Genomic DNA, 227,884 nt, shown 5'->3' on the forward strand with positions numbered 1-227,884 from the left:
CATTCAGTGCGATGCTCATATTTATCTCCGCACCCTGTAGGAGCGAGCTTGCTCGCGAAAAACTCACAGGCGCCGCGTTCATTCAGGAAACATGCGTTATCGTTGACGTTTTTCGCGAGCAAGCTCGCTCCTACAGGGGGCTGTTTTCCAAGTGATCGAGCAGTTGGGGGTCGAGGGGATCCAGCGGGCGACCGAGCATGGTTTCGGCCGCCTGCCAGAGTTGATCCAGCCCGCTGGCCAGTGCCTGTTTACCGGTAGCGCCCAGCAGCAGGTAGGACGCCCCCTGAAAGTCTTCGACCTTGAGCCGGAACGCCGCCAGTACCTGGTTGATCGCGGCGATCCGGCGCAGGCGTTCTCGGCGCCGGGGCAGCTCGTCGCCCAGGGGGTCGCTCCAGTGCAGGTCTTCGCCGAGCAGTCCGCAGAGTCCGCACATGGTTATCGCCCGCTCATGGCATCACGTCGCCGGAGTTCGGGCCCAGGGTCTGGCCGACGAACAGGTTGCCACCCGGTTCACTGGCCAGCAGCACGGCGGTGGGCGCCACTTCATCCGCCAGGCCGAAGCGCCCCAAGGGCAGTTCCTTGGCCTTGGCGCGCTTCCAATCGTCGCTGATACCGCCCACTAACGGCGTCTCGATCGGGCCGGGAGCGATGGCGTTGACCAGCACGTTGTCCTTGGCCACTTCCAGGGCCAGGGATTTGGTAAAGCCGATCACCCCGGCCTTGGCGGCGGCGTAGTGAGTCAGTTCGGCGCCACCCTTGATGCCCAGTTGTGAGGCGACGTTGATGATCCGCCCCCAACGCTGCGCCAGCATATGCGGCAAGGCACGCTGGCTGGCGACGAACACGCTGGTGAGGTCGACGCGCAGCATGTCGTTCCACATCTCGATCGAGAGATCGACGCAACGCGCCTGGGTGAGCATACCGGCGTTGTTGACCAGGATATCGATGCCGCCGAAGTGTTCGACACAACGGTCGACACTGGCCTGGGCGCCTTCGACAGTGCCGACATCGGCCAGGCATTCGAAGACCTCGGCACCGAGGTTACGGCAGGCAATGGCGGTTTCGGCAAGGCTGGCGGCATTACGGTCAGCCAGCAGCAGGCGCGCACCTTCAACCGCGTAGGCGCGGGCGATGGCGGCACCGATGCCGCTGCCGGCGCCGGTGATCACGGCGCGGCGATGGGTGAGTTGGGGCATAGGTAATTCTCCTGAATCAAACACAGTTTCAATGTGGGAGCTCCCACTACCTCTGTGGCGAGCGGGCTTGTCCCGCGTTGGGCCGCGAAGCGGCCCCAAAACCAGCCTCTGAGGCGTACCTGACACAGCGCAGGTGTCTTTGTCAGGGGCCGCTTCGCGGCCCAACGCGGGACAAGCCCGCTCGCCACAACAGCCCGATTGCCACAACAGCCTGCTCGCCACAAAAATTCGGTCGATTAATGAAAAGATTTAATCCTTATTTATGCTCGATCAGAGGGAGGCTTGCCCCCTCCCACCTTTGGATCGAGTACATCAGTCAGGCCAGCGCACAGTCAGGCCACCGTCGATGACGATGCTCTGTCCGGTCAGATAGCTCGACGCATCACTGGTCAAAAACTGCACCAGCGAGGCCACTTCATCCGCCCTCCCCACCCGACCCAACGGAATCGCGCGCGCCGCCTTGGCCAGGCCCTCCGGCCCCAGGGAGTTCTTCGCATCCAGCGACTGCGGCGTCTCGATCAACCCCGGAATCACCGCATTGCAACGAATGCCCAACGGCGCCAGCTCCACCGCCAGCGACCGGCACAACCCCGGCACACCGGCCTTGGCCGCCGCGTAATGGCTGTGCTCCTGCCAGCCATAGACGCCGCCGGCTATCGACGAAATCGCCACCAGCGCGCCGCCTTCCTTCATATGCCGCGTCGCCGCGCGAAAAGTGCGCATCACCCCCGTCAAGTCGACATTGAGCATCTCGTCCCACAGCGCATCCGTCATCTCCAGCAGCGGTGCGCGACGCAGCAAGCCGGCGTTGGCGACCGCGTAGTCGAGGCGACCAAAATGCTGCACCACCTGGGCGGCCAACGCGTCTACCGAGGCGCTATCGCCCACGTCCAGCGGCAGCATCAAGCATTCGCCAGCGGCGTTTTCCACGAGGGACACCGTGGTGTGCGGGTCATGGGGGTCGGCCGGGTAATACCCACCCACCACCGCCACGCCGCAGCGCGCATAGGCCACCGCGAGGGCTTGGCCGATGCCGCTGGCGGCACCGGTAATCAAGGCAACTTTACGGCTCATCAATCACTCCTTACTGAACGGTTTCCGGGCGCACATGGCGCGCGGCAAACATCAGGACGCCAGACAAAAAGCACGGCACGGCACCGAACCACAGCGCGGCGGTCTGCCAATCGCTGCCGGCGGACAACACCTGGGTGGCGCCAAACCCGGCGACCACGGCACCAATCGGGCCCATCGCATGGATGATCGCGCCACCGGTGGCACGGATGCTGGTGGGGAAACTTTCACTGATAAAGAACAACGCCGCCGAGTACGGCCCGATCAGGAAGAACAGGCCCAGGCTGTACAGCCCGACCACCATCGCCATGTTGCTCGGGCCAAACAGCATCCCGGCAAACGACAGGCCGCCGAGCATCCAGCCCAGGCCGATCACGTTACGGCGGCCGATCTTGTCGCCCATCCAGCCGTGGCTGAGGTAGCCGCAGTAACCCACCAGGTTCGACAGCACCAGGATGATCAGCGAGTTCTCGAACGAGATGTGGTGCACGCTGACGATCACCGACGTGCCGAGCACGCTGAACACCTGGATCGCCGCCCAGTTGAGCAACAGCGCGGCACCGATCACCAGGGTGGCGCGACGGGCCGGGCCACGGAATGCGGCCTTGAGGCCGGCCTTGCTGTGTTCGTCGTAATCCACGCCGTAGGTCACGGCGACGTTCTGTGCCTCGCTCACCGCGCCACTTCTGCGCAACTCGCTGATGCGCTGGTGGATCTGGAACTGCGGGCTCTCCTTGAGCTTGCGCGCCATGATCGCAATCACCACCGCCGGGATCGCGGCGAAGATAAAGCAGCCCTGCCAACCGATGACCGGCAGCAACAGCGCGGTCAAACCTGCGGCGATCAGTGCACCGACCGGCCAGCCGCCCTGCACCAGGCTGTAGATGAAGCCGCGGCGCTTGGTCAGTCGCGGGTCTTCTGACGCGCCATACAGTTCGGTCAAATAGGTGGCGTTGACGGTTTCCTCGGCATACCCCAGGCCGCCCAGCGAACGGATCAGGATCAGCGGCGACTTGCCCCATGCCCCACCGATGGCGGTCAGCGCCGAGCAGAGCGCGGAGCCGGCCACGGTGAAGATGATGCCTTTGCGGCGCCCCAGCTTGTCGACGATTGGCCCGATGGCCAGGGCGACCACGGCGGTCCCCACCGCCACCCAGGTCGCGATTTCAGCTTGTTCCACCTCACCCCAGCCAAAATGCCGGCCGATTTCCGGCAGCAAGGTGCCGAACAGGATGAAGTCGTACACCGCAAACACCCAGGCGAAAAACGCGATCCAGGTGGCGAAGCGCACTTCCTGGGACGTCAGTTGCCGGGGTTTCCAGCCAGTCAGGTCAAGCTTGTTGTAGATGGACATAATCGCGCCTCGGGAGGTGGAGTGGGCTTTCTGTAGGAGCGTGCTCGCGAAAATCGTCAACGATGACGCGGGCATCCTGAATGCACGCAGTGCTCTCAGGCTTTTCGCGAGCAAGCTCGCTCCTACAGGGTTGGGGTCAGGTACGCGGTTGGCGGCGGATAAAGTCGTCGGCGATTTCGTCGAAGGTGACGAAGCGCACGCCGGCATGGCTCTGGATGTGTTCGATCAAGCGCTCCAGCATCAACAGCACTTGCGGGCGGCCAGACACATCGGGGTGGATGGTCATGGTGAACACCGCGTGTTCGTGTTCGCGGTAGACCCAGTCGAACTGGTCGCGCCACATTTCTTCGAGGTGACGCGGGTTGACGAAGCCGTGGCTGTTGGGGGCTTTCTTGATGAACATCATCGGCGGCAGGTCATCGAGGTACCAGTTGGCCGGGATCTCCACCAGGTCGGTTTCTTCGCCACGCACCAAGGGTTTCATCCAGGTGTCGGGGTGCTGGCTGTAGTCGATCTTGGTCCAGGTATCCCCCTTGCGCACGTAGTAGGGATGGAAGTCGTTGTGCATCAGGCTGTGGTCGTACTTGATGCCTTTTTTCAGCAGCAGCTCGTTGGTGACCTTGCTGAATTCCCACCACGGAGCGACGTAGCCGGTAGGGCGTTTGCCGGTGACCTGGGTGATCAGTTCGATGGACTTGTCCAGCACGATTTCTTCCTGCTCGGCGGTCATCGCGATTGGGTTTTCATGGCTGTAGCCGTGCACGCCGATTTCATGCCCGGCGTCGGCCACGGCTTTCATCTGCTCAGGGAAGGTTTCCATCGAATGGCCTGGGATAAACCAGGTGGTGCGCAGGCCGTAGCGTTCAAACAGCTTGAGCAGGCGTGGCGCGCCGATTTCGCCAGCGAACAGGCCACGGGAGATATCGTCGGGCGAATCTTCGCCGCCGTAGGAACCGAGCCAGCCGGCGACGGCGTCAACGTCGACGCCAAATGCACAGAGGATGTCTTTAGCCATGGGGTGTCTCCTTAGATAGTCAGTTGGGATTCGACGGACAACGCCGCGCGCAACAGGCGTGCGTCTTCCCCCGCCGGGGCGCTGAGCAGCAACCCGGTGGGCAGGCCCTGGGCATCATGGCCGCTGGGCAAGGTCACGCCGGGCATGTCCAGCAAACTGCCGGGCATGGTCAGGCGCAGGGTGGCGAGGTTGGTGCTGACGAACAGGTCGTCATCGGCTTCCAGCGCTGCCAATGCCGGGGCGACATGGGCAACGGTGGGGGTGATCAGCAGGGCGCCGTCGAGGTCATCGATCAGTTGTTGTTGCAGGCGCTGACGGGCCTCGATCAGGTGGATCAACCGGCTGGCCGGCAGGGAACGCGCGGCTTCGAGGCGGCGGCGTACGCGCGGGTCGAGCTGTTCGGCGTCGGCGCTGTCGAGCAGGGTTTCATGCAGGGCGAAGGCTTCGAAGGCGCCAAGCCAGCCTTGCTGCTGGATCAATGCCAAGGTGGCCTGGAAGGTGGCGCAGGGGCGCATCTCGACCAACGCGCCCTCGGCCTTCAAGCGTTCCACCCCGCGCAGCAGGTTATTGCGCACGGCAGGTTCAACGTCGGCCAGCAGGCCCTGTTCCAGCACAAAGCGCTGGCCCTTGAGGCTGCGGACGCGGTGGTTGGAAATGCGACCATGGAGCAGGTCGTCGATGGCCAACGCATCGCGCACGCTGCGGGTCAACGGGCCCAGGCTGTCGAGGGTGCGCGCCAGGGGGAACACCCCGTCGCGGCTGTAGCGTCGGCTGCTGCTGCGGTACCCCACCAGGCCGTTGAGGGCCGCGGGGATGCGGATGGAACCCGCCGTGTCGGTGCCCATGGCGATCGGCACGATGCCGGCGGCGACAGCCACCGCCGACCCCGAAGACGAGCCACCGGGAATACGCGGCTGATCCCGCCCATGGGGGTTATGCGGGGTGCCGAAATGCGGGTTCAGGCCAAGCCCGGAATAGGCCAGCTCACTGAGGTTGGTCTTGCCCACACTGACCATGCCGGCGCGGCACAGCAGGCCCACGCTCGGCGCATCGAGCAAAGCGGCCGGCGCATGACGCCGGTACGCAGCACCGGCGGTGGTGATGCTGCCGGCCACGTCGAACAGGTCTTTCCAGGCCAGCGGCACGCCGTCGAATACACTCAAGGGCTGGCCGGCACGCCAGCGCGCGGCGGCGGCTTCGGCTTCGCGGCGGGCACGCTCGGCGGTCAGGCAGATAAACACAGCTGCCGACTGGCTCGCTTGATCGAGTGCCTGTTCGAGGGCTTGCACCGGGTCGCTGCGACCGCTGGCGAAATCCTCGGCCAGTGAAGTGGCGTCTGACATCAGCATGAACCTCATAAAACGTACATATTAATAAAATGTACATTTTACAAAGGCAGCTTTCGTGCCAGTCTGTCAGTGCGTGAGCGAGAGCGATTCGGTTTTTTCGTCCAGAGCTGCGGTATAGATGCTTTCGACACGGCAAAAAAAAGGGTTCACCTTTTAAGCGCGAACCCTTAACCCAATAACGTATATTTTATTAATAAGTACATTTTGGTGCAAAAAGTAACATTCCTACAGGCAAGGCCCCAAAAAAGTGCCCTTGATGTGGCGCAGAGTGACAGACCCATCTATGAGAGAATCCCCGGCCATCGTCCTACACGCCCTTGAGAAATCAATGAAAGCAGTGTCCGCCTCGGCCTCCCGGTACGCCATGATTCACCAGGTGTTGCGTGATGCAATCGTCAATGGCACCGCCCGTCATGGCCTGGTGCTGCTGGAAGCGCCGCTGGCCGAATTGTTCGGCACCAGCCGCGTGCCCGTGCGCAAGGCGCTGGACCTGCTGCATGCCGAGGGGCTGATCTGCCGCTTCAATGGCCGAGGCTACCTGATCAACCCCGAGGGGCTGGACCTGGAGCCGCTGCGCCTGCCCCTGAGCCATGCGCACCTGGGCCTGAACGGCGACGATGAGTTGGTGGACACGCGGCCGCTGGGCGAGCGCATCGTCGAGGAAATCGGCGCGGCACTCTCCACCTGCATCGCCTTCGGCCATTACCGCCTGGACGAACAGGCCGCCGCCGACCACTACGGCGTCAGCCGCGCAGTGGTGCGTGAAGCGCTGATGCGCCTGCGCGACCGTGGCCTGGTGGAAAAAGAGCCCTACTCGCAATGGCTGGCCGGGCCGCTGACCGCCCGCGAAGTCACCGAAGACTACGAACTGCGCGCCTGCCTGGAACCCGAAGCCCTGCGCCAGAGCGCGCCCAACCTCGACCGCGAGGTGCTCGAAGCCATGTTGCAACGCGTGCTGGACGCTCAGGACAGCCCGCAATGCAGCCTGGAAGCTATCGAGCAGATCGAAGAGGACCTGCACCAGCGCTGCCTCGCCGGCCTGCAAAACCGCAAGATCGCCGCGCTGATTCGCCAGGGCCAGAGCCCGATGATCATCAGCCGGATTTTCTATCGGTTGCTGGGGATCGGCGCAGATCCGGCAATGCTCGCCGAACATCGCTTGATTTTGGAGCTGCTGCTGCATGGCGCATTCGATGCGGCGGCGTTGAACCTGCGTGAGCATTTGCAACGGGCGCGGCAGCGGATGTTGCAGCGCTTGAAGGTGCTGTCGGTACTTCCCGAACAGCCACTCCCCGTCTACCTGCACAAAATCAGCTGACTCAACACGAACCCAATGTGGGAGGGGGCTTTCCCCTTCCCATTGACCAAGCCGCCGCAGTAATTTCATGCAATATGTTGCTATCTCGCCCCCGCCATTGAAACCACCACTGACCCGCCCCATCTAACCTGCATACTTACTTATGCAGGTGCCCCATGAGCGACCAGCAAGAATTGCCGGATATCGACCTCCAAGATTACGCCGACCCCGAAAACGCTGAATCCCATTCGACCAACACCGGCCTGGCGCTGCCTGGGCAAAACCTGCCGGACAAGGTCTACATCATCCCGATCCACAACCGCCCGTTCTTCCCCGCGCAAGTGCTGCCGGTGATCGTCAATGAAGAGCCGTGGGCCGAAACCCTGGAACTGGTGAGCAAATCCGATCACCACTCCCTGGCCCTGTTCTTCATGGACACCCCGCCGGAAGACCCACGGCACTTCGACACCTCCGCCCTGCCGCTGTACGGCACCCTGGTGAAGGTGCACCACGCCAGCCGTGAGAACGGCAAGTTGCAATTCGTCGCCCAGGGCCTGACCCGCGTGAGGATTCGCACCTGGCTCAAGCACCACCGCCCGCCGTACCTGGTGGAAGTCGAATACCCGCACCAGCCCACCGAGCCGACCGATGAGGTCAAGGCCTATGGCATGGCGCTGATCAATGCGATCAAGGAACTGTTGCCACTCAACCCGCTGTACAGCGAAGAGTTGAAGAACTACCTCAACCGCTTCAGCCCCAACGACCCGTCGCCGCTGACCGACTTCGCCGCCGCGCTGACCTCGGCCACCGGTAACGAGTTGCAGGAAGTGCTGGACTGCGTGCCCATGCTCAAGCGCATGGAAAAAGTGCTGCCGATGCTGCGCAAGGAAGTCGAAGTCGCGCGCCTGCAAAAGGAAATCTCCGCCGAGGTGAACCGCAAGATCGGCGAGCACCAGCGCGAGTTCTTCCTCAAGGAACAACTCAAGGTCATCCAGCAGGAACTGGGGCTGACCAAGGACGACCGCAGCGCGGACGTCGAACAATTCGAGCAACGGCTGGAAGGCAAGGTGCTGCCGGCCCAGGCGCAAAAGCGCATTGATGAAGAACTGAACAAACTGTCGATCCTCGAAACCGGTTCACCGGAGTACGCGGTCACACGCAACTACCTGGATTGGGCCACCTCGGTGCCGTGGGGCGTGTACGGCGAGGACAAGCTGGACCTGAAACACGCGCGCAAGGTGCTCGACAAGCACCACGCGGGGCTGGATGACATCAAGAGCCGTATCCTCGAGTTCCTCGCCGTGGGCGCCTACAAAGGCGAGGTCTCCGGCTCCATCGTGCTGCTGGTGGGCCCGCCGGGCGTGGGCAAGACCAGCGTGGGTAAATCCATCGCCGAGTCCCTGGGCCGGCCGTTCTATCGCTTCAGTGTCGGCGGCATGCGCGACGAGGCCGAGATCAAGGGCCATCGCCGCACCTACATCGGCGCCCTGCCGGGCAAGCTGGTGCAGGCGTTGAAAGACGTGGAAGTGATGAACCCGGTGATCATGCTCGACGAGATCGACAAGATGGGCCAAAGCTTCCAGGGCGACCCGGCCTCGGCGCTGCTGGAAACCCTCGACCCGGAGCAGAACGTCGAATTCCTCGACCATTACCTCGACCTGCGCCTGGACCTGTCCAAAGTGCTGTTCGTGTGTACCGCCAACACCCTGGACTCGATCCCCGGGCCGTTGCTGGACCGCATGGAAGTGATTCGCCTGTCGGGCTATATCACCGAAGAAAAAGTCGCCATCGCCAAGCGCCACCTGTGGCCCAAACAGCTGGAAAAAGCCGGTGTGGCGAAAACCAGCCTGTCCATCAGCGACGGCGCCCTGCGCGCCTTGATCGACGGATATGCCCGCGAGGCCGGCGTGCGCCAGCTGGAGAAGCAACTGGGCAAACTGGTGCGCAAGGCCGTGGTCAAGCTGCTGGATGAGCCAAACTCGGTGATCAAGATCGGCAACAAGGACCTGGAGGCCTCCCTGGGCATGCCGGTGTTCCGCAACGAGCAAGTGCTGTCCGGCACCGGCGTGATCACCGGCCTGGCCTGGACCAGCATGGGCGGCGCGACCCTGCCCATCGAGGCAACGCGCATCCACACGCTGAACCGCGGCTTCAAGCTCACCGGGCAGTTGGGTGATGTGATGAAGGAGTCCGCCGAAATCGCCTACAGCTACATCAGCTCCAACCTGAAGTCGTTTGGTGGCGACCCGAAATTCTTCGACGAAGCCTTCGTGCACCTGCACGTGCCGGAAGGTGCCACACCGAAGGACGGCCCAAGCGCTGGGGTAACCATGGCCAGTGCGCTGCTGTCGCTGGCGCGCAACCAGCCGCCGAAAAAAGGCGTGGCGATGACCGGTGAACTGACGCTGACCGGGCATGTGCTGCCGATTGGCGGGGTGCGCGAGAAGGTGATCGCGGCGCGGCGCCAGAAGATCCACGAGCTGATCCTGCCGGAGCCGAACCGTGGCAGTTTCGAGGAATTGCCGGAGTATCTGAAGGAAGGGATGACCGTGCACTTTGCCAAGCGTTTTGCGGATGTGGCGAAGGTGCTCTTCTGATAAACCTCTAGCCCCTGAGCTGGCCTCTGTGGCGAGCAGGCTTGCCCTGCGTTGGGCTGCGAAGCAGCCCCAAAACCAACGACCCCATTCTTTCAGGAAGAATGGGGTCTTTTTAAGAGGGGCTGCTTCGCAGCCCAACGCAGGGCAAGCCTGCTCGCCACAACAAGTCTGTTCACCACAATAAGTCTGCTCACCACAATAAGTCTGTACACCACAACAAGCGTGCTCACCACAAAGGGCACTCTGCTGCCTCTTGTCACACCTTGTCTCATCTTCGGTTATGCTCGCCCTTCGTCGTGAATGAACGGAGCCCCCATGACTGCTGCCCGCCTGCTTCTCCCCTTGAGCCTTGCCCTGCTGGCCGCGTGCGCCAGTGCCCCCAAGCAAAACGTCACCGTGGAAGAACAGAGCGCCTGCCCGCTCCAGCTTAAACCTGGGCAAAACCTGATCCTCACCCTGCCGAGCAACCCCACTACTGGCTACCGCTGGGCAATCCAGGATTCGGCGGGTGGCGTGCTGCGTGCCCTGAGCCCCGAGGTCTACAACAGCAAAGAGTCCGGCGTGATCGGCGGTGGCGGCCAGTCCACCTGGCGCTTCCAGGCCTTTGCCACCGGCCAGGGACGTTTGCGCCTGACCTCCCAGCAACCCTGGGAACCGGAAGCCGAACCCGCCGAGACCTTCGACTGCGCCATCACGGTGAACTGATATGCCATGGCTGATTCTTGCGCTGATGGGGGCCGGTACCTTTATCTATGGCCTGAGCACCCACGCCACCCTGCTTTGCTTGCTGGTCAAGCCATTGCCGGTACTGGCGCTGCTGGGCTGGTTACATGATGCACCGCCGACCGACTACCGACGCTGGATCAGCCTTGGGCTGATTTTTTCCCTGGTCGGCGATGTGCTGCTGGCATGGCCGGGCGATCTCTTTATCTTCGGCCTCGGCGCGTTTCTGTTTGCCCACCTGGCATACCTCAAGGCGTATTTCAGCGACTGCCGCCGCCTGGCACTGCTGCCGCTGGTACTGGCACTCGCTGTGGGCGCGATCTTGTTGAGCATTCTGATTGCCCACGGCCTCGGTGATTTGCTGATACCCGTGGTGATTTACGCGCTGGTAATCAGTGCCATGCTCTGGCGTGCGCTGGCCCGATTGGGCGGTGAGGTGCCGAAGCGTTCAGCCGCATTGGCGGCGGCAGGGGCCGCGTCGTTTGTGTTTTCCGACACCCTGATCGGTATCAATCGATTTGTGGTGTCATTCGAGGCCGCGCCCTATTTATTGATCGTGACTTACTGGCTGGGACAGTGGGGCATCACCGCATCGGCATTCACCCAGAAGCAGCGGTGGCCTTGATAGTCCGGGGCTGCTGCGCAGGCCGATGGGGGCGGTGCGACGATTCGACAAGCCCGCTCATTACCACAAATCAGACAACCCGCGCATCCGATGAGCAACTTGGCTAAAATGCCGGCCTTTCCCCCTCGTCGCCGGAACAACCGTGAGCAAAGAACCCGATCGCCTATTCGCCCAGCCCCTGCCCCAGGTGCCGGACTTCGCCTTTAACGAGGACGTGGTGCGGGTATTCCCCGACATGATCAAGCGTTCGGTGCCCGGTTACCCGACCATCGTCGAAAACCTCGGTGTACTCGCGGCGCAGTTTGCCCAGCCCCACAGCGTGCTCTACGACCTGGGTTCTTCGCTGGGCGCGGTGACCCAGGCCCTGCGTCGCCATGTGCGCACTGACGGCTGCCGGGTGATCGCGGTGGATAATTCGGCGGCGATGGTCGAGCGTTGCCGCGAATACCTCAATGGCCAGGACTCGATGTTCCAGGAGCTGCTGCCGGTGGAGGTGATCGAGGGCGATATCCTCGGGTTGCAATTCCAACCCGCCTCGGTGGTGGCCCTGAACTTCACCCTGCAATTCATCGCCCCCGAGCAGCGCCTGGCGTTGCTTGGGCGCATCCGCCAGGCACTGCTGCCGGGCGGTGCGTTGATCCTCTCGGAAAAGCTGCGTTTCAATGATCCTGAAGAGCACGCACTGCTCACCGACCTGCATATCGCGTTCAAGCGCGCCAACGGCTACAGCGAACTGGAAATCGCCCAGAAGCGCAGCGCCATCGAAAACGTCATGAAGCCCGACAGCCTTGAAGAACACCGCGAACGCCTGCTGGCGGCCGGGTTTTCGAAAGTCGTGCCGTGGTTCCAGTGTCTTAACTTTGCCTCGTTGATTGCCCTGCCATGATTGATTTGTCCCCCCTCGCCCGCCATCTGGTCGGCACTCCCTTGGCTGTCTGGGCCCAGGGCCTGCAAGCGCAGCTCGATAGCAAGATGGAAAAGGGTCATGGCGACCTGGAGCGCTGGCAGAGCGCACTGGATGCACTGCCGAAGATCCAGCCCACCGAGATCGACCTGCTCAATGGCCTGGTGTTGGACACCGCCTGCGACGACGCCACCCGCGCGCAAATGCACACCGCGCTGATGGGCCTGAGCCCGTGGCGCAAAGGCCCGTTTCATCTGTTCGGCGTGCATGTGGACACCGAATGGCGCTCGGACTGGAAATGGTCGCGCGTGGCGCCCCATCTGGACCTGAAAGGCAAGCGCATCCTCGATGTGGGCTGCGGCAACGGTTACTACATGTGGCGCATGCTCGGCGCAGGGGCCGACAGCGTGATCGGCGTCGACCCGAACTGGCTGTTCTTCTGCCAGTTCCAGGCCGTACAGCGTTACCTGTCCGAACCCAGGGCCTGGCACCTGCCATTCCCGTTCGAGGACCTGCCGGCGAACCTGGAAGGCTTCGACACGGTGTTTTCCATGGGGGTTTTCTATCACCGTCGCTCGCCGATCGAACACCTGCTGGCGCTGAAGGACACCTTGATCAAGGGCGGTGAACTGGTCCTGGAAACCTTGGTGGTGGAAGGCGATCAACAACAGGTGCTGGTACCGGAAGACCGTTATGCACAGATGCGTAACGTGTGGTTCCTGCCGTCGGTGCCGGCGCTGATGCTGTGGTTGCGCCGGGCCGGGTTCAGTGATGTGCGCTGCGTGGATGTGAGCGTGACCACGGTGCAGGAACAGCGCGGGACGGCGTGGATGAAGTATCAGTCGTTGAGTGACTTCCTCGATCCCGAGGACCACAGCAAGACCATTGAAGGGCTGCCGGCACCGATGCGGGCGGTGATCATCGCCAAGAAGTAACCACTGATCTTCCTGGAACAACAGAAATCCAAATGTGGGAGGGGGCAAGCCCCCTTCCACATTGGATTTTCAGTGTTGGTTAGATTTGGGGCTTGGCTCGGCGGGCCTTGAAGAACTCGCTCAACACCGTGCCGCACTCCTCGGCCAGCACACCGCCTTCAAACAACACCCGATGATTGAGAAACCCTTGGGTAAAAAACTGCCCCTGGCTCTGCACAATTCCCGCCTTGGGCTCCAGCGCGCCGTACACCACCCGCCCAATCCGCGAATGCACGATCAGGCCGGCGCACATGCTGCACGGTTCGAGGGTCACATACAGCGTGCTGCCGGGCAGGCGATAGTTGCTCACGGCCTGAGCGGCGGCGCGGATGGCGACCATTTCCGCATGGGCGCTGGGATCGTTGCCGCTGATCGGGCAGTTGAAACCGCGGCCGATGATTTCACCGTCTTGCACCAGCACCGCGCCCACCGGCACTTCGCCCAGCGCCGCGCCTTGGGCGGCCAGCGCCAGGGCTTCGCGCATGAAGTCCTGGTCGCGGCTGCGGTCGATGATCGCCGTGGGGCGAAACTGGCGCATCACACCACCTCGATCGCGGCCATCAGGCCGGTTTCCATGTGGTCGATCACGTGGCAATGGAACATCCACACCCCCGGGTTATCCGCCACCAACGCCACGCGGGCGCGTTCGTTCTTGCCCAGCAGGTAGGTGTCGGTGAAATACGGGATCACCTTGTGGCGGTTCGAGGCGATGACCTTGAAACTCATGCCGTGCAAGTGGATCGGGTGCTGGTACTGGGTCATGTTCTTCAATTCGAAAATGTAGCTCTTGCCCTTTTCCAGCTTGGCAATCGGGCGGTCGGCGCAGGTCTTGTCGGTGATGTCCCAGGCCTGACCGTTGATTTGCCACAGGCTCGGCGGCTTGCCGTTGTCGACGTTGACCGACACCGAACCGACCCACTCGAAATTGAAGTTGAGTTTCTCCGCATTGGCCAGGTCGGGCTCGGCAATCGGGTTGGCCGGCAACGCCGGTGGCCACTCGGTGGGCGCGTCGGTGTTGGCGACTGAGCGGAAAGTGCCCAGGCGTACGGGTCCGTTACGGATCGACAGCTCCTCGCCCGCCGGCGGTGCCTTGATCGCCAGGCAGATGCGCATGCCCGGGCCCAGCCAGTATTCCTTGCCCAATGGGCGCGGCTCGATGGGGTTGCCATCCAGCGCGTAGATCTGCGCTTCGACGTCGGGGATGTTGATGCGGTAGGTCAGGGTGTTGTCGAGGTTGAGCAAACGCACGCGGGTGATCTGCCCGGCCGGCAAGTCGATCACCGCCTGGGACACGCCATTGATGGTCGACAGGCGCCCCGCCGTACCGCCCCGCGCCGCCTCGCGTGGAATGCTGAAGGCGACAAACGCGCCCTCTTCGTCCACGTGCCAGCTTTTCAGGCTGAGGGTGCGCTCGTGCTTGAAACCCGTGGGTTCGCGCTCTTCAATGATCAGCGGGCCGACCAGGCCACGGCCGAGCTCTTCGCTGCTGTTCACATGGGGGTGGTACCAGTAGCTGCCGGCGTCCGGCACACGGAACTTGTAGTCGAAGTACTCGCCGGGCAGCACCGGCAATTGCGAGACGTAGGGTACGCCGTCCATTTCCAGCGGCAGGCGAATGCCGTGCCAGTGGATGGTGGTGGCGACCGGCAGGTGGTTGATAAAGCGCACTCGCAGCCACTCGCCCTGACGCACACGCAGTTCAGTACCCGGTGCTGACGGGCCGAAGGCCCAGGCTTGGGTTTTGTGCCCCGGCACCAGTTCCACATCGAGCGGCGCGGCGATCAGTTCGTAATCGTGCCCTGCTTCGGCTTCGGCGACCTTCCCCAGCCAGTAGCGGTAGGCGCCACCGGCACCGACGCCCACTACGGCCAGGCCTGCAAGACCACCCAGGATTTGTCGACGGGAAAAGGATCGGGACACAACAACCTCACGTATCTGCCGCAGGCGCAGGGCCTGCAAAGGGCAGATACGATACACCTGCAAAGGCTAAACAGTAAGACTTCTCATGTGGGAGGGGGCTTGCCCCCGATAGCGGTGGGTCAGGTACAGACTTGCTGACTGATACACCGCCATCGGGGGCAAGCCCCCTCCCACATTGGATTTTCGCTGTTTTTAGTGCTTGGCGGCCGCCAGGATCAGGGCTTTCATCTCGGCGACGGCGCCTTTGAAACCGACGAACAATGCGTGGGCCACCAGCGCATGGCCGATGTTCAGCTCGTTGATGCCCTTGATCGCGGCCACGGCTTCGACGTTGTGGTAGTGCAGGCCATGACCGGCGTTGACGATCAGGCCTTCAGTGAGGCCGCAGTTCACACCGTCAATGACGCGCTGCAGTTCATCCGCCACGTCGGTCGGTGTGGTGGCGTCGGCGTAACGGCCGGTGTGCAGTTCAATAGCCGGCGCGCCGACCCGACGGGAGGCTTCGATCTGGCGCTCATCGGCGTCGATGAACAATGACACTTCGCTGCCGATCTTCGACAGGCGCTCCACGGCGGCCTTGATCCGCGCTTCCTGGCCGGCCACGTCGAGGCCGCCTTCGGTGGTCAGTTCCTGGCGGGTTTCCGGTACCAGGCAGATATGCGCCGGGCGGATGCGTTCGGCGAACGCCATCATTTCCTCGGTGACGCCCATTTCGAAGTTCATGCGGGTTTGCAGCACGTCCTTGAGCAGCAACACGTCGCGCTCCTGGATGTGACGGCGGTCTTCGCGCAGGTGCACGGTGATGCCGTCGGCGCCCGCTTCTTCGGCGTCCAGCGCGGCCTTGACCGGGTCAGGGTAACGGGTGCCCCGGGCCTGGCGCAGGGTAGCGACGTGGTCGATGTTGACGCCAAGAAGAATGCGATTGCTGGTGGTCACGGAAGCGCTCCTGAAAAGGGAAAGAAACGGTGCACAGCATACACGGGGATGTCAGGGCTTTCGAAACAACTCGCGACTGACCAACGGCCGTCCACCCAGGTGGACCGCGAGGGCCTGGCGCATCAGGCGCTTGGCGGCGGACAAGGCGCCGGGGGCGCTCCAGTCGGCTTCGCTCATGGCCAGCAGTTCGGTGCCCTGGAACAGGCCCGGTTGCAACAGATACACGCGCTCCAGGCCGGCATCGACTTGCAGGCGGTACATGCCGTCGGCGGCGATGGGCTCGCCATGCAGGTCGTTGTTCAGCTCGAAACCGTAGCCCAGGTCATCGAGCAGGCGCCATTCGAATGCCCGCAGCAATGGCTCCAGGGGGCGACCCTCGGCCAGGGCCAGCAAGGTGGCAGCATAGTGATCGAAGACCGCCGGGTGCGGGTCTTCGGCAGGCAGCAGGCGGATCAGCAGTTCATTGAGGTAGAGGCCGCTGAACAGTGCATCGCCATTGAGCCAGGCTGAAGTGCCGACGCTTTCCAGGCGGCCGACGTTTTTCAACTCGCCCTTGCCACGAAACTCCACGTCCAACGCCACGAAGGGCCGTGCCAATGTGCCCGCCTTGCCCCGTGCGCTACGCAATACCGCACGCAGGCGACCTTGAGGCGTGAGGAAGTCCACCAGGGCGCTGGTCTCACGGTAGGCGCGGCTGTGCAGGACGTAGGCGAGTTGGCTGGGAGGTGGGGTTGAGGACATGGGGTTCTCACGGCTGACGGCAATCTTGAAAACAACATAAACCCAATGTGGGAGGGGGCCTGCCCCCGATGGCGGTGGTTCAGTCACTTATCTATCAACTGACCCACCGCTATCGGGGGCAAGCCCCCTCCCACACTTTCAGTCCTGCGGTGTACTCAAGACCTTACAGGTCGCCGTAACCCAGGGAGCGCAATGCGCGCTCATCATCGGACCAACCACCCTTCACCTTCACCCACAGGTTGAGCATGATCTTGGAATCGAACAGCAATTCCATGTCCTTGCGCGCTTCGGTACCGATACGCTTGATGCGCTCGCCCTTGTCGCCAATGATGATTTTCTTCTGGCCGTCACGCTCGACGAGGATCAGCGCATGGATATGCAAGGTCTTGCCCTGCTGCTTGAACTCTTCGATTTCAACGGTGATCTGGTACGGCAGCTCTGCGCCCATTTGGCGCATGATTTTCTCGCGCACCAGTTCAGCGGCGAGGAAACGGCTGCTGCGGTCGGTGATCTGGTCTTCCGGGAAGAAGTGCTCGTTCTCCGGCAGGTAGCCGGCGATCACGCGTTCCAGGGCTTCGAGGTTATGCCCGTGCTGGGCCGAGATCGGCATGATCTGGGCATTGGGCAGTTGTTCCTGCAGCCAGGTCAGGTGCGGCATCAGTTCGGATTTGTCTTCGATACGGTCGGTCTTGTTCAGCGCGACGATCAATGGGCCGGTGACGTACTGCACGCGTTCGAGGACCATCTGGTCTTCGTCGGTCCACTTGGTGCGGTCGACCACGAAGATCACCACGTCGACGTCTTTCAACGCGGCCGAGGCGGTCTTGTTCATGTAGCGGTTCAGGGCCTTCTCGCCGCCTTTGTGCATACCTGGAGTGTCGACGTAGACCGCCTGCACGGCGCCTTCGGTCTTGATGCCCAGCATGTTGTGGCGAGTGGTCTGCGGCTTGCGCGAGGTGATCGCGAGCTTTTGGCCGAGGATGTGGTTCAGCAGCGTGGACTTGCCCACGTTGGGGCGGCCGACGATGGCAACATAGCCACAGCGTGTTGCGGTTGAATCAGTCATGGCCATTCTCCACGCCCAGGGCAATCAGTGCTGCGGCGGCCGCTACCTGTTCGGCAATACGACGGCTCACACCCTGACCTCGGCTTTTTTCATTCAGTAAGGTGATTTCACATTCCACGAAGAACACGCGGCAATGGGGCTCACCTTGGATATCCACCACTTCGTAACGTGGCAGTTCGCACCCGCGGGACTGCAGGAATTCCTGCAGGCGGGTCTTGGGATCTTTGTTGGTGTCGACCAGGGTCAGGCTTTCGATTTCCGACGTCAGCCAGGCCGTCACCCGCTCCTTGGCCGCTTCCATGCCAGCATCCAGGTAGATCGCACCGATCAACGCCTCAAGGGCGTCGGCCAGGATCGACTCACGACGGAAACCGCCGCTCTTCAACTCACCGGACCCCAGGCGCAGGTACTCGCCAAGGCCGAAACCACGGGCCAGCACGGCCAGGGTCTCGCCTTTAACCAGGCGCGCGCGCAGGCGCGACAGCTGGCCTTCACGGGCTTGGGGGAAGCGCTCGAACAGGGCTTCACCGGCGACGAAATTGAGGATGGCATCACCGAGGAATTCCAGGCGTTCGTTATTACGCCCTGCAAAGCTGCGGTGTGTGAGGGCAAGGACCATCAATTCCTGATCCTTGAAGGTGTAGCCGAGCAGACGCTCGAGACGACTTAAAGAAACGCTCACGGTTTACCCATATCTGTTTGGTGGCACCGGCGGCCATCGACGATTGACGCAGTGTTCAAATTCAAATCCTGGTTGATGCTGCATGAGGCCGGAAATGTCCAAGCCCCAGAAAAGCATTCGGCGCTGTGATCACAGCGCCGCCTGTCTTACTTGATCAGCCCGACCCGCGAGAAGTTCGGCAGGTGGCTGAGCTTAGGTTCCGGCCAACTCATCCAGACCGCGAAGGCCTTGCCGACGATATTCTGGTCGGGAACCATGCCCAGCAGATCCTTGGGAATAGTAGGGTCATCCCAGTAGCGGCTGTCATTGGAGTTGTCGCGGTTGTCGCCCATCATGAAGTAGTGCCCGGCAGGCACTTTCCACTCGCCATCAGGCATTGCGCGGTAGCGGCTCATTTCCTTGCGGATTTCGTGCTCTACCGTACCGAGCTTTTCCCGGTACAGCTCGGCGCTGCCCAAGGTGTTCGGCTCGGTGCCGATCAATTTCTCCGCCACCGACTCGCCATTGACGAACAGGCGCTTGTCGCTGGTGTAGCGAATCACGTCACCCGGCAGGCCCACGACACGCTTGATGTAGTTGACGTTCGGATCGCTTGGGTAGCGGAACACCATCACGTCGCCGCGCTGCGGGTCACCGATCTCGATGACCTTCTTGTCGATCACCGGCAAGCGAATCCCGTAGGAAAACTTGTTCACCAGGATGAAGTCACCCACGTCCAGGGTCGGTTTCATCGACCCCGAAGGGATCTGAAACGGCTCCACCAGGAACGAGCGCAATACCAGCACGATGAATAGCACCGGAAAGAACGATTTGCCGTATTCAACCAGCAACGGTTCTTTGTTCAGCTTCTCGAGCACCACGACATCGGGCTGGCTGACGCTGCCCTGATAGGACGCGATAGCCGCCCGCCGACGCGGGGCGAAGAACACCAGATCGAGCAACGCCAGGAGACCGCAAACGGCAACGGCGATGACCAGCAACAGCGGGAAATTTAGCGACATAGGACCTAACTATCCAACCTGAGCACCGCAAGGAAGGCTTCTTGTGGAATTTCCACGTTGCCCACTTGCTTCATGCGTTTTTTACCGGCCTTTTGCTTCTCAAGCAGCTTGCGCTTACGGCTGACGTCGCCACCGTAGCATTTGGCCAGTACGTTCTTTCTGAGTGCCTTGACGGAAGTCCGTGCAATGATCTGCCCGCCAATGGCGGCCTGGATCGCGACGTCGAACATCTGGCGCGGAATCAGTTCTTTCATCTTCTCGGTCAACTGCCGACCTTTGTAGTGCGCGTTGTCCTTGTGCACGATCAGTGCCAGGGCATCGACCTTGTCGCCGTTGATCAGCACATCCAGTTTCACCAGATTAGCCGATTGGTAACGATCGAAATGGTAATCCAGCGAAGCATAGCCGCGACTGGTGGATTTGAGACGGTCGAAGAAGTCCAGGACCACTTCGTTCATCGGCAAATCGTAGGTCACTTGTACCTGGGTACCGAGGAACAGCATGTCGTGCTGTACGCCACGCTTTTCAATACACAGGGTAATGACGTTGCCCAGGTGTTCCTGCGGCACAAGAATATTGGCGCGCACGATCGGTTCGCGCATGTCTTCGATCGAAGACAGGTCTGGAAGCTTGGACGGGTTGTCGACGTAAATCGTTTCACCGTTTTTCAGCAGCAACTCAAAAATAACGGTTGGCGCGGTGGTGATCAGGTCCAGGTCGTATTCGCGCTCGAGGCGCTCCTGGATGATCTCCATGTGCAGCATGCCGAGGAAGCCGCAACGGAAGCCGAAACCCAGGGCGTCGGAGCTTTCCGGGGTGTACTGCAACGACGAATCGTTGAGGGTCAGTTTCTGCAGGGCTTCGCGGAAGTCTTCGAAGTCGTCGGAGCTGACCGGGAACAGGCCCGCGTAGACCTGCGGCTGGATGCGCTTGAAGCCTGGCAGCACGTCGACGTCAGGGGTGGAGCTCAAGGTCAGGGTGTCACCCACTGGGGCACCATGAATGTCCTTGATACCGGCGATGATGAAGCCCACTTCGCCGGCTTTCAGATCAACGGTGGCGGTGTGCTTGGGGTTGAATACACCGACGCTGTCCACCAGGTGGATCTTGCCGGTGGACTTGACCAGGATCTTGTCGCCCTTCTTCACACGGCCGTGGCGCACGCGTACCAGGGAGACAACCCCCAGGTAGTTGTCGAACCAGGAGTCGATGATCAACGCTTGCAGCGGATCTTCGATATTGCCGGTCGGCGCGGGAATGGTCTTGACCAGGCGCTCGAGCACTTCGTCGACGCCCAGGCCGGTCTTGGCGCTGCACTCGACGGCGTCAGTGGCGTCAATGCCGATGATTTTTTCGATTTCTTCCTTCACGCGGTCCGGATCGGCCTGGGGCAGGTCGATCTTGTTCAGCACCGGCATGACCTCCAGGCCCTGCTCGATGGCGGTGTAGCAGTTGGCCACGGACTGGGCTTCCACGCCCTGCCCCGCGTCCACCACCAGCAACGCGCCTTCGCAGGCCGCCAGGGACCGGCTGACTTCGTAGGTGAAGTCAACGTGGCCTGGGGTGTCAATGAAGTTCAGCTGGTACTTGATGCCGTCTCGGGCGGTGTAGTACAGGGTAACGCTGTGGGCCTTGATGGTGATCCCGCGCTCGCGTTCGAGGTCCATGGAGTCCAGAACCTGGGCTTCCATTTCACGCTCGGCAAGGCCGCCGCACATCTGGATGAATCGATCGGCCAGCGTCGACTTACCATGGTCAATGTGGGCGATGATGGAGAAATTGCGGATATGACTCAAATCACTCACGGATCAACACTCAAAAAGGCTGCAGGCAGATTGCCCGCTGAAAAATAGCCGGGAATTGTACCTGAAGCTCAGACCAAACGTCATCTTTGCTGACCAGAACAAAAATGCCCCGGTCTTGCGAACGGGGCATTTTTTGTTCATAAGCGCAGCATCAACCGGCGCGCCGCAACAGCCAGAACCCGGCCAGGGCGCAAATGGCGGTCGGCACCAGCACCGCAAACAGCGGCGAGAAACCGAACACCAGGCTGGAAGGGCCGAGCAAATCCTGGGCGATGCGGAAGGTGAAGCCCACCAGCACACCCGTAAACACCCGCTGGCCCAGGGTTACGGAGCGCAATGGACCGAAGATGAACGAAATCGCCATCAGTACCAGCGCAGCGGTGACCACTGGCTGCAACACCTTGACCCAAAATGCCAGCCAGTAACGGCCATTGTTCAGGCCCTGGTCCTTGAGGTAGTGGATATAGCCCCACAGCCCGGAGATCGGCAGGCTTTCCGGGATCATCACCACGGTATTGAGCAGTTCCGGCTTCAGGGCGATGTCCCACTGTTCGGACGGCACATTGATCACTTCCGTGGTGGCCTTGGTGCCCTGGCCGACATTGCGGAAATAGGTAGTGGTGACGTCGGTCAGTTGCCATTGTTCATTGGCGAACTGGGCGCGCTTGGCAAAGCTGGACGACAGGATGTGGCGTTCCTTGTCGAAGGTGTAGCGCGTCACCCCGATCAGCAGCCCACCTGGCTGCACGGCGTTGATGTGGATGAACTCATCCCCCTGGCGGTGCCACAGGCCGTGCTTGGAGCTTTGCGCATCCCCCGACCCCTGGGCCAGGGCGCGATTGGCCTGGGCGGTGGTTTCGGCCGGTGGCGCCACGTATTCGCCGATCAGCACGCTGCAGAGCATCAGCAGCAGCATGGGCTTCATCACCGCCCAGACGATACGGCCGATGGAAACCCCGGCGGCGCGCATGATGGTCAGCTCGCTGTTGCTGGCCAGGCTGCCCAGGCCAATCAGGCAACCGATCAGCGCGGCCATGGGCATCATGTCGTAGAGGCGACGGGGCGCGGTAAGGGCCACGTAGCTCAGCACGTCCCACACGGTGTAGGTGTCGCTGACGTTGCCCACTTCATCGATGAAGGCGAACAACGACGCCAAGCCCAGAATAATGCCCAATACCGCCAGGATGGCGATCAGTACGCTGCTACCAATGTAGCGATCGAGCTTAGCCACGAGCCAACTCCTTCTGGCCACTACGGCTCTTCATTTTCAGGCGTATAGGTTCCCAATAGAGCAACCCCAGGCCGATCATCAGGAACATCCCATGTACCCACCACAGGCCCAGGATCGGCGACAGCTTGCCTTTCTCCAGGGAGCCACGGGCGGAAATCAGGATGGTCAGGTAAGCCATGTACAGCAGGATCGCCGGCAACAGCTTGAGGAAGCGGCCCTGGCGCGGGTTGACGCGAGACAGCGGCACGGCCATCAGGGTCACGATAAACACCAGCAGCGGCAGGGAAATGCGCCATTGCAGCTCGGCGATGGAGCGCAACTCCTTGCTGCCGAGCAATTCCTGCGTAGGAATGGCATCGCGATCGGTGACCTCGTCGCTGACATCCGGACGGGCGAGCATCACGCCATAGGTGTCGTACTTGATGGCACGGTAATCAGCCTGCCCCGGGCTGCCATCATAGCGATAGCCGTTTTCCAGGATCAGGTAGCGGCTGCCGTCGGGACGCACTTCCTGGCGGCCCGAATCGGCGACCAATACGGAAATGCCACGGTCTTTCTTGTCCTGCCCCAGGCGCTTCTCTGAAATGAACACGCCTCCGAGGTTGGCGCGGTTGTCGCTCAGGGTCTCGGTGTAGGTCACCCTGGAACCGTCATTGAGCGCCTGGAAACGGCCCGGTTCGAGGGTGTCGAACTCGGTCATGGCGTCCTGCTTGTTCAGCACCAGCTGGAATTGCATGGCGCCCTGGGGAGCCAGGCTCAGGCTCAACCAGGCCACGATCAGGGCGACACCGGCAGCGGGGATCATGGTCATGCCCAGCAGGCGTTGCTGGCTCATGCCGGTGGCCGAGAGCACGGTCATTTCGCTTTCGAGGTACAGACGGCCATAGGCCAGCAGGATGCCGAGAAACAGGCCCAGGGGCAGGATCAGCTGCAAAAAGCCCGGCAGGCGAAAGCCCATGATCAGGAACAGCGAGCCTGGGTCGAGGGCGCCGGAGGCAGCCTGGGCCAGGTATTTGACGAAACGACCACTCATGATGATGACCAGCAGCACCGCACTCACGGCACTCAGGGTCAACAGGACTTCGCGGGACAGATAACGGAAGACGATCAAACCAGACACTCCAGGGTTGTCAGGCTAAGGCGGCCAAACAAGCAAGCTTACTGAGTCGGCCCGTTTGATGCAGGCCGGCTAAAAAGATGGCGCATTATCCTGTGATTGACCACGCCTGTCACGGAGCTTGCTCATACGCATGCACAAAGCGCGCTGCAAGGGTTGTCAGGCTCCGCCGGCGAGGTTCAAACTGCGGCCTTTGTCGCTGGCGGTCTACTGGCCGCCAAGCTTTAAAGCCTGGGTATACACGCCAGGCTCACCGACCTTTATAAGGGACCCGAAAAATGGAATTGGTTGTAAAAAGCGTTAGCCCCGAAACGTTGAAAACCGCCACCCTCGTGGTCGCCATCGGCGAAGGCCGCAAGCTCGGCGTCGCCGCCAAACAACTCGACGAACTGAGCGGGGGCGCCATCAGCGCCGTGCTCAAGCGCGGCGACCTGGCCGGCAAAGTCGGCCAGAGCCTGCTGCTGCAAAGCCTGCCCAACCTCAAGGCCGACCGCGTATTACTGGTCGGCGTGGGCAAGGACGCTGAGCTCGGCGACCGCCCGTTCCGCAAGATCATCAGCGGCATCCTCAACACCCTCAAGGGCCTGGGCGGCAGCGATGCGACCCTGGCACTCGATGAAATCATCGTCAAGGGCCGCGACAGCTACGGCAAGACCCGCCTGCTGGCCGAAAGCCTGGTGGACGGCAGCTACAGCTTCGAGCAGTTCAAGAGCCAGAAAGCCGAACCCCGTGCCCTGAAGAAAATCACCCTGCTGACAATCAAGGCCGCCCAGGCTGAAGTCGAACGCGCCGTGAGCCATGCCCAGGCCATCGCCAACGGCATGTCGTTCACCCGCGACCTGGGCAACCTGCCGCCGAACATCTGCCACCCGACTTACCTGGGCGAACAGGCCAAGGCATTGGGCAAAGAGTTCAAGGGCCTGAAAGTCGAAGTCCTGGATGAGAAGAAGATCAAGGAACTGGGCATGGGCTCGTTCTATGCCGTGGGCCAGGGCAGCGACCAGCCACCCCGCCTGATCATGATGCAATACAACGGCGGCAAGAAGTCCGAGAAGCCTTACGCCCTGGTAGGTAAAGGCATCACCTTCGACACCGGCGGTATCAGCCTCAAGCCGGGCCTGGGCATGGACGAGATGAAGTACGACATGGGCGGCGCCGCCAGCGTGTTCGGCACCCTGCGCGCCGTACTGGAACTCAAGCTGCCGATCAACCTGGTGTGCATCCTGGCCTGCGCCGAGAACATGCCGAGCGGCGGTGCCAGCCGTCCGGGCGATATCGTCACCACCCTCAGCGGCCAGACCGTGGAAATCCTCAACACCGACGCCGAAGGCCGCCTGGTGCTGTGCGATGCCCTGACCTACGCCGAGCGCTTCAAGCCACAGGCCGTGATCGACATCGCCACCCTGACCGGCGCCTGCGTCGTTGCCCTGGGTTCCCACACTTCGGGCCTGCTGGGTAACAACGAAGAGTTGATCGAGCAACTGCTCAGTGCTGGCAAGGCTGCCGACGACCGCGCCTGGCAATTGCCGCTGTTCGATGAATACCAGGAACAACTGGACAGCCCGTTCGCCGACATCGCCAACATCGGCGGGCCGAAAGCCGGCACCATCACCGCGGCCTGCTTCCTGTCGCGCTTCGCCAAGAACTTCAACTGGGCGCACCTGGACATCGCCGGCACCGCCTGGACCAGCGGCGGCAAGGACAAGGGCGCCACCGGCCGTCCGGTGCCGCTGCTGACCCAATACCTGCTGGATCGCGCCAAGGCCTGAAAACCGTGACCTCGGGGCGGCGCAATAGCCGCCTCGGGCTCCAGGAACCGCAATGACCCAAGTTGACTTCTATATATTGCCCAGCGCCGATCCGCTCGCGCGCCTGGACTTTGCCTGCAAGCTCACCGAAAAAGCCTGGCGCATGGGCCACCGCATCTACCTGCATTGCAGCGATGCCGGCCAACGCGACGAACTGGACGCCCGCCTGTGGCGCTTCAAGGGCGAGAGCTTCGTGCCCCATGGCCCCGCCGAATCAGAACCCGAAGGCCAGGTCGTCCTGGGTTTGGGGGATAGCTGCGGCGACCACCATGACCTGCTGGTCAACCTCGACCTGAAAGTACCGGTTTTTGCCAAGGCATTCGCCCGCGTGGCGGAAGTGGTGGTGGAAGACCCGGCTATTCGTCAGGCCGCGCGTGAGAGTTTCCGTTTCTATCGCGAACAGGGCTATCCTCTGCAAGATCACCGGCTACAACGACTTTGAGCACATGATGGACACTCCCAACCCTCTAAAAAAAGATGACCACCTGCTGGACGACCTGGAGTCGATCCGTCAGTTGCTGGGTGATGACAACCTCCAACCGCCGCTGTTAACCGAGACCGTCAGCGGCGAGCCCCAGATTCCGCTGCTGTTCGACATGGTCGGGGGCAATCCTGCCGCTGCGGAGCCTGTCGCCGTGGCCCCCGTGGTCGAGACCGCGCCCGCTGCGCCAGCGACCGAAAAGGCGCCTGATGCCCTGCTGTTGCACCTGGACAACGAACTGCGCGCCGCCGCGCAACTGATCATGCAGGACGTGATCGACGACTTCGCCCCGCACATCGAAACCGAGATCAAGCGCCGGCTGGATGCGCGGATGGAGCGGTTGCTCAGCCAATACCAGTCCTGAGCCCTACGCATCCCCCCTGTGGGAGGGGGCTTGCTTCCCGATAGCGCTGGGTCAATCAATACATGCAGCGACTGACACGCCCCCATCGGGAGCAAGCCCCCTCCCACACTTGATCGCATGCGCCTTAAGCCTGTCTTCGCCTCGCCCTGCGCCTTATCCCTCGTTATACTTGCCGGCTTTCCTGAATTAATGCCAACTAGGGTCCCGCCGCGCATGGATAAGACCTACCAGCCGCACGCTATTGAAACTTCCTGGTACCAGACCTGGGAGTCCGAGAATTATTTCGCTCCGCAAGGCGCGGGCGAGTCCTACACCATCATGATTCCGCCACCGAACGTCACTGGCAGCCTGCACATGGGCCATGGCTTCAACAATGCGATCATGGATGCGTTGATCCGTTTCCGCCGCATGCAGGGCCGCAACACTCTGTGGCAGCCGGGTACCGACCACGCCGGTATCGCCACCCAGATGTTGGTGGAACGCCAACTCGAAGCCACCGGCCAGAGCCGTCACGACCTGGGCCGCGAGAAGTTCCTGGAAAAAATCTGGGAGTGGAAAGACCAGTCCGGTGGCAATATCAGCCGCCAGATCCGTCGCCTGGGTTCGTCCGTCGACTGGAGCCGCGAGCGCTTCACCATGGACGACGGGCTGTCGGAAGCCGTGAAAGAAGCCTTCGTGCGCCTGCATGAAGACGGCCTGATCTACCGTGGCAAGCGCCTGGTCAACTGGGACACCAAGTTGCACACGGCGATCTCCGACCTCGAAGTGGAAAACCACGACGAGAAAGGCTTCCTGTGGAACCTCAAGTACCCGCTGGCCGACGGTGCCAAGACCGCTGAAGGCAACGACTACCTGATCGTCGCCACCACCCGTCCGGAAACCATGCTCGGCGACGCCGCCGTCGCGGTGAACCCGAACGACGAGCGCTACCAGGCGCTGATCGGCAAATTCGTCGAACTGCCATTGGTCGGCCGCCGCATCCCGATTATCGCCGACGATTACTGCGACCCGGAGTTCGGCACCGGCTGCGTGAAAATCACCCCGGCCCACGATTTCAACGACTACGAAGTCGGCAAGCGCCACAACCTGCCGCTGCTGAACATCTTCGACAAGAACGCCGCCGTATTGCCAGCCTGCCAGGTGTTCAACCTGGACGGCACGCTGAACGACAGCATCGACGGCAAGATCCCGGCTGAATACGCCGGCCTCGACCGTTTTGAAGCGCGCAAGCAGATCGTCGCCGCGTTCGACGCCGCCGGCCTGCTGGTCAGCGTTGACGACCACGCCCTGAAAGTGCCGAAGGGCGACCGCTCCGGCACCGTGATCGAGCCGTGGCTGACCGACCAGTGGTACGTGTCCACCAAACCGCTGGCCGAGCCGGCGATTGCCGCCGTGGAAGACGGCCGTATCCAGTTCGTGCCCAAGCAATACGAAAACATGTACTTCTCTTGGATGCGTGACATCCAGGATTGGTGCATCAGCCGCCAACTGTGGTGGGGCCACCGCATTCCGGCCTGGTACGACGAGTCAGGCAAGGTCTATGTCGGCCGCGACGAAGCCGAAGTACGCGCCAAGCACAACCTGGGCGCGGACGTTGCGCTGCAACAGGACAACGACGTACTGGACACCTGGTTCAGCTCCGGCCTGTGGACGTTCTCCACCCTGGGCTGGCCGCAACAGACCGAATTCCTGAAGAAATTCCACTCCACCGACGTGCTGGTCACCGGTTTCGACATCATTTTCTTCTGGGTTGCCCGGATGATCATGCTGACCATGCACCTGGTCAAGAACGAAGACGGCACCCCGCAGGTACCGTTCAAGACCGTGTACGTCCACGGCCTGGTGCGCGATGGCCAGGGCCAGAAGATGTCCAAGTCCAAGGGCAACGTCCTCGACCCGCTGGACATCATCGACGGCATCGACCTGGAAACCCTGGTACAGAAACGCACCTCGGGCCTCATGCAGCCAAAACTGGCGAAGAAGATCGAGAAACAGACCCGCGACGAATTCGCCGACGGCATTGCCAGCTACGGCACCGACGCCCTGCGCTTCACTTTCTGCTCACTGGCGTCCACCGGCCGCGACATCAAGTTCGACATGGGCCGCGTCGAAGGCTATCGCAACTTCTGTAACAAGATCTGGAACGCCGCGCGCTACGTGCTGGATAAAGGCGAAGACTGCGGTCAGAACGGCGAAGCCGTCGAACTGAGCCTGGCCGACCGCTGGATCATCTCGCAGTTGCAACGCACCGAAGCCGAAGTGACCCGCCAGCTCGACCAGTTCCGTTTCGACCTGGCTGCCCAGGCCTTGTACGAGTTCATCTGGAACCAGTATTGCGACTGGTACCTGGAACTGTCCAAGCCGGTACTGTGGGACGAGAATGCACCGATCGAACGCCAGCGCGGTACCCGCCGCACCCTGGTACGCGTGCTGGAAGTGGCGCTGCGCCTGGCGCATCCGTTCATGCCGTTCATCACCGAAGAAATCTGGCAGCGACTCGCGCCGCTGGCCGGTATCCAAGGCAAGACCATCATGCTGCAACCTTGGCCAGTGGCCAATGAAGCGCGCATCGATGAGGCTGCCGAAAGCGATATCGAATGGCTCAAGACCTTGATGCTCGGCACGCGCAACATCCGCGCCGAGATGAACATCGGGCCGGGCAAGCCACTGGCGGTGTTCGTGAAGAACGCCAGTGCCGAAGACCAGCGTCGCCTCAGCGAAAACGATGCGCTGCTCAAGAAGCTGGCGAAGCTGGAGTCGATCACCGTATTGGCTGAAGGTGCAGAAGCGCCGTTGTCCGCCACCGCGCTGGTCGGCGACATGGAAGTGCTGGTGCCGATGGCCGGCCTGATCGACAAGGGCGCGGAACTGGCCCGTCTCGACAAGGAAATCGCACGCCTGCAAGGCGAAGTGCAGCGGGTGGGCGGCAAGCTGTCCAACGCGGCGTTCGTCGACAAGGCCCCGGCTGAAGTGATCGAGAAAGAGCGCGCCAAGCTGGCCGAGGCTGAACAGGCCCTGGGCAAATTGGCGGAGCAACATGCGCGGATTTCCAGCCTGTAAGGTGTGAGCCGTGTAAAAAAGAGACCTTCGGGTCTCTTTTTTTTTGCCTGGAACGACCCAACCCCTGGCTGACAATACAGGCAATGCTAGAGGGGGCTTACCCTAATGCCAGTCAGTTAAGAGATAGAGCGAGCAAACAGCAACCTGTGGCGAGCGGGCTTGCCCCGCATTGGGCTGCGAAGCGGCCCCAATAAGGCCGCCGCGTTTATCCAGGCATATTAAATCGCCAGGTTTTGGGGCTGCTGCGCAGCCCAACGCGGGGCAAGCCCGCTCACCACAGTGACAGTGTTCCTCCTTAGCTGACAGGTTTTGGGGCAAGCCCCCTCCCACATTTGACCGAGGGCACCGCAAGAATGTGTGACAATGCCCACCACTTTGAGCCAACACCAGAATCATCATGACCGCCCCCAGCACGCCCAAACCTCCGCGCAAGAAGCCTAAAACCGCCGCCACGGCCAAGCCCGTGGTGCCGCGTAAAGAGGCCACCCTGCACCCGCGCAACCGCCACCAGGGTCGTTACGACTTCCCGGCGCTGATCAAGACCACGCCGGAACTGGCGCAATTCGTGATCATCAACCCCTACGGCAAGGAAAGCATCGATTTCGCCAGCCCCGACGCCGTGCGGGTGTTCAACCGGGCGCTGCTCAAAGCCTTCTATGGTATCCAGCACTGGGATATCCCGGCGGATTACTTGTGCCCCCCCGTACCGGGGCGTGCGGACTATGTGCATTTCCTCGCCGACCTGTTGGCCAGCGTCAACGAAGGTGTGATCCCACGTGGTGCGCCGGTCAAGGTGCTGGACATTGGCATGGGCGCCAACTGCGTCTACCCACTGATTGGCTACAGCGACTACCGCTGGCACTTCCTCGGTTCGGAGATTGATCCGACAGCCGTCGCAGCCGCCAAGGCCATCGTGCAGTCCAACGGGCTGAACAAGGTGATCCAACTGCGTCAGCAGACCAACCCCAAGCACATCCTGCTGGGCCTGCTGGAGCCGGGCGAGCGCTTTGACCTGACCATGTGCAACCCGCCGTTCCACGCGTCCATGGACGAGGCCACCAAGGGCAGTGAACGCAAATGGCGCGCCTTGGGCAAGGCCGATCCAAAACGCAAATTGCCGGTGTTGAACTTCGGCGGCCAATCGGCCGAGCTGTGGTGCGAAGGCGGCGAAGCGCGCTTTGTGACGCAACTGATCGCCGAAAGCGCGAATTTTGCCCACAAGGTATTGTGGTTCAGCACCCTGGTATCAAAAGCATCGAACTTGCCCGCGATCGAAACGGCACTGAAAAAAGCCGGCGTGCTGGAAAGCCGCGTAGTGGAAATGTCCCAAGGCCAGAAGACCAGCCGGTTTGTCGCCTGGACCTTCCAGACCAAGAACGAACAGCAGATCTGGCGCCAGCGCTGGGTGCGCTGACGCCAACCTGTAGGAGCGAGCTTGCTCGCGAAAAACGCCAAGACACCGCATTCATCCGGGATGGCCGCGTTATCGTTAACGGCCTTCGCGAGCAAGCTCGCTCCTACAGGTAAAAAATCGCAGGCAACAAAAAACCGTGCCCGGATCGCTCCGGAGCACGGTTTTTTTTTGCTGCGTCTTACTTGTTAACAGCGTCGGTCAGGCTTTTGGCCACAACCAGCTTGATAACTTTCTTGGCAGCGATTTCGATGGCAGCGCCAGTCGAAGGGTTACGGCCAGTACGGGCAGGACGCTCGGTCACTTTCAGCTTGCCGATACCTGGCAGAGTGATTTCGCCGCCGTTTTCCAGCTGATCAGCAACGATCTGGCCCAGTTGGTCCAGAGCTGCGCGCGCGGTGGTTTTTGGCGCGTCGATAGCTTCAGCGATATCAGCGATCAGTTGGTCTTTAGTCAAAGCCATTGTGGTGTTCCTTCCCTATCAAATTCATATGGATATTGCAGAGTGCAGTGTCAGCCGTCGAGCCCGACCGTCATGGCCTGGCACCCCCGGCTATAACCACGGAGATCGGGGTTATAGATGCTTGAAACGGGGATTGGTTCGACCTGACAGATGCTGAATGCACGCTTAACGCCGAGTCATGGCGTAAGACGGGGCAAAACTAGCACAGAGACGGGGAAATATCCGCTTCTACCTAGCCATTTGGTCAGCTTTATCGCTCTAAACCGTGAAAAAAAGGCATATACCCCGTCGGAGAGCATCCAAAACCCCTTCGACGCGTGTCTTGGCCAATGGGTGCGGTACACTGGGCAACTTTTCGGGGAGGCCAACCGCTCCCCGCTCAACCAGCCGAGAAGCCTATGCCGATCCGTCATTGCATCGTCCACCTGATCGACAAAAAACCCGACGGCACACCCGCAGTTCTCCACGCCCGCGACTCCGAGCTTGCCGAGTCGGCCGCTATCGAGAACATGCTTGCCGACCTCAACGAGAGCTACAACGCCAAACAAGGCAAGGCCTGGGGTTACTTCCATGCCGAGTCCGGCGCGCACCCGTTCAGTGGCTGGTTGAAGGACTATTTCGAAGGTGGCCAGGATTTCACTGCGTTCAGCCGCACCGCCGTCGAGCATCTGCAGAAGCTGATGGAAGAATCCAACCTCTCCACCGGTGGTCATGTGCTGTTTGCCCACTACCAGCAAGGCATGACCGACTACCTGGCCATCGCCCTGCTGCACCACAGCGAAGGCGTGGCGGTGACCGATGAGCTGGACGTGACCCCATCGCGCCACCTGGACCTGGGCCAGCTGCACCTGGCGGCGCGCATCAACGTCTCCGAGTGGCAGAACAACAAGCAATCCAAGCAGTACATCTCGTTTATCAAAGGCAAGAACGGCAAGAAGGTCTCGGAGTACTTCCGCGACTTTATCGGCTGCCAGGAAGGCGTCGACGGGCCGGGCGAAACCCGCACCCTGCTCAAGGCCTTCAGCGACTTCGTCGAAAGCGAAGACCTGCCGGACGAATCTGCCCGCGAAAAAACCAAGACCCTGGTGGATTACGCCAGCAGCCAGGCCAAGCTCGGCGAACCCATGGGCCTGGAAGAACTGTCGAGCTTGATCGATGAGGATCGGCCCAAGGCGTTCTACGACCATATCCGCAACAAGGATTACGGCCTGTCGCCGGAAATTCCCGCCGACAAGCGCACGCTCAACCAGTTCCGCCGCTTCACCGGCCGCGCCGAGGGCCTGTCCATCAGTTTTGAAGCGCACTTGCTGGGCGACAAGATCGAGTATGACGAAGCCGCCGGCACCTTGATCATCAAGGGCTTGCCGACCCAACTGACCGACCAGCTCAAGCGCCGTAACTGATGCTCGGCGGGGTCTTTAAAAAAGTCCTGCTGGTGTTGCTGGTGGTGGTCGTGATCCAGAACTGGGGCAAGGTCGAACGGCTGTTCAACCCGTCCCAGGTGGTCTCGGAGCAGACGCGGGCTTCGGCCCACGTTGTGCTGTATGCCACCCAATGGTGTGGCTACTGCAAGCAGATCCGCCGCTTCCTCGACCAGAAAGGCATTCCGTACCAGGCGCTCGATATCGAAAAGGACGCCCAGGCACGCCAGGCCTATGAAGCGTTGGGCGGCGGCGGGATTCCGTTCGTGGCGGTGAACGGCACGCTGATCCGCGAGTACAGCCCCGAGAAGATCATGGCCGCGCTGAAGTAATCAGCGCACCACGATCATTCGCCCCAGCAGGCTGTGCTGTTCGAAGCCCAATACCGCCTGCAACGCGTTCAGTACTGCCTGCGGGTCTTTGCTCGGGAAGCTGCCGCTGACCCGCTTGGCCCCCATCTCGTCGTTGAGCAGCACGATGCGGCCAGGGTAGTAACGGCCCAGGTCCTTGAGCACATCCGCCAGGGGCGCCTTGTAGTAGTTGAGCCAGCCGTCGCGCCAGGCCAGGCGCGATTCGCTGTCGACCGCGTGCAGGGGCTCAGCGACGCCTTCGGCGTAGGCCACTTGCTGCCCAGCCGTAAGAATTTGCTGCTGAGCCTGCCTGGAAGGTGTCACACCCACCCGTCCCGACAACACCGTGACCTGAGCCCCTGCCGCTTGCAGGCGCACTTCGAATTGCGTGCCCAGCACCCGCGCCTCACCACTGCCCGCCGCCACCACGAATGGCTCACCCGTGTGCGTCACGCTGAAAAAGCCCGCGCCGCGCCGCAGCTGGATATGCCGCTCGCCCTGGCTGAAATCCACGGCGATGGCGCTGTCGGCATCCAGGGTGACTTGGGACTGGTCGGCCAGGGTGACGGTCTTCACTTCCCCCGGCGCGCTCACATAATCGGCGCCAAAGTCATCGATCCAGCGCGACGGCTGCCAACCCGCGGCCATCGACACCATCACCAGCAGGCACGCGGCCGTGGCCAGCGCACCGGACCAGCGCACCACTCGCGAACGCCTGCTGGCGCTCATGGCATTGAGATAGCCCTGCAAGGCCAGGGCCTCTTCGTCGGCCAACAGGCGCGCCGGCACTTCGCTCAATTCCCACACCACCTGGGCCTGGGCATAGGCCTCCACATGCGCCGGGTCAGCCCGCAGCCAGCGGCTGAAGGTAGCCTGGTCGCCGCTGCTGGGCTGGTCGTGCAGCAGGCTCAGCCAGGCCAGTGCGGCGTGTTCCTGGTCGGGCGTGGGGGTGACGTTCACGGTGCTTTCCCTGGCGTGCGTGGAGGCGATGGCTCACGAAGGCTGGCTTTGCAGGCTTCGAGGGCACGCATCATATGTTTTTCCACCGCGCTTTGGGACAGCCCCATGGCCTTGGCGATGTCCGCGTACTTGCGGCCATGGATGCGGTTAAGCAGGAAAATATGCCGGGTGCGTTCCGGCAAACTGCGCAAGGCGGCCTCGACATGGCGCAGGTCGTTGCCCGCCTCCAATGCCGCCTGGGGTTCTGAACCCTGGTTATCCTGCTGCTCCGGCAGCCAGCCTTCGTTGCTGCGCACGCGGGCGCCTTCGCTGCGCAAGTGGTCGATGGCGATATTGCCGGCGCAGCGCAGCAAGTAGGTACTGAGCTCTTCAACCTGTACCAGGGGCCGGCGCCAGAAGCGCAGGAACAGGTCCTGCACCAGGTCGGCCGCCGTCGCGCGACAGCCCACGCGACGGCTGACCAGGGCTTCCATCTGCGAACGCTGGGACAGGAACACCTGTAGAAAATGTGCGCGCCCACCCGCCGCATCGGTGTGCGGGCTGTCCTGGGGTTCGGGTGGCGGGCTGATCATCATGGCGGGCTCAGAGCGTGGCGACGGCTGCAACGGGGCAGGCCAGCAGGCCGATGCCCGCCAGGTTCATGGCCAGCCTTGGCCGATACGGCAACAGCAACACCAGCAGTAATGCGCTGAGCATCAATACCGCGCACCACTGCACCAGGCCCTGGCCCCACCCCGCGATCACCACCGCAGGCCAAATCGACACCGTCAGCAGCAACCAGCCGGCGGCGCGTAACCCCAAGCGCCGACGCGGGGAGGGTTTGCTGTGCAGCAACTCGCCATGGTGACGATCGGTGGACAGGCACAACGCGGTGAACCCGGCGTAACACATCAGCAGAGCAACGAGCATTCAGTGCGCCTCCGGCTTGAGTTTGAGCGAAGGCACACCCTCGGCCTTGGATGGAAGCGCGGCACGGCGTTGCATCTTCCAGGCCGCCCAAGCCAGGAACACACCGCTGCCCAGGCACGTCAGGTCGAAGCCAGCCATGGCCCAATCGCCCCTGGCCAGGGACACCCCCAGGTGTTCGGAGGTGGTGATTGCGTTGAGCAAGGGTACGGCGACAAACAACAGCGCACCGACACTCAATTGCTCGACCCAGCCCTGGCGACCTCGACGCAACATGGCGTGCAACAGGCTCAGGCCCCAGGCAATAAAGAAGACCTGCACTTCCCAGGTGGAACGCTCGGCGACGCTCACCGGCAGCAAACGGTTAGCCCAGAAGAACGCGGCGATGGCGATCATCAGCCCGGACATGCTGGCGATGTTCAGCACCTCCACCAGTTTCAGCTCGAACGGCATCACGCCGCTTTTGACGTGCTTGAGCTGGCGTTTGCCCAGCCAGATCACCAGGCCGGAGCCAATCATGGCCGTGCCCGCCAGGCCGCAGATAAAGTACAACCAGCGCAGCACCGGGCCGGCGAAATGGCCCATGTGCAAGCCGTAGAAACTGCCGCCGATAACAGCGGGCAACGACGGCTCGCCACTGACACGCACCTGCTCTCCCGTGGTGCCGTTGAACGACACGATGCTGCCGAAGTCATGCACCACGCTGTCGGAACCGGCGCGGAACACATTCACCGACGCATTCACGTCGCCGGGATTATTCACCGCCACACGTCCGACATGACCACCCGCCCATTGCTGCCGCGCCTGGGCGTACATCGGCCCCAGGGGCAGCAACTTACCTGGCTGGCCAAGGGCCGGCGCATTGTCGGTGGCCGGGAACACTTCGCTGAAGAACGCCCGGGTGTCGTCGCCATAAGAGGCCACGATCGGCGCCGGCATCACCATGCTCATGAAAATCACCAGGCTGCTGTAGGTGATCATCAGGTGAAAGGGCAACACCAGCACGCCCACCGCGTTATGCCCATCGAGCCAGGAACGCTGGCCTTTGCGGGGGCGGAAGGTGAAGAAGTCCTTGAAGATTTTCTTGTGGGTGATGATGCCGGTGATCAAGGCGACAAACATCACCATCGCGGCAAAGGTCGACAGCCAGCGGCCCCACGGGTGAGGCATTTGCAACTGGAAGTGGAAGCGATAGAAGAATTCGCCGCCCATGCTTTCACGGACCTGCACCGGTTGACCGCTGACCGGGTCGAGGACTTTCTGGATAAAGTTGCCACGCTTGCCGGGGTCGACCTTGTCCTGCCACATCACCGACAAGCCGGGATCGCGGCTGTCGGGCAGGGTAATAAACCAGCGCGCAGCGGTAGGCGCCTGTCGCTCCAGATAGGCTTGCGCCACCGCGAGGCTGCGGGCGTCATCCACCCCATGCACCTGCACTTCAGGCTGCATCCAATGGGTGATCTCGTCTTTGAAATAGGACAAGGTGCCGGTCAGGAAAATCGCGAACAGCAGCCAGCCAAAGATCAACCCGACCCAGGTGTGCAACCAGGCCATGGCCTGGCGAAATCCCTCTTTCATGGGCGTGCCACCCACCAACCCACGCCCGCCAGGATGGCAAACAGGACGCAGGGCGCCATCACGCCCAGCCAGGCACGCCCGGCCGTGCGGCAGGCAAAGCACCACAGCACCGCCAGCAGATAGAACACAAACGAACTCATCATCCCCACGATCACCGCATCGGCACGGGACGTCGGCAGCCACAGCGCCAGGCAGATACTGGCCAGGGAAGCCATCAGATAACCGCCAACCACGGCGGCCAGCACCCGCGAGGTCACGGCGAGGCGATAGGAGACGGGCAGTGAGGTTTTGCTTTTCATGCGGGAGGCGCCAGGTTCGTCAGCGCGCAATATTAATGATAAATATTCTCATAAGCAAAACACAACGGATGAAACACCGGTGCGAGCGGATTGCCGAACCCCTTCCGGGGCCCTACAATGCGAACAATTCTTGTTCTCTAAAGCATGTCGATGCTTGCGGAGTGTTCACGTTGAGCCCGTCCCACACCGTCGAAGTCCTGTATCACGAGCATCATCACTGGCTCACCGGCTGGTTGCGACGCAAGCTCGGCTGCCCGCAAAGCGCGGCCGACCTGGCACAGGACACCTTTGTGCGCGTGCTGAGCGCGCGGGAAACCCCGACGCTGGTCGAACCGCGCGCCTTCCTCACCACCATCGCCAAGCGCGTGCTGTTCAACTTCTACCGCCGCCAGGACCTGGAGCGCGCCTACCTCGAGACGCTGGCACAGATGCCGGAACTGGTCGCGCCGTCGGAAGAAGAACGCGCCATCATCCTGCAAACCCTGTTGGAACTGGACCAACTGCTCGACGGCCTGCCCAACCGCGTCAAACGCGCATTCCTGCTGGCCCAGCTCGATGGCCTGACCTACGCGCAAATCGGCGCCGAACTGGGCATCTCCATCGCCACCGTCAAACGCCACCTGAATAAAGCCGCCATGCGCTGCTATTTCGCCCTATGAATTTCTCGACCCACATCGCCGAGCAAGCCGTGCACTGGTTGATGGAGATGCAGCAAGGCGCGCTCAGCCCGCGCCAGCAGGCGGCCTGGCAGCAATGGTTGAATGCCCACAGCGAACACCAACGGGCATGGGACCACATCCAGCGCGTCAACCAGCGCCTGCGCGACATGCCCTCGCCCCTGGCCCATGCGGCGTTGAACGCACCGAAATCCAGCAGCCGACGCCAGGCGCTGAAGCTGCTGTTGATCCTGGGTGCCGGCTCGGCTGCGGCCTGGAGCCTGCGCCAGCAACATATCCTGCCACCCCTGAGCGCCGACTACCGTAGCCCCGTCGGCCAACGCCGCAAGGTGCAATTGGCCGACGGCAGCCAGTTGCAGCTCAATACCGGCAGCGCGGTGGATGTGCATTTCGATGGCCAGCAACGGCTGATCCGTCTGCTCGAAGGCGAGATCCTGCTGAACGGTGTCGCCGGCAACACACCGTTGCAGGTGCTCACCGGCCAGGGCCTGCTCAGCAGCCAGGCTGCTCGCCTGAATGTGCGCCAGTACAACGACCATACCCACGTGGCGGTGTTCGCGGGCCGGGTCGAGGTGATGCCCAACCGCTACAGTGGCCTGCCGCTGACGGTCGAGGCCGCGCGCCAGGTGAATTTCACCCGCAAGGGCTGGGATACGCCACGCCCCACCGACGCCAACAGTGGTGCCTGGGCCGACGGCATGCTGGTGGCCGCGCATATGCGCCTGGAAGATTTCCTCGCCGAAGTGGGCCGTTACCGCCGAGGCCAGGTCAATTGCGATCCGCAAGTCGCCAACATGCTGCTGTCCGGCAGCTATCCGTTGGACGACAGTGAACGCATTCTCGATCTGCTGGAGGTCAGCCTGCCGGTCAAGGTGCGGCGCTTTACCCGCTACTGGGTGACCGTTCAGGCACGCGCTTGAATTATTGCGCGCAACCATGAGCCGTTTTCCGCACCTCGCGTGACAGAGAAGGAAAGCCCCCTTGATCCTTCCTTCTCAGGACCGCTCTTCATGCCCCAGCAACCGCCCCTTCTCACCCGCACCTTGCGCCAACTGCTGCTAGGCGCCAGCCTCAGTTTTACCGCCCTGCCATCGGCAATGGCGGACGACACCAAGACCTATCAGATCGCGCCCGCCTCGCTGGAGGCAGCGCTCAATCAATTTGGTCGCGAAGCCGGCGTGTTGATTTCCTTCGGTTCAGACGTCACAGCCGGCCTGCAGAGCCGTGGGCTGTCCGGCAACTACAGTGCCGCCGACGGGCTGCAAACACTGCTGGAAGGCACCGGCCTGCAAGCCCGCGCCGAAGGCGACAATGCCTACAGCCTGCAACCGGCCAATGCACCGACCACGTTGGAGCTCGGCACGTCCACCGTCGTCGGCGACTGGCTCGGCGACGCGGCGCAAGCCAATGTGTTCGAACACCCTGGCGCACGTGACGTGATCCGCCGTGAGGCATTCGAACGCCAGGGCGCGACCCAGGCCAGGGACGTGCTCAACCGCATCCCCGGCGTCAATGCTCCGGACAATAACGGCACCGGTAGCCACGACATGGCGATGAACTTCGGCATCCGCGGCCTCAACCCACGCCTGGCGTCGCGCTCTACGGTATTGATGGACGGCATCCCCGTGCCGTTCGCGCCGTATGGCCAGCCGCAACTGTCGTTCGCGCCGATCAGCCTGGGCAACATGGACGCCGTGGACGTCGTACGCGGCGGCGGTGCGGTACGCTACGGCCCGCAGAACGTCGGCGGCGTGGTCAACTTCGTGACCCGTGCGATCCCGGATGCGCCCACCGTCAAAGGCGGCTTGCAGACCGAAACCAGCCCCTCCTCCAGCCACGATGGCTTCAAGAGCACCGCCAACCTGCTGGCCGGCGGCACCGCCGACAACGGCCTGGGCGGCGCGCTGCTGTACTCCGGTACCCGTGGCGGCGACTGGCGCGAAAACAGCAACACACGCATCGACGACCTGATCCTCAAGGGCAAATACCAGCTCGACGACGCCAACAGCTTCAATGCCATGGCGCAGTACTACGAAGGCCAGGCCGACATGCCTGGGGGCTTGAACGTGGCGGACTACAAGGCCGACCCGTATCAGTCGACCCGCCCCTACGACAAATTCTGGGGCCGCCGTACGATGTTCAACGTCGGCTATCGCTACGAGCAGGACCGCCGCGAGTTCACCGTCAACAGCTTCTTCACCAAGACCCTGCGCAGCGGCTACCTGGACCAGGGCACGTTCCTTTCGCTGTCGCCGCGCGAATATTGGGTACGCGGCCTGGAAACCCGCCTCGCCCAAGGCTTTGACCTGGGCCCCACCAGCCATGAAGTGGGCGTGGGCTATCGCTACATCAACGAAGCCGGGCATGAGTTGCGCTACCGCACGCCGATTTCCGCCAACAACCAGCAAATCCCCACCACTGACAGCCGCAACGACCGCGACACACGCGGCGGTACCGAAGCCAATGCATTCTTCGTCGATGATCGGATTGATATCGGCCGGTGGACCATCACCCCGGGCATTCGCTACGAGATGATCAAGTCCCAGCAAAGCAACAACCTGACCAACGTCAAATACAAAGGCGACTACAACACCGCCCTGCCGGCGCTCAATGTGCTGTATCACCTGACGGACGACTGGAACCTCTACGCCAACACCGAGGGCTCGTTCGGCAGTGTGCAGTACAGCCAGATGCCTAACCGCGTGACCAGCGGCGAAGTGAAACCGGAAAAAGCCCGCACCTGGGAACTCGGCACACGTTATGACAATGGCAGCCTGCGCGCGGAAATCGGCGCGTTCCTGATCAACTTCGACAACCAGTACGAAAGCAACCAGACCAACGATTCCGTGATCGCCCGTGGCCAAACCCGTCACCAGGGTATCGAGACCAGCATCAACTATGCCCTCGACGGCTTGAGCCCGGCGCTGGCCGGCTTCGATGTGTACGCCAGCTACGCCTACGTCGATGCAACCATCCGTGAAGACGGGCCGAACAAAGGCAACCGCGTGCCCTTCTCGTCCAAGCACAAAGGCACCCTGGGCGTGGGTTACACCGAAGGCCCGTGGAAACTCAACGTGGACAGCAGCTACCAGAGCAGCCAGTTCGCCGACAACGCCAACACCGAGGCCGAAACCGCCGACGGTGCCAATGGGCGCATCCCCGGCTACATGCTGTTCAGCAGCCGCGCGGCCTATGATTTCGGCCCGCAGCTGTCGGATTTGAATGTGGCGGTGGGCGTGAAGAACATCTTCAACAAGCAGTACTACACGCGCTCGTTCGACGATAACAACAAGGGCAAATACATCGGTGAGCCGCGCACGGTGTACCTACAGACGTCTATCGCGTTCTGACTGCTCGAGCGACAAACAGCCTGTGGCAAGCGGGCTTTGTTGTGGCGAGCGGGCTTGCCCCGCGTTGGGTTGCGCAGCAGCCCCAATAAGAACGCTGCAGTGTGCCAGGTAGCTTCGGGGCTGTGTTTTGGGGCTGCTTCGCAGCCCAACGCGGGGCAAGCCCGCTCGCCACAACAAGCCCGCTCGCCACAGTAAACCCGCTCGCCACCCTGGTAATGCGCGCGCCTGATGGGCCGGCTCTAACTGCCCGCCAGGCAACTGGGCGTGCCTGCGACCAGGGCGTCGATGGCGCAGCGTGTTTTCGCCGGCATATGCGTGGCGGTCGGCCAAATCACATGGATCGGCGCGGGCTGGTCGCGGTAGCTCGGCAGGACCGCCTCCAGTTGCCCGCGCAGGACATAGTGCGCAATCAACCAACTCGGCAACCAGGCCAGGCCAACACCGGCGATAGCGGCATCGGCCACGGCCTGGAGGTCATCCATCATCAAGGGTGAAGCGACGCGCACACGGTGCGAGCGACCCTCGGCGTCATTCAACTCCCACTCCCGGCGCGGGGCACTGCAGCGGTAGGCGATACCGCGATGCCCGGCCAGGTCCTCGATGCGCTCTATTGCCCCCACGCGCTGCAAATACGCCGGCGAGGCGGCAAGGCCGATGGCCTGCTCACCCAGGCGGCGGGCGCTGAGGCGATCGGTGTCGGGCAGCGCGCCGATGCGCACAGCCAGGTCGAAGCCTTCCTGGGCCACGTCGATCAGCCGGTCGGAGAAAGAAATCTCGATGTCCAACTCGGCAAATCGGTCCATCAGGCCCCAGAGTGCCGGCGCCGCGTAGTGGTGCCCGAACGCCAGTGGCAGGCTCGCCCTCAAGCGGCCGCGCGGCTGTTGCCGGCCGCTTTCCAGTACCGATTCGGCGGCCTCCAGTTCGGCCAGCGCGCGCAGGCAATGTTCGTAGTAAGCCTGGCCATCCTCGGTCAGGCGCTGGCGGCGGGTAGAGCGTTGCAACAGACAGGTTCCCAGGCGGGCCTCGAGGCGCGCCAGGCCTTTGCCGACGGCCGAGCGCGTGAGGTTGAGCCGTTCGGCGGCCTCGGTGAGATTGCCGCTTTCGACAATCTGGAGAAACAGTTCAACGCCATCAAAACGCGGGGTGGCCATGGTGCAATTGTCGCCCTTGAGTCCCTTATAGAAAGAAAACTTATCACGAATAAAGAATCACATTCCCCTGAAAATAACGTGACACGTCATTCACAGGAGAATCCCATGCCACCCACCGCCACGTTAGCGGCCGTCAGCCCACCGCGCACCGCCAGGAATGGCCTGGCACTCACCGCCGTATGCCTGGTCGCGCTGATGTTCGGCCTGGAAATTTCCAGCGTGCCGGTCATCCTGCCCACCCTGGAACAACAACTGGGCACCGGCTTCCAGGATGCCCAATGGATCATGAACGCCTACACCCTGGCCTGCACCAGTGTGCTGATGGCCGCCGGCACCCTGGCTGACCGCTTTGGGCGCCGACGCATGCTGGTGCTGTGCCTGTGGTTGTTTGGCCTGGCGTCGTTGGCCTGTGGGCTGGCCGAGGATGCGTCGCTGCTGATCACCGCGCGGTTTGTCCAGGGCATCGGCGCCGGTGCGATGATGATTTGCCAGTTCGCCATCCTCTCGCACCTGTTCCGCGAACCCGCAGCGCGGGCACGGGCCTTTGCGATATGGGGGGTGATTGCCGGCGTGGGCCTGGGCTTCGGGCCGATGATCGGCGCATTGATCCTGGCTGTGGCGGATTGGCGTTGGGTGTTCCTCGTGCATGTGCCGCTCACCCTGTTCACCTTGGTGCTGCTGCGCATCAGCGTGCAGGAGTCCCGCGACCCGGCCGCCCATCGCCTGGACATCGCCGGCATGCTCACCTTGACCTTGTCGGTGTTTGCCCTGGTGTACTTCATCACCCAAGGCAGCGAGCACGGCTTCGGCACACCCGCCATGCTCGGCTGGGCGGCTTTGTCGGGGCTCGGTTTGCTGCTGTTCATCACGGTCGAGCTTCGCAGTGCGCACCCGATGTTCGACTTCTCGGTGTTCCGCATCCAGCGTTTCAACGGCGCGTTAATGGGCTCGATCGGCATGAACTTCAGCTTCTGGCCGTTCATGATCTACTTGCCGTTGTACTTCCAGGCGGGCCTGGGTTACGACACCTTGACCACCGGCGCCGCGCTGCTCGCCTACACCCTGCCGACCTTGCTGGTACCGCCGTTGGCCGAGCGCCTGGCCCTGCGTTATGGCGCCGAACGCATTATTCCGCTGGGCCTGGGCCTGATGGCCGCAGGCTTCCTGGCCATGGCCGCGGTCAACGCGGCCGAGCACCCACGTATCGGGCTGGTGCTGCTCAGTTGCGTGATCGCCGGCGTGGGCCTGGCGCTGACCAACTCGCCCACCACCAACACCACCACCGGTTCGGTGTCGGCCGACCGGGCGGGCATGGCCTCGGGCATCGACCTCAGTGCACGGCTGATCACCCTGGCCCTCAACATCGCGCTGATGGGGCTGGTGCTGTTGCTGGGGATCAGCCATCGACTGGCCGAGGTGTTGCCTGCAACCACGGCAATGGATTGGCCGGCTATCAGCCAACACATCGCCGCAGGAAAGTTGCAGTCGACGGGGCTGGCATTCAACGATGCCCAGGCGGCCCTGCGCCACGGCGCCGGTTGGGCGATGTTGTTTGCCGGGTTGGGGGCTGGTGGGTTGGCGATGCTGAGCCGGTATTTTTTCCGACGCGGCGGCTAAACGAAAACGGGCCTGCAGATGCAGGCCCGTTTGTAGGAGGATGAAAAAACGGTCAGCCGTTGATGACAGCGTTTTCGTTTTCCAGGAATTCCTGTTCCAGCGCGTCTTCATTCACTTTGTTGATTGGCTGGTTTTTAGCGGCAGCGCGGGGCTTGCCTTGCAGTTTGCCGAACAAATGTTCCAACGCATGATCCAGTTTGGTCGCTGCACCGTCGATCGCCTGCTCCAGGGTATCGGCCTTATGCAGTACCGAAAGCGGTTGATGGCCCTTTGGCCGTGCTTCCAGGCGGCAACTTAAATCGTGGGGACCGGGCTTGTCGCCGTTCTCATCCCGCAGGTAGACCTCAACGCGGGTCAGGTCCTCTTCATAACGTTCGAGCGTGCTTTCAATGGTATTACGTACCCACTCCTCCAGTCGGATGCTGCTTTCAATATGGTTATCGCTATTGACTTGGATTTGCATAGTTCTTCCCTTATTTCAGCTAGCTCGCGAGAGATCACAAACTGCAACACCGGGGTGGTGAAACCATGACCTCTTGATTACACAATTGAGCACTCAGAAGAACATTTCAAGCCCTTTGCAAAGATAAATCCTACATTACAAATTAACCCTGACTACGAGCAAAAACGCTGGTAGGGTGGGGAGTTAGTTACATCTTCTTACTTCCCCGCGATCGTTATAATTGCCCCTCTCCCCATGGGTGCAATCCGCGAAAAATCCCCCCCAGTATCGAACGTGTTCGTCGTGGTGATCGGGCTGATTGCGCTGTCTGCGATCATTTTCTCGGTATTGCCCTGAAACGACGCACAGCACGCCAGCACACCACAGCACAACGGCGGGAGGGGCTTGTTTGCGCTGACGGTGGTTCAGCCGAGTATTCATTGGCTGATCCACCGTCATCCGGAGCAAGCTCCCTCCCACATTCTGATTTCAACGCCTGGGAAGCCGCTGTACGGCACGCCCCTTGCTGTATGGCTGATGAGGCAAACGGATGTTGTGAAACCTCAGCGACGGAGTGGCCGGTGGTCAGGCAACGCGAACTAATCCAGACGCCGGTCGTCAATGACTGCATGTTCTTATCAGGCGGTAACGCACCATGGACAACCCTTTTCAGATCATCACAGACACGTTCACCCCTCAGTACCGGGTCAACCTGAGCATCCAGCGGCTGGATGGCAGCATCATGCTCACCCTCTCCAACGAGAAGGGGGTGGTGGCCAAGCGCATGATCAGCGCCGAACAACGCAACGACCCGCAACGGCTCAAACGCCTGGTGCAAAGCATCCAGTTCGGCATTGCCATCGAGCAGGGCCATAGCGCCATGGAAATCCTGGCGGTGATGACGGACGGGGACAGTCACAAACTATTGCAGCGACCGCCCACCCGTGCCCTGCCTTTCAGCATCGGGCTTTAAAGCTCGCCCTTCTCGGTTTCCAGGTTCGCCTCGCCCTTGCGACGCGGGCCTTCGACCTTCACCGAAGGGAACGCCGACGAGGCATAGCGCACCACCAGGATCGAGAACGCCAGCAGCAGAATCCCGCCGCACAGGTAGATGATGCCGATGTCCGGCGGGTTGTGGTGGGACACGTTGGAGATCAACAGACGCGTCAGCGCGGTGATCGCCACGTAGATCAGGAAACGCACCGGCATGTGGTTGGTCTTGAAATAAATCCCGACCATGGCCCCCAATTCCAGGTAGATGAACAGCAGCAAGATGTCATCGATCTTGATGTGCCCGTTCTCCAGCATCCCCAGGAACTCCATCACCGCCGCCCAGGCGGTCACCGCACCAATGGCGAACAACGCCAGGTAGTGGAACGACTCGACAAACAGATTACCCAGGGACTCGGCCAGCCCATGGACGTTCTGGCGCAGCTTTTCGGCCCAGTTGAATTTCACGATGATACTTCCTTAGGTCGGTTCGACCGGATAATGCAGGTTGGACATGACGGTTGTTCTGCATGCAGAAAAAAGGCCAGGGTAGGCATGAGATGATGGCGGGATGACATGAGACACGTCATCCGAAAAACGGATTTATCAAGGACACAGAGGACGGTAAACCCTGGGATGTTTCCAGCAAAATCCCGGCAGATAGTCAGAAATTTCCGTTGTAGCAATCTCCCACTTAGCAGCTACATTAAAAATCCTGCTATCCAAACCCGCGCGTTTGGCATATGCTTTTAGCTGTATATAGATACAGTAGTAGCAAAAGACAACTATCGTGAAGGCATGTGAGGTGGTGAATGGCCGTCGAAGTGGTATACCGCAGCAGCCGAGATCTGGAGCGTTTGTTCATGGATAAAGCCGAAGCTGACCGTCATGACAAGATGCTTGAACTCGCCGAGTTGCTAGCAGAAGTGTTGCAAAAAGCCGTGCCGTCCCTGAGTGAGCAGCAGGTTGAAGAGGCCGGGATCTACATGGCGAAGAACCGCGATGTATTTGCCAAGGCGTTCAAGAGCCAGCCGGACGCGTTGTCCGAGTTGCTCAACGCCGCGGCGGAATAAAGCCCGAATTGAACAGGCCCTGAATCATCGATTCAGGGCCTTTTTAATGCCTGGTTATTGGTAGAGCAGGCGCTCGGCCAATTCGTCCGCCACCCGTGCCGGGGAGCGTTTTTCGGCCTGGGCGTGGGCGAATATTTCGGTCAAGCGCGTGCCGATGTTCGACAGGTGTGCGGTGATGGTCGGCAGCTCCGCGCCGCTGTGCTTGAGGGCAACGTAGATCAGGCCGCCGGAGTTGATCACGTAGTCCGGGGCATAGAGGATGCCGCGCCCTTCCAGCTGGTCGGCCACTTGCAGGTTGGTCAGTTGTGCGCTGGCGGAGCCGGCCACGGCGGCGCAGCGCAGTTGGCCAACGCTGGTGCGGTTGAACACAGCGCCGAGCCCGCAGGGCGCGAGGATGTCGCAGGGCGTGCTGAGCAAGGCGTCGTTGGCAATGGGGTGCGCGCCGAGCTGCTCCATGGCCAGTTGCACCTTGCCGTGGTCGATGTCGCTGACCAGCAGTTCGGCGCCAGCGGCGTGCAGTTGTTCAGCCAGGGCGAACCCGACATTGCCCAGGCCCTGGATCGCCACGCGCAAGCCCTCAAGGTTGTCGCTGCCCAGGCGCGCCATGGCAGTGGTGCGAATGCCGGCGAACACCCCCATGGCAGCATGGGGCGCAGGGTCGCCGGCCGCCGTGGTGCTGGTGACGAAGCGGGTGTGTTGGGCAATGCAGTCCATGTCGGCCACCGACGTGCCGCTGTCGATGGCGGTGATGTAGCGGCCATTGAGTTGCTCGATGCACCGGCCGAAGGCTTCGAACAGCGCCGCCCGGCTTTCCACATGGGCGGGGCGCTGGATCACGGCCGTGCCGCCGCCCACCGGCAACCCGGCCAGGGCGGCCTTGTAGCTCATGCCTTGGGCCAGGCGCGCGGCATCGGCGACGGCCGTTTCGTCATCGGGGTAGGCAAGGTAGCGACAGCCGCCCAAAGCGGGTCCCAGGCGGCTGTTGTGGATGGCGATGACCGCCTTCAACCCCGTCACCGGGTCAATGCTCAGGTGCAGCGATTCAAGGCGGTAGCTGTGCATGAGAGCAAACATCGTCGAGCTCCCGAATCACGTCTGGTGTCGCCAAGTATAGGCTTGCGGTAGAAAACTGCCGAAGTGCACTGGAATAAGCCGCCCGGTTTTGCAGGCCCTGCGACATAAGCAGATAGGATCCTTCTCAAGCCACTGGACGAAAATTCACAGCAAGGCTAAAACGGAGGCATCCGTCGGAGAACGCAATGAAGCCGCGCCAAGCTTTTTTCGCCTGCCTGGAACGTTCACCCCCCGCGCTGTTTGAAGCAGCGCTGTGGATTGCTGCCGAACATGACCCGGCGGTGCAGCCGTTGGTGATCCTGCAGGACCTGATCTCGCTGGAACAACAGGTGAATGTGGGCATGCCCATGCTACCGGCGGATGAGCTCGGTCAACCGCTGCTGCGGCGCATGAATGACCTGGGGTTCGCCCAGGACGAATTCACCCCGCTGCGCCCCGCCGCTGCCTTGCTGGACAAGGTGCTGCAACGCAAGCGCGGGCAACCGTTGGCCATGGGCCTGATCGCGATGGAGCTGGCGCGGCGCCTGAATATTCCCATGGTCGGCGTCAACTTCCCCGGCCACTTCCTGCTGCGAGTCCCCGGCGCCGATCACCTGCTCGATCCGTGCGGCGGTCGGCGCCTCTACCCCAATGATTGCCGCGAGCTGCTGCAACGCCAATACGGCCCCAACCTCAAGTTGCAATCAGACCACCTGCACACCGCCGAACCCCGTTCGATCCTGCAACGCCTGTCGCGCAACCTGCGCCAACTGCACCTCTCCAATGACGAGCCGCTGGCGGCCCTGGTCGACGCCGAACGCGTGCTGGAACTGGGCAATGCCAGCGCCGCCGACTACCTGGCGCGCGCCAGCCTGTACCAACGCCTGGACTGCCCCAGCGCCGAACGCTTCGACCTGGAACATGCGCTGCTGCTCAGCGAAGACCCGATCCAGCGCCTGCGCCTGACCGAGCGGCTGGGGCACCTGCCACCCAACTCCGTGGTGCATTGAACACCCTCTTTCCAGGAAAACACCGTCCTGTGGCGAGCGGGCTTGCCCTAATGCCGTTCAGTTAAGGCTTTTTTGTAGGAGCGAGCTTGCTCGCGAAGAACTCGAGCGGGCTTGCCCCGCGTTGGGCTGCGCAGCAGCCCCAAAACCAGGCACCGCGGTGTGTCAGTTAAAAACACATCGTCTGTAATGGGGCCGCTTCGCGCCCCAACGCGGGGCAAGCCCACTCGCCACAACAAGTCCGCTCGCCACAACAAATCCGTTTGCCACACCAAGCCGGCTCGCCAGCTCCCACAGGTAGGATTCGCGGGTTTTTTTAGAAGGTGGTGCGTATGCCGAATTGCACGCTACGCCCCGGTGCCGGCGCGATGTCACGCAGGATCGAGCTGGCATACCGCACGGTCTGGTTGGTCAGGTTCTCACCGTTGACGAACGCCAGCCACTGGCTGCCTCCCACATTGAAGCGATACCCCGCGCTGGCGCCCAGGGTGGTGTAGCCATCGGTGCCGCTTTCGTTAGCTGGCACACGGCCTTGGCCTGCGGCATGTTCCACGTCGATGCGCGCCTGCCAGCGGTCCAGTTCCCATAGCAGGCCGCTGTTCAAGCGCAGCGGTGCAATACGCGGCAAGGCTTCGCCGGTGTCGAGGTTGGTGGCGCGGGTGTAGTCGCCCGACAGTTCCAGCGCGAACTTACCGTAGGCGCTTTCGCCGAGCTTCCAGTGATCCTGGGCTTCGAAGCCGGCGAAACGGGCGCGCACGCCGGAGTATTCATACTCAGGGATGCCGCTTGCGTCTTCTTCGCCTTCGTCGTTTAGCGTACGACCCGTTCCCAGCAGCCCGATGTAGTTGGAAAAGCGGCTGTAGAACACACCGAAGCTGCCCTTGTGGGTGCCATTGTCAAAGCGCAGCGCCAGGTCGCTGGACACCGCCTTTTCTTTCTTCAGGTTGGCGTCGCCCAGTTCGTAGGTGCCGGTGGCGACGTGGGCGCCGTTGGCGTACAGCTCATAGAATGTCGGTGCGCGTTCGGTGTAGCCCAGGGTCGCGGCCACGGACCAGACGGGTGTGAGGGTGTAGACCGCCCCGGACGACAGGCTGCCGGCGGTGAAGTCATTGGCCTTGTCGGCATTGGCGAAGCGCGCGTTGCCTTTGGCGTCCGGGTCCACACGGGTGTGTTCCAGGCGCCCGCCGAGGCTGAGTTTCAGGCGTTCGGTGGCCTGCATGTCCTCAAGGATAAACAGCGCGCCAGCGTTGGTGTCGGTTTGCGGCACGAAGGCTTCTTCACCCAGGGCCGAGAACTCATTGCGAGTCACTTGCGCGCCGACCACGCCGTCGAACGGGCCGATTGGCTGGTGGCGCGCTTCAACCCGCGCTTCATAGCCCTTGTTCTTGAAAATCGTGCCGGTTTCACCGCCTTCGATTTCGCGGTGTTCGTAGTCGGTGTAGCCGGCGTCGAGTTTCACCGAGGTAAACGGGCCTTGCAGGTTGCGCATCTCGGAGGCGAACGCGTAGTGATCCTGCTTCATGCGGATGCGCACGTCCTGCTCGGCGGGGGAGCCGTAGTTACTGTCATAGCTGCTGTAGGACAGCCCGGCGTAACCATCGTCCCAGGTGTAGGAGCCGCCGACTGCACCGCCGTCCTGGCGCCCGTCACTGTTGCCCAGGCGGCCATTTTTACCGGGGCCATCTTCGGCCTCAGGCGCATGGCGGCTGCGGGCAAAGCCTGGGATTTTCAGGTCGTTGAATTCCCGCGCGTTGGCGTCCAGGTGCAGGGCGAAGGTGCCATTGCCGGCTTCCAGTTTGCCGGCGCTGCTGCGCGTGGTGTCGGCGCCACCGTAGCGCAGTTCACCGGCACCGTGGATGCCTTCGATGGCTTCGGTGGGGATGCGGTTGTCAAAGGTATTGACCACGCCGCCGATGGCGCTGCCGCCATACAAGAGGGCGGCCGGGCCACGCACGATTTCAATGCGCTCGACATTGACCGGGTCCAGCGGCACCGCGTGGTCGTAGGACAGTGACGACGCGTCCAGCGCGCCGACGCCATTGCGCAGGAGGCGAATGCGGTCGCCGTCCTGGCCGCGAATGATCGGCCGGCTGGCACCGGGGCCAAAGTAGGACGACGACACACCCGGCTGCTTGTTCAGGGTTTCGCCGAGGCTGCCTTTTTGTTGCAGGGTCAGGTTATCGCCTTCGAGCACGGTGGTCGGCGACGCGAGTTGTTCGTTGCCCAGCGGGTTGCCGGTGATGACCTGGGAGGGCAGTTCCAGGGCGTGGGCTTCGGCGCTGATCAACAGGGCGGCGGCCAGGGGGGACAGGCGCCAGAGAGGGGAGCGGGACATCATACATTCCTTGGCAAAACAGCAAAAAAGAGAAGGCTGAAACGGTAGTGAAAGGCTGGATTTTGGTAATTATTGTTACAATATAACATCTCTTTTTTGGCTGAAAAGGGGAACTTTTTCCCAGGGGCTATATTCAATGCGGTGCTTCCACCTGTACGCCCCGTCGGCTAAGGTGCGCGGCTGTGTTTCCTCTTTTTGCAAAAGGCCCGGCATGACCGCGACAAGCAACGACCCCCTCCACGGCGTGACCCTTCAGCACGTCCTCACCACCCTGGTGGAACATTACGAATGGGCGGGCCTCGCCGAGCGCATTGATATCCGCTGCTTCAAGAGCGACCCGAGCATCAAGTCCAGCCTCACCTTCCTGCGCAAGACCCCCTGGGCGCGCGAAAAAGTCGAAGGGTTGTACGTCAAGTTGATGCGCACCAAACGCCCGCTGGACTGATGACATGAAGCGGTATGTGGCGGCAGCGGCGCTGGCCGGTTGGACAGGGTTGGCGATTCAGCAGTACCTGATTTTCTATTCGCGCTGGCAAGCCGGTGCCAGCCTGTTGGGCGGGTTGATCAACTTTTTCAGTTTCTTCACTGTGCTCACCAACACCCTGGTAGTCGTGGTGCTGAGCTATGCGCTGGTCAACCGCGAGTCTGCCGCGAAGCGGTTTTTCCATTCACCCAGGATCAGCAGCGCGATTGCCGCGAGCATCATCGTGGTAAGCCTGGCGTACAACCTGCTGCTGCGGCATTTGTGGAGCCCCACGGGCTTCCAATTCATCGCCGACGAATTGCTGCATGACGTGATGCCGGTGTTGTTTTTTATTTACTGGTGGCGCTGTGTGCCCAAGGGTAGCTTGCGCGTCAGGCACATCGGCGCATGGGTGGTCTACCCGTTGGTGTACTTCGCCTATGCGCTGCTGCGCGGTGACCTGCTCGGGCAATATCAGTACCCGTTCATCGATGTGAGCACCCTCGGTTATCCACAGGTCTTTGTGAACGCGGGGGGGATCCTGGCGGGGTTCGTGGCAATCGCCCTGGGCCTGGTGGGGCTGGACAAAGTCATCAAGCCCCGGTCCTGACTCATTCTTCTTCAGTGCCTTCGGCACGCCAGTAACCGACGGCCTTGAAGAACGCTTGCATCGCCCTGGATCAAATCGCTTTCCTCCAGAAAAGTCAGCGTCGGGTAGATCACGCCTGAGCTGGGGGTGTACGCGCCATCGAACAGGCTTTCGATCTGACAAATCAGCTCATAGCCATGACACGGCTTTTCGACGATCAATGCCGGCAGCAGCAGCTTAAGGTCGCCGGGCAAGCACCTCTGTGTGTATCAATATATAACTTGAGATATATCTTGTTATCTGTCCAAGGGCTACCCGCAGGTGGTCTTGGGAGGGGTGTTAATTATTTAACGCTTAAAGGCAATTAATACCGTCAACGCCCGTGTTTTTTTATCTTGGTGAGAACTTTCTTACATATTCGTTCTGCAAGTCATTCAGATTAATCTTCGAGTAGGCTGTTTCTTACAGTTTATTTTGATGATTTGATCGTGTTCGTTAATTTTCCTACTTCTCTTGGTGTTGCGGGGCTACGCAATGATGAGAAACGTACGGCTTACATAAATCCAATTGTAATAGAAGCTTTCCTGGCCTTGAGCGTGTCCTGATTTGCAATACAAATAATTGGAAAAGTAGTTTTGCGTGCTATTGCATGAATCGCACTTTTACCAAGAGGGAATCAGATACAGACACCTGTTCGGCGCTTGTTTGATAAGTCCTGCGCACTACTTCGGCAGGGTTTCCTTATGACGTTCATTGATGTGTGAGTATTGGCAAATGAAAACCAAAATGAAAACTGCGCTGTTGTCTATTGGCTTGTTGGTAGGGGCGACCTCCGTTGCTCACGCCGCAGATGGAACAGTGACGTTCATCGGTTCGGTCCACTCGGGCGCCTGTTCGATCAAACCTGACTCGGTGGATCAGACCGTTCAACTGGGGGCGATCGCAAAGCATCAGTTGCAGTCGGGAGGGAAATCTACTGCCCGGCCTGTGCGTATTGAACTTGAAGGCTGCGACTTGACCGGCCTTACGGATAAGACGGTGACCACCACCTTCACCGGGGCACCGTCCAGTGCCGTGCCGGGCGCAATCGGCACTGTGGGTGGCGCGGGCGGTGTGGGCGTCATGATGACCCATGGCGGCAAACTCATCGAACTGGGCGTCCCTACAACCCCGCAGGCCATTGGCGTCGGTGACAACACCCTGGAGTTCGGGGCCTACGTACAAGGCGCCGCTACGGATCCGATCATCCCGGGTAGTTTCAGTGCGGTAACCAACTTCACCTTGGCTTATCAGTAAGTTGTTCCCCCGCCACTCAGGTGGCGGGGGACACTGGCGGGAGATAACGGTGAAAACATTCATAAACCTCGCTATCACCTCTTCATTGGCGATGTTCATCAGCCCTTTGGTTTTCGCGCAGGCACCTGCACAAGGTGCTGGAGTCGTCACACTCGGTGGAGAGGTCATCGACTCAGCGTGCGGGCTGGAACTGGCCAGTGTCGATCAATCCATCGAGATGACGCCCGAGCCCATTGGCCGGCTCTTGCGGAACACGATAGGAGCCCCCCACCCCTTCCAGCTACGGCTGGTCAACTGCTCATTGACTCGACCTGACCCGTCGCGTCCGGGGGCAACGCTGCCTGATTGGCAGCACCTGCAAGTCACGTTCGACGGTCCTCGCGATAGAAACGGGCGCTCGTTTGCCGCCCTCGGTGATTCACAGGGGATTGCCATTCATATCTGGGATGCGGCTGGCCAAGAGAGTGTTCCGGGCGAGCCGATGGCTCTGCTTCCGTTGGCGGAAGGTGACATGACACTTCACTACACGCTTCGCCTGGTCGGAAACGGACTGCCGCTGATGCCTGGTGCTCACAGTGCCGCGGTGCGATTCAAGTTGGACTACTTTTGAACAGTGATGGGTTGCTTTCATGTTGAATGCGTCGAAGATCAAAAATAACCTCCGCCCGAGTCTGTTTGGCGGGTTGATGTCCCTGGCAGGCACTGTAGTAGCGGCCGGTGATATCGAGTTCAATACCGATGTTCTTGATCTCAGTGATCGCACCAATATTGACTTGTCTCAGTTTGCGCGTAGCGGGTTTATTCTGCCGGGCACCTACTCGATGGTTGTACAGGTCAATAGCCAGCCTATCGCTGAGCAGTCGGTGGCGTTTTATCCCCCTGACGATGATCCCAAGGGCAGCCAGGCGTGCTTATCGCCCGATCTGGTGGGGCAACTGGGCCTCAAAGAGTCTGGCGCCGCCCCGCTGACGTGGTGGAAAGGCGGCGAATGCCTGGATATTCAGGGGCTGCCGGGTATGGAAGTCAGTGGCGATCTGGCGAGCTCCACGCTGAATATCAACCTGCCCCAAGCTTACCTTGAGTACAGCGCCATCAACTGGGATCCGCCCTCGCGTTGGGATGACGGGGTGCCGGGGTTGCTGGTTGACTACAACGTGACCGCACAATCCAACCACGAGAAGAATGACAGGGTTCGCCATAACGTCAGCGGTAACGGAACATTGGGGGCCAATGCCGGGGCTTGGCGTCTGAGGGCGGATTGGCAGGGACGTGTCGACAAAGACCGCGAGCGCGCGTCCAGCCAACCGAAGCTGGAGTGGAGTCGTTACTACGCGTATCGCGCCATTCCCGAGTTGAAGGCACGACTGGTGGTGGGGGAGGACTACCTGTATTCGGACCTGTTCGACAGCTTCCGCTTTACCGGTGCCGCGCTCAATTCGGATGAAAGCCAGCTACCGCCGAACTTGCGAGGTTATGCGCCTGAAGTGGTCGGCGTGGCCAAAACCAATGCAAAGGTCATCATCAGCCAGCAGGGGCGTGTGCTGTATGAAACGCTGGTGGCGGCAGGACCGTTCCGTATCCAGGACCTTCACGACGCAGTCAGCGGCAGGTTGGATGTGCGCGTGGAAGAGCAGGACGGTTCGGTACATACCTTTCAACTTGATACGGCAGGCGTTCCTTACCTGACGCGTCCGGGACACATTCGTTATAAGTTGGCGAGTGGACGCCCGTCCAATCTTCAGTACGGGGCCGATGGCAATTTCTTCGGCAGCGGCGAGTTTTCCTGGGGGATCAGCAACGGCTGGTCTCTGTATGGCGGCGGTATCACCGATAACAACTACCATGCGGTATCGGGCGGGGTCGGTCGTGACCTGTTGGCGTTCGGCGCCATATCGCTGGATGCGACTCAGTCCCACGCCCGTGTGTGGAACGAGACACTCTCCGGCAAATCGTACCGACTTCAATACTCGAAGAACTTTGAGCAATACGACAGCCAGATCACCTTTGCCGGGTACCGCTTTTCCGAGAAAAACTATTTGAGCATGAGTGAATACCTTGATGCCCGTCATTACGGCAGGAATGGCGAGCGCGCGGGGCTCAATGAGTATGGGGAGTACAACGGAAGTTGGAAACCTATTGGCGGTAGCAAGGCACTTTATACCGCGACGATCAATAAGCAGTTTCGCGACTTGGGCGCGACTGTGTATGCCAGTTACAACAAACAGACTTATTGGTCGCGCCCGGCCACCCATCGCTGGAACTTGTCGGCGTCACGTTATTTTAATGTGGGGAGCGTCAAGAACATGAACATGTCCCTGAATATGTTCCGCACCCAGGAATATAACTATAAAGATAATGGCATGGCGCTGACGGTCAGCCTGCCATTGGGTCCCTCCGGCACGCTGTCGCTGGACGCTAACAGGATTGCCGGCAAGAACAACTTTTCAACGCGCTACAGTGATCGCCTCGATGAGCGTAACAGCTACCAGCTCAGCGCAAGCGACAACGCCGCCAGTGGCTACCTGAGCCATATTGGCGACCAGGCCGACATCGATCTCAGCGTCAGTACACAAGAAGGCAATAAAAGCAGCATCGGTATGTCCGCGCGCGGCGGCGGCACGCTCACGCCTTACGGTGCGGCCCTCCATCGTACCAACAGTACGGGAGGAACACGCCTGATGGTCGATACCGCCGGGGTACCCGATGTGCCTGTGCGGGGTTACGGCACGCCGACCCGTAGCAATGCGTTTGGCAAGGCGGTCATCTCCGATATCGGCAGCTATCAGCGTACGGCGGCCAGTATCGACCTGGAGCGTTTGCCCAACACGGTCGAAGCCACTCAGTCGGTCACGCAACTGACGCTCACCGAAGGAGCTATCGGTTATCGATCCCTGGACGTGATTTCCGGTGCAAAAGCCATGGCAGTGCTTCGCCTGCCTGATGGCAGTTCACCGCCCTTCGGCGCGACCGTGAAAAACACAAAGCAGCAAGACACCGGGATTGTGAACGACGGCGGCAATGTCTACCTCAGCGGTATTCAGGCCGGCGAGCAGATGACTGTCAGTTGGGCAGGGGCCGAGCGATGCGTCCTCACGCTCCCGGTCGTTCTACCGGCTGATGGCTTGACCGATGCCCTGCAACTGGGCTGCCGCATGGTCGCCGCTGATCAATCCTTGCCCGAACCCGCGGACCTGACCGGGAAGCACATCCATACGGAGAACACATCCTCATGATGCTGAATACGCGCCTCACACGCCAGGCTTTCACGCTGCTGGCCCTGGGCTTGAGCCAGAGCGCCCATGCCGCTGTCGGCCTGGATCGTACCCGAGTGATTTTTGATGGTGGCAAAGATGCCACCAGCGTGAACATCACCAATAACAACACGCAGCTGCCGTATCTGGCCCAGGGCTGGATCGAGGATGAAGAGGGCAAGAAAATCACCACGCCCCTGATCGTCCTGCCGCCGGTTCAACGTTTGGAGCCCGGCAAACAAAGCCAGGTGAAAGTTCAGGCGTTACCCGCGGCCAAGTCGCTGCCCCAGGATCGGGAGACGGTGTTCTACTTCAACCTGAGGGAGATTCCACCGCGCAGCGATAAAGCCAATACCCTGCAAATTGCGCTGCAGACCCGGATCAAACTGTTCTATCGACCGCAATCCATTGCGCCCAGCCAGCAAGACTTGTCCAACCCCTGGTAGGAAAAGCTGATCCTGACCCGCGCAGGCGAGCGTTATCAGGTCAACAACCCTACGCCTTACTACGTGACCCTCGTGGATGCACGCAGCACCAAGGACGGCAAAACCGTGCCGGGCTTCGAACCCGTGATGGTCCCGCCCAAAGGTTCGTTGGACCTGGGGCCAACGGCCCAGGTACTCGGCACGAGCCCTTACCTGGCCTACGTGAATGATTACGGTGGCCGTCCGCTACTGGCCTTCACCTGCAGTGGCGACACTTGCAAAGTGAACGCGCACGCTTCAACGCCCAATGAGTAGGGCCTGCTGCCGGAGAACGTCATGAAGTCGCACACTGTGAAGGCCTTGGGTGGCCTGTTGCTGGCCTTTGTGGGGGGCGTGCACGCCGCGGATGATGTCGAAGGCATGAATGGAATGCTGAACATCTCCGGGGCCATGCATGAAACGCCCTGCAGCCTGGAGATGACATCACTGCATCAAACGATTGATCTGGGCGCTGTGTCGACCAGCCGGTTGCAACGCCCCGGCGATCAGGCCACTCCCGTGGCATTTCAACTGCGTTTTACCGACTGCCACCGCACCGCCGGCAGCATCCGCAGTGAACGGACGGGGAACCTGACATGGAGTGCCTTTCAACCCGTACTGTCGGTGGCGTTCCTCGCGCCGGCCGATGCCGATGACCCCCGGCTGGTCAAGGTGCAAGGTATCACCGGGATGGGGCTGCGGCTGACCGATGCACTGGGGCGTGACGTGCAGCTGGGGTCAAGGGGCGAACCTTTGTTCCTGCCTCTGGGCGGTAACACCCAGACCTGGCATGTACAGCCCACCCGCACTCCCGCGCCGCTGAGCAGCGGGGCATTCAGGGCCGTGGTGGATTTCAGGCTCAATTATGAGTAGGGGGAGAACGATGGCAACCGCAACCGGCCCGTGGGCCATTCTTATCGGTGCTGGGCTGCTATGGGCGCTTGGCCAGGGTGTGCAAGCTGACACCAGTTTGACCATCCGCGCGACCATCATCGCGCCGCCACCGTGTGTGATCAACAGCGGCAGTACGCTCAATGTGCCGTTTGGCAATGACCTGCTGACGTCGAGGATCGACGGCGTGAACTATCGCCGGAATGTGCCTTACACCGTCAGGTGCGACTCGCCCTTCAGCAACGCGTTGACGCTGGAGCTCAAGGGCACCGGGGCTGCGTTCGACAATCGTGTGCTCGTGACCCGCAAGGCGGACCTGGGGGTCAAGCTGTTCGTCAACGGCGCTGACTGGCCGCTGAATACCGCCGTGAACTTTACCTACCCCAACGTTCCGGTCGTGCAGGCGGTCCCCGTCAAACGCGCGGGTAGCAAACTGACGGGAGGGGCATTCGATGCGGCTGCCACTCTTGTGGTCGATTACCAATGAAGAGAAACGATCAATGACATGTTGGCAGCAGCGAGCGTTGCTCGCCTTGTGGTCGCTCGGCCTTTGCAGTGGTGCATCGGCCAACCTGACGTTCAGCGGAACGCTGAATGAGCCCCCGCCGTGCACGATTGATGCGGGCAACACGATTGAAGTCGATTTTGGCGATGTCGGAATAAAGCGGGTCGACGGGGTGAAATACCGCAGAGGGGTGGGTTACACCATCAGCTGTGGCGCCGACACGCTTCCCTGGCAACTGAAGCTGAGTGTCAACGGTACGGCAACGGCTTATGACCGCTCAGCGGTGCAGACCAGTGTGCCGGCGTTGGGCATTCGGATTTATCAGAACAACCTGCCATTTCAACTCAATACGCCATTGGATATCAGCCTGTCGTCACCGCCGGTATTGGAAGTGGTGCCTGTCAAACAGCCCGGCGCGACCCTGCTTCCCGCAAGGTTTGCCGCGGTGGCCACGCTATTGGCTGAATACGAGTAGGAGCTGAGTCCATGGGACATGAACGCGTTCATAGGGCTTGGCCATGTGCCGGGCTGGTATTACTGCTGACCTTGGGCCTGATGCCCCAGGGGCATGCGGCGGACAACCTGAGGTTCAAGGGCAATCTGGTTGAAGAGGCCTGCACGATCCGTCCGGGTGATGAGGCCATCACGCTGGAACTCTGGGACGTTACCAGCAAGCACCTTTATATCAACACACGTACACAGGGCCGGGGGTTCAAGCTGCACCTGGAGGACTGCGACACCACGATTGGCAACACGGTCACCATCACATTTGGCGGCAGAGAAAACGCCGAGCTCCCCGGATTGTTCGCGCTGGATGGTGGAAGTGGTGCCTCCGGTATCGGGATCGGTTTAGAGACGCCGAGCAACAAGCCTTTGCCCCTGAACACCGTCAGTGACGAACACCGGCTGAGTAATGGCAGCAACGTGATTGAACTCAAGGCCTATGTGCAGGGAGAGCCTAAGGCCATCAGGGATCAAACCATCGGGCATGGTGCGTACCGGGTGACCTCGACTTTTACCCTGGACTATCCGTAGGTGTGAATCGTCATCCGTAGGCTGGAAATGACCTTAGCCAAACTTCAAATCCCTTCTGGACGGCCAAGGCATGGACCGATGTCCTGCGGGCAGCGTTTGGGTAGAGAAACGACGAGAGATCAACATGAAACGACTATATGGAGTCATGGGGCTTCTTATACTGATGGGTGTTGCGACGACCGTGAGAGCAACTGATTGCCGAGTGAACGGCGGGGTGTGGACATTTGTAGGGGCCGGCGGGACGCTAAACCTGCGAGTTCCCGTCACCGTCCGACTGGGGGCGGACAGAACCCGCATCGTGCTTGAAGGGGTGAGGCTGGAGTGCCGGTTCTCTGGCTTTGGTGGTAGCCAACCCTGGTATACGGATTACTGGGCAACGTCGGCAAGAGTCGGCCCCGCGTGGGTGCCCGGCCCAAAATTCACTCGCGAAGGCACCGGCTTGCGCATCAATGGGACCCACTATAACTCTCCGGTGCCGAACGGTATCCGCATGACGACCATGCCTAATAACGGCGTGGGTTACCCGGTCGATGTCACGCCCTATATTCTGGTACGCAACAGCCCAACGAACCCTATTGATGTTCGAATAGGCGATGTCCTCGGAGGGTTAAATCTTGAGCAGACAAACAATTATAATACCGGCAGCGCAGCGCTTGCCCTGACCTACACTGCCGCCAACAACTTCTCCATCTCCCCATCCACCTGCACGATCAACAATAACAATCCAATCGACATAGACTTCGGCAACGTCCACCAGCGCGCAATCGGCACCGACCCACTGACAACCACCATTCGCAGGGACCGCCGGCTCACCTACTCATGCCCGGATGGCGGCATCAACACACCGATCACCATCAGCTACAAAGGCACCCCATCGGCGTTTGATACACGGCTCCTCAGGATGAGCAATCCGGACGTGGGCACTGCCCTGGTTCGTGGCGGTTCTGCGGTGCAGGTCGGCGGTTCGTTCCTGACCCGTATTACCAACAGCGGGGGCGGTGACGATGTGACGTTTACGCTCGTTCGGCGAGCCGGGTCGCTGCCTGCCGCTGGAGCCATCAGTGGCACCGGCGTACTCGTGATGGGGGTGCCGTGAGCCACGAAGAGGTCAGGTGTTTTTACGCTGGACTCGCGCACTTGTGAGCCTTCATTCATAGGCTGAAAACAGCCTTCGTCAAACTTCAAATCCCTTCCGGGCTGCTTAAAGCCCGGACAGATGTTCCATGGACGGCGTTTGAGTATAGAAACAACGAGAGGTCAAAATGAAACGACTCTGTGGAACCACAGCGCTCCTTATGTTTATGGCGGGGGCTACGAGCGTGAAGGCTGCTGAATGCCGTGTGAATGGAGGCTCGTGGCGGGTGATAGTCGGGGAACTCCCCCTGCAGGTCCCGGTTACAGTTACCCTGGCCGCAGATCGTACGAGGATCATGTTGGAAGGTGCACGGCTTGAATGCAGATTTTCCCGAGGCTCACAAAGCCCGTCTTCACGACAGGACTACTGGTCAACAGGCAGTTCAACGGGGACGCCCTGGATACCGGGCATCAAATTCAGCGGCGAAGGGGCCGGTTTACGAATCAATGGAGCGTACCGAAATATCCCTATCCCGAGTGGAATACGGGTCACTACGCTGCCTGACAACATTACGGGTTATCCGATCGATATCACGCCTTATATTCTGGTGCGCAACAGTCCGTCCAATCCGCTCGATATTCGAATAGGCGATAATCTCGGACGCCTGCATCTCACTGTCACCAATAACTACAACTCAAGCACAGGCAGGATCAACATTACCTACAACGCTGCCAACAACTTCACCGTCTCCCCATCCACGTGCACGATCAACAATAACAATCCAATCGACATAGACTTCGGCAACGTCCACCAGCGCGCAATCGGCACCGACCCACTGACAACCACCATTCGCAGAGACCGTCGGCTCACCTATTCATGCCCGGATGGCGGCATCAACACACCGATCACCATCAGCTACAAAGGCAACCCATCGGCGTTTGATACACGGCTTCTCAGGATGACCAATACGGACGTGGGCACTGCCCTGGTTCGTGGCGGTTCTGCGGTGCAGGTCGGTGGTTCGTTCCTGACCCGTATTACCAACAGCGTGGGCGGGGACGATGTGACGTTTACGCTCGTTCGGCGGGCCGGGTCGCTGCCTGCCGCTGGAGCCATCAGTGGCAGCGGCGTACTCGTGATGGGGGTGCCGTGATCCACGGCAAGGCCAAAGCCACCGGTGACCCACGCCGGTAGCTTTGGCATTCCGTTCCGTGAATGCCGCAGGGGCACATCGACGGTGATGGGGCATGAAACGTTATCGAGCCTCACCCTTGCTTCACACTTCGTCGCTGCCGTCGGCGCGCCAATAACCGACCGCCTTGAGGTACGCCTCATCGACGTGATGCGTGTCCAGCAGCACCCGGCGTACCTGGCGCGACAGCTTGGTTTCGGTCGCGACAAAACTGTACAGCGAGCCGCCCGGCAGGGTCAGGTTGCGCACCGTATCGAGCAGGTCATCCTGGCCGCGTATCACCCAAATCACGTCCACATCGGCAGCACTGTGCAACGCTTGTTGTTCTGCAGTGTTTTCGATTTCGATTACCGCCAGCACCTTGCGGCCCGCCGGCAATTCTTCCAGGCGCCTTGCGATAGCCGGGATCGCGGTTTCATCACCGATCAACAAGTAGCTGTCGAAGATATCCGGCACGATCAACGAACCCCGTGGCCCGCCGATGTACAGGTGCTGGCCGACCTGTACCTGCTCGGCCCAAGTGGACGCCGGGCCATCGCCGTGCAGTACGAAGTCGATATCCAGCTCGCCGATGCTCGAGTCAAAACGCCGGGGCGTGTAGTCGCGCATGGCCGGTTGCGGGCCATCGCCCTTGACGTTGAAAGTGGGACTTTCCAGCGCGGCTTGTTCGGCGGCGTTCTGCGGGAACAGCAGCTTGATATGGTCATCGGCGCCCAGGCTCACAAAACCTGCCAGCTCAGGCCCGCCCAGGGTGATACGCCGCATGCGCGGGGTGATATCCACCACCCGCAACACTTGCAGGCGACGGCGTTTGATTTCGTGGCTGACGCGATGGATGGTTTGCGTATTCATTGGTTTTTCCCGTCTGCGATGGCTTGAGCGGTGCCGTTGAGCAGTGCCGCGACACGTACGATTTCTTCCGGGGTCCAGCGCCCGTGGTGCAGTTGCAAGGCGTGGCGCAGGTTGTGCACCGCTTCGTGGATCTGTGCCGGTCGATCATGGCCGCGCAGCGAACGCTTGCTCACATCAATGCGCATGCGCACGCCCTCCAGCGCCACGGCCTGCTCACTTAAAGAAAGACGACCGGCGTCGGTGATGGTGTAGCGTTTTTTTCCACCTTCGGCGTCGCCGCTGACCAGCTCGCTTTCTTCAAGGAAGGTCAAGGTCGGGTAGATCACGCCTGGGCTGGGGCTGTAGGCGCCGTCGAACATGGTTTCGATCTGGCGGATCAGGTCATAGCCATGGCACGGCTGCTCGGCGATCAGGGCCAGCAGCAGCAGTTTCAAGTCGCCGGGGGCGAAGACGCGGGGGCCACGTCCGCCGCGTTCGCGGCCGGGGCGTTTCTCGAAGCCGTCACCGTGCTCGTGGGGTTCGCGGTGGTGGGGGTGATGCTCTCTCATGGGGATACCCTCTGTTGTATTAAGATACAACGTAAGATATATCTTTAGCCCGTGCAAGCCTTCGCGACCGACGGTGCACGCTTGCACGGCCAGCGTTGGCATTCTGGGCTAAAAGTTATTATTAGAGTCATTATTCAGGTCGTTGATCCGGTTGAATAAGTTAATGCTTTTTGGCTTAATATCGTAATTCTTGTATTGTAAGTTTCTCCAGTTTGCCCACATGTACTTAGCAAGTAGTCTTGTTCCTACAGTTGAGTTTTAAGTTTTGGCTAAGTGCCATGTTTTTCTCTCGAGTGGCGTCTGGCTTGGGCTACGCCTTCATGGGAAGTAGACTGCTTACTTGTGTTTCAACTCCGTGGATGATCTTCTCTCCCCAACTAATGCTCTTGGGGAAATATGCCGATTTCAAAAAAACATTTGATGTTGGTAGTCCTAATTTGAATAACAGGTAACTTGCTATGTTCAAGAAGTTTGCACTTTCCGTTCCTCTGGCTGTTATGGCGATGAGTGCTTCAGTCACCTTCGCGGCGGGCGAGGCGAGCCATACCGTCACCCTCAAGGCCAACATCCCGACGACCGTGTTCCACGTTCAGCCACGTGACCCCAACTGGGGCCGCGACGAAACCATGAACTACAACCTGGTGAGCGGTGAGCTGGCACCGCTGAGCGCGATTTACGACATGCGTAATACCAACGGTTCCATCCATGCCTACATCGAAGGTGGCCCGGCCGTGCTGTTCAACGGTGATACCACCCAGAACATCCCGCTGACCACGACCCTGAACGGCGTCACCCTCACCGGCACCCCCCAGGAAGTGGTCAATGATGCCGACTCCACACCGGGCATCGGCGCTGAGTTGCGTATTGCAGCAGCCAAGCCTGGCGCCAGCCAGCGTGGTGCCTACACCAGCGTCATGCCATTGGTGTTTGACGCGGTACTGCCTGTAGGCCCTTGAAGGTGACGGGGCCTGCTGAGTTCCGTGCTCGCAGGTGATGGTTTACAGGTCGGCCGATATTCCCCGGTCTGGCCGGCCTGTTTTTGCCTTGCAATCTGGTAATTAGAGTATCCGTCCATGTTCCCGATGACACCCATCGCGGTTGCCCTTGCGCTATTGATTTGCACGGGCGCCTTGGCGGCGCCGGCCACGCCCGCCATGGTGCCCGGCAGTCTGGTCGCCCAGGCCCAAGGCTTGCCAGCGGGTTTTACCGAGCATTTTTTTGAGGTTCCGCTGGCGGTACGCGTGGAGCTTGATCAGCAACTGTTGGGCGAGGCGTTGATCGTTCTGTCTAAAGACGATCGCGTGACACTGCTTGAGTTTACCGACACGCAGGGCAGCCCGGTGGCCGCGGCAACTCGTGACACCTGGCAAGCGATTCTGGAACAAGGCATTGCCTTGGGCGCATGCACTCAGTCATGCCCGCAGCAACTGGTGTCGGCGTTCTACAGCCTGGAAAGCTCCCAGCTGTCGATCATTACCCAAAACGTGGAGCGCGATGGGACAGCCCCGCGCTTTTACGAACTGCCCGTGGATGGCAGTCGGGGTTTGATACTCAACAACCAGCTCAACCTCAATGGCGGGCAGAGCCAGGATCTCGGTGGGCGCTACGGCCTGCAGGCCAGTTCCAGCCTGGGCAACTGGACCCAGATGTTCAACCTGCAAGTGGCACGTCAGAGCGGCGACGAAGAGCACCTGCGCCATGCCATCCATGAGCTATATACCCAGCGTGAGCTGGAAGGGCGCTTCCTGCGCCTGGGCCACTTCACACCCAATTCCGATGGGCTTACCCGCCAGTTGCGCACCTTCGGCGCCAGTCCGGACACCGCGCTGGGCGTGATGTATGGCAGTTCCGACAGCCTGGCCATCAACAGCGCCAGGCCCAGCGTTTACCCGATCTACGTCACCGCGAACCGCCAGGCGGCCGTCGAGATTTATCGTAATGGCCTGTTGATCAATACCCAGGCGGTGGCCGCCGGTTTGCAGACGCTGGATACGCGGCCTTTACCGGGCGGGATATATGAGGTGGAGGTCCGCATGATCGAAGACGGCTTGACCGTCGGCACCACCCAAGAGCTGGTCTATAAGCCGAGTAATTGGCGCAACGTCGAAGACCGTTGGCGCTATAACGTCTTTGCCGGGCGCGAAACCAAACTGTTCAGCAATTGGGACGACCAGGCCTCGGGTGCGCTGACCACGGGCGCGTCGGTCAACTACCTGCTGCATCCACGGGTCATTCTCGGGTTGTCGGCTCGCGAGGTGCGTGAGCAATTGCAATACGGTGGTTCGATAGACTGGACCCTCTCCAACTACTCCAGCGTCTATGCGAACCTCTACAAAACCCAGGACCATGGCACGGGGCTGGACCTGCAGGGCCTGTATACCTTCGGCGCCACCAACCTGGTGTTCAGCCACAATCGCAGCTGGCTGGATACCCGCGATACCTTCGAAACCCTGCCGGACGGCACGCGTTTACGGCGCAACACCTTCGTCGGTGAGGCCAGTAATACGGCGCTGTCGGTGAACCACCGTGTCGATGAAAAAAACACGCTGAATGTGCGCCTGGCCTACAGCGAAGGCAACGTCGAAGGCGCCGGCCTGGACCTGGGCTGGAGTCGCCGCGACACACTGCTGGGCAGTGATGCCAACTGGCGCTTTGCGGTATTTGATCGTCCTGGTTCCAGTGCCACGAACGAACAGCGCAACCGGGGGGTGGATATCACCCTGAGCCTGGCGCTGGGCAGCGATGGCCGGCAGATTTCCGGCAGCGTCGGTACCCGCACGGCCCGCGACGGTGGGCGGGATAACAACGCGTCGGTCACCGTCCGGCAGGACCTCACCGATCATGTGCTGCAGAGCGTGTCCGCCACCGCCATCACCGACACCTATGGTGTGGGCCTTTCAGGCATGGCCAGTTTCAGTACCGAGTCAATCGGCGGCGATGGTTTTATCCAGCGCAGCTCCTTCAATGATGAGCTCACCGGTGGCCTGAACCTGAACAGCACCCTTGTGGCCGGTGCCGGCAAAATGGTGTTGAGCAATCAATACCAGGGCAACGGTGCGGGCATGATCGTCGATGTCGAAACCGACCTGGACGATATTGCCATACGGGCCGATGACCTGAACGGTGGCGGCACGCTTCTGCGTCCAGGGCGTAACTACATGCCGGTATCCGCCTACCGAAGCAGCAGCCTGAGTTTCGATTTCGAGGGCAACCACCCACCGGCGGCCAATATCCAACCGGCGCGCTCCGCTTATCACTTGAACAAGGGCGGCGTGGATTACCGCAAAGTCACGGTGATGAAAACCGTCAGCGTGTTGGGTCGCCTGTTGGACGCCCACGGCACGCCGCTCAAGGGGCATCAGGTGATCAACCACGCCAGCCGAGGCGTCAGCGAAGTGGACGGGTTTTTCTCCATGGAAATGACCACCAGCGCGCCGACCCTGGAAGTGCGTTACCAGAGCCAGTTGTTATGCCGGTTCCGCCTGGACCCGAATAACACTCCTGCCGAAAACGATGTGTTGATGATCGGTGACCTGCGTTGCACGCCCGATTCACTTGCCGACGCCACTCTTCAGGGCGCAACCGCCGGTTGATGGCGACCCAGACACTGCCAGTGGAATTTCTATGAGCCTATTCACAACCCTGAAAAAAACCTCAGCGCCGAGTGCATTGGCGCTGGCCCTGGTGTTTTCAAGCCCATTGGCGCTCGCCTTCGTCGAAGAGGTGACGGCGGTGTTTCGTCCGGATCCCTCCAACCCGATGAGCAACAAGTTTAAAAACACCACCCCGGAAGGCGGCGTGTGCGCCTGGCATCCCCCGGCTATTCCCAAATGCAGGGCGTTAAACATTTTCGGCATCCGCAATACTGGCTTTAGCGCCAGTTCCAGTGGGCCGATTCTGGCCAATCCCACCGATCCACGTCAGGGCGCCTATTTCAAAGTGCCTTCCGAATGGCGTGATCTGCAAGTGACCCATGTGGGTACCGGCGAGGTGGAAACCGTACAGATGCGTATCGCCGGTGTCGGCGCGCGCTGGAATCTGCCACGTCCGCCGGGTGTGTCCGCGTTTATGACGGCCGAGACGCCCGGTTGGTCCACTTACTGGTATGGCGCCCCGGAGCCGTGCCAGCCGATCAACTATTTGGCAGCAGGCAACAACTTTGCGTTGTTTTTCTGGATCGTGCCGGAGGGCGCGGGGGCTTGCAGCGTAAAAAACGGCACCGAAATTCCGTGGTTCACCTATTCGCACCTGGAGTACGCCTACGAACTCAAGACCCCCAACCCGCTGACGATGAATACGGGGGAGTACCGTGGTTCACTCACCTATTCCATGGGGCCGGGTGGGGATTTTGACTTCGGCGACATCATGAAACCCGGCGACACAGTCGCCACCTTCAACTTCACCCTGAGCGTTGAGCACCAACTCAAAGTCGATATTCCGCCGGGAGGCAACCGTATCGAACTGTTGCCCCAGGGCGGCTGGCAAGCCTGGCTCAATGCTGGCCGCCGGCCGGACAGGCTGTACCGGGACCAGACGTTCCGCCTGTCGGCGTCCTCGCGTTTCAAAATGCAGATGGAGTGCTCGCTGGTAATCGGCAACACCTGCGGCCTGCGTAACGGCAATGGCGATGAAGTGCCCTTGCAGGTTGCCGTGAGCCTGCCCTATGGCCTGCAGGATGGTCACGACCAAGCGGTGAACAAACGGCCATTGCGCCTGGATGGCAGCGGCACCGAACTGTTCCAGCCGCTGCAGTACGTCAACGATCGGCCCGCCACTCTGCATTTTGAAGTGGACCGGGCGAATGTGAGCCAGATGCTTGAACATCCCGGCACCACCTATTCGGGTGTCGTCACCGTGATTTGGGATTCCCAGGTGTAGGGCCGTTATTCCTACAGTCCATTTATGAGGCGTCGTTGAAATGAAGCATGCAGTGTTGTGGATCGGTGTGTTGCTGTTGTCCGTCAAGGCCCATGCGGGGCCGATGATCAATGTCGGGGTGGTGTATGACTATCTGGAGGCGGATCGCAGTTCCTTTCTCAAGCGGGTATTCAATGGGGGAACCAGCACCGCGTTCGTGAAGGTGGATGTGCTGGAAATCCTCTACAACGCCGATGGCACTTCCCAGGAAGTCGCCCTCCCGTCCCTGGCCGATGCTCGGGGCAACACCACTGGGCGCGATGGCTTGATGGCCAGCCCTGCGCGGTTGATCGTGCCCGCCGGTGGCCGCCAGGGCACCCGGCTGTTGTATCGGGGGGAGCGGGATAAGGAGCGTTACTTTCGGGTGCGGTTCATTCCGGTGGTCCCCCAAAAGGAAGACGATTTTGCTGTGACCGAGCAGGAACGCGACGACTATAAAAACAACCTGGCGGCGGGCGTGAACGTGATGGCGGGTTATGGCACGGTGTTTTTCGTGCGCCCCAAACAGACGCGTTTCGACACGCAGGTCGACGAGACCGCCAGCGAGTACCGGTTGCACAACGCAGGCAACAGCGTGGTGGTGCTGGACGAATTTCGCGACTGCGCCATCGCTCGGGCCAGCGATTGCGCGCCCACCACCAAGCACCACATTCTGCCTGGCCGGCGCTTGACGTTCGAAAAGAAACCCGATCGCCAATACAGCTTTCAAATGATTGAAGGGCAGCAGAAACGGTCGATGACGGTCAAGGTTAATGGGTGAATACGATGCTCAAGCAACTGACAACCCTTGTCCTTCTGACCTTGCCGGCAGTCCCCGTGGCGTGGGCGTCTTTTATTCAGGAACGCCATAGCTTCGACGTGTCGGTAACCATTCCGGTGCGCGACGCTTATGTGCTGCCCTCGGAGTCCAACTGGATGGGCCAGGAGCAAGAGCTGGCCTGGAACCTGGTCACCTCGCAGCTCAGTCGCTTGCGCAAGCACTTCGACGTCAAGAACCTCAGTGGCGGTGTGGCCGCACGGTTGCTGGATACGCCCTATCTGCACAGCGGGCGACACCGTATCGACCTGCAGGTGATGTTCAATCAGGTTCCGCTGACGCTGGACAGTACTGAAGTGGTCGGCGCCGAGGTGGCCAGGACAGGCACGCGCGCCGAGCTGGAGATCGCGGCGATACAGCCCGACGACGGTTACCAGGGCGGCAGCTATTACGGCACCGTACACCTGATGTTCGACTTCCTGGCGCCTTAGGGCGTGTGCCCACCCGGTTGCAAATAGGGCATCAGGATCGGCGCCATGCCCTTGAGCACCTGCACGGGCAGTGCCGAGGTAAACGTGAAGTGCTGCGCCGAAGCGCCGGGCACAAAGGCGGTGAGGGTGCCGAAGTGATGCTCACCGATGTAAAACACAAAGGTCGCGGTGCGGTTGATGGATTTTGAGCTCAGGATCCGGCCGCCGCTGCCCATGGCTTCGATACGGTTATCGCCGGTACCGGTCTTGCCGCCCATGGCCAGCGGCGTGCCGTCGGCCAGGGTGAAACTGCCGGCCACGCGCTTGGCCGTGCCGGCGTCCACCACTTGTGACAACGCGCCGCGCAAGGCGGTGGCCACTTCACTGGGCATTACGCGCTTGCCACGGTTCGGGTCGTTGACCACGTAGGTTTCATACGGCGTGCCCTCGGCAAAGCGCAGGCTGTCGATACGCAGCACCGGCAGGCGTACGCCGTCGTTGAGGATGATGCCCATCAGTTCGGCGAGGGCGGCGGGGCGGTCGCCGGAGCTGCCGATGGCGGTGGCCAGCGATGGCACCAGGTGGTCGAACGGATAGCCCACGGCTCGCCAGCGCTCATGTATCTCCAGGAACGCTTCGATTTCCAGCATGGTGCGGATGCGGCTGTCCCGCGCGCTTTGGTGCCGGCTCTTGAACAGCCAGCTATAGACTTCCTGGCGCTCGAATTCGCTGGCCTTGACGATCTCGCTGAAGGTCGCGTCCGGGTGGTTGAGCAGGTAGCCCAGCAGCCACAGGTCCAGCGGGTGCACCTTGGCGATGTAGCCTTGGTCCGGCAGATCGTAGGCGCCGGGGCCGTAGCTTTGGTAGAGCGTGGCCAGGCGTTCGTCGGTGAGCTTGTCGGTGGTCTTGATGCTTTTCAGGTGTGCGCGCACGAAGCTGTTGAAGCTTTCCTGGCTGGCCTGGGGCATCAGGTAGCGGTGCACGGCGGCCAGGCGGATCGCGGTGGGGTGCAGGCTGTCCATGAAGGTGTCGAGGCGCGACTGGGTGTCTTTGTTGCGGTACTTTTTCCAGAACTTGAGCAGGAACGCCGTACCTTCGTGGTCGGCGAACCTGGCCAGGTATTCCTGGCGGCGCGGGTCGTTGTCGTCTTTGAGCAAGCGCGCGCTGTTGTCTTCGCCGGAGTAGGTGGTGTAGCGCACCAGGTCGCGCATCAGGCGAATGAAGGGCAGGTTGATCGACTCGCGCAGGGCATCGCGCAGGGTCGGGGTGCGGCCGTTGTCTTCGTTGCGAAAGTTATGGAAACGGTGCAGGCCGCCGCCGGTGAAGAACGCCTCGCCGGGGTTGGCCGAGTAGGTGCGGTCGAGGGCGGCGTCGAGCATTTTCGACAGGTCGCGGTCAGTGTTGCGGATCAGGTAGTCCAGGGCCCAGCGGGAGAGTGGGTCTTGCTCGGGGACCGTGACTTTTTTCAACTCGGCGGGTGTCTGTGCGCGGTAGCGATCATGCAGTTCGGTGATAATTTGCAGGTAAGTGGTCAGCACCCGCAGCTTGGCGGTGGAGCCCAACTCCAGCTTGCTGCCTTCGTTGATGTCGAACGGTTGATCGGTGTTGTCGGTTTGCACCCGCACGCGCGCGCCATCGGGTGTCAGTTCGAACAGGGTGAAGCTGTAGCGCACCTGGGGCGTACTTTGCGGGGTGAGCAAACGCGGGCCGAGCAGGCCCGTTTGCCCGGCGAATACCGGGTCGGCCAAGTGCTTGAGGTAGTCGGTGGCCTGGGTTTGCAGGGCGTAGTCAAGGGTGCTGGAGGCGGCCAGGTCAAGGCGGTCGAGGTCATACAGCGGGCGGTTGAGCAAGGTGGCGAGACGGCTGCGAGCGACGTTGATCGCTTTGTTGGTCTCGACCGGTTGGATCGTCGGTTGCTGCTGCCAGTCGCGATAGGTGACGTGGCTGGCGAGGGCGGCCTTGGCCAGCGCCGGATCGATCACGTTGTTCTGCGCCAGCAGGCGGATATGGCTGTCGGTCAGTTGCGCCAGCTCCTCGCGGCCCTTGGTCAAATAATGCGAGGGTCGACGCTGGGCGATCATCAGCGACAGTACCTGGCGCAGCGCCAAGCCTTTTTTGGCCAGGTCTTGCGGTGCGTTGCCGGCCAGCAGGGCATTGACCTGGTTGAAGTCGGCGCCGTACCACACCCGCAGGCCTTCGGCCATGCCATGTACTTCGCCATGGCCCGGCACGGCCGACAGCGGCACGCTGTTGAGGTAGTCGCGCACGATATTCTGCCGGCTGCCCAGGGTGTTTGGCCCTGGCTGATAGGCGCGGACACTGGCGGAAATCATCTGGCGGATTTTTTCGCCGCCCGACAACGTCAGGCCATCGGGTGAATGACGATACTTTTCCAGTTGCGTGGCCAAGGTGCTCCCCCCCGCGGTTTGCCCAGGCAAATGCAGGAGTTTGGCCACCTGCGACCAGGCGGCCTTGGCGAAACGCGGCCAGTCCACCGCCGGGTTGGCCAGGGGTTGCCGGGGATCGAGCAGGTCACGGTCCTCGATAAACAACAGCGCTTGCACCACCAGCGGCGGGACCGCGGCGAAGCTGGGGTAGAGCTGTTGCGGGTAGGTGAAGGCGTACAGCGGCGTGCCGCGACAGTCAGTGATGCTCAGGCCGGCCTGGACTTTTTCCGCGTAGGGTACGAACAGCCCGTGTCGGGCGTAGTCCATTAACGCCGGGGAAAAACGCGCCTGCGCCTGGACCAGGTAATTGTGCTTGAGCAGGCGCGGTAGGAATTCATCGAGGGCGCTGTAACCCAGGCGCCGGTCAAACGGCCCGTCCCCCGGATAAACAACCGCATCGCTGGGGCCGGGCTCCACGCGATAGGTCAGCGATGCCGCAAACGAACTCAGGTATTCGGCTTGCAGGCGCGAGGTGCGCATTTCCTGGTTGGCGGCCCAGGCCAGGGCCACCAGCGCGAGCAGCAGTACCAGCCATGCCACTCGCCACCACATGCTGTGCAAGCGGGGGCTTCGTGGCAATGGCGGTTGATCCGCGCTGTCGGCGTGTGCCACAGCGGGTTTCGAATCGGTTTGCCATAAAGCGCCCATAGTCGATTGATCCATTCACGCAGATTGATCGGACTTGGTTGAAGCTTAGTCGCTGCTGGCGCGGCGTGAAAATATTGTCCAGTCAGGTCTGTGGGCGTTTCAGGGCGGTGCGCAACAAGGTCAGCCAGCCGCGGTCGTGGGCCTGGACCCAGCGATAGGTGCCTCGGTCATTGAAAAATATGGACATGTCCTGAAGATACCAAGTGTGCATTTTGATCGTGAGCTGCGCCATGTAATCCCTGGCAGGGCTCACTATCCCCGCCCATGGATCGCAGATCCACAGGTCCGTCCAGGCGGCCTCACTGAAATCCACCGTGGGCGCCAGTGTTGGCGGCGGTGTACCCACGACCACGAACGCATGGGCGGGTGGCGTCATACCCCATACCCGCGCGGCGCCGCCGTTGAGCCGGATCAGCTCCGTCGCAACGTGGGCCATCTGGTCGCAATTGCCCGCGCCGGTCCTGAGGATCACCTCCGTAAAGTTGGGCTGGCCCACCCGGCTGTACTGCCACATCACCACGGATTCAGCGATATCCAGGCGCGCCATTTCTCCCGCGCCGACTCCGACGACATTGGACGGCCCGATACCGGTACTTTGAAGCAGGGCCACGGTGTGGGTATGGGCCTGTGTGGCGAGGTACTGGTTCAGCGTGTGCCCCGATTGAGGCGCGTAAGGTGCCCAGGTTTGCAGCCGTATCGGTTCGACCGCCACGCTCATCCCCAGGCGCCGGCCTTCGTCGCTGGCGTTCAGCAGCAGTTCGCGCTGCTTTATCACCCGTAACTGGCTGGCTTGTGCGCGAAGGAGTGCAATTTTTTCAGGCGTGAAATTGCGTTTGCTCAACTGCGAGTACAGCACTTCCAGGGTTGGCAGGTTGACCAGGGGGCGGCTTTGGATAAAACCACCGGCGCTCAGATAGTCGAGCTTACGTTTGCAGTACGCTCTGATCAGTTGCTCGTGTACGCCGCCCAGGCTGAAGTCCAGGCGATCGAGCCGCAGCGACGGGGCTGGATCGATGGCGATGACGTCGTAGAAGACGCCGGCATCGGCCTCCACTACCGTTCGCGACCTGGGCGCTGCCCCCGGAGGGTTGAGGTCGATCACCAGTGCGCGCAGGGTCCGGCGGTCATCGACAGCGTCAACCAGCCCCTCCAGTTCGACTACCCGGGTGTCGCGGGTGAGCAGATTGTCCACTTGATTGATGGGCAGGCCAAATTGCGGTTCATTTTCTATGAGTCGCCCGTTTACCTGGGCTTTATAAGCCAGCGGTGCGTTCATGGCCACCGGCGTCATTTCGAAATCGAGCACCTGGGGCGTTGCCTCATACAGCCTGCGGTTGTACACCAGTTTACGTTTGTCGGGGCCGACGGCGGGCGCGGGTATCAGGCGGATGTGCTCGATGGCCTGGGCCCTGCGCTGATGGATCGAGCTATTGAACGCCGCGAGCTTCTTGGTGAAGCAGATCAACGGGATCGGGCTGCGTTTGGTTCGAGTGGCGGCACAGGTGCTGTCGAAACCGTCCGCGGCCTTGAAGTAGGCCGGTGATGCCAGGTCGTCCAAGTGGGTGGGGGCGCGGTGATCGAGGCGCCGCACGGTGTTGCCGTGCAACAGGTCGGTGGCGTCGGAGCGTGGGATGAGCAGGGGCTGAGTCCCGAATAGACGGTCGGTCACCAGCGCCTCATACCCGTTGCTGGTGTGCATTGGGGTCACGCCGAGGGCGCTGTCCAGCCGGAAGTTATCCACCGCAGGGCCATAGGGCTTGGCGCTGAAGGGATGGCAGGCGTGCCAGCGGTTTTTGTGCAGGATGGCGTTGAGGCGTACCAGGTCGCTGGTGTGCAACAGCGAACCGCTGCCAATGTCGGCGCGGGCCAGCAGTTTCAGGTGATCGAGCAGCGGGATGTCGGCTACCAGGCGTTGAACTTGCCCAATGGCCGTATCGAGGATGCGGCGTGCGTCGACGCTGAGCTGGATCAGGCCGTTACGGGCCAGCCGGTAGAGGCCGGGAAGGCCATCCAGGGGGTTCAAGACGCTATGGAGAAAGGCCGTGCTCAAGCGACCTAGTTGGAGCAGCTTGATCGGCAGGGGCATCGTCCTTTTCAAGACCGCCAACGAGGCCTTGAGATAGCGCTGGGTGGGGAACAGCATCGTCAGCAGGTCGATAAAGCACGCATAACTTCCATCGATCATCCGGCGGGTGTCTCTGGAGGCGATGTCTTGGCTGCAGGACCAAAAGGGTACCAGGGATTTGAGACGGTCCAGCACGCGGTCCCAGCGTTGTTGAATGTGTTCGCGCTGTGTCGATCCCCGTGCTTGCCGACGCAAGGCATCGACTTCGAGGAAGAAATGCTGTTGCACGATGGCTTGGGCAATGGCGCGATTGACCGTTGAACCGTAGGTGAGCGGTGCCAACACGAGCGGGTCGGCAGGTGTCGAACGGCGCGACCACAATGTGTGGACGATGACCTTGGAGCGCACTCCCGGCCTGGGCTGGCGTCCGGTCGCGTACGCCTCCCAGTCCAGGGGCAGCTCATTGCCCTGCATCAGTGTGGTGATCGGACGGGTCGAGTGGGCGCCGCCGGTGGTCACCGGTATCGGCGTGCCTCCCTCATTGAATACCAGGGGCGGGCCACGGCGCTTGAGTGCGCGGTTCAACAGCGGGAAAAGCTCGTATTCGCACACCGTGGTGGGGGAGGTGCCGCGCAGGATCACGCCCATGCGGCCAATGCGGGCGATTTCCTGCTCCGGGCTGAGTAGCACGAGATCCTTGCCTGGTTCTTTTTTCAGTATCAGCAGCTGCAAGTCAGCCTGTTGCAGATGCAAGCGGTCGGCCAGGGGCAATTGCGCCAGCAGGTCTTCAATCGTGGCGCTGTAGGCCTCCTTCATGCGCTCGATATAGGCACCGAAGGCGTCGTCGAAGCGCTGATTGATGTCGCCCAGGCGCCCAAACGATTGACGCAGTTTCGCCAGGTCCACCTCAGGGTTGATGGACTGCCAACGGGTGTCGTCCAGCAGGCCATCCATGTGCAACTCCAGCAGAGAATGCAGGCTGTAGTTGCTGCGGTCGTGATGATGCATTGGGAAGCGTAGGCTGCTGCCGGCGATCGGCGCGACGGGGCGCCATAGGCAGGCCGTGTCCAGCATCGGTTGCCCTGGAAAGACCTTTTCCAGGTCGGCCAGGGCAATGCCGCGACGGGTGGGCAGCTCGCTGGCGAAGGTGATCAGCGCATCTTTCAAGGCCTGCAGGCGCTGAGTGAGGCGTCTTTTCAGGGCCGTGATTTCGTCCACCAGGTAGTGCCCATTCTCGCGCTCGGGCAGTTCGCCCTGGGCGATGGCCCAGTCCAGTAGCGTGCTGGTGGCGGTGTAGTCGCGCCACTGCTGTTGCTGGAGGGTCGCGGGCGGCTGGGACGCCAGGGCGATCATGTCATCGTAGGTCATGTGCTGCGTTGAACCGGGCGCCAGCGCCTGCGCCATCATCACGCCCTGCCTGAAGGTCATCCAGGTGATCGAGGTGCGATAGCGTAGGGTCATGGGCAGCGCCTGCACCAGAAACTCCGGCGCGACGCCGGCCAGCAACAGATGGGCCGCCAGTGGCGCGGCGGCGCTCGAGACTTTACAGGTGCGCACCAGGTGCAGCTCCAGGTCGCGGCGCAGATCGACAGGGGAGTGACCCCAGTGCGTGTCGGCGGCCAGGTTGAAACCGGCCAGTGTGTAACCGCCGTTGCCGGCCCCAGGGTCCAGGTCGAGGATCAGCGCGCTCAGCACCAGCAGGCCAAGGCTTGTCTGGCTGGCTGATTCGTCCGGGTGCTGGCCATACCAGTGCAGCGCCTCGATCAGTTGCTGGCCCAACCGACGCGCAGGCTCGAGGCTCAACAGGTGGGAGAGCAGGGCGTCGGCCTGCCGACGCACCTCGTCAGTGCTTTTGTCGTTCAGCAGCGTGCCGCACAGCCTGTCGAGCAGGCGTGGGGCGTTCTCCGGTTGCCCGTGGTTGACGCGTTGCACAATCGTTTCTCGTGCTTCGGTATTCAGCCGTACCGGGGACGGCGCCGTGGTGCTGAGCAGTGCATGGTAATCGCCGTAGAGGGAGCGTCGGGGCAGGTTCATTCGCAGGCTTTGCAGGGTGTCCTGAGCGTCGCCGGCCGTGTCCGGCGGGTCGAACTGGTGATGCTGCAACAGCTGTTCGAGGGTGAAGGGGCCACAGGCGGGACCGGCAGTGATGGCCGGGTGGCGCATGACACCTGGGTGAAGCACGCTGGAGTTGCGGGCGGGGGTCAGTTCCACGCTGGCGGTATCTATAAGGGCGTCGCTGGGTTGGCCATCGATCAGGCCCGCCAACCCCACGGCCATGATGTCGCGGTCCTGGTCCATGGCCAGCCATTGCAGGTGCTGCATCAGCGCGAGGTCGGAGTCGGCGAGGTCGTTGACCGGCAGTATCGCCAGCGGCGTCGACTGGCGTAGCGTGTTGACCAGTGTGCGGGCCTCTTCCGGGGTGTCGGGCACCGGCAAGTCGTGGCACCTCAGCAGTTGGGCGAGGCTGAACAGGCCGCTCTGGTGGACGAAGGTGCCGAGTTGTTCGGCGACACTGATCAACGAACTCAGCCCGGCTTCTTCGGGCAGCTTCACCAAGTGTTCCACACCGATATCCACCAGCGTGCCCCAGGCGTTCTTGCCGCTGAGGCGCCGCGTGGCGGGATCGAATGTATACGCGCCGGGTTGCAGGCCCTGCACCAGGCCCAGGGCCAGAAATGCCGGGGTAGTGGTCAGGGTGTCGAGCAGGGCTGCACCGGTTTGCTGATGGGTGGCCCAAAACGAACCGGAGTCGAGCTTGAAGTAGGTCTTGTAGGAGGAATACAGGCTGAAATCTTCATCGTCGATCAAACCCTCCAGGCGGTCGGCGATCTGGCGCAGGTCCTGGTCCAGTCGCTTGAGCTGATCGTTCAGGCCCGACCTGGGGTGGGCGAAGGTGTCCAGTTGGTCCAGGGCCTGGGCGATGACCATCCGTTGCCCGCGATGCCGGGGATGGGGGTAACCGTAGAAATTCAGCACCTGTTGCGCCGGCAATTTCAGCTGGGTGGCGTCGCGTTCCACGCCCAGGCTGGCCAGGTCCAGTGGCAGTCGCGTGCGCACGTTCGGGCGGTCGAGCGTTTGCTGGTAGAGCCGCAGCCAGCAACCCAGTGATGAGTGGGCGGGTACCTCCACGGGGGTCGTGCGGGCATTTTTCAGGTGGTGGATCAACTCGGCCATCAGGCTACGGTCGGCTGCCTGGCGTTGTGCCTGGCCCTGCCTGAATACCTCGAGGATGTCTTGCATGGTGTGCCTTCCTGGCAATTGTGAGTCGCCATCGTGAAGGGCCGGCGCCGGGCTGGATATCGCGAAGGTTCCGGTTTGCCTGTGGTCGGGTTCGGTGTTGTCAGTGTGAGGAGCCGGGTTTTATCGATGCCGGGTTTGACAGGGGCAGAGGCATGACTGTGCACCATTGCTGTGCAATACTCGCCGCCGTTTCCGGACGGCCAGGATTCGCTCCTCAAGCAAAAGCACTGGGTAAAAAGCGCTTTTGCCGCGACTTCCCGCTGAATCTTGTCGTTTATAGAGTGAAAAAAACTGGGTTGAGCTTTTTATACTGCCCCCCCACCGATCTGGCCCGACCAGACGCGTTCGCCCACGAGGCGCGCCCGGTGTGATGGCGTCATGGCAAACCCGTCGTGACGTCGTGCACTCGGTGACTCAATCCAATAACAAGACGAGGTTGTACCCCTATGCCAGTTGGCAACCACCTGCCCCATGGCGAGACCGCTCAGGGCGGTCCGCTCAAACGTGAATTGGGCGAACGGCATATCCGCCTGATGGCCCTCGGCGCCTGCATCGGTGTCGGGTTGTTTTTAGGCTCGGCCAAGGCCATTGAAATGGCCGGCCCGGCAATCATGCTTTCCTACATCATTGGTGGCCTGGCGATCCTAGTGATCATGCGCGCCCTCGGTGAAATGGCGGTGCACAACCCTGTCGCGGGTTCTTTCAGCCGTTATGCCCAGGATTATCTCGGCCCGTTGGCAGGCTTCCTTACCGGCTGGAACTACTGGTTCCTGTGGCTGGTGACCTGTGTCGCCGAGATCACCGCGGTGGCGGTGTACATGGGCGTGTGGTTTCCCGACACCCCACGCTGGATCTGGGCCCTGGCGGCCTTGATCAGCATGGGCGCCATCAACCTGATCGCGGTCAAGGCGTTCGGCGAGTTCGAGTTCTGGTTCGCCCTGATCAAGATCGTCACCATCATTGCGATGGTGATCGGCGGTGTCGGCATCATTGCGTTCGGCTTCGGCAATGACGGCGTGGCGCTGGGCATTTCCAACCTGTGGGCCCATGGCGGCTTCATGCCCAACGGTGTGCAGGGGGTGTTGATGTCCCTGCAAATGGTGATGTTCGCCTACCTGGGGGTGGAAATGATCGGCCTCACCGCCGGCGAAGCGAAGAACCCGCAGAAGACTATTCCGAATGCCATCGGTTCGGTGTTCTGGCGCATCCTGTTGTTCTACGTCGGCGCATTGTTCGTGATCCTGTCGATCTACCCCTGGAATGAAATCGGCACCCAGGGCAGCCCGTTCGTGATGACCTTCGAGCGCCTGGGCATCAAGACCGCCGCCGGCATCATCAACTTCGTGGTGATCACCGCGGCGCTGTCGTCCTGCAACGGTGGCATCTTCAGCACCGGGCGCATGCTCTACAGCCTGGCGCAGAATGGCCAGGCCCCGGCGACCTTCGCCAGCACCTCCAGCAACGGCGTACCGCGTCGCGCATTGCTGCTGTCGATCGGCGCACTGCTGCTGGGTGTGTTGCTCAATTACCTGGTGCCGGAAAAAGTCTTCGTCTGGGTGACCTCCATCGCCACGTTCGGCGCGATCTGGACGTGGGTGATGATCCTGTTGGCGCAGCTTACGTTCCGTAAACGCCTGAGCCCGTCGGAACAGGCCGGTCTGAAATACCGCATGTGGCTGTACCCGGTCAGTTCGTACCTGGCGTTGGCGTTCCTGGTGCTGGTGGTGGGCCTGATGGCGTACTTCCCGCAGACCCGTATCGCGCTGTACGTGGGGCCGGTGTTCCTGCTCGTGCTGACGGTGTTGTTCTACGTGTTCAAGTTGCAGCCGACGCAGACGGCCCAGAGTGAGGTCCGCCCGGTTTAACCGCGTGATCCGGGCGGGGTCATTGTCCAGGGGCAGCCACGGCGGCCCCTGGCGTGGTCACGGACGTCGCATGGCGTGAACCGCCGCTTCGGTCAACTGCCTGATCAGGCGCTGGCGTTCGGCGGTTTCCAGGTCGATCAGCGCTTGCAACCGGTCCAGGTATTCATCCGAATGCTTGTCGGGCACTTCCCGGTTCAACTGCTCTTTTTGGTACCGGGTCACGTTTTTGATCGTCATGAACGGTTCGGGGAACCGGCGTTCCAGGTACCTGAGCCAGAAGTCCCGAGTCTTGTACGACTCCAGCAGCAACGAGGGCGTGTCCAACGCGCGCAGCGTCTGTCGGGCGGCGGTGATATCGGCTTCGCGCACACCGTAGGTCTCCACGGTGTACAGCATCTGCTCGGTGGCAATGGGCAGGTTGAATTCCTCGCGTAGCCTGACCCGATAGAACAGTATGATTTCTGCCGGGTCCGGCGGGGTGTAGCGGGGTGTGTCGGCGTACGCTTGATTCAATCGACCGATGTGATTTTCGGCGAGTCGATCCAGGTGCTCGAGGAAATACACCTGCCTGGCCAGGCCCAGCAATTCCCGATCGATCCGATCCTTGTCGTGGCGAGCGAGGGTCTGGTGAGTACGGTACATCAGTTCCATGTTGCTGAAGGTCAGGATGGCGCCGTCGCCACAGGTACCCGCCGCATAGGTGTTGAGAAACACCGTTTCCCGCAGTTCGGTGGAGTCTCCCAGTGCATTGAGCAACCGCCAGACCCGCAGGCTCAGGTTCTTTTTGATCTGCCCGCCTTGCCTGTAATCCAGCGATTGGGTCAAGTCTGCCAGGACGCTGAATACATCATCGGATCGAGCACCTTCATGGCTGGCCAGTGCTTGCCAGAGTTCTGTCGCCGTTCCCCACTGAACCCGGTCCAGGGCATCGAGCCACGGCGTGACATCAGGCGCCACGGCCACGAGGTCCGCCGCAGCGCCCTGCATGCTGTTGCCCATCTGGGCGTTGTACCGCGCGATACGTTGCCGGGTTTGATCCGACAGCGGGTTGCCGCGCAGCTCGATATTGCGGTTTCGCAGGAACGCCCCTGGATGGGTAAAGACCGCTTCGGGGATATCGGTGATCAGATTGTCCCGCAGGTTCAGGCTGGACAACTCGTCATGTGTGGCGGCGCCCACCGGCCATTGGCTGATACCGGTTTCCCTTAGATCGAGGGTATGCAGTTGGGGCATCCGAGTGATATCGGGAGCAATGCCCAGGGGGTTGCCGCTGAGCTGGAGGGCCTTCAGGTTGACCATGCCTGCCAGGCGGGTGGCGGAGTCTGGGGTCAATACAATCGCGTTATCGCTCAGGTTCAGAATGGTGAGGCTGGTCATGTCGGTGACCGAGGTGGGCAGCTCGGTTAACAAGCAGTCGAGGTGCAGGTAGCGAAGCCCGGAAAACTTGGCGAGGAACGCATTGCCGTTGGCGGGGAAGCGGTTGCCTGAGAGCCTCAAGTGTTCGATATGACTGAAACCGGTGGTTCCCGTGAGAAAGGACGCTGGGGGCAGATCGTTCTCGTCGAGCTGCAGTTGCAGCGACGAGGTATACATCAGGTGTTCCACGTATTGCTGCGGTTCTTCGCATCGCCAGGCCCGGCGCAATTGGTTGGCGATGTAGCGACGTTGGCCGAGGTTCAAGCCCAAGGGGTCTACCTGCGGGTCATCGATGGCTTGCGGCGTGTCGCTCCAGCGGGACAGCTCGATGTCCATGGTGCGGAATTCGGCCTGCCGCCGGTCCAGCTCGATCAACAGATCGGGTTCACTCAGGCCCAGGCCGTGGATCAGGGCATTGGCGGTAGTGTTGTCGAACCGGGGATACAATTCCTGCACCCGGCTCACCAGGTCTGGCGCTCGTTGGCCACCGAATGGCCAGAGCCAGCTGAAAACGGGATACGCCAGGAATGAGCGGTCCAGGCCCATGGCCGGTTGCAGCCAGGGTTGCAGATGGGGCAGGCCCAGCAGGCTTTTCATTTCTACGCGCTGGGAGAATGCCAGGTTGGCGATCTGCGCCTGGAGCTCGGAAAGGTCGAGTTCGTCGGTGATCCCCAGTGATGTCCGTTCGCTAGCGCCCAGGGTCTGGACGATGGCCGGGAGCAGGTTGCTGCCGCTGCCGAGCGGAGCGGCAAGGGCCGTGCCTTGAGGGCTGTAGGGGTGGTAGACCGCGCCTTTCTTGACCAGCACTTTGCGGTTCGTGCCGGCCGCGTCTCCCGCACCTTCGATGCTGGGGCCGTTGAAATGCCTGTCGCGTACCTCAATGCGCAGGTCCGCGGGCCAACCGGTTACAGCCTTGAGCAAGTGCAGGGTGATCTTGTCGCTGTCCGGGTTGACCAGGCTGTCCATGTACAAGCCTTCGAAGGCGCGATTCAAGCGCACTTCGTGGGCGGTCAGCCGGGCTTGTTCGGTCAGGCGCAGGCTGGTCTTGCCGTGTTCATGCAGTTGCTTGAGTTCGCGAGGGGTTGCATGGCCCAGGATGCCCTCGATAGCGCTGTTGGGGAGTTCGGCATGTTGGGTCTTGAATTGCTCTCGCAGTGCATGGGGACGGTACTGTTCACTTTCCTTGTAGAGCGAATCGAAGAGTTGGTTCGTGTGATCCTGTGCGAACGTGACGACTTTTTGCACCAGTTTGAACAGCCGCTCGTCAGCCAGGCTGGGCAACTCCCCGAGCAAGGCGTTGATCAGCGCGTCGTGGCGGGTGAGTTCGTTCAGTAACCGGCCTTCTTTGTAGTGTTGCTCGGTCACGTTGATCGTTTCAACGTTGGTCGCCTGCGTCGCGGGGTATTGGTAGCGCACCTGGTTCCGAGGGCCGAGGATCTGCAACCTGTGGCTGTCTGGCCACCCCGGCAACCCGGAGATAATCAACAGTTGCAGCTCCGGGTTGGCGTCCTTGCTGTTGGGGTCCACCCGCAACGCGTCGATGAAGTGTTGGATCTGTTGTTCGATCTTGAAGCGTTTGCTGGTGTCGGCGAGCAAGGGCGGTGCCGGGTGACCGGCGTGGTGGACCTCGCGCAGGACATGCGCCGGGGTGTCGGTCAGGGCCAGGATGCGGTTGGCCTGTTGCTGGGTGACCGCGTAGTGCGGGTGGCCCAGGCGATGGAACAACTGATGAGTGTCCCACGCCATCGGCTGCTCGCTGGCCAGCCGCCAGGCGCCCTGGCCGTTGTGCTCCAGAAGCGGGGTGTCGACCCCGAGTTTGCTGGGGTGTTTAAGCCGCCACTTGAATAGGGTTTTATCGAACGTGACCTGGTAAAGGCGACCCGAAAGTGGCAGGTAGTCCTTGCCCTCAAGGGTGAAAAGCCCGTTGGCGCTGGGCGGGAGGTGCGATGGCAGCATCAGGTCGTGTTCGTACTGCATTAACGATCCATTGAGCAGGCTGACGAAACCTTCGGGGTTGCGTCGGGCGCTCATGGTATCGCCCAGGGTTTTGCGCAGGCCCTTGGCATCGGTGGCGCTGTTCATGCCCAGTAGTTCGCGCTCGTGAGGCTGGAGCACCGAGGCAATGGCCAGGTAAAAACTGTCGTGGGCGGGCGAGACCGGGATCTCTCCACCATTGGCAATGTCGTAGGCCTGGTAGAGACCGTTGGGGTAAAAGCGCAGGTTCACCGTGCGATCGTCCGGGCCGCTGGGCACGTAGGGTTTTCCCAGGGCGACCTCGGTGATCACGAAGGGACGCTTGAGTGTGCCGCGTATCAGGGAGCCGGCGATCTCCCTGGCCCATAGGTCAGTGTCTGCATTGAATTCGCGTGGGTGGTACAGGGCGTCGATGATCGCGTCGATGCGCAATGCGGTGCGGTGATGATCGATGACGTCAACAAACGCAGTGGGCAGTGTGCCGCCCGCGAGAAAAGCCTCCTGCTGGCGCGCCGTCAACGGGTGTTGGCCCAGTATCAGATCCAGGTTGGCGGCGGTCAGGGGCGGGTTGAGGTCGCGCAGTTTTTTCAGCAAGGGCGTGAGGGGGGCCAGGGACCGTGACACCTTGATCGGCAGAAACCGTCGGGCGCCGGGGGCGACGCTCAGTTCGGCTTTTTCGTAGCCCCAGTAATTGAACAGGGCCGAGAACAGGGTGAGCCTCTCGGTGCGTGCCAATGCCGCGACCTGTTGGCGCACGGTGCTGATGCGCTGGGCTTCGGAGGCGCCGGGCTGGCCTTCCTTGCCCAGGCTCGAACCCCCTGGCTGCTGGCGAATGATCAGTTCAAGCAGGTGTTCGTTGCCTTCGGGGCCAATGCTCTGTGGGCTCAGGCCCGTGTAACTGCCATCGTCACGGCGCTTGAGGTTGATGGTGTGCGGGCGCGATGGTGGTTGTCCGGTCTTGCCATAAGTCTCGATCAGCGTGCCTTGTGGGTCGTGGATGTTGAGCAGCGTGTCGGCCGGCCAGCCGCTCAATTGCGTCAGCAGGCAAAAGACCGCGCTGTCGGCATGCGCGGGCAATTGGCCGGGCAAGGGGAACTGCTCGATGACGTGCTGGATGACACGGTCGACTTGCAGGCGCCTGACCCCTTCGATCAGGTTCAGGGGTGCCGCCTCGGCGCGCCAGACGTTATCCAGGGTGGTGCGCGTGGTGGCGGTGCTGCGCAGCATATGTTCAAGGTCTTGCGGAGTGGGGGGCGACGCGCCGTTAGGCAGCATGCGTTGCACCAACTCAAGGTTGGAGAGGGTATGGGCGTTCTGCAAATCGAAGGTCCACGCCTGGGTCGCCGGGTCGAAGACAATCGCCGGGGTATATCCGTCGGTGGCTTTGATGAGTACGTAGCGTTTGCTCAACGGGTCGAACCGGACCTCGACCAGCACGTCCATTTCGCCCTGGCACAGTTTGGCGTAGTGGCGTGCATTGAACGTATAGATGCCCAAGGCGTTGGGGGTGGTCCCGTCGACCAGGCGTTGATTGTCATGGGCATAAGGCTGGGCGTCGGGTTTCCATAGCCCATGGGTGCCGTCGGGACGTGTGATTTTTTGTGGGTGACCGAGTTTTTCCAGGTATTGGAGCATGCGCTGGCGATGGACGCGGCCCGCCGTTGAGATCAATTTGCCGCTGATCGCCAGGTCGGCGACATCGGCCAGCGCCGAGGCAAATCCACTGGCTTCGCCTTTGGCCAACTCATTCACGCCCTGGGCGACGCTGTAGGTCAGGCTGCCCATCACCGCGAGTTGCATGACCCGGTTCATGCCCGTGACGCCGCCGGGCAGGGGTGTCAGCAGCAATTGCAGCACTTCTGCGGCGATGGCTGCCACCGCGTCCTTGAGCGCTTGCCAGTCCTTCTCGGCGCGTGTTTCGGCCAGGGTATCCAGGTCTGCCTGAAAGCGCTGGACCTGCCGGTAGGTATAGGCCTGCACCAGGGAGACTTCACGACTGGGCTTGATATCAGTGCTGAAGCGGATGTTGTCGAGGGTTTTTTTCGGGAACGCGCGGTGAAATGCGTTATAGAGGCTCCCCCCCAGCCAGTTGAACCGTGTGAGCGGCTCCTGTTTGTCGATCAATGATTTGAACACCGACATGCCGACCAGGGGCAATTGCCGGGCGAACCAGCTCAGGTCTTTGTGCTCGTGACTCTGGTGCAATTGCTCCCGAAACGCGCGTTCGGCAGCCTGGGCGTCTTCGTGGTAGCGCAGCGCGCCGCCGGGGCGGAAGGGGAAATAGGACAACACGCCCAGGCTGGCCACCCGGATCAAGAACAAGGGCGTGGGTATGCTGGTTTCCCAGGGCACGAAGGGCACCGCGATGATGGGTGTGACGCCGGAACTCAGGCTCAGGGTGTCGAACGGCAACGGTGGGCCGTCGCCGCTGATGGCGGCGTCCAGTCGGTTGAAGTGCTCCAGGGTGACGCCGGTGGTGGCGCGGTTGCGGTAGGCTTCGATGGCCTCGAAGCGCAGGCTGGCTTTGGCGCAAGCGGCGAATAAGGGGCGCAGCGGGCCATCGGCGGCCATGGCGATTTTGGTTTTGTCACGCAATTGGCCGCCCAGATCCAGTTCACGAGCGACCTTGATAAAGGTTGCCGCGTTCAGGCTTCTGTCATTGTCCGGCCCGACCACATAGCTGGCTTCGACCACGCTGAAACCCGAGTCGCCGGGGATGGCGTGGGTGAAGCCAAAGTTCAGACACGCGGCCTCCCACAGCGACAGCTGCTTGAGATGATCGATGTAATGAAAGTCGTATTGGGCCCGACGCCGTCGGGTGGTTCTTCGGGTTAACTCTTCCCTGAGGCTTATCGCCTCATCGGGTGGGTCCCAGGGGAAGGGTTGCTCGCGTTTCTCCTTGTAGCGGGTGAACAGGGTGTATTGCTCGGGGTCGCGCCCACCGAGCTTTTCCCGCAATTGCGCCAGGCCCTCGGCCTTGAAGTCCTGGGTATGGGCTTGCTGGGCGTCTTCCAGGGCCTTGTGGGCGTCCAATGCCTCGCGCTGCAAGGTGAGGTATCGCGTTCGTTCCTGCGCATTCAAGCTGCTCAGGGCTTGAATCACGTTGTGCTGGATCTGCTCGAGGGCCTGTTGTCGGGACCAGGACGCGCTGGATTGCAAGTTTCCTGATAGCCCATTGAGCAGTTGATAAGTGGACATGTGCCATAACCTTTCACGAAAGTGGAAAGGTTCATGGAAGCATCGCCCGCGGCCTCGCTGGCGTTAACTATTTGTTAGGTGGGCCGCGCGGGTGCGCAATGTTTCATCCAGGCACTTGTTGTAGTCCAGCCAGGCCGCCAGCAACGCCATGATCAACACGCCCGATAGCGCACTGAACAACTGCATGGCCAGCGCGTCGCCGGCCAGGGCATTGAGCATGTCAGCCAGCGGTGCCAACAGCACCCCCAGGCAGAACACCTCCAGGGAATAACGGCCCATGCGGCAGCACTGCTGCGCCAGCCAATGGTGGGCCCAGCGGTCATGGGGCAAGAGTTTGGCCGTGACATAAGCCAGGGCCAAAAAGTGCAAGAGACGCACGGGCGACAGGTCGGTTTTGCTGATGGGGTACAGCAGGTCGCCGAGTGCCGCTGGCATCAGGGCGTCATGGAACTCGGGCCAGCGCCAGGAGAGGGTCAGGAGCCCGGCCAGCAGCAAGTAGAGGGCGGCTGCGACAAACAAGGGCTGACGAAGCCGACCCTGTGTTTGCGCCGGGTGCGGCTGGCTGGCATGGATCGCCGCAGCGCCACCGAGCACAAACAGCAACTGCCAGGTGACGGGGTTGAAGTACCACACACCGTCGGCAATCGCCCGCAGATTCCAGCCCAAATGCGGGGCCAGCAGGTAGACCGCCAGCGACACGCTGACTACCGCCCACGTGTTGCGCAGCAACAGCGGGAGCACCAGCGGCAACCCCGCCAGCAGCACGATATACAACGGTAGCGGGTCCATCAGGTTGGGCTTGAAGCGCAGCAACAGTTCATCGGTGAGGGCTTGCTGCGGGTGGGTGACGAAGTGCGTCAGGCCCATTTCTTCGACCAGGTCGCGGGTCTCCACATGGCTGTTGGCGAAGAAGACGATGCCCATCAGCATCGCCAACAGGAAGATATGCACCACGTACAACACCCAGGCGCGGCGCAGGATTTTCAACGAAGCCAGCCAGTAGCCGTCGCGTCGCAGGATCTTGCCGTAGGCCAGCACGGCGGCGTAACCGGCGAGGAACACAAACACTTCTGCCGCGTCGCTGAATCCGAAATTGCGCAGGGTGATTTGGCCGAGAGGGTTGTGGGGGACGTGATCCCAGAAAATGAAGATCAACGCCAGGCCCCGAAAAAAATCGATGCGTGGGTCGCGTCCGTTCAGCATGGCAGCGGGCTCTTGAACAATAGGTTTAGTAATGACCGGTGCAGGTGGGAGTTGTCATACGCCGCACGTCGGGCGGGCGCAGGTTGGCGGTATTTGTAAGCAATTGCAAAGGCTGGGTATTTCTGAATGTCTCAAGTCTACGGGTGGGCTACCTGTTAAGTCTGACAGTAGACGTATCGCGTTTGCCGTGGCCTGCTGGAACGGGACGCGACAGGGCAACGGTATGACCAGACTGTGGAAGGGATTCTCCCGCTATACGGCAATTGGTATCGCCAATACGGTGATCCATTGGCAGCTGTTTTTTGTCTTCAGGGTGGCGTTTGAACTCAATCAGGCTGCGAGCAACTTTTTCGCGTTTTGCGCCGCTGCGTCCTTCTCCTTCTATTTGAATGCGATTTACACCTTTGCCATGCCGGTGTCGCTGCCGCGTTATGCACTGTTCATGCTGTGCATGGGAGGGGTGAGCCTGGCCGTGGGTTGGCTTGCCGATCGCTGGCGCCTGCCGGGGCTGGTCACGGTGGTGGCGTTCTCGCTGGTGAGCCTGGTGTGCGGTTTCCTGCTGTCGAAGTGGGTGGTGTTTCGTGAGCGTGGGCAATGAAACTCTCTCTGGTGGTGCCGCTGTTTAATGAAGAGCAGGCGGTGAAAGTGTTTTACCAGGCTGTTCGACAAGAGCCCGCATTGCGCGATTACACGGTCGAGATCGTATTTATCAACGACGGCAGCACCGATCGCACCGCCGAAAACACCCGGGCGATCGCCTTGGTCGACCACGACGTGGTGTTGATCAATTTATCGCGTAACTTCGGCAAGGAAGCAGCACTGTTCGCCGGGCTTGAACATGCCAGGGGGGACGCCATCATCCCCATGGATGTCGACCTGCAAGACCCGGTCGAAGTGATCCCGCAACTGCTGGCCGAATGGCAGAAAGGCGCGGATGTGGTGCTGGCCAAGCGCCGGGACCGCTCCACTGACGGCTACCTCAAGCGTCACAGTGCGTCGCTGTTCTATCACCTGCTCAACCATATCGCTTATCCCCACATCGAGGAAAACGTCGGCGACTTCCGGTTGATGGACCGCAAGGTCGTGGACGTGATCAAGGCCCTGCCCGAACAGCAGTTGTTCATGAAAGGCGTGTTGTCCTGGGCCGGTTTTGACGTGGCCATCGTCGAATACAACCGCGCCCCGCGTGTAATTGGCCAGAGCAAGTTCAACGCCTGGAAACTGTGGAACCTCGCGCTGGATGGCATCACCTCGTTCAGCACCTTGCCCCTGCGGTTATGGAGCTATATCGGTGGCTGTATTTCGCTGCTGGCATTGGTGTATGCCGGGTACCTGGTGCTCGACAAAGTGCTGTTCGGCAATGCGGTGCCGGGGTATCCGTCGTTGATGACGGCGATCTTGTTCTTGGGCGGCGTGCAGCTGATTGGGATTGGGATATTGGGCGAGTATGTGGGGCGGATTTATATGGAGGCCAAGCATCGGCCGAGGTATGTGGTGAAGGACGTGATACGGAGCAGAGCGACCGAGGAGGGCATGCGTCATGTGGAATGAACCGGTATTGACTAAAAAACAGGTGGTGGTGTTCTTCAGTGTGGTTTCACTGATTTATGTGTACCCCGTCATTCGCGCGGACTATGCCTATATCGATGACAGTTGGCGCTCTTTATTACTGGCGGGAGACGGTTGGAAAAATCAGGGACGAATCTTGCTTGAAGTGCTGCATAAGTTTTTAACCTTCACCGGCGGCACCACCAATATATTTCCTTTGCCATTATTGATTTCTGTATTTGCCATGGTTTTGGCTATGACACGCCTGACGTGCTGGTATTTTCCGACGCCAAGTTGGGTTGCCTGTCTGGTGGTATTGCCTGTTCTATGTAATCCGTTCTTTCTGGGTAATATCGCCTATCAATACGATGGTCCTGGAATGATACTGGCGGTGGCGGCGGTTATTTATGCGATCACCTGTACAGTCGAAAACGTGTTTCTGCGCGGGCTGGTGGCGGCAGTGTCGATGGCTGTAACGCTGGCGTTATATCAGTTGACGATTACCCTGTTCATCGGCCTTTGCTGTATTGAGTGCTTGTGGGGGGTGAGAAACAGGATCGAGGTCAATAGCATCCTGTATACATTGCTCCAGCGCGGGTTGCAGTTGCTCTGCGCAGGCTTGATCTACTATCTGACGGCTTATCAGTTCATCACCAGTCATCGCGGTGACAGTATCCTGTTCGACGCGAACTGGCTCAGTGTCGTACAAAGAAAGTTCCTATTTTCCATGGGTAGTATTTATTCACTGGCGAATGCCTGGAACGCTGCTTTGTTTGTGGGTTTGCTGGTTGTCGCTAGCGTGGGGTTATTATCCTGGCTTGCAAGTATCGCTACGCTGCAAGGCCGTCCGCTGGGGAAAATAGTGGTCTTGATTGCGTGCCTGGGCGTTCTACCGGTTTTGTTGTTATGTGTGCCAGGGGCTATCTTGTTTTTGGCCGAACCTAACTTGGATGCCAGAAACTATATTGGTTTTTCTGCCGTGTTGGTTTTGTTGCTGTTACTGAGTTACGACGTATTAGGCCGGGTCTGGAAACCATTGCGCGTGCTGTTAGTGATGCCGGTGCTGTTCATGTTTTCATTCTGCTACGCCTTTGGGCAGGTATTAATAGCCAAAAAAGAGCTGGAGACGGCCGTGGCCCAATACATTGCCTATGACATTGTTGCTCACGAGTCACTGAGCGCCGCACCGATTTTTTATTATGTCGGTCCCCTAACGGCGGGTAACTGGTTGCCACGAGGTCACGCGGCAATGACGTACATGCCATCCCTGAGGTATCTATTGAGTGATGCCAATACCTTGCTGCATCCGCAATTCATGACCCGGTTAGGCATCAATAATGTGGTGGAGGGTGACCGGGAGAATTTTGAGGCTGCCATCGCTGCTGGCAATCGCTATAGCCGAGTGGTGGACAGAAAGTTCTATTCGATTTACCTGACGGAGCAGGGCGGTTTTATTGTGTTCAAGGAAATTCTCGACCCTGAAGACTACACCCTGCAACTCAATGAAAAATGAGCGCAGGCATGGGCGCCGAAAGCCGGCGTCCATGCCTCGTTAAGCGGCCGCCACCTCATGGGCCTCAAAACTATCCGCCCGAGCCATCTGCCACATGCGCGAATAAAACTCGCCGTTCACTTCCCCAGTCAGCAACTCCCCCGGCTTGAGGAACACATGCAACTGCGAGAACAGCTTGATCTCGGTGGCCGACATGCGTCGCACCAAGTGCTTGGCTGACAGCTGCGACGGATGGTCCAAACCCGCGGCAGCGAGCATTTCGGCGAGGGCCTTGAGGGTGTTGCGGTGGAAGTTGAATACGCGCTGGGCCTTGTCCGGCACCACCAGGGCGCGTTGGCGCAGTGGGTCCTGGGTGGCGACGCCGGTCGGGCATTTGTTGGTGTGGCAGCTTTGCGACTGAATGCAGCCGATGGCGAACATGAAGCCCCGCGCCGAGTTGGCCCAGTCAGCCCCGATGGCCAGCACGCTGGCGATATCGAATGCGCTGACGATCTTGCCGCTGGCGCCCAGCTTGATCTTGTCGCGCAGGTTCAGGCCCACCAGGGTGTTGTGTACGAACAGCAAGCCATCACGCAGCGGTACGCCGATATGGTCGGTGAACTCCACGGGCGCGGCGCCGGTGCCACCTTCCTTGCCGTCGACCACGATAAAGTCCGGGAGGATGCCGGTCTCCAGCATGGCCTTGGCGATGCCCATGAATTCCCACGGGTGGCCCAGGCAGAACTTGAAGCCCACCGGTTTGCCGCCGGACAGTTCGCGTAACTGGGCGATGAACTGCATCAACTCGATCGGTGTGGAGAACGCGCTGTGGCGCGAGGGCGAGACGCAGTCTTCGCCCATCAGGATGCCGCGTGTCTCGGCGATCTCCTGGGTCACTTTGTGCTTGGGCAGGATGCCGCCATGGCCGGGCTTGGCACCCTGGCTCATCTTGACTTCGATCATGCGCACTTGCGGGTTCTGCGCCTGTGCGGCGAAGCGTTCTGGGTCGAAGCGGCCGTCACTGGTGCGGCAGCCGAAGTAGCCGCTGCCCAGCTCCCAGGTCAGGTCACCGCCGTTTTCACGGTGATAGGGGCTGATGCTGCCTTCGCCGGTGTCATGGGCGAAATTGCCCAGCTTGGCGCCCTGGTTGAGCGCGCGGATCGCGTTGGCGCTCAGGGAGCCGAAGCTCATCGCCGAGATGTTGAACACCGACGCGGAATAGGGCTGCGTGCATTGCGGGCCGCCGACCATCACGCGAAAGGTGCTGGGGTCGCTCAGTGGCGCCGGACGCATGGAGTGGCCGATAAACTCAAAGCCCGACTGGTACACATCGATCAGGGTGCCGAAGGGTTTGTCGGCGGTTTCATTCTTGGCCCGTGAGTAGACCAGCGAGCGCTGGGCGCGTGAGAAGGGCAGGGCGTCGCTGTCGGATTCCAGCAGGTACTGGCGGATTTCCGGGCGAATCGCCTCCACCAGGTATCGGATATTGCCCAGGATCGGGTAGTTGCGGCGTACCGCGTGGGGGCTTTGCAGCAGGTCGAACAGGCCGATCAGGCTGAGGATGCCGGTGACTATGGTGATGGGCCACAGCCATTCATATTCGATAAAAGGCAGGCTGGCGAGGGTGAAAATGACGCATACGGCAAAGAAGGCGTAACGGCTTAGCAAGGACAGGCTCATACGGTTACCTTGGGTTCGGACTCTTCAGGTCGGTGCCGCATTCTGCTCCCGGAGGGAAAGCCTGGACAACCGCCAAGCGCATTCAGCGTCTGAGCTGCCTCGGGATGGCGGGGCCAAGCGTGTGCAGGCGGCGGCTGTCGGTGACCTCAAAGGTGGCTTGATTGTCGGTCGTGGAACTGCCGCCGACGAATAGAGTAAAGGTGCCGGCTTCGACCACGGGCAACAAGTCATCGTCGAGCAGGGCAAAGTCTTCCGGGCCAAGGGTGAACTCGACGATCCGGGCTTCGCCAGGGGCCAGGTGTACTTTGCGAAAGCCTCGCAGTCGGCGGACCGGGCGCGCCACGCTGGCGACATCATCGCGTAGATAGAGTTGGACGATTTCGTCTCCCGCCCGCTGGCCCGTATTGGTCACCGTGACGCGGACGTTCAGGGACTGGGTCGAGGCGAGGCGTTCGGTGCTCAGTTGGGGGGCCGAGTAGGCGAAGGTGGTGTAGCTCAAACCAAAACCAAAGGCATACGCGGGCGTCGAGGGCAAATCCAGGTAGGTGGATTCGTACGGGTTTTGGCCTGTGGCCGGGCGCCCGCTGTTCCTGTAGCCATAGTAGATGGGGACTTGCCCCACACTGCGGGCAAAGGTGATGGGCAGCTTGCCGCTGGGGTTTACATCGCCAAACAGCACGTCGGCCACACCCTGCCCCATTTCACTGCCAAGGAACCAGGACTCCAGAATGGCCGTTGCCTGTTGGGCGCTGTTCGAGAGCGACAGCGGGCGACCGTTCATCAGGATGATCACCACGGGCTTGCCGGTTTCCAGCAGCGTTTGCACGAGCGCGTCCTGGGCGCCGGGCAGGCCAAGGTCGGCGCGACTGGCGGCTTCTCCACTCATGTCGGCGGTTTCGCCGAGTACGGCCACCACCACATCGGCCTTCTGGGCGGCCTGTTGTGCCGCTGCTATGCCTTGGGTGTCCAGGCTGGTAGGCGATGCTCCGGGGACGTAGGTCACTTGGGTGGCAGGGGAGACAGTGCGCTGTATGCCTTCCAGTATCGTCACGGTGTCGTTGGTATTTCCAGCCAAGGCCCAAGCGCCCAACGTGGCTTGGGCATCCGTGGCCAGGCTGCCCACCACCAGCAACGTGTGCAGGTCCTTGGGCAAGGGGAGCAGCGCGCCTGAATTTTTCAGCAGGACGATGGATTTCTGTGCCGCCTCGCGAGCCAGAGCACGGGTTTGCGGGGTCAGGGTCTGGGCACGTTCGCGGGCGGGGTCGCTGTAGCGATAGGGATTTTCGAACAGGCCCAGCCGCTGCTTGGCCCTGAGGATATGGCGTACGGCCTCATCCACGGTGGTCAGCGACACTTGACCGTTGCGCACCAGGTCGGGCAGGTTTCGGCTATAGGACTGGCTGACCATGTCAATCTCGACACCGGCGTTCAATGCCTTGCGCGTGGCATCCGCTGGACTGGCCGCCACGCCATGGGGGATGAGTTCATGCACGCCCATCCAGTCGCTGACGATGATTCCGGTAAACCCCCATTGGCCGCGTAACAGACCTTTGAGGAGGGGCGCGTTGCTGTGCATGGGAACCCCCGCGAGTTCCTCGAACCCTGGCATCACGGCATCCGCGCCGGCCTCTACGGCCGCCTGGAACGGCGGCAGGTAGACCTCTTGCAAGGTGCGTTGTGACAGGTCGGCGCTGTTGTAGTCACGTCCGCCTTCGGCGGCGCCGTAAGCGACAAAATGTTTGGCGGTGGACAGCATGAAGGATGTGTTGGGTGGCCCATCGCCGTGAGTCCCTCGGACTCTTGCCACCGCCAGTGCCGAACCCAGGAACGGGTCTTCCCCGGCCCCCTCGACCACCCGCCCCCAGCGTGGGTCGCGGGTGATATCGAGCATGGGGGCAAAGGTCCAATGCAGGCCGCTGGCCGAAGCCTCCATGGCGGCTGCACGGGCAGTGCGTTGCGACAAGTCGGGGTCCCAGGCCGCCGCCTCGGCCAAGGGCACCGGGAATAGGGTGCGAAAACCGTGGATCACATCAAATGCAAACAACAGCGGGATATGCAGGCGCGAGCCTTCTACGACGCTCTGCTGCAATTGTCGGGTCCGTTCGGCACCGTAGATGCCGAGCACCGAGCCCACAGTCTGCATCGGCGGGTGGGTCAGGCTGCCCTGGTCAATCGCCGGGCCGGTGACGGTGTCCACTGTCGCCAACTGGGTGAGCTGGCCAGCTTTTTCCTCTAGCGTCATTTGCGCCAGCAGCAGTTCAACCGGGTCAGTCTGTGCCGAGGCCGATAGCGCAAGGCAGACGAGTAGCAATGCCACGAGACGAATAGCCATGACAGCCTTCCCTGGCGGACAGTGTTTTTTGAGTGTCCAACGGGTGGGCGAAGCCGTCTACTGTCAGAAATGACAGTGCGGGACGGTTTTTTGAGTGGCGTCTGCCGGCGTGGTGTGAGTGGGCGGGGCCGGCTCCTGCTGTTGCCGGTCATTGGTCTTGTGGCGGCTTGTGGTTGAGGGGCCGCCTCGATCGCGTGGCGATTTACCTAGGCTTGGTTTGCGCTTTGGCGTTATTGCAATCGATCTAAAAAAGCCGAGCTGTACGGGGCGACTAGGCTGTTTGCCGAATGGGCAGCACCACCCGGAAGGTGGTGCCTTTGCCCACTTCGCTGCTGACCGTAATAGTCCCGTGATGTTTCTTCACAATCCCATACGACAGCGAGAGCCCCAGCCCCGTCCCTTCACCCACCGGCTTGGTGGTGAAGAACGGGTCGAAAATCTTTTGCAGGGCCTGCGGGGCAATCCCGCAGCCGTTGTCCGCGACTTCCAGCCAGATGGTGTCGCCTTCCACGCCGGTGCTCAGGGTGATGGTGCCGCGCTCCGGCCCCATGGATTGGGCCGCATTGATCACCAGGTTCATCACCACCTGGTTGAGCTGCGAGGCCAGGCACTCGATGTCCGGCAAGGGCTGGTAGTGCTTGACCACGTCGGCCTTGTACTTGAGTTCACTGGCGACGATGTTCAGCGTCGAGTCGATGCCTTGTTGCAGGTTGGCCCACTGCCAGGTCTGGTCGTTGTCCACCCGTGAAAAGTTTTTCAGGTCCCTGACGATCTGCACCACGCGGTTGATGCCTTCCTTGGATTCATGGATCAGGACCGGAATATCCTCCTTGAGAAAATCCAGCTCCAGGCTTTCGCGCAAAGCCTTGAGCTGATCACGCTGCTCGCCCGATTCGATCATCTCCTCAGCCTGCCGGTAAGCGCCCAGCATCTGTTGCAGTTGGCTGAAGTAGCTGTCGAGGGTATTGAGGTTGGACGAGATAAACCCCACCGGGTTATTGATCTCATGCGCGACCCCCGCCGCCAGTTGCCCAAGCGACGCCAGCTTTTCCGACTGCACCAGTTGGCTTTCCAGGTGTTTGCGTTCGTCGATTTCGATTTGCAGCGCCTCGCTGGCGTGGGTCAGCGCCTGGGTGCGCTGCACCACCAATTGTTCCAGGTGGCTGTTTTGCAGCGAGGCACGGCGGGCCATGTCCCATTTGTTGGTCAGGGTGTTGGCCATCTGCTGGACTTCGATGTTGTCGAAAGGTTTTTTCAGGATCAGCAGGCGGTCATGGGCTTGCAGCCGGGCGAGCAAATCTTCCCAGGAATAATCCGAATACGCCGTGCACACCACCACTTGCAGGCCGGGGGCGACTTTCCATAGCTCCTCGATCGTCTTGGCACCGTCCCAGCCCTGGGGCATGCGCATATCGACAAAGGCCAATGCATAGGGACGTTGCTTGGCCATGGCGGTGACGAGCAATGCCAGTCCCTCTTCGCCGCCATAGGCCGAGTCCAGCTCGAATGCCGGGGCGGCCGGTTGGGTACTGTCGCCGAACAGGGCTGACTCCATTTCATCGAGCACCTGGTTGGTCTCGATCGGCGGCGTCAGGATCTTGCGAAAATCGTCGTGGATCGACGGCGTGTCATCGATCAGCAAAATGCGCCGGTTAGGTGGTTGGTTCATGACTGACTTCCGGCCGGGTAAGAGGAATCTTCAAGGTGAATATAGCGCCTTGGCCCGGCCCATCGCTGTGGGCGCTGAGCTGGCCGTTCATTTCCAGGGCGGCCAGGGCACAGCTGTGCAAGCCGAAGCCGTGGCCTTCCTTGCGGGTGGTAAAGCCGTGGGTGAAGATCCGTGTCATGTTTTCTGCGGGTATACCTTCGCCGTCGTCCTTGACGCTGATCTGCAAGGTGTCGCCATCCACGGGCGTGACGGACAGGGTGATGCGGCGTGGCCGGTCGCTCAGGTTGGCCATGGCGTACTTGGCGTTGCTGATCAGGTTGACCATGATCAGCAACAGGCGATGTTTGTCCCCCAGGATCTGCGGCACGGCTGCGTATTCCTTGATCACCGTGACGTTATGACGGCTCAGGGCGCCTGCGTTCATGCGCAAGGCATCTTCCATCAAGGCACTGATATCCAGCGGTTCCAGCAGGCTGGATGCGCCCGCATAGGATTGCTGGGTGGAGACGATGTCCTTGATGTGGTCGACGCTCTTGCTCAGTTGTGCCAGCTCGTCCGTAAGCCCTTGCTGTTCAACGGCAATGGCGTTTACCAGTTGGTTCAGGTAGCCGGGCAACAGCTTGCCCTTTTCATCTTCGGTGAGGAAGGTGCCGAGGTCACCCTGGTGCTCGTTGATCAATTGCATGGCCTTGCCCAGGCCCTGTGCCTTGCTGCTGCGCAGTTTACGGGCAACCAGGTCGGCGGAGATGTTCACGCTGTTGAGCACGTTGCCGACGTTGTGCAGCACATTGGTCGCGATCTCGGCCATGCCGGCCTGGCGGGCATTGTCCATCAGCTCGCTCTGGGCATCCTTGAGCTGTTGAGTGCGCCGCTCGACGCGTTGTTCCAGGGTTTCGTTGGCGGCCTGCAAGGCGCGATTGACGCGGTTTATCTCGGCGACGCTGCGCAGCAGTCGAATCGCCAGGTACAGCAACAAGGCGACCAGCAGGGTCGAGAACACCAGCAGGTAGCGATGGTATTTCTGGTCGATGCGGTCGGCGGCCTGTTGATCCTGATTGAGGTGGGTGGTCAGTTCATCCAGGCGTTCGGCCACCGGGATGGCGGCGATCTGTTCGAGCAAGGTGTTGACCACCGGCTGCTCGCGCAAAATCAGTTCGATGTGATTGCTCAAAATGTCCACGGGGGCCTGGAACGCGCTGGGCAACAGTTCTTTGTTGACGTTCAGCTTGCCCAGGCCGACGAGGATGTCGGCGGCACGCTCGTCACTGGTGATCTGGGCGAACTCCATGCTGCTGAGCAGCAAGTCGTACGTGTCGGTGGCCACGCTTTGCAGTTGCAGTTTGGCGGGCCCGTTCACCTGGTTGAACTGCGCCTGGATATCGTCTTCGGCCGTCGGCAGGAAGGCCAGGGAGTTACGCAACACCGCATTGTGGGATTTGAACTGGTCGACCCGCCGGGCTTTTTCCTGGATCGCCTCCCGGTAGGCTTGTTGGCTGGCTTGCCAGGCGCGCAGGTCTTCAGGGTTGTGGTATGAGTCATGTGCTTCCAGCTCGGCCCACAGCTGGGTCATTTTTGTGAGGGGCGTCACCAGCGGGTCGTAATTGTGGGTGATGGCGATCCTGGCCTTGAGCACCTCGCTGTCCCACTGTGCGTTGAGTTGCTGCAACTGGCGGATCAGGTCGCGTGACTGGGTGTAGGAGGCGGCCTGGTCGTTGGAGGACTTGATGTACAGAAAGACCAGTATCGAGGCCAGCAACATCGTCATGCACCCCAGGAACAATTGGCTGGCGCGGCGGCGGGAGAGGGTCATGATGGTCGGCTCATAGCGGTTTACCTGCCCATTCGCCGGTCAGTGTCTTGAGAAACTGGATGATCAGGTCTTTATCCTCCGCGGACGGGATACGGCCCAACTGGTACTTGAACATCACGTCGACGGCTTCCTCCAGGGTCTTGGCCGAGGCGTCGTGGAAATAGGGGGCCGTGACCGCGACATTGCGCAGGCTCGGCACCTTGAACACGTGACGGTCCTCTTCATCCTGGGTCAACAGGTAGCGCCCCAGGTCCGACTCGACAGGGTTGCCGCGCGCCTTGAAGTAGTCGCCCATCACACCGAACTTCTGGAACATATTGCCGCCGATGTTGATCCCCTGGTGGCAGGCAATGCAGCCGTAGTCCTTGAAGCGCTGGTAGCCGTACTTTTCCTGGATCGTCAGGATCTCGGTGTTGCCCAGCAGGTATTGGTCAAAGCGCGAATTCGGGGTGAGCAAGGTTCGCTCATAGGTGGCCAGGGCGTTTTGCACGTTGGCCGCAGTCACGCCATCGGGGTACGCGCCTTTGAACGCCGCCTGGTAGGCGGGCAGGGCGGAGAGGTTCTGCACCACGGTTTTCCAGTCGTTGCCCATTTCCACCGGGCTGATGACCACTTGTTCGATCTGCGCCTCCAGCGTGTCCACCCGGCCATTCCAGAACTGCTTGAAGTTCAGGCTGGCGTTGAACACCGTTGGGGTGTTGATCGCCACGGGCTTACCGTCGAAGCCCAGGGAGAACGGCTTGTTGTCGGCACCACCGGATTCCAGGCGATGACAGCTGGCACATGACAGGGTGTTATTGACCGACAGGCGCGGCTCGTTGAACAACTGGCGGCCCAGTTCGACCTTGGCCGGGTCGAGTTCCGGAACCGGCGGTAACGGTTTGAGCGCTTCGTCCAGCGGCGCCGCCACCAGCGGGGCTCCCGCGCCCATCCATAACGTGAGCAGGAGGCCAAGACGGTAAATTGGAACTTCGCTCAAGCGAGCACTCCTTGCAGGCACGGGGCTATTGACGGGGCATCAGCGAGTCGCAACCCACCCGCAGCAACTGGGCAAAGTCCTTCGCGGGCAGGGCCTGGCTGAACAGATACCCCTGGCCCTCTTCACATTGGAGCGCCTTGAGGACATTCAACTGTTCGATGGTTTCCACCCCTTCGGCGATGATGTTCAACTCCAGGCTCTTGCCCAGGGCGATGATAGCGCTGATCAGCTGTTTGTCCCGGCTGTTTACAGTCAAGCCGTGCACGAATGATTGATCGATCTTCAGCACATCGATGGGGAAACGGCGCAGGTAGCTGAGGCTGCAGTAACCGGTGCCGAAATCATCCAGCGCCAGGCGCACCCCCATGGCCTTGATTTTCTGCAGGGTTTCGACGGTGTCGTCGACATTCTGCATCAGCACGCTTTCGGTGATCTCCAGCTCCAGCTGGGCGGGCGGCAGGCCGGTCTGTTCGAGGATGGCGGCCAGGTTAGCGACAAAATCCCGCTGGCGGAAGTCGAGGGCCGAGATGTTCACAGAGATGCACAGGGGAAACTGGCCCATCGAGCGCCAGGCCTGTGCTTGCGTGCAGGCTTGGCGCAACACCCATTGGGTGAGGGGGATGATCAGGCCACTGTCTTCGGCAACGGGTATGAAATCGGCTGGGCCGATCCAACCCGATTGCGGTTGAAACCAGCGTAAGAGTGCCTCGGCCCCGACGATGCGGCCGGATGTCAAATCCAGCTTGGGTTGGTAGTGCAGCACAAACTCGTCGCGTTCCAACGCCTGGTGCATCGCGCTTTCCAGGTCTTGCTGGTGCCGGGCGCGCAGGTTCATGTCCTCGGTATAAAACCTGAAGTCGTCCGGGCCATGTTCCTTGCTGGCGTGCATGGCGGTTTCCGCGTGCTTGATCAGCTCGACCGCCGTACCGCTGTCATTGGGATAAATGCTGATGCCCAGGCTCGCAGTGACGCTCAGGTCATGGCTCGCGATATGCCGGGTGATGTTGATCGCCTTGAGCAATTTTTGTGCGACGTGCTGGGTTTGCCGAGGGTGCTGAATATCGTTGAGCACGATGACGAACTCGTCGGAGCCATACCGGAACACCGAATCCGACTCACGCACCGCTGCCACCAGGCTTTGGCTGACATGCTTGAGCACCTCGTCACCCACGGGATAACCCAGGGCGTTGTTGATGCGCTTGAACCGGTCCAGGCCAATGAAGATGACGGCCAGTTGAGTGTCGTGACGCCTGCCGAGGGCAATGGCCTGGGTCAATCGGTCGCCCAGCAGTGTGCTGTTGGGCAACTCGGTCAGCGCGTCGTATTGCAGCAGGTGCGACACCTTCAGCAGTTCCTGCACCCGTTCTTCAATGGTGCGCTCCAGGCCAATGACCTTGAGTGCGACGTCCTGGGCGAGCTGCCATTTCCAGGTGAGAGCGCTGGCCATCTGGCGTATTTCCAGGTGGTCGAACGGCTTTTTCAGGATCAACAGTTGGTCGTTGTACTTCAACCGCGCTTCGATCGCTTCAAAGGAATAGTCGGAATAAGCCGTACACAGGGCAATTTGCAGGTGGGGGTCGACGTTCCACAGTTGTTCAATGGTTTGCAGGCCATCCCAGCCAGGCGGCATGCGCATGTCGATGAACACCATGGCATACGGGGCGTCGGCCGCCAGGGCTTGGTTGACCAGGGCAAGCGCCTCCTGGCCCTGGTAGGCGGAGTCCAGCTCGAAGGCCTGGCGCAGCACTGGCGCGGTGCCGAACAGGGTTTCCTCGAGGCTGTCCATGGACGGCTCGCCGTTTGGATCGGCACACAGGATCTTGCGGAAGTCCTCATGGATCGAGGCCGAGTCATCGACGATCAGAATGCGACGGTTGGCCCGTCCTGAATCCGGGCTCATGGCGCACTCCCCAACTGCAAACGACTCGACGACATAACGACCCCTTCCCTGAGACTACGTTTAAGCACAGTGTTGGCCTTCGGTGACAGCATAGTCGAGCGCGCTTGAATTTGATGGCCAGTTGGCGTCAAATCACCCCGGTTCCTGCTGCACGATAGGCAACGCCAGTCGACCTGGCTTCCGGTGACGGGTCAAGGTGTGACATAAGGGTTCAAGTTCGCTCAATTTTGTTTTATTCGAAGGCAGAGTCGCCATGGACGCACAACTCGCTACGACATCGCCCTATAAACCCACCATTCTGCTGGTTGACGACGAAGAATCGATCCTCAACAGCCTGCGTCGCCTCCTGCGCGGTCAACCCTACGAGGTCATGCTGGCAACCAGCGGCGCCCAGGCCCTGGACATCATGGCGGCCCATCCCATCGACCTGGTGATGAGCGATGCACGCATGCCGGGCATGAATGGGGCCGAGCTGCTGGCCAGGGTCCATCAGTTGTACCCGTCGACCGGTCGCATCCTGCTGACGGGCTACGCTGACCTGCCGACCATCGTCAAGGCGATTAACGATGGGCAGATCGATCGCTATATCAGCAAGCCCTGGAATGACGATGAGTTGCAGTTGACCCTGCGCCAGTGCGTTGAGCACCAGCGCCTGGAGCGCCTGACCCGCGACCAGAACGAGCAATTGAAAGTGCTCAATGCCACCCTGGAAAAACGCGTGGCGGCGCGCACCGCCGAGTTGCAACAGACCGCCGACATGCTCGACCTGGCCTACGACGAGCTCAAGCGCAGCTATGTGACCGGCACCGAGGTGTTTTCGCTGTTGGCCAACCTGCGCTTACCCAAGCAGAAGCAGACCAATCGCCAGTTGATCGAATTGATCCGGGTGTATTGCAGGGCCCAGGCGATCGACGAAGCCAGTGCCCGCGACCTGGCCATGGCCGCCGCGCTCTACAACATTGGCAAGTTGAGCTGGAGCGACAGCATGATGGTCGCGCCATCGGACATGCTGCACAGTACCGATCGCGAGCGTTATCGGGCCTATCCGACCCAGAGCGAGTCGTTGCTGATGACCCTGGAGCCGATGAAGGACGCGGCACGCTTGATCCGCCATCACCAGGAGCGTTGGGACGGCACGGGTTTCCCCGACCACCTCAAGGGCGAGCAGATCCCCTCGGGGTCGCGGTTGTTGAAACTGGCCGTCGACTTTATCGAGTTACAAAAGGGCTTGATCCTCGAGCGGCAGATGAACAGCGATGAAGCGCTGCTCTTTATTCGCAAATATGCCGGCAAACTCTACGACCCGGACATGCTGGAGGACTTTATCCACGCGTGCGCTGCCTTCCTCAGCGACGTGACGTTGGGCGACCCGAGCGTGAAGGCGCTGACCACCCGCGAACTGACCGAAGGCATGGTGCTGGCGCGCAATCTCAATGCCGATAACGGCATGTTGCTGCTCAACGCCGGCAAGGTGTTGAACCTGCCGCTGGTGGACAAGCTGATTGCGTTTGAAGCGATGGAAGGGGCCAAGTACACCGTGTTTATCAAAGACCCTGAAGAAGGTGCGCTGCTTTCCGATTGAGGCGCTTTCTGTGATCCTTGCGGCCCTTTCATTCGAGGCAGCCTGTACATGACCACTACGATTCGAATCGCCGCGGCCCTGCTGATCGGCGGCGACGGCCAAACCCTGCTGGTGCGCAAGCGTGGCACCCAGGCTTTCATGCAACCCGGCGGCAAGATCGACGCCGGTGAGCAACCTGTCCAAGCCCTGGCCCGTGAGCTGTACGAAGAACTGAACCTGCAGATTGACCCCGGCGCGGCCGTGTACCTCGGCCGCTTCTCGGCCCCGGCTGCCAACGAGCCGGGTTTCACCGTGCAAGCCGAGTTGTTCCAGGTACACATTGATGTACCGGTGAGCCCCGCCGCTGAAATCGAAGAGGTGCGCTGGATTGACCCGGCCGGTGATGGTGGCCTGGCGCTGGCGCCGTTGACCCGTGACCTGATCCTGCCGTTTTATCGCGAATCCCTGGCCAGTACTGTCTGACGGGGAGAGGGGTTCAGCGCACCGCGCTGACCCCGTCCAGCGTGGAAAACGAAGTGTCCTTGGCCGTCAGCAGGAAGTCGCGCATGTACGGCGCATCCAGCATGTCCGCACGAATCCCCGCATACAACGTGGCAAACAGCCCTTTCTCGCCCAGGCGCTTGGCCTTCACGTAACCGCGCGAGCTGTATTCATGCAGCGCCCAATGGGGCATGCCGCACACGCCACGACCGCTGGCCACCAGTTGCATCATCATCACCGTCAGTTCCGAGGTCCGCACCTGGGCCGGTTCCACGTCGGCCGGCTCCAGGAAGCGGGTGAAGATGTCCAGGCGGTCACGTTCCACCGGGTAGGTGATCAGGGTTTCAGTGAGCAGGTCTTGCGGCACGATGTAGGCTTTGTTCGCCAGCGCATGCTGGTTGGCCACGGCGAGCATCGCTTCGTAAGTGAACAGCGGCACATAGGTAATGCCCGGCAGTTCCAGTGGGTCAGAGGTCACCACCAGGTCCAGGTCGCCGCGAGCCAGGGCCGGCAGGGGGGCGAAGGCAAACCCCGAGGCCAGGTCCAGTTCGACTTCGGGCCAGGCGTCACGGAACTGGTCGATGGTCGGCATCAACCATTGGAAGCAGCTGTGGCACTCGATCGCCATGTGCAGGCGCCCGGCGGTGCCGCCGACCAACCGCGCGATATCGCGCTCGGCACCCCGCAGCAAGGGCAGGGTGGCATCGGCCAGTTGCAGCAGACGCAGGCCGGCGCTGGTGAAACGCACGGGTTTGGTCTTGCGCACGAACAACGGCATGCCCAGGCGCTCTTCAAGCTCCTTGAACTGGTGGGACAGCGCCGATTGCGTCAGGTGCAGGCGCTCGGCGGCTTCCACCAGGCTGTCGGCTTCGCGCAGGGCGTGCAGGGTCTTGAGGTGACGGATCTCGAGCACGGGCTCTCCATGAGGATAGTTTGTGACAAGTTGCGATAGCGTGAGTTTGTCTCATGTTCGCGGGCCTGTCGACCACGACCACCGGGCACTCTTCATCAAACTGTCATGGAAGTGTGGCAGCGCGCTTGAACAAACTTCATCAGACTCGCGCTCTACTGGGGTTCTGCGTTTCGGTGTTTTTCATGCGCGTGTTGTTTTTACTGGCCGCTCTACTATTCGGCCTGCCGTCTTTTGCGGCTTCTCGATGTGATGTCAATGTCCCGACCCAAACGGTCGACCTGGCTCAGGTGAGCATCGCTTACCAGAGCATCGGCCGTGCGTCCGATCCTGCATTGCTGCTGGTGATGGGCCTGGGCGGGCAGTTGATCCACTGGCCGGATGAAGTGGTCGTCGCCCTGTGCCAGCAAGGTTTCCGGGTGATTCGCTACGACAACCGTGACGTTGGCCTGTCCACCTGGCGCCAGGCACCGGCCAGCGCCAACCTGACCTTCGAAGTGCTGCGCTACAAGCTCGGCCTGCCGGTGGCCGCGCCCTACACCCTGACCGACATGGCCGACGATGCCCTGGGCTTGATGGACGCGTTGCAGATCCGCCAATTCCATGTGCTGGGCGCGAGCATGGGCGGCATGATCGCCCAGCACCTGGCCGCCATGGCGCCGCAGCGCGTGGAAAGCCTGACGCTGATCATGACCAGCTCTGGCGCTGAAGGCTTGCCGGCCCCGAATGCAGCGCTGGTGCAGTTGTTGTCGCGACGCAGCGCGCCGAATCGTGAAGTGGCGCTGGAGCAGCAGGCGGATTTGCTCGCGGCGTTGGGCAGCCCGAACGTGAAGGATGATCGCCAGGCGTTGTTGCACCAGGCGGCGCTGTCCTACGACCGCGCCTTCAACCCGGAAGGCGTGAAGCGCCAGATCATGGCGATCCTCGCCGAACCGAGCCGCGTGCCGCTGCTCAACCAATTACGCGTGCCGACCCTGGTGGTCCACGGCACCGCCGACCCGTTGCTGCCGGTGATGCACGGCGTGCACCTGGCGGCGCATATCCAGGGCAGCCAATTGAAGTTGATTCCCGGCATGGCCCACCGTTTCCAGGAAGCGTTCAAGGCGCCGCTGCTGACGGCGGTTCTACCGTACCTGCAAGCCCATCGCGAAGATGCTGCACATTGGGCGCAGATTGACCTGGGCGAGCCTTCGAAGGTGTTGTGACATTGGTGTATCGTGCAACTTTTGTGGCACATGAATGCCAGCGAGGTTGCCTACCATGAGTACTCCCCTGAAAATCGATTTCGTCAGCGACGTGTCCTGCCCCTGGTGCATCATCGGCCTGCGTGGCCTGACCGAAGCCCTCGACCAACTGGGCAGCGAGGTGCAGGCCGAGATCCATTTCCAGCCGTTCGAACTGAACCCGAACATGCCCGCCGAGGGGCAGAACATCGTCGAGCACATCACCGAGAAATACGGTTCCACCGCCGAACAGTCCCAGGCCAATCGTGAGCGCATCCGTGACATGGGGGCCGCGCTGGGCTTTGCCTTTCGTACCGACGGCCAGAGCCGTATCTACAACACCTTCGACGCCCATCGCCTGCTGCATTGGGCCGGGTTGGAAGGCTTGCAGTACAACCTCAAGGAAGCGTTGTTCAAGGCCTATTTCACCGATGGTCAAGACCCGTCCGACCACGCCACCCTGGCGATCATCGCCGAGAGCGTCGGCCTGGACCTCAAGCGCGCGGCCGAGATTCTCGCCAGCGACGAATACGCCGCAGAAGTCCGCGAGCAGGAGCAGTTGTGGATCTCCCGTGGCGTGACGTCGGTGCCGACCATCGTGTTCAACGATCAATACGCTGTCAGCGGTGGCCAGCCGGCCGAAGCCTTTGTGGGGGCGATTCGCCAGATCATCAACGAAGCCAAAAACTGAAGTCGAACACTGATCCAAATGTGGGAGGGGGCTTGGTCCCGATGGCTTAGTGTCAGCCGATAAAGATGTTGAATGTGCCACTGCTATCGGGGCATGGGTATCTACACAATTTCCAGTGGTCTGTGGCGAGGGAGCTTGGTCCCGTGGCGGCCTTCGGGCCGACCGCTTTTTTGGAGTTTTAGCGAGTACATATCGGTCGGCCCGAAGGCCGCCACGGGACCAAGCTCCCTCGCCACAGACCGCTGAAAAAAGTTGTGTAGATACTTATGCCCCGATGAGGCCGCCATCGGGGCAAGCCCCCTCCCACATCAGTTCTGCGCAGGCTTCAAGCCTTCGCTCGTTCACCCGCTGGCCCGCCCCTTGCATTGACCCCCTAAAGCCCAGCCGGTATCCGGTTGGGCGCTGCCATTAGGGGTGAAACACTACCTTGAATATTCTTGACCTCGACCACAGCCTCACCGGTCAGGCGCCGATTGCCCAACGTTTGGCCAGTGGCCGCGCCAACCGTATCGACTTGCTGGACCTGGGCCCTAAATTACGCCTGTGGTCCACCGAAAAAACCTGGAAGCGCTTCGCCGAACGCCTGGCCCACCGGCCGCGGCCCACCAATGCGCGGCCGGAAATTCTATTTGTCGGCTCCGGCGATTATCACCACCTCACGCCGGCATTCCTCGCGGATTTGAAAGAACCTGTCAGCCTGATCCACTTCGACAACCACCCCGACTGGGTGCGCCTGGCACCCAAGCGGCACTGTGGTTCGTGGGTCAACCGTGCGCTGAAAATGCCGGCGATCCAACGTATCGTGACCCTCGGCCCGTGCAGCGACGACCTGCATAACCCGCAACTGCGCGGTGGCAACCTTGGCGCCCTCAAGCGCGGGAAATTGCAGCTGTTTCCGTGGCAGCACCCGCCATCGAAGGTCTGGGGCCGGGTGGGCGATGGTGCTGGCCACCAGCAGCAGGAAAACTACCTGCACTGGCGCAACCTGGCGGAGCTCGACTGGGCGGCCTTTCTGGACCAGATGATCACCAGTCTGCCCACCGAGGCGATCTGGATCACCATCGACAAAGATGTGCTGGCCAGTGAAGACGCAGCCACCAACTGGGACCAGGGCGGCATGCGCCTGACCCACCTGCTCCAGGCGCTGCGGGCCCTGGCGGCGCGCAAGCGGATCATCGGCATCGACGTGTGCGGCGAGTTCGCCACGCCGGTGTTCAGTAACGCGTTCAAGCGTTGGGAGGCCAAGTCCGACCAGCCGCCGCCGGAGCGTTGGAGCACGGAGGATTTGCAGCGCAACGCTGCCACCAACGAAGCCCTGATCAACCTGTTTGAGGAGCTGTTCCCGTGACCCTGACCGTGGTGTTGCTGGTGGCCTTTTCCATCGTGCTCGATGTGATCGGCCAACTGTGTTTCAAGATTGGCCTGGACCGCCTGCCAGCGCTGGAGGGTGAGTTTCGCCTGAATGCCTTCTGGGGCCAGGTGTTCAATGCGCCGTTGCTGTGGGCCGGGATCGGCGCCTATGCCATCGAGTTCTTCGTCTGGCTGGAAGCCTTGTCCCGTGCGCCGTTGAGCCTGTTGTTCCCGGCGGCGGCGCTGGCTTATTGCGGGGTGGTGCTGGCAGGCAAGCTGGTGCTCAAGGAAACCGTCAGCCGGCGCCGTTGGCTGGGAACCCTGGTGATTACCCTGGGGGTGATGTTGGTGGCGATTGGGAGTCAGGCATGAATACGCAGGATGTTGTGGTAGCGCGCCCAAGTGGCTGGTTGCACGGGCGCCTCGGCACCGTGGTGCTGTGGGCCTTGCTGATTTGTACCGAAAGCGCCGGGCAGTTGTTTACCAAGGTGGCTGGCAACCAACTGGGCCAGATGGATTTCAACTGGCAGTGGTTGTCCGAGGTGGCGCGCAACCCAGGGATTCTGGCGGCGATCGCCAGTTACATCGGGGCGTTTTTCGTGTGGATGCTGATTCTGCGGCGCAGCAGCCTGTCCCTGGCGTTCCCCCTGAGTTCGTTGGTGTTTGTGGTGGTGCTGCTCGGTTCGTGGCTGGGGCTGGGGGAACACATCAGCCTGCTGCATTGGGTGGGGGTTGCGGTGATTATCGGCGGGATCGCCCTGCTGGCCGAGGGCGAAGAAAACTGAAATCGCCCTTCCCGTAGCAGCTGGGTCACACAGCTGCTACGGGAGGGAGGTCAGGGTTTGCGGTGTGCAACCAAAAAGCCCAGGCCGTGTGACACTGGAATCGACTTGACCCCCGCCGCACGCTGTTGCTCGGCAATTTCCCGATGAAACGCCTTCATCTTGGTCCAGTGCATTTTGGGCCGGTAGTGGTGTTCGGCGTGGTAGCCGTTGTTCATCCAGATCAGGTTGTACAACCGGCTATAGGAACTCACGCCCCAAGCGATCGGCAGGTCCGGGTTGCCGCCGAAGTGCTCATAGTAGCCATTGAGCGATGACAGGCACTGGCCCAGGTACCAGAACGGCAATAACCACAACACCGCCTGCCAGTTGTAGAACGCCAGGGCGATGTAGAACGCCACTGTCACGCCGATCTCGACCTTGACCCAGCGCGCATCCGCCGGGCGCTTGCGCTTCATTTCGTCATAGAACGGCTTGGGGTCGTCACGGAAGAAACTGAGGAAGGTATAGGCCCAGGGATTCTCCGGCTGCCCATCCTTGCCGCGCTGGTAGATCGACAGGGGGTCGATGGTGTGCCCATCCGGCCCCGGCAGATCGGCGTTACCGCGATGATGGCGGTTGTGGATATCGCGGTAGAGCGTCTGGGAAAAGCCGATGGTCACCGACAGCAACAGGTCGAAGGCGCGGTTCATCGCGCGATGGCTGAAGTAGGCGTTGTGGATCTGGTTGTGCGAGATGCTGTTGATGCTCCACGACAGGCTCACCGCGTAGAGCAGCGCCAGGGGCAACAGGGCCCACCCGCTCAGGCTATGAAAGGCGGTTACCAGCCAGATGACAAAAACGAAATGGGCCAGGCCCATCGTGATGGGGACCAGGTCCCAGAGCGAGTGGTGCAGCAGGCGGTAAGCGGGGCGAGCCATGAATAGCGTCCTGAAGAAATGAATTCCGGGGCGTCATTGCAAGGCTCAGACCAGTTTGTAAGAAGGTGTGTGCTTATTAGTCGAACTTGTAGCTGATGGCTGTCTGTACCTGGCCCTGGTTCACGTCCCCGGTCGCCTTGACGATAGTGCTATTGGCCGCCGAGCCCACCAGGTGCACCCAGCTGGCGCTGGTCAGCAGCGACCAGTGGGACGCCAGGGGGAATTCAAAACTCTGGGTCAGCGTCATGTTCTGGAAGCCCGCGCTGGCGTTGTAGGCGCGAATGCCGGAGGCCGCGGATTCGTTGGAGTCCACGCCGAAATAGGTCTGGGTCTGGCGGGCGTCGGCAAAGTGCGCCATCAGGCCGGTGCTGCCAATAATCCCGCTGCCCAGTGGGTAGCCCAACTCACCGCCGAGCTTACCCAGTACGCCACTTTGATCATGCCCGCCACCAACGGCCTGGCCCACCTGGGCGTACACACGCCAGAAATCGACCGGGGCGTATTGAATGAAACCACCGATTTCGGCCATGTCCGAGACATTGCGCAGGCCGCGCAGTGAGCCGTTGGCCGTACGCCCCTGCAGGTAATTGATATAGGGGCCGGCGGTAAAACCGTTGGTATTGAGGGCGCTCCAGGTCAGGCCGTCATCGGTGCCCAGGCTGACGCTGCCCCAGTCGAGGTCCACGTAGGGGATGGGCCGCGTTTCGTAGCGACTGGCGGTCGGGTCATGGGGTTGATAAGCGATACCTGCGCCGACTTCGCCGGTGATGCCTTCTGCCAGGGCTGCGCTGGAAAAGCCCCAGAGTCCCAATAAACCGGCGAATACAGCAGAAGTAACCTTGAACATGGAGCGTTTCCTTATCTGGCCATGCGCGCATGAACGCGCGAAGGGGGGGCCTGGCGCAAGCACTCATCTTGTTTGTAGAAAGCTACAAAAATTGTAGCTCCTGCGACACATATCGCCCGAATTACCCGCCAAACCCCCAGCCCTGCTGGGCCCAGGCCAGTTGGCACAGTCCCTGCTCTACCCCTTCTGCAAGCGCACACAGCGCGCTCTTCTTCAAGCCCTCCAACTCAAGGACAGGCAGATGATCCACTGGCATATCGTGTGTGACTTCGACGGGACCATTACCCCCACCGATGTCATCGACAACGTCCTCCAACGCTTCGCGGGTCCCGAATGGGAAACCATCGAGCAGGAATGGTTGGATGGGCATATCGGTTCACGCGAATGCCTGAGCCGCCAACTGGCGCTGATCAAGGCCACCCCCAGCGAACTGCTGGCGTATTTCGACAGCGTCGAGATCGACCCGGACTTCCCGGATTTCGTTGATCACGTCATCGGCCTCGGGGCCTCCGTCGAAGTGGTCAGCGACGGCATCGAGCAGGGTATCGCGCGGATTCTGTCGCGCAACTACGTGACCCTGCTGCCGATCCTCGCCAACCGCCTGCGCCAGGTCGACCAGGACAGCTGGCGCATCGACTTCCCGTATTCCAGCGATGCGTGCCGCGCCGCGTCGGGCAACTGCAAGTGCAAGTCCACGCCGCGCAACAAGCGCGTGCTGGTGATCGGCGATGGCAAGTCCGACATGTGCGTCGCGTCCACCGCCGATTTCGTCTTCGCCAAAGGCAGCCTCGCCCAGTACTGCGAAGCCAACAACATTCCCCACGCGCGCTTCGACACCTTCGCCGAAGTGACCGCATTGCTGGCCAGGCTGCCCCAGGGCATTGCCGCCAACGCCACCACCTTTGCTGCGACTGACCTCTCTATTGAAAATCAGGAACTCTTCCACCATGTCTGATATCCGTATCGCTACCGCCGAAGACCAGGTGCTTCTGGATAAAGAAGCCAAGTACTGCTCGTACGGCGACACTGTCCACTACATCGAGCCGCCGCGCATTTTCAGCCGCTGCGAAGGCTCCTACGTGTGGGACACCGAAGACCAGGCCTACCTCGACCTGCAAATGTGGTACTCGGCCGTCAACTTCGGCTATGCCAACCCGCGCCTGAACAATGCGCTGAAACAGCAGATCGACACCCTGCCGCAAATCGCCAGCCAGTACCTGCACAAAGGCAAGATCGAGCTGTCGGAAATGATCGCGGTCGATGCCAAGAAGAAATTCGGCCTCGACGGTCGCGTCCACTTCAACGTCGGCGGTTCGCAGTCGATCGAAGACTCCCTGAAGGTCGTACGTAACGCCACCAACGGCAAGAGCCTGATGTTCGCCTTCGAAGGCGGCTACCACGGGCGCACCCTCGGCGCTTCGTCGATCACTTCCAGCTACCGCTACCGTCGTCGCTACGGCCACTTCGGCGAGCGTGCGCAGTTCATCCCGTTCCCGTACCACTTCCGCGGCCCTAAAGGCATGACCAAGGAAGAATACGGCAGCCACTGCGTGCAGCAATTCGCCCGCCTGTTCGAGACCGAATACAACGGCGTGTGGGACCCGAAAGTCGGCCAGAGTGAATACGCCGCGTTCTACGTCGAGCCGATCCAGGGCACCGGCGGTTATGTGATCCCGCCGATGAACTTCTACAGCGAGCTGAAGAAGGTTCTCGACCAGCACGGCATCCTGATGGTGTCCGATGAAATCCAGATGGGCTTCTATCGCACCGGCAAGCTGTGGTCGATCGAGCACTTCGACGTCAAGCCAGACATCATCGTGTTCGGCAAGGCGCTGACCAACGGCCTCAACCCGCTGGGCGGTATCTGGGCCCGTGAAGAGTTGATCAACCCGAAGGTCTTCCCGCCAGGTTCGACCCACTCCACCTTCGCCTCCAACCCATTGGGCACGGCGGTGGGCCTGGAAATGTTCAAGATGACCAACGAAGTCGACTACGGCGCGATGGTCATGGCCAAGGGCAAATACTTCCTGGAAGGCCTGCAGGACTTGCAGAAACGTTTCCCGATCATCGGCGACGTCGACGGCCTGGGCCTGGCGCTGCGCTGCGAAATCTGCGGCCCGGATGGCTTCACGCCAGACAAGGCGACCCTGGACTACATGGTCGAGGAAGGTATGAAAGGCGACATGGTGGTAGACGGCCGCAAGCTGGGCCTGATCCTCGATGTGGGCGGCTACTACAAGAACGTGATCACCCTGGCACCGTCCCTGGAAATCAGCTACCCGGAAATCGAGCTGGGCCTGAAGCTGCTCGAGCAACTGCTGGTGCGGGCGACCAAACGGTGAAACCGGCAGAGATCGACCTCGGTGAAGGTGATGCCGGCTTCGTTCTCGGTGAAGGTCCGGTCGGGATCCTGTTGATCCACGGCCTGACCGGCACTCCGACGGAACTGCGCCAGGTCGCCAAGGGCCTGGCCAAGGTGGGCAATTGCACGGTGTACGTGCCCACCCTGGCCGGGCACTGCGGTGACAACAGCGACCTGCAGGCTACCGGCTGGCTGGACTGGTACGAAGGTGTGCGCAAGACCTTCGCCCAGGTCAAGCAGCGCCATGCACAGGTGTTTGTCGGTGGCTTGTCCATGGGGGCGGTGATGTCGATGTACGTCGCCGCCGAACACCCTGGGCAAGTCGCCGGGCTGCTGATGTATTCCACGACGTTGAAGTACGACGGCTGGAGCATCAACAAGCTGGCGTTCCTCACGCCGTTGCTGATGAAGATTCCGTTCGGCGTGCACATCTGCCGCTTCGAAGAGAAGCCGCCGTATGGCATCAAGAACGAACGCCTGCGGGCGATTGTCGAGCGGCAGATGAAGGAAGGGGAGAGCAGCGAAGCCGGTTTGTTGACCATGGAAGGCATCACGGTGCGCGAGTTGCACCGTATGAACGCCGTGGTCAAGAAGCGCATGCCCGAGGTCAAGGTGCCGGCGCTGGTGTTGCATTCCATCGAGGACGACATCACCAGCCGTTGGAACGCTGACTACGTGGAACGCCACCTTGGCGGGCCGGTGACCAAGATCCTGCTGGACAACTGCTACCACATGATCACCGTCGACCTGCAATACCGCCGCGTGATCGAGTTGAGTACGGAGTTTGTCGAGCGACACTCCGCACTCTCCAGCGAGCTGGCGGGTTGTGGTGAGCTGGCTGCTTGTGGCTAACGGGGCTGTTTGCCCTCATGCCGTTCAGTTAAGCGGACATCGCCTTCTGTAGGAGCGAGGGGGACGCCTAGTTCTTGCTCGCGAAAAACGTCAACGATAACGCGTGTTTCCTGAATCTTGCTCGCGAAAAACGTCAACGATAACGCGTGTTTCCTGAATGAACGCGGCGTCTGTGAGTTCTTCGCGAGCAAGCTCGCTCCTACAAAAAACCTTAACTGAACGGCATTAGGGCAAGCCCGCTCGCCACAACAAGCCTGATCACCATAGCCACAACGCGTCCGCTTGGCACAGGCCATAACAAGGGAAATGATGTGATCACCACCCAAGCTTTCCCGACCGTCCGGGCCATCCCGCGCAGTGCCTGGAACGACTGCTTTCCCGGTGCGCTGGAGGACTGGGACTATTACGTCGCGGTGGAACACGCGGCCATCGCCGATTTTCAATGGCGTTACCTGGCGGTTTTTGAAAACGGCACGCTGGTGGCTGTGGCCGCCGCGTTCATCACCCATTATCGGCTCGACACCACGGTGTCGGGCGCCGGCAAGCGCTTGACCGAGCGTCTGGAGCGACTGTGGCCGGGTGTTTTGCAATTGGGCCTGTATGCCATTGGCTCGCCGGTGGCCGAGCGTTGCGACGCCGGGTTTGCCAGTGACGTGCCGCAGGGGCGACGCCCGCTGTTGCTCCAGCATTTGCTCCAGGCCGCCCGCCAGGATGCCGATGCGTTCGGTATCGGCCTGGTGGCGGTCAAGGATGCGCCGGCCAATGATCCGCACTGGGCCGACAGCTGCCGGGCGGCGGGTTTCCAGAGCATGCCGAGCCTGCCCACCGGGGTATTGCCGCTGCCCTATGGCTCGGTGGACGCCTACCTGGGGTCGCTGGGCAAGTCCACGCGCAAGGACCTGCGCCGCAAACTGCGCGCACCGGGCCCACGTGTCGAGTGGCGACGCAATATCGACGACGTGCTGCCCGAGGTCATGCGCCTGTACGAGGCCACGCTCACCCGCGCCGACCTGCAGTTCGAGCGCCTGCCCGCCGGCTACTTCACCGGCGTGCTCGAACGCCTTGGAGAGCGTGCGGTCTGTGTACTTTACTGGGTGGACGCGCAGTTGGTGGCGTTCAACCTGATCCTGGTAGACCAGCATCGGTTGGTCGATAAGTTCTTCGGGCACGACGTCGAGTACACCCGTGACTACAACTTGTACTTCCGCAGTTGGCTGACCAATGTCGATTACTGTATCCAGCACAATATTGCAGTGTATGAGTGCGGCCAGGCCGGGTATGCCAGTAAGCTGCGCCTGGGGTGCGAGTTCGAAGGCAACAGCCTGTTCTTCCGCCACCGCAATCGGCTGGTGAACACCCTGCTCAAAGTAGTGAAGATTTTTATCCGACCGGATCGTTCCGACCCTGCCATGGCTGCTGCGATAAGCGAAACCTGATGATCACCAAGACCCGCCAGAAAGCCCGTCCCTTTGCCATTTCGCGCTGGAGCGTCCAGCGCAAGCTGGTGCTGGCGTTCTGGTTGGTCAGCGTCATCCCGACCATGATCGCGGCTGAGCTGGCCGCCACCACGTTGTCGCAGATTTTCGACAGCAACGTGCGCATCTGGCTGCAGGAGTCGACCAAGATCGTCAAGGACGAGATCGGTGACATCCTGCATGACAACGCGCGCATGGCTAAATTGTTCCTGCGCTACACCAGCCCGCCCTCCAGCCGGCAGGCAGCCAAGCACGACCGGCTGACCGCCGATATCGCCCAGGCGACGGATATCGACGTGGTGGCGCTGATTCGCACCAGCGACCACAAGCTGGTGTTCAGCACCGCCTCCGACGACATCGTCAAGCAGATCAGCCTGACCAGCAACGCGGTGTTGCAGACCGTGCAAGTGGCGGGGGTGAGTACCGGTATCGTGGTCTCGACCTTCGAGACCACCCGGGACGATGTCGACTATGTGTTGCTGGTGGCGACCTACCTGGACAGCAGCTTCCTGACCAGCGTGGCCGATGTGCACTCCCTCGACCTGCGTTTGTACCTGGCCAATCCGGGCGGCTTTACGGAAATCTTCTCGACCCAGCGCTTTCAGGATCACCCCTCGCGCATTCCGAAGAGTGTCGAGGCCGCATTGCGCAGCACCCGCCAGCCCAGCGAGCAGTTCACCAATAACTACAGCGGGTTGTACTGGCCGATATTCAATGACAATGGCGAGCTGCAAGGGGTGATCTTCAGTGGCCTGCTGCGGCATACCAGCCTGGTGGGGCTGGTGAACCAGAGCAATCTGTTTGTGCTGATTTTCCTGCTCAGTTCGGCGTTGTCCCTGGCGGCGGGGGTGCTGGTGTCGCGGCGCCTGACCCAGCCGTTGCGTGACCTGTCCCAGGGCGTAAGCGCAGTGATTTCGGGCAACTACACACACCGGGTGGTGGTCAGCGGTGGCGATGAGCTGGCGCAATTGAGCAGCACCTTCAACCATATGACCGAGCGCCTGGGCGAGCTGCATCACCTCGAGGCCCAGCTGCGTCGGCGTGACCGCCTGCATGCCCTGGGCGAGGTCGCCATGGGCCTGGCCCATGAAATCCGCAACCCGCTGGGCATCATCAAGACCGCCACCCAGTTGCTGCATCGTCGCTCCGACCTGCCGGAAAGCGACAGGCGCCATTTGGAATACGTGATCAGCGAGGTCAGCCGGATCAACGACCTGATCACCGAATTCCTCGACTTCGCCAAACCCAATCCGCCCTTGCGCGTGTTGCAGGCGGCGCGCCCATTGGTCGAAGAAATCCTCGGCTTCTGCGGCCCGGAGCTGGCGACCCACAACATCCAGGCGCAGATCGACGACCAGGCCCCCGGCGCGACGATCTATGCCGACGCCAAGCAGCTCAAGCAGGCGTGCCTGAACCTGATCCTCAACGCCATCGATGCAATGCCCGAAGGCGGGCGCCTGACCCTGGGCATTCGCACGGTCAACGACAACACCGTCATCAGCATCGCCGACACCGGGCAGGGCATTGCGGCGGATATGATCGAGCGCATCTTCACGCCATTCGTCACCACCAAGGCATCCGGCACCGGCCTGGGCCTGGCTAAAGTCTATTCGATCATGGAAAGTCATGACGGCAGCATCGAATGTGTCAGTGAGAACGATGCGGGCGCCACCTTCAGCCTGTACATTCCGGCTCATGGTGAAGACGACGCTGATGATGAGGAAAGTCATGACGCATAACGTATTGGTGGTCGACGACGAGCCCAAGCTCTGTGACTTGCTGTCCTCCGCCCTGGGCCAGAACGGCATCCAGGTGTTCACCGCGGGCAACGGCCTGCATGCGCTCAAAGTGCTGGAGCAGGAAGACATCGACCTGGTGATCAGTGACTGGCGCATGCCCGGCATGGACGGGCCGGCGCTGCTGGCCGAAATCAAGGTGCGATTTCCCCAGGTACCGGTGATCGTGATGACCGCCTACAGCACGGTAAAAAATGCCGTGCAGTCGATGCGCAACGGCGCCTACGACTACATCGCCAAGCCGTTCGATATCGACGAGCTGGACATCACCGTGGCCAAAGCCCTGCAATTTCGCGACATCATGCGCGACAACGCGCGCATGCGTGCCGAACTGGATGAACACGCGCAGTTCGACAGCCTGGTGGGCGATAGCCCGGCGTTTCGCAAGGTACTGCACGCCGTGGACTCGGTGCGTGACAGTACCGCAACCATCTTGCTGACCGGCGAAAGCGGCACCGGCAAGGAGATGGTCGCCCGCGCCATCCACAAGCACGGCAGCCGTGCCGACAAGCCTTTCGTGGCGGTCAATTGCGCGGCGATCCCCGAAGGGCTGCTGGAAAGCGAAATGTTCGGTCATCGCAAGGGCGCCTTTACCGGCGCCGTGTCTGATCGGGTAGGGCGCTTTATGCAGGCCGACAAGGGCACGCTGTTTCTCGACGAAGTGGGCGATATGCCCCTGGCGTTGCAAGCCAAGATCCTGCGCGCCTTGCAGGAGCGGGTGATCGAACCGGTGGGTGACCCCCGCGAGCGCAAGGTGGACGTGCGTGTGATCGCGGCCACCAACAAGAACTTGCTGGAGGCGGTGGCCAACAAAGAGTTTCGCGAAGACCTGTATTACCGTCTCAATGTGTTTCCGATCCCGCTGCCGGCCCTGCGTGAACGTGTGGAAGATATCGCACCCCTGGCCCGGCATTTCGCCCAGACCCTCAGCGCCACCGCCGGCAAACGCATCACCGGCTTCAGCGCCGAAGCGTTGCAGGCCATGGCGGCGTATCACTGGCCGGGCAATATCCGTGAGCTGCAGAACTGCGTTGAGCGGGCGACTATCGTGGCCGCAAAGCCGGTGATCGAGGATATCGACCTGCCGGGTTATCTGTTTGCGTCCAAGCCAAGCGAGGGCGGTGTGACGGCGATCCTCAGCGACGGGCCGGGCATTCCCCAGGACCTGGATGCGGCGCTGGCCGAGGTCGAGAAAGCCTACATTCTTGCGGCGTTGCACGAGTGCCATGGCGTGCAGGCTGCGGCGGCGGCGAAGATCGGGATTTCCGAGCGCAGCTTCTGGTATCGGTTGAAGAAACTCGGGATCCAGATCGACAAGATAGTCCGCTGACGCAACCGGGATAAAACGGTGGAAGGGGGCTTGCTCCCACAATTGGATTGAGTGGTGTCAGGCGTGGACGCGTACCCACACGCTGACTAACACCGTCGCGGCCATCAGCCACGCTACCGCTGCTACGGCTAAAGAGGCCTCCAGCCGCATCCTATCCACCATCACGTACAACGTCGCCAGGTACACAAAATACGGAATGATCGACCACATCCCAAACAGGATCGTGGTCTTCAAATCGTCCACCGAGCGGCCCTTGCCGACGATGTAATGAGCGATCAGCGCAAAGGTCGGAAACAGCGGCACCAGCCCGGCGATGTAGTAGTTTCTGGTCTTGGCCAGCGCCGCCAGGATCAGCACCACTGCCGCGCCCAGTGCGGCCTTCAATACAAGATCCATCAGTGGCTCAACCCGTATTTCTTGACTTTGTCGAACAGCGTGGTCTTGGCCATCCCCAGTTCCTGGCTGGCCTGGGTCAGGTTGCCGCCGCTGCGTTGCAGGGCGTCGTTGAGCAGGTTGCGCTCGAAGGCTTCCACGGCCTCGGTAAAGGCCAGGCCCTGGCCGCCGCTGCTGGCGCCGCTTTTCTTGAAGGCGGGCAGGCCCAGGGCGAAGCGTTCGGCGACGTTGCGCAGTTCGCGCACGTTACCGGGCCAGTCGTGGCTCATCAGGCTGGACAGGGTCTGGTTGTCGAGGTCCGGAACGCTGCGGTCAAAGCGCAGTGATGACTGCTGCAGGAAGTGCTCGAACAGTTGCAGGATGTCTTCGCGGCGTTCGCGCAGGGGCGGCAGTTCCAGGGTGACCACGTTGAGGCGGTAGTACAGGTCGCTGCGGAACTGGTTGGCGCGGCTCAGTTCATCGAGGTTGGACTTGGTGGCGGCGATCACCCGGCAATCCACGGCCACGCTCTGGTTCGAACCCAGGCGTTCCAGGGTGCGCTCCTGCAACACGCGCAGCAACTTGATCTGCAAGTTGATCGGCATACTTTCCACTTCATCGAGAAACAGCGTGCCTTGGTGGGCGTGTTCGATCTTGCCGATGCGACGTTTGCCGGCGCCGGTAAAGGCGTTGGCTTCGTGGCCGAAGATTTCGCTTTCGAACAGGTTTTCCGGCAGGCCGCCACAGTTCAGCGCAACGAACGGGTGATCGTGGCGCCGGCTGAAATCATGCAGGCAGCGCGCGACCAGTTCCTTGCCGGTGCCGGTCTCGCCTTCGATCAGCACGTTGGCCGAGGTGTCGGCGACGTTGGCGATCAATTCGCGCAGGTTCTGCATGGCCGGCGAACGGCCGATGATGCGGCCTTCGAGGGAGTCGCGCTCGGCCAACTGGCGGCGCAGCGACCAGACTTCCCGCGCCAGCCCGCGTTGTTCCAGGGCGCGGCGGGCCACATCGACCAGGCGCTCGGGGGAGAAGGGCTTTTCCATGAAGTCGTAGGCGCCGTTGCGCATGGCGCCGACGGCCATGGAGATATCGCCATGCCCGGTGATCAGCACCACCGGCAGGCTTTTATCCAGGGCCTTGAGGCGGGTCAGCAGTTCCAGGCCGTCGATGCCCGGCAGGCGAATATCGCTGATGACGATGCCGGCAAAGTTTTCGTCGACGTGCTTCAACGCCTCTTCGGCACTGGCCACACCGACGCTGGGGATGTCCTCCAGCGCGAAGGCTTGCTGGCAGCCGAGCAGCACATGGGGGTCGTCTTCGACGATCAGGACGGTCAGGTCAGTGTTTTTTTCTACGTTCATGTCGACTCAGTTTTTTGAGCGCCCGCCAAAGGCAGGCAGAGGACAAAGGCCGTACCACCACTGGCTGGGTGTTCCACGGCGAGGTTGCCACCCGTGGCCGCCGCGAGGCTGGCGGACAGGGTCAGGCCCAGGCCGAGGCCTTGCTCGCCGGGTTTGGTGGTGAAGAACGGTTCGAACAGATGCTTGCGTGCCTCGGGGTCGATGCCGTGGCCGTTGTCGCGCACAAGCAGGCGATATTTACCGTCGGCGCTGCTGCCTTCGAGCCACAGTTCGGGGGCCGGTTGTGCCTGCATCGCATCGAGGGCATTGCCGATCAGGTTGACCAGGATCTGTTCCAGGCGTGTCTGGTCGATCTGCAAAAGGGCAGGGGAGAAGTCGCGGTGCAGGGTCAGCGGCAGGCTGTCCAGGCGTGCGCCGAGCACCTGGAACGCGGCGTCCACGGCCTTGCCCAGGTTGGCTTCGCCCTGGTCATCGCCCCGCCGGGCAAAGGAGCGCAGGCTGGCGGTGATGCGGCCCATGCGGTCGATCAGTTCGTTGATGGTCTTGAGGTTGGCGCTGGCGGTATCCAGCGCCCCGCGTTCGAGGAAGCGCACCGTGTTGCCGGACAACGTGCGCAGCGCGGCCAGGGGTTGGTTCAGTTCGTGGGCGATGCTGGTGGACATCTGGCCGATGGCGGCGAGCTTGCCGGCCTGCACCAGTTCATCCTGGGCGCGGCGCAGGGTCTCTTCGGCCTGGCGCCGTTCGCGAATCTGGCCCTTGAGCCGCTCGTTGCTGGCGCGCAGGTCGGCGGTACGTTCGGCAATCCGACGTTCCAGCTGGCTGTTGGCTTCCTGCAATGCCTCCCGAGCGGCGAGGCGGGTGGCGATGACTTTGCGCCGCTCGTTCCAGGCAATCAACAGGAATGCCACCAGACCAAAGGCGACGGCCACCAGGATGCCCTGGTTGATTGCGGCGCGGCGCAGGTCGTTGAGCGGGGTGAGCAGGGTGAAATTCCAGGGTGTGTCGCTCAGCGGTCGAGTCTGGGCGAGGTAGCTGACCTCCCGCTCGTCCGCCACCACTTCGCTGTTGGCCGGGAAGGTCAGTTTTTCGGTGCCTTCGTTGAGGCGCTCGCGGGCCAGGGGTTCCAGTTCGTTGAGCGTGGCCCAGTAATATTGCAGGCTGTGGGCCAGGCGTTCCTTGGTCTCGTCACTCAGCGGTCGCACGGCCTTGAGGCGGCGGGCCGGGTCGCTGGAGAGGATGATGATGCCGTTCTCATCGCTGACAAATGCTTCGAGGCGTGCGCGCTGCCAGCGTTCTTCCAAGGCTTCGAGGCGCACCTTGACCACGGCGACGCCGATGATCTTGCCGTGCTCTTCCAGGCCGTGGGCCAGGTAGTAGCCGGGTTCGCCGTTGGTGCTGCCGATGCCGTAGAAACGCCCTGGCTGGCCGCGTACCGCGTTCTGGAAATAGGCCCGGAAGGACAGGTCTTCACCCTGGTAGCTGTCGGCGTCGCGCCAGTTGCTGGTGGCCAGCACCCTGCCGGTGGTGTCCATCACGTAGATGGCTCGGCTGCGGCTGCGTCGGTTCAGGCCTTCGAGGTAGTCGTTGACGGTTTTGCGGGTTTCTTGGTTTGGGTCGGCCAGCAGCTTGGAGACACTGGATTCCAGTTCCAGGAGGCTGGGCAGGTAGGTGTATTTGCTCAGTTCACTTTCGACCGTGCGGGCGTGCAACTCCAGTTGGCGCTCGCCGGTATCGCTGAGGGTGCGGATACCGTAGTACTCACTGATCCAGAAGCCGATGTAACCCAGGCCGACCATCAGGGCGATGATCAACGGCGGCAGGAACAGTTGGCGAATCAGGCGGGGCTTCACGGCAAGTGATGGCGGCGCGGCGCGATAGAGGTTGGGGTCGCATTTCATCACAGATGCCTTGGGTCAACCAGTTATGGTGACGATGTTTGTCCTGCTGCGAGCGGACTGATTGTGGCGAGCGGGCTTGTGGTGGGTGGGCGTGTGGTGGCGAGCGGGCTTGCCCCGCGTTGGGCCGCGGAGCGGCCCCAAACCAGCTACTGAGGATTGCCTGACACACCGCATTCCTCAGTACTGGGGCCGCTCCGCGGCCCAACGCGGGGCAAGCCCGCTCGCCACAACAAGCCCGCCCGCCCTCGCAGAAGGTAGCGCTGCTGTTTTTAGTGCTGCAGGATTTTCTCAAGGAAGTGCTGCGCACGCTCGGAGCGGGCGCTGATGTCGCCGAAGAATTCTTCTTTCGGGCAGTCTTCGATGATCTTGCCGGCGTCCATGAAGATCACGCGGTCGGCCACTTTGCGGGCGAAGCCCATTTCGTGGGTCACACACATCATGGTCATGCCTTCCTGGGCCAGTTGCACCATCACGTCCAGCACTTCGTTGACCATTTCCGGGTCGAGGGCGGAGGTCGGTTCGTCGAACAGCATGACGATCGGGTCCATGGCCAGGGCGCGGGCAATCGCCACACGTTGCTGCTGGCCACCGGAAAGCTGGCCAGGGTGCTTGTGGGCGTGGGCCGACAGGCCAACACGATCAAGCAGTTGCAGGCCTTTCTTGGTGGCTTCTTCCTTGCTGCGGCCGAGCACCTTGATCTGCGCAATGGTCAGGTTTTCGGTGATGGTCAGGTGCGGGAACAGCTCGAAGTGCTGGAACACCATGCCCACGCGCGAACGCAACTTCGGCAGGTCGGTCTTCGGATCGGCGATGGACGTGCCGTCGACGATCACATCGCCCTTCTGGAACGGTTCCAGCGCGTTGACGCATTTGATCAGGGTGGATTTGCCCGAACCGGACGGCCCGCACACCACGATCACTTCGCCTTTCTTGACCTCGGTGCTGCAATCGGTCAGCACCTGGAAGTCGCCATACCACTTGTTGACATTCTTGATAGAGATCATACGGCAAACCTTTTTTGCAGACGCTTGACCAGCAGCGAGGCGGAAAAGCTGATGATGAAGTAGACGACACCGGCGAAGATCAGGAACTCATTGGAGCGGCCAATGATGTCGCCGTTGGAGCGGGCGGAGTTGAGGAAGTCCACCAGGCCCACGGTGTAGACCAGCGAGGTGTCCTGGAACAGGATGATGCTCTGTTGCAGCAGCAACGGGGTCATCTTGCGGAACGCCTGGGGCAGGATGATCAGGCGCATGGTCTGGCCGTAGGTCATGCCCATCGCTTGTGCGGCGGCCATCTGGCCCTTGGGGATCGACTGCACGCCGGCCCGTACGATCTCGCAGAAGTACGCGGCCTCGAACATCATGAACGCCACGACGCAGGAGGTGAATGCCCCGATTGGCGTGTCCTGGCCGGTGATCCAGCGCAGTACGAACGGTACCGCCAGGTAGAACCAGGTGATCACCAGCAGCAGCGGGATCGAACGGAAGTAGTTCACATAGGCGCCGGCCACGCGGGACAACAGCTTGTTGGACGACAGGCGCATCAGGGCCAGGACGGTGCCGATGATGATGCCGCCGACCACGCCCATGACCATCAGCTTCAAGGTCATGACCATGCCGTTCCACAGGCCCGGGATGGCGGGGATGATGCCGCTGAAATCGAATTCCATTATTTACCCCCCACGGAGATCAGGCCGGGCACTGCGACTTTCTTCTCGACCACGCGCATCAGCAGCATCAGGCTCATGTTCAGGGTGAAGTAGATCAGCGTGGCCAGGGTGAAGGCCTCGAACAGGTTGGCCGAGAACTCGGCGGTCTGCTTGGTTTGCGCCAGCAGTTCCATCAGGCCGATCAAGGACGCCACGGAGGAGTTCTTGAACACGTTGAGGAATTCCGAGGTAAGCGGCGGAATGATGATCCGGTAGGCCTGGGGCAGCAGCACGTTCCAGTAGATCTGCGGCAGCTTGAAGCCCATGGCGCGTGCGGCCGCTTCTTGGCCACGTGGCAGCGCCTGGATGCCGGTGCGCACCTGTTCACACACACGGGCGGCGGTGAACAGGCCCAGGCACACGACAACGCTCAGGTAGGCCGAGGTGGTCGGGTTGAGGTCCTGCTTGTACCAGTCCTGCAGGTTCTGCGGCAGCAGGTCGGGTATCAGGAAGTACCAGATGAACAGCTGCACCAGCAGCGGTACGTTACGAAACAGTTCCACGTAGCAGGTCGCGATGCCCGATACGAGACGGTTTGGCACGGTGCGCATGACGCCCAGAATGGACCCCAGCAGCAAGGCGATAATCCATGCCACGACAGCGATGGCGATGGTCCAGCCCAGGCCGGCGATGTACCAGTCGAGATAAGTCTCGCTGCCCACGCCGGTGGACTTGAAGAACACGCCCCAGTCCCAGTTGTAATTCATTAGGGTCTCCCCTCGAGATCGATCGATGTACAAGCACCCGCTTGGGGAAGATCCTTTCCCGCCTGACGACGAACGTCAGGCACACGCGATCGGCTCGAAAACCGCCAGGTCGAGTGTTCCAAAATACAGCCAGCAGGTAGTAACAGACGCCTGAGGGAGCGTTGGCTCCCTCAGGAGATAAGGTTAGTCAGTATTTAGATCTTTACTTCCGGCGCCGGCTTGTCGGTCGGGTTCTTGATCAGTTCCTTGACCTTTTCGCTCATCGGGAAGTTAAGGTTCAGACCTTTTGGTGGGATCGGGCTTTCGAACCACTTGGCGTAGATCTTGTTGATTTCGCCGGACTTGTACAGGCCGACGATGGCGTCATCCACGGCTTTCTTGAAGGCTGGGTCGTCTTTGCGAACCATGCAGGCATAGGCTTCAAAGGACTGCGGTGTACCGGTAATGACCCAGTCATCCGGCTTCTTGGCCTTGGCCTCTTCACCGGCCAGCAGGGCGTCGTCCATCATGAACGCTACGGCACGGCCGCTTTCCAGCATCTGGAAGGACTCGCCGTGGTCTTTGGCGGAGATGACGTTCATGCCCATCTGCTTGTCGGCGTTCATCGCCTTGATGATGCGCTCGGACGTGGTGCCGGCGGTGGTCACGACGTTCTTGCCTTTCAGGTCGGCAAAGTCGGCGTAGCTAGGCTTGCCTTCCTTGTCTTTCTTGACCAGCAGGCGAGTGCCGATTTCGAAGATGTTGGTGGTGAAGGCGACTTGCTGGGCGCGTTCGGCGTTGTTGGTGGTGGAACCGCACTCGATGTCCACGGTGCCGTTCTGCACCAGCGGGATACGGGTCTGCGAGGTGACCAGGTTGTACTTGGTCTGCAGGTCGGGTTTGTTCAGGTCTTTTTTCAGGGCTTCGACGATGGCCAGCTGGATGTCGTGGGAGTAGCCCACTGGCTTGCCTGAAGCATCCGCAATGTAGGAAAACGGAATGGAGCTGTCGCGGTGCCCGAGGGTGATGGTGCCGGAGTCGTTGATTTTCTTCAGTGTGCCGGTGAGTTCGGCGGCGAAAACTGGAGTGCTGATCAGAGCAGCAGCGATAGCTGCGCCCAAAATATGGGGAACGATGCGCATCAATACTTCCTCGACATTTGTTTTTTTTATGAAGCCGGCTAGACGGCTCTCTTGTACGGCGAATGCCCGTGACGGCTCCTGAGGCGTCCAAGGCAATCGTGAGAGAGTGTAGAGCATGAGTCGTGCCAGACCGGGAGGAAAAGGTTAACTGCTTGATTTATATCGATATTAACTTTGCGTGACGGCAAATTTGCAACGGTTCGATCCGGCAAACCGAATCAGATGATGGATTGCGTTCGGAAAACCGAATGTGGAGGCCGGCATGAAAAAGCCCCTGTGCCACAGGGCGCAGGGGCTTTTGTACGACGGGTCCGTCAGGCTGCCTGGATGCGGCTACGGTTCTGTTCAACCTTGGACAGGTAACGTTGCACGTTGTCCTGTTCTTCCGGGGTGGTGAACAGGCCGAGCTTGGTGCGGCGCCACAGGATGTCCTGGGGTTGGGTCGCCCACTCTTCGGCACACAGGTAGTCGACTTCGCGGGTGTACAGGCCGCCACCCAGGTGGTCACCCAGGTCGGCCAGGGTGTGTACGCCTTCCAGCAGGCGCCAGGTACGGCTGCCGTAGGTGGTGGACCAACGGCGTGCGATCTCGCTGGGTATCCAGTCGAATTTGGCGCGAATGGCCTCGGCCAGCGCTTCTGGCGTGGTCATGTCCTCGCCACCGGGCAGGCTGGCCGTGGCAGTCCAGCTTGGGCGCATCTGGGTGAAGTACGGTGCCAATTGCGCCATCGCCGATTCGGCGAGCTTGCGATAGGTGGTCAGCTTGCCGCCGAATACCGACAGGATCGGTGCTTCGCCCGTGCCGCCGGAGAGGGACAGGGTGTAGTCGCGGGTGATGGCCGAGGGGTTGTCCGACTCGTCATTGCACAGCGGACGCACCCCGGAATAGGTGTGGACGATGTCGTCGCGGCTCAGCTGTTTCTTGAAGTGGGCGTTGACGACTTTGAGCATGTAGTCGGTTTCGCCTTCGGTAATCGCCACTTTTGCCGGGTCGCCGGTGTATTCGCGGTCGGTGGTGCCGATGATGGTCAGGTGGTTCAGGTAGGGAATGGTGAAGACGATACGCTGGTCTTCGTTCTGCAGGATGTGCGCGTGGGCGCCTTCATACAATTTCGGCACGATCAGGTGGCTGCCCTGGATCAGGCGGATACCGTAGGGCGAGTCGAGCTTCAGGTCTTCCTTGATGAACTTGGCGACCCATGGGCCGGCTGCATTCACCAGCGCCTTGGCGCGGATCGAGAACAGGCTGCCATCGGCGCGTTCCATGTTCATTTCCCACAGGCCCTTGCTGCGGTGGGCGCTGACGCAACGGGTCTGGGTGTGGATATGCGCGCCTTTTTCACGGGCGGCGATGGCATTGAGTACGACCAGGCGGGCGTCATCGACCCAGCAGTCGGAGTATTCGAAGCCTTTGGTGATTTCGCTTTTCAGCGGGCTGTCAGGGCCGAACTTGAGGCTTTTCGAGCCGGCGAGCTTTTCCCGCTTGCCCAAGTGGTCATACAGGAACAGGCCGGCACGGATCATCCACGCCGGACGCAGGTGCGGGCGGTGTGGCAGCACAAAGCGCATTTGTTTGACGATGTGCGGTGCCTTGCCCAGCAGCACTTCACGTTCGGCCAGGGCTTCGCGCACCAGGCGGAATTCGTAATGTTCGAGGTAGCGCAGGCCGCCATGGATCAGCTTGCTGCTGGCGGAAGAGGTGTGGCTGGCCAGGTCGTCCTTTTCGCAAAGGAACACCGACAGACCGCGCCCGGCTGCGTCTGCTGCAATGCCGACGCCATTGATCCCGCCACCGATAACGGCAACGTCATAGACTTCGGCAAGCGGTGGAGCAGGCAAGGTAGAAGGGTTCATCGGCTGGCCTCGCGATCTTTTTCGTATTGGAATTCGAACATTAATGTTCATTTGCGAAAATGGTAGCTGATAAACGCGCCCACAGCCACCCGACTTCGATTGAAAAAACTCATCGAAGGGGCGAGAAAAGAAAATTTGTGAACATGAAACCGAGGCAGGCTTAGGTAATGGCCTGTCAGATAGATCGCCATCGGGGCAAGTCGAATCGTCGCACCGCCCCTCCCACATTTGAGCGGGTTCACACATCAAAGGTGGGAGGAGCTCGCCCCGATGGCGTCAATGCAGGCGCTAGACCACTTCCAGGCGAACCTTATGCTGGTTCAACAACTGCACCAGCGCCGGCACGGGCTGCTGGTCGGTCACCAGGCAGTCCACCAGGCTGATCGGCCCAAGGCGAATCATGGCATTGCGCCCGAACTTGCTCGAGTCCGCCGCCAGGATCACCTGGCGTGCATTGGCGATGATCGCCTGTGACACCCGCACTTCCTGGTAATCGAAGTCGAGCAGGCTGCCGTCCTCGTCAATGCCGCTGATACCCACCAGGGCGAAGTCGACTTTGAACTGGTTGATAAAGTCCACGCTGGCCTGGCCCACCACGCCGCCATCACGGCGCACATTACCGCCGGTCAGCAACACATCGAAGTCGTCCTTGGCACTGAGCATGGTGGCGACGTTGAGGTTGTTGGTGATGATTTTCAGGTGATTGTGGTTTAACAGCGCACGTGCGATGGATTCGGTGGTGGTGCCGATGTTGATGAACAGCGACGCGTGATCGGGGATTTGCGCGGCGATGGCTTCGCCGATGCGCTGTTTCTCGTCGCGCATCTGGTCGGCACGCATGGCGTAGGCGGTGTTTTCGACACTGGAGTCATAGGCCGCGCCGCCGTGGTAGCGGCGCAGCAGATTGGCGTCCGCCAGCTGGTTGATATCGCGGCGGATGGTTTGCGGGGTGACAACGAATAGCTGCGCCATTTCCTCGATACTGACGTAGCCGCGTTCGCGGACCAGTTCGAGGATTTGTTGCTGGCGGGGAGGCAGATTCATGGGGCGTCCTTTGGGCTGCCATACAAAAGTGGCCCATGATGACGCAGGAATCTGCTCCCTGCCAGTTACAACCCTATATGGGTCCTGCGCTTGGCTTATTCAGCGCCTTCGTGGGGTTCCCAGTCGCGGGTGCGGCTCACTGCTTTTTGCCAGCCGGCATAGAGTTTCTCTTTGGCGGCTTCTTCAAGCTGAGGTTCGAATTCGCGCTCGATCACCGCCTTGCCACGCAGTTCGTCCAGGCTACCCCAGAACCCGCAAGCCAGGCCCGCCAGGTAGGCCGCGCCCAGTGCAGTGGTTTCGCGCATTTGCGGGCGCTCGACCTGGGTGCCGAGGATGTCGGCTTGGAATTGCATCAGGAAGTTGTTGGCCACTGCGCCGCCATCCACCCGCAGGGATTTGAGGCGTTCGCCGGAATCCTGCTGCATCGCGTCCAGTACGTCGCGTGTCTGGTAGGCAATCGACTCAAGGGCTGCACGAATAATGTGATCCACGCGTACGCCACGGGTCAGGCCGAACAGCGCGCCACGGGCGTAGGGGTCCCAGTAGGGGGCGCCCAGGCCGGTAAACGCGGGTACCAGGTAGACGCCATTGCTGTCCTTGACCTTGCCGGCGAAGTATTCGGTGTCGTGGGCGTCGTTGATGATTTTCAGCTCGTCACGCAGCCACTGCACGGTGGAACCACCGTTGAATACCGCGCCTTCAAGGGCGTAGGCCACTTCGCCACGCGGGCCGCAGGCGATGGTGGTGAGCATGCCGTGCTTGGATTTCACGGCCTTGTCGCCGGTATTCATCAGCAGGAAGCAGCCGGTGCCGTAGGTGTTCTTGGCCTGGCCCGGTTCAACGCACATCTGGCCGAACAGCGCGGCCTGCTGGTCACCGGCGATGCCGCCGATGGCAATGCCGCTCTTGGTGCGACCATAGATTTCCGACGACGACTTGACTTCCGGCAGCATCTCGCGCGGCACATCAAGGATTTCCAGCATCTTCGCGTCCCACTCCAGGGTGTGGATGTTGAAGAGCATGGTGCGCGAGGCGTTGGTGTAGTCGGTGACGTGGGTCTTGCCGCCGGTAAATTTCCAGATCAACCAGCTGTCGACGGTGCCGAACAGCAGTTCGCCGTTGCGCGCACGTTCGCGGCTGCCTTCGACATTGTCGAGGATCCACTTGAGTTTGGTGCCGGAAAAGTACGGGTCGGTGACCAGGCCGGTGGTGTCGCTGATGTATTGCTCGTGGCCGTCACGCTTGAGCTGCTGGCAGATTTCGGTGCTGCGGCGGCACTGCCAGACGATGGCGTTGTAGATCGGGCGACCGGTGACCTTGTCCCAGACCACGGTGGTTTCACGCTGGTTGGTGATGCCGATAGCGGCAACCTGGTCATGGTGCAGGCCAGCCTGGGCCAGGGCCTCGACCATTACCGCGCTCTGGGTGGCGAAGATTTCCATCGGGTCATGTTCGACCCAGCCCGCCTGCGGGTAGTGCTGGACGAATTCACGCTGGGCGGTGCAGACCACGTTGGCGTCACGATCAAAGATGATCGCCCGCGAACTGGTGGTGCCCTGATCAAGGGCAATGATGTAGTTCTTATTCTGAATGTCGGTCATGTCGATTGCCTTGGACGAGAAATAAGGGAGTGGGAAACGGCCTGGATCACTAAAAGGGCAGTAGGGCCCAGGCGGTTGCTATCAGGAAATACGCGTTTCGCCGTTGACGGCGGCTTCTTTGGCCTCCGCTGCGGCAGGTGCGGCGCTTGGCAGATGGCGGGCAATCAGCCCGCGATAAGCTGCGGCACCGAGGCAAGCACCGACAATCGGCGCGAAAATCGGAACCAGGAAGTAGGGAATGTCGCGTCCGCCAGTAAAGGCCATTTCACCCCAGCCGGCGAAAAAGGTCATCAGCTTGGGCCCGAAATCCCGCGCAGGGTTCATCGCAAAACCGGTCAATGGGCCCATGGCGCTGCCGATGACTGCGATCAGCAAGCCAATCAGCAACGGAGCAAGGGGGCCGCGTGGCAAGCCGTTGTTATCGTCGGTCAGGGCCATGATCACGCCCATCAGGATGGCGGTGATGACCATTTCCACCAGGAACGCCTGAGCGGTGCTCAGCAGCGCATGGGGGTAGGTCGAAAACACCGAGGCTAGTTCCAGGCTGGCCTGGGTCCCACGCACCAAATGGTGGGTTTGTTCGTAATCGAAAAACAGATTGCTATAGAGCATGTACACCAGCGCCGCGGAGCAGAAGGCACCGGCGACCTGGGCGAGGATATAGAAGGGCAGCTTACGCTTGTCGAAATCGGCGAAAAGACACAGGGCAATACTCACCGCCGGATTGAGGTGAGCCCCGGAGATACCGGCGCTCAGGTAGATCGCCATGCTGACGCCGATCCCCCAGATGATACTGATTTCCCACAAACCAAAGCTGGCACCCGCGACTTTGAGGGCAGCGACACATCCTGTACCGAAGAAGATCAGAAGCGCAGTCCCCAGGAATTCGGCCATGCATTGGCTCGAAAGTGAAGGCTGTTGAAGTGCAGTTGTCATGGAAAACCTCAATTTGTTGTTCTTGTCAGGCGTCGGGCCTCAACGGGCCTTGCGCGATTTTCACCGTGTCGAGGATCCCCATCCTCGGCGCGGCTTACTGCTCGAATACTGCGGCTGTATTCCTACAGTATTCGGAAACGAAAAAATATAGACAAGAATGACGCCTGTCAAAGGTCGAAAGTGAACTATTAGTCATTTTCCAACTATAGGTTTGATGAATGATCACGCTCGTCACCGCAAGTGTTGACGGGAGTCAGGGGCGTACTAGAGCGTTTTGTGTGGGCTTGGCCTAGAATCTGTCCTCTGTTTGCCACGCCTGGAGCATGCATGACCCCTGCACTGGATTTGTTGAAAAAAGTTCGCGCCGAACATCGCATTCACAGTTATGAACACGATCCCAAAGCGTCGTCGTATGGTCTGGAGGCCGCGGAAAAGTTGGGTCTTGACCCGGCTCAGGTGTTCAAGACCCTGTTGGCGAGCAGCGAAAAAGGCGAGTTATTGGTGGCGGTGGTGCCGGTCGTCGGAAGTCTGGATTTAAAAGCCTTGGCCCATGCGGCCGGGGTGAAAAAAGTCGAGATGGCTGACCCGGCGGCGGCGCAACGGTCGACGGGCTACCTGTTGGGCGGTATCAGCCCGCTGGGGCAGAAAAAGCGCTTGCGCACGTTTATCGATACGACGGCGCAGCCGTTCGCGACGATTTTTGTCAGTGCGGGGAGACGGGGGCTGGAAGTGGAATTGTCCGCCGCAGTGCTGGCGGAACATACCCAGGCCAAATTCGCGCCGATTGGCAGGGCTTGATCAGTTACTTCCTGATCCTGCGTATTGCCTGTAAACCATGCCCCTGGGTTGTACCGGGGCAAGCCCTAATGCCGTTCAGTTAAGCGTACGTTGCCTTCTGTAGGAGCGAGCTTGCTCGCGAAAAACGTCAACGATGACGCGTGTTTCCTGAATCAACGCGGCGCCTGTGAGTTTTTCGCGAGCAAGCTCGCTCCTACAAAAAAGCCTTGACTGAACGGCATCAGGGCAAGGGGGGCAGTTTGCTGTGCGACGGTGCTAAGTCGGGGGCCTCCCACATTTCGACCCGGTTTCTTCAAATACTGCTGGCCGGGCTGTAGCGCCGTACGCCTGACTCGGACCGTGGTACCTGCGCCGCGACGCTGCCGCAGGCCTGGAACAGCACCAGGTGTTCAGCCGCGACGCGAATCCCGACATCCGCACCGACCTGATGGTCGGCATGGCTGGGAAAGATCGATTCCAGTTGTGCGCCGGTCGGCAGTTGCAAGCGGTACAAGGTCGATGCGCCGAGGAAGGTCTTGCCGACAATTCGCGCTTTCAAAGCGCTGTCCGGCGCGTAGACGATGTCGTCCGGGCGCAGCAACACGTCCACGGCGCCGCCGGTCGGCCAGGAGTAGGCACGGTTGCCGCGCAGTTCGCCCAGCTCGGTATTGACGGATTCCGGGGTGCTTAGCTGGCCACGAATGAAATAACCCTGGCCAATGAAGCTGGCGACATAGGGCGTCAGAGGTTCGTGATAGAGGTTGTAGGGCGTATCCCACTGCTCCAGGCGGCCTTCCTTGAATACGCCGACATGGTCGCTCACGGCGAAAGCTTCTTCCTGGTCATGGGTTACCAGGATCGCACTGGTGCCGCGGGCTTTGAGGATGTCGCGCACCTCGTGGCTGAGCTTGCGCCGCAGTTCGCCATCAAGGTTGGAGAACGGCTCATCCAGCAGCAGCAGTTGGGGCTCCGGCGCCAAGGCACGGGCGAGGGCCACACGTTGCTGCTGCCCCCCGGAAAGCTCGTGGGGGAAGCGCTTGCCCAGGTTCTTCAGATTGACCAGCTCCAGCAGCTCGGCGACCACGCGGTCTTTCTGCGGGTGCTTGCGAATGCCGAAGGCGATGTTGTCGGCCACGCAGAGGTGAGGGAACAGCGCGTAGTCCTGGAAGACCATGCCAATGCGACGTTTCTCTGGGGCAAGGGTGAAGCCGGCGCTGGAGATGACTTCGCCTGCCAGGCTGATTTCACCGTCGTGCACCGGTTCGAACCCGGCAATCGCGCGCAGGGTGGTGGTCTTGCCGCACCCCGAGGAACCCAGCAGGCAGCCGATGTCGCCGGCATTCAGGTGCAGGTTGAGATTCTGCACCACCCGTTGGTCTTGATAGCCGCATGCCAGATTGCGCAGGTTCAGCAGTAAGGACTGGCTCATGCGTGGTGGTACGCCGGCTCGACCAGGAACTCAAGCAGGGCCTTTTGCGCGTGCAGGCGGTTTTCAGCCTGGTCCCAGGCGACCGAACGTTGATCGTCAAGCAGGTCGAGGCTGATTTCTTCGCCACGGTGGGCGGGCAGGCAGTGCATGAACAGCACATCCGGCGCGGCCAGGTCGAGCAGGGCGCGGGTTACCTGGAATGGCGCAAACAGCGCCAGGCGCTTGGCGGTTTCGTCTTCCTGGCCCATGGAGGTCCAGACGTCGGTGCTGACCAGATGCGCACCGATCACTGCCTCGCGCGGGTCGCGCACAACGGTGACGCGGTCACCCGCCTGTGCCAGGAAGCGGGCGTCAGGCTCGTAGCCTTCCGGGCAGGCGATACGCAGTTGGAAATCGAATTGGATCGCCGCTTCTATATAGCTGTTGCACATATTGTTGCCGTCGCCGATCCAGGCCACGGTCTTGCCCTGGATCGAGCCACGGTGTTCGAGAAAGGTCTGCATGTCCGCCAGTAACTGGCAAGGGTGCAGGTCATCGGACAGGCCGTTGATCACCGGGACGCGTGAGTTGGCGGCAAATTCAGTCAGGGTGCTGTGGGCAAAGGTACGGATCATCACCGCATCGAGCATGCGCGACATGACGATCGCGCAATCGCTGATCGGCTCGCCACGGCCCAGTTGGGTGTCGCGCGGCGACAGGAAGATGGCCTGGCCACCCAGCTGGATCATGCCGGCTTCGAAGGACAAGCGGGTGCGAGTCGACGACTTCTCGAAAATCATCCCGAGCACGCGGTTTTTCAAAGGCTCGAACAGTACGCCGCGGTTACGCAGGTCTTTAAGCTCAATGCCTCGACGGATCACGCTGACCAGCTCTTCGGGCGTGCAATCCATCAGGGAGAGAAAGTGCCTTGCGCTCATCATTAACTACCTTTTTGCAACAGACCGCAGATACTCAAAGCCTTGTTTATTGTGACAACGGGCGAGACCTGCGGCGAAAGCCGCACGGGGCGACGAAATAGGGGAAGGCGCGATCTTATAATTAAATGTCGCGTCTTACCAATAGGGCTACGGTTTTTAGGGGTGTTCAAGAAGGGCGCGAGAGCGCTTTTGAAGACGATTTCCTGACAGCAGCGGGTCATTTGTACACTGGCGTTACGACCTTTTGCAATCTGCGAGGCCGGGCCCAGGCCAGGCTGCGTCGCTTTCAGGGGCTGCGCAGGCGTTTTCTGAAACATTTGCTCACGCTTAGCCATGGCTTAGCCTGATGCTCGTCGATTCACAGGACGAACGTTGCTGGCGCCTCTGGCGGTCGCGGCCCATAGTTGGGCCAAAGCCCAATAAAGAGACTGGCCATGACCAAGACTCTCCATCACCGTGCCTGCCATCTGTGCGAAGCCATTTGTGGCTTGACCCTGGAAACCACCCGCGCCGACGACGGTAGCCTGGCCATTACCTCGATCAAGGGGGACCCGCAGGACACGTTCAGTCGCGGCCATATCTGCCCCAAGGCTGTGGCGTTGCAGGATATCCAGAATGACCCGGACCGCCTGCACCAGCCTATGTTGCGGGTGGGCAGCGAATGGCAGCCGATCCCCTGGGAAGACGCCTTTGCCCTGGTCGCCGAGCGACTGGCGGGGATCCAGGCGCGGCATGGGCAGAATGCCGTGGCGGTGTATCAGGGCAACCCCAGCGTGCACAACTATGGGCTGATGACCCACAGTAACTACTTTCTCGGCCTGTTGAAGACGCGCAATCGGTTTTCCGCAACCTCGGTGGACCAATTACCCCATCACCTCACCAGTCACCTGATGTACGGCCATGGCCTGTTGCTGCCGATCCCGGACATCGACCACACCGACTTCATGCTGATCCTCGGCGGCAACCCCCTGGCGTCCAACGGCAGCATCATGACCGTGCCTGATGTGGAGAAGCGTCTCAAGGCCATCCAGGCCCGGGGGGGCAAAGTGGTGGTGGTCGATCCGCGGCGCAGCGAGACGGCGGCGATGGCCGACCAGCACATTTTCGTGCGGCCTGGCGGGGATGCGGCGCTATTGTTTGGCTTGCTCAACACGCTGTTTGCCGAGGACCTGACCCGCGACAGCCATCTGCCGGTTGAGGGCCTGGAAGAAGTACGCCGCGCTATCGCCGGATTTACCCCAGAGGCCATGAGCCGTCAGTGTGCGGTGCCTGCCGGGCAGATTCGCCAGTTGGCGCGGGACTTCGCCGCGGCGGACAAGGCCGTGTGTTACGGACGGATGGGGGTTTCGACCCAGGCGTTCGGCACGCTGTGCCATTGGCTGGTGCAATTGATCAACCTGGTGACTGGCAACCTCGACCGCGAGGGTGGTGCGCTCTGCACCAGCCCTGCAGTGGATCTGGTGGCCTCCACCGGCGGTGGGCATTTCAACCGCTGGCAGAGCCGGGTTTCCGGGCGCCCGGAGTACGGCGGCGAGTTGCCCGTGTCGGCACTGGCTGAGGAAATGCTCACCGAAGGCGAAGGACAGATCCGCGCCCTGGTGACAGTGGCCGGTAACCCGGTGCTCTCGACACCCAATGGGCGTCAGTTGGAACAGGCTCTGGACGGGCTCGAGTTCATGGTCAGTGTCGACCTCTATATCAACGAAACCACGCGATACGCCGACCTGATCCTGCCGTCCACCTCGGCGCTGGAAAACGACCATTACGACACCACGTTCAATATGTTCGCCGTACGCAATGTCACCCGTTTCAATCGCGCGATCCTGCCCAAGCCTGAGGGCGCGCTGCATGACTGGGAAATCTTTGTCGGGTTGGCCAAGGCTTTTGCGGCGCGGACCGGTGTGGCACTCAAGCCGATCCTACCGCCGGCGCAGATGATCGATTTCGGGCTGCGCGCGGGTGCCTACGGTGATGCGTCCGCTCACAAATTGTCGGTGGCAATGCTGGCGGACCATCCCCATGGCGTGGACCTGGGGCCGCTCAAGCCCAATCTTGCCGAGCGACTGAAAACGGCCAACGGCCGGGTGCAGGCGGCCCCTGCGGTGATCCTGGCAGACCTGGCGCGTTTTGCGGCGCAGCCGGTACCCGTGGACGACGAACTGCTGCTGATCGGCCGCCGCCATGTGCGCAGCAACAATTCCTGGATGCATAACTATCATCGGCTGGTGAAGGGCAAGCCGCGCCATCAGTTGCTGATGCACCCTGATGACCTGGCCAGCCGTCGGTTGAGTGATGGGCAGCGGGTGAGGGTCAGTTCGCGTATCGGCATGATTGAGGTGGAGGTCGTGGCCAGTTTGGACATGATGCCTGGCGTCGTCAGCTTGCCCCATGGTTGGGGGCATGGGCGTCCGGGGGTGCAGATGGCTATCGCCAGCACTCAGCCTGGGGCCAGTGCCAACGACCTGACCGACGAGCGGCAGTTGGATGAGCTGTCGGGGAACGCGGCGCTCAATGGCGTGCCTGTACAGGTCGCGGCCGCATAAGGTGCCCGAGCACCGCGCTGGAATTTTGCGTTACAATGCGCCACCGTGCCGACCTGTGAGTCGCAAAGTTCCAGCCGAGGTGTTCCATGGATATCATCGAAACGATCAAAGAGCAGATTGCCAACAACACCATTCTGCTTTACATGAAGGGCGCCCCAAACGCTCCGCAGTGCGGTTTCTCCGCGAAGGCGTCCCAGGCCGTCATGCAGTGTGGCGAGAAATTCGCCTACGTGGATATCCTGCAAAACCCGGAAATTCGCGCCAACCTGCCTAAGTACGCCAACTGGCCGACATTCCCACAGCTGTGGGTTGACGGTGAACTGGTCGGCGGCAGCGATATCATCACTGAAATGGCCGCTGACGGTTCGTTGCAGACGCTGATCAAAGACGCAGCGGCAAAAGCGGCAGCCAAGACTGAAGCTTGATGCTGGTGTAAAAGCGCGTAATAAAAAGCCCCGCTTCTCCTGAGAGAGCGGGGCTTTTTTGTACCTGTCGCTAAGGGTTATTCACCCATCTGCGATTGCAGGTAGTTCTCCAGGCTGACCTTGTCGATCAGGCCCAGTTGGGTTTCCAGCCAGTCGATATGTTCTTCCTGGTCTTCCAGGATATCTTCCAGCAGTTCACGGCTGCCGAAGTCGCCTTTGGTTTCACAGTGGGCAATGGCGGCCTTGAGGTCGCTGTGGCTCTTGCGCTCGAAGCCCAGGTCGCTGTTGATCATTTCCTGGGTGTGTTCGCCGATGTTCAGCTTGCCCAGGTCCTGCACGTTGGGCAGGCCTTCCAGGAACAGGATGCGCTTGATCAGCGCGTCGGCGTCCTTCATGGCCTTGATCGATTCTTTGTATTCGCGTTTGCCCAGCTTTTCGAGGCCCCAATCGTCATACATGCGTGCATGCAGGAAGTACTGATTGATCGCGACCAGTTCATTGCCAAGGATTTTATTGAGTTGCTGGATGACTGAGATGTCGCCTTTCATGACTGGGGTCCTGCCCTGTAATAGCTGTATATAGGGCGGAGTTTGAGTGTCGAAACCCCTACTGTCAAACCTAAGTTATTGAATAATAAATGAAAATTAATAGGAATAAGAATGTTTGTGTTCCGCGTCTTGACGCTAACTAATTGAAATACGGGCATAAAAAAACCGGACACTCTGTCCGGTTCTTTAAAACACGCTTATTTAAGCGTGTGTAAATTCTGCTGAGTAGGGGAGCGCGGCCTGGGCTGTTTGCAGCTGCGTCAGGGTTTCCCGTACCACTTGCTTGGCGAGGCAGGCGCATTTGCCGCATTGGCTGGCAACGCCGGTGGTTTCACGCACTTCTTTGTAGCTGCAGCAACCTTCATAGATTGCTTCGCGGATTTGTCCGTCGGTGACGCCAGTGCAGAGGCAGACATACATAAGGGAGAACCGTCGCGGGTTGAGGCTTAAGTGCGATGGATCTTAATGTTAACGAGAATGATTGTCAAAGTAGAATCGTAGGTCTTTAGGCTAAACGCCCGCGCGCTGACGAACGGTTTTTTCAGTGTATGATGTTCGGTCTTCACGAAGCGTGACTGCGTCACAGGTCTGTCGCTTAGGTGCGACAGACTCGAGGCCGGTCCTTTTACTTCAATCGTCACCCCTACATCAGGAGATAACCCATGAGCGTACTCGTCGGTAAACAAGCCCCGGATTTCGACGTCCCAGCCGTCCTCGGCAATGGCGAAATCGTTGACAGCTTCAAATTGTCTGAAGCCATCAAAGGCAAATACGGCCTGGTGTTTTTCTACCCGCTGGACTTCACCTTTGTCTGCCCTTCGGAACTGATCGCCCTGGATCACCGCATGGCCGATTTCAAGGCGCGCAATGTTGAAGTGGTCGCCGTTTCCATCGACTCCCATTTCACCCACAACGCCTGGCGTAACACTGCCATCAATGATGGCGGCATCGGCAAAGTCCAATACACCATGGCTGCCGACATGAAGCACGACATCGCCAAGGCCTACGACGTTGAGTCCGAAGGCGGCGTGGCTTTCCGTGGCGCGTTCCTGATCGATGACAAGGGCGTTGTGCGCTCGCAGATCATCAACGACCTGCCGCTGGGCCGTAACATGGAAGAGCTGATCCGTCTGGTCGACGCCCTGCAATTCCACGAAGAACACGGCGAAGTCTGCCCTGCCAACTGGAAAAAAGGCGATAAAGGCATGAACGCTTCGCCTGAAGGTGTTGCGGCTTACCTGACCGAGAACGCTGGCAAGCTGTAAGCCAGATTCCGGGTAAAAAAAACCGGCCTGAGAGGGCCGGTTTTTTTATGCGCGGGCGATGAACTCAGTCGCTGAAGTCTTCCCAGCCACCCATCTGTTTCCAACGGTTGACGATACCGCAGAACAGTTCGGCGGTCTTTTCAGTGTCGTAGCGGGCCGAATGGGCTTCGCGTCCGTCAAAGTCGATACCGGCCGCCTGGCAGGCTTTGGCCAAGACGGTCTGGCCATAGGCCAGGCCGGCCAGGGTCGCCGTGTCAAAGCTGGAGAACGGGTGGAACGGGTTGCGCTTCATGTCCAGGCGTGCCACTGCGGCGTTGAGGAAGCCCAGGTCGAAGCTGCTGTTGTGACCCACCAGGATCGCGCGTTTGCAGCCATTGGCCTTCAATGCCTTGCGCACGCCACGAAAGATATCGGTCAGCGCCGCTTCTTCACTGACTGCCATGCGCAACGGGTGATCAAGCTTGATCCCGGTGAACTCCAGGGCCGCGGCTTCGATATTGGCGCCTTCGAACGGTTCAACCCGGAAGAAGTGCGTGTGTTCCGGGAACACGAAGCCCTGTTCATCCATGCCAATGGTGGTGGCCGCGATTTCCAGCAGGGCATCGGTGGCGCAGTTGAAGCCCCCGGTTTCTACGTCGATGACAACCGGCAGATAGCCGCGAAACCGCTCGGCCATCGGGTGACGGGAGCCGCCACCGCTATGCTCGTGTTCGTCGTCGTAATGGTCTTCACTCACTTGCTTTCCTCCAGCAGGCGCCAGCGCAGTGTTTCACCGGCGCGCAGCGGGATAACAGTCAGCTCGCCAAACGGCAGGCTGGCAGGGGCGGTCCAGTCTTCACGGACCAGGGTAATGCGATCGGTATTCGCCGGCAGGCCATAGAAACGTGGACCGTTGAGGCTGGCGAAGCCTTCGAGCTTGTCCAGGGCATTGCGCTGTTCGAATGCTTCGGCATACAGCTCGATGGCGGCATACGCGGTGTAGCACCCGGCACAACCGCATGCGGCTTCCTTGGCGTGCTGGGCATGGGGAGCCGAGTCGGTACCGAGGAAGAACTTCGGGTTGCCGCTGGTGGCGGCGTCCAGCAAGGCCACCTGGTGGGTATTGCGCTTGAGAATCGGCAGGCAATAGAAGTGCGGCCGAATCCCGCCCACCAGCATGTGGTTGCGGTTGTAGAGCAGGTGATGCGCAGTGATGGTCGCGCCCACGTTGGCCGAGGCCTCGGTGACGAACTGCACGGCATCCGCCGTGGTGATGTGTTCGAACACCACCTTGAGCGTGGGGAACAGCTCGACCACGCGGCGCATGTGCTCGTCGATGAAGATCTTCTCGCGATCGAACACGTCGACGTCGCCACGGGTGACTTCACCGTGGATCAACAGCGGCATGCCAACTTCAGCCATGGCTTCGATGGCGGGCAGGATCTTATCGATGCTGGTCACGCCTGAGTCGGAGTTGGTGGTTGCGCCCGCCGGGTACAGCTTGGCGGCGTGCACGAAACCGCAGGCCTTGGCCTCACGAATTTCTTCGGGCTGGGTGCGGTCGGTCAGGTAGAGCACCATCAGCGGTTCGAAGCGGCTGCCGGCCGGCCGCGCAGCGAGGATACGCTGGCGATAGGCGTCGGCTTGCTCGGCATTGCGCACCGGAGGTACCAGGTTAGGCATGATGATGGCGCGGCCAAACGTACGCGCTACATCGGCCACGGTTTGGGGCAACGCAGCACCATCGCGAAGATGAATATGCCAGTCGTCGGGACGCAGCAGGGTCAGGCGGTCGGACATTGGGGATTCCAGGCGGGTCAATCTGGTGGGAATGCTACCGGAAAAGACTCTTGCAGGCACTCGCTATCAAGTTTTGCAGGATGCGACCGATATCCCTGGGTATGCCTTAACGATGTATGACGCTTTGAAGTGTTGTAGAAACCAGTGGAGCCTCCCGTGCGCCAGCATTATCTAGCCCTGCTCAGTGTGTTCGCCAGCCTGCCTGCGATGGCCCTCACGTTCCAGACACGTCTGGAAAATATTGAGTGGAAGGTGGAAGGCGACCAATTCGAGTGCCGCCTGACCCAGCCGATCACCGATTTCGGCTCGGGTGAGTTCGTGCGCCGGGCCGGCGAGCAGGCCACGTTCCGTTTGAAAGCCTACAGCGGCGCGTTGGGCGCGGGCTCGGCCACGTTGCTGGCGGCCGCTGCGCCCTGGCAACCGGGCCGGGGCGATATCAACCTCGGCGCCGTGCACGCGGGCAGTGGCGACGTTCTGTTCAACAGTTCCCAGGCCCAGGCCGGGCGCCTGTTCACCGGTTTGCTTGAGGGGCGCAGCCCGACCGTGCGGCATTACGCCCGCGAGGGCGGCTATTCGGAAATTCGCCTGTTACCGGTGAAATTCAACAAGGCCTATAACGACTATCAACTGTGCACCGCCAAGCTGTTACCGATGAATTACGATCAGGTCAAACAGACCGAAATCGGCTTCCCCGGTGGAGGCATCGAACTGGATGCTGCGGCCAAGCGCAAGCTGGCGGTGATTCTCGCGTTCATGAAAGCCGACCCGACGGTGAACCATATCGAGTTGAACGGCCACTCCGACAACAGCGGCAATCGCCTGACCAACCGCGATGTGTCGCGCCGGCGTGCCCTGGCGGTGATGGACTACTTCAAGGCCAATGGTATCCAGGAGTCGCAGATCACGATGCGCTTCCATGGCGAAAGCTACCCCCTGGCGCCTAATACCAACGCCGCCAACCGCGCCCGTAACCGCCGCGTGAACATTCAGCTCGAGCGCGTTGCCGTTCCGGACAAAACGGCGCCCCAGGCCAAGGCCCCCAGCAACCCTGCTGCCACGTCATAAAGTGCGACCATCGGTCGCTCGGTCGACATAATCTGTCGCTTTATCTTCATTTGCTGTCGCGCCCCTGTAAATTCACGGTTTTGGTCGGTAGAATCGACGCCTTTCCGTAAAACCCCGTGGAGTGATGGCATGGCCGACGTAAACAAGGTCGTTCTCGCGTATTCCGGCGGCCTGGACACTTCGGTGATCCTCAAGTGGCTGCAGGATACTTATAACTGTGAAGTGGTGACCTTCACCGCTGACCTGGGTCAGGGCGAAGAGGTCGAACCTGCACGTGCCAAGGCGCAAGCCATGGGCGTGAAAGAGATCTACATTGACGACCTGCGCGAAGAGTTCGTCCGCGATTTCGTTTTCCCGATGTTTCGCGCCAACACCGTCTACGAAGGTGAGTACCTGCTGGGTACTTCCATCGCACGCCCGCTGATCGCCAAGCGCTTGATCGAAATCGCCAACGAAACCGGCGCTGACGCCATTTCCCATGGTGCCACCGGCAAGGGCAACGACCAGGTACGCTTCGAATTGGGCGCCTACGCGCTGAAGCCTGGTGTGAAAGTGATTGCTCCTTGGCGTGAGTGGGACCTGCTGTCCCGTGAAAAGCTGATGGATTACGCTGAAAAGCACGCGATCCCGATCGAGCGTCATGGCAAGAAGAAATCCCCGTACTCGATGGATGCCAACCTGCTGCACATCTCCTATGAAGGCGGTGTGCTGGAAGACACCTGGACCGAGCACGAAGAAGACATGTGGAAATGGACCGTCTCCCCGGAGAACGCTCCCGACAAGCCGCAATACCTGGAACTGACCTACCGCAACGGCGATATCGTCGCGCTGGACGGTGTCGAAATGACCCCGGCCACCGTGCTGGCGACCTTGAACCGTATCGGTGGCGCGCACGGTATCGGCCGTCTCGACATCGTCGAGAACCGCTACGTGGGCATGAAGTCCCGTGGCTGCTATGAAACCCCGGGTGGCACCATCATGCTGCGCGCTCACCGCGCCATCGAATCCATCACCCTGGATCGCGAAGTGGCTCACCTCAAAGACGAGCTGATGCCCAAGTACGCCAGCCTGATCTACACCGGCTACTGGTGGAGCCCTGAGCGCCTGATGCTGCAACAGATGATCGATGCTTCCCAGGTCCACGTGAACGGCGTTGTACGTCTGAAGCTGTACAAGGGCAATGTGATCGTTACTGGTCGTAAGTCGGATGAATCGCTGTTCGACGCCAATATCGCCACCTTCGAAGAAGATGGCGGCGCCTACAACCAGGCGGACGCGGCAGGCTTCATCAAGTTGAACGCACTGCGCATGCGCATTGCGGCCAACAAGGGTCGCAAGTTGTTCTGAGTCTTTAAGATGGTGTGAAAGATGGCCCCTTTTTCAAGGGGCCATTTTTTTGCCTTGAAAAAGGTGGGAACCCCATATGTTTAAGCAGTGTTTAATGCGGAATTTTAAGCGCTTAAAAAGTTGAGTTTGCGGGCGTAGCTGTTTTTAAAGGTATGAATGAATTATTTACACCTGATCAGGAACTATGTCTTACAGAAAATTCACTCACAAAAGTACGGGGCAGTTGTAAGACGCAGAAAGTTCTGTAGGAAAATTAGGGTGTAAGTAGATATGTTAAATGGAACTGAAAGAGTCAGGCTTTTTTTGCCAGCTCGTACGCGTGAAGGCGACAAACAAGGGGCGTTTCCTGAAACTCCTGTGCGCCACGTTTACCTTCACCCCCTTATGTATTGGATATTTCACTCAAAATATGTGTGCCCCCGGAAAGGTCTGAAAGGCTCCATAAAACTCGATACATCCGCGTTGGTGATTTTTTGTAGGTTAATTCCTATCTGGTTGTGGGTTGGGTCTCTGCTTGCTGTTGCTCAGGGGGGAATGCTATGCCAACTAGGAAACGACTAGGCTATTGTGCTTGCTCTGAATAATTCGAACAGCGAAATTGGACTTTCTCATGAATAAAGTGCTGATCGTGGATGATCATCCCGTCATTCGTCTTGCTGTGCGTATGCTAATGGAACGCCATGGTTATGAGGTCGTTGCCGAGACCGATAACGGTGTCGATGCGTTGCAACTTGCGCGGGAGCATATGCCGGACATTGTCATACTGGATATTGGAATTCCCAAACTGGATGGTCTGGAAGTTATCTGTCGACTGTCCTCCACCAAACAGGCCACGCCGTTCAAGGTGCTGGTGCTGACATCGCAGGCACCCGGGCATTTCTCCATGCGTTGCATGCAGGCAGGGGCGGCCGGCTACGTGTGCAAGCAGCAGGACCTGACCGAGTTGCTGAGTGCTATCAAGGCGGTGCTCTCCGGCTACAGTTACTTCCCGAATCAGGCGCTGAACTCGGTACGTTCCACCATGGGCAACGCCAGTGAGGCGGACATGGTCGAGCGTCTCTCCGGCCGGGAGATGATGGTATTGCAGCAATTGGCGCGTGGTAAAACCAACAAGGAGATTGCCGATGGCATGTTCCTCAGCAACAAGACCGTGAGTACTTACAAAACGCGCTTGCTGCTCAAGCTCAATGCACGCTCCCTGGTCGACTTGATCGAGTTGGCCCAGCGCAACGGGCTGGTATAGGGGAGGGCGTCATCAAGGTAGATCGGCAGAAAAAAGCCTCCGCAAGGGAGGCTTCCGGCCGTCATCGGCTCTATCAGAGGTCGAAATCGTAGTCGGCCAGCTGTTTTTGCAAGCGTCGCTCTTCCAGGAGATTGTCGATAGTGCGGCGTTTGCTTAGATTGGTCTTGGCCACCTCTACTACAGGTGTTTCTGCCCCGTCGTCATCCGACTCAACGAGGTCGTCATCCACTTCCAGTTGTTCTTTGCCAGTGCTCATAAGGTTAACTCCGGGCTAAGACTGCCGTTGGCGCTCCTTATAACGATAATCCATGGATGGGTAAAAAAGATTTTTTCAATCGACTGATCGTAAAAATCAATGATTCCTCAATCGTCGGAGGTTTTTTCCTTGTACTCGCACAGGTCCTCGATGCGACAGCTGCCGCAGCGTGGCTTGCGCGCCTGGCAGACATAACGCCCGTGCAGGATCAGCCAATGATGCGAATCGAGCAGATAGGGCTTGGGAACAAACTTCATCAGCTGCTTTTCCACTTCCACCACGTTCTTCCCGCGTGCAATGCCGGTGCGGTTGCTGACACGAAAAATATGTGTGTCCACGGCCATTGTCAGCTGGCGAAACGCCGTATTGAGCACCACATTGGCCGTCTTGCGGCCCACGCCGGGCAGCGCTTCCAAGGCTTCGCGTGTTTGCGGTACTTCACCGCCATGCCGCTCCACCAGCAGGCGGCAGGTCTCGATGACATTCTTGGCCTTGCTGTTATACAGGCCGATGGTCTTGATGTACTCGGACAAACCCTCAACGCCCAGGGCATAAATCGCCGCGGGTGTGTTCGCCACAGGAAATAGCTTGGCCGTGGCCTTGTTGACGCCCACATCGGTCGATTGGGCCGAGAGAATCACGGCAATCAGCAACTCGAATGGCGATGAGTAGGCCAGTTCGGTCTTGGGTTCCGGATTGTCTTCGTGAAGCCTGCGAAAAATTTCCAATCGTTTTGCGGCGTTCATGGGGCGAGCGGCTCCTTGCTGGCGGTCAGCGTGATTTCGAGTAGTGGGCCCAGGCTTGGCACCCTGCGAGCAGTAACCCGAGCAGGATAAACCCGGCAGGCATGAATGTGGTGGCGGTACCGGCGCGTAGCAACCCCAGCAGTATCAGCAGGGCGGCGAAAAGGCCAAACAGCCGCAGGCGTGCCTTGTGCTGGCCGGCCGCGAAGAAGCCGCCGTGTTCCAGTACTACGCATTGCACGCTGATCATGGCGAGATAGAGGCCCAGTTGCTGATAGGTCGTGAGTGCAAATGCCTGCAACAGTAACTGCACGACACTGACCAGGGTCGCGGCCAGCATCAGGCTGGCAATCAACCGTAAGGGGGCGCTGAGGCGGGATCGCACACCTGCCATGACCAGGCCATACAGCGTCACGACTAGCACGGACAGCCCCAGGAAACTCAGGGCCTTGGGCAGCGTGTCACTCACTCCGATCAACGGTGTCAGCATCAGCGTATTGGCCAGGCCAAAGGCTTTAGTCATGGGCCGCGTGCTCCAGCAATGCAGATCGATGTTCGTCGAAAAAACGCAGCGCATCGTGGGCGGCATTGGACACCGCGCGGGAAGTCAGGGTCGCGCCTGCCATCTGATCGAATGTCGGGTCTTTCAGGTCGCTGCGGGTGCGGCCTTTGAAGGCGGCCAGCCAAGGGTTGCCGGGCTCACTGATATGGCCACCAAGGCTTGGGGTTTCCGAGTGCGCCAGCGGTTTGATTGCCAGCAGCTTACCGTCGCGGTCGATGGCCACCAGCAGTTCAATCGGCCCGCCGTAGCCGTTGGCTTGTAACCGCAGGATCACGGCGCTTGCCTGGCCGGCCAGGGTTGCCAAGTAGCCACCTTGAAGCTGGCTGTTTGACAGGGGTTGGGGAGCGATCGCCAGCGCCTGGTCCAAGGGCTGGTTGTCGTAGCGGTCCGCGGGTAGCAGGTCGAGTAGGGCCTGACGCTGTTGCGCCTGGGCTTGGAGCGCCACATGGCCGGCGGTCAGGTGCTGCAGCCCCAAGGTCAAGGCGATGCCGCCCATGCTAATCAGCAGCGCCAACAGCAGGCCTCGGGTGACTCTCATGCATTCACCTGCGGCTGTTTCGGTGCCACCAGGCGCTCCAGCGCGGGCACGGCCAGGTTCATCAGCAATACTGCGAAGGCTACCCCGTCCGGGTAACCGCCCCACGTGCGAATCAGATAGGTCAGCGCGCCTACGCCCGCGCCAAAGAGCAGGCGTGCCCGCGGGCTCCTGGGGCCCGACACCGGCTCGGTGATGATGAAAAAGGCGCCGAGAAGGGTGGCGCCGGTCAGCAGATGAAACAGCGGCGAGCCATGGGAATCCGAACCCGACCCGTTCCAGCACAGCAGGCTGATCACAAATAGGCTGCCCAGCATGCCAACGGGTGCATGCCAGCTGAACACGCGCTGCCATAACAGCCAGAGGCCACCCATGAGATAGGCCAGGCCGACCCACTCGCTGGCCCTGCCGCCGAAATGCCCAAATGCCGGGCTGCGCGCGAACAGCTCGTCGATGGTCAGGCTCTTGTTGATTCGCAGGGCATCCAAGGCGGTGGCCTGGGCCCAGGCATCCGGCGCCGCGCCGTGCAGGCCCAGAACCTGATTGACGCCGGCCAGCAGGTCCAGGCCATGGGGCGCCGGCCAGTGGCTCATGGGTTGGGGAAAGGCCACCAGCATCAGGGCGTACCCGACCATGGCCGGATTGAATGGGTTTCGATTGCCACCATACAAGTGCTTGCCCAGCAGCAACCCTCCGGTGACAGCGGCTACACACAGCCACCATGGACAATAGGGTGGCAGGGCCAGGGCCAACAGTGTGGCGCTGACCAGGCTGCTCAGGTCACGAACGCGCCGTCCTCGCAGGCGGTCGACACCCGCGTCCACCAGTAGCGCGCATCCCCCAGCCAAGATCAAATTGATCAACACCCCCCATCCGTACCACCAGCACAGCGCCACGACGCCCGGCAGCGTTGCGAGCAACACGCGCTGCAAGGCCTGCTGCGGATCAGGCGTTGTCATGGGCGTCCACCAGGCGCTGTGCCTCATCCAGCTTGCCTTGCGCCTCGGCCAATTGCTGCGGGTCGGCCTTCTGATCCTGGGCTCTCTTCAGCTCTGCGCGGCGCATGGCCAGTTGGATCTTGGCGCGCTTGAGTTCGGCGGTATTACTGGGGGCTGCAGCCTTGGGGGCGCTGTTCAACTCCAGCGCGGCAAGTGCCTGCTCTGCGGCCTCGAACTGCTGTTGCAGGACGATCAATTGCGACTGCTGCTCAAACGTCGGTGGATGCCCGAACGCCTTCAAGGATTTGTGCAGTTGGGCGCGACTCATGGCCACGCTGATTTTCGCTTGCTTGACCGCTGCCTCCCTCGCCGCCTGGGCTTTATCGACCTGCACTGGCTCCGGCGCAGCGGTGTGTCTGGTCCGGGCCAGGCGTTCGGCGATCTTGAGCGCTTCTTCCCGTCGCAGACGTGCATTGCGTTGCTCAAAGCGCCGTCGTGCACGATCACGCTTGAGGCCGCGCTGACGGCGTTGGTCTTCGTTGGTGGCGAGGCCTCCGACGATGGGTAGCGCCGTGAGCAACGGGTGCATTTCGATGCAATCGACCGGGCAGGGCGCGACGCACAGGTCACAACCCGTGCATTCGTCGATGATCACCGTGTGCATCAGCTTGGCGGCGCCGACGATGGCGTCCACCGGGCATGCCTGGATGCACTTGGTGCAACCGATGCACTCGGCTTCGCGGATATACGCAACCTGCGCGGGTGCCTCGCCCCGCGTGGCGTCCAGTTCCAGCACCGGCACTTTCAGCAACTGTGCCAGCCCGGCGATGGTTTCCTGCCCACCCGGCGGGCACTTGTTAATCGCCTCACCCTGGGCAATACCTTCGGCGTAAGGCTTGCAGCCTGGGTGGCCGCACTTGCCGCATTGAGTCTGCGGCAGCAGCGCGTCGATACGTTGAATCAGGTTCATGCTTTGAACATTGCGTTGAAGCCGAAGAAGGCCACTGCCATCAGCCCGACGCTGATCAGTTCGACCGGCAGGCCGCGAAAAGGCAGGGGGATGTCGTTGTCGGCGATGCGTTGGCGCAAGTCGCTGAACAGGCTCAGCACCAGCCAGAAACCGAGCCCGGCGCCCAGGCTCAATGCGGCCATGTGCACCACGCCTTTATCATTTTGTGTCCCCATCACGACCACGGCCAGTACGCCGACGTTACCCAGCAGCAGTGGCCACAGACCGTTGGTTACCAGGGCGGGGCGCACGCGCGTCAGCAGGCTGAGCACCGGGTGGATCAACAGCGCGGTCAGCGGCAAAAACACAAATAGCCGCAGTGTCGTCAATGCGAACGGCTGCAACAGATAGTGGTCCAGCAGATAACCCAGCACGCCGCTGAGCACCATCAATAGGGTGGTGGCGATCCCGAGCGCATGCAGCCGTTGGCGTGAGGCCAGGGCCAGCACCGGGTCGACCGCCAGCGGCATCTGCAACACGAAGTTGCTGATCAGGGCGGCGCTGACAAGGGTGAGGAACATATCGGTCATGGTCATGCCGGTTAAGCAAACAGGGCCTGATTATCCGGCAAGCGAGAAGGGGGTACTAGCTGAAAAGCCCCGTCGCCGTAACGACAGGGCTGTTTCGCCGGGCTTACTTGATGCGTTGACCCGGCTTGGCGCCGCTGTCAGGGCTCAGCAGGTAGATTTCTTCGCCGCCAGGGCCAGCCGCCATCACCATGCCTTCGGAAATACCGAACTTCATTTTCCGCGGCTTGAGGTTGGCGATCATCATGGTCAGGCGACCATTGAGCTTGGAGGGGTCCGGATAGGCGCTCTTGATCCCGGAGAACACGTTGCGTTGCTCGTCACCGATATCCAAGGTCAGGCGCAGCAGCTTGTCGGCACCTTCAACGGCTTCGGCCTTGACGATCAGCGCAACGCGCAGGTCCACGGCGGCAAAGGCGTCGAACTCGATCTCCGGGGAGAGGGGGTCCTTGGCCAGTTCACCGTTGCCCGCTGGCGTCGATTCGCCGGTATCGGTCTGGCTGGCGACCAGGTCTTCTTTCGAAGCGTCGGTCATGGCCTGGACTTTTACCGGGTCGATGCGGGTCATCAGTGGCTTGAACTCGTTCAGCGGGTGGTTGCCGAGCAGGGTGGCGTGGTCATTCCAGGTCAGCGGCGCGACGTTGAGGAACGCCTCGGCGTCGGCGGCCAGCAATGGCAGCACGGGCTTGAGGAAGATCACCAACTGGCGGAACAGGTTGACGCCGGTGGCGCAGATCGCCTGGACTTCAGCCTGCTTGCCTTCCTGCTTGTTCAGCGACCACGGTGCCTTGTCGGCGATCCAGGCGTTGGCACGGTCGGCCAGGCCCATGATCTCGCGCATCGCGCGGGCAAAGTCGCGGGCCTCATAGGCATCGGCAATGCTTGGCGCGGCGGCCAGGAAGGCCTCGGTCAGTTCCGGCGCGGCATTTTCCGCCACCATCACACCGGCGTTGCCCTTGTGGATGAACCCGGCGCAACGGCTGGCGATGTTGACGACTTTGCCCACCAGGTCGGAGTTGACCTTCTGTACGAAGTCTTCCAGGTTCAGGTCGAGGTCGTCGACGCCACGGCCCAGCTTGGAGGCGTAGTAGTAGCGCAGGTATTCCGGCGACAGGTGGTCCAGGTAGGTGCGCGCCTTGATAAAGGTGCCACGGGACTTGGACATCTTCTGGCCATTGACCGTCAGGTAACCGTGTACGGCGATGCCGGTTGGCTTGCGGTAGCCCGAACCTTCGAGCATGGCTGGCCAGAACAGGGCGTGGAAGTTGACGATGTCCTTGCCGATGAAGTGGTACAGCTCGGCGGTGGAGTCCTTGCCCCAGAAAGCGTCGAAGTCCAGCTCCGGCGTGCGGGCGCAGAGGTTCTTGAAGCTGGCCATGTAGCCGATCGGCGCGTCCAGCCACACGTAGAAGTACTTGCCTGGCTCGTCGGGGATTTCGAAGCCGAAGTACGGCGCATCGCGGGAGATGTCCCACTGTTGCAGGCCGGCGTCCAGCCATTCGGCGATCTTGTTCGCCACGGCGTCCTGCAGGGTGCCGCTGCGGGTCCAGGTTTGCAGCATCTGCTGGAAATCCGGGAGCTTGAAGAAGAAGTGCTGGGAATCCTTGAGCACCGGGATGGCGCCGGAGATAGCCGAACGCGGGTTCTTCAGGTCAGTCGGTGCGTAGGTGGCACCGCATTTTTCGCAGTTGTCGCCGTACTGGTCTTCGGTGCCGCATTTTGGGCAGGTGCCCTTGATGAAGCGGTCGGCCAGGAACATTTTCTTTTCCGGGTCGAAATACTGCGTGATCGAACGCGTGGCAATGTGCCCGGCGTCGCGCAAGCGCTTATAGATCTGGCTCGACAGCTCGCGGTTTTCGTCGGAGTGGGTCGAGTGGAAGTTGTCGAAGTCCACCAGGAAGTCGGCAAAGTCGGCGCTGTGTTCAGCCTGCACATTGGCGATCAGTTGTTCCGGGGTGATCCCTTCCTTTTCGGCGCGCAACATGATGGCCGAGCCGTGGGCGTCGTCCGCGCAGACATAGATGCATTGATTGCCGCGATGCTTCTGGAAGCGCACCCACATATCGGTCTGGATGTACTCAAGCATATGGCCAAGATGGATGGAACCATTGGCATAGGGCAGGGCGCTGGTGACGAGGATCTTGCGTGGCTCGGACATGGGGCTCGGCTACTTGATGAAACGGAGGTCGGCCACTATAAAGCGCCGGGAAATTTATTTCACCCCGTGGCGTTGTTTCAGCATCTTCCCTGTCTTCGAAAGCATGCCGTTAAGCCGCTGGAACGGTTAGGATAGCCGCCTGTTTCAGTCAGTCTTTTTTCGGGAGTAGCCCATGAGCGCCGTCAATCGCGCAGCGGTGGAAGCCGTTCTTCGCCAATACACCGACCCCTATTTGAACCAGGACCCGGTAAGTGCCGGCTGTGTACGCGCCATCGAGGTCCAGGGCGATCAGGTGTCGGTCCAGATGGAACTGGGTTATGCCGCCGGCCTGTTCAAGAGCGGCTGGGCGCAGATGCTGCAAATGGCTATCGAAGGCCTGGACGGCGTGGGGTCGGCCAAGGTCGACATTCGGTGCGTGATCGCGCCGCACAAGGCCCAGGCGCAGATCCCAGGCCTGGCCAACGTCAAGAACGTGGTCGCAGTGGCGTCCGGCAAGGGCGGTGTGGGTAAGTCCACCACGGCGGCCAACCTGGCCCTGGCCCTGGCGCGTGAAGGTGCGCGGGTGGGCATTCTTGACGCCGATATCTACGGCCCGAGCCAAGGCGTGATGTTCGGCATTGCCGAGGGCACGCGGCCGAAGGTCAAGGACCAGAAATGGTTCGTGCCGATTGAGTCCATGGGTGTGGAAGTGATGTCCATGGCCTTCCTCACCGATGACAACACGCCGATGGTATGGCGCGGGCCGATGGTGTCCGGCGCACTGCTGCAACTGGTCACGCAGACTGCCTGGGGCGACCTGGACTACCTGGTGATCGATATGCCGCCGGGCACGGGCGATATCCAACTGACCCTGGCGCAAAAAGTCCCGGTGGCTGGCTCGGTGATCGTGACCACGCCCCAGGACCTGGCGCTGCTCGACGCGAAGAAAGGCGTCGAGATGTTCCGCAAGGTCAATATCCCGGTGCTGGGCGTGGTGGAGAACATGGCGGTGCACATCTGCTCCAACTGCGGCCATGCCGAGCACTTGTTCGGTGAAGGGGGAGGCGAGAAGCTGGCGACCCAGTATGGCGTCGAACTGCTGGCCTCATTGCCGTTGTCGATGGGTATTCGCGAGCAGGCCGACGGCGGCAAGCCTACCGTGGCGGCCGAGCCCGATGGCCAGATCGCGATGATCTATCAGGAGCTGGCCCGCCATGTCGGCGCACGAATCGTGCTGCAAGAGGCTGCGACGCAGGCCATGCCGACTATCACTGTCAGTGAAGATTGAGGGGGCAGGATCGAGTCGGGACTGCCAAAGCGGCGAATTGCGCTTTTACGCAATGGCGCGTGTAAGCATTCGCTTACTTTTACGTAAGTGTTTGGTTTTTTTGCCCGCCCGTAGCGCCTCTAAATACCGGAGTGTTTTTCTATCTGATTGAAATATAACAACTATTTATTGTGTCTCGAGCAATGATAGCTGTCAGTCCAGCGGTTGGATCGCGTTGAACTTCGCCGGGAACTCTCTAAGATCAGCCCTGTGTCCACGGATTGGCACGGCCATCAAGGAACGATGGCTTGAAGGAACGTCGCAGGATGCGATTCATCAGGATGATGAAAAGGAATAAAGGGACTAGGGAAAAAATGTGGGCGGGTCATACCGCCCCTTTTTTTTGCCTGGAGAAAAGTGAGCGTCTGCCCCTGAACGCAAAAAAGGCCCGGAAGGGCCTTTTTTTTGGACTGCGACGCTGTCAGCGCTCGAGTTCTTTGATCTTGCCTTTTTTGCCATCCCACTCTTCCGCGTCCGGCAGAGGTTCTTTCTTCTCGGTGATGTTCGGCCAGATTTCAGCCAGCTCGACGTTCAACTGGATAAATTCCTGCATGTCTTCCGGGACTTCGTCCTCGGAGAAAATAGCGACGGCCGGGCATTCAGGCTCACACAGGGCGCAGTCAATGCACTCGTCCGGGTGGATGACCAGGAAATTCGGGCCTTCGTAGAAGCAGTCCACCGGACACACTTCTACGCAGTCGGTGTACTTGCACTTGATGCAGTTGTCGGTGACGACGAAGGTCATTTCTAATTTTCTCCTCAGGCGGCGGCAGCGAAACCCCTTATGGTGGGGCTCGCGAGGTTCGAGAGCGATAGTCTGCGGACCAGGCTAAAAGCCCGCAGCATCCCAAACCGCGCGAGATAATATCAGCTTGCAAGCGTCTGCGTTAGACCCGTGTCTTCAGTGTATAGAGCATTTCCAGCGCTTTTCGCGGCGTCAAGTCGTCCAGGTCAAGCTTTGCCAACTCCTCCAGTACCGGATGGGGCAGGGTGGCGAACATATCACTCTGGTGTGGCGCGCTGGTTTTGCTGTTGGTTTTTTTCGGGCTCGCGACCACGGTTTCGTGGGGCAGGGCCGTGGCCTCCAGGCGGCTGAGGTGCTCGCGGGCGCGGGCGATTACGTCGTTGGGCACGCCCGCCAGTTGCGCCACGGCCAGGCCGTAACTCTGGCTGGCCGGCCCTGGCAGCACATGGTGCAGGAACACGATGCGCTCGTTGTGCTCGGTGGCATTGAGATGCACATTGGCCACCAACGGCTCGCTTTCCGGCAGCACGGTCAGTTCGAAATAGTGGGTGGCGAACAGCGTATAGGCGCGCAGGTGCGCCAGGCGTTCGGCCGCCGCCCAAGCCAGGGACAGGCCGTCGAAGGTACTGGTGCCGCGACCGACTTCGTCCATCAGCACCAGGCTGCGGTCGGTGGCGTTGTGCAGGATATTCGCGGTTTCGCTCATTTCCACCATAAAGGTCGAACGGCCACCGGCCAGGTCATCGCTGGAGCCGATCCGCGTGAAGATGCGGTCCACCAGGGACAGTTCGCAACTGGCCGCCGGTACGAAACTGCCAATATGCGCGAGCAGCACGATCAGGGCGGTTTGGCGCATGTAGGTGGATTTACCGCCCATGTTCGGACCGGTGATGACCAGCATGCGCGTATCGTCATCCAGCGACAGGTCGTTGGCGACGAACGGCGTGGTGAGCACCTGCTCCACCACCGGGTGGCGACCTTGCACGATGCGCATGCAGGGCTCGCTGACAAACCGCGGGCAGTTCAAGTCGAGGTTCAGAGCGCGTTCGGCAAGGTTGCTCAGTACATCCAGCTCTGCCAGGGCAGCGGCGGTGTCCTGAAGCGGCGCCAGTTGGCTGATCAGGTCTTCAAGCAGGTTTTCATAGAGCATCTTTTCCCGAGCCAGGGCGCGACTCTTGGCCGACAGCGCCTTGTCTTCGAATTCTTTCAGCTCTGGCGTGATAAAGCGCTCAGCGCCTTTGAGGGTCTGGCGACGCTGGTAATCGATGGGCGCCGACTCGGCCTGCTTGCTCGGCAACTCGATAAAGTAGCCATGCACGCGGTTGTAGCCGACCTTGAGGTTGGCCAGGCCGGTGCGCGCTTTTTCGCGGGCTTCCAGGTCGATCAGGAACTGCCCGGCGTTTTCGCTCAGGGACTGCAATTCATCCAGTTCGCTGTCGTAACCGGTCTTGAGTACGCCGCCATCGCGGATAATTGCCGGAGGATTGTCGATAATGGCCTTTTCCAGCAGCGCCGCGAGTGCCGGGTAGGTGCCGGCTGTGACGGCGAGTTGTTGCAGGTGGGGCGTGTCCAGCTCGGTCATTGCCACTTGCAACTGCGGCAGCGCGCTGAGCGCGTCGCGCAGGCGTGCCAGGTCACGGGGCCGCGCATTACGCAGGCCGATCCGCGCCAGGATGCGCTCGATATCGCCGATTTCCTTGAGCTGCGGTTGCAGCTTTTCAAAGCGATAGCCGTCCAGCAGGCAAGTAATCGACGTCTGGCGCGCTTGCAAGACGGTCAGGTCGCGTAGCGGGCGGTTCAGCCAGCGGGTCAGCAGGCGGCTGCCCATGGCGGTCTGGCAGCGGTCCACTACCGATTGCAACGTGTTGTCGCGGCCACCGGCCAGGTTGGTGTCCAGCTCCAGGTTGCGACGGCTCGCGCCATCGAGCACCACGGTGTCGTCCAGTCGCTCATGACGCAGGCTGCGCAAGTGCGGCAGGGCGGTGCGCTGGGTTTCCTTGGCGTAGCTGAGCAGGCAACCGGCGGCGCCGATGGCCAGGGTCAGGGTTTCACAGCCGAAGCCCTTGAGGTCTTGCACCGAGAATTGCTGGCACAGGCTTTTCAACGCCGAATCACGCTCGAAATCCCACGGCGCGCGACGCTTGGTCCCACGACGCTTTTCTGCCGGCAAGTCTTTTGGCCAGTCATCCGGGATCAACAACTCCACCGGGTTGATGCGCTCCAGCTCCGCCAGCAGGTTCTCCCAACCCTTGATCTCCTGCACGCTGAAGTTGCCGCTGGTGATATCCAGTACGGAAAGGCCGAACAAACGCTCATCGCCCAGGACGGCGGCGATCAGGTTGTCACGTCGCTCATCCAGCAGCGCCTCATCACTCACCGTCCCCGGCGTAATAATGCGCACCACCTGACGTTCAACCGGCCCCTTGCTGGTGGCCGGGTCACCGATCTGCTCGCAGATCACCACCGACTCGCCCAGCTTCACCAGTTTGACGAGGTAGCCTTCCAGCGAGTGGTAAGGAATCCCACACATCGGAATCGACTGCCCTGCCGACTGCCCGCGCGCGGTCAGGGTGATGTCCAGCAATTTGGCCGCCTTCTTCGCGTCTTCATAGAAGATCTCGTAGAAGTCGCCCATGCGATAGAACATCAACTGATCAGGGTGCTGGTTTTTCAGGCGCCAGTACTGCTGCATCATCGGGGTGTGGGAGGACAGATCGGACGTGTTTTTACTCATTGGATAGTAGGCAAATTCGTTGAAAGTGGTGGGGCAAAGGGGGCGCTCGGCCCAGCATTTTTTGCGATGGGCGCAAGGTTAACACGCGAGGTCGGGGGTTCGCAGGTCGCAAGCGGGTAGGCGCGGCGGCATGGCATGTGCATAAAATATGCAAATTAGCATTTGCAAACCCAAAAAACTCCCGTCACTATCCGCGTTATGCAAAAACGCAACGTTTCTATCGTCTTAAGAGAGCTGCTGGACCGCGACCGGATCTCCCCCACGGAGCTTCACCGGCGTACCGGCGTGCCTCAATCCACACTGTCCCGGATCCTCAGCGGCAAGATCGTTGATCCGTCGGACAAGCATATTTCCCGCATCGCCGAGTATTTTCGCGTCAGCACCGACCAACTGCGAGGGCGCGCAGCGGTGGGCGCTTTGCGTGATGATGGACGCGACCCGATGCATTCGGAACTCAAGGACATAAGCCTGTGGGATGACGACACCCCTGTGAATGACGACGAGGTGTCGATCCCCTTTCTGCGCGAGGTTGAATTGGCTGCTGGATCAGGAAGATTCGTCATCGAAGAAAGTGAGAAGGCCAGCCTGCGTTTTGGAAAGCGCAGCCTGCGGCATAACGGTGTGCAGTTCGACCAGGCCAAATGCGTGACGGTACGCGGCAACAGTATGTTGCCGGTGTTGCGCGATGGCGCGACGGTGGGGGTGAATGCGGGCAAGAGCGCCATTGGAGACATCGTTGATGGCGACTTGTACGCCATCAATCACAACGGCCAACTGCGGGTGAAACAGCTCTACCGCCTGCCTTCCGGGATTCGCCTGCGCAGTTTCAACCGCGATGAGCACCCGGACGAGGACTACAGCTTCCAGGACATCCAGGATGAGCAAATCAGCATCCTGGGTCATGTGTTCTGGTGGGGCATGTACGCCCGTTAACCACCTTGTGTAAGACAAAGCCCGCTATCGAGCGGGCTTTTTTTCGCCTGCACAAAATCGTCAACCCTTTGCCCATAAGGCTGAAAATGCATTTATGCATTTCCTTGCTAAAAATAAATGCATTTGTGCATTGACTGTATATGCATACATGCATATTCTTTGTTCCAAGCCAGCCAACAAGGCCTGGTGGAGGCGGCAAGGATGCTGCCAAGGAAGACAAGGAAGGCACGCAACATCGGCAAGGACGCCATCAGAGCGATGGCAAGGATGCCAGGTAACACCGGCAAGGATGCCGACGCTCTTTAGTGACACCGCTTCAACGAACAGGCAGCGATGAATCGGCCTCAACGGTTCAGAGGGTTGGCAACTGACCCGGGTGTGCAGCGTAAAGCACCAGAAGCAGTTATCCGGCAGACAGGGATCGTGGTCGGAAAAACATCGAGGAAAGGTCCGTACCGCGCCAGTAGCGCCGAAAGACCGAGGACCGCATTACTGAAAAGCCCGGGTAACCGGGCTTTTTGGAATGCCTACCTACACATGGAATTACCCAAGCGCCGGCACTCTGCCGGCATTGTTCAGCCAGGAGGCGTGACATGACAAACGAGCAGCAAGCGTTAGCGGAAATGCCTATCTGGCTGGTGATCGTACTGGCCCTGGTCGGCGGGGTCTCCGGCGAAATGTGGCGCGCCGACAAGGAGGGCGCGCGGGGCTGGTCGCTGGTGCGGCGCCTGGCCCTGCGGTCGGGAGCATGCATGGTCTGCGGGGTGTCGGCATTGATGCTGTGCTACGCCGCGGGGATGTCGATCTGGACTGCCGGCGCCATTGGTTGCCTGACCGCCATGGCGGGGGCCGACGTTGCCATCGGCCTCTATGAACGCTGGGCGGCCAAGCGCATCGGGGTCAACGAGACCCCGCCTTCCCGCCCGGATCAGCCGTAACCGTTGCAAGGACGCGACTACATGACACTTATCGAAAAACCTTCCCAGCTCCCCGTGGCGATTGGGGAAGCGCTCAAGCGCGCCTTTCCACTATTGCGCGTCGGCAATCATCAAGACTTCCAGGGCGCCAGCGACAGAACCGGTGTGCTGATTACCGTGGAGCGCAACGGCCCCGACGTTCGCTCCTTTGAAGGGCGCAAGGCCCACGCCTTGGCGGTTTCACTCCGCGTCACGGTTGCCAGCGGGGCTACTGCTTTTGACGCCTGTGACCTGGCTAGCCAATTGATGGACCTGGCGTTGGATAACCGCTGGGGCCTGCCGCCTGATCAGTGCGACCTGCCCACGGCCATCGTCGCGGCACCGACGGTACTCACCGGTAACGAAACGGACTACGACAGCTGGACCGTGTCCTTCACCCAAAACCTCTATTTCGGCCCGTCGCTGCTCGAAGATCCCACAGGTACGCCGTTGTTTGCCTGCACCTGGGAAGTCTCGGACATCGACGATCCGGATCAATATCGCCCGTTGCAGGAGTAGGCCATGTTCGACGCATTGTTACGCATGCAACTGGGGCCGATTATCGAGCGCCTGGCGGAAATGGAAGCCCAGCTCGAAGACCTGTATCGACGCGCGGATAGTTTCTGCCGCATTGGCGTGTGCCAGGAGGTCGACGCCGCCGGCAATACCTGCAAGGTCAGCCACGGTGAGTTGCTCAGCCCGGCGATCCGTTTCTTCAACCCCAGTGCCGGGGCGCAGAGCGAAACCCGCATTCCTTCCGTGGGGGAGCAATGTCTGTTGCTCAACTACGGCGGTGGAGAGGGCGGTGCGCAGTCTGTAGCTCTCTTCGGCCTCAACAGTAGCTTGTTTCCGCCGGTCTCCAGCGTTGCGTCGTTGACCCGACGCCGTTATCAGGACGGTACCCAGAGCGATTACGACGACGCCAGCCACACCTTCAACTGGGCCAACGGCCCCACGACCCTCAGCGGTTCCCGCGAACAGGTCGAGGTGAAAGTCGGCCCCGCCACCCTGCAAATGACGGCCGATCACATCGCTGTGCAACTCGGTGCCGTCGGCCTGCTGCTGGACGCTGGCGGTGTGCACTTGAGCGGCCCACTGGTGGATCACCAGGGCCGTGTGATCAGCAGCGCATAAGGATTTGCCATGATCGGAATCGATAGGAACACCGGGGCAGCGGTCGATGACTGGCTGCAATTTGTACAGCGTGCCACCCGAGCGCTGACCACCCCCGTGGGCACTCGCCAGAAGCGCCCGTTGTACGGCTCGCTGATCCCGCAATTGCTCGGCCAGAACCTCGGTGACGATCTGCTGATCCTCGCCCAAAGCCACGCCGCGCAAGCGTTCTACACCACCCAGAACGGCATCGCCGATTTCCAACCCCAGGTCATTGTCGCCACGCGCCAGGGCGCAGGTTTATTGCTGCGTTTTGCCGGTACCTGGAAAAACCGCCAACAATCCTTCGAGGTCGTGACATGAGCATGCTGATCCCTGGCCAGAACCAACTGGCGGAGCCGGCGATTATCGCGGTCGATGAATTCGAACCGCTGCTGGCGGAGTTCAAGGCGTTCGTCGTCGACTACGTCGCCACCCGCGCGCCGCAAACCGCAGCCAAGCTCAAGGTCAGCCTCGATAACGAAAGCGAGCTGCTGACCCTGGCCCTGGAAGCGTTTTGCGTTCGGCTGCAAACTCATGAGCGCAAATACAACGCCCGTATCAAGCAGATGCTGGCGTGGTGGGCCACCGGCAGCAACCTGGATGCGCGCCTGGCCGACATGGGCCTGGAGCGCCAGGTGCTCGACCCCGGCGACCCGGCCGCCTTCCCGCCGGTGCCACCCACCCTGGAAAGCGACGACGATGCGCGCCTGCGCTATTACCTGGCACCCCATGCGCCGGCAGCGGGTTCGCGCATGCAGTACCGCCGCGAAGTGTTCACCCTCGGCGAGCGGCCGTCGGTCAAGGTGCAGAGCGCCACGCCGGGCGTGGTGACCGTCACCTACACCTTCGATCCGGACGGCTACGCAGCCCAGGTCAAGGATGGCAACGGGCGACGTACGGCACCTGGCGAAGTAACGGTCACCGTATTGTCCAGGGACGGGGATGGCACACCTTCCGCCGATTTACTCGACGGTGTGCGGCGACATTTCGCACGGCCGGATGTACGACCGGAAACCGATCTGGTCACCGTGCAGGCTGCGCAGATTCAACGGTACAAAATTCGTGTGGTGGCCAAGATCAATGCCGGACCGGATTCGGGCCTGACTCAAGTGGCTGCGCAGCAACTGCTGCAAACCTACGCCGACTCCTGTCATCGCCTGGAAGGCCGGGTCGACCCAAGCTGGATCGACTACGCCATCCACAGCGCCGGCGCCGCGCAACTGCACATCCTCGAACCGCTGGAGCCGATCATCAGCACGGCGTTCCAGGCCCCGTATTGCACGGGTGTCGAGGTGGAGGTGCGCACGCTATGAGTGAAGCCAAATCGAGTCTGCTGCCCGCCAATAGCTCACCGATGGAAAAGGCGCTGGACCTGGGATTCGGCACGTTGCTCGAGCGGGTCATGCCGCCGTTTCCGGCGCTGATGAACACGCTGCAAACGCCCTCCGAATTCCTCCCATACCTGGCCGCCGACCGAGGCGTCAGCGAATGGGACGCGGATGCCAGCGAGACGGAAAAGCGTCTCACCGTGGGTTTGTCCTGGCAGATCCAGCGCCAGGCGGGCCTACCCAAGGCCTTGAGCCATGCGGTGGAATCGCTGGGTTTCAGCCCCAACATCCGCGCCTGGTATCAACAGCGGCCATTGGGGGCGCCTTACACCTTCGATGTGCAGGCGATTATCGGGCGCAGTTGGTCCAGCGGCGACCATAACCGACTGATTCGGCGTATCAACGCCGCGAAGAGCGAGCGTGACCAAGCGACGATTACCGTGGTTCACCAGACGCAAGGACGCCTTGGCCTGACCGCGATTGTTCACGCGCCTTTTAACGACAGCGAGTTAAGCCTGCAAGGCGCGTTACCCGAACTGGCCTTAGGCGCTCGACTTAACAGTGCCGGCGTCGCCCGGCACTACACCCTTAACGACTACGACCTCAGGGCGCAGCCATGACAGATGACATTACGCGCCTGGTGCGCTTCACCTCCAAGGGATTGGATGAAGTGCTCCAGGCAAAGAACCAGGGCTTGAAAGGCGAAATCACCCACATCGGCGCCGGCACCGGCCGCTACAACCCAGACGGCACGGAAGTGGCCTTGCGTGACGAGCGCCAGCGGGTCGCCATTGTGGATTACGAGAACCTGGGCGACCGGCAACTCAGGATGGCCGCACTGTTTGACGGCGAGGCCGAATATGAAATCGGCGAGTTCGGGTTTTATCTCGCCAGCGGGACTTTGCTAGCGGTGTATTCCGTGGCAGGGAAGTTGTTGACGTATAAAGCGGCGGCAGCGCGAGTACTGCAAAAGTTCACGCTGGATATTTCGCCGTTGCCAGCGAACAGTGTGACGATTGTGGTGGGGAGTGAAAACCTCAATGTGCTACTGGTCGATGAGTTGGCGACACTCTCTGCTGCCAGTGTTGACACTATGGCCAGAGGGGTCGGACTGTTGTTTCGCGTGATGAAACTTGAACATAGGAATGGTGATTTTTGAATGTGAGTTTCTTGGTGTTGACCAGTGAGATTCTACTGAATGATCAAACAGATAAGGAGATCTGATTTTGAGTACAGAACAGCAACTGGCGGCCGTCGTCAGCGCGGCGAATAGTCTTACCAGTGTCGTGACTGGCAAGGTAGGTGAGATAGATAAGGCGATTGCGGATGCCCGGCGCGCTTACGATGCACAGCTTTTGGATCTGAAGAGCCGTTTGCCCAGGCTTGCAGTTACCAAGAACTTCAACTTGTATCCTAGTGCGGATGGGAAGTTGATCGAAAATTGGGGGATTCACGGCGAGGTTACCAGCAGCAAACTTCGGTCGATTACCACCACGTCTCAAGCTACAGGTCGTCCGCAGGCAGATGTGGATTTCATGCTTCAGGTTCAGGCAGATGTCCGCGAACAATTTCCTGGCTTCGATATCAGGGCGAGTGAGTATTGGCGGACGATCGTTAATGTGTGGCAATTAAAATGGGCCACCGCCGATGCGAGTCCTTGGCTTGCTTTCCCTTATACGGTTGATACTGCGCTTGCTAATGGAACAGGTGCGGTTCCGCTCAACTCGTATATCACGTTGGGTGCTTTTGTGCGTGTCGTGGAGGGTTCAATCACGGGGGCCTGGAGTAGCGGGGCGGTTAAAGGGAAATGGCGCTGGTGTTCGGCGGTTGTTGCACCCAGTGAACTATTCGGCGCCTATTATCACCTTCATCCTATGCGTACTTCCGCTTCCGGTATTGTCGAAGTGATGTTGGCAGGTGCTTGCACGGGGGTGGTTACCAGTCCCGGCGACTGGGGAACTATGTTGGCTTTGAATTAAGGAGAGACCATGAAACCAATTTTTGTACCTGCAGAACTTCATCCACTCATTAAATGGCAAGTCATTCGTAGTGCTCGCGATAAAGACTTGTCAGCCAGTGATTACGCCGCAATGCCCGACTATCCAATGTTGGATAAAAACAAGTCGGCGTTCGTCGTTTATCGTCAAGGGCTTCGAGACATCCCGGATCAAGGCGCGGACCCCGATGCAGTGATTTGGCCGGAAAAACCCGCTTTCCTTAAATAACCTACCGCGAAAGCGGTTTTTTTTTGCCTCCCAAAGCCCCTCCCGCAGGGGCTTTGGCGTTTTCCACCCGGAGATTTGTCCCTATGCAAAACCGCCAAACCTACACCGTCCTCATCCCTTTCCCCACCGGAGGCGGCCATTGGTCCACCGTCGGCGAGGAATTGGACCTGCTGGACATCGAAGCATCCGCCCTGCGCACCGCTGGCCGCCTGGAACTGACCAGCGTGCTCGCCGCGAAGGACACCACCCCGGCCAAAAAGGCCACCACCAAGAAGGCTGACTAATCATGGCTGAGGTTTTGAACTTCGAGCACAACGGCATCACCGTGAATGCCACTGAATCCCCCGAGGCCATGGGTGGCCTGGGTGACAACGTAATCGGCCTGGTCGGCACCGCGCCGAATGCCCATGCATCGATCCCGAAAAACGCGCCGTTTCGCATCAACAGCTTCACCACCCAGGCGCTGCTGGACCCGACCGGTGCCGAGACCGGCACGCTGTTCCATGCCGTGTACCAGATCCTCAAAGTGGTGAAGGTGCCGGTCTATGTGGTGATCGTGGAGGAGGGCGCGACCCCGGCCGATACCGTCAACAATGTGATCGGCGGCAACGAGCCGGTCACCGGTCGCAAGTTGGGCCTGGCGGCACTGGCCAGCGTGCCGGAAGACTTGACCATCATCGGCGCCCCAGGCTTCACCGGCACCAAGGCGGTGGCCGGTGAGTTCGCCGCGTTCGGCAAGCGCATCAAGGCCCGCGTGGTGCTGGATGGCAAGGACGCCTCGGTGGCCGACCAGGTGACCTACAGCGGCGAACTGGGCGGTGCCGACCTCGGTTTCGACCGTTGCCTGCTGGTGCACAACATGCCGTCGGTGTACTCCAAGGCGGCGAAGAAGAATGTGTTCCTATCGCCGTCGTCCCTGGCCATTGCGGCGTTGGCCAAGGTCAAGCAATGGGAAAGCCCAGGCAACCAGGTGACGTTCGCTGAGGACGTTTCCCGCGTGGTCGAGTACAACATCCTCGACACCTCCACCGAAGGCGACCTGCTCAACCGCTACGGCGTGAGCTACTACGCCCGCACCATCCTGGGCGGTTTTTCGCTGCTGGGTAACCGCTCCATCACCGGCAAGTTCATCAGCTACGTCGGCCTGGAAGATGCGATCAGCCGCAAGCTGGTCAAGGCCGGTCAGAAAGCCATGGCCAAGAACCTCACCAAGTCCTTCATGGACCAGGAGGTCAAGGGCATCAACGACTGGCTGCAAACCCTGGTCGCCGACGAAACCATCCCCGGCGGCAGTGTGTACCTGCACCCGGAACTGAACAGTGTCGAGAAGTACAAGAACGGCACCTGGTTCATCGTCATCGACTACGGCCGTTATGCGCCAAACGAGCACATGGTTTATCAACTCAACGCTCGCGATGAAATCATCGAGCAGTTCCTGGAGGACGTTCTCTAATGTTTACCAACCGAGTCAGACAGGCCATCGCGGCCACCCTTCAAGGCCTGCCGTTGTCCGCGACGGTGGAGGAGTTCACTCCGCCGAAGATCGAGTTCGACATGGAGCCCATGTCCGGCGGGCGCTTTATCGCCGAGGAAATGGCCAAGAGCGGCAAGGTGCTCGGCGCCACGCTGGTGCTGCAAGGCGCCGGCCCGGAAGTCATGCTGGCCCTGGGCGTGCGCCTGGGTGACGACATCCTGCTGAACGTGCGCGAAGCCGGCCAGGACCAGGACGGCAAGACCTACTTCACCTATCACACCGTCGGCGGCAAGCTCAAATCCCTGGCCGAGGCGAAGCTGAAGATGGGCGACAAGCCCACCACCACCCTGGAGCTGTCCTGCCGCACCTACAACCGCTTGGAAAACGGCATTCCGGTGATCGACATCGATGTGCGCACCCAGAAGTTCGTGCTCAACGGCGTCGACATTCTCGGTGATGCGCGCCGTGCTGTGCTGATGCCTTAACCCTTGGGGGCGGGAGTGCTCGCCCCCTATTTCACCAAGGAAGAGCCCCATGGCCTGGATGCCACCGCTGCACCTGCTGCTGTCCCCGATCACCGCCGATACCGGCGCGGTGATCGACAAGATTCAACTCAAGCCGCTGTTCTACGCTGCGCAAAAAGAAGCGCTGGCCCGGGCCGGTGACGACGAGGACGACCAGTTTTTCGAACTGGCGAAACTCGCCACCGGCCTGTCGGAAAAAGAGCTCGACCAACTCAAGCGCCCGGACTACGTCAGCATCGCTCAGTACGTACACGAAATGTCGACGCGCCCTGCGTCCTTCTTTCTGGATGAGCGCCAGGAAGTGAGCCACGACGAGCCTGTCCATTTGCTGCTGCCTCTCGAGGCCGCCGGTCGCACCCTGACCGAGTTGCCTCTGGAAATGCCTGCGCTGCGCGCCACCAAGGTGATGAAAAAACTCGCCACCAACAAAGAGCGCGCCGAGTTCATTACCGCTCACTGCACCGGCCTGATGATCCCTGACCTTGCCGGCCTGACCGTGCCCGATTGGACCGAATTGCAGGAGCGCATCGACGATTTTTTAAATCAACCGGCGGCCTTCTTTCGCAACGCGACATCGACGTGATCCTCGATGTGGTGCCGCTGGTGTACTCGGTCAATGAAGCGGAGATCCTGGAGTGGGACGCCGCCAAAGCATTGCGCCGCTACGACATTGCGATCACTCGCCTTGGCGTTAAACAGGAGTAGAGCGGAATGCAAGAGACTAAATATGGGATCAAGCTCGCCCAGGAAGACTACCGCTGGATGATCGGCGACGCGGATCTAGGCAATGTGCTTGCACCGTTTTCCACAAGCGCTGTGGCACCCGTGAGCCTGGATGCCGCAGCGCAGCCGCCGTTGGAGCTGCGCTCTGCGTTGGTCACACTCAGTGTGGATATCAACGCATTGACCCAGGAGCAGGTGCGGCTGCGTGAGGCGTTGGAGGCGCTCAACAGCACATTGTTCATCAATGGAAATTCCCTGGCGCCCAAGCAGGCCGACGTCACCGCGAGCGCGCCGGAAGAGAAGGCGAAGGAGCCCGCCGATGGTCCTGTGATGAGCGCGATCAAGGAGTCTGGAGACGAATTGTGGGACGCGTTCAAAAGCAAGCTCGCCGAAAAAGCCATTGATTTTGTCGCAGGTTCCCTTGGCAAGGTGTTCAAAGGGCGCAAAAACATCAGCGGGCGTAATACAAGATTACGTCGCCTGTTCGAGCAACCCGGCCAGGCTTTGGGCGGCTCGCCAATGGGTTTTCATTCGGGAGCGCCCTCACAAAACTATCCAGCTTTTGCCATGGCTAACCCGCCAGCGTCCGCGGCCAACCTGCCCTCGGGGGCCTTGACCGATGCCCTTGGCAAATTCGAATCCCTCGGCATCCGGCGGCTTGGGCCATTTAGGGTCGCCGAAGCCTCCCTGGACGTGATCCAAGGTGTACGCAACGGCGATGCACATGCCATCGGCTCAGGCCTGAGCACCGCCGGTGGCGCCTGGGCCGGCGCCTCCGCAGGTGCGGCCATTGGCACGATGGTTTTCCCCGGCGTTGGCACCGCTGTCGGCGGCGCAATCGGCGGCCTGCTGGGCAGCGAGGCAGGCGCTTGGATCGGAGGCAAATTGTTCGGGTCAAGTGATCGCCTGCCAACACCCGGTGCGGTGAGTAAGGAACTCAGCAGTGCGCGCACGGACAACGTGCAAGTGACCCTCGCCCCGAGTATCCAGATCACCGGCGTCAACCCCGCCGATGCCCAGCAGGTCGTCAACCAGGTGATCCAGGCGCTGCAGTTTCAGTGTCTGCCGATGTTCAGCGACGCCCTCGGCATCCGACGCAATGCAGCACTGGCCGATTCTCCTGGAGGTGATTGATGCGACAACAAATGGTGCTCGGCGACTTTATTTTCGGTTTGTCTCGAGGATTTGCCTATTCCTCGTTGGTCCGTAACAGCGACGGCGGCTGGAGTGACCTGGCTATTATTGCCAGCAAGTCGCAGTCGCGACAGAGCGGTCAGAAACTGGAAAAACTCACATTCAGCGGCACGGCCATGTACGGCGTAGGCATGCAGCGCCTGGACGAATTGCGCGCGCTGCAAAATGCGCGGGCGCCGTTGCCCCTGGTTGATGGCATCGGCCGTAACTGGGGCTTGTGGCGGATCAATTCGATCGTGGAAACGCAGAGCAATGTGATCGATGACGGCACCGCCATGGTCATGGCCTGGACGCTGGAATTGGAGGAATTCGTCAATGCGTAGAGTGCGAAGTATCGCCGGTGATTCGGTCAACCTGTTGCTTTATCGGGAATTGGGTCGTTGCGATGACGCGGCGGAAGAAACCCTTTGGCGCCTGAACCCCGAGCTTGCCGAATATGGCCCGGTGTTACCGGCCGGCGTGTGGGTGATCGTGCCTGAAATGCGCGCGCGGCCGGTGGCGGTGCGCCCCGTTTTGGCCTGGGATTAAGGAGGCTGCATGGCACAGGGATTTACGCCTATCGTGGAGTTTTATGGCGCCAATGCGGCGCTGCTCAATCAGCGCTTGATGCGCTGGAGCCACACCGACGCGGCGGGCATTGAGACTGACCGGCTGGAGCTGACCCTCAATATCGAGGGCTTGGACGGCCTGCCCACTCTGAACGGCAAGATCGGCTTGCGTGTCGGTTACCTGGAATCGGGGTTGGTGGAGAAGGGCGAGTTTGTTGTCACCCAACGCACCCCGGTGCTGTTTCCAATGCGCTTGATGATCGTGGCCACGGCAGCGCCCTTCAGCGTGGTCGATGCAACGGGTTACCGTCAGCGTCGATCCGCCAGTTATGGCCCGACAACCCTTGGCGCGCTGTTTCGCCAACTGGTCAGTCGTCACGGCTATTCACCGCGAGTTGCGCCCGCGCTGGAGGGGATTGCGATCGCGCACATCGACCAGTCCAACGAAAGTGACATGGCGTTCATTTCGCGCCTTGCCCGCCTCTATAGTGCGGTCACCAAACCGTTTAACGAACTCTATGTGTTGGCCGAAGCCGGCCGAGCCAAGTCGCTCTCCGGCCAGTTACTACCGGAAGTGAAGCTGTCGGTGACTGAGGATAACCGCCCCGGTGAACAGAGCTTTATCACCGCCAAACTCGACGAAAAATCACGCTCGAAATACGAAGGTTGCCGCGCCAGTTGGTGGGATGCCGCCGCCGGCAGGCAGCGTGTGGTTCAGGTGGGGAATGCTCCGTTCAAAACCTTGCGCCAACGCTACCAGAACGAAGCCGAAGCCCGCGCCGTTGCTGAAGGCGAACTACGCCGTGTGGGGCGTGAAAATTTGAAGTTGGTGATCGATTGCCCGGGCAATCCATTGTTGGCCGCGGAAGGGCTGTTGGTGCTGGATGAGAGCTGGCCGTCTTATATGCAGGGACGATGGTCGATAAAGCAGGTGGTGCATGTCGGCGATCCGGCGACGGGATACCGCAGTTCGATCACGGCGGGTGGGTTGTCGATATAGAGACTTTTCGAGAGTAAAACCAATGGTGATAACACTCCCCCAGCTGCTTGGCGTTATGCCGGATGCCCGCCTGAGAGCGGGCGTTTTTTTAACGCCCTTGAATGCGGCTTTCGTTCGCTTCGAGATTGACCGTGCGAAGCGCATCGCCGCCTTCCTCGCTCAGATCGGCCACGAATCCGGCGAGCTGCGTTACGTCCGTGAACTGGGCAGCGATCAATACCTGAGCAAATACGATACCGGCGGCCTGGCCGTACGCCTGGGCAATAGCCCCGAAGCGGATGGCGATGGTCAGCTGTACCGGGGCAGGGGGCTGATCCAAATTACCGGCCGGCGCAATTACCTGGCCTGTAGCCAGGCCTTGTTTGGCGATGATCGTTTGTTGCGTCAACCGCAACTGCTGGAGCAACCGCAATGGGCTGTCGAGTCGGCCGCCTGGTTCTGGCAGAGCAACGGCCTGAATGAGCTGTCCGACAAGGACCAGTTCACCGCTATCACCCGGCGCATAAACGGTGGGCTCAATGGGCTGGAAAACCGCTTGCAGTTATGGGCGCGGGCGAAGGCGGTCTTATGCGTTACCTGACGGTTTGCCGGCTGATCGGCGCTTGCCTGTTGATCGCGCTGACTTGGCAGGTGCAGGCCTGGCGCTATGGTGCGCAGCTTGAGCGCGAGGCGTCTGCCCAGGCGCGGGCGTTGAGCCAGCAGCATCTAGTGGCTTTGCGTCAACAACAGGCGGAGAACGATAAACGGCAGGCGTTGGAACAACAGCTCAGCGCCAGCGATCAACAACACGCTCGGGAGTTAAGCGATGCCCAACGTACTCAAGCAGCTCTGCGCGACCGCCTGGCCACTGCTGATGTGCGGTTGTCAGTCCTTCTCGACGCCAGCGACCCCGCCAGAGGCAGTACAATGCCCGCCACCCCCGCCTCCGGCGGCGTGGTTCATGCAGCCCCGCGAGCCCGACTTGACCCGGCGCATGCTCAGCGAATTATCGCCATCACCGACGACGGTGATAACGCCGTGATCGCCTTGCGTGCCTGCCAGGCCTATGTGCGTGCCGTTGCGCGTTAGTCTCTGGATACATGCTGCAACTTGCATGGTCGATAGGCTCCTGTAGGGTAGGCAAACGCCCGCCCACTCCAGGAGACGACCGTGAAAGAAATCACCCAACTTGCCGCTGAACTGGGTCGCCGTTTACAGGTGCTCAATGCCCACGTCACCACGGCTGAATCCTGTACCGGTGGCGGTATTGCCGAGGCTATTACGCGGATTCCAGGGAGTTCGGCGTGGTTCGAGGCCGGCTATGTCACCTATTCCAACCGGCAAAAGACCCGCCAGTTGAACGTGCCTGAGGCGCTGTTCGCCAAAGTCGGCGCGGTCAGCCAAGAAGTGGTGGAGGCGATGGTCCGCGGCGCCCAGGAAAAAAGCCTGGCGCGTTTTGCCGTGGCGGTCAGTGGCGTGGCGGGGCCCGATGGCGGTTCGCCGGAAAAACCGGTGGGCACGGTGTGGCTGGCCTTCGGCGTCGGGGACGAGGTCACCGCTGAGCTTGCGCACTTCCCGGGTAACCGCGACGAGGTCCGCCGACAAACGGTAAAGGCCGCGCTGGAGGGCTTGTTGCGACGAGCTGCAGCAGAAATAGAAAATCAGGGGTAGGCGATCTCTGATCTTTGTGGAACAATACTGTCTACTTATACAGGTGTTGGCCGCCAGGCCTTATTGATTACGTGAGGACTTTAATGGACGACAACAAGAAGAAAGCCTTGGCTGCGGCCCTGGGTCAGATCGAACGTCAATTCGGCAAGGGTGCCGTAATGCGTATGGGCGATCATGACCGTCAGGCGATCCCGGCTATCTCTACTGGCTCTCTGGGTCTGGACATCGCGCTCGGCATTGGCGGCCTGCCAAAAGGCCGTATCGTTGAAATCTACGGTCCTGAATCTTCCGGTAAAACCACCCTGACCTTGTCGGTGATTGCCCAGGCGCAAAAAATGGGCGCCACTTGCGCGTTCGTCGACGCCGAGCACGCCCTTGACCCTGAATATGCCGGCAAGCTGGGCGTCAACGTTGACGACCTGCTGGTTTCCCAACCGGACACCGGTGAGCAAGCCCTCGAAATCACCGACATGCTGGTGCGCTCCAACGCCATCGACGTGATCGTGGTCGACTCCGTGGCTGCCCTGGTACCGAAGGCTGAAATTGAAGGCGAAATGGGTGATATGCACGTGGGCCTGCAAGCCCGCCTCATGTCCCAGGCGCTGCGTAAAATCACCGGTAACATCAAGAATGCCAACTGCCTGGTGATCTTCATCAACCAGATCCGGATGAAGATCGGCGTCATGTTCGGCAGCCCGGAAACCACCACCGGTGGTAACGCGCTGAAGTTCTACGCTTCGGTTCGTCTGGATATCCGTCGTACGGGCGCGGTGAAGGAAGGTGACGAGGTTGTCGGTAGCGAAACCCGCGTCAAGGTCGTGAAGAATAAAGTGGCCCCGCCATTCCGTCAGGCCGAGTTCCAGATTCTCTACGGCAAGGGTATCTACCTGAACGGCGAGATGATCGACCTGGGCGTGCTGCACGGCTTTGTCGAGAAGTCCGGTGCCTGGTATGCCTACAACGGCAGCAAAATCGGCCAGGGCAAGGCCAACTCGGCCAAGTTCCTGCAAGACAACCCGGATATCGCGGCGACCCTTGAGAAGCAGATTCGCGACAAGCTGCTGACCCCTACGCCAGACGTGAAAGCGGCCGCCAATCGCGAGCCGGTTGAAGAAGTAGAAGAAGTCGACACTGACATCTGAAGCAAACGATGACTGTTGTACTGGATACACTTGTCGCCGTTCGGCGCACCGCAATGGACCTGCTTGCTCGCCGCGAGCATGGTCGAGTCGAGCTGACGCGTAAACTGCGTCAGCGCGGCGCGGAGCCTGAGATGATCGAGACCGCCCTTGACCGTTTGACGGAAGAAGGGCTGCTGTCGGAGTCCCGCTACCTCGAAAGCTTTGTCTCCTACCGAGCCCGTTCCGGCTACGGCCCCGCGCGGATTCGCGAAGAGCTGAGCCAACGCGGTTTGCAGCGCGCCGATATAGACATTGCCCTACGTGAGTGCGGTATCAGTTGGCAGTCGCAACTGGAGGACACCTGGCGCCGCAAGTTTGCCGGTCACCTTCCAATTGATGCCAGGGAACGCGCGAAGCAGGGGCGCTTCTTGAGTTATCGCGGTTTTTCGATGGAAATGATCAGCCGCTTACTCAGTGGCCGAGACATGGACGACTGAGCACCTTGCTGTGTGTTGAACAGGCGCGTTGTGTGGCGAGCGGGCTTGCCCCGCGTTGGGCTGCGAAGCAGCCCCAATAGCCTCACCCTCAATCTAAACCTGAACCACCAAAAACTGCCCCAAAAAAAGGCCCGCTATGAAAATAGCCGGGCCTTTTTGCGTTTCTGGATTCTGCGTCGCGTTTCTGGATTTCACGCCGGCTGCGGCGCTACTCGCTGTTGCGTCTTCCCCTGGGACTGCGCCCAGTTCTCTGGCAAGTTGATGTAGTCCACCAACTCCCGCAACCGGCCCTGATCGCGTCCGTTGAAGTTGAACACCAGTCGCGTCAAATGGCTGAACCTCGGTTCATCATGCTCCTCGCCGGTATAGGCAAGCTGCTGGAACTCTCCACTCAACCGTAGGCTGGCGAACTCGTTCTGCAAATGAGCCAGCGCACGCTCGCTGAGCGGGTGATTCATGCGCACCACGAATTCACGCTTCAACCAACGCGTGGAATGGAAGTTGGCATAGAACTGATTGATCTCTTCGACGGCCTCTTCAGCGCTGTACACCAGGCGTATCAGCTTGAGGTCAGTGGGGAGGATATAGCGATTGGCTTCCAGTTGATTGCGGATAAAGTCCAGGGCGCCCTGCCAGAAACCGCCTCCAGGTGCGTCCAGCAGTACCACGGGTACCAGTGGGCTTTTACCGGTCTGGATCAACGTCAGCACTTCCAGCGCTTCATCCAGCGTGCCGAAACCGCCTGGGCACAGCACCAACGCGTCGGCTTCCTTGACGAAGAACAGTTTACGGGTGAAGAAAAAGTGGAAGGACAGCAGGTTCTCGGTACCATCGATGGTCGGGTTGGCGTGCTGTTCAAATGGCAGGGTGATGTTGAACCCAAGGCTATGTTCCAGGCCTGCGCCTTCGTGAGCCGCCGCCATGATGCCGCCGCCGCCACCGGTGATCACCATCAAGTCTGATCGGGCCAGCGCGGCACCGACTTCACGGGCCAGGGCATACAACGGGCTCTCGACAGGCGTGCGTGCCGAGCCGAACACCGTGACCTTGCGCCGGCCCTTGAACTGCTCCAGTACACGGAAAGCGTGGTCCAGCTCGCGGATCGCCTGCAAGGTGATCTTGGCGTTCCACCGGCTACTGTCGTCCTGGGCCATGCGCAGAACGGTCAGGATCATGTCGCGATAAAGGGGGATGTTAGGGCTGTCAGGCGCAATCAGCTGGAGTTGAGCGTCGACCTGCTGTGTAAGGTCAGCTCCGTTTGCTTCAAAATGCTGAAGCAGGCGGTCATTCGGTTCGTAAGGCATTCAACGTCTCCTTCTTCACAGAGGCCAGGTCAACGACGAGATATTCGTCCGTCGCCACGACACTGCATGTGTCGCTGCATGCCCAAGGCAATGAACAATGTTCGCCAAGCGGCAAAGCGGGCTCTGTATGTTCCTTGTGATGTAAAAACCTTTGCACTGCAAGTTGCAGGAGGGCAACCCTCTTTTGCCCTGAAAATGTTACAGGACGGCGTGAAGACCGCTGTAGAAGGGCTGCTGGGATGACTTGATCATGGGCCGAAAAACCCTTGGCTGGCAACCGCTTATTGGTCGCTCATCACGGTAGTTTGACTGCAGCTGGAAACGGAATCGGGGAAATCGGCGCGCCGCTGGACAGCCGCGCGCGAGGGCCAAGCCACATTACTTTTTCTTTTTCGCCGCAGCCGGTGCCGGGCAATCTGCTTCCACGAACTTCACTGATGCCACAGGACGGTTGGTCTTGTTCTCGGTGATTTCGTAGCGCATCACCGCGCCCTTGGCCATCAGCTCGCGGTAGCCCTTGTTCAGGCATACGCTCTGACCCAGCTGGAAATACACTGCCTTGGGGTTGGCGCGCATCTGTTCGGCGCGATCAGGCAGCACGCTGAGGTGGTCGATCAGTTGCATTCCCTCGACGGTGTAGGCCACTTCCAGGGTTTTTTCGTCAATTTCCCGGGGCAGCTCCTTGTTGCTTTCGGCCGCGACGCTTTGCAGCTTCTTGTTCATTTGCGCCTCCAGCAACGAGGCTGCCTGGGCGCCCACAGGCAGGACCAACGCGAGCGCGACGGATGGGGCAACAAGACGCAGCATGGAACGCAGCATGAAACTCTCCTGATTCGGTTACTGGTGCATAGACCAGCCACTGCGCTATGCGTTCAGTGGCGCGCAATTATAGTGGACCCCTTGCCATGACAGCCAGGCGTATCGATGGGAAGTACGACGGGCTCTGGTAAACTGCGGCCACTTAAGCCCTTCTCGAGTTCCCCCAGTGTCGATTTCCTCTTCCGTGCGGCGCATCCAATGAGCCATGCCGTCTCCCGCCTGCGCACCCAACGCCTGGCGCGGGCCGTCAGGCCTTTTGTCAACCGTGGCTCCCGCGCCGAGCGCTGCCCCGGCTGCCGGGTGATCCCGCAATACTGCCTGTGTGCCTGGCGGCCTCGGGTCGAGGCCCGGTCTGCGATGTGCCTGTTGATGCACGACGTCGAACCGATGAAACCGAGCAACACCGGCTGGCTGATCGCTGATGTCATCGACGACACCCGTGCATTTGCCTGGTCGCGCACCGAGGTCGATCCTGAACTGCTCATCTTGCTCGCAGATCCGCAATGGCAGCCGTATATCGTATTCCCTGGCGAATTTGTCGCACCTGAGCGAGTGGTCAGCGAAGTCGTCGTAGGGGAGGGCAAGCGCCCGCTGTTTATCCTGCTGGACGGCACTTGGAGCGAAGCGCGCAAGATGTTTCGCAAAAGCCCCTATCTGGAGCATCTGCCTGTCCTGAGCCTGGCCCCGGAGCAACTGTCGCGCTATAAACTGCGGCGTTCCAAGCGGGATGATCACTTCTGCACCGCCGAAGTGGCCGCGCTGTGCCTGGAGCTGGCCGCCGACCAGGCCGCGAGCGAAGTGCTGGATGCTTATCTCGACGTGTTCAGCACCCATTACCTGGCCGCCAAGTTCCAGTTACCGCTGGACTTGGCAGACATCGTCCATACTCGTCTTGCACCCTATATCCCGGCGGTATAACCAGACGACGTTTGCATGATGGCACTGCAGCCCCACAACTCGCTAAAATGCCACGGGCGTAGTGCTTGACCCCCCAGGCTGCGCTGGGCATGCTGGGCGCCGATCAGGGCGCAACCGTGAGTTTTCAACGTCGTTCCAGGTGTTTTTGACGTTGAGCCTGCCCTGTGGCGATGGCTGCCTGGCCGTCGCCTTGTGTACTGGCGAACCCTGAACCCATCAGGGCTGCCATAAAAAACAGGATCATTTAATCAATGGCCACATACGAAATCCTGATAGCCGATGACCACCCGCTGTTTCGCAGTGCATTGCATCAGGCGGTAACCCTGGGCCTGGGCCCCGATGTCCGCCTGGTCGAAGTGGCCAGCATTGCCGAGCTGGAAACCCGCCTCACCGAAAAATCCGACTGGGACCTGGTGCTGCTCGACCTGAACATGCCCGGCGCCTATGGTTTCTCTGGGTTGGTGCTGCTGCGCGGGCAATACCCGCAGATTCCGGTGGTGATGGTCTCGGCCCAGGAAGAGGCCGACGTGGTGGTGCGCTCCAAGGAGTTTGGCGCCAGTGGTTTCATTCCCAAGTCCAGTTCCATGGAAGCGATCCAGCGTGCCGTGCGCGCGGTGTTGGAGGGCGATGTGTCCTGGCCGCCGCAAGCGTTTGAAGAAATCAACGTGTCCGACGAGGCCAAGGCCGCCCGTGATGGCTTGGCCAGCCTGACACCCCAGCAGTTCCGGGTGTTGACCATGGTCTGCGAAGGCCTCTTGAACAAGCAGATCGCCTACGAGTTGAGCGTGTCGGAAGCGACCATCAAGGCCCACGTGACAGCCATCTTTCGCAAGCTGGGCGTGCGTACGCGTACCCAGGCAGCACTGCTCTTGCAACAACTTGAGTCAATTTCGCAGCATTAAGCGGTCATTGCTTCACGCTTTTTTGACTTTGCTTGATCTAGTTTCCCCACTCCTTTGGTTCAGTTGCCTACATCTATGTCGCCTTTCAAGGGTCAAACCGGTATCAAACGTATCTTCAATGCAGGGGGCTACTCCCTGGATGGCCTGCGCGCAGCTTTCACCGGCGAGGCGGCTTTCCGTCAGTTGGTGTTGTTGAACGTCATCCTGATCCCACTGAGCTTCTTCCTGCACGTCAGCCGCGTCGAGCGTGCGTTGCTGATTGCGGTATGCCTGCTGGCCTTGATCGTTGAATTGCTCAATTCGGCGGTAGAGGCGGCGATCGACCGCATTTCCCTGGACCGTCATCCCCTGTCGAAAAACGCCAAGGACATGGGCAGCGCCGCGCAATTCGTGGCCCTGACCATGATCACTCTGGTGTGGGCCGTGATCCTGATCTAAGGCTCAGGCAATGCTCGGCAGCACGATCTCGTCGCTGCGCTGTACCCCGGCGGTAAAGGCGCGGCACAGTTCGAGAAACTCGCGCATGGCCGAGGTCTGGTACTTCTGTTTATGCCAGATGAAGTAGAACTGCCGGGCCAGGTCCAGGTCCGGGGTTTCCACGGGCACCAGGCTGCCCCGGCGGAAGGCATCACGCAGCGCCAATCGGGAAATACAGCCAATCCCCAGCCCGGACTCCACTGCACGCTTGATCGCCTCGGTGTGTTCCAGCTCCAGGCGGATATTCAGCGCGCTGCGGTGATGGCGCATGGCCTGGTCGAAGGTCAGTCGTGTACCTGAGCCTTGCTCCCGCAGGATCCAGGCTTCATGGGTCAACGCTTCCATGGTCGCTATGCCGCGCTTGGCCAGGTGGTGCTGCGGCGCGCAAAACACCACCAGTTCATCCTCTACCCAGGTTTGCACCTCGATATCCGGGTGGCTGCAATCGCCTTCGATTAGACCCAGGTCAATTTCATAGTGGGCCACCTGGTGCACGATATTGGCTGTGTTCTGTACATGCAGCTTCACCTGGCTTTCGGGGTGCTGCTGCATAAAGCTGCCGATCAGCAGGGTGGCCAGGTAATTGCCGATGGTCAGGGTTGCGCCGACCGCCAGGGAGCCGAAACCGGACTTGCCGTTGAGCAGGTCCTCGATTTCCTTGGCCTGGTCCAACAGGGCCACCGCCTGGGGTAACAGCTGGTGCCCGAGGGCGTTGAGGCTCAGGCGTTTACCGGCGCGGTCGAACAATTGGCAGCTGGATTGACGCTCCAGCTCGGTAATCGAAGTGCTGGCGGCGGATTGAGATAAGGCCAGGAGACCAGCAGCGCGGGACACGCTTTCCTGCTGGGCGACGGCGACGAAGACTTGCAGTTGACGGAGAGTAAATCGCATATCGATATAACCGATAACCCTTATCTTAATAATCCAGTTAACAGATATTGTCGCCGCCATTAGAATGCTGTGCAATTGCGCACCTATCATTTGGCGCAGACCCATTTCCAGGAGTCCCCCGTACATGAGCAACATGAACCACGAGCGTGTCCTCAGTGTTCATCACTGGAACGACACTCTGTTCAGCTTCAAGTGCACCCGCGATCCGGGCCTGCGCTTCGAGAACGGTCAGTTCGTGATGATCGGCCTGCAACAGCCCAACGGCCGCCCGCTCATGCGCGCATATTCCATTGCCAGCCCGAACTGGGAAGAGCATCTGGAATTCTTCAGCATCAAGGTGCCGGATGGCCCGCTGACTTCCCAATTGCAGCATTTGAAGGAAGGCGACGAGATCATCATCAGCAAGAAACCGACAGGCACCCTGGTGCTTGACGATCTGAAGCCGGGCAAACACCTGTACCTGCTCAGCACCGGTACTGGCCTGGCGCCGTTTATGAGCGTGATCCAGGATCCGGAAACCTACGAGCGTTTCGAAAAAGTGATCCTGTGCCACGGCGTGCGTTACGTCAACGAAGTTGCCTACCGCGAATTCATCACCGAGCACCTGCCGCAGAACGAATTCTTCGGCGAAGCCCTGCGTGAAAAGTTGATCTACTACCCGACCGTGACCCGTGAGCCGTTCGAGAACGAAGGCCGCCTGACCGACCTGATGCGCAGTGGCAAGCTGTTCCGTGACATCGGCCTGCCACCGATCAACCCCGAGGACGACCGCGCCATGCTGTGCGGCAGCCCAAGCATGTTGGACGAGACCAGCGAAGTGCTGAACAGCTTCGGCCTGAAAGTTTCGCCGCGCATGCGTGAGCCGGGTGATTACCTGATCGAGCGCGCGTTCGTCGAGAAGTAAAGCAGTCAGGCCATGTGCTGACTGGGCAACACAGAAGATCTGAATGTGGGAGGGGGCTTGCCCCCGATGACGGTGATTCAGTCAACTTACATGTCGACAGACCCACTGCCATCGGGGGCAAGCCCCCTCCCACATTGGGTTTCCGGTTTATCCAGCCGGCACCACTTCCAGCACACAAATCATCCCAGCCTCGGGATAGTGCCAGCGCACATCCACATCCCAGAACTGCGCTCCATATTCGCGCTCAGGCCCAGGTGTCTGGTACGCCGGCCGTGGATCCTGCGCCAGGCACTGATCGATCAACTCCACCAACGGCTCCCCAAGGCGCTGGGCGTGGCCTTGTGCCTGTTGCAGCGCCGTCTTCAGCCATTGCACCGGAATCAGTTGCGGCGCACCACTGGCGATGCTGTTGGTGGCCGTGTCGATGATGTCGGCGTAGGGCACATACGGCTTGATATCCAGCACCGGTGTGCCATCGAGCAAATCAATCCCGGAAATCCATAGTCGCCCCGGCTCGACCTTGTCCAGCTTCACCACCGACTGGCCAATCCCATTGGGCCGATGGGTGGCGCGGGTGGCAAATACGCCCATGGACGTGTTGCCGCCCAGGCGCGGCGGGCGCACTTTCAAGCGTGGCTTGTCTTCCAGGGCCTGGTGGAACAGAAACAACAGCCAAACATGGCTGACCTGCTCCAGGCCCTGCACCGCCTCGCCCTGGTCGAACGGCGCGACCAGTTCCAGCACGCCCCGTGCGGCAGGCGCCAGTTGCGGCTGGCGCGGAATGGCGAACTTCTCCTTGAAACAGGAGCGCACGAAGCCGACGGGCGAGACGTGGTAACTCATGGTTTACGCGCGAACCCGCAGCGTCAGGCCCTTGAGGAAGTTACGCAGCAACTGGTCGCCGCACGGACGGTAGTTGGTGTGGCCGGCCTTGCGGAACAGCGCGCTCAGCTCCGGCTTGGACACCGGGAACTCGGCGGCCTTGAGGATGGCATGCATGTCGTCTTCCTTCAGTTCGAAGGCCACGCGCAGTTTCTTGAGGATGATGTTGTTGGTCACCGGGGTTTCGATCGGCTGTGGCGGACGGCTTTCGTCCTTGCCACGCTTGAAAATCACCAGGCCATCGAGGAAATGCGCCATGACCTCATCCGGGCAGAACACGAAGCCCTCTTCCTCGTCTTTCTTGAGGTAAGTCAGCAGGTCTTCCTTGGTCACGTCCATGCCGCCGAGCTTGATGATCTCGACCATCTTGTTGTCGCTGATGTCGAGCATGTAGCGCACGCTGCGCAGTACGTCATTGTGAATCATGGTGGGCAATCCTGGTTTTCAACAGTGGGCGCCGCCGGGTGGGGCGGCGCCTGGAAAGGGGGAATGGCTTAGAACTTCTCTTTGCCGGACAGATAACGCCATTGACCTACCGGCACCTTGCCGATGGACACGCCGCCGATGCGGATACGGCGGATGGCGATGACCTTCAAGCCAACCGCTTCGCAGAACAGGGCGATCACGCCCGGTTGCGGGTTTTTCATCGCAAAGCGCAGGCGGTTTTCGTTCTGCCAGCTGGCTTTCACCGCCGGCAGCTCTTTGCCTTTGTAGGTCAGGCCATGGTTGAGGCGGTTCAGGCCATGGGCAACCATGTCGCCCTCGACCTCGACCACGTATTCCTGCTCGATCTTGGCGGCATCGGCGGTCAACTTGCGCAGTATCTTCCAGTCCTGGGTGAACACCAGCAGGCCGCTGGCCTTGGCTTGCAAGTCGGCGCTGGCGGTCAGGCGCAGGAAATGCCCCTTGAGCGGGCGCTTGCTGAAGCGGTGCTCTTCGGACAGCGTTTCGGCGCTGATCGAGGCCATGGCCGTCTCGGCATCCACGCCAACCGGCGCGTGCAGCAGGATAGTCACCGGCTCCGGCGCGGTGGCCTTGGCGTCGGGGTCCAATTCGACCTTTTGAGTCGTGACCTTGAACTGCGGCTCGTCGATCACTTCACCGTCCACCGAGACCCAGCCGCCTTCGATAAACAGCTCAGCCTCCCGACGGGAGCAACCGACCAGTTCGATAAGGCGTTTGGAGAGGCGTATGGGGTCAGTCATGACAAGGGCCTTAGCAAAAGGGGGCGGCTATTGTACCTGCCTGGAGCCGGTTAATCCCGGCTCCATTTCATTTAACCCTGGCGCGCCTGCTGCGGCGCCTGGCGCAAACGCAAATGCAGCAACGGATAAGGCTGCCCCAGGCCATCATGCTCTGTGCGTCCGATCACCTCGAAGCCTTGTTTGAAGTAAAAGCCCAGGGCCTGGGGGTTCTGTTCGTTGACGTCCAGCTCATCGGCATTCATGCATTCGATCGCGTACCGCAGCAATTGCCGGCCCAGCCCCTGGCCACGGTATTGCGGGTCGATAAACAACATCTCGACCTTGCCTGCGGCCACCCCGGCAAACCCGGTAATGCGCTGGCGCGAGTCCTTGGTGCAGATCAGCATCACCGAGTCCAGGTAGCGGGTCAGCACCAGGTTTTTCAGCAGCTCGATATAACTGTCCGGCAGGAAATCATGGGTGGCCCGCACCGAGGCCTCCCAGATCCTTGCCAACTGCGCGTAGTCGCTGGTTCTGGGTGTATGGATAACCGAATGCTGACGCATGCCCGCTGCCCCTTGCCGAAATTGGCGTCGATGGGCAAAACGATAGACCTAAAAAAGCCCCGCATCTTGTCCAGAGGCAGGGCTTTTGCACTTTATTTACAGGCGGAAGCGATCAGTCGCGTTTTTCAGCCCACAGGTCGTATTCGTCGGCGTCGGTCACGGTGCACCAGACCTTGTCACCTGGCTTCAAGCCCGTGGCATCGTCGATAAACACGTTGCCGTCGATTTCCGGTGCATCGAAGAAGCAACGGCCAACCGCGCCTTGTTCATCGACTTCGTCGATCAGCACTTCGATTTCCTTGCCGATGCGCAGTTGCAGGCGCGCCGAGCTGATCGCTTGCTGATGCGCCATGAAGCGCTCCCAACGGTCCTGCTTGACGTCATCCGGCACCACGGCCAGGTCCAGCAGGTTGGCCGGGGCACCTTCCACCGGCGAGTACTGGAAGCAGCCGACGCGGTCCAGCTGGGCTTCGGTCAGCCAGTCGAGCAGGTATTGGAAGTCTTCTTCGGTTTCGCCAGGGAAGCCCACGATAAAGGTCGAACGGATGATCAGGTCCGGGCAGATTTCGCGCCAGTTCTTGATGCGCGCCAGGGTCTTGTCCTCGAAGGCCGGGCGTTTCATGGCCTTGAGCACTTTCGGGCTGGCGTGCTGGAACGGGATGTCCAGGTACGGCAGGATCTTGCCGGCGGCCATCAGCGGGATCAACTCGTCCACGTGCGGGTACGGGTAAACGTAGTGCAGGCGCACCCACACACCCAGGCTGCTCAAGGCTTCGCACAGTTCGGTCATGCGGGTTTTCACCGGCGCGCCGTTCCAGAAGCCGGTGCGGTACTTCACGTCGACGCCATAGGCGCTGGTGTCCTGGGAGATCACCAGCAGCTCTTTTACGCCGGATTTGACCAGGCGCTGGGCTTCGTCCAATACATCACCCACGGGACGGCTGACCAGCTTGCCGCGCATCGACGGGATGATGCAGAAGCTGCAGCTGTGGTTGCAGCCTTCGGAAATCTTCAGGTACGCGTAGTGACGCGGGGTCAGCTTGATGCCTTGCGGCGGCACCAGGTCGATCAGCGGGTTGTGGTCCTGGCGCGGTGGCACGACGTCGTGCACGGCGTTGACCACCTGTTCGTACTGCTGCGGGCCGGTCACCGCCAACACGCTCGGGTGCACATTGCGGATATTGCCTTCTTCCACACCCATGCAGCCGGTCACGATGACCTTGCCGTTTTCCTTGATGGCTTCGCCGATCACTTCCAGCGACTCTGCCTTGGCCGAGTCGATGAAGCCGCAGGTATTGACCACCACCACGTCCGCGTCCTGGTAAGTGGACACCACGTCATAACCTTCCATGCGCAGTTGGGTCAGGATGCGTTCGGAGTCAACCAGGGCCTTCGGGCAACCCAGGGAAACAAAGCCAACCTTGGGGTTGGCCTTTGCGATGGTGGTGGACATGTCTAACCTCGGTATTGAATGACGCCGCCAGTCGGGCATGACAGGGCTGCGGACGGGCGCTTGCTGCGCCTCTGATCAAAAAGTGCGCAATTCTAGCGACGGGCAACGCACTTGACCAGCTTTATGCAGGGAAATGCGACGAGTGCTGCGCTATGCTTCGCGCCGTTGCTCGCGGGGAAAGCCCTGGGTCAATAAAACGTCTGTTACGAGAAGTAAAACAGCGCATGCTAGGGTCAGCTTAGGCGCGTTGTTTATAAAAGACCTCAGGTCAAAGGGCAGGAGTGGTTGATGGGTCAGGCAAGTAGTCAGGCAGCGGGTGCCGAGCATTCAAACGCCAAGCCGATAGGCATGCTGGTGGCGGCGGTCGGGGTGGTGTACGGCGATATTGGTACCAGCCCGCTCTATACCCTTAAAGAGGTGTTTGCCGGGGGGTATGGGGTTTCAGTCAATCATGACGGGGTCTTCGGCATTCTGGCGTTGATTTTCTGGTCGCTGGTCTGGGTGGTGTCGATCAAGTACGTGCTGTTTATCCTGCGCGCCGACAACCAGGGCGAGGGCGGCATCATGGCCCTGACGGCGCTGGCGCGGCGGGCGGCGTCGCCGTATCCCAAGTTGCGGTCGGTGCTGGTGATTCTCGGCCTGATCGGTGCCGCGCTGTTCTACGGCGATAGCATGATCACCCCGGCAATCTCGGTACTCTCGGCGGTAGAGGGCCTTGAACTGGCCTTTGATGGGCTTGAGCGCTGGGTCGTGCCGTTGTCGCTGGTGGTGCTGGTGGGCCTGTTCCTGATCCAGAAACACGGCACCGACCGTATCGGCAAGCTGTTCGGCCCGGTCATGGTGTTGTGGTTCCTGGTGCTGGCCGGCCTGGGGGTGCATGGCATCAGCCAGCATCCGGAAGTGCTCAACGCGCTGAACCCGGTCTGGGGTGTGCGCTTCTTTGTCGTCCACCCCGGCATGGGCGTGGCGATTCTCGGCGCTGTGGTGCTGGCCTTGACCGGTGCCGAGGCGCTGTACGCTGACATGGGCCACTTCGGGCGCAAGCCCATCGCCCGTGCCTGGTTCGCCCTCGTGCTGCCGGCGCTGGTGCTCAACTATTTCGGCCAGGGCGCGTTGTTGCTGGAAAACCCCGAAGCGGCGCGCAACCCGTTCTACCTGCTGGCGCCGAGCTGGGCGTTGATTCCGCTGGTGGTGCTGTCGACCCTGGCGACGGTGATTGCGTCCCAGGCCGTGATTTCCGGTGCGTTCTCCCTGACTCGCCAGGCGATCCAGTTGGGCTACATCCCTCGTATGCACATCCAGCACACCTCCAGCGCCGAGCAAGGCCAGATCTACATTGGTGCTGTGAACTGGTCGTTGATGGTGGGCGTGATCCTGCTGGTACTGGGCTTCGAGTCCTCCAATGCCCTGGCTTCCGCCTACGGTGTCGCGGTGACTGGCACCATGCTGATCACCAGTATCCTGGTGTCGGCGGTGATGCTGTTGCTGTGGAAGTGGCCACCGCTGCTGGCGATTCCGGTATTGATCGGTTTCCTGCTGGTGGACGGTCTGTTCTTCGCCGCCAACGTGCCGAAAATCGTCCAGGGCGGTGCGTTCCCGGTGTTGGCGGGGATCGTGTTGTTTATCCTGATGACCACGTGGAAACGCGGCAAGGAACTGCTGATGGATCGCCTCGACGAAGGCGGCCTGCCACTGCCGATCTTTATCGGCAGCATCCGTGTGCAACCGCCCCATCGTGTGCAGGGCACCGCGGTGTTCCTCACCGCACGGCCCGACGCCGTGCCCCACGCGCTGTTGCACAACCTGCTGCATAACCAGGTGCTGCACGAGCAGGTGGTGTTGCTGACGGTGGTCTATGAGGATATTCCGCGAGTGCCGGCCGCACGGCGCTTCGAGGTGGATGCCTATGGCGAAGGTTTCTTCCGCGTGATCCTGCACTTCGGCTTTACCGATGAGCCGGACGTGCCCGAAGCGTTGAAACTGTGCCATCTGGACGAGCTGGATTTCAGCCCGATGCGCACCACGTACTTCCTCAGCCGCGAAACGGTCATCGCCTCGCGGATCAAAGGCATGGCGCGCTGGCGCGAGGGCTTGTTCGCGTTCATGTTGAAGAACGCCAACGGCAACCTGCGTTTCTTCAAGCTCCCGGTCAACCGGGTGATCGAGCTGGGCACCCAGGTCGAAATGTAAGAGGCCTCACCACGGGAGCCGGCAATCGGCTCCCGTTTTCGTTTCTGAACCCTGTGCAATCCAGCGTTGTCGACTAGGCTCTAAGCACTGTTGTGTAGGAGCGGGCTTGCCCGCGAAAAACGTTAACGGTAACGCCTCGATCCTCGATAAACGCGGTGTCTATGAGGCTTTCGCGAGCCAGCTCGCTCCTACAGAAGTGCCCAAAAGCCAAGAAGAGGTGCGCCATGAGTCAGCTGCTCGAACCCTATACCCTGCGCCAATTGACCCTGCTCAATCGCATTGCCGTGTCGCCGATGTGCCAATACTCCTGTGTCGATGGCCTGGCTAATGACTGGCACCTCGTCCACCTTGGCAGTCGTGCCGTCGGCGGCGCCGGGCTGATTTTTACCGAAGCCACCGCGGTCACCGCCGATGGCCGTATCACCGCCCAAGACCTGGGCTTGTGGAACGATGAACAGATCGCACCCTTGCAACGCATCACCCGCTTTATCGCCGCCCAGGGCGCGGTGGCCGGCATTCAACTGGCCCACGCCGGGCGCAAGGCCAGCACCCATAGGCCGTGGATCGGCAAGCATGGCAGCGTCAAGCCGGAAGACGGCGGCTGGGTGCCGGTGGGGCCGTCGCCGATTGCCTTTGACCCGAACCACACGCAACCCCGGCAACTGGATGACGCTCAGATCCAGCAAGTGATCAGCGACTTTGTCGCCGCCGCCAAACGTGCGTTGACCGCGGGTTTCGAGGTGGTGGAAATCCACGCAGCGCATGGTTACCTGTTACATCAATTCCTGTCGCCCATCAGCAACCAGCGTCAGGACCAATACGGCGGGTCCTTTGAAAACCGTATCCGCCTGGTGCTGCAAGTGACCGAAGCGGTGCGCGAAGCCTGGCCCCAGGAGCTGCCGTTGTTTGTGCGGGTTTCGGCCACCGACTGGGTGGAAGACGGCTGGAACCCGGATGAAACCGTGGAACTGGCGCGTCGCCTCAAAGACCTGGGCGTGGACCTGATCGACGTGTCCTCCGGTGGCACCGCCGCCAATGCCGAGATCCCCACGGGGCCGGGCTACCAGACACGCTTCGCCGAGCGTGTGCGCAAAGAGTCGGGCATCGCCACCGGCACCGTCGGCATGATCACCGAACCGGCCCAGGCCGAGCACATCCTGCGCACCTGCCAGGCCGATATCATCTTCCTCGCCCGTGAACTGCTGCGTGACCCGTACTGGCCGCTGCATGCCGACGATGATCTCGGTGGGCGCAAGGCAATCTGGCCGGCCCAGTACCAACGGGCGACTCATCGCGACCAGCCGATTCATGAGTCTGATCTCAGGGATTGAACCTCCATCCGCGCTCACAAAACCCACCCTGGCCCGGTGGGTTTTTTTTTGCCCGCAACTGTGGGATAGGGCTGTAGGTATTTATTCCTGACCCAATTATTTAAGTGAATACTCTAAAAAAATCCCACACGTCACGAGATTGTTTCTACGCTTAGGGTAAGTCTGATTCCTGGCCCAGGGAGTCAGCCGGTTTGTCTGCCGAAGCATTGCGCTTCACGGGAGGCGGGTAATGGGCACACGGAGTTTTGATCGATATCAGGAGAAACAGTCCATGGCCAAGTCCTATGGTGTAGCCGGTGTGGTGGTGTCTTTTCTGACCCGCAGGGTGTACTTGCGCGCCCAAAGGTTGAGTTCCGATGAAGCTGAATTACTGGCGCAGTATCGCGCCCTGACCGAAAGCGATCAGGTGGCGATGCGGTATCTGATTGGCGCGATGAAGAGCGTGTCGCGGTTCTGATTCGCCGCTGAACATGGGTGCGGGCTTGCTGCGGTGAGCAAGCCCACGCCCATGTTCAAGTCAACGCATCATGTGTACTTACGCTGGTCCGGTGCCGGCGGGAAGTACTGGTACAGCCAGGTTTCGCTCAAGGTGCGGTCCTGGGTGCGGATAAACAAGCGCAGTTCCACCGGCTCCACGCTGTCGCTGGTCGGGTACCAGTCGAACAGAATGCGGTAGCCCTTGATGTTGTCGAGCACCAGCACGCTGAAGTCTTTCACTTCTCCATGGGAACAGGTGACCACGGGCTCGATACCGGTGCCGGGTGGCAGGCGATCCAGGCCGCCGCCCTTGAAGTCCACGGCGAAACGGCGTGCCCAAACTGGCGGGTAATGCTCGCCCGGTGCCCACCCTTCGGTGAAACCGCCCATGCCGGAACGAGTCGCATCGACTTGCGCCAGCGGCGTGCTCACCGGCGGCAGGGCGCTCCAGTAGAGTTTGTAGCCATAATTGAGCGAATCGCCGGCCGCCACGGGTTTTTTCGGCGTCCAGAAGGCCACGATATTGTCGAGGGTTTCGCCGGTGGTCGGGATTTCCAGCAGGTCGATCGAGCCTTCGCCCCAGGCGGTGGTGGGTTCGACCCACAGGCTTGGGCGCTTGCTGTACCAGTCCACGGTGTCCTGGTAGCTGGCGAACTCATGGTCGGTCTGCACCAGGCCGAAACCTTTCGGGTCGGTGTCGGCGAAGGCGTTGAATTGCAGCTTGGCCGGGTTGTTCAATGGGCGGCAAATCCACTCGCCATTGCCACGCCACATCGCCAGGCGGTCCGAGTCGTGGATTTGCGGGTGGATGGTGTCGCACATGCGCCGTTCGTGGGTGCCGCAACTGAACATACTGGTCATCGGCGCGATACCCAGTTGTTCGATGGCGGTGCGCGCATTGATATTGGCGTCGATGGCCATCACCACCTGGTTGGCCTGGCAGTCGATATCAAAGCGATAGGCGCCGGTGGCACTCGGCGAGTCGAGCAGGGCGTAGACCACGAAACGCGTGGCGTCCTTGTCCGGGGTTTCGAACCAGAACTGCGTAAAGTCGGGGAACTCCTCGTGCTTTTTCGCGTAGGTATCAATCGCCAGGCCTCGTGCGGAAAGGCCGTACTGGCCGGTGGAATCCACCGCGCGGAAGTAGCTGGCGCCGAGAAACGACAGCACGTCGTGGCGATCCAGTTCCGGTGCCTTGAACAGCTTGAAGCCAGAGAAGCCCAGGTCGCCGGTCAGTTGCTGAGTGTCGACCGTGGTTTTTTCATAGTTGAACAGCGAAGGGCGGAAATGCACTTCGCGGGCTTCCCGGGTCTTCGGGTCGACACTGTGCATGCGCACCGGCGTCTTGAAGCCCATGCCAACGTGGAAGAACTGCACGTCCAATTGGCCGTTCAACTCCTTCCACAGCGAATGCTTGCCGTCGTAGCCGATGGCATTGAAATTCTGCGGGGTCATGGTCGCCAGTGTCGGCGGCAGCACCTGTTTGGTGTCTTTATATGCGGTCCCGGCGAGCTGTTTGGCCTGGGCCTTCAGCGTTTCGAAATCGAACGCCACGGCCTTGCCGTCGGCGGCACGGTTCCCGGCCCAGGCCTGCGCGGCCAGCAGGCCACTGGCTGACAATCCGGTGTAAGCCGCAATGGCCATGGATGCTTTAAGCAAATTCCTGCGGTGCATAGACACAACCTGTCGTGAGCAAATCCAGCGCCGTTCCTGGCACGTAACGGATCAAAAATAACGGTTCGGACATGCCTTCGACCAAACGCAACGGACATTAAACAGACGCCGGATAGCTTAAGCGGTTCTATGACGTAGGAAAAATGATTGATATCGGGGTGATGGCGCCGCATATGAAACAAGACATTTCCGGGCTGTGAGTGAACACATTACCCAACCATTATGAAGATCCAAAGGTGGGAGGGAGCAACCGGTATAAACCGGGGACATCGTTTACATCTCTAACCGGGGGAGGGAGATGGCGACGTCGTTGAGGACGTCGCGGTGGGTGATGTCCATAGGGGAAACCTGGGTTTTATCGCTGTAGGTGTTTCAACTGTAGGAGCGAGCTTGCTCGCGAAGAACGTCAGCGATAACGCGGACATTCTGATTGACCGCGGTGCTCTTGCGTTCTTCGCGAGCAAGCTCGCTCCTACAATTAAAGCGTTAAAGCGTTAAAGCGTTAAAGCGTTAAAGCGTTTGGGCGTGGATCAGTGCTTGAACATCACATGGCGAACCGTGGTGTAGTCCTCCAACCCATACATGGACATGTCTTTGCCATACCCCGACAGCTTCTGGCCGCCGTGGGGCATTTCGCTGACGAGCATGAAGTGGGTGTTCACCCAGGTGCAGCCGTATTGCAAACGAGCGGCCAGGCGATGGGCGCGCCCCACATCGGCCGTCCATACGGATGACGCCAGACCGTAGTCCGAATCATTGGCCCAGCCCAGCACCTGCGCCTCATCGGTGAACTTGGTCACCGACACCACCGGCCCGAACACTTCGCGGCGCACGATCTCGTCATCCTGCTGCGCATCAGCCAACACCGTCGGCTCAAAGAAGAAACCGTTGCCTTCGACCGCCTTGCCGCCGGTGACCAGGCGAATATGCGGCTGCGCCATGGCGCGTTCGACAAACCCGGCGACACGGTCGCGGTGCTGTGCGGTGATCAGCGGGCCCAGCTCGGTGCTGGGGTCATCCTGCAAGCCATACTTGATGCTGGCGACGGCGGCGCCGAGCTTTTCGACAAAGGCGTCGTAGATATCGGCCTGCGCATAAATGCGGCAGGCGGCCGTGCAATCCTGGCCAGCGTTATAGAAACCGAAGGTGCGAATGCCCTCGACGGCGGCATCGATATCGGCGTCATTGAAGATGATCACCGGGGCCTTGCCCCCCAGTTCCATGTGCATGCGCTTCACGTTGTCAGCAGTGCTGGCGATGATATTCGCGCCGGTGGCGATGGAGCCGGTCAACGACACCATGCGCACTTTCGGGTGAGTCACCAGGGGGTTGCCCACGGTAGGCCCTCGACCGAAAACCAGGTTGAGTACGCCGGCCGGGAATATCTCCGAGGCGAGCTCGACCAGGCGCAGCGCGGTCAGCGGAGTTTGTTCCGATGGCTTGAGCACTACGGTATTACCCGCAGCGAGGGCCGGGGCGATCTTCCAGGCGACCATCATCAGCGGGTAGTTCCACGGCGCGATGGAGGCGATCACGCCCACCGGGTCGCGGCGGATCATCGAGGTGTGGCCGGGCAGGTATTCGCCGCCGGCCGAACCGCTCATGCAGCGGCTGGCGCCGGCGAAGAAACGAAACACGTCGGCAATCGCCGGGATCTCGTCGTTCAGCGCCGCGCTGTAAGGCTTGCCGCAGTTGTCCGATTCCAGCTTGGCCAGCTCTTCGCCATGGGCTTCGATCACGTCCGCCAGTTTGAGCAGCAACAGCGAACGATCCTTGGGCGCGGTCTGCGACCAGCTTTCAAAGGCCGCATCGGCGGCGCGCACGGCGGCGTCGACCTGGGCTTCGCTGGCTTCCTTGATTTCCACCAGCACGCGGCCGAGTGCCGGGTTGAAGATGGCTTGGATCGGGCCTTCGCCTTCGACCAAGTGGCCGTTGATCAAGAGTTTGGTTTGCATGGTTCAGTCCTCCTCAACACTATTGTTATGTCACTGAAAGAACCGGGTTCACATGTGGGAGGGGGCTTGCCCCCGATAACAGTGTGTCAGTCAACACATGGGGGGCTGATGTACCGCCATCGGGAGCAAGCCCCCTCCCACATTTGAGCGCGGTGCCTTCAATAAAAAAGTTATTTACCGCCACTACCGGCCACGCTTTCACCGCCGCGCGTCAGGTAATAGGCCCCCAGAATCGGGAACATCGTCACGATCATCACCAGCATCGCCACCACGTTGGTCACCGGTACATCCCGTGGGCGACTGAGCTGGTTGAGCAGCCACAGCGGCAAGGTGCGCTCGTGCCCGGCGGTGAAGGTGGTGACGATGATTTCGTCGAACGACAGCGCAAACGCCAGCATGCCGCCGGCCAGCAGCGCCGAGCCGAGGTTGGGCATGATGATGTAGCGGAAGGTCTGCCAGCCGTCGGCGCCCAGGTCCATCGACGCTTCGATCAGGCTGTGGGAGGTGCGGCGCAGGCGAGCGATGACGTTGTTGTAGACGATCACCACGCAGAAGGTCGCATGGCCGACGATGATGGTGAACATCCCAGGCTCGATGCCCAGGGTCTTGAACGTTGCCAGCAGGGCGATACCGGTGATGATCCCCGGCAGTGCAATCGGCAGGATCAGCATCAACGACACGCCTTGCTTGCCAAAGAACTCACGGCGATACAGGGCGGCCGACGCGAGCGTGCCGAGCACCATGGCGATCAGGGTGGCGATGCCTGCAATTTGCAGCGACAGCTTGATCGCTTCCAGCACGTCGGGCCGGGCGAAGGCCACGCTGAACCACTTCAGGGTAAAGCCCTGGGGCGGGAAGCTGAACGCGGCTTCTTCGGTGTTGAAGGCGTAAAGGAAGATGATCAGGATCGGAAAGTGCAGGAACACCAGGCCGCCCCAGGCTGCAATCTTCAAGCCGAGTGATGATTTCTCAGAGTGCATCGAAGGCCCCCAGGCGTTTGACGATGGACAGGTACACCGCGATCAGTACGATCGGCACCAGGGTGAACGCCGCGGCCATGGGCATATTGCCGATGGCGCCTTGCTGGGCATACACCATGCCACCGACGAAGTAACCCGGTGGGCCGACCAGTTGCGGCACGATGAAATCGCCCAGGGTCAGCGAAAACGTGAAGATCGAACCGGCGGCAATCCCCGGCACCGACAGCGGCAAGATCACCTGCATGAACGTCTGGCGCGGCTTGGCGCCCAGATCGGCCGAGGCTTGCAGCAGCGACGGTGGCAAACGCTCCAGCGAGGCCTGGATCGGCAGGATCATGAACGGCAACCAGATATAGACAAACACCATGAACCGCCCCAGGTGTGAGGTGCTCAAGGTGCTGCCGCCCACGCCGGGAATGCCCAGCACGAACTGCAACACCGGCTCCAGGCCCAGGTGCTGCACGAACCACTGCGCCACACCGCCCTTGGCCAGCAGCAAGGTCCAGGCATAGGCCTTGACGATATAGCTGGCCCACATCGGCATCATCACCGCGATGTAGAAGAACGCCTTGGTCTTGCCCGTGGTGTAGCGCGCCATGTAGTAGGCAATCGGGAAGGCCACTATCGCGCTGGCGATCGACACCACGATCGCCATGCTCAGGGTGCGCAGGATGATGTCGAAGTTCGACGGCTGGAACAGCGCGGCGAAGTTGGCCAGGGTCAGGTCCGGGGTGACCGCCATGGTGAAGTCGTCAAAGGTATAGAAGCCTTGCCACAGCAGGGTCAGCAACGAACCCAGGTAGATCGCGCCGAACCAGATCAGCGGCGGCACCAGCAGCATCGCCAGGTAGAGGTTGGGCTTGCGGTACAGCAGGTTGGAAAACCTGCGCATCGGTGGTTGGGAAAGGGCCAGGCTCATGTCAGACCTCGCCTGCGATATCGGTCAGCGGAGTCATGGCTCCCCGCGCCCAACGGGCGGTGATGGGCTGGCCGACCTGATGGCCGCTGCTGATGTCCAGCCACTGGTTGTTGGCCTGGCTGATGTTCAGCGCCTGGCCGTTTTCCAGTTTCAATTCATAGCGGGTGGCGCTGCCCTGGTACTGAATGTCATGCAACAGGCCGCTGATCTCCACGTCGCCAGCCCCCAACGGGCCTTCGGCGAACCGCACGTGTTCCGGGCGGATCGAGAACGGCTGCGCACTGCCGCTGAGGCGCTGGGCCAGTTCACCGCGAATCACGTTGGAGGTGCCGACGAACTCGGCGACGAACACGGTGGCCGGCTTCATATAGAGATTGCGCGGCGTATCCACCTGCTCGATGCGACCCTTATTGAACACGGCCACGCGGTCAGACATCGACAGGGCTTCGGTCTGGTCGTGGGTGACGAAGATAAAGGTGATGCCCAGTTGGCGTTGCAGCTTTTTCAGCTCGCTTTGCATCTGCTCGCGCAGCTTGAGGTCGAGCGCACCCAGGGGTTCGTCCAGCAGCAATACGCGCGGGCGATTGACCAGGGCGCGGGCAAGGGCCACGCGCTGGCGCTGCCCGCCGGAGAGTTGCACCGGCTTGCGCTCGCCATAGCCACCGAGGGCGACCATGGCCAGGGCTTCTTCGGCGCGCTCGAGGCGTTCGGGCTTGCCCACGCCTTTGACTTTCAGGCCATAGGCCACGTTGTCGAGCACGTTCATATGGGGGAACAGCGCGTAATCCTGGAACACGGTATTGACGTCGCGCTGATACGGCGGCAAGCCCGCGGCTTCCTCGCCGTGAATACGGATCGAGCCTGCGCTCGGCTGCTCGAACCCGGCAATCAGGCGCAGGCAAGTGGTCTTGCCGGAGCCGGAAGGGCCGAGCATGGAAAAGAACTCGCCGTCCTGGATATCGATGGAAACCCGGTCAACGGCTTTCACTTCGCCGAACTGACGGGAGACGTGGGTGAATTGGACTGCAAGCGTCATGGTGCGGTGCTCCCAAAAGGCGCGGGTCGTCGCAGCGGCCCGGCCTGGACTTCTGAAAAATCAAAACATCTATGAATGCGGTCAATGTGGGAGGGGGCTTGCCCCCGATAGCGGTGGTTCAGTGACAGATAGGTTGGCTGACACATCGCAATCGGGGGCAAGCCCCCTCCCACAGGAGACCTATGTTGTCTGGGAAGCCTCAGCGGCCGCCCATGATCGCGATGTAGTCCTGGGTCCAGCGGCTGTACGGCACGAACTTGCCGCCTTCAGCCTGCGGGGTTTTCCAGAAGGCGATCTTGTCGAACTGATCGAAGCCGTTGGTCTTGCAACCCTCGGCACCCAGCAGTTCGCTGCCGGTGCAGGCCGCCGGTACCGCTGGCAGCGAGCCGAACCAGGCCGCGACATCGCCCTGGACCTTCGGCTGCAGCGACCAGTCCATCCACTTGTAGGCGCAGTTCGGGTGCTTGGCCTCGCTGTGCAACATGGTGGTGTCGGCCCAGCCGGTGGCGCCCTCCTTGGGAATAGTCGAGGCGATCGGCTGCTTCTCGTTGACCAGGCCGTTGACCTGATAAGGCCACGCGCTGGAGGCCACCACGCCTTCGTTCTTGAAGTCACTCATCTGCACGGTGGTGTCGTGCCAGTAGCGGTGGATCAGCGGTTGCTGGGCGCGTAACAGCTCAAGCACGGCCTTGTACTGGGTTTCGGTCAGCTCATACGGGCTCTGGATGCCCAGTTCCGGCTTGGTCGACTTGAGGTACAGCGCCGCATCGGCGATGTAGATCGGGCCGTCATACGCCTGCACGCGACCTTTGTTCGGCTTGCCGTCCGGCAGGTTCTGCGCCTCGAAGAGCACGCTCCAACTGGTGGGTGCGGTCTTGAACACGTTGGTGTTGTACATCAACACGTTCGGGCCCCATTGGTACGGCGTGCCGTAGGTTTGCTGGCCGACCACGTACCACGGCGCATCTTTCAGGCGCGGGTCGATGCTCTTCCAGTTGGGGATCAATGCGGTGTTGATTGGCTGCACACGCTTGCCGACGATCAACCGCAGCGACGCATCGCCCGACGCGGTGACCAGGTCGTAACCGCCCTTGGCCATCAAACTGACCATTTCGTCAGAGGTGGCGGCGGTTTTCACATTGACCTTGCAGCCGGTTTCTTTCTCGAAACCTGTGACCCAATCGTAGGCTTTGTCGCTCTCGCCACGTTCGATATAGCCGGGCCAGGCGACGATATCCAACTGGCCTTCACCAGCACCCACCGCCTTGAGCGGCTCGGCGGCGTGGAGACTGACGCTCGTCAGCAGCGCGGTGGTCAGGGCACTGAGCAGTGCGGTCTTGTGCGCGGACATGGGGGTTCCCTCTTCTTTAATTATGGTCGGGGCAGTTTTGTGCAACCGGTGACGCATGAGCTTAGTTGTTGTTTTAAAGGTGCTGGCCGTGGCGCGCCATGATGTGGCGCACCACGCTGTAGTCCTGTAGCGAATCACTGGACAGATCTTTCCCATACCCCGAGCGCTTCAAGCCGCCGTGGGGCATTTCGCTGACCAGCATGAAATGGCTGTTGATCCAGGTGCAGCCGTATTGCAGGCGCGCCGCCACTTGCATGGCCTTGTCCAGGTTCTGGGTCCACACGGAGGAGGCCAGGCCGTATTCCGAATCATTGGCCCAATCCACCGCCTGTTCCAGCTCCTCGAAGCGCGTCACCGTGACCACGGGGCCGAACACTTCGCGCTGGACGATTTCATCGTGCTGCTTACAGCCGGCGAGCAAGGTCGGCTGGTAATAAAAGCCTGCGCCGGAATGCACGGCGGCGCCGGTGATCCGCTCGATATGCGGTTGGCCGAGGGCGCGTTCGACAAAACTGGCGACGCGGTCGCGCTGGCGCGTACTGATCAGCGGGCCGAGTTCGTTGTCGGCATCGCGCTTGCCCGCAAAGCGCAGGCTGCTGACGGCGGCGCCGAGGTCGGCGACCAGTTTGTCGTGAATGCCCGCCTGGGCGTAGATGCGGCATGCCGCAGTGCAATCCTGGCCAGCGTTGTAGTAACCATAGGCGCGCACGCCCTCGACCACGGCTTGCAAGTCGGCGTCGTTGCACACGATCACCGGCGCCTTGCCGCCCAATTCCAGGTGCGTGCGTTTCAGGGTTTTGGACGCGGCTTGGAGGATTTTCTGCCCGGTGACGATGTCGCCGGTCAGTGACACCATGCGCACCTTCGGGTGGCTGACCAGATGGCTGCCCACCCCTTCGCCGCCGCCACACAGAATATTGATCACCCCGCGTGGCAGCAGCGCTTTAAGGACCGGGGCAAGGGCGAGGATCGACAGTGGCGTGTGTTCCGAGGGCTTGAATACCAATGTATTACCCGCGGCGAGCGCAGGGGCGATCTTCCACGCGGCCATCATCAGCGGGTAATTCCATGGCGCGATGGAGGCAACGACGCCAATCGGATCACGCCGCACCATGCTGGTGTAGCCCGGCAGGTATTCGCCGCTGAGCTGGCCGGTCTGGCACCGCACGGCCCCGGCGAAGAAGCGGAACACATCGACGGTGGCGCTCAAGTCATCCTGGCGCGCCAGGTGCAACGGCTTGCCGCAGTTCAGGGATTCGAGGCGGGCCAGGTAGTCGGCCTGTTTCTCGATGGCTTCGGCAATGCCCAGCAGGACGTTCGACCGCTGCTGCGGCGTGGTCCGCGACCAGCCGGCAAACGCCCGGTGGGCGGCGAGGATGGCGCTTTCGACCTGCTCGGCGCTGGCTTCGGCGATCTGGGTAAGGACTTCGCCGGTGGCCGGGTTGAGGATCGGCTCGGCAAAACCCTGGCCCTGGACCAGTTCGCCGTCGATCAGCAACGCAGTGAGCAGCGGGGTGGGCGCGCCGGACATTTTTCGCGATCTCTTTTCTTGTGTGGCCATGGGCGTTCTCTTACGAGGGCCTGACCTTTCTCTTAGGGGATGAACAGAGACTAGAGGTCAGACGCGAGGTCAACAAATACTAAATACTGAATGCCGCATTCGATTAAATAGATGGCTTGCGCGGGTGTGGCTGCTCACGCGCGACGGTCAGGAACGGATCGACCAGCGCCGGTCGCGCCGTGCCGCGGCGCCAGGCCAGGCCGACGTCAAGGGTCTGGCTGAGGTCGGCGATGGGTCGCGCTTCAATAATGTCGCCTTCCAGGGACCAGGGGCGGTACGTCATATCCGGCTGGATCGACACACCCAGGCCCGCCGCCACCAGGCTGCGCACCGCTTCGGTGGATGCCGTGCGCAGGGTCACGCGCGGATGCAGGCCGGCACCGGCCCATAGGCGTTGGGCGTTGTGGCCCATTTCATCGACGTTCAACTGAATCAACGGCTCGCGCGCGACATCGGCGAGGTTGATGCTGTCGTGCTCCAGCAGTGGATGTTGCGCCGGCAGCCACAGGCGGTGGGGCGAGTGGGTGAGCACTTCGGTCTGCAGGGCGTGGCGGTCTTCGAGGTTGGAGAGGATCAGCACCCCCACATCGATCTCGCCGCTGACCAGCAAATGCTCGATGTACGGGCGCTCGTCTTCCATTACGCGGATTTCCACATTGGGGTAGGCGCGTTGGAAACGGGTGAGCAGGTCGGCCAGGTAGTAGCCGGCCACCAGGCTGGTCACGCCGATGATCAATTGTCCGGCGACCTGGTCGGTGCTCTGTTGCAGGCTGCGCTTGGCGTTGTCGACGGTAGCCAGGATCAAGTGCGCCTGGCGCAGGAACTGATGACCCTGGTGGGTCAGGGTCATGCCCTTGGCGTGGCGGTTGAACAGGTTGACGCCGATTTCCTGCTCCAGTTGCTGGATCGCCAGGGTCAGTGTGGATTGGGAAATGAACGCGGTCTGCGCGGCGGCGGAGATTGAGCCGGTCTCGGCCACAGCGATGAAATGGCGGATTTGACGCAAGGTCATCATGCTGGAATTACCAGTGGGGTGTTTTTATCGATTTTCTCGAGTGTATATCGATTTAACCGAAGGATAGCCGCGTTACATCTGGAAGCACTCTAGATCGGGGGTTTTTGGCACTTAGTTTTACGCTGGGAGCCTATTGGTCCTATGAACCCTAGTGTCTGGAGGCTACGAATGAATACCCGTGGATTGCTCGATCAGTTGCTCAAGTCTGGCCAGGACATGTTGCAGAACAAGGCCAGCGGCCAGCGCAAGTCGGACGACAAAGGTGCCCTTGGCGGGTTGCTCGGCGGTGGCGGGCTCGGCAGCCTGCTCGGCGGCGCGGGCGGCGGCGCCCTGGCGGCCGGGGCCATGGGGTTGTTACTGGGTAACAAGAAAGCGCGCAAATTCGGCGGCAAGGCCCTGACCTATGGCGGGCTGGCGGCGCTGGGTGTGATTGCCTACAAAGCCTACGGCAACTGGCAAGCGCAGCAGGCCAGCGCGCCCCAAGGCGAGCCGCAGACCATCGACCGCCTGCCACCGGCCCAGGTCGAACAACACAGCCAGGGTATCCTCAAGGCATTGGTGGCGGCCGCCAAGGCCGACGGTCATGTAGATGAACGCGAGCGCGCGCTGATCGAAGGGGAATTCACCAAGCTGGACAACGACCGCGAATTGCAAAGCTGGCTGCATGCCGAGCTGAACAAACCCCTGGACCCGGCCGATGTGGCCCGTGCCGCCAGCACCCCGGAAATGGCCGCCGAGATGTACATCGCCAGTGTGATGCTGGTGGATGAGGAAAACTTTATGGAGAAGGCATATCTGGATGAGTTGGCGCGCCAATTGAAGCTTGAGCCTGGCTTGAAGGTTGAGTTGGAAAAACAGGTGAGACTCAACTCGTAGATACAAGGCGTACGTCGTTAAACCTGTAGAAGGGCCCACTCCCTCTTCTACTGGACTCCCTGTAGAGAGCAGGCTTGTCGTGGCGAGCGGGCTTGTTATGGCGAGCGGGCCTGTTGTGGCGAGCGGGCTTGCCCCGCGTTGGGGCGCGAAGCGGCCCCATTACAGGCGATGTATTTTTAACTGACACACCGCGGTGCCTGGTTTTGGGGCTGCTTCGCGCCCCAACGCGGGGCAAGCCCGCTCGCCACAACAGGCCTGCTCGCCACAACCGCTCGCTCGCCACAAAAATACGGTCGTTTAAGCAAGATTTTAATTATTTAAAATCAATAACTTATTTTATTTTTGAACAGGGGTGGCTGGCTCCCGATGGCGCTGCCCCCGTTTGTAGAGACTTCAACTGAACCACCGCTATCGGGAGCAAGCCCCCTCCCACAGGTTTTTTTTTACGTTCTGCGCGCGCCACATCAAAACCCATTGATAAATGAGGGCTTCTGCTCAGCTATACTCCCCTCCATTTGAATGGCCCTTCGAGGAAATACTGTGAAGAATTGGACCTTGCGCCAGCGAATTTTGGCGAGCTTTGCGGTCATTATCGCGATAATGCTGCTGATGGTCGTGGTGTCCTACTCACGGTTGCTGAAGATCGAAGCCAGCCAGGAATCGGTCCGCGACGATGCGGTCCCCGGGGTTTACCTCAGTTCGATGATTCGCAGCGCGTGGGTCGACAGCTATTTGCTGACTGTCGACATCATTGGCTTGCGCGACGAAAAGACCCTCACCAGTTCCGACAAGACCGACTACAAGTCCTTCGAAACGCGCATTGAATTGCTGATGGCCAGCTATGAAAAAACCGTTCATGGCCAGGCTGACCGCATGGAGTTCGATAACTTCAAGGCGTCGCACATCAACTACAACAAAGCGCTGGCCGAGGTGCTGGCTCGGATTGAGGCCAACGACCTGCCGGGGGCGAACGTGTTGCTTGAAGAGCAATTGACGCCGATCTGGACCGAAGGGCGCATGAAGCTCAACGACATCATCACTGAAAACAAGGACGTATCCGACCGGGCCACGGCGGCCATCGACGACGCGGTGCTGTCCGCCAAGATCAGCATGGCGGTGTCGCTGATCGTTGCCATCCTCGCCGCCGGCCTGTGTGGCCTGTTGTTGATGCGCGCGATCATGGCGCCGATGCACCGCATCGTCGAAATCCTCGGCGTCATGCGTACCGGTGACCTCAGCAAACGTCTGAACCTGGCGCGCAAGGACGAGTTCGGCGAGGTGGAGACCGGCTTCAACGACATGATGACCGAACTGACTGCCCTGGTTGCCCAGGCACAGCGTTCGTCGGTGCAGGTCACCACCTCGGTCACCGAGATTGCCGCTACCTCCAAGCAGCAGCAGGCCACAGCCACTGAAACCGCGGCAACCACCACCGAAATCGGCGCCACTTCGCGGGAGATCGCGGCCACCTCCAAGGACCTGGTCCGTACCATGACCGAAGTGTCCACGGCTGCCGACCAGGCTTCGGTCGCCGCCGGTTCCGGCCAGCAGGGCCTGGCGCGCATGGAAGAGACCATGCACTCGGTGATGGGCGCCGCCGACCTGGTCAACGCCAAGCTGGCGATCCTCAATGAGAAGGCCGGCAACATCAACCAGGTGGTCGTGACGATCGTCAAGGTCGCCGACCAGACCAACCTGTTGTCCCTCAACGCGGCCATCGAGGCCGAGAAAGCCGGTGAATACGGTCGGGGCTTTGCCGTGGTGGCCACCGAGGTACGGCGCCTGGCCGACCAGACCGCCGTGGCCACCTACGATATCGAACAGATGGTGCGCGAGATTCAGTCGGCGGTGTCCGCCGGGGTGATGGGCATGGACAAGTTCTCCGAAGAAGTGCGCCGGGGCATGTTCGAAGTGCAGCAAGTGGGCGAACAACTCTCGCAGATCATCCATCAGGTGCAGGCCCTGGCGCCGCGGGTGTTGATGGTCAACGAAGGCATGCAGGCCCAGGCCACGGGTGCCGAGCAGATCAACCACGCCTTGGTGCAACTGGGCGATGCCAGCAGCCAGACCGTCGAGTCCTTGCGCCAGGCCAGCTTTGCCATCGATGAGCTGAGCCAGGTGGCGGTCGGTCTGCGCAGCGGCGTGTCGCGTTTCAAAGTCTGATGAGCGACCTCGCGGCTAAACGCGGCGCCGTCCCGGCAGCGAAAAAGGCCTTGTTCCTGGTGTTCCACATCGGTGACGAGCGTTATGCCCTCAGGGCCACTGAGGTGGCCGAGGTGCTGCCGCGCCTGTTGCTCAAACCCATCGCCCATGCACCGCAGTGGGTCGCAGGCATCTTTGCCCATCGGGGCGCGATGGTGCCGGTTATCGACCTGAGCGCCCTGGCCTTCGGCAAACCGGCCCAGGTCCGCACCAGCACACGCTTGGTGCTGGTCAATTACCAGCCCGAACCCTGGCTCCAGGCGCGCTGGCTGGGGCTGATCCTGGAACAAGCCACGGACACCCTGCGTTGCGACCTGGGGGAGTTCAAGCCGTACGGCCTGGACAACCGCGCGGCGCCGTACCTGGGGCCGGTGCGTGAAGATGCCTTGGGCTTGATGCAGTGGATCGGCGTCAACGAATTGCTCACCGATGAAGTGCGCGCCTTGCTGTTTTCCGCCGAGCAGAGCCTATGAGCAACGACCCACGGTTTTTTGCGTTCCTGAAGCAACGCATCGGCCTGGACGTCGCTTCGGTCGGCGAGGCGATCATCGAGCGCGCTGTGCGCCAGCGTAGCCAGGTGAGCCAGGCGCAGACGGCGGATGAATATTGGCAGCACCTGCAACGTTCCCATGATGAACAGCAAGCGCTGATCGAAGCAGTGATCGTCCCCGAAACCTGGTTTTTCCGTTACCCCGAATCCTTCGCGACCCTGGCGCGGCTGGCGGTCGCCCGCCTGGCCGAGATCAAGCAAATGCGCGCATTGCGCATCCTCAGCCTGCCGTGTTCCACCGGCGAAGAGCCCTATTCGATCGCCATGGCCTTGCTCGACGCCGGGCTGGCACCGCACCAATTCAAGGTGCAAGGCATCGACGTCAGCCCGCTGTCGGTGGAGCGTGCCCGGCGCGGCGTATATGGCAAGAACTCCTTTCGGGGAGGGGACCTGGCCTTTCGTGAGCGCCACTTCGTGGAGCACGCCGACGGGTTCCATATCGCCGACCGCGTACGCGAACAGGTACGCCTGCAAGTCGGCAACCTGCTCGACCCCGGATTGCTGGCGAATGAGCCCAGCTACGACTTTGTGTTCTGTCGCAACCTGCTGATCTATTTCGACCAGCCGACGCAAAAACAAGTGTTCGACGTGCTCAAGGCCCTGACCCACGTGGACGGCGTGCTGTTTATCGGCCCGGCCGAGGGCAGCCTGCTGGGCCGCCATGGCATGCGCTCGATTGGGGTGCCGCAGTCGTTCGCCTTCAGTCGGCAGGGCGCGCCGGACCAACCGGAGCCGGCCTTTGTGCCAAGGCCCATGCCGGCGCCGCCGCGCAGTGCTGCACCGATTCCGCTCAAGCCACGCCCCTTCAGCACGGTTCGCCCCCATGGCGTGCCGATCAAGGCGCCGCCATCCGAGGCCGGTGACTTGCTCAGCCAGATCGCCACCCTGGCCAACGAGGGCAAAAGCGCCGAGGCCCGTGCGGCCTGTGAACGTTATTTGAATGCCCACCCACCGGTCGCCCAGGTGTTCTACTGGTTGGGGCTGCTCAGTGATGTGGCCGGCAGCGCCCTGGAAGCCCAGGGGTATTATCGAAAAGCCTTGTATCTGGAACCGCAGCACGCGCAGGCCTTGATGCACCTGGCTGCGTTACTCGAATCCCAGGGCGACAGCGCGGGGGCACGCCGCTTGCAGGCGCGTGCTGCCCGTAGTGAGCGAGCTGACAGTGAGTCCAAACGATGAGTAGCCCTGACGCGCTCGACACCGCCGGCCTGGACCTGACCCTGGCCGACACCCAGGCCATCGATGATTGCTGGAACCGTATCGGCATCCATGGTGACAAGTCCTGCCCACTGCTGGCCGATCATATTCACTGCCGCAACTGCGCGGTGTACTCCGCCGCCGCCACGCGCTTGCTGGACCGCTACGCCCTGCAACAGGACGACCACCGCCGGGCAGCGGTCGAACTCGATCAGGATATCGTCACCCGTTCGTTGCTGATGTTCCGCCTCGGCGAAGAATGGCTGGGTATCGCCACCCGTTGCCTGGTGGAAGTGGCGCCGTTGCAACCGATTCACTCCCTGCCGCACCAGCGCTCCCGGGCGTTGCTCGGTGTGGCCAATGTGCGCGGCGCGCTGGTGGCGTGCCTGTCGCTGGTGGAACTGCTGGGCCTGGACGCCGCCGGCACCAGCGCCAGCAATGGGCGGAGTATGCCGCGCATGTTGATCATCGCCGCGCAGGATGGTCCGGTGGTGGTGCCAGTGGATGAAGTCGACGGCATCCACGCCATCGATGAGCGTACCTTGAAGGCAGCCTCGGCCTCCGGCACCCAGGCCAGCGCTCGCTTCACCCAAGGGGTGTTGCAGTGGAAAGGCCGCAGCCTGCGTTGGCTGGATGAGGCGCAATTGTTGTCTGCCGTGACCCGGAGCCTCACATGACCCCCGACCAGATGCGTGATGCCTCGCTGCTGGAACTGTTCAGCCTGGAAGCCGATGCGCAGACCCAGGTCTTGAACGCGGGCCTGCTGGCCCTGGAGCGCAACCCGACCCAAGCCGACCAGCTCGAGGCCTGCATGCGTGCCGCGCACTCGCTCAAGGGGGCCGCGCGGATTGTCGGTGTGGACGCCGGGGTCAGCGTGGCGCATGTCATGGAGGATTGCCTGGTCAGCGCCCAGGAAAGTCGCCTGTACCTGCAACCCGAACATATCGATGCGCTTCTTCAAGGCACCGACCTGCTGATGCGTATCGCCACCCCGGGCAACACCGTGGGGCCGGCAGATATCGAGGCCTATGTGGCGTTGATGGAGCGCTTGCTCGATCCGTCGCAGCCCGTGGCGAAAGTCGCCCCGCCGCCGGAGCCGGTACCGGTTCCCGCCCCTGTGGTCGAGGCGCTGCCGCCTGAACCCGAGCCCGCGCCGCCTGTTATCGGCGAGCCACCGCGCCACAACAAACGCATGACCGAAGGGGGCGAGCGGGTATTGCGGGTCACCGCCGAGCGCCTGAACAGCCTGTTGGACCTGTCCAGCAAATCCCTGGTGGAAACCCAGCGGCTCAAGCCTTACCTGGCCAGCCTGCAACGCCTCAAGCGGATCCAGAGCAACAGCGCGCGCGCCCTGGACCATCTCGATGGCCACCTCAAGCCCCTCGGCTTGCCCCTCGAAGCCCTGGAAGCCCTGGCTGACACCCGGCGCCTGTTGAGTGAAGCCCAGGCCCTGCTCGCAGAAAAAACCGCCGAGCTGGATGAGTTCGGCTGGCAGGCCGGGCAACGCGCCCAAGTGCTCTACGACACCGCGTTGGCCTGTCGCATGCGCCCGTTTGCCGATGTGCTGGCCGGGCAGGTGCGCATGGTGCGCGACCTCGGCCGCAGCCTGGGCAAGCAGGTGCGCCTGGAAATCGAGGGCGAAAAAACCCAGGTCGACCGCGACGTGCTGGAAAAGCTCGAAGCGCCGCTGACCCATCTGCTGCGCAATGCCGTCGACCATGGCATTGAACTGCCCGAACAGCGCCTGCTCGCGGGCAAGCCGGCAGAGGGCTTGATCCGCCTGCGCGCGTCCCATCAGGCTGGGCTGTTGGTGCTGGAGTTAAGCGATGACGGCAATGGCGTCGACCTCGAGCGCCTGCGCGCCACCATCGTCGATCGGCACCTGGCCCCGCTGGACACCGCCCTGCGCCTGAGCGAAGAAGAACTGCTGACGTTCCTGTTCCTGCCGGGCTTCAGCCTGCGGGACAAGGTCACCGAAGTGTCCGGGCGCGGGGTCGGCCTGGACGCGGTGCAGCATATGGTGCGCCAATTGCGTGGAGCAGTGGTGCTGGAGCAGACGCCGGGGCAGGGCAGTCGTTTCCACCTCGAAGTGCCGTTGACCCTGTCGGTGGTGCGCAGCCTGGTGGTGGAAGTCGGCGAAGAAGCCTATGCCTTTCCGCTGGCCCACATCGAGCGCATGTGCGACCTGGCCCCCGACGACATTGTGCAACTGGAAGGGCGCCAGCACTTCTGGCACGAAGGCCGGCATGTCGGCCTGGTCGCGGCCAGCCAGTTGCTGCAGCGCCCGCCGGGGCAAAGCAATGACGAAACCCTGAAGGTGGTGGTGATTCGCGAGCGCGATGCGGTGTACGGTATTGCCGTGGAGCGTTTTGTCGGCGAGCGCACCCTGGTGGTGTTACCGCTGGATGATCGCCTGGGCAAGGTCCAGGATATTTCTGCCGGCGCCTTGCTGGACGATGGCTCGGTCGTCTTGATCGTCGATGTCGAAGACATGCTGCGTTCGGTGGACAAACTGCTCAACACCGGCCGCCTGGAGCGTATCGCCCGGCGCAGCCAGCAGGCCACCGAAGCGCCACGCAAGCGGGTGCTGGTGGTCGACGACTCGCTCACCGTGCGCGAGTTGCAACGCAAATTGCTGCTCAATCGCGGTTATGAAGTGGCCGTGGCGGTCGATGGCATGGACGGCTGGAACGCCTTGCGCTCGGAAGACTTCGACCTGCTGATCACTGACATCGATATGCCTCGCATGGACGGTATTGAATTGGTCACACTCCTGCGGCGTGACACGCGCTTGCAATCGTTGCCGGTGATGGTGGTGTCGTACAAGGATCGCGAAGAAGACCGACGTCGGGGACTGGATGCTGGCGCCGACTATTATTTGGCCAAAGCCAGCTTTCACGACGACGCCCTGTTGGACGCCGTGGTGGAACTGATTGGAGGGGCCCGGGCATGAGGATTGCGATCGTCAATGACATGCCCATGGCCGTGGAAGCCCTGCGCCGTGCCTTGAGTTTCGAGCCCGCGCACCAGGTGGTGTGGGTTGCCAGCAATGGCCTCGAAGCGGTGCAGCGCTGCGCCGAACTGACGCCGGACCTGATCCTGATGGACCTGATCATGCCGGTGATGGACGGTGTGGAGGCCACCCGGCGGATCATGGCCGAGACCCCGTGTGCGATCGTGATCGTCACGGTCGACCGCCAGGCCAATGTCAGCCGTGTGTTCGAGGCCATGGGCCATGGTGCCCTGGATGTGGTGGATACACCGGCGCTCGGCGTGGGCAACCCCAAGGACGCGGCGGCGCCGTTGTTGCGCAAGATCCTCAATATTGGCTGGCTGATTGGCCAGCGCGGCAGCCGCGTACGCGCCGAAACCGCAGCCCCGCGCAGCACCGGCAAACGCCAGAGCCTGGTGGCGATCGGTTCCTCGGCCGGTGGACCGGCTGCCCTGGAAATCCTCCTCAAGGGCTTGCCCCGGGACTTTCCCGCCGCCATTGTGCTGGTGCAGCATGTGGACCAGGTGTTCGCCGCCGGTATGGCCGAGTGGTTGAGCAGCGCCTCCGGCCTGCCGGTGCGCCTGGCACGCGAAGGCGAGCCGCCACAAAGCGGCGTGGTGCTGCTGGCCGGCACCAACCACCATATACGCCTGTTGAAAAATGGCACGCTGGCCTATACCGCAGAGCCGGTGAACGAAATTTACCGGCCGTCCATCGACGTGTTTTTCGAAAGCGTCGCCAGCCACTGGAATGGCGATGCCGTCGGCGTATTGCTGACCGGCATGGGCCGTGACGGAGCCCAGGGCCTCAAATTGATGCGTGAACAAGGATATTTGACCATCGCCCAGGACCAGCAGAGTTCGGCGGTGTATGGCATGCCCAAAGCGGCGGCGGCGATTGATGCTGCTGTTGAAATTCGCCCATTGGATAGAATTGCGCCCCGATTGCTGGAGGTGTTTGCAAAATGATCCGTACCTCCGGCTGCTGGTTTGCAGGCAGTAATTCAGGTGACTGCACATGAATGACTTACAGATCGACGACATCAAGACCGACGAAAACGCCGCCATGGTGTTGCTGGTCGATGACCAGGCGATGATCGGTGAAGCCGTACGACGCGGCCTGGCCCACGAAGAAAACATCGACTTCCACTTCTGTGCCGATCCGCACCAGGCGATTGCCCAGGCGATCCGCATCAAGCCCACGGTGATCCTGCAGGACCTGGTGATGCCCGGCCTGGATGGCCTGACCCTGGTGCGCGAATACCGCAACCACCCGGCCACGCAAAACATTCCGATCATTGTGCTTTCCACCAAGGAAGACCCCCTGATCAAGAGCGCGGCGTTCTCGGCCGGGGCCAATGATTACCTGGTCAAGCTGCCGGACAATATCGAACTGGTGGCGCGTATTCGCTACCACTCGCGCTCGTACATGACCTTGTTGCAGCGTGATGCGGCGTACCGCGCGCTGCGCGTCAGCCAGCAACAGTTGCTGGACACCAACCTGGTGCTGCAGCGCCTGATGAACTCCGACGGCCTCACCGGCCTGTCCAACCGCCGCCACTTCGACGAATACCTGGAACTGGAGTGGCGCCGCGCCTTGCGCGACCAGACCCAGTTGTCGCTGCTGATGATCGATGTGGATTTCTTCAAGACCTACAACGACAGCTTTGGCCACGTCGAAGGCGACGAAGCCTTGCGCAAGGTCGCCGCCAGCATCCGCGAAGCCAGCAGCCGCCCCTCGGACTTGCCGGCGCGCTATGGCGGCGAAGAATTCGCCCTGGTGCTGCCCAACACCTCGCCCGGTGGTGCGCGGTTAGTCGCGGAAAAGCTACGCATGGCCGTCGCGGCCCTGAAAATCCCCCATATCGCTCCGACCGAAGGCTCCAGCCTGACCATCAGCATCGGCCTGTCGACCATGACGCCCGTGCAAGGCACCGATTGCCGACAACTGATCATGGCGGCGGACAAGGGGTTGTATACGGCCAAGCATAACGGGCGTAACCAAGTGGGCATCGAGTGACCTGAGGCCGCAACCGATCAAAATGTGTGAGAGGGCGTGCCCCCTCCCACATTTAACCCTGCGTAGTCTGCCTTTTCGCCAAGCGGACTGCCGTTTGCAGCCGTTTGCCGTTATACTCGCCGGCTTTCAAAAGTTCGCCAACGAGTGCTGCCCGCCATGGAAATCAACCCGATCCTTAACACCATCAAGGACCTGTCCGAGCGCTCCGAAACTATTCGGGGGTATCTTTGACTACGATCAAAAGCATGAGCGTCTGACCGAAGTCAATCGCGAGCTTGAAGATCCGAGTGTCTGGAACAAACCTGAATACGCCCAGGAACTGGGCCGCGAGCGTTCTGCGCTGGCGCAGATCGTCGATACCCTCGACGAGTTGAACACCGGTCTGGCCGATTGCCGCGACCTGCTGGACATGGCCGTCGAAGAGAACGACGAAGGCGCAGTGGGCGATGTCGTCGCCGAGCTGGCCCGTCTCGAGGAAAACCTCGCCAAGCTTGAATTCCGCCGCATGTTCAGCCACGAGATGGACCCGAACAACGCCTACCTGGATATCCAGGCCGGTTCCGGCGGCACCGAAGCCCAGGACTGGGCCAACATCCTGTTGCGCATGTACCTGCGCTGGGCCGACAAGCGCGGTTTCGACGCCACCATCATGGAGCTGTCGGCCGGTGAAGTCGCGGGTATCAAGGGCGCGACCGTGCACATCAAGGGTGAATACGCCTTTGGTTGGCTGCGTACCGAGATCGGCGTACACCGCCTGGTGCGCAAGAGCCCGTTCGACTCCGGCAACCGTCGCCACACCTCGTTCTGCGCAGTGTTCGTCTCGCCCGAGATCGATGACAAGGTGGAAATCGAGATCAACCCGGCCGACCTGCGGATCGACACCTACCGCTCCTCCGGTGCCGGTGGCCAGCACGTAAACACCACCGACTCGGCTGTCCGTATTACCCACGTCCCGACCAACACCGTGGTCAGTTGCCAGAACGAACGTTCCCAGCACGCGAACAAGGACACCGCCATGAAAATGCTGCGGGCCAAGTTGTACGAGCAGGAAATGCAGAAGCGCAACGCCGCTTCCCAGGCGCTGGAAGACACCAAGTCGGATATCGGCTGGGGCCACCAGATCCGTTCTTATGTGCTTGATGCGTCGCGGATCAAGGATTTGCGCACTAACATCGAACGCAGTGACTGCGACAAGGTGCTCGACGGCGATATCGACGAATACCTGGAAGCCAGCCTGAAATCGGGGCTGTAAACCGTCAGCCCGACCTCAAGTCCCCCGTCATTGGCGGGGGCAACGAACCTGTGATGGAAAATCTAAAGACATGAGCGACCAACAACTCGACCCGCAAGCCCTGCAACAGGAAGAAAACTCCCTGATCGCCCTGCGCAAGGAAAAGCTTGCTGCCGAGCGCGCCAAGGGCAACGCCTTCCCCAACGACTTCCGTCGCGATGCCTACTGCGAAGACTTGCAGAAGCAATACGCGGACAAGACCAAGGAAGAGCTGGCAGAGGCTGCGATCCCGGTCAAGGTGGCAGGTCGCATCATGCTCAACCGCGGATCGTTCATGGTGATCCAGGACATGTCCGGGCGCATCCAGGTCTACGTCAACCGCAAGACACTGCCGGAAGAAACCCTGGCCGCCGTGAAAACCTGGGACCTGGGCGACATCATCGCCGCCGAAGGCACCCTGGCCCGTTCCGGCAAGGGCGACCTGTACGTTGAAATGACCAGCGTGCGCCTGCTGACCAAATCCCTGCGTCCGCTGCCGGACAAGCACCACGGCCTGTCCGACACCGAGCAGCGCTACCGCCAGCGCTACGTTGACCTGATCGTCAACGAAGATGTGCGCCACACCTTCCGCGTGCGTTCGCAAGTGATTGCCCACACCCGCGCCTTCCTGATGAAGCGTGACTTCCTGGAAGTGGAAACCCCTATGCTGCAAACCATCCCCGGTGGTGCCGCAGCCAAGCCGTTCGAAACCCACCACAACGCGCTGGACATGGAAATGTTCCTGCGCATTGCGCCTGAGCTGTACCTCAAGCGGCTTGTTGTTGGCGGGTTCGAAAAGGTGTTCGAGATCAACCGCAACTTCCGTAACGAAGGCGTCTCGACGCGTCACAACCCTGAATTCACCATGTTGGAGTTCTACCAGGCCTACGCCGACTACGAAGACAACATGGACCTGACCGAAGAGCTGTTCCGCGAGCTGGCGCAACTGGTCCTGGGCAGCACCGACGTGCCATACGGCGACAAGGTGTTCCATTTCGGCGAGCCATTCGTGCGCCTGTCGGTATTCGATTCGATCCTCAAGTACAACCCTGAGCTGACCGCCGACGACCTGACCGACATTGACAAGGCCCGTGCCATCGCCAAGAAAGCCGGGGCCAAGGTGCTGGGCTTCGAAGGCCTGGGCAAGCTGCAGGTAATGATTTTCGAAGAACTGGTGGAGCACAAGCTGGAACAGCCGCACTTCATTACCCAGTACCCGTTCGAAGTGTCGCCGTTGGCCCGTCGCAACGATGACAACCCGAACGTCACGGACCGTTTCGAACTGTTCATCGGCGGTCGCGAAATCGCCAACGCCTATTCCGAGCTCAATGACGCGGAAGACCAGGCCGAGCGCTTCATGGCGCAGGTGGCCGACAAGGATGCCGGTGACGACGAAGCCATGCACTACGACGCAGACTTCGTGCGAGCCCTGGAATACGGCATGCCGCCAACGGCCGGTGAAGGCATTGGGATCGACCGCCTGGTGATGTTGTTGACCAACTCGCCGTCGATCCGCGATGTGATCCTGTTCCCGCATATGCGGCCACAAGCGTAACCGTAGCGAAATCCGAAGCCGCCTTTTATAAGGCGGCTTTTTTATGGGGCGTCTATAAGCGTCAAGCAAACAGCGCCAGGTTTTTGAACTGTTCAAGGATGTGTGTCGTGAACCGCGTAACCGCTCAAGAAGGCGCCGCCGGCATTGCCGCTGCCGTGGCTGAAAGCGTCCAGTACCAGGGCCGCAAGGCCAGCCGTCGGGGCAGCGAGCAACGCAGGCAAGACATTCTCGATGCGGCCATGCGCATCGTGGTGCGTGAGGGCGTGCGTGCCGTGCGTCACCGCGCGGTGGCGGCGGAGGCGGGCGTGCCGCTGTCGGCCACCACTTACTACTTCAAGGATATCGACGACCTGCTCACCGATACCTTCGCTCAATACGTTGAACGCAGTGCCGCCTTCATGGGCAAGCTGTGGGTACGTAACGAAGGTTTGTTGCGCGAGATGGTTGCCTACGGCGATGGCAGCCCGCAGTCACGCTCGCAACTGGCGGACGACATCGCGCGGTTGACTGCCGACTACGTGCAGCGCCAACTGACCAACCGTCGTGAGTACCTGATGGCCGAGCAGGCGTTTCGCCAGGAGGCCCTGCTCAACCCGCGCCTGGCTGAGCTGGTGCGTTCCCACCAGCAGATCCTGTTGCAGGGCACCGGGCAGTTTTTTCAGGTATTGGGCTCGCGTGAGCCGCAACAGGATGCCAAAGTGTTGACGGCGATAATCGGTCGGATGGAATATCAGGGCCTGCTTGGCGGGCCAGAGCCTCTGGCCGCCGAAGAGATGCTTGAGATTCTCAAGCGTTACATGCATTTGGTGTTGGCCTCGGTCTGACACCGGGGGATGTTTGATGAATGCCTGGCGTGTCGCGGTAATCGCCTTGTCCTTCCTGCTGCTCAGCGGTTGCCTGGTGACCTTCAAGGATCCGCTGCCGACCCGCGAGGCAGCACCGCAGGCCCTGTTGGGCCAGTGGGCCAGCAAGAATGCCTGGGGCGAACCTCTCAACCTGCGCATCACCCGTGCCGGCGAACACCGTTACAAGGCCGTGAGCTACCCTACAGCCAAGCCCGGCCAGCGTGATGAATACCTGTTCAGCGTGTCGCGCCATGGCAATCGTTGGTACCTGTCGGCACCGTTACCCGCCAAGTTCGGTGGGCATTACTTCCTGGCAGGGTTCGAGTTCGACGAAAAGCACGAATTGGTGGTCTATAACCTCGACCTTGAGCAAATTCACCAAGCGATAGGCCAGCACGCCTTGCATGGCAGCACCGTGGACACCGTCGAGGGCCCCGGCGTGCAGGTGGACAGCCCCATGGACCAGGTATTTGCGTACCTGGATGACCCGGCCAATGCCGATGTGTTTGTGGAAGCCGTGCGCTACCGGCGCGTGGGCAAATAACGTTTAAAGGGGAAGCACCGGGTGGACGATTACCAGCAGACGATACGCACCTTGTCTGATCGCATTGTGCTGGCGCAAACACCGATCCGCGTCCTCGACGCCGTGAAATGGGACGAGAACATTCGCCAGGGGTTCCTCAAGGCCAAGGGCAAGGCCATGCCCGCCGTGGACCGCGACTACTACCTGAATCGCCCGCTGTCGTTCGATTCCAGCGCGGTCAAGCTGGAGTTCCAGAACATCGAGCGCGATATCACCCGCCGCCTCGGCCAGTTCAGCCCGGTGGGGCAGATCATGCGTCGCATGTGCCGCGAATACCGCATGGTGGTGCGTATGCTCGAGGCCCGTGGCACCGAGGATTTCGGCCTGATTTCCCAGGAACTGTACGGTGCCGCTTCCGATGCCTTCCATGCCGGTGACCCGACCCTGGCCGACCTGGGCCTGATGCTCTCCGACTACCTGAACAATATCGATGGCCGTGGCGACCTCAAGGACGAGGCCAAGACCCTTACCGCCAAGGATGCCGTGGCGTTGCTGCAAACGCGCTTGAACAAGGTGTTTGGCGAGGCCGAAGAAACCATCCGTGTCTTCGAGTCCGACGGGATCGTCGCCGACGCGGCGGCAGGCGCCGACTACATCAAGATCCGCGCCGATGCGATGTTCAATGAGCGTGATGTGCGTGCCCTCGAAGTGCATGAGGGCCTGGTGCACGTCGGCACCACCCTCAATGGCCAGAACCAGCCGATCTGCACCTTCCTGTCCAAGGGCCCGCCGTCTTCCACCGTGACCCAGGAAGGCCTGGCGATCCTGATGGAGATCATCACGTTTGCCTCCTACCCGAGCCGCCTGCGCAAACTGACCAACCGCACCCGCGCCATCCATATGGTGGAGGAGGGCGCCGATTTCCTGCAGGTGTTCGAGTTCTTCCGCGAGCAAGGCTTTGAAATGGCTGAGAGCTATGGCAACGCCAGCCGGGTGTTCCGTGGTTCGGTGCCTGATGGCCTGCCGTTTACCAAGGATTTGTCCTACCTCAAGGGCTTTATCATGGTCTACAACTACATCCAGCTGGCCGTGCGCAAAGGCAAGCTGGAACAAGTGCCGCTGCTGTTCTGCGGCAAGACCACCCTGGAAGACATGCGTACCTTGCGCCAACTGGTCGACGAAGGCCTGGTGGTGCCACCCAAGTACCTGCCCGAGCAGTTCCGCGACATGAACGCGCTGGCGGCGTGGATGTGCTTCTCCAACTTCCTCAACCACCTGAGCCTGGACCGGATCGAGGCGGATTACTCGAATATCCTGTAAAGGATGTACTGACGAAGCCGGCTCGAGAATCTGTGAGGGGCGGTGCGACGATTCGACTATCAGCGAGGCTTCAACGGATGAGAATCCTCGGCATTCTTTGCCTGCTACTCACATTGAGCGGTTGCAGCTCCTTGTTGTTCTATCCCGAGCCCGGCCTGCCGTTCACGCCGGAAAAAGCTCATCTGCCATATCGCGACGTCACCCTCACCACGGCCGACGGGGTCAAGCTGCACGCATGGTGGCTGCCGGCCAAGCCCGGTGTGCCGCTCAAGGGCACCGTGCTACACCTGCACGGCAATGGCGGCAACCTGGCCTGGCACCTCGGTGGCAGTTGGTGGTTACCCGAGCAGGGCTATCAAGTGCTGCTGCTGGACTATCGCGGCTATGGGCTGTCCGAAGGCAAGCCCTCGTTGCCGGCGATCTATCAGGACCTGGATGCCGCCTTCGCTTGGATCGACAAGGCGCCCGAAACCCAGGCCCAACCCTTGATCGTCCTTGGCCAAAGCTTGGGCGGCGCACTGGCGGTGCATTACCTGGCTGTCCACCCGGAGCGTCAGGCCCGGCTCAAGGCCCTGGTACTGGATGGCGTACCGGCCAGTTATCGTGACGTAGGACAATTCGCCCTGAGCACCTCCTGGTTAACATGGCCGTTTCAGGTGCCGTTGTCCTGGCTGGTGCCAGACGGCGATAGCGCGATCCATGCGATGCCCAAGCTGACCGGTGTACCGAAATTGCTGTTCCACAGCCTGGATGACCCGATCGTGCCGCTGTCCAATGGCATCCGCCTGTATCAGGCCGCGCCGCCGCCGAGGGTGCTGCAACTGACCCGAGGTGGGCATGTGCAGACCTTTGCCGACAAGACCTGGCAAACCGTGATGCTGCGCTACCTGGATGACCCGCAACACTTCAATGGCCTGCGTCGCCTCGGCGAAATTCCGAACTACCCCATTCCTAAAGTTGACTCATCAGAGAGCCCGCAATGAGCGAAGAACGCAACATGATCCCGCTGATTCTCACTGGCATCGGCACTATCATCGGCACCGTTGGTTGCCTGTGGTACTACGGCTACCTGCACTTCGCCAAGCCGGAAGATGCGTTGCTGCTCAGTGACTTCACCATGCTCAAGACCGTGCCGGGCGAGGACTACAAGATCTCCCTGACCCCGGCCGCCCAGGTGGCGCAGTGCGTCGATGGCGTGTTGGTACTGTTTGATACCGAACAAAAAGGCCTGACGGGCGTATTGGTGAATAGCAAGAAACAGGCGGTGCGTTGCATGGGCCAGGAAACGCCACAGTTGCAGGAGTAGGGCCGAAATCTGCTGCCACCGTGTGAGAAACCGGCTTGGAGCGCTAGGAGCAAGAGCCCAAGTAAACCGCAGGTTTATAGTTCAAGGCATGTCAGAACCGAGAGTCGCCGGAACCATTTACAGTCGATTACCACAGATTTCGGACTGATCAGCGTCGCTGAATCGGTTCGTTCTAATTCATTAATCCGGAGTCGACTATATGAGCATAGGTGGTGTTGGCGGCAATTCTCCAATGGACGGTGTCGGTTCTCAGGGCAGTGGTTCGGGCCAAAATGAACTCGGCGCGCTCAAACAGCTGGCTGAGGCGCTGAAAAAGCAGATTGAAGCGATGCAAAGCCAGGGAGGTGGGGGCGCCGAAGGCGGTGGCGAACTTGATGAACTGAAGAAACTGCTCAAGGAACTGATGGAAAAGATCGAGAAGCTGCAAGGCGGCCAAGGCGCCGATGGAAACAAGTCTGGTGCAGAGGGTGATTCAGGCAAAGTCCAGGCGACGGTCGAGCAGAGTAAAGTGTCGATCGCTTTCTGATGAATGTATCGTCACCAAGAACCCCGCCTATTGGCGGGGTTCTTTATGCTGCGTCAGACGATCAGTAGGCGACGGACGAGCGCGGCTTGACCGGCTGGTTATCGTTGGAGATGGTCACTTCAACGCGGCGGTTCATGGCGCGGCCCGACACGCTGCCGTTATCGGCAACCGGGTATTCCTTGCCGTAGCCGGTGGTCACGATGCGGCGTGGGTCAACGCCCATCTTGATCAGTGCAACCTGCACCGAAGCGGCACGGCGCTCCGACAGGCTCTGGTTGTAGGCATCACTGCCGGTGCTGTCTGTGTAACCTTCGACGATCACCTGGCGATCCGGGTTTTCCTGAAGGAACTGAGCCAGCTTGTTGATGTTGACCAGGCCGCTGGCCTTCAGGTCGGCCTTGTTGGTAGCGAACAGCACGTCACCAAAGGTCACGAGGGTGCCGCGCTCGGTTTGCTTGGCGTTCAAGCTGTCCTGAAGTTGCTTGATCTGTGCATCACGGGCTTCGAGCAGTGCACGGGCACGTTCGTCTCCAGCGTTTTTCAGCTTGGCTTCGGATTCGCGCAGCGCGATGGTGTCTTTGGCCACTTCAACGCGCTGGTTGGTCAGGTAGGCCAGTTGGTCAACTTTCTTCTGGTCTTCCTTGTCGCGGTAAGCCTTGTCGGCTTTGTCCAGCCAATCCTGGGCGTCCTTGGTTTCCAGGGCCGCTACTTTGGTGGCATTCGGGTTGGCTTGCAGGGCCGAGAAATTGGTCCGTGCGTTTTCCAGGTTCGCGTTTGGCGGGGTGGAGCAGGCCGCCAGGGCAACGCTCATCGCCAGCAGGGCAGGGATCATCAATTGTTTACGCATAGTCGTGTCGTCCTTTCAATTCGATATCGGGTGCAATGCAATCAGGTGCGGCGCTTTATTTCTGCTGGATAGCAGCCGGGCGCATGCCTTCCTGACGCAGCTCCTGAACAGCTTTCTGGGAATCCTTCACAGCCTGTTCGGCCTTGGCGGCCTGGGCTTTACGCTCGGCGACGCGAGCGTCCCACTCAGCTTGTTCGGCCAGGCGACGGGCTTCGTCGTAGTTCTTGTCGTGCATGGCGATCTCGGCTTGCTTGAGCTTGTCCTGGGCCGATTTCATTTCAACTGCTGCGTACTCGGTGCCGCCGGCGCTGACTGCGCTGTTTACCGCGGACTGAGTCACCGCGTATTGCTCGGTTGGCGGGTTGCCGGCGCAACCAGCCAGAACGAAGCTGGTGCCGATCGCCAGCGCGGCCAATTTAAGCCCGCGCAGGTGGTTAAACGAGGATTTGGCTGTGCTGGTCTTCATCGTCTTCAACTCCATTGGATAACTCCTGAAAAACATCAAAATCCATGTCACTGGTCAGTGGTTGCGGCGGCTGGCGGTAAAGCAACCAGTGCCCTTTCAAACGACTGTTCCAAGTGATGGCTTACTGGTTGTGACCGGAGGCTTTTTTCAAAAGTTCAGACGAGATGGCTATTTGCCTAAAAATAAATCTGACCGATTGGTCAGCGAATAAAAGATGGAACTTTTGCCGCGCGCAGGGGTACGCCGAGCCTCTGAGAGGCCCGGAATACCGGGGTTAAACGGGGGAGGAAAGGAGGGGGCTCAGTGCTTCTGCTCGTCGGTACTGGCCGACAAATCGTGCAGATAGCGTCGCGATAGACTCAGGAAGCGCGGGGTCGGGCCGACGTCTTCGTACAGCGGATCGCCCTCTTCGTCGGTGGCAATCACGTGCTGGCCCTTGATGTAGGGAAAGCTGGCTTCCAGCTCTTCGAGGGCGGCACCGATCAGCTCGCCGAGCAGTTCTTCGGTGTTGCGCTTGGGGTACATTTCGGCAATGGCCGCCAGCCTTGCGGCGGCCTCCACATCCAGATGGATCGCATATTCGGTCTTGGTCAAGCGACCCTTGGCGTTCTCTTCCCAATGCTGGGCCAGTTCTCGAATTTTCATGGCAACCTCAATAAAGCCTGCGGTAGCGGGCGGTGATGAGTGACCAGTCGCTCGCATGGATAACGCGACGACTCACAGTTGAGACTAGCTGCAAGTCACAAGGTTTAAAGTCTTGTCATAAAACCAGGCTGGCGGCACTCTGACAGATCTGCGCGTCCCGGATTTCTGGCTGGAGATTGGCTGATGAGTGATATCGATGCACGCTTGCGCGAGGATGTTCACCTGCTGGGTGAGCTGTTGGGCAATACCATTCGAGAGCAGTACGGCGATGATTTTCTCGCCAAGATCGAGCAGATCCGCAAAGGAGCCAAGGCTGACCGGCGCGGCGCCGTCTCGGATAAAACGGCTGGCGATGAACTGAGCAGCAGCTTGAACCAGTTGCAGGAAGACGAACTGCTGCCCGTCGCCCGGGCCTTCAACCAGTTCCTTAACCTGGCCAATATTGCCGAGCAGTACCAATTGATTCATCGGCGCGATGAGTCGCAACCGGCGCCCTTCGAAGCACGCGTATTGCCGGAGTTGCTGGCCCGCCTGCAACGCGAAGGCCACAGCAACGAGTCGCTGGCCCGCCAATTGGGGCGCCTGGAAATCGAGCTGGTGCTCACCGCCCACCCCACTGAAGTGGCGCGGCGCACCCTGATCCAGAAATACGATGCGATCGCCGCGCAACTGGCGCTGCAGGATCACCGCGACCTCACCACGGCCGAGCGCGAGCAGATTCGCGAGCGCCTGCAGCGGTTGATCGCCGAAGCCTGGCACACCGAAGAAATCCGCCGCACCCGGCCCACTCCGGTGGACGAGGCCAAATGGGGTTTTGCGGTGATCGAGCATTCGCTTTGGCATGCGATCCCCAATTACCTACGCAAGGCCGACCATGCGCTGCATGCGGCTACCGGCCTGCACTTGCCACTGGAAGCCGCGCCGATCCGCTTTGCGTCCTGGATGGGCGGCGACCGTGACGGCAACCCGAATGTCACCGCGCCGGTCACCCGTGAAGTGCTATTGCTGGCCCGCTGGATGGCCGCCGACCTGTATCTGCGCGATATCGATCAATTGGCCTCGGAACTGTCGATGCAACACGCCAGCCCGGCGTTGCAAGCCAAGGTCGGTGACAGCGTCGAACCCTATCGGGCGTTGCTCAAGCAACTGCGTGACCGCTTGCGCGCGACCCGCAGTTGGGCTCAGGCTTCGCTGACTGTCGCCACCCCGGCGAGCGCAGACGTGTTGCAACACAACCGTGACCTGCTCGAGCCGCTGGAGCTTTGTTACCAGTCGCTGCATGAATGCGGCATGGGCGTGATTGCCGATGGCCCATTGCTCGATTGCCTGCGTCGTGCGGTCACCTTCGGCCTGTTCCTGGTCCGCCTGGACGTGCGCCAGGACTCCAGTCGGCATACGGCGGCCATGACCGAGATCACCGATTACCTCGGCCTGGGTCGTTACGAAGACTGGAACGAGGAGATGCGCATCAGCTTCCTCATGAAAGAGCTGGCCAACCGTCGCCCCCTGTTGCCGGGCTATTTCAAGCCGTCGGCGGACACGGCCGAAGTGTTGAATACCTGCAAGGAAGTCGCCGCCGCACCGGCCGCCTCCCTGGGTTCGTACGTCATCTCCATGGCCGGGGCCGCCTCGGATGTGCTGGCGGTGCAACTGTTGCTTAAAGAGTCGGGCGTGCAACGGCCGATGCGGGTGGTGCCGCTGTTCGAAACCCTGGCCGACCTGGATAACGCGGGCCCGGTGATCGAGCAACTGTTGCTGTTGCCGGGTTACCGCGCACGGTTGCAGGGCCCGCAGGAAGTCATGATCGGTTACTCGGACTCAGCCAAGGATGCCGGCACCACTGCCGCTGCCTGGGCGCAGTACCGTGCCCAGGAACGCTTGGTGGATATCTGCCGTGAGCAACAGGTGGAACTGCTGTTGTTCCACGGTCGCGGTGGCACCGTGGGCCGTGGCGGCGGCCCGGCCCACGCGGCGATCCTGTCGCAGCCACCGGGGTCGGTGGCGGGGCGTTTCCGTACCACCGAACAAGGGGAAATGATCCGTTTCAAATTCGGCCTCCCAGACATTGCCGAGCAGAACCTCAATCTCTATCTGGCTGCCGTGTTGGAAGCGACGCTGCTGCCACCGCCGCCACCGGAGCCTGCGTGGCGGCATTTGATGGATGAATTGGCGGCAGACGGTGTCAGCGCCTATCGCGCCGTAGTGCGGGAAAATCCGCAGTTCGTCGAGTACTTCCGCCAGTCGACGCCGGAGCAGGAACTCGGTCGCTTGCCTCTGGGTAGCCGCCCGGCCAAGCGCCGTGCCGGTGGTATTGAAAGCCTGCGGGCGATTCCGTGGATCTTTGGCTGGACCCAGACCCGCCTGATGTTGCCGGCATGGCTGGGCTGGGAAGCGGCCCTGAGCAAGGCGCTGGAGCGTGGCGAAGGCGAACTGCTGGGGCAAATGCGCGAGCAGTGGCCGTTCTTCCGCACCCGCATCGATATGTTGGAAATGGTGCTGGCCAAGGCCGATGCCGACATCGCGCGGCTGTATGACGAGCGCCTGGTGCAGCCGGACCTGCTGCCATTGGGTGCGCATTTACGCGACCTATTGTCGCAGGCGTGCCAGGTGGTACTTGGCCTGACTGGCCAGTCGCAACTGCTGGCGCATAGCCCCGACACCCTGGAGTTCATCCGCCTGCGCAATACCTACCTGGACCCTTTGCACCTGTTGCAGGCCGAACTGCTGGCACGCTCCCGTCAACAGGAAGCGGCGCAGGACAGCCCTCTGGAACAAGCGCTGCTGGTGTCCGTGGCCGGTATCGCCGCCGGGTTGCGTAACACCGGCTGAGGTTTTTTGCGCGTTCTCGACGCCTTGCCGGTAAACCGTGACGACCGCCCTGAACGGGCGGTCGTTGTTTGAGCGGCCGGGTTGCACCCAGGCACACCCTACCTATGACGTATGCGCGGCGCGGGTTCCTCCGACTTTTGGCGGCTTGTGTGGTTAGGGCCTGCTGTGTATCTTGATCAGCCTTTGGCCGTTTGGGCGGCTTGGGCCCATATTTTTATGAGCCATATTTTTACGAGATTGGCCCCACGCGGCGAATCCGAGCGTCATCTCTATAAAAAATTGAGGAGCACATCGATGCGCGTCATTCTGCTGGGAGCTCCCGGGGCCGGTAAAGGTACTCAGGCAAAGTTCATCACTGAAAAATTTGGCATTCCACAAATCTCCACCGGTGACATGCTGCGCGCTGCGGTAAAAGCAGGCACCGAGCTGGGCGTTAAAGCCAAAAGCATCATGGATGCCGGTGGCCTGGTGTCCGATGACCTGATCATCGCATTGGTCAAGGACCGTATCGCGCAACCTGACTGCGCCAAGGGTTTCCTGTTCGACGGCTTCCCACGCACCATTCCCCAGGCTGAAGCCCTGGTGACGGCTGGTGTCGAGTTGGACGCCGTGGTCGAAATCGCGGTTGAAGATGAAGAAATCGTCCAGCGTATTGCTGGTCGTCGCGTTCACGAAGCCTCGGGGCGCGTGTACCACACCGTCTACAACCCGCCGAAAGTGGCAGGCAAGGACGATGTCACCGGTGAAGACCTGGTGCAGCGCAAGGACGACACCGAAGAAACCGTGCGTCATCGCCTGTCCGTCTACCATTCCCAGACCAAGCCGCTGGTGGATTTTTACCAGAAGCTGTCGGCTGCCCAAGGCAAGCCGAAGTACAGCCATATCCCTGGCGTTGGCTCGGTTGAAGCCATCACCGCCAAGGTGCTGCAAGCACTGAGCTGATCAAGTGATCGGCTTCATCGACAACGGCCCGCTTGCGGGCCGTTGTTGTTTATACTGGCGCACTTTTTTTCGACTTGGACACCGACACCGATGAGCACCCTGCTGGCCCTGGACACCGCGACTGAAGCTTGCTCCGTTGCCTTGCTGCACGATGGCAAAGTTACAAGCCACTACGAGGTGATCCCGCGTCTGCATGCGCAGAAGCTGTTGCCGATGATCAAGCAATTGCTTGAAGAGGCGGGCATTACCCTGTCTGCCGTGGATGCCATTGCCTTCGGCCGTGGCCCGGGGGCCTTTACCGGTGTGCGTATCGCCATCGGCGTGGTCCAGGGCCTGGCCTTTGCGCTGGAGCGCCCGGTATTGCCGGTGTCCAACCTTGCGGTGCTGGCACAGCGCGCCTTGCGTGAACACGGCGCGCAGCAGGTCGCGGCGGCCATCGATGCCCGCATGGATGAAGTGTATTGGGGCTGCTACCGCCAAATCGCTGGCGAAATGCGCCTGGTGGGGGTGGAAGCTGTACAGCCACCGGAGGCAGCGGTTTTGCCGGAGGATGCCAGCGGTGATTGGTTCGGTGCTGGCACTGGTTGGGGGTATGGCGAGCGCATGGGTGTGCCGCTGGTGGCCCAGGATGCCACCATGTTGCCCCACGCCGAAGACCTGCTGACCCTGGCGCGCTTTGCATTCGAGCGTGGCGAGGCGATTCCGGCCGATCAAGCCGCGCCTGTGTACCTGCGCGACAAGGTGGCGCAAACCAAGGCTGAGCGCGGGATAATTTGACGCCAAAAATGATGGCAATTTGGGGCAAAAGTCGCCAATCGTCAGAATTTGCCCGCGTTTTTAAACCTTTTTCAAATTATGTGTTCTAGTTATCACCAGAGCATTTGCGCGCCACGGATCGCGCCACTAAAATGCCATCACCGATACCGAGTTCGCATGTATGCGCATAGACGGCTTTTCCTCACAGTCCTACCCCCTCAAGCGTAAGCCACGTAAGGCGAACGTCACGGTAGACGATTCCGTTGAGGACTCGCCGGACTTCATCGATGTCCAGTCTGAGGCATCGTCCAGCGCCCAAGGCTCCGCCAGCGCCCGTACCAGCGGTCTTCCCGCCCGTCAGCAAGATATGGTCTTCCCTCGCTCCATGAGCAAAAGCGTTGCCACCGCACTGGCCAGCTACCTGACCACCGCCGGTTTTGTTGAATGGGATATGGAAGTGCTGGGCCTCGATATTCATATCTGATGCGCCTGCCTTACTACATTGGCTGCCCGTCCTGGAGCGAAAACGCCTGGCGCGAGTACCTGTACCCTGTCGATGCGCGTTCCAGCGATTACCTTGCCCTGTATTCCCAGGTCTTCAACGCCGTTGAAGGCAATACCACGTTTTATGCTCGCCCCTCGGCCGCCACTGTGCAGCGCTGGGCCGAAATCATGCCTGGGGATTTTCGTTTCACCGCTAAATTCCCGGGTGATATCAGCCATGGCGGCGACTTGCGTGAGCAGTTGCCGGCGGCGGAAAGTTTTGTCGGCCTGATGAGCCCGCTGGGTGAGCGCGTCGCGCCACTGTGGCTGCAACTGTCGGCGAGTTTTTCACCGCAACGCCTGGGCGAACTGGCCGGGTTTATCGATGGCTTGGAGCGGCCCATGGCGGTGGAAGTGCGGCATCCGGAGTTCTTCGCCAAGGGCGATGCCGAGCGCATGCTCAACCGCCTGCTGCGTGACCGTGGTGTCGAGCGGATCTGCCTCGACCCGCGCGCCTTGTTCAGTTGCACATCCACCTCGGCTGCGGTGCTGCACGCACAATCGAAAAAACCCAAGGTGCCACCACGCCCGGCGGCACTGACGCTGTTTCCCCAGGTACGGTTTATCGGTCATCCGGAGCTTGAGGCCAACGACCCGTTCCTGCTCCCGTGGGTGGAAAAAATCGCCGGTTGGATTGAAGAAGGGCGCACGCCCTACATGTTCCTGCACACCTCCGATAACCGCCTCGCCGCGCAGTTGGCCCTGCGTTTTCACGACCAGCTGATGGCGCGCTTGCCGGGCCTGCCAGGCTTGCCGACCTTGTATCGGGAACCCGCAGCGGAGCAACTGGGGTTACTCTAGGGCTCCTTTCCCCGCCAGGAGTCAGTCATGGATGCCCAAACCCTTCGCGCCGAAACCTTCAAGGCCCTGCACGAGCGCGATCGCGCGTTCGTGATGCCCAACCCGTGGGACGCCGGCTCGGCGATCATGCTCGCCAGCCTCGGCTTTGAAGCCCTCGCCACCACCAGTGCGGGTTACGCGTTCAGCCTGGGCCGCCCGGATGCCGAGGGTGCATTGTCATTGGACGACACCCTGGTGAATGCCGGCATGATTGCCTGGGCCACAGCGTTGCCAGTGGCAGCCGACCTCGAAAACGGTTTCAGCGACACGCCCGAAGGCTGTGCCCAGACCATCCTGCGTGCGGCGGCGACCGGTATCGTCGGCGGCTCTATCGAAGATGCCACGGGCATTGCCGTCGACCCGATCTATCCTTTTGATTTGTCTGTCGAGCGTGTGGAAGCGGCTGTTGCCGCGGCCCGTAGCCTGCCGTTTCCCTTCATGCTGACGGCGCGCGCAGAAAACCTGCTGCATGGTCGCCTGGATCTGCCCGATACCCTGCGCCGCCTGCAAGCCTACGCCGAGGCCGGCGCCGACGTGTTGTACGCACCGGGCCTGCGCAGTGCCGAGGAGGTGCTGGCGGTGGTCAAGGCCGTTGCGCCCAAGCCGGTGAATGTGCTGATGTCCGGCGGCCTGAAACTCAGCGTGGCGCAACTGAGCGAGATGGGCGTCAAGCGCATCAGCGTTGGCTCCGCCATGGCGTTGGCGGCCTATGGTGAGTTCTACCGGGCGGCGCAGGAGGTGTTTGAGTCGGGCACTTTTACCTTCACCGAGCGTTCGATGTCGTATAGCCAGGCCAGCCAATTCTTCAAGAAATGATCGGGGCGTTGTTTCAAGTTCACGCGTGGGCTGCTGTTGCTGGCGGCTGCCTGCGCGTTGGGCTTACGCCGCCAGGCGCAGGTTCTGGGTGACCAGTGGGCGTGCCCAGTAGTAGTCGAAGTCCAGGGCCTTCTGCTGGGCCGCGAGTTCTTCGCTCGGGTACGGCGTGGCCGGTGGTGGCAGCAAGTCCAGTTCGAACTCGGCAATCGGCAGGTGCAGTGGACGCGGTTCCGGCGCTGGGCCTGGCTCGGGTAGCGGCTGGCCTGCGGTCAGGACAAGCGGGCGTACCCAGCTGCTTTCAAAGTCTTGCTGGCGCTGCTGGGCGACGATTTCTTCCGCTGGAAACGGGCTGGCCGGCGGGGGCAGCAAGTCGGTTTCGAATTCCGCGATCGGCAGGAACAATGGCTCAGGTGGGGCGATTTCGGTGTCTTTTACATCGCATTCACGCTGGGTGAGGATTTGCGACAACAGGTCCGCGCCTTCGCTGGGTTCAACCGCAGGATCCACCGGAGCCGGCGCCTTGGCGGCGAGCGCGTCCGGCGTATCGCCGAGCTGCTCGGCCAACGCTCGGGCGAAGAAGTCCTGCCATACATGACTCACCCCGGCCAGCGCTTGAGTATTGCGCAGGCCGTAGTGGTTATGGGTGGGCAGTACACCGATGGTTAGGGGAAGAATGTCTGACATTTTTCTCGGTCGACGCTCAGCTCTGGCAAAATACCTGACTGTTGTTTTTATCGGCCGTTGTTTGCCGATCCTTAATATTTTTGAGCGTAGCGATTGATGAGCGAACAACCAGCGGCCAGCCGCATTCGGGTCGAGGCCTTGGCCGAGGGTTTCCAGGCCCGCGCCGAGCAGTGGGCTGAGCAGCTTGGCTTGCCTCTGCAACTGACGGAGGCGGATTTCTCCCTGCAAGTGGGTGAGCATGGCCTGCAATTGCAACAGCTCGGGCCCGAGGCGCCGGGGCCGGTGCGTGTGGATTTTGTCGAAGGGGGAGCGGCCCATCGGCGCTTATACGGCGGGGGCAGCGGGCAAATGATCGCCAAGGCCGTGGGCGTTGCCCAAGGCGTGCGCCCACGGGTGCTGGATGCTACGGCGGGGCTGGGCAAGGACGCGTTCGTACTCGCCAGCCTGGGTTGTACCATGAGCCTGATCGAGCGCCAGCCGCTGATCGGCGCCTTGCTCGAAGATGGCCTGGCGCGCGGTGCGCAGGACTTTGAAGTGGCGCCGATCGTGGCACGCATGGCGTTGCTCAAGGGCAATTCCATCGATGTAATGCTCAATTGGCAGGGCGAGCCGCCTCAGGTGATCTATCTCGATCCGATGTTCCCACACCGTGAGAAAACTGCCCTGGTTAAGAAGGAAATGCGCTTGTTCCGGCCATTGGTGGGGGATGATCCGGATGCGCCGGCCTTGCTCGCGGCGGCGCTGGCGCTGGCCAGCCATCGGGTGGTGGTCAAGCGCCCGCGCAAGGCTCCATGTATCGAAGGACCGAAGCCGAGCCATGCGTTGGATGGCAAGTCCAGCCGGTATGACATTTATCCCAAGAAAGCGCTCAAGCCTTAAACGTATCCAGAGTGTCTTTGTGGCGAGCGGGCTTGGTGGCGAGCGGGCTTGCCCCGCGTTGGGCTGCGCAGCAGCCCCAGTAAGAACACCACGTTTACTCAGGTAGACCTAGGCGTAGGGTTTTGGGGCTGCTGCGCAACCCAACGCGGGGCAAGCCCGCTCGCCACAACAAGCCTGCTCAAGCCCACTCAAGCCCACTCAAACCCACTCAAACCCGTTCAAGCCTGCTCACGCCCGCTCAAACTCTATAGGCCCGCATAAACAACCCCACTACCTCCTGCACATGAGCTTCGGCCGCTTCTTCGCTCAGCCGGTCACCACAGCCATACAGCAAACAGAAATTCGCCGCGCCCTTGAGCAGGCAGAAGAAGTGCTCGGCCGCGACCAGCGGTTTATCGATGTTCAGGGCACCGCTCTGATCAATCCGGCTGAGCAGGCGCTCCATGCCCTGCAACATGCGCATGGGCCCGGCTTCAAAGAAAATCTGTGAGAGTTTCACGTCCTGGTTGCCGGTGGTCATCATCAGGCGATGCAGGTTCACCGACTCCTCGCTGTTGATCAGTCGATGGAACCCGCGCGCGATATTCAGCAGCACCGTCTGCACAGGCACGCCCTCCGGCAGCTCGAAATACATTACCGGCAACTGTTCTTCGCACTTGGCCACCACGGCCGCGGTGAACAAGGTCTCTTTGTCGGTGAAGTGGCTGTAGACGGTCAGTTTCGACACGCCGGCCTCAAGGGCCACGGCATCCATGCTGGTGTTGGCGTAGCCATTGCTCAAAAACAGGATTTTCGCTGCTTCGAGGATTGCCTGGCGTTTTGCCATGTCCTTGGGACGCCCAGGGCTATTGGTGGATACAGGATTGTCGGACATTTTTACCTTTAATACTGGACTGGCGAGTTTGGTATTAATAACATACCGGCAAGTATAATTATTCCTAGCTCCATTTGCGAAAGGTCCTTCAGCATGCGCAGCTCTTTCCTGCCTCTTGCGTTGCCAGCCAGCCTGGTCTTCCTATTGGCCGCCTGTGGCCATGAAGAAGCGACCCCAACGTCCATTCGCCCGGCCATGGTGGTGCAACCGCAGCCATCGGCGCAGGCGATGGACAGCTATCCCGGGGAGGTGCGCGCCCGTTATGAGCCTGACCTGGCCTTTCGCATCGGCGGCAAAGTCAGCAAGCGGCTGGTGGAGGAGGGCGAGCGCGTCAAGGCCAACCAGGCGCTGGCGGAACTCGATCCCCAGGATGTGCGCCTGCAATTGGAGGCCACCCGTGCCCAAGTCGCGGCCGCCGAGGCCAACCTGAGCCTGGTGCGTGCCGAGCGTGATCGCTACAAGACCCTGATGGACCGTCAGATGGTCAGTCGCTCCCAGTACGACAATTCGGAAAATCTCTACCGCTCAGGTGTTGCACGCCTCAAGCAGATCAAGGCCGAGTTCGACGTGGCCAATAACCAGGCCGGCTACGCCGTGTTGCGTGCGCCACAGGACGGTGTGGTCGCCAAGCGCGTGGTGGAAGTCGGCCAAGTGGTATCCGCCGGCCAGACCGTGTTTACCCTCGCCACCGACGGTGAGCGAGAAGTGCTGATCAGCCTGCCCGAACAAGGCTTTGGTCGGTTCAAGGTCGGCCAACCGGTAGCGGTCGAGTTGTGGAGCCAGCCAGACCAGCGGTTTGCCGGACGTATACGTGAACTGTCCCCCGCCGCCGATCCAAAATCACGCACCTTTGCCGCCCGAGTCGCGTTCACCAGCGGCAAAGTCCCGGCTGAACTGGGCCAGAGTGCTCGCGTATTCATACAGGCCGACGGCATTGTTCCGCTGTCGGTCCCGCTGTCTGCCCTCAGCGCGGAAAACGGTGCTTCCTACGTCTGGCGCGTACTGGCGGACAACTCCCTTAAGCGCACCCCGGTTCGTATCGGCGCCTTCGGTGAAAAAACCGTGCCGGTTCTGGAAGGGCTGAGCCCCTCTGACTGGGTGATTGCCGCCGGCGTGCACGTGCTCCATGAGGGCCAGCAAGTGCGCCCGGTGGATCGCTCCAACCGTGTCGTGAACCTGGCGGCCAACAAGGAGTAGTCCCCGATGGGTTTCAATCTTTCCGAATGGGCGTTGCGTAATCGCCAGATCGTACTGTTCCTGATGATACTTCTGGCAGTGGTCGGCACCTTGTCCTACACCAAGCTGGGGCAAAGCGAAGACCCGCCGTTTACCTTCAAGGCCATGGTGATCAAAACCAATTGGCCAGGGGCCACCGCCCAGGAAGTCTCGCGCCAGGTTACCGAGCGCATCGAGAAAAAGCTGATGGAGACCGGCGAGTACGAACGCATCGTTTCGTTCTCGCGCCCCGGTGAGTCCCAGGTCACTTTTATCGCCCGTGACGCCATGCGCTCGGCGCAGATTCCCGAGCTGTGGTACCAAGTGCGCAAGAAGATCAGCGATATTCGCCAGACCTTGCCGCCGGATATCCAGGGGCCGTTTTTCAACGACGAGTTCGGTACCACGTTCGGCAATATCTACGCCCTGACTGGCGACGGCTTCGACTACGCCGTGCTCAAGGACTACGCCGACCGCATCCAGATTCAGCTGCAACGCGTACCCGATGTGGGCAAGGTGGAGCTGCTGGGCCTGCAGGACGAGAAGATCTGGATTGAACTGTCCAACCTCAAGCTTGCCACCCTCGGCTTGCCCCTGGCGGCGGTGCAACAGGCGTTGCAGGAACAGAATGCGGTCTCCACCGCCGGTTTCTTTGAAACGCCGAGTGAACGTGTGCAACTGCGGGTCTCCGGCAACTTCAAGACGGTCGAAGAGATCCGTAATTTCCCGATTCGTGTGGGTGATCGTACCTTCCGTATCGGCGATGTCGCCGAGATCCACCGCGGCTTCAACGACCCACCGGCACCGCGCATGCGCTTTATGGGCGACGACGCCATCGGCCTGGCGGTGGCGATGCGCGACGGTGGCGACATCCTAGTGCTGGGCAAGGCGCTGGAAGGGGAATTCGCACGCTTGCAGAAGAATCTCCCGGCAGGCATGCAGTTGCGCAAGGTGTCGGACCAGCCGGCGGCGGTGAAAACCGGTGTCGGAGAATTCGTTCAGGTGCTGGCCGAAGCGTTGGCCATTGTATTGCTGGTGAGTTTCTTCTCCCTCGGCGTACGCACTGGCATGGTGGTCGCCCTGGCGATTCCGTTGGTGCTGGCGATGACCTTTGCCACCATGTATTACCTCGGCATCGGCTTGCACAAGATTTCCCTCGGCGCCTTGGTATTGGCCCTGGGCTTGCTGGTGGATGATGCAATTATCGCCGTGGAAATGATGGCGATCAAAATGGAGCAGGGCTACGACCGGCTCAAGGCCGCCAGTTTCGCCTGGACCAGCACCGCATTCCCGATGCTCACCGGTACGTTGATCACGGCGGCCGGCTTCCTGCCCATTGCTACGGCGCAATCGAGTACCGGCGAATACACCCGCTCGATCTTCCAGGTGGTGACCATTGCGCTGCTGGCGTCATGGGTGGCGGCGGTGGTGTTTGTGCCGTATCTGGGGGAAAAACTCCTACCGGACCTGGCGAAGATTCATGCGGCCAAACACGGCGTCGACGGCCCGGATCCCTACGGCACGCCGTTCTACCAGCGCGTCAGGCGTTTGGTGGAGTGGTGCGTGCAGCGGCGTAAAACCGTCATTGTGCTGACCCTGCTGCTGTTTATCGGCTCGGTGGCGCTGTTCCGTTTTGTACCGCAACAGTTCTTCCCGGCTTCTGGCCGCCTGGAACTGATGGTCGACCTGAAACTCGCCGAAGGCGCTTCCCTGAGCAGCACCGCCGACCAGGTCAAACGGCTCGAAGCCTTGCTGAAGGAACATGCCGGCATCGACAACTACGTGGCCTATGTGGGCACCGGTTCGCCGCGGTTCTACCTGCCTCTGGACCAGCAATTACCCGCCGCCAGCTTTGCCCAATTTGTGGTGCTGGCCAAAACCATCGAAGAACGCGAAAGCCTGCGCACCTGGCTGATCGAAACCCTCAACGAACAATTCCCCGCCCTGCGCTCGCGCGTTACCCGCCTGGAGAACGGCCCTCCCGTGGGCTACCCGGTGCAGTTTCGCGTGACCGGTGAACATATCGAAGAGGTCCGCGCCCTGGCACGCAAGGTGGCGGCCAAGGTGCGCGAAAATCCCCACGTGGCCAATGTGCACCTGGACTGGGAAGAGCCGAGTAAAATCGTCTACCTCAATATCGACCAGGACCGCGCCCGTGCCCTTGGCGTGAGCACCGCCAACTTGTCGAAGTTCCTGCAGAGCTCCTTGACCGGCTCCAGCGTCAGCCAATTCCGGGAGGACAACGAGTTGATCGAAATCCTCCTGCGCGGCACCGTGCATGAACGTACAGAACTGTCGTTGCTGCCGAGCCTCGCCGTGCCCACCGACAACGGCAGGAGCGTGGCCCTGTCGCAGATCGCGACCCTCGAATATGGCTTCGAAGAAGGCATCATCTGGCACCGCAACCGCCTGCCGACGGTGACCGTGCGCGCGGACATCTACGGTAAGGAACAACCGGCGACCCTGGTCCAGCAGATCCTGCCGACCCTGGAAGGCGTACGTGCCGAGTTGCCGGACGGCTATCTGTTGGACGTCGGCGGTACCGTCGAAGACTCCGCCCGTGGGCAGAACTCGGTCAAGGCCGGCGTGCCGCTGTTCATCGTGGTGGTGCTGACCCTGCTGATGCTGCAATTGCGCAGTTTCTCACGCACGGCGATGGTATTTCTGACGGCGCCGTTGGGCTTGATCGGCGTGACATTGTTCCTGTTGGTATTCCGCCAACCCTTCGGTTTTGTGGCCATGCTCGGCACTATCGCGTTGTCGGGGATGATCATGCGTAACTCGGTGATCCTGGTGGATCAGATCGAACAGGACATCAAGGCTGGCCTGGCGCCGTGGCAGGCGATTATCGAAGCCACCGTCCGACGCTTCCGGCCGATCGTTCTCACAGCGCTGGCGGCGGTGCTGGCAATGATCCCGCTGTCTCGCAGTGTGTTCTTCGGGCCGATGGCGGTGGCGATCATGGGCGGGTTGATTGTGGCGACGGCGTTGACGCTATTGTTCCTGCCGGCCCTGTATGCTGCGTGGTTCCGAGTGAGGAAGGACGACGCGTAATCATGTTGGCCACCGTTTCAGCCTTGATGTTGCTACTGCTTGCCCCTGGCCCCACCAACACCCTGCTGTTCCGTGCCGGGGTGTTGTTCGGGTTCAGGGCGTCATGGCGGTTGGCGTTTATCGAATGCCTGGCTTACCTGCTGCAGGTCACGGTATGGGGCGTTGCATTGCTCTATCTGGCCGCCTATTCACCGTGGGCGCTGAAGGCGACACAACTGGCCGCGGCTTGCTACCTGCTGTATGTGTCTTGCAAGCTCTGGCAACGTAAAAGCAGTGACGTGGGTGCGGGCAAGGACCGCTTCACCGGGCTGTATTTCTTTGCCATGACGGTCATGAACCCAAAGGGTTTGCTGATGGTGTCGTTTATTGCGCCAGCCGACGCCTTTACTACTGCGCCAGGCTATGTCGCCTTCATGGGGACGTTGGCGTTGGTGGTGGTCCCGGTGGGGGCTGCGTGGGTGCTACTGGGAAGCCGATTCGAAGGGATGCCGAAGAGCTGGCTGACGCCATTGAAGATCAACCGTGCGACATCAGTTGCGATCGGTTGCTTCGCCACCCTGATGATGGGGCGACTGGCTGATTCGGTCATGCATTAGGATCGTTCCCCGTTGCAGGGAACGATCCTCTCGCAGCTTACAGCGCGCCAAACACCTTCTTCGCCAAACTGGTGGCCGCCGCCGCCGGGTTCTTGCGAATGGTTTCTTCCTGTTGCGCAATCATCTTGAACAAACCGTCCAGCGCCTGCTCGGTCACGTAGTTCTCGACATTGGCGCTCTTGGCGTCGACCGCACCGAAGGCCGCAGCCTTGCCAGCCAGGGCGTTGTACTGCTGGGCCACGCCGACCTTGTCGGTGGCGGCCTTGACGATCGGCAGGAACTTGGCGCGAATTTGTTCGCGGCTGCTTTTGTTCAAGTACTGGGTGGCCGAGTCCTGGCCGCCGGTGAGGATGCCCTTGGCGTCGGTCACG

Annotated in this window: 210 protein-coding genes and 3 pseudogenes (2 of these 213 cut by a window edge); 120 read left to right on the plus strand and 93 right to left on the minus strand. The window is 60.8% G+C overall.

What is annotated here, in order from left to right; genetic code table 11:
• The 7 genes from A7317_RS05050 to A7317_RS05080 all read right to left on the minus strand — a co-directional run.
• Window positions 1-19, minus strand: partial view of a CobW family GTP-binding protein gene (locus A7317_RS05050; protein WP_069075314.1) — the 5' end (the start) only. It extends 956 nt beyond the left edge of the window; only the first 19 of its 975 coding nucleotides appear in the window; it begins with the start codon at window positions 17-19; its stop codon lies beyond the left edge, outside the window.
• Between the two features lie 111 nt (window positions 20-130).
• Window positions 131-433 carry a hypothetical protein gene (locus A7317_RS05055; RefSeq protein ID WP_024073638.1) on the minus strand — a complete coding sequence of 101 codons (303 nt, stop codon included), beginning with the start codon at window positions 431-433 and terminating at the stop codon, window positions 131-133.
• Window positions 434-446: 13 nt separating this feature from the next.
• Window positions 447-1,196 carry an SDR family NAD(P)-dependent oxidoreductase gene (locus A7317_RS05060; RefSeq protein ID WP_069075315.1) on the minus strand — a complete coding sequence of 250 codons (750 nt, stop codon included), beginning with the start codon at window positions 1,194-1,196 and terminating at the stop codon, window positions 447-449.
• A 312-nt stretch (window positions 1,197-1,508) separates the two neighbouring features.
• Complete coding sequence (locus A7317_RS05065) at window positions 1,509-2,270, minus strand: SDR family NAD(P)-dependent oxidoreductase (RefSeq protein WP_069075316.1); 762 nt, start codon at window positions 2,268-2,270, stop codon at window positions 1,509-1,511.
• Between the two features lie 10 nt (window positions 2,271-2,280).
• Entirely contained in the window at window positions 2,281-3,621 is a 1,341-nt protein-coding gene (locus A7317_RS05070; protein WP_024073635.1) for an MFS transporter, read from the minus strand.
• Between the two features lie 136 nt (window positions 3,622-3,757).
• Window positions 3,758-4,636: a polysaccharide deacetylase family protein gene (locus A7317_RS05075; protein WP_003210406.1), complete on the minus strand. Its 879-nt coding sequence runs from the start codon at window positions 4,634-4,636 to the stop codon at window positions 3,758-3,760.
• 11 nt (window positions 4,637-4,647) lie between these two features.
• Window positions 4,648-5,979 carry an amidase gene (locus A7317_RS05080; protein ID WP_069077370.1) on the minus strand — a complete coding sequence of 444 codons (1,332 nt, stop codon included), beginning with the start codon at window positions 5,977-5,979 and terminating at the stop codon, window positions 4,648-4,650.
• Between the two features lie 334 nt (window positions 5,980-6,313).
• Here A7317_RS05080 and A7317_RS05085 point away from each other — a divergent pair, with 334 nt between their 5' ends.
• From A7317_RS05085 to cmoB, 6 genes are all read left to right on the plus strand, one after another.
• Window positions 6,314-7,303, plus strand: coding sequence for a GntR family transcriptional regulator (locus tag A7317_RS05085; RefSeq protein WP_024073633.1), 990 nt, complete (start codon window positions 6,314-6,316; stop codon window positions 7,301-7,303).
• 155 nt (window positions 7,304-7,458) lie between these two features.
• Complete coding sequence (gene lon, locus A7317_RS05090; RefSeq protein ID WP_024073632.1) at window positions 7,459-9,879, plus strand: endopeptidase La; 2,421 nt, start codon at window positions 7,459-7,461, stop codon at window positions 9,877-9,879.
• Window positions 9,880-10,194: 315 nt separating this feature from the next.
• On the plus strand, window positions 10,195-10,584 hold the full coding sequence (locus A7317_RS05095) for a protease inhibitor I42 family protein (protein ID WP_024073631.1): 390 nt from the start codon (window positions 10,195-10,197) through the stop codon (window positions 10,582-10,584).
• 1 nt (window position 10,585) lies between these two features.
• Window positions 10,586-11,227 (plus strand): lysoplasmalogenase, encoded by a 642-nt coding sequence (locus tag A7317_RS05100; protein WP_069075317.1) that lies wholly within the window; start codon window positions 10,586-10,588, stop codon window positions 11,225-11,227.
• Window positions 11,228-11,369: 142 nt separating this feature from the next.
• A complete protein-coding gene (gene cmoA / locus A7317_RS05105; protein ID WP_069075318.1) occupies window positions 11,370-12,113 on the plus strand; it encodes a carboxy-S-adenosyl-L-methionine synthase CmoA in 744 nt (247 codons plus the stop codon).
• Window positions 12,110-13,066 (plus strand): tRNA 5-methoxyuridine(34)/uridine 5-oxyacetic acid(34) synthase CmoB, encoded by a 957-nt coding sequence (gene cmoB / locus A7317_RS05110; protein ID WP_024073628.1) that lies wholly within the window; start codon window positions 12,110-12,112, stop codon window positions 13,064-13,066. The genes cmoA and cmoB overlap by 4 nt, the downstream gene beginning before the upstream one ends.
• Before the next feature lie 79 nt (window positions 13,067-13,145).
• On the opposite strand, the gene tadA is transcribed toward cmoB, so the two are convergent.
• From tadA to lptF, 10 genes are all read right to left on the minus strand, one after another.
• Complete coding sequence (tadA, locus tag A7317_RS05115; RefSeq protein WP_069075319.1) at window positions 13,146-13,643, minus strand: tRNA adenosine(34) deaminase TadA; 498 nt, start codon at window positions 13,641-13,643, stop codon at window positions 13,146-13,148.
• Window positions 13,643-15,025 (minus strand): multicopper oxidase family protein, encoded by a 1,383-nt coding sequence (locus A7317_RS05120; protein WP_041161105.1) that lies wholly within the window; start codon window positions 15,023-15,025, stop codon window positions 13,643-13,645. Before A7317_RS05120 ends, tadA begins: the two co-directional genes overlap by 1 nt.
• Window positions 15,026-15,217: 192 nt before the next feature.
• Window positions 15,218-15,961 carry a pyridoxine 5'-phosphate synthase gene (pdxJ, locus tag A7317_RS05125; protein ID WP_069075320.1) on the minus strand — a complete coding sequence of 248 codons (744 nt, stop codon included), beginning with the start codon at window positions 15,959-15,961 and terminating at the stop codon, window positions 15,218-15,220.
• A 51-nt stretch (window positions 15,962-16,012) separates the two neighbouring features.
• Complete coding sequence (recO, locus tag A7317_RS05130) at window positions 16,013-16,702, minus strand: DNA repair protein RecO (protein ID WP_024073624.1); 690 nt, start codon at window positions 16,700-16,702, stop codon at window positions 16,013-16,015.
• 163 nt (window positions 16,703-16,865) lie between these two features.
• Window positions 16,866-17,768 carry a GTPase Era gene (gene era, locus A7317_RS05135; protein WP_024073623.1) on the minus strand — a complete coding sequence of 301 codons (903 nt, stop codon included), beginning with the start codon at window positions 17,766-17,768 and terminating at the stop codon, window positions 16,866-16,868.
• Window positions 17,761-18,450 (minus strand): ribonuclease III, encoded by a 690-nt coding sequence (rnc, locus tag A7317_RS05140; protein WP_024073622.1) that lies wholly within the window; start codon window positions 18,448-18,450, stop codon window positions 17,761-17,763. Before rnc ends, era begins: the two co-directional genes overlap by 8 nt.
• A 146-nt stretch (window positions 18,451-18,596) precedes the next feature.
• The gene (gene lepB, locus A7317_RS05145; protein WP_024073621.1) at window positions 18,597-19,451 is read right to left on the minus strand and encodes a signal peptidase I; all 855 of its coding nucleotides are present in this window, start codon (window positions 19,449-19,451) and stop codon (window positions 18,597-18,599) included.
• Between the two features lie 5 nt (window positions 19,452-19,456).
• Complete coding sequence (gene lepA / locus A7317_RS05150; protein ID WP_017526267.1) at window positions 19,457-21,256, minus strand: translation elongation factor 4; 1,800 nt, start codon at window positions 21,254-21,256, stop codon at window positions 19,457-19,459.
• A gap of 151 nt (window positions 21,257-21,407) precedes the next feature.
• On the minus strand, window positions 21,408-22,487 hold the full coding sequence (gene lptG / locus A7317_RS05155) for an LPS export ABC transporter permease LptG (RefSeq protein ID WP_069075321.1): 1,080 nt from the start codon (window positions 22,485-22,487) through the stop codon (window positions 21,408-21,410).
• The gene (gene lptF, locus A7317_RS05160) at window positions 22,480-23,598 is read right to left on the minus strand and encodes an LPS export ABC transporter permease LptF (RefSeq protein ID WP_024073619.1); all 1,119 of its coding nucleotides are present in this window, start codon (window positions 23,596-23,598) and stop codon (window positions 22,480-22,482) included. The genes lptG and lptF overlap by 8 nt, the downstream gene beginning before the upstream one ends.
• A 284-nt stretch (window positions 23,599-23,882) precedes the next feature.
• Here lptF and A7317_RS05165 point away from each other — a divergent pair, with 284 nt between their 5' ends.
• The 5 genes from A7317_RS05165 (at window position 23,883) to rlmF (ending at window position 30,731) form a co-directional block, all read left to right on the plus strand.
• Window positions 23,883-25,373, plus strand: coding sequence for a leucyl aminopeptidase (locus A7317_RS05165; protein ID WP_069075322.1), 1,491 nt, complete (start codon window positions 23,883-23,885; stop codon window positions 25,371-25,373).
• Between the two features lie 52 nt (window positions 25,374-25,425).
• Entirely contained in the window at window positions 25,426-25,854 is a 429-nt protein-coding gene (locus tag A7317_RS05170) for a DNA polymerase III subunit chi (RefSeq protein WP_024073617.1), read from the plus strand.
• 7 nt (window positions 25,855-25,861) lie between these two features.
• Complete coding sequence (locus A7317_RS05175) at window positions 25,862-26,257, plus strand: hypothetical protein (protein WP_024073616.1); 396 nt, start codon at window positions 25,862-25,864, stop codon at window positions 26,255-26,257.
• Between the two features lie 213 nt (window positions 26,258-26,470).
• Window positions 26,471-29,317 carry a valine--tRNA ligase gene (locus A7317_RS05180; RefSeq protein ID WP_024073615.1) on the plus strand — a complete coding sequence of 949 codons (2,847 nt, stop codon included), beginning with the start codon at window positions 26,471-26,473 and terminating at the stop codon, window positions 29,315-29,317.
• Window positions 29,318-29,714: 397 nt separating this feature from the next.
• Window positions 29,715-30,731, plus strand: a complete 1,017-nt coding sequence (rlmF, locus tag A7317_RS05185) for a 23S rRNA (adenine(1618)-N(6))-methyltransferase RlmF (RefSeq protein WP_024073614.1) — start codon at window positions 29,715-29,717, stop codon at window positions 30,729-30,731.
• 178 nt (window positions 30,732-30,909) lie between these two features.
• Here the strand turns inward: rlmF and A7317_RS05190 are convergent, their stop codons facing one another.
• Window positions 30,910-31,191 (minus strand): HU family DNA-binding protein, encoded by a 282-nt coding sequence (locus tag A7317_RS05190; protein ID WP_024073613.1) that lies wholly within the window; start codon window positions 31,189-31,191, stop codon window positions 30,910-30,912.
• A gap of 398 nt (window positions 31,192-31,589) precedes the next feature.
• Between A7317_RS05190 and yejK the strand changes: the two genes are divergently transcribed.
• Together yejK and A7317_RS05200 are read left to right on the plus strand one after the other, a co-directional pair.
• On the plus strand, window positions 31,590-32,594 hold the full coding sequence (gene yejK, locus A7317_RS05195; protein WP_024073612.1) for a nucleoid-associated protein YejK: 1,005 nt from the start codon (window positions 31,590-31,592) through the stop codon (window positions 32,592-32,594).
• Window positions 32,594-32,944, plus strand: coding sequence for a glutaredoxin family protein (locus A7317_RS05200; protein ID WP_024073611.1), 351 nt, complete (start codon window positions 32,594-32,596; stop codon window positions 32,942-32,944). Before yejK ends, A7317_RS05200 begins: the two co-directional genes overlap by 1 nt.
• Here the strand turns inward: A7317_RS05200 and A7317_RS05205 are convergent, their stop codons facing one another.
• Genes A7317_RS05205 through A7317_RS05225 form a run of 5 tightly spaced genes read right to left on the minus strand, consistent with a single transcriptional unit; the run spans window position 32,945 to window position 36,705 of the window.
• Entirely contained in the window at window positions 32,945-33,922 is a 978-nt protein-coding gene (locus tag A7317_RS05205) for a FecR family protein (protein WP_024073610.1), read from the minus strand.
• A complete protein-coding gene (locus A7317_RS05210) occupies window positions 33,919-34,497 on the minus strand; it encodes an RNA polymerase sigma factor (RefSeq protein ID WP_024073609.1) in 579 nt (192 codons plus the stop codon). Before A7317_RS05210 ends, A7317_RS05205 begins: the two co-directional genes overlap by 4 nt.
• A 7-nt stretch (window positions 34,498-34,504) precedes the next feature.
• On the minus strand, window positions 34,505-34,831 hold the full coding sequence (locus A7317_RS05215; protein WP_024073608.1) for a DUF3325 domain-containing protein: 327 nt from the start codon (window positions 34,829-34,831) through the stop codon (window positions 34,505-34,507).
• Window positions 34,832-36,406 (minus strand): PepSY-associated TM helix domain-containing protein, encoded by a 1,575-nt coding sequence (locus A7317_RS05220; RefSeq protein WP_024073607.1) that lies wholly within the window; start codon window positions 36,404-36,406, stop codon window positions 34,832-34,834.
• A complete protein-coding gene (locus A7317_RS05225) occupies window positions 36,403-36,705 on the minus strand; it encodes a DUF3649 domain-containing protein (protein WP_069075323.1) in 303 nt (100 codons plus the stop codon). The genes A7317_RS05220 and A7317_RS05225 overlap by 4 nt, the downstream gene beginning before the upstream one ends.
• Window positions 36,706-36,875: 170 nt before the next feature.
• Here A7317_RS05225 and A7317_RS05230 point away from each other — a divergent pair, with 170 nt between their 5' ends.
• The 3 genes from A7317_RS05230 (at window position 36,876) to fecA (ending at window position 40,732) form a co-directional block, all read left to right on the plus strand.
• Window positions 36,876-37,364, plus strand: coding sequence for a sigma-70 family RNA polymerase sigma factor (locus A7317_RS05230; RefSeq protein ID WP_024073605.1), 489 nt, complete (start codon window positions 36,876-36,878; stop codon window positions 37,362-37,364).
• Window positions 37,361-38,302, plus strand: coding sequence for a FecR domain-containing protein (locus tag A7317_RS05235; RefSeq protein WP_069075324.1), 942 nt, complete (start codon window positions 37,361-37,363; stop codon window positions 38,300-38,302). The genes A7317_RS05230 and A7317_RS05235 overlap by 4 nt, the downstream gene beginning before the upstream one ends.
• Window positions 38,303-38,392: 90 nt before the next feature.
• A complete protein-coding gene (gene fecA, locus A7317_RS05240; protein ID WP_069075325.1) occupies window positions 38,393-40,732 on the plus strand; it encodes a TonB-dependent Fe(3+) dicitrate receptor FecA in 2,340 nt (779 codons plus the stop codon).
• A gap of 239 nt (window positions 40,733-40,971) precedes the next feature.
• Here the strand turns inward: fecA and A7317_RS05245 are convergent, their stop codons facing one another.
• Window positions 40,972-41,883 carry a LysR family transcriptional regulator gene (locus A7317_RS05245; RefSeq protein WP_024073602.1) on the minus strand — a complete coding sequence of 304 codons (912 nt, stop codon included), beginning with the start codon at window positions 41,881-41,883 and terminating at the stop codon, window positions 40,972-40,974.
• A 105-nt stretch (window positions 41,884-41,988) separates the two neighbouring features.
• Here A7317_RS05245 and A7317_RS05250 point away from each other — a divergent pair, with 105 nt between their 5' ends.
• Entirely contained in the window at window positions 41,989-43,500 is a 1,512-nt protein-coding gene (locus A7317_RS05250; RefSeq protein WP_069075326.1) for an MFS transporter, read from the plus strand.
• 52 nt (window positions 43,501-43,552) lie between these two features.
• Here the strand turns inward: A7317_RS05250 and A7317_RS05255 are convergent, their stop codons facing one another.
• Window positions 43,553-43,963 carry an HPF/RaiA family ribosome-associated protein gene (locus tag A7317_RS05255; RefSeq protein WP_024073600.1) on the minus strand — a complete coding sequence of 137 codons (411 nt, stop codon included), beginning with the start codon at window positions 43,961-43,963 and terminating at the stop codon, window positions 43,553-43,555.
• A 634-nt stretch (window positions 43,964-44,597) separates the two neighbouring features.
• Here A7317_RS05255 and A7317_RS05260 point away from each other — a divergent pair.
• Complete coding sequence (locus tag A7317_RS05260) at window positions 44,598-44,915, plus strand: DUF3509 domain-containing protein (protein ID WP_024073599.1); 318 nt, start codon at window positions 44,598-44,600, stop codon at window positions 44,913-44,915.
• On the opposite strand, the gene A7317_RS05265 is transcribed toward A7317_RS05260, so the two are convergent.
• Window positions 44,912-45,400, minus strand: a complete 489-nt coding sequence (locus tag A7317_RS05265) for a phosphate-starvation-inducible protein PsiE (protein WP_024073598.1) — start codon at window positions 45,398-45,400, stop codon at window positions 44,912-44,914. The genes A7317_RS05260 and A7317_RS05265 overlap by 4 nt on opposite strands.
• A gap of 344 nt (window positions 45,401-45,744) precedes the next feature.
• On the opposite strand from A7317_RS05265, the gene A7317_RS05270 reads away from it, so the two are divergent.
• Window positions 45,745-46,005, plus strand: coding sequence for a YebG family protein (locus tag A7317_RS05270; protein ID WP_003171979.1), 261 nt, complete (start codon window positions 45,745-45,747; stop codon window positions 46,003-46,005).
• A gap of 54 nt (window positions 46,006-46,059) precedes the next feature.
• Here A7317_RS05270 and A7317_RS05275 read toward each other — a convergent pair whose 3' ends face one another.
• On the minus strand, window positions 46,060-47,079 hold the full coding sequence (locus A7317_RS05275) for a Leu/Phe/Val dehydrogenase (RefSeq protein ID WP_069075327.1): 1,020 nt from the start codon (window positions 47,077-47,079) through the stop codon (window positions 46,060-46,062).
• 185 nt (window positions 47,080-47,264) lie between these two features.
• Between A7317_RS05275 and A7317_RS05280 the strand changes: the two genes are divergently transcribed.
• Window positions 47,265-48,068, plus strand: a complete 804-nt coding sequence (locus A7317_RS05280) for a SirB1 family protein (protein WP_069075328.1) — start codon at window positions 47,265-47,267, stop codon at window positions 48,066-48,068.
• 313 nt (window positions 48,069-48,381) lie between these two features.
• Here the strand turns inward: A7317_RS05280 and A7317_RS05285 are convergent, their stop codons facing one another.
• Entirely contained in the window at window positions 48,382-50,400 is a 2,019-nt protein-coding gene (locus tag A7317_RS05285; RefSeq protein WP_069075329.1) for a TonB-dependent receptor, read from the minus strand.
• Window positions 50,401-50,611: 211 nt separating this feature from the next.
• Here A7317_RS05285 and A7317_RS05290 point away from each other — a divergent pair, with 211 nt between their 5' ends.
• Together A7317_RS05290 and A7317_RS05295 are read left to right on the plus strand one after the other, a co-directional pair.
• A complete protein-coding gene (locus tag A7317_RS05290) occupies window positions 50,612-50,845 on the plus strand; it encodes a VF530 family DNA-binding protein (protein WP_024073644.1) in 234 nt (77 codons plus the stop codon).
• 4 nt (window positions 50,846-50,849) lie between these two features.
• Window positions 50,850-51,473: a Pr6Pr family membrane protein gene (locus A7317_RS05295; RefSeq protein ID WP_024073645.1), complete on the plus strand. Its 624-nt coding sequence runs from the start codon at window positions 50,850-50,852 to the stop codon at window positions 51,471-51,473.
• Window positions 51,474-51,529: 56 nt separating this feature from the next.
• On the opposite strand, the pseudogene A7317_RS05300 reads toward A7317_RS05295, so the two are convergent.
• Window positions 51,530-51,706: pseudogene (locus A7317_RS05300) on the minus strand (PadR family transcriptional regulator); the annotation flags it as partial.
• A 520-nt stretch (window positions 51,707-52,226) separates the two neighbouring features.
• On the opposite strand from A7317_RS05300, the gene A7317_RS05305 reads away from it, so the two are divergent.
• The 10 genes and pseudogenes from A7317_RS05305 to A7317_RS05350 all read left to right on the plus strand — a co-directional run bounded on the left by A7317_RS05305 (window position 52,227) and on the right by A7317_RS05350 (window position 61,122).
• Window positions 52,227-52,748, plus strand: a complete 522-nt coding sequence (locus A7317_RS05305) for a fimbrial protein (protein ID WP_172831338.1) — start codon at window positions 52,227-52,229, stop codon at window positions 52,746-52,748.
• Between the two features lie 49 nt (window positions 52,749-52,797).
• A complete protein-coding gene (locus tag A7317_RS05310; RefSeq protein WP_024073648.1) occupies window positions 52,798-53,358 on the plus strand; it encodes a fimbrial protein in 561 nt (186 codons plus the stop codon).
• A gap of 19 nt (window positions 53,359-53,377) precedes the next feature.
• On the plus strand, window positions 53,378-55,981 hold the full coding sequence (locus A7317_RS05315) for an outer membrane usher protein (protein ID WP_024073649.1): 2,604 nt from the start codon (window positions 53,378-53,380) through the stop codon (window positions 55,979-55,981).
• A pseudogene (locus A7317_RS05320) lies at window positions 55,978-56,739 on the plus strand (fimbria/pilus periplasmic chaperone). The gene A7317_RS05315 and the pseudogene A7317_RS05320 overlap by 4 nt, the downstream one beginning before the upstream one ends.
• 21 nt (window positions 56,740-56,760) lie before the next feature.
• A complete protein-coding gene (locus A7317_RS05325; RefSeq protein ID WP_069075330.1) occupies window positions 56,761-57,336 on the plus strand; it encodes a fimbrial protein in 576 nt (191 codons plus the stop codon).
• A gap of 10 nt (window positions 57,337-57,346) precedes the next feature.
• Entirely contained in the window at window positions 57,347-57,841 is a 495-nt protein-coding gene (locus A7317_RS05330) for a fimbrial protein (RefSeq protein ID WP_024073652.1), read from the plus strand.
• Window positions 57,842-57,854: 13 nt separating this feature from the next.
• On the plus strand, window positions 57,855-58,334 hold the full coding sequence (locus A7317_RS05335; protein ID WP_024073653.1) for a fimbrial protein: 480 nt from the start codon (window positions 57,855-57,857) through the stop codon (window positions 58,332-58,334).
• An 11-nt stretch (window positions 58,335-58,345) separates the two neighbouring features.
• A complete protein-coding gene (locus A7317_RS05340; RefSeq protein ID WP_069075331.1) occupies window positions 58,346-58,894 on the plus strand; it encodes a fimbrial protein in 549 nt (182 codons plus the stop codon).
• A 124-nt stretch (window positions 58,895-59,018) separates the two neighbouring features.
• Window positions 59,019-59,990 carry a fimbrial protein gene (locus tag A7317_RS05345; protein WP_041161109.1) on the plus strand — a complete coding sequence of 324 codons (972 nt, stop codon included), beginning with the start codon at window positions 59,019-59,021 and terminating at the stop codon, window positions 59,988-59,990.
• Between the two features lie 166 nt (window positions 59,991-60,156).
• Window positions 60,157-61,122: a fimbrial protein gene (locus tag A7317_RS05350; RefSeq protein WP_069075332.1), complete on the plus strand. Its 966-nt coding sequence runs from the start codon at window positions 60,157-60,159 to the stop codon at window positions 61,120-61,122.
• A 123-nt stretch (window positions 61,123-61,245) separates the two neighbouring features.
• Here A7317_RS05350 and A7317_RS05355 read toward each other — a convergent pair whose 3' ends face one another.
• Together A7317_RS05355 and A7317_RS05360 are read right to left on the minus strand one after the other, a co-directional pair.
• Window positions 61,246-62,013 (minus strand): siderophore-interacting protein, encoded by a 768-nt coding sequence (locus tag A7317_RS05355; RefSeq protein ID WP_069075333.1) that lies wholly within the window; start codon window positions 62,011-62,013, stop codon window positions 61,246-61,248.
• Window positions 62,010-62,561, minus strand: coding sequence for a PadR family transcriptional regulator (locus A7317_RS05360; RefSeq protein ID WP_069075334.1), 552 nt, complete (start codon window positions 62,559-62,561; stop codon window positions 62,010-62,012). The genes A7317_RS05355 and A7317_RS05360 overlap by 4 nt, the downstream gene beginning before the upstream one ends.
• Before the next feature lie 458 nt (window positions 62,562-63,019).
• Between A7317_RS05360 and A7317_RS05365 the strand changes: the two genes are divergently transcribed.
• The 5 genes from A7317_RS05365 to A7317_RS05385 all read left to right on the plus strand — a co-directional run bounded on the left by A7317_RS05365 (window position 63,020) and on the right by A7317_RS05385 (window position 68,726).
• Window positions 63,020-63,517 (plus strand): CS1 type fimbrial major subunit, encoded by a 498-nt coding sequence (locus A7317_RS05365; protein WP_024073659.1) that lies wholly within the window; start codon window positions 63,020-63,022, stop codon window positions 63,515-63,517.
• Between the two features lie 117 nt (window positions 63,518-63,634).
• Window positions 63,635-66,154, plus strand: a complete 2,520-nt coding sequence (locus tag A7317_RS05370; RefSeq protein WP_069075335.1) for a CS1-pili formation C-terminal domain-containing protein — start codon at window positions 63,635-63,637, stop codon at window positions 66,152-66,154.
• Window positions 66,155-66,185: 31 nt separating this feature from the next.
• Complete coding sequence (locus tag A7317_RS05375) at window positions 66,186-67,439, plus strand: hypothetical protein (RefSeq protein ID WP_069075336.1); 1,254 nt, start codon at window positions 66,186-66,188, stop codon at window positions 67,437-67,439.
• A gap of 40 nt (window positions 67,440-67,479) precedes the next feature.
• Window positions 67,480-68,238 (plus strand): pilus assembly protein, encoded by a 759-nt coding sequence (locus A7317_RS05380; RefSeq protein ID WP_069075337.1) that lies wholly within the window; start codon window positions 67,480-67,482, stop codon window positions 68,236-68,238.
• 5 nt (window positions 68,239-68,243) lie between these two features.
• Complete coding sequence (locus A7317_RS05385; RefSeq protein WP_069075338.1) at window positions 68,244-68,726, plus strand: CS1 type fimbrial major subunit; 483 nt, start codon at window positions 68,244-68,246, stop codon at window positions 68,724-68,726.
• Here the strand turns inward: A7317_RS05385 and A7317_RS05390 are convergent.
• Both A7317_RS05390 and A7317_RS05395 read right to left on the minus strand, forming a co-directional pair.
• Window positions 68,723-71,800, minus strand: a complete 3,078-nt coding sequence (locus A7317_RS05390; protein WP_024073664.1) for a transglycosylase domain-containing protein — start codon at window positions 71,798-71,800, stop codon at window positions 68,723-68,725. The two genes, A7317_RS05385 and A7317_RS05390, sit on opposite strands and share 4 nt — an antisense overlap.
• 82 nt (window positions 71,801-71,882) lie before the next feature.
• Window positions 71,883-77,105 (minus strand): hypothetical protein, encoded by a 5,223-nt coding sequence (locus tag A7317_RS05395; RefSeq protein WP_069075339.1) that lies wholly within the window; start codon window positions 77,103-77,105, stop codon window positions 71,883-71,885.
• A 446-nt stretch (window positions 77,106-77,551) separates the two neighbouring features.
• Here A7317_RS05395 and A7317_RS05400 point away from each other — a divergent pair, with 446 nt between their 5' ends.
• Window positions 77,552-78,970, plus strand: a complete 1,419-nt coding sequence (locus A7317_RS05400; protein ID WP_024073666.1) for an amino acid permease — start codon at window positions 77,552-77,554, stop codon at window positions 78,968-78,970.
• Window positions 78,971-79,027: 57 nt separating this feature from the next.
• Here A7317_RS05400 and A7317_RS05405 read toward each other — a convergent pair whose 3' ends face one another.
• Both A7317_RS05405 and A7317_RS05410 read right to left on the minus strand, forming a co-directional pair.
• Window positions 79,028-85,558, minus strand: a complete 6,531-nt coding sequence (locus A7317_RS05405) for an NEL-type E3 ubiquitin ligase domain-containing protein (RefSeq protein WP_069075340.1) — start codon at window positions 85,556-85,558, stop codon at window positions 79,028-79,030.
• 63 nt (window positions 85,559-85,621) lie between these two features.
• A complete protein-coding gene (locus A7317_RS05410; RefSeq protein WP_069075341.1) occupies window positions 85,622-86,761 on the minus strand; it encodes an OpgC family protein in 1,140 nt (379 codons plus the stop codon).
• A 223-nt stretch (window positions 86,762-86,984) separates the two neighbouring features.
• Here A7317_RS05410 and A7317_RS05415 point away from each other — a divergent pair, with 223 nt between their 5' ends.
• From A7317_RS05415 to A7317_RS05425, 3 genes are read left to right on the plus strand one after another with little or no spacing between them, the layout of a single operon-like run.
• A complete protein-coding gene (locus A7317_RS05415; protein ID WP_024073669.1) occupies window positions 86,985-87,359 on the plus strand; it encodes a GtrA family protein in 375 nt (124 codons plus the stop codon).
• Window positions 87,356-88,312, plus strand: a complete 957-nt coding sequence (locus tag A7317_RS05420; RefSeq protein ID WP_069075342.1) for a glycosyltransferase family 2 protein — start codon at window positions 87,356-87,358, stop codon at window positions 88,310-88,312. The genes A7317_RS05415 and A7317_RS05420 overlap by 4 nt, the downstream gene beginning before the upstream one ends.
• Entirely contained in the window at window positions 88,302-89,822 is a 1,521-nt protein-coding gene (locus A7317_RS05425) for a glucosyltransferase domain-containing protein (RefSeq protein ID WP_024073671.1), read from the plus strand. Before A7317_RS05420 ends, A7317_RS05425 begins: the two co-directional genes overlap by 11 nt.
• 39 nt (window positions 89,823-89,861) lie before the next feature.
• On the opposite strand, the gene A7317_RS05430 is transcribed toward A7317_RS05425, so the two are convergent.
• From A7317_RS05430 to A7317_RS05455, 6 genes are all read right to left on the minus strand, one after another.
• A complete protein-coding gene (locus tag A7317_RS05430) occupies window positions 89,862-91,481 on the minus strand; it encodes an FMN-binding glutamate synthase family protein (RefSeq protein WP_069075343.1) in 1,620 nt (539 codons plus the stop codon).
• An 82-nt stretch (window positions 91,482-91,563) separates the two neighbouring features.
• Window positions 91,564-93,813, minus strand: a complete 2,250-nt coding sequence (locus A7317_RS05435) for a glycoside hydrolase family 3 N-terminal domain-containing protein (RefSeq protein WP_069075344.1) — start codon at window positions 93,811-93,813, stop codon at window positions 91,564-91,566.
• 271 nt (window positions 93,814-94,084) lie between these two features.
• A complete protein-coding gene (locus A7317_RS05440; protein WP_069075345.1) occupies window positions 94,085-95,482 on the minus strand; it encodes an ATP-binding protein in 1,398 nt (465 codons plus the stop codon).
• Window positions 95,466-97,292, minus strand: coding sequence for a DAHL domain-containing protein (locus tag A7317_RS05445; protein WP_024073675.1), 1,827 nt, complete (start codon window positions 97,290-97,292; stop codon window positions 95,466-95,468). Before A7317_RS05445 ends, A7317_RS05440 begins: the two co-directional genes overlap by 17 nt.
• A gap of 10 nt (window positions 97,293-97,302) precedes the next feature.
• Window positions 97,303-98,223 (minus strand): cytochrome-c peroxidase, encoded by a 921-nt coding sequence (locus A7317_RS05450; RefSeq protein ID WP_370531111.1) that lies wholly within the window; start codon window positions 98,221-98,223, stop codon window positions 97,303-97,305.
• 73 nt (window positions 98,224-98,296) lie between these two features.
• Window positions 98,297-100,171 carry a putative bifunctional diguanylate cyclase/phosphodiesterase gene (locus tag A7317_RS05455; RefSeq protein ID WP_024073677.1) on the minus strand — a complete coding sequence of 625 codons (1,875 nt, stop codon included), beginning with the start codon at window positions 100,169-100,171 and terminating at the stop codon, window positions 98,297-98,299.
• A 253-nt stretch (window positions 100,172-100,424) separates the two neighbouring features.
• On the opposite strand from A7317_RS05455, the gene A7317_RS05460 reads away from it, so the two are divergent.
• Together A7317_RS05460 and A7317_RS05465 are read left to right on the plus strand one after the other, a co-directional pair.
• A complete protein-coding gene (locus A7317_RS05460; RefSeq protein ID WP_069075346.1) occupies window positions 100,425-101,753 on the plus strand; it encodes an HD domain-containing phosphohydrolase in 1,329 nt (442 codons plus the stop codon).
• A 48-nt stretch (window positions 101,754-101,801) separates the two neighbouring features.
• Window positions 101,802-102,215, plus strand: a complete 414-nt coding sequence (locus A7317_RS05465; RefSeq protein WP_024073679.1) for an NUDIX hydrolase — start codon at window positions 101,802-101,804, stop codon at window positions 102,213-102,215.
• Window positions 102,216-102,228: 13 nt separating this feature from the next.
• Here the strand turns inward: A7317_RS05465 and metR are convergent, their stop codons facing one another.
• A complete protein-coding gene (metR, locus tag A7317_RS05470) occupies window positions 102,229-103,146 on the minus strand; it encodes a transcriptional regulator MetR (protein ID WP_024073680.1) in 918 nt (305 codons plus the stop codon).
• Between the two features lie 182 nt (window positions 103,147-103,328).
• On the opposite strand from metR, the gene A7317_RS05475 reads away from it, so the two are divergent.
• The 5 genes from A7317_RS05475 to A7317_RS05495 all read left to right on the plus strand — a co-directional run bounded on the left by A7317_RS05475 (window position 103,329) and on the right by A7317_RS05495 (window position 107,192).
• Entirely contained in the window at window positions 103,329-104,348 is a 1,020-nt protein-coding gene (locus tag A7317_RS05475) for an alpha/beta fold hydrolase (protein WP_041160850.1), read from the plus strand.
• A gap of 55 nt (window positions 104,349-104,403) precedes the next feature.
• Window positions 104,404-105,057, plus strand: coding sequence for a DsbA family oxidoreductase (locus A7317_RS05480; RefSeq protein WP_024073682.1), 654 nt, complete (start codon window positions 104,404-104,406; stop codon window positions 105,055-105,057).
• A 427-nt stretch (window positions 105,058-105,484) separates the two neighbouring features.
• A complete protein-coding gene (locus tag A7317_RS05485) occupies window positions 105,485-106,405 on the plus strand; it encodes an arginase family protein (protein ID WP_024073685.1) in 921 nt (306 codons plus the stop codon).
• The gene (locus A7317_RS05490) at window positions 106,402-106,779 is read left to right on the plus strand and encodes an EamA family transporter (protein WP_024073686.1); all 378 of its coding nucleotides are present in this window, start codon (window positions 106,402-106,404) and stop codon (window positions 106,777-106,779) included. Before A7317_RS05485 ends, A7317_RS05490 begins: the two co-directional genes overlap by 4 nt.
• Complete coding sequence (locus A7317_RS05495) at window positions 106,776-107,192, plus strand: EamA family transporter (RefSeq protein ID WP_069075347.1); 417 nt, start codon at window positions 106,776-106,778, stop codon at window positions 107,190-107,192. Before A7317_RS05490 ends, A7317_RS05495 begins: the two co-directional genes overlap by 4 nt.
• 50 nt (window positions 107,193-107,242) lie before the next feature.
• Here the strand turns inward: A7317_RS05495 and A7317_RS05500 are convergent, their stop codons facing one another.
• Together A7317_RS05500 and A7317_RS05505 are read right to left on the minus strand one after the other, a co-directional pair.
• Window positions 107,243-108,109 (minus strand): fatty acid desaturase family protein, encoded by an 867-nt coding sequence (locus A7317_RS05500; protein WP_024073688.1) that lies wholly within the window; start codon window positions 108,107-108,109, stop codon window positions 107,243-107,245.
• A gap of 76 nt (window positions 108,110-108,185) precedes the next feature.
• Window positions 108,186-108,956, minus strand: a complete 771-nt coding sequence (locus A7317_RS05505) for a MipA/OmpV family protein (protein WP_069075348.1) — start codon at window positions 108,954-108,956, stop codon at window positions 108,186-108,188.
• A 241-nt stretch (window positions 108,957-109,197) separates the two neighbouring features.
• Here A7317_RS05505 and A7317_RS05510 point away from each other — a divergent pair, with 241 nt between their 5' ends.
• The 6 genes from A7317_RS05510 to A7317_RS05535 all read left to right on the plus strand — a co-directional run bounded on the left by A7317_RS05510 (window position 109,198) and on the right by A7317_RS05535 (window position 116,771).
• The gene (locus A7317_RS05510) at window positions 109,198-109,911 is read left to right on the plus strand and encodes an MtnX-like HAD-IB family phosphatase (protein ID WP_024073691.1); all 714 of its coding nucleotides are present in this window, start codon (window positions 109,198-109,200) and stop codon (window positions 109,909-109,911) included.
• Window positions 109,904-111,298, plus strand: coding sequence for an aspartate aminotransferase family protein (locus A7317_RS05515; protein ID WP_024073692.1), 1,395 nt, complete (start codon window positions 109,904-109,906; stop codon window positions 111,296-111,298). The genes A7317_RS05510 and A7317_RS05515 overlap by 8 nt, the downstream gene beginning before the upstream one ends.
• Complete coding sequence (locus tag A7317_RS05520) at window positions 111,295-112,170, plus strand: alpha/beta hydrolase (protein WP_024073693.1); 876 nt, start codon at window positions 111,295-111,297, stop codon at window positions 112,168-112,170. Before A7317_RS05515 ends, A7317_RS05520 begins: the two co-directional genes overlap by 4 nt.
• A gap of 311 nt (window positions 112,171-112,481) precedes the next feature.
• Window positions 112,482-113,606: a GNAT family N-acetyltransferase gene (locus A7317_RS05525; protein WP_024073694.1), complete on the plus strand. Its 1,125-nt coding sequence runs from the start codon at window positions 112,482-112,484 to the stop codon at window positions 113,604-113,606.
• Window positions 113,606-115,384, plus strand: coding sequence for a sensor histidine kinase (locus A7317_RS05530; RefSeq protein ID WP_069075349.1), 1,779 nt, complete (start codon window positions 113,606-113,608; stop codon window positions 115,382-115,384). The genes A7317_RS05525 and A7317_RS05530 overlap by 1 nt, the downstream gene beginning before the upstream one ends.
• Window positions 115,374-116,771, plus strand: a complete 1,398-nt coding sequence (locus A7317_RS05535) for a sigma-54-dependent transcriptional regulator (RefSeq protein WP_024073696.1) — start codon at window positions 115,374-115,376, stop codon at window positions 116,769-116,771. The genes A7317_RS05530 and A7317_RS05535 overlap by 11 nt, the downstream gene beginning before the upstream one ends.
• A 57-nt stretch (window positions 116,772-116,828) precedes the next feature.
• Here the strand turns inward: A7317_RS05535 and A7317_RS05540 are convergent, their stop codons facing one another.
• The 11 genes from A7317_RS05540 to A7317_RS05590 form a co-directional block, all read right to left on the minus strand.
• Window positions 116,829-117,167 (minus strand): GlpM family protein, encoded by a 339-nt coding sequence (locus A7317_RS05540; protein ID WP_024073697.1) that lies wholly within the window; start codon window positions 117,165-117,167, stop codon window positions 116,829-116,831.
• A complete protein-coding gene (locus tag A7317_RS05545) occupies window positions 117,167-118,507 on the minus strand; it encodes a sigma-54-dependent transcriptional regulator (protein WP_024073698.1) in 1,341 nt (446 codons plus the stop codon). The genes A7317_RS05540 and A7317_RS05545 overlap by 1 nt, the downstream gene beginning before the upstream one ends.
• A complete protein-coding gene (locus A7317_RS05550; RefSeq protein WP_041160851.1) occupies window positions 118,504-120,405 on the minus strand; it encodes a sensor histidine kinase in 1,902 nt (633 codons plus the stop codon). The genes A7317_RS05545 and A7317_RS05550 overlap by 4 nt, the downstream gene beginning before the upstream one ends.
• Window positions 120,406-120,674: 269 nt before the next feature.
• On the minus strand, window positions 120,675-121,409 hold the full coding sequence (locus tag A7317_RS05555) for an amino acid ABC transporter ATP-binding protein (protein WP_024073700.1): 735 nt from the start codon (window positions 121,407-121,409) through the stop codon (window positions 120,675-120,677).
• The gene (locus A7317_RS05560; RefSeq protein ID WP_024073701.1) at window positions 121,406-122,077 is read right to left on the minus strand and encodes an amino acid ABC transporter permease; all 672 of its coding nucleotides are present in this window, start codon (window positions 122,075-122,077) and stop codon (window positions 121,406-121,408) included. The genes A7317_RS05555 and A7317_RS05560 overlap by 4 nt, the downstream gene beginning before the upstream one ends.
• A complete protein-coding gene (locus A7317_RS05565) occupies window positions 122,077-122,823 on the minus strand; it encodes an amino acid ABC transporter permease (protein ID WP_024073702.1) in 747 nt (248 codons plus the stop codon). Before A7317_RS05565 ends, A7317_RS05560 begins: the two co-directional genes overlap by 1 nt.
• A gap of 194 nt (window positions 122,824-123,017) precedes the next feature.
• Complete coding sequence (locus tag A7317_RS05570; protein ID WP_024073703.1) at window positions 123,018-123,944, minus strand: glutamate/aspartate ABC transporter substrate-binding protein; 927 nt, start codon at window positions 123,942-123,944, stop codon at window positions 123,018-123,020.
• Between the two features lie 314 nt (window positions 123,945-124,258).
• A complete protein-coding gene (gene glpD / locus A7317_RS05575; protein ID WP_069075350.1) occupies window positions 124,259-125,797 on the minus strand; it encodes a glycerol-3-phosphate dehydrogenase in 1,539 nt (512 codons plus the stop codon).
• A 288-nt stretch (window positions 125,798-126,085) separates the two neighbouring features.
• Window positions 126,086-126,841 carry a DeoR/GlpR family transcriptional regulator gene (locus tag A7317_RS05580; RefSeq protein ID WP_010212755.1) on the minus strand — a complete coding sequence of 252 codons (756 nt, stop codon included), beginning with the start codon at window positions 126,839-126,841 and terminating at the stop codon, window positions 126,086-126,088.
• Between the two features lie 95 nt (window positions 126,842-126,936).
• The gene (gene glpK / locus A7317_RS05585; RefSeq protein WP_024073706.1) at window positions 126,937-128,442 is read right to left on the minus strand and encodes a glycerol kinase GlpK; all 1,506 of its coding nucleotides are present in this window, start codon (window positions 128,440-128,442) and stop codon (window positions 126,937-126,939) included.
• An 81-nt stretch (window positions 128,443-128,523) separates the two neighbouring features.
• Complete coding sequence (locus A7317_RS05590) at window positions 128,524-129,378, minus strand: MIP/aquaporin family protein (RefSeq protein WP_069075351.1); 855 nt, start codon at window positions 129,376-129,378, stop codon at window positions 128,524-128,526.
• Between the two features lie 327 nt (window positions 129,379-129,705).
• On the opposite strand from A7317_RS05590, the gene ybaK reads away from it, so the two are divergent.
• Window positions 129,706-130,176 carry a Cys-tRNA(Pro) deacylase gene (gene ybaK, locus A7317_RS05595; RefSeq protein ID WP_024073708.1) on the plus strand — a complete coding sequence of 157 codons (471 nt, stop codon included), beginning with the start codon at window positions 129,706-129,708 and terminating at the stop codon, window positions 130,174-130,176.
• Window positions 130,177-130,468: 292 nt separating this feature from the next.
• Here ybaK and A7317_RS05600 read toward each other — a convergent pair whose 3' ends face one another.
• Window positions 130,469-131,584 (minus strand): ABC transporter ATP-binding protein, encoded by a 1,116-nt coding sequence (locus tag A7317_RS05600; RefSeq protein WP_069075352.1) that lies wholly within the window; start codon window positions 131,582-131,584, stop codon window positions 130,469-130,471.
• Window positions 131,581-132,501, minus strand: a complete 921-nt coding sequence (gene argF, locus A7317_RS05605; protein ID WP_024073710.1) for an ornithine carbamoyltransferase — start codon at window positions 132,499-132,501, stop codon at window positions 131,581-131,583. The genes A7317_RS05600 and argF overlap by 4 nt, the downstream gene beginning before the upstream one ends.
• Before the next feature lie 434 nt (window positions 132,502-132,935).
• Between argF and A7317_RS05610 the strand changes: the two genes are divergently transcribed.
• Together A7317_RS05610 and grxD are read left to right on the plus strand one after the other, a co-directional pair.
• Window positions 132,936-135,044 carry a molybdopterin oxidoreductase family protein gene (locus A7317_RS05610; protein WP_069075353.1) on the plus strand — a complete coding sequence of 703 codons (2,109 nt, stop codon included), beginning with the start codon at window positions 132,936-132,938 and terminating at the stop codon, window positions 135,042-135,044.
• An 86-nt stretch (window positions 135,045-135,130) separates the two neighbouring features.
• Complete coding sequence (grxD, locus tag A7317_RS05615; protein ID WP_024073712.1) at window positions 135,131-135,469, plus strand: Grx4 family monothiol glutaredoxin; 339 nt, start codon at window positions 135,131-135,133, stop codon at window positions 135,467-135,469.
• Between the two features lie 77 nt (window positions 135,470-135,546).
• Here grxD and bfr read toward each other — a convergent pair whose 3' ends face one another.
• Together bfr and A7317_RS05625 are read right to left on the minus strand one after the other, a co-directional pair.
• The gene (gene bfr / locus A7317_RS05620) at window positions 135,547-136,017 is read right to left on the minus strand and encodes a bacterioferritin (RefSeq protein WP_024073713.1); all 471 of its coding nucleotides are present in this window, start codon (window positions 136,015-136,017) and stop codon (window positions 135,547-135,549) included.
• A gap of 201 nt (window positions 136,018-136,218) precedes the next feature.
• The gene (locus A7317_RS05625) at window positions 136,219-136,437 is read right to left on the minus strand and encodes a bacterioferritin-associated ferredoxin (RefSeq protein WP_010564137.1); all 219 of its coding nucleotides are present in this window, start codon (window positions 136,435-136,437) and stop codon (window positions 136,219-136,221) included.
• Between the two features lie 242 nt (window positions 136,438-136,679).
• On the opposite strand from A7317_RS05625, the gene A7317_RS05630 reads away from it, so the two are divergent.
• Window positions 136,680-137,282: a peroxiredoxin gene (locus A7317_RS05630; RefSeq protein ID WP_024073714.1), complete on the plus strand. Its 603-nt coding sequence runs from the start codon at window positions 136,680-136,682 to the stop codon at window positions 137,280-137,282.
• A gap of 64 nt (window positions 137,283-137,346) precedes the next feature.
• On the opposite strand, the gene rnt is transcribed toward A7317_RS05630, so the two are convergent.
• A complete protein-coding gene (gene rnt, locus A7317_RS05635) occupies window positions 137,347-138,018 on the minus strand; it encodes a ribonuclease T (RefSeq protein ID WP_024073715.1) in 672 nt (223 codons plus the stop codon).
• Complete coding sequence (pyrC, locus tag A7317_RS05640) at window positions 138,015-139,061, minus strand: dihydroorotase (protein WP_024073716.1); 1,047 nt, start codon at window positions 139,059-139,061, stop codon at window positions 138,015-138,017. Before pyrC ends, rnt begins: the two co-directional genes overlap by 4 nt.
• Before the next feature lie 156 nt (window positions 139,062-139,217).
• Between pyrC and A7317_RS05645 the strand changes: the two genes are divergently transcribed.
• From A7317_RS05645 to A7317_RS05655, 3 genes are all read left to right on the plus strand, one after another.
• Window positions 139,218-140,126, plus strand: coding sequence for a flagellar protein MotY (locus A7317_RS05645; RefSeq protein WP_024073717.1), 909 nt, complete (start codon window positions 139,218-139,220; stop codon window positions 140,124-140,126).
• Window positions 140,127-140,255: 129 nt separating this feature from the next.
• On the plus strand, window positions 140,256-141,473 hold the full coding sequence (locus A7317_RS05650; RefSeq protein WP_024073718.1) for an argininosuccinate synthase: 1,218 nt from the start codon (window positions 140,256-140,258) through the stop codon (window positions 141,471-141,473).
• 610 nt (window positions 141,474-142,083) lie between these two features.
• The gene (locus tag A7317_RS05655; protein ID WP_017844627.1) at window positions 142,084-142,716 is read left to right on the plus strand and encodes a response regulator transcription factor; all 633 of its coding nucleotides are present in this window, start codon (window positions 142,084-142,086) and stop codon (window positions 142,714-142,716) included.
• A gap of 73 nt (window positions 142,717-142,789) precedes the next feature.
• Here A7317_RS05655 and A7317_RS05660 read toward each other — a convergent pair whose 3' ends face one another.
• From A7317_RS05660 to metG, 8 genes and pseudogenes are all read right to left on the minus strand, one after another.
• The gene (locus A7317_RS05660) at window positions 142,790-142,972 is read right to left on the minus strand and encodes a PA3496 family putative envelope integrity protein (RefSeq protein WP_024073719.1); all 183 of its coding nucleotides are present in this window, start codon (window positions 142,970-142,972) and stop codon (window positions 142,790-142,792) included.
• A gap of 107 nt (window positions 142,973-143,079) precedes the next feature.
• The gene (nth, locus tag A7317_RS05665; RefSeq protein ID WP_024073720.1) at window positions 143,080-143,718 is read right to left on the minus strand and encodes an endonuclease III; all 639 of its coding nucleotides are present in this window, start codon (window positions 143,716-143,718) and stop codon (window positions 143,080-143,082) included.
• A 25-nt stretch (window positions 143,719-143,743) separates the two neighbouring features.
• A complete protein-coding gene (locus A7317_RS05670; protein ID WP_024073721.1) occupies window positions 143,744-144,238 on the minus strand; it encodes an Rnf-Nqr domain containing protein in 495 nt (164 codons plus the stop codon).
• Window positions 144,231-144,815, minus strand: coding sequence for an RnfABCDGE type electron transport complex subunit G (locus tag A7317_RS05675; RefSeq protein ID WP_069075354.1), 585 nt, complete (start codon window positions 144,813-144,815; stop codon window positions 144,231-144,233). Before A7317_RS05675 ends, A7317_RS05670 begins: the two co-directional genes overlap by 8 nt.
• Window positions 144,812-145,771, minus strand: a complete 960-nt coding sequence (locus A7317_RS05680) for an RnfABCDGE type electron transport complex subunit D (RefSeq protein WP_081329155.1) — start codon at window positions 145,769-145,771, stop codon at window positions 144,812-144,814. Before A7317_RS05680 ends, A7317_RS05675 begins: the two co-directional genes overlap by 4 nt.
• Before the next feature lie 556 nt (window positions 145,772-146,327).
• Window positions 146,328-146,699: pseudogene (rsxB, locus tag A7317_RS31450) on the minus strand (electron transport complex subunit RsxB); the annotation flags it as partial.
• Window positions 146,700-146,716: 17 nt separating this feature from the next.
• Window positions 146,717-147,289 carry an Rnf-Nqr domain containing protein gene (locus A7317_RS05690; protein ID WP_069077371.1) on the minus strand — a complete coding sequence of 191 codons (573 nt, stop codon included), beginning with the start codon at window positions 147,287-147,289 and terminating at the stop codon, window positions 146,717-146,719.
• A gap of 103 nt (window positions 147,290-147,392) precedes the next feature.
• Complete coding sequence (gene metG / locus A7317_RS05695; protein ID WP_069075357.1) at window positions 147,393-149,444, minus strand: methionine--tRNA ligase; 2,052 nt, start codon at window positions 149,442-149,444, stop codon at window positions 147,393-147,395.
• A gap of 172 nt (window positions 149,445-149,616) precedes the next feature.
• Between metG and apbC the strand changes: the two genes are divergently transcribed.
• Window positions 149,617-150,711 (plus strand): iron-sulfur cluster carrier protein ApbC, encoded by a 1,095-nt coding sequence (apbC, locus tag A7317_RS05700; RefSeq protein ID WP_069075358.1) that lies wholly within the window; start codon window positions 149,617-149,619, stop codon window positions 150,709-150,711.
• A gap of 460 nt (window positions 150,712-151,171) precedes the next feature.
• On the opposite strand, the gene fdxA is transcribed toward apbC, so the two are convergent.
• Both fdxA and mutS read right to left on the minus strand, forming a co-directional pair.
• On the minus strand, window positions 151,172-151,495 hold the full coding sequence (gene fdxA / locus A7317_RS05705) for a ferredoxin FdxA (RefSeq protein ID WP_024073728.1): 324 nt from the start codon (window positions 151,493-151,495) through the stop codon (window positions 151,172-151,174).
• 142 nt (window positions 151,496-151,637) lie between these two features.
• A complete protein-coding gene (gene mutS / locus A7317_RS05710) occupies window positions 151,638-154,229 on the minus strand; it encodes a DNA mismatch repair protein MutS (protein ID WP_024073729.1) in 2,592 nt (863 codons plus the stop codon).
• A gap of 198 nt (window positions 154,230-154,427) precedes the next feature.
• Here mutS and A7317_RS05715 point away from each other — a divergent pair, with 198 nt between their 5' ends.
• From A7317_RS05715 to recX, 24 genes are all read left to right on the plus strand, one after another.
• On the plus strand, window positions 154,428-155,162 hold the full coding sequence (locus tag A7317_RS05715) for a LexA family transcriptional regulator (protein ID WP_024073730.1): 735 nt from the start codon (window positions 154,428-154,430) through the stop codon (window positions 155,160-155,162).
• Between the two features lie 593 nt (window positions 155,163-155,755).
• Window positions 155,756-156,100, plus strand: coding sequence for a phage holin family protein (locus A7317_RS05720; RefSeq protein ID WP_024073732.1), 345 nt, complete (start codon window positions 155,756-155,758; stop codon window positions 156,098-156,100).
• A gap of 21 nt (window positions 156,101-156,121) precedes the next feature.
• Window positions 156,122-156,637 carry a hypothetical protein gene (locus A7317_RS05725; protein ID WP_024073733.1) on the plus strand — a complete coding sequence of 172 codons (516 nt, stop codon included), beginning with the start codon at window positions 156,122-156,124 and terminating at the stop codon, window positions 156,635-156,637.
• Window positions 156,638-156,640: 3 nt separating this feature from the next.
• Complete coding sequence (locus tag A7317_RS05730) at window positions 156,641-157,252, plus strand: phage baseplate assembly protein V (RefSeq protein WP_024073734.1); 612 nt, start codon at window positions 156,641-156,643, stop codon at window positions 157,250-157,252.
• 9 nt (window positions 157,253-157,261) lie between these two features.
• The gene (locus A7317_RS05735; RefSeq protein ID WP_024073735.1) at window positions 157,262-157,594 is read left to right on the plus strand and encodes a phage baseplate protein; all 333 of its coding nucleotides are present in this window, start codon (window positions 157,262-157,264) and stop codon (window positions 157,592-157,594) included.
• Window positions 157,591-158,586: a baseplate J/gp47 family protein gene (locus tag A7317_RS05740; RefSeq protein ID WP_024073736.1), complete on the plus strand. Its 996-nt coding sequence runs from the start codon at window positions 157,591-157,593 to the stop codon at window positions 158,584-158,586. The genes A7317_RS05735 and A7317_RS05740 overlap by 4 nt, the downstream gene beginning before the upstream one ends.
• Entirely contained in the window at window positions 158,583-159,221 is a 639-nt protein-coding gene (locus A7317_RS05745; RefSeq protein ID WP_069075359.1) for a phage tail protein I, read from the plus strand. The genes A7317_RS05740 and A7317_RS05745 overlap by 4 nt, the downstream gene beginning before the upstream one ends.
• Window positions 159,218-159,760 carry a phage tail protein gene (locus A7317_RS05750; RefSeq protein WP_069075360.1) on the plus strand — a complete coding sequence of 181 codons (543 nt, stop codon included), beginning with the start codon at window positions 159,218-159,220 and terminating at the stop codon, window positions 159,758-159,760. Before A7317_RS05745 ends, A7317_RS05750 begins: the two co-directional genes overlap by 4 nt.
• A gap of 67 nt (window positions 159,761-159,827) precedes the next feature.
• On the plus strand, window positions 159,828-160,580 hold the full coding sequence (locus A7317_RS05755; protein ID WP_069075361.1) for a hypothetical protein: 753 nt from the start codon (window positions 159,828-159,830) through the stop codon (window positions 160,578-160,580).
• Between the two features lie 9 nt (window positions 160,581-160,589).
• Entirely contained in the window at window positions 160,590-160,826 is a 237-nt protein-coding gene (locus A7317_RS05760) for a tail fiber assembly protein (protein WP_069075362.1), read from the plus strand.
• 83 nt (window positions 160,827-160,909) lie between these two features.
• Window positions 160,910-161,110 (plus strand): hypothetical protein, encoded by a 201-nt coding sequence (locus A7317_RS05765; RefSeq protein ID WP_069075363.1) that lies wholly within the window; start codon window positions 160,910-160,912, stop codon window positions 161,108-161,110.
• A gap of 2 nt (window positions 161,111-161,112) precedes the next feature.
• Entirely contained in the window at window positions 161,113-162,279 is a 1,167-nt protein-coding gene (locus A7317_RS05770) for a phage tail protein (protein ID WP_069075364.1), read from the plus strand.
• On the plus strand, window positions 162,279-162,785 hold the full coding sequence (locus tag A7317_RS05775) for a phage major tail tube protein (protein WP_024073742.1): 507 nt from the start codon (window positions 162,279-162,281) through the stop codon (window positions 162,783-162,785). Before A7317_RS05770 ends, A7317_RS05775 begins: the two co-directional genes overlap by 1 nt.
• Window positions 162,786-162,834: 49 nt before the next feature.
• Window positions 162,835-163,407 carry a phage tail assembly protein gene (locus tag A7317_RS05780; RefSeq protein ID WP_069075365.1) on the plus strand — a complete coding sequence of 191 codons (573 nt, stop codon included), beginning with the start codon at window positions 162,835-162,837 and terminating at the stop codon, window positions 163,405-163,407.
• A complete protein-coding gene (locus tag A7317_RS31290) occupies window positions 163,404-163,529 on the plus strand; it encodes a hypothetical protein (protein ID WP_024073744.1) in 126 nt (41 codons plus the stop codon). Before A7317_RS05780 ends, A7317_RS31290 begins: the two co-directional genes overlap by 4 nt.
• 57 nt (window positions 163,530-163,586) lie before the next feature.
• Complete coding sequence (locus A7317_RS05785) at window positions 163,587-164,681, plus strand: hypothetical protein (protein WP_335717261.1); 1,095 nt, start codon at window positions 163,587-163,589, stop codon at window positions 164,679-164,681.
• A complete protein-coding gene (locus A7317_RS05790) occupies window positions 164,681-165,064 on the plus strand; it encodes a phage tail protein (protein ID WP_024073746.1) in 384 nt (127 codons plus the stop codon). Before A7317_RS05785 ends, A7317_RS05790 begins: the two co-directional genes overlap by 1 nt.
• On the plus strand, window positions 165,057-165,269 hold the full coding sequence (locus A7317_RS05795; protein ID WP_069075367.1) for a tail protein X: 213 nt from the start codon (window positions 165,057-165,059) through the stop codon (window positions 165,267-165,269). The genes A7317_RS05790 and A7317_RS05795 overlap by 8 nt, the downstream gene beginning before the upstream one ends.
• Window positions 165,270-165,278: 9 nt before the next feature.
• Window positions 165,279-166,289, plus strand: a complete 1,011-nt coding sequence (locus A7317_RS05800) for a contractile injection system protein, VgrG/Pvc8 family (protein ID WP_069075368.1) — start codon at window positions 165,279-165,281, stop codon at window positions 166,287-166,289.
• A gap of 22 nt (window positions 166,290-166,311) precedes the next feature.
• On the plus strand, window positions 166,312-166,869 hold the full coding sequence (locus A7317_RS05805) for a glycoside hydrolase family 19 protein (protein ID WP_069075369.1): 558 nt from the start codon (window positions 166,312-166,314) through the stop codon (window positions 166,867-166,869).
• Window positions 166,857-167,357, plus strand: a complete 501-nt coding sequence (locus A7317_RS05810; protein ID WP_069075370.1) for a lysis system i-spanin subunit Rz — start codon at window positions 166,857-166,859, stop codon at window positions 167,355-167,357. Before A7317_RS05805 ends, A7317_RS05810 begins: the two co-directional genes overlap by 13 nt.
• 81 nt (window positions 167,358-167,438) lie before the next feature.
• Complete coding sequence (locus A7317_RS05815; RefSeq protein WP_024073751.1) at window positions 167,439-167,939, plus strand: CinA family protein; 501 nt, start codon at window positions 167,439-167,441, stop codon at window positions 167,937-167,939.
• Window positions 167,940-168,022: 83 nt separating this feature from the next.
• A complete protein-coding gene (recA, locus tag A7317_RS05820) occupies window positions 168,023-169,081 on the plus strand; it encodes a recombinase RecA (protein WP_024073752.1) in 1,059 nt (352 codons plus the stop codon).
• 8 nt (window positions 169,082-169,089) lie between these two features.
• Complete coding sequence (gene recX, locus A7317_RS05825; RefSeq protein ID WP_024073753.1) at window positions 169,090-169,557, plus strand: recombination regulator RecX; 468 nt, start codon at window positions 169,090-169,092, stop codon at window positions 169,555-169,557.
• Window positions 169,558-169,748: 191 nt separating this feature from the next.
• Here the strand turns inward: recX and A7317_RS05830 are convergent, their stop codons facing one another.
• Window positions 169,749-170,861 carry a TIGR00730 family Rossman fold protein gene (locus tag A7317_RS05830; protein ID WP_024073754.1) on the minus strand — a complete coding sequence of 371 codons (1,113 nt, stop codon included), beginning with the start codon at window positions 170,859-170,861 and terminating at the stop codon, window positions 169,749-169,751.
• 78 nt (window positions 170,862-170,939) lie between these two features.
• On the opposite strand from A7317_RS05830, the gene A7317_RS30560 reads away from it, so the two are divergent.
• Window positions 170,940-171,104, plus strand: coding sequence for a hypothetical protein (locus tag A7317_RS30560; RefSeq protein ID WP_155766381.1), 165 nt, complete (start codon window positions 170,940-170,942; stop codon window positions 171,102-171,104).
• Between the two features lie 135 nt (window positions 171,105-171,239).
• Here A7317_RS30560 and A7317_RS05835 read toward each other — a convergent pair whose 3' ends face one another.
• Window positions 171,240-171,680, minus strand: a complete 441-nt coding sequence (locus tag A7317_RS05835) for a PA3611 family quorum-sensing-regulated virulence factor (RefSeq protein WP_024073755.1) — start codon at window positions 171,678-171,680, stop codon at window positions 171,240-171,242.
• Between the two features lie 198 nt (window positions 171,681-171,878).
• On the opposite strand from A7317_RS05835, the gene A7317_RS05840 reads away from it, so the two are divergent.
• From A7317_RS05840 to A7317_RS05850, 3 genes are all read left to right on the plus strand, one after another.
• Window positions 171,879-172,598 carry a tRNA-uridine aminocarboxypropyltransferase gene (locus A7317_RS05840; protein WP_069075371.1) on the plus strand — a complete coding sequence of 240 codons (720 nt, stop codon included), beginning with the start codon at window positions 171,879-171,881 and terminating at the stop codon, window positions 172,596-172,598.
• A gap of 251 nt (window positions 172,599-172,849) precedes the next feature.
• Window positions 172,850-173,500 (plus strand): response regulator transcription factor ErdR, encoded by a 651-nt coding sequence (erdR, locus tag A7317_RS05845; protein ID WP_024073758.1) that lies wholly within the window; start codon window positions 172,850-172,852, stop codon window positions 173,498-173,500.
• A 75-nt stretch (window positions 173,501-173,575) separates the two neighbouring features.
• Entirely contained in the window at window positions 173,576-173,938 is a 363-nt protein-coding gene (locus A7317_RS05850; protein ID WP_017137081.1) for a diacylglycerol kinase, read from the plus strand.
• Between the two features lie 3 nt (window positions 173,939-173,941).
• Here A7317_RS05850 and A7317_RS05855 read toward each other — a convergent pair whose 3' ends face one another.
• On the minus strand, window positions 173,942-174,868 hold the full coding sequence (locus A7317_RS05855) for a LysR family transcriptional regulator (protein ID WP_024073759.1): 927 nt from the start codon (window positions 174,866-174,868) through the stop codon (window positions 173,942-173,944).
• A gap of 124 nt (window positions 174,869-174,992) precedes the next feature.
• On the opposite strand from A7317_RS05855, the gene fpr reads away from it, so the two are divergent.
• Window positions 174,993-175,772, plus strand: coding sequence for a ferredoxin-NADP reductase (gene fpr, locus A7317_RS05860; protein ID WP_024073760.1), 780 nt, complete (start codon window positions 174,993-174,995; stop codon window positions 175,770-175,772).
• Window positions 175,773-175,919: 147 nt separating this feature from the next.
• On the opposite strand, the gene tsaA is transcribed toward fpr, so the two are convergent.
• From tsaA to rimO, 5 genes are all read right to left on the minus strand, one after another.
• Entirely contained in the window at window positions 175,920-176,615 is a 696-nt protein-coding gene (gene tsaA / locus A7317_RS05865) for a tRNA (N6-threonylcarbamoyladenosine(37)-N6)-methyltransferase TrmO (protein WP_024073761.1), read from the minus strand.
• Between the two features lie 3 nt (window positions 176,616-176,618).
• Window positions 176,619-177,080, minus strand: a complete 462-nt coding sequence (locus tag A7317_RS05870) for a DUF1456 family protein (RefSeq protein ID WP_024073762.1) — start codon at window positions 177,078-177,080, stop codon at window positions 176,619-176,621.
• Window positions 177,081-177,148: 68 nt separating this feature from the next.
• Window positions 177,149-177,859 (minus strand): rRNA pseudouridine synthase, encoded by a 711-nt coding sequence (locus A7317_RS05875; RefSeq protein WP_024073763.1) that lies wholly within the window; start codon window positions 177,857-177,859, stop codon window positions 177,149-177,151.
• A 71-nt stretch (window positions 177,860-177,930) separates the two neighbouring features.
• Window positions 177,931-178,404, minus strand: coding sequence for a GNAT family N-acetyltransferase (locus tag A7317_RS05880; RefSeq protein WP_069075372.1), 474 nt, complete (start codon window positions 178,402-178,404; stop codon window positions 177,931-177,933).
• Between the two features lie 112 nt (window positions 178,405-178,516).
• Window positions 178,517-179,857: a 30S ribosomal protein S12 methylthiotransferase RimO gene (rimO, locus tag A7317_RS05885; protein WP_024073765.1), complete on the minus strand. Its 1,341-nt coding sequence runs from the start codon at window positions 179,855-179,857 to the stop codon at window positions 178,517-178,519.
• A gap of 288 nt (window positions 179,858-180,145) precedes the next feature.
• On the opposite strand from rimO, the gene A7317_RS05890 reads away from it, so the two are divergent.
• From A7317_RS05890 to A7317_RS05900, 3 genes are all read left to right on the plus strand, one after another.
• Window positions 180,146-182,047 carry a potassium transporter Kup gene (locus A7317_RS05890; protein WP_024073766.1) on the plus strand — a complete coding sequence of 634 codons (1,902 nt, stop codon included), beginning with the start codon at window positions 180,146-180,148 and terminating at the stop codon, window positions 182,045-182,047.
• Window positions 182,048-182,271: 224 nt separating this feature from the next.
• Window positions 182,272-183,378, plus strand: a complete 1,107-nt coding sequence (locus A7317_RS05895) for an NADH:flavin oxidoreductase/NADH oxidase (protein WP_024073767.1) — start codon at window positions 182,272-182,274, stop codon at window positions 183,376-183,378.
• Window positions 183,379-183,649: 271 nt separating this feature from the next.
• Window positions 183,650-183,835, plus strand: a complete 186-nt coding sequence (locus A7317_RS05900; protein WP_069075373.1) for a hypothetical protein — start codon at window positions 183,650-183,652, stop codon at window positions 183,833-183,835.
• Between the two features lie 68 nt (window positions 183,836-183,903).
• Here A7317_RS05900 and A7317_RS05905 read toward each other — a convergent pair whose 3' ends face one another.
• The 8 genes from A7317_RS05905 to A7317_RS05940 form a co-directional block, all read right to left on the minus strand.
• Complete coding sequence (locus A7317_RS05905; RefSeq protein ID WP_069075374.1) at window positions 183,904-185,529, minus strand: glucan biosynthesis protein D; 1,626 nt, start codon at window positions 185,527-185,529, stop codon at window positions 183,904-183,906.
• Between the two features lie 530 nt (window positions 185,530-186,059).
• Window positions 186,060-187,484 carry a gamma-aminobutyraldehyde dehydrogenase gene (locus tag A7317_RS05910; protein WP_024073771.1) on the minus strand — a complete coding sequence of 475 codons (1,425 nt, stop codon included), beginning with the start codon at window positions 187,482-187,484 and terminating at the stop codon, window positions 186,060-186,062.
• A 170-nt stretch (window positions 187,485-187,654) separates the two neighbouring features.
• The gene (locus A7317_RS05915; protein ID WP_024073772.1) at window positions 187,655-188,464 is read right to left on the minus strand and encodes an ABC transporter permease; all 810 of its coding nucleotides are present in this window, start codon (window positions 188,462-188,464) and stop codon (window positions 187,655-187,657) included.
• Window positions 188,454-189,383 carry an ABC transporter permease gene (locus A7317_RS05920; protein ID WP_069075375.1) on the minus strand — a complete coding sequence of 310 codons (930 nt, stop codon included), beginning with the start codon at window positions 189,381-189,383 and terminating at the stop codon, window positions 188,454-188,456. Before A7317_RS05920 ends, A7317_RS05915 begins: the two co-directional genes overlap by 11 nt.
• 1 nt (window position 189,384) lies before the next feature.
• Complete coding sequence (locus A7317_RS05925; RefSeq protein ID WP_024073774.1) at window positions 189,385-190,419, minus strand: ABC transporter ATP-binding protein; 1,035 nt, start codon at window positions 190,417-190,419, stop codon at window positions 189,385-189,387.
• 199 nt (window positions 190,420-190,618) lie between these two features.
• Entirely contained in the window at window positions 190,619-191,770 is a 1,152-nt protein-coding gene (gene ydcS / locus A7317_RS05930) for a putative ABC transporter substrate-binding protein YdcS (protein WP_024073775.1), read from the minus strand.
• A gap of 73 nt (window positions 191,771-191,843) precedes the next feature.
• On the minus strand, window positions 191,844-193,301 hold the full coding sequence (locus A7317_RS05935) for a gamma-aminobutyraldehyde dehydrogenase (RefSeq protein ID WP_069075376.1): 1,458 nt from the start codon (window positions 193,299-193,301) through the stop codon (window positions 191,844-191,846).
• A 133-nt stretch (window positions 193,302-193,434) separates the two neighbouring features.
• The gene (locus A7317_RS05940) at window positions 193,435-194,346 is read right to left on the minus strand and encodes a LysR family transcriptional regulator (protein ID WP_024073777.1); all 912 of its coding nucleotides are present in this window, start codon (window positions 194,344-194,346) and stop codon (window positions 193,435-193,437) included.
• A 168-nt stretch (window positions 194,347-194,514) separates the two neighbouring features.
• On the opposite strand from A7317_RS05940, the gene A7317_RS05945 reads away from it, so the two are divergent.
• The 16 genes from A7317_RS05945 to A7317_RS06025 all read left to right on the plus strand — a co-directional run bounded on the left by A7317_RS05945 (window position 194,515) and on the right by A7317_RS06025 (window position 211,527).
• Window positions 194,515-195,222 (plus strand): tellurite resistance TerB family protein, encoded by a 708-nt coding sequence (locus A7317_RS05945; RefSeq protein WP_024073778.1) that lies wholly within the window; start codon window positions 194,515-194,517, stop codon window positions 195,220-195,222.
• A 540-nt stretch (window positions 195,223-195,762) separates the two neighbouring features.
• Window positions 195,763-197,385, plus strand: coding sequence for a methyl-accepting chemotaxis protein (locus A7317_RS05950; protein WP_024073779.1), 1,623 nt, complete (start codon window positions 195,763-195,765; stop codon window positions 197,383-197,385).
• Window positions 197,385-197,897 (plus strand): chemotaxis protein CheW, encoded by a 513-nt coding sequence (locus A7317_RS05955; protein WP_024073780.1) that lies wholly within the window; start codon window positions 197,385-197,387, stop codon window positions 197,895-197,897. Before A7317_RS05950 ends, A7317_RS05955 begins: the two co-directional genes overlap by 1 nt.
• Window positions 197,894-199,153: a CheR family methyltransferase gene (locus A7317_RS05960; protein WP_024073781.1), complete on the plus strand. Its 1,260-nt coding sequence runs from the start codon at window positions 197,894-197,896 to the stop codon at window positions 199,151-199,153. Before A7317_RS05955 ends, A7317_RS05960 begins: the two co-directional genes overlap by 4 nt.
• On the plus strand, window positions 199,150-199,848 hold the full coding sequence (locus A7317_RS05965) for a chemotaxis protein CheW (protein ID WP_024073782.1): 699 nt from the start codon (window positions 199,150-199,152) through the stop codon (window positions 199,846-199,848). The genes A7317_RS05960 and A7317_RS05965 overlap by 4 nt, the downstream gene beginning before the upstream one ends.
• Window positions 199,845-202,124, plus strand: a complete 2,280-nt coding sequence (locus A7317_RS05970; RefSeq protein WP_069075377.1) for a hybrid sensor histidine kinase/response regulator — start codon at window positions 199,845-199,847, stop codon at window positions 202,122-202,124. Before A7317_RS05965 ends, A7317_RS05970 begins: the two co-directional genes overlap by 4 nt.
• On the plus strand, window positions 202,121-203,131 hold the full coding sequence (locus tag A7317_RS05975; protein WP_069075378.1) for a chemotaxis response regulator protein-glutamate methylesterase: 1,011 nt from the start codon (window positions 202,121-202,123) through the stop codon (window positions 203,129-203,131). The genes A7317_RS05970 and A7317_RS05975 overlap by 4 nt, the downstream gene beginning before the upstream one ends.
• Before the next feature lie 49 nt (window positions 203,132-203,180).
• Window positions 203,181-204,182: a response regulator gene (locus tag A7317_RS05980; RefSeq protein WP_024073785.1), complete on the plus strand. Its 1,002-nt coding sequence runs from the start codon at window positions 203,181-203,183 to the stop codon at window positions 204,180-204,182.
• A gap of 156 nt (window positions 204,183-204,338) precedes the next feature.
• A protein-coding gene (gene prfB, locus A7317_RS05990) for a peptide chain release factor 2 (protein ID WP_102625207.1) occupies window positions 204,339-205,434 on the plus strand; the annotation gives its coding sequence in 2 pieces (ribosomal slippage) (window positions 204,339-204,410 and window positions 204,412-205,434; 1,095 coding nt in all).
• Between the two features lie 70 nt (window positions 205,435-205,504).
• A complete protein-coding gene (lysS, locus tag A7317_RS05995) occupies window positions 205,505-207,007 on the plus strand; it encodes a lysine--tRNA ligase (RefSeq protein WP_024073787.1) in 1,503 nt (500 codons plus the stop codon).
• Between the two features lie 107 nt (window positions 207,008-207,114).
• Window positions 207,115-207,831, plus strand: coding sequence for a TetR/AcrR family transcriptional regulator (locus A7317_RS06000; protein WP_024073788.1), 717 nt, complete (start codon window positions 207,115-207,117; stop codon window positions 207,829-207,831).
• A gap of 16 nt (window positions 207,832-207,847) precedes the next feature.
• On the plus strand, window positions 207,848-208,396 hold the full coding sequence (locus A7317_RS06005; RefSeq protein WP_024073789.1) for a hypothetical protein: 549 nt from the start codon (window positions 207,848-207,850) through the stop codon (window positions 208,394-208,396).
• Between the two features lie 21 nt (window positions 208,397-208,417).
• Window positions 208,418-209,695, plus strand: coding sequence for a flavohemoglobin expression-modulating QEGLA motif protein (locus A7317_RS06010; RefSeq protein ID WP_024073790.1), 1,278 nt, complete (start codon window positions 208,418-208,420; stop codon window positions 209,693-209,695).
• A gap of 77 nt (window positions 209,696-209,772) precedes the next feature.
• Window positions 209,773-210,678 carry an alpha/beta hydrolase gene (locus A7317_RS06015; protein ID WP_069075379.1) on the plus strand — a complete coding sequence of 302 codons (906 nt, stop codon included), beginning with the start codon at window positions 209,773-209,775 and terminating at the stop codon, window positions 210,676-210,678.
• Window positions 210,675-211,001: a hypothetical protein gene (locus A7317_RS06020; RefSeq protein WP_024073792.1), complete on the plus strand. Its 327-nt coding sequence runs from the start codon at window positions 210,675-210,677 to the stop codon at window positions 210,999-211,001. Before A7317_RS06015 ends, A7317_RS06020 begins: the two co-directional genes overlap by 4 nt.
• A 199-nt stretch (window positions 211,002-211,200) precedes the next feature.
• Window positions 211,201-211,527 carry a hypothetical protein gene (locus A7317_RS06025; RefSeq protein ID WP_024073793.1) on the plus strand — a complete coding sequence of 109 codons (327 nt, stop codon included), beginning with the start codon at window positions 211,201-211,203 and terminating at the stop codon, window positions 211,525-211,527.
• A 61-nt stretch (window positions 211,528-211,588) separates the two neighbouring features.
• Here the strand turns inward: A7317_RS06025 and A7317_RS06030 are convergent, their stop codons facing one another.
• From A7317_RS06030 to A7317_RS06040, 3 genes are all read right to left on the minus strand, one after another.
• Window positions 211,589-212,374, minus strand: a complete 786-nt coding sequence (locus A7317_RS06030; RefSeq protein ID WP_024073794.1) for an OmpA family protein — start codon at window positions 212,372-212,374, stop codon at window positions 211,589-211,591.
• Window positions 212,375-212,429: 55 nt separating this feature from the next.
• Window positions 212,430-212,855, minus strand: coding sequence for a DUF4398 domain-containing protein (locus A7317_RS06035; protein WP_041160854.1), 426 nt, complete (start codon window positions 212,853-212,855; stop codon window positions 212,430-212,432).
• 285 nt (window positions 212,856-213,140) lie between these two features.
• On the minus strand, window positions 213,141-213,485 hold the full coding sequence (locus tag A7317_RS06040; RefSeq protein WP_024073796.1) for a hypothetical protein: 345 nt from the start codon (window positions 213,483-213,485) through the stop codon (window positions 213,141-213,143).
• Between the two features lie 183 nt (window positions 213,486-213,668).
• On the opposite strand from A7317_RS06040, the gene ppc reads away from it, so the two are divergent.
• From ppc to A7317_RS06070, 6 genes are all read left to right on the plus strand, one after another.
• Entirely contained in the window at window positions 213,669-216,314 is a 2,646-nt protein-coding gene (gene ppc, locus A7317_RS06045) for a phosphoenolpyruvate carboxylase (protein WP_024073797.1), read from the plus strand.
• 294 nt (window positions 216,315-216,608) lie between these two features.
• Entirely contained in the window at window positions 216,609-217,256 is a 648-nt protein-coding gene (adk, locus tag A7317_RS06050; protein ID WP_024073798.1) for an adenylate kinase, read from the plus strand.
• A gap of 90 nt (window positions 217,257-217,346) precedes the next feature.
• The gene (gene tsaB / locus A7317_RS06055; protein WP_024073799.1) at window positions 217,347-218,033 is read left to right on the plus strand and encodes a tRNA (adenosine(37)-N6)-threonylcarbamoyltransferase complex dimerization subunit type 1 TsaB; all 687 of its coding nucleotides are present in this window, start codon (window positions 217,347-217,349) and stop codon (window positions 218,031-218,033) included.
• A gap of 160 nt (window positions 218,034-218,193) precedes the next feature.
• A complete protein-coding gene (locus A7317_RS06060; protein WP_024073800.1) occupies window positions 218,194-218,496 on the plus strand; it encodes a hypothetical protein in 303 nt (100 codons plus the stop codon).
• On the plus strand, window positions 218,496-219,356 hold the full coding sequence (locus A7317_RS06065; protein WP_024073801.1) for a DUF72 domain-containing protein: 861 nt from the start codon (window positions 218,496-218,498) through the stop codon (window positions 219,354-219,356). Before A7317_RS06060 ends, A7317_RS06065 begins: the two co-directional genes overlap by 1 nt.
• A gap of 27 nt (window positions 219,357-219,383) precedes the next feature.
• Window positions 219,384-220,211 (plus strand): isocitrate lyase/PEP mutase family protein, encoded by an 828-nt coding sequence (locus A7317_RS06070; RefSeq protein WP_024073802.1) that lies wholly within the window; start codon window positions 219,384-219,386, stop codon window positions 220,209-220,211.
• A 63-nt stretch (window positions 220,212-220,274) separates the two neighbouring features.
• Here the strand turns inward: A7317_RS06070 and A7317_RS06075 are convergent, their stop codons facing one another.
• Window positions 220,275-220,895 carry a hypothetical protein gene (locus tag A7317_RS06075; RefSeq protein WP_024073803.1) on the minus strand — a complete coding sequence of 207 codons (621 nt, stop codon included), beginning with the start codon at window positions 220,893-220,895 and terminating at the stop codon, window positions 220,275-220,277.
• Window positions 220,896-220,991: 96 nt separating this feature from the next.
• Here A7317_RS06075 and A7317_RS06080 point away from each other — a divergent pair, with 96 nt between their 5' ends.
• Window positions 220,992-221,774 (plus strand): class I SAM-dependent methyltransferase, encoded by a 783-nt coding sequence (locus tag A7317_RS06080; RefSeq protein ID WP_024073804.1) that lies wholly within the window; start codon window positions 220,992-220,994, stop codon window positions 221,772-221,774.
• Between the two features lie 238 nt (window positions 221,775-222,012).
• Here A7317_RS06080 and A7317_RS06085 read toward each other — a convergent pair whose 3' ends face one another.
• Window positions 222,013-222,648: a TetR/AcrR family transcriptional regulator gene (locus A7317_RS06085; protein ID WP_024073805.1), complete on the minus strand. Its 636-nt coding sequence runs from the start codon at window positions 222,646-222,648 to the stop codon at window positions 222,013-222,015.
• A 93-nt stretch (window positions 222,649-222,741) separates the two neighbouring features.
• Between A7317_RS06085 and A7317_RS06090 the strand changes: the two genes are divergently transcribed.
• From A7317_RS06090 to A7317_RS06100, 3 genes are read left to right on the plus strand one after another with little or no spacing between them, the layout of a single operon-like run.
• Entirely contained in the window at window positions 222,742-223,845 is a 1,104-nt protein-coding gene (locus tag A7317_RS06090; RefSeq protein WP_069075380.1) for an efflux RND transporter periplasmic adaptor subunit, read from the plus strand.
• Between the two features lie 6 nt (window positions 223,846-223,851).
• Entirely contained in the window at window positions 223,852-226,917 is a 3,066-nt protein-coding gene (locus A7317_RS06095) for an efflux RND transporter permease subunit (RefSeq protein WP_069075381.1), read from the plus strand.
• 2 nt (window positions 226,918-226,919) lie between these two features.
• Window positions 226,920-227,513 (plus strand): LysE family translocator, encoded by a 594-nt coding sequence (locus tag A7317_RS06100; protein WP_024073808.1) that lies wholly within the window; start codon window positions 226,920-226,922, stop codon window positions 227,511-227,513.
• 37 nt (window positions 227,514-227,550) lie between these two features.
• Here A7317_RS06100 and A7317_RS06105 read toward each other — a convergent pair whose 3' ends face one another.
• A protein-coding gene (locus A7317_RS06105; RefSeq protein WP_024073809.1) for a DUF4197 domain-containing protein crosses the window boundary here: on the minus strand, window positions 227,551-227,884 show its 3' end. It continues 356 nt past the right edge of the window; 334 of the gene's 690 nt are visible here — the last part of the coding sequence; its start codon lies off the right edge, out of view — the gene reads right to left on this strand; it ends in the stop codon at window positions 227,551-227,553.

Origin of the sequence: Pseudomonas fluorescens, from assembly GCF_001708445.1 — a bacterium.
Lineage (GTDB): Bacteria > Pseudomonadota > Gammaproteobacteria > Pseudomonadales > Pseudomonadaceae > Aquipseudomonas > Aquipseudomonas gorinensis.

Excerpts from the sequence above, each read along its gene's own strand:
- A7317_RS05725 (WP_024073733.1), top strand. The coding sequence starts at position 156,122 with ATGACACTTATCGAAAAACCTTCCCAGCTCCCCGTGGCGATTGGGGAA.
- glpD (WP_069075350.1), bottom strand. The coding sequence starts at position 125,797 with ATGAACCCTTCTACCTTGCCTGCTCCACCGCTTGCCGAAGTCTATGAC.
- A7317_RS05510 (WP_024073691.1), top strand. The coding sequence starts at position 109,198 with ATGATCCACTGGCATATCGTGTGTGACTTCGACGGGACCATTACCCCC.
- A7317_RS05350 (WP_069075332.1), top strand. The coding sequence starts at position 60,157 with ATGAAACGACTCTGTGGAACCACAGCGCTCCTTATGTTTATGGCGGGG.
- A7317_RS05855 (WP_024073759.1), bottom strand. The coding sequence starts at position 174,868 with ATGCGATTTACTCTCCGTCAACTGCAAGTCTTCGTCGCCGTCGCCCAG.
- A7317_RS05315 (WP_024073649.1), top strand. The coding sequence starts at position 53,378 with ATGTTGAATGCGTCGAAGATCAAAAATAACCTCCGCCCGAGTCTGTTT.
- lepB (WP_024073621.1), bottom strand. The coding sequence starts at position 19,451 with ATGTCGCTAAATTTCCCGCTGTTGCTGGTCATCGCCGTTGCCGTTTGC.
- A7317_RS05765 (WP_069075363.1), top strand. The coding sequence starts at position 160,910 with ATGCAAAACCGCCAAACCTACACCGTCCTCATCCCTTTCCCCACCGGA.
- A7317_RS05830 (WP_024073754.1), bottom strand. The coding sequence starts at position 170,861 with ATGCCTTACGAACCGAATGACCGCCTGCTTCAGCATTTTGAAGCAAAC.
- A7317_RS05775 (WP_024073742.1), top strand. The coding sequence starts at position 162,279 with ATGTTTACCAACCGAGTCAGACAGGCCATCGCGGCCACCCTTCAAGGC.
- A7317_RS05465 (WP_024073679.1), top strand. The coding sequence starts at position 101,802 with ATGACCACTACGATTCGAATCGCCGCGGCCCTGCTGATCGGCGGCGAC.
- A7317_RS05285 (WP_069075329.1), bottom strand. The coding sequence starts at position 50,400 with ATGTCCCGCTCCCCTCTCTGGCGCCTGTCCCCCCTGGCCGCCGCCCTG.
- yejK (WP_024073612.1), top strand. The coding sequence starts at position 31,590 with ATGCCGATCCGTCATTGCATCGTCCACCTGATCGACAAAAAACCCGAC.
- A7317_RS05220 (WP_024073607.1), bottom strand. The coding sequence starts at position 36,406 with ATGAAAGAGGGATTTCGCCAGGCCATGGCCTGGTTGCACACCTGGGTC.
- A7317_RS05235 (WP_069075324.1), top strand. The coding sequence starts at position 37,361 with ATGAATTTCTCGACCCACATCGCCGAGCAAGCCGTGCACTGGTTGATG.
- A7317_RS05260 (WP_024073599.1), top strand. The coding sequence starts at position 44,598 with ATGGACAACCCTTTTCAGATCATCACAGACACGTTCACCCCTCAGTAC.
- A7317_RS05380 (WP_069075337.1), top strand. The coding sequence starts at position 67,480 with ATGAAGCATGCAGTGTTGTGGATCGGTGTGTTGCTGTTGTCCGTCAAG.
- A7317_RS05660 (WP_024073719.1), bottom strand. The coding sequence starts at position 142,972 with ATGAGCACTGGCAAAGAACAACTGGAAGTGGATGACGACCTCGTTGAG.
- A7317_RS05900 (WP_069075373.1), top strand. The coding sequence starts at position 183,650 with ATGGCCAAGTCCTATGGTGTAGCCGGTGTGGTGGTGTCTTTTCTGACC.
- grxD (WP_024073712.1), top strand. The coding sequence starts at position 135,131 with ATGGATATCATCGAAACGATCAAAGAGCAGATTGCCAACAACACCATT.
- A7317_RS05975 (WP_069075378.1), top strand. The coding sequence starts at position 202,121 with ATGAGGATTGCGATCGTCAATGACATGCCCATGGCCGTGGAAGCCCTG.
- A7317_RS05080 (WP_069077370.1), bottom strand. The coding sequence starts at position 5,979 with ATGTCAGACGCCACTTCACTGGCCGAGGATTTCGCCAGCGGTCGCAGC.
- A7317_RS05760 (WP_069075362.1), top strand. The coding sequence starts at position 160,590 with ATGAAACCAATTTTTGTACCTGCAGAACTTCATCCACTCATTAAATGG.
- pyrC (WP_024073716.1), bottom strand. The coding sequence starts at position 139,061 with ATGTCCGACCGCCTGACCCTGCTGCGTCCCGACGACTGGCATATTCAT.
- A7317_RS05915 (WP_024073772.1), bottom strand. The coding sequence starts at position 188,464 with ATGCACTCTGAGAAATCATCACTCGGCTTGAAGATTGCAGCCTGGGGC.
- A7317_RS05455 (WP_024073677.1), bottom strand. The coding sequence starts at position 100,171 with ATGAGCCCGGATTCAGGACGGGCCAACCGTCGCATTCTGATCGTCGAT.
- A7317_RS05935 (WP_069075376.1), bottom strand. The coding sequence starts at position 193,301 with ATGTCCGGCGCGCCCACCCCGCTGCTCACTGCGTTGCTGATCGACGGC.
- A7317_RS05770 (WP_069075364.1), top strand. The coding sequence starts at position 161,113 with ATGGCTGAGGTTTTGAACTTCGAGCACAACGGCATCACCGTGAATGCC.
- A7317_RS05890 (WP_024073766.1), top strand. The coding sequence starts at position 180,146 with ATGGGTCAGGCAAGTAGTCAGGCAGCGGGTGCCGAGCATTCAAACGCC.
- A7317_RS05165 (WP_069075322.1), top strand. The coding sequence starts at position 23,883 with ATGGAATTGGTTGTAAAAAGCGTTAGCCCCGAAACGTTGAAAACCGCC.
- A7317_RS05400 (WP_024073666.1), top strand. The coding sequence starts at position 77,552 with ATGCCAGTTGGCAACCACCTGCCCCATGGCGAGACCGCTCAGGGCGGT.
- A7317_RS05420 (WP_069075342.1), top strand. The coding sequence starts at position 87,356 with ATGAAACTCTCTCTGGTGGTGCCGCTGTTTAATGAAGAGCAGGCGGTG.
- A7317_RS05365 (WP_024073659.1), top strand. The coding sequence starts at position 63,020 with ATGTTCAAGAAGTTTGCACTTTCCGTTCCTCTGGCTGTTATGGCGATG.
- A7317_RS30560 (WP_155766381.1), top strand. The coding sequence starts at position 170,940 with ATGCCCAAGGCAATGAACAATGTTCGCCAAGCGGCAAAGCGGGCTCTG.
- cmoB (WP_024073628.1), top strand. The coding sequence starts at position 12,110 with ATGATTGATTTGTCCCCCCTCGCCCGCCATCTGGTCGGCACTCCCTTG.
- A7317_RS06060 (WP_024073800.1), top strand. The coding sequence starts at position 218,194 with ATGCGCATAGACGGCTTTTCCTCACAGTCCTACCCCCTCAAGCGTAAG.
- A7317_RS05800 (WP_069075368.1), top strand. The coding sequence starts at position 165,279 with ATGGCACAGGGATTTACGCCTATCGTGGAGTTTTATGGCGCCAATGCG.
- A7317_RS05650 (WP_024073718.1), top strand. The coding sequence starts at position 140,256 with ATGGCCGACGTAAACAAGGTCGTTCTCGCGTATTCCGGCGGCCTGGAC.
- A7317_RS05095 (WP_024073631.1), top strand. The coding sequence starts at position 10,195 with ATGACTGCTGCCCGCCTGCTTCTCCCCTTGAGCCTTGCCCTGCTGGCC.
- A7317_RS06015 (WP_069075379.1), top strand. The coding sequence starts at position 209,773 with ATGAGAATCCTCGGCATTCTTTGCCTGCTACTCACATTGAGCGGTTGC.
- A7317_RS05480 (WP_024073682.1), top strand. The coding sequence starts at position 104,404 with ATGAGTACTCCCCTGAAAATCGATTTCGTCAGCGACGTGTCCTGCCCC.
- A7317_RS05730 (WP_024073734.1), top strand. The coding sequence starts at position 156,641 with ATGTTCGACGCATTGTTACGCATGCAACTGGGGCCGATTATCGAGCGC.
- A7317_RS05415 (WP_024073669.1), top strand. The coding sequence starts at position 86,985 with ATGACCAGACTGTGGAAGGGATTCTCCCGCTATACGGCAATTGGTATC.
- A7317_RS05980 (WP_024073785.1), top strand. The coding sequence starts at position 203,181 with ATGAATGACTTACAGATCGACGACATCAAGACCGACGAAAACGCCGCC.
- A7317_RS06090 (WP_069075380.1), top strand. The coding sequence starts at position 222,742 with ATGCGCAGCTCTTTCCTGCCTCTTGCGTTGCCAGCCAGCCTGGTCTTC.
- bfr (WP_024073713.1), bottom strand. The coding sequence starts at position 136,017 with ATGAAAGGCGACATCTCAGTCATCCAGCAACTCAATAAAATCCTTGGC.
- A7317_RS06075 (WP_024073803.1), bottom strand. The coding sequence starts at position 220,895 with ATGTCAGACATTCTTCCCCTAACCATCGGTGTACTGCCCACCCATAAC.
- A7317_RS05255 (WP_024073600.1), bottom strand. The coding sequence starts at position 43,963 with ATGCAAATCCAAGTCAATAGCGATAACCATATTGAAAGCAGCATCCGA.
- A7317_RS05360 (WP_069075334.1), bottom strand. The coding sequence starts at position 62,561 with ATGAGAGAGCATCACCCCCACCACCGCGAACCCCACGAGCACGGTGAC.
- A7317_RS05905 (WP_069075374.1), bottom strand. The coding sequence starts at position 185,529 with ATGCACCGCAGGAATTTGCTTAAAGCATCCATGGCCATTGCGGCTTAC.
- A7317_RS05180 (WP_024073615.1), top strand. The coding sequence starts at position 26,471 with ATGGATAAGACCTACCAGCCGCACGCTATTGAAACTTCCTGGTACCAG.
- A7317_RS05305 (WP_172831338.1), top strand. The coding sequence starts at position 52,227 with ATGAAAACCAAAATGAAAACTGCGCTGTTGTCTATTGGCTTGTTGGTA.
- A7317_RS05955 (WP_024073780.1), top strand. The coding sequence starts at position 197,385 with ATGAGCGACCTCGCGGCTAAACGCGGCGCCGTCCCGGCAGCGAAAAAG.
- A7317_RS05630 (WP_024073714.1), top strand. The coding sequence starts at position 136,680 with ATGAGCGTACTCGTCGGTAAACAAGCCCCGGATTTCGACGTCCCAGCC.
- A7317_RS06035 (WP_041160854.1), bottom strand. The coding sequence starts at position 212,855 with ATGGAGTTGAAGACGATGAAGACCAGCACAGCCAAATCCTCGTTTAAC.
- A7317_RS05880 (WP_069075372.1), bottom strand. The coding sequence starts at position 178,404 with ATGCGTCAGCATTCGGTTATCCATACACCCAGAACCAGCGACTACGCG.
- A7317_RS05740 (WP_024073736.1), top strand. The coding sequence starts at position 157,591 with ATGAGCATGCTGATCCCTGGCCAGAACCAACTGGCGGAGCCGGCGATT.
- metG (WP_069075357.1), bottom strand. The coding sequence starts at position 149,444 with ATGTCCGAGCCACGCAAGATCCTCGTCACCAGCGCCCTGCCCTATGCC.
- A7317_RS05355 (WP_069075333.1), bottom strand. The coding sequence starts at position 62,013 with ATGAATACGCAAACCATCCATCGCGTCAGCCACGAAATCAAACGCCGT.
- mutS (WP_024073729.1), bottom strand. The coding sequence starts at position 154,229 with ATGAGTAAAAACACGTCCGATCTGTCCTCCCACACCCCGATGATGCAG.
- era (WP_024073623.1), bottom strand. The coding sequence starts at position 17,768 with ATGACTGATTCAACCGCAACACGCTGTGGCTATGTTGCCATCGTCGGC.
- A7317_RS06020 (WP_024073792.1), top strand. The coding sequence starts at position 210,675 with ATGAGCGAAGAACGCAACATGATCCCGCTGATTCTCACTGGCATCGGC.
- A7317_RS05330 (WP_024073652.1), top strand. The coding sequence starts at position 57,347 with ATGGCAACCGCAACCGGCCCGTGGGCCATTCTTATCGGTGCTGGGCTG.
- A7317_RS05325 (WP_069075330.1), top strand. The coding sequence starts at position 56,761 with ATGAAGTCGCACACTGTGAAGGCCTTGGGTGGCCTGTTGCTGGCCTTT.
- A7317_RS05425 (WP_024073671.1), top strand. The coding sequence starts at position 88,302 with ATGTGGAATGAACCGGTATTGACTAAAAAACAGGTGGTGGTGTTCTTC.
- A7317_RS05375 (WP_069075336.1), top strand. The coding sequence starts at position 66,186 with ATGAGCCTATTCACAACCCTGAAAAAAACCTCAGCGCCGAGTGCATTG.
- A7317_RS05395 (WP_069075339.1), bottom strand. The coding sequence starts at position 77,105 with ATGCAAGACATCCTCGAGGTATTCAGGCAGGGCCAGGCACAACGCCAG.
- A7317_RS05405 (WP_069075340.1), bottom strand. The coding sequence starts at position 85,558 with ATGTCCACTTATCAACTGCTCAATGGGCTATCAGGAAACTTGCAATCC.
- A7317_RS05460 (WP_069075346.1), top strand. The coding sequence starts at position 100,425 with ATGGACGCACAACTCGCTACGACATCGCCCTATAAACCCACCATTCTG.
- erdR (WP_024073758.1), top strand. The coding sequence starts at position 172,850 with ATGGCCACATACGAAATCCTGATAGCCGATGACCACCCGCTGTTTCGC.
- A7317_RS05540 (WP_024073697.1), bottom strand. The coding sequence starts at position 117,167 with ATGGATCTTGTATTGAAGGCCGCACTGGGCGCGGCAGTGGTGCTGATC.
- A7317_RS05450 (WP_370531111.1), bottom strand. The coding sequence starts at position 98,223 with ATGGGCGCGGGAGCCCCGCTGGTGGCGGCGCCGCTGGACGAAGCGCTC.
- rlmF (WP_024073614.1), top strand. The coding sequence starts at position 29,715 with ATGACCGCCCCCAGCACGCCCAAACCTCCGCGCAAGAAGCCTAAAACC.
- A7317_RS05500 (WP_024073688.1), bottom strand. The coding sequence starts at position 108,109 with ATGGCTCGCCCCGCTTACCGCCTGCTGCACCACTCGCTCTGGGACCTG.
- apbC (WP_069075358.1), top strand. The coding sequence starts at position 149,617 with ATGAGCGCCGTCAATCGCGCAGCGGTGGAAGCCGTTCTTCGCCAATAC.
- A7317_RS05750 (WP_069075360.1), top strand. The coding sequence starts at position 159,218 with ATGACAGATGACATTACGCGCCTGGTGCGCTTCACCTCCAAGGGATTG.
- fpr (WP_024073760.1), top strand. The coding sequence starts at position 174,993 with ATGAGCAACATGAACCACGAGCGTGTCCTCAGTGTTCATCACTGGAAC.
- A7317_RS05175 (WP_024073616.1), top strand. The coding sequence starts at position 25,862 with ATGGACACTCCCAACCCTCTAAAAAAAGATGACCACCTGCTGGACGAC.
- A7317_RS05345 (WP_041161109.1), top strand. The coding sequence starts at position 59,019 with ATGAAACGACTATATGGAGTCATGGGGCTTCTTATACTGATGGGTGTT.
- A7317_RS05835 (WP_024073755.1), bottom strand. The coding sequence starts at position 171,680 with ATGCTGCGTTCCATGCTGCGTCTTGTTGCCCCATCCGTCGCGCTCGCG.
- A7317_RS05910 (WP_024073771.1), bottom strand. The coding sequence starts at position 187,484 with ATGCAAACCAAACTCTTGATCAACGGCCACTTGGTCGAAGGCGAAGGC.
- A7317_RS05190 (WP_024073613.1), bottom strand. The coding sequence starts at position 31,191 with ATGGCTTTGACTAAAGACCAACTGATCGCTGATATCGCTGAAGCTATC.
- A7317_RS05270 (WP_003171979.1), top strand. The coding sequence starts at position 45,745 with ATGGCCGTCGAAGTGGTATACCGCAGCAGCCGAGATCTGGAGCGTTTG.
- A7317_RS05735 (WP_024073735.1), top strand. The coding sequence starts at position 157,262 with ATGATCGGAATCGATAGGAACACCGGGGCAGCGGTCGATGACTGGCTG.
- A7317_RS05555 (WP_024073700.1), bottom strand. The coding sequence starts at position 121,409 with ATGATCTCTATCAAGAATGTCAACAAGTGGTATGGCGACTTCCAGGTG.
- A7317_RS05495 (WP_069075347.1), top strand. The coding sequence starts at position 106,776 with ATGAATACGCAGGATGTTGTGGTAGCGCGCCCAAGTGGCTGGTTGCAC.
- ydcS (WP_024073775.1), bottom strand. The coding sequence starts at position 191,770 with ATGTCCGCGCACAAGACCGCACTGCTCAGTGCCCTGACCACCGCGCTG.
- A7317_RS06025 (WP_024073793.1), top strand. The coding sequence starts at position 211,201 with ATGAGCATAGGTGGTGTTGGCGGCAATTCTCCAATGGACGGTGTCGGT.
- A7317_RS05170 (WP_024073617.1), top strand. The coding sequence starts at position 25,426 with ATGACCCAAGTTGACTTCTATATATTGCCCAGCGCCGATCCGCTCGCG.
- A7317_RS05070 (WP_024073635.1), bottom strand. The coding sequence starts at position 3,621 with ATGTCCATCTACAACAAGCTTGACCTGACTGGCTGGAAACCCCGGCAA.
- A7317_RS05435 (WP_069075344.1), bottom strand. The coding sequence starts at position 93,813 with ATGGCTATTCGTCTCGTGGCATTGCTACTCGTCTGCCTTGCGCTATCG.
- A7317_RS05945 (WP_024073778.1), top strand. The coding sequence starts at position 194,515 with ATGAATACCCGTGGATTGCTCGATCAGTTGCTCAAGTCTGGCCAGGAC.
- A7317_RS05960 (WP_024073781.1), top strand. The coding sequence starts at position 197,894 with ATGAGCAACGACCCACGGTTTTTTGCGTTCCTGAAGCAACGCATCGGC.
- A7317_RS05515 (WP_024073692.1), top strand. The coding sequence starts at position 109,904 with ATGTCTGATATCCGTATCGCTACCGCCGAAGACCAGGTGCTTCTGGAT.
- A7317_RS05680 (WP_081329155.1), bottom strand. The coding sequence starts at position 145,771 with ATGACAACGCCTGATCCGCAGCAGGCCTTGCAGCGCGTGTTGCTCGCA.
- A7317_RS05970 (WP_069075377.1), top strand. The coding sequence starts at position 199,845 with ATGACCCCCGACCAGATGCGTGATGCCTCGCTGCTGGAACTGTTCAGC.
- A7317_RS05385 (WP_069075338.1), top strand. The coding sequence starts at position 68,244 with ATGCTCAAGCAACTGACAACCCTTGTCCTTCTGACCTTGCCGGCAGTC.
- argF (WP_024073710.1), bottom strand. The coding sequence starts at position 132,501 with ATGAGCGCAAGGCACTTTCTCTCCCTGATGGATTGCACGCCCGAAGAG.
- A7317_RS06030 (WP_024073794.1), bottom strand. The coding sequence starts at position 212,374 with ATGCGTAAACAATTGATGATCCCTGCCCTGCTGGCGATGAGCGTTGCC.
- A7317_RS05895 (WP_024073767.1), top strand. The coding sequence starts at position 182,272 with ATGAGTCAGCTGCTCGAACCCTATACCCTGCGCCAATTGACCCTGCTC.
- A7317_RS05390 (WP_024073664.1), bottom strand. The coding sequence starts at position 71,800 with ATGGGCGCTTTATGGCAAACCGATTCGAAACCCGCTGTGGCACACGCC.
- A7317_RS05370 (WP_069075335.1), top strand. The coding sequence starts at position 63,635 with ATGTTCCCGATGACACCCATCGCGGTTGCCCTTGCGCTATTGATTTGC.
- A7317_RS05245 (WP_024073602.1), bottom strand. The coding sequence starts at position 41,883 with ATGGCCACCCCGCGTTTTGATGGCGTTGAACTGTTTCTCCAGATTGTC.
- A7317_RS06100 (WP_024073808.1), top strand. The coding sequence starts at position 226,920 with ATGTTGGCCACCGTTTCAGCCTTGATGTTGCTACTGCTTGCCCCTGGC.
- A7317_RS05430 (WP_069075343.1), bottom strand. The coding sequence starts at position 91,481 with ATGAGCCTGTCCTTGCTAAGCCGTTACGCCTTCTTTGCCGTATGCGTC.
- A7317_RS05810 (WP_069075370.1), top strand. The coding sequence starts at position 166,857 with ATGCGTTACCTGACGGTTTGCCGGCTGATCGGCGCTTGCCTGTTGATC.
- A7317_RS05925 (WP_024073774.1), bottom strand. The coding sequence starts at position 190,419 with ATGACGCTTGCAGTCCAATTCACCCACGTCTCCCGTCAGTTCGGCGAA.
- glpK (WP_024073706.1), bottom strand. The coding sequence starts at position 128,442 with ATGACCGACATTCAGAATAAGAACTACATCATTGCCCTTGATCAGGGC.
- A7317_RS06095 (WP_069075381.1), top strand. The coding sequence starts at position 223,852 with ATGGGTTTCAATCTTTCCGAATGGGCGTTGCGTAATCGCCAGATCGTA.
- A7317_RS05445 (WP_024073675.1), bottom strand. The coding sequence starts at position 97,292 with ATGACCCTCTCCCGCCGCCGCGCCAGCCAATTGTTCCTGGGGTGCATG.
- A7317_RS05065 (WP_069075316.1), bottom strand. The coding sequence starts at position 2,270 with ATGAGCCGTAAAGTTGCCTTGATTACCGGTGCCGCCAGCGGCATCGGC.
- A7317_RS05590 (WP_069075351.1), bottom strand. The coding sequence starts at position 129,378 with ATGACAACTGCACTTCAACAGCCTTCACTTTCGAGCCAATGCATGGCC.
- A7317_RS05795 (WP_069075367.1), top strand. The coding sequence starts at position 165,057 with ATGCGTAGAGTGCGAAGTATCGCCGGTGATTCGGTCAACCTGTTGCTT.
- A7317_RS05965 (WP_024073782.1), top strand. The coding sequence starts at position 199,150 with ATGAGTAGCCCTGACGCGCTCGACACCGCCGGCCTGGACCTGACCCTG.
- nth (WP_024073720.1), bottom strand. The coding sequence starts at position 143,718 with ATGAACGCCGCAAAACGATTGGAAATTTTTCGCAGGCTTCACGAAGAC.
- A7317_RS05580 (WP_010212755.1), bottom strand. The coding sequence starts at position 126,841 with ATGAATCTGCCTCCCCGCCAGCAACAAATCCTCGAACTGGTCCGCGAA.
- A7317_RS05440 (WP_069075345.1), bottom strand. The coding sequence starts at position 95,482 with ATGAACCAACCACCTAACCGGCGCATTTTGCTGATCGATGACACGCCG.
- A7317_RS05570 (WP_024073703.1), bottom strand. The coding sequence starts at position 123,944 with ATGCGCATCGTTCCCCATATTTTGGGCGCAGCTATCGCTGCTGCTCTG.
- A7317_RS05875 (WP_024073763.1), bottom strand. The coding sequence starts at position 177,859 with ATGACTGACCCCATACGCCTCTCCAAACGCCTTATCGAACTGGTCGGT.
- fecA (WP_069075325.1), top strand. The coding sequence starts at position 38,393 with ATGCCCCAGCAACCGCCCCTTCTCACCCGCACCTTGCGCCAACTGCTG.
- A7317_RS05210 (WP_024073609.1), bottom strand. The coding sequence starts at position 34,497 with ATGATGATCAGCCCGCCACCCGAACCCCAGGACAGCCCGCACACCGAT.
- recA (WP_024073752.1), top strand. The coding sequence starts at position 168,023 with ATGGACGACAACAAGAAGAAAGCCTTGGCTGCGGCCCTGGGTCAGATC.
- A7317_RS05870 (WP_024073762.1), bottom strand. The coding sequence starts at position 177,080 with ATGATTCACAATGACGTACTGCGCAGCGTGCGCTACATGCTCGACATC.
- A7317_RS05600 (WP_069075352.1), bottom strand. The coding sequence starts at position 131,584 with ATGAGCCAGTCCTTACTGCTGAACCTGCGCAATCTGGCATGCGGCTAT.
- A7317_RS06070 (WP_024073802.1), top strand. The coding sequence starts at position 219,384 with ATGGATGCCCAAACCCTTCGCGCCGAAACCTTCAAGGCCCTGCACGAG.
- adk (WP_024073798.1), top strand. The coding sequence starts at position 216,609 with ATGCGCGTCATTCTGCTGGGAGCTCCCGGGGCCGGTAAAGGTACTCAG.
- A7317_RS05075 (WP_003210406.1), bottom strand. The coding sequence starts at position 4,636 with ATGGCTAAAGACATCCTCTGTGCATTTGGCGTCGACGTTGACGCCGTC.
- recX (WP_024073753.1), top strand. The coding sequence starts at position 169,090 with ATGACTGTTGTACTGGATACACTTGTCGCCGTTCGGCGCACCGCAATG.
- A7317_RS05055 (WP_024073638.1), bottom strand. The coding sequence starts at position 433 with ATGTGCGGACTCTGCGGACTGCTCGGCGAAGACCTGCACTGGAGCGAC.
- A7317_RS05850 (WP_017137081.1), top strand. The coding sequence starts at position 173,576 with ATGTCGCCTTTCAAGGGTCAAACCGGTATCAAACGTATCTTCAATGCA.
- rimO (WP_024073765.1), bottom strand. The coding sequence starts at position 179,857 with ATGTCCACCACCATCGCAAAGGCCAACCCCAAGGTTGGCTTTGTTTCC.
- ybaK (WP_024073708.1), top strand. The coding sequence starts at position 129,706 with ATGACCCCTGCACTGGATTTGTTGAAAAAAGTTCGCGCCGAACATCGC.
- A7317_RS05670 (WP_024073721.1), bottom strand. The coding sequence starts at position 144,238 with ATGACTAAAGCCTTTGGCCTGGCCAATACGCTGATGCTGACACCGTTG.
- A7317_RS05475 (WP_041160850.1), top strand. The coding sequence starts at position 103,329 with ATGCGCGTGTTGTTTTTACTGGCCGCTCTACTATTCGGCCTGCCGTCT.
- A7317_RS05785 (WP_335717261.1), top strand. The coding sequence starts at position 163,587 with ATGATCGGCGACGCGGATCTAGGCAATGTGCTTGCACCGTTTTCCACA.
- A7317_RS05920 (WP_069075375.1), bottom strand. The coding sequence starts at position 189,383 with ATGAGCCTGGCCCTTTCCCAACCACCGATGCGCAGGTTTTCCAACCTG.
- A7317_RS05060 (WP_069075315.1), bottom strand. The coding sequence starts at position 1,196 with ATGCCCCAACTCACCCATCGCCGCGCCGTGATCACCGGCGCCGGCAGC.
- A7317_RS06065 (WP_024073801.1), top strand. The coding sequence starts at position 218,496 with ATGCGCCTGCCTTACTACATTGGCTGCCCGTCCTGGAGCGAAAACGCC.
- A7317_RS06040 (WP_024073796.1), bottom strand. The coding sequence starts at position 213,485 with ATGAAAATTCGAGAACTGGCCCAGCATTGGGAAGAGAACGCCAAGGGT.
- A7317_RS05290 (WP_024073644.1), top strand. The coding sequence starts at position 50,612 with ATGACCGCGACAAGCAACGACCCCCTCCACGGCGTGACCCTTCAGCAC.
- A7317_RS05625 (WP_010564137.1), bottom strand. The coding sequence starts at position 136,437 with ATGTATGTCTGCCTCTGCACTGGCGTCACCGACGGACAAATCCGCGAA.
- lon (WP_024073632.1), top strand. The coding sequence starts at position 7,459 with ATGAGCGACCAGCAAGAATTGCCGGATATCGACCTCCAAGATTACGCC.
- tsaB (WP_024073799.1), top strand. The coding sequence starts at position 217,347 with ATGAGCACCCTGCTGGCCCTGGACACCGCGACTGAAGCTTGCTCCGTT.
- A7317_RS05410 (WP_069075341.1), bottom strand. The coding sequence starts at position 86,761 with ATGCTGAACGGACGCGACCCACGCATCGATTTTTTTCGGGGCCTGGCG.
- fdxA (WP_024073728.1), bottom strand. The coding sequence starts at position 151,495 with ATGACCTTCGTCGTCACCGACAACTGCATCAAGTGCAAGTACACCGAC.
- A7317_RS05085 (WP_024073633.1), top strand. The coding sequence starts at position 6,314 with ATGAAAGCAGTGTCCGCCTCGGCCTCCCGGTACGCCATGATTCACCAG.
- A7317_RS05100 (WP_069075317.1), top strand. The coding sequence starts at position 10,586 with ATGCCATGGCTGATTCTTGCGCTGATGGGGGCCGGTACCTTTATCTAT.
- tsaA (WP_024073761.1), bottom strand. The coding sequence starts at position 176,615 with ATGAGTTACCACGTCTCGCCCGTCGGCTTCGTGCGCTCCTGTTTCAAG.
- A7317_RS06005 (WP_024073789.1), top strand. The coding sequence starts at position 207,848 with ATGAATGCCTGGCGTGTCGCGGTAATCGCCTTGTCCTTCCTGCTGCTC.
- ppc (WP_024073797.1), top strand. The coding sequence starts at position 213,669 with ATGAGTGATATCGATGCACGCTTGCGCGAGGATGTTCACCTGCTGGGT.
- A7317_RS05275 (WP_069075327.1), bottom strand. The coding sequence starts at position 47,079 with ATGTTTGCTCTCATGCACAGCTACCGCCTTGAATCGCTGCACCTGAGC.
- lysS (WP_024073787.1), top strand. The coding sequence starts at position 205,505 with ATGAGCGACCAACAACTCGACCCGCAAGCCCTGCAACAGGAAGAAAAC.
- A7317_RS05720 (WP_024073732.1), top strand. The coding sequence starts at position 155,756 with ATGACAAACGAGCAGCAAGCGTTAGCGGAAATGCCTATCTGGCTGGTG.
- A7317_RS05295 (WP_024073645.1), top strand. The coding sequence starts at position 50,850 with ATGAAGCGGTATGTGGCGGCAGCGGCGCTGGCCGGTTGGACAGGGTTG.
- tadA (WP_069075319.1), bottom strand. The coding sequence starts at position 13,643 with ATGCGCCAGTTTCGCCCCACGGCGATCATCGACCGCAGCCGCGACCAG.
- A7317_RS05545 (WP_024073698.1), bottom strand. The coding sequence starts at position 118,507 with ATGAACGTAGAAAAAAACACTGACCTGACCGTCCTGATCGTCGAAGAC.
- A7317_RS05250 (WP_069075326.1), top strand. The coding sequence starts at position 41,989 with ATGCCACCCACCGCCACGTTAGCGGCCGTCAGCCCACCGCGCACCGCC.
- A7317_RS05535 (WP_024073696.1), top strand. The coding sequence starts at position 115,374 with ATGACGCATAACGTATTGGTGGTCGACGACGAGCCCAAGCTCTGTGAC.
- A7317_RS05560 (WP_024073701.1), bottom strand. The coding sequence starts at position 122,077 with ATGGAATTCGATTTCAGCGGCATCATCCCCGCCATCCCGGGCCTGTGG.
- A7317_RS05715 (WP_024073730.1), top strand. The coding sequence starts at position 154,428 with ATGCAAAAACGCAACGTTTCTATCGTCTTAAGAGAGCTGCTGGACCGC.
- A7317_RS05790 (WP_024073746.1), top strand. The coding sequence starts at position 164,681 with ATGCGACAACAAATGGTGCTCGGCGACTTTATTTTCGGTTTGTCTCGA.
- A7317_RS05340 (WP_069075331.1), top strand. The coding sequence starts at position 58,346 with ATGGGACATGAACGCGTTCATAGGGCTTGGCCATGTGCCGGGCTGGTA.
- A7317_RS05200 (WP_024073611.1), top strand. The coding sequence starts at position 32,594 with ATGCTCGGCGGGGTCTTTAAAAAAGTCCTGCTGGTGTTGCTGGTGGTG.
- A7317_RS05780 (WP_069075365.1), top strand. The coding sequence starts at position 162,835 with ATGGCCTGGATGCCACCGCTGCACCTGCTGCTGTCCCCGATCACCGCC.
- A7317_RS05505 (WP_069075348.1), bottom strand. The coding sequence starts at position 108,956 with ATGTTCAAGGTTACTTCTGCTGTATTCGCCGGTTTATTGGGACTCTGG.
- A7317_RS06085 (WP_024073805.1), bottom strand. The coding sequence starts at position 222,648 with ATGTCCGACAATCCTGTATCCACCAATAGCCCTGGGCGTCCCAAGGAC.
- A7317_RS05690 (WP_069077371.1), bottom strand. The coding sequence starts at position 147,289 with ATGACCGATATGTTCCTCACCCTTGTCAGCGCCGCCCTGATCAGCAAC.
- A7317_RS05280 (WP_069075328.1), top strand. The coding sequence starts at position 47,265 with ATGAAGCCGCGCCAAGCTTTTTTCGCCTGCCTGGAACGTTCACCCCCC.
- recO (WP_024073624.1), bottom strand. The coding sequence starts at position 16,702 with ATGTCCTCAACCCCACCTCCCAGCCAACTCGCCTACGTCCTGCACAGC.
- A7317_RS05675 (WP_069075354.1), bottom strand. The coding sequence starts at position 144,815 with ATGAGAGTCACCCGAGGCCTGCTGTTGGCGCTGCTGATTAGCATGGGC.
- A7317_RS05335 (WP_024073653.1), top strand. The coding sequence starts at position 57,855 with ATGACATGTTGGCAGCAGCGAGCGTTGCTCGCCTTGTGGTCGCTCGGC.
- A7317_RS05550 (WP_041160851.1), bottom strand. The coding sequence starts at position 120,405 with ATGAAATGCGACCCCAACCTCTATCGCGCCGCGCCGCCATCACTTGCC.
- A7317_RS05610 (WP_069075353.1), top strand. The coding sequence starts at position 132,936 with ATGACCAAGACTCTCCATCACCGTGCCTGCCATCTGTGCGAAGCCATT.
- A7317_RS05565 (WP_024073702.1), bottom strand. The coding sequence starts at position 122,823 with ATGAATTACAACTGGGACTGGGGCGTGTTCTTCAAGTCCACCGGCGTG.
- A7317_RS05840 (WP_069075371.1), top strand. The coding sequence starts at position 171,879 with ATGAGCCATGCCGTCTCCCGCCTGCGCACCCAACGCCTGGCGCGGGCC.
- A7317_RS05655 (WP_017844627.1), top strand. The coding sequence starts at position 142,084 with ATGAATAAAGTGCTGATCGTGGATGATCATCCCGTCATTCGTCTTGCT.
- A7317_RS06080 (WP_024073804.1), top strand. The coding sequence starts at position 220,992 with ATGAGCGAACAACCAGCGGCCAGCCGCATTCGGGTCGAGGCCTTGGCC.
- A7317_RS05225 (WP_069075323.1), bottom strand. The coding sequence starts at position 36,705 with ATGAAAAGCAAAACCTCACTGCCCGTCTCCTATCGCCTCGCCGTGACC.
- A7317_RS05530 (WP_069075349.1), top strand. The coding sequence starts at position 113,606 with ATGATCACCAAGACCCGCCAGAAAGCCCGTCCCTTTGCCATTTCGCGC.
- A7317_RS05805 (WP_069075369.1), top strand. The coding sequence starts at position 166,312 with ATGGTGATAACACTCCCCCAGCTGCTTGGCGTTATGCCGGATGCCCGC.
- A7317_RS05940 (WP_024073777.1), bottom strand. The coding sequence starts at position 194,346 with ATGATGACCTTGCGTCAAATCCGCCATTTCATCGCTGTGGCCGAGACC.
- A7317_RS05745 (WP_069075359.1), top strand. The coding sequence starts at position 158,583 with ATGAGTGAAGCCAAATCGAGTCTGCTGCCCGCCAATAGCTCACCGATG.
- A7317_RS05215 (WP_024073608.1), bottom strand. The coding sequence starts at position 34,831 with ATGCTCGTTGCTCTGCTGATGTGTTACGCCGGGTTCACCGCGTTGTGC.